The organism is Mesorhizobium sp. 128a (genome assembly GCF_053848025.1).
Genome location: NZ_JBSPKY010000001.1, coordinates 282,691 through 512,420 on the forward strand (window position 1 = coordinate 282,691; position 229,730 = coordinate 512,420).

Consider the following 229,730-nt stretch of genomic DNA (forward strand, 5'->3'; position numbering starts at 1 on the left):
CGGCCAGCGACGCCATGCGGGCCGCAAGGCTGGCCGAGGCACATGAATTCATCGAGCACCTGCCGCGCGGCTACGCGACACTTGTCGGATACCGGGGCATCAACCTGTCAGCCGGACAAAGGCAAAGGATCGCACTGGCGCGGGCGCTGGTGCGCGATCCCGATGTCCTCATCCTCGACGAAGCCACGAGTGCGGTGGATGGGCTGTCGGAAGCCGCTATTGTCGAGACGCTGAAGTCGCGGGCCGGCCGCCGCACCACCATTGTCATCAGCCATCACCACAGCACCATTTCGTTCTGCGACGACGTGGTGATCTTGAGCCGCGGCCGGGTGAAGAAACAGGCCCCCTTCGCAACGCTGGCAAAGCTCAGCATGGACGAGCTCTACCAGCACGGAGCGGGTGAGTGATGGGGCGCACCTGAATCTGCGACGCGGCTTGTGCCCGGCAGTTCCCGGATTGCGATCGATCCTGCCGGCAAAACACCGCCGCGACGCATTTCCGATTGTGCAAAAGCAATTGCCAGGGTGGTCAGGCGGCCTTCTTCTTCGCCAGCCTTGCCTTGATCGAGGCGACGTCGGCACGCGGCGTCGCGGCGAAAAGCGTCCTCGTATAGCTGTGCTTGGGGTCGGCAAAGACCTCTTCGCGCGAGCCGTATTCGACGGCTTCGCCGAAATACATCACCATCACATCGTCGGCGATGTAGCGGACGACGGACAGATCGTGGCTGATGAAGACATAGGTCAGCTGGAATTCGTCCTGCAGGTCGGCGAGCAGATTGAGCACCTGCGCCTGCACCGACAGATCGAGCGCGGAGACCGGCTCGTCGAGGACCAGCAGGCTCGGATTCAACATCAGCGCGCGGGCGATGGCGATGCGCTGGCGCTGGCCGCCGGAGAACATGTGCGGGTAGCGGTTGTAATGTTCAGTTCCGAGGCCGACCTTCTTCAGCATCTTCATGGCCAGGTCGCGCCGCTCTTCGGCCGGCTTATCGGTATTGATTAGCAGAGGTTCACCCAGCACATCGCCGATCTTCTGGCGCGGATTGAGCGAGCCGTAAGGGTTCTGGAAGACGATCTGCACCTTGCGGCGCATCTCCTTGGTCAGGCCGTTCCTGGCGATATCGACCTTGTTGCCGTCGATGAACAGCTCTCCGGAGGTCGCCGGGTCGATCAGCGTGATGATGCGCGCCAGCGTGGACTTGCCGCAGCCGCTTTCACCGACGATGGCCAGCGTCTTGCCCTTGTCGACACTGAACGAAACGCCCTTGACCGCGTGCACGGTGCGCGCGCCACGAAACAGTCCACCGCCGACGTGATAGTCGCGCTTGATGTTCTTGCCTTCGACGACCTTGATGCTCATCAGGCGACTCCGGCGGCCGGTTCGAACAGCATGTCGGAGACGGTCGGCAGGCGGTCGCCGACGGCGTTGTCCGGCAGCGCCGAAAGGAGAGCGCGCGTGTAGTTGCTCTTTGGCGATTCAAACAGCGACAGCACGTCGGCCTCTTCCATCTTGCGGCCCTTGTACTGGACGATGACGCGATCGGCGGTCTCGGCCACCACGCCCATATTGTGGGTGATCATGATCAGGCCCATGCCATATTTGACCTGCAGCGAGACCAGCAGATCGAGGATCTGCTTCTGGATGGTGACATCGAGCGCGGTCGTCGGCTCGTCGGCGATCAGAAGCTTTGGATTGCAGGCGATGGCGATGGCGATCATGACGCGCTGGCACTGGCCGCCCGACATCTGGTGCGGGAACGAGTTCAGCCGTTCGGCCGGCTCGGCAATGCCGACCTGCGTCAGCAGCTCGATTGCCCGCTCGCGGCGCTGGGCCTTGTCCATGCCCATATGGAAGCGCAGCACTTCCTCGATCTGGAAGCCAACCGTGAAGCAGGGATTGAGGCTGGCCATCGGCTCCTGGAAGATCATCGACATGTCCTTGCCGACGATCTTGCGCCGCTCGGCCGGACTGAGCTTCAGCAGGTCGCGGCCGTTGAAGCTCATCTCGTCGGCAGTGACCGTCGCGGTCCACGGCAACAGGCCCATCACCGCCAGCATCGACACCGATTTGCCGGAGCCGGATTCGCCGACGATGGCCAGCACTTCCCGTTCGTTGACATGCAGCGAGACGCCGTCGACCGCGCGGAACGGGCCGGATGCGGTCTGGAACTCGACGACGAGATTGCGGATGGTGAGCAGCGCCATCACGACCTCCTCAGCTTCGGATCGAGCGCATCGCGCAGGCCGTCGCCGACCAGGTTGATGGCCAGAACGGTGATCAGGATGGCGAGGCCAGGGAAGGTCACCACCCACCAGGCGCGCAGGATGAATTCACGCGCCGAGGCGAGCATGGTTCCCCATTCCGGCGTCGGCGGCTGGGCGCCGAGGCCGAGGAAGCCGAGAGCGGCCGCCTCGAGGATGGCGTTGGAGAAGGACAGCGTGCCCTGGACGATCAGCGGCGCAAGGCAGTTGGGCAGGATGGTGCGCAGCATCAGCCGGATATGTCCCGCGCCGGCAACCTTGGCGGCGACCACATATTCACGGCTCTTTTCGGCCATGACAGCGGCGCGCACCAGACGCGCGAAATGCGGCTGCAGGACAAGCGCAATGGCCAGCATGGCGTTGAACAGGCCGGGGCCGAGGATGGTGACCAGAACCAGCGCCAAAAGCAACGACGGGAAGGACAGGATCAAATCCATGACGCGCATGATCGCCACGTCGACCCAGCCGCGGAAATAGCCGGCCAGCAGGCCGAGCATGATGCCGCCGGTAAGTGCCAGCGTGACGACGACGGCGCCGATCAGCAGCGAGAAACGCGCGCCATAGAGCAGGCGCGAGAGCATGTCGCGGCCGACCGCGTCGGTGCCGAGCAGATATTCGGCGCTGCCGCCTGCCTGCCAGGAGGGCGGCCGCAGGAAAGCGGTCTTGTCCTGAATGTCGGGCGCATAGGGCGCCAGCAGCGGCGCAAAGAGCGCGGCCAGCACCAGCAGGATGAAGACGAACAGGCCGATGACGGCGCCGCGGTTCACCGAGAAATAGTGCCAGAAGGTCCTGAAGCCGGTCAGGCGATCAGGATTGCCGGCGGCCATCGGGGCGATTTCGGTCGACTGGCTCATCACGCTGCCCTGATGCGCGGGTTGATGACGGCATAAAGCACGTCGACGATCAGGTTCACGGCCATGACGATAAGGGCGATCAAGAGCAAGCCCGACTGCACGACGACATAGTCGCGCTTGGATATGGAATCGACCATCCACTTGCCGATGCCCGGCCAGGCGAAGATGGTTTCGGTGAGAATGGCGCCGGCGAGCAGCGTACTGACCTGCAGGCCGATGGTGGTGACCACCGGGATGAGCGCATTGCGCAGCGCGTGCACGCCGATGACGCGGGACGACGACAACCCCTTGGCGCGCGCGGTCCGCACATAGTCCTCGCCCAGCACTTCGAGCATGGCCGAGCGTGTCTGGCGGGCGATCACCGCCAGCGGGATGGTGCCGAGCACAATTGTCGGCAGCACCAGATGGCTCAATGCCGAACGGAAAGCATCCCATTTGCCGTAGAGCAGGCTGTCGAGGGTCAGGAAGCCGGTGATCGGCTTGATGAAGAACTGCAGGCCGATGCGGCCGGAAACCGGGGTCCAGCCGAGATAGCCGGAGAAAAAGATGATCAGCAGCAGGCCCCACCAGAAGATCGGCATGGAATAGCCGACAAGGGCCGTGCCCATCAGCCCCTGGTCGAACCAGGAGCCGCGCTTGACCGCGGCGAAGATGCCCGCGGGAATGCCCAGCAGCATGGCGAAGATCATGGCGAAGACAGAGAGCTCAATGGTTGCCGGGAAGAGCGTCATAAAATCTTCGATGACCGGGCGCTTGGACGAGATCGAGACGCCGAAATTACCGGTCGCGGCATCGCGGACATAATGCGCGTATTGCTGCCAGATCGGCAGATTGTAGCCGAACTGTTCCTTCAGTTCCGCGTAGCGCTCGGGCGACACGCCATGCTCGCCGGCCATGGCCAGGATGGGATCGCCGGGCAGCAGCCTGACGAAAGCGAAGGCACAGATGGTGATGCCGATCAGCGTCGGGAGCACCAAGACGATTTTGTTGAGGAGATATCGGAGCATCTTGAAAAGGGGGCGGCGCTTGATTGCGCGCCGCCCGCCTAACAGTTCTATTCGGCCTTGTCGACGCCGTCGAAGCGATGAATACCGAGCGGGTCCATCATGTAACCGCTGACATTCTTGCGCACGACTGCGTAAACCTGGCTGTGTGCCATGAGGAAGGCCGGAGCCTGCTTGGCAAAGACCACCTGCGCCTGCTCATAGAGCTTGGTGCGTTCGGCCTGGTCGCTGGTCTTCTTGGCCTTCTGGATCAGGTCCTCGAAGTCCTTGTCGCACCAGCTGGAGTAGTTCGACACGCCGATGGCCGAGCAGGCGAACAGCGTGGCGAAGAAGTTGTCCGGATCGCCATTGTCACCGGTCCAGCCGATCTGGAAGGCGCCGGGGCGTTCCTTCTTCTTGCCTTCCTCCCGGTACTTCGTCCACTCGTAGCTGACGATCTCCGCCTTGACGCCGACCTTGGCCCAGTCGGCCTGGATCAGTTCGGCGGCGCGCTGGAAGTTCGGGTTGTAGGGACGGACGCGATCGGAGGCCCAGAGCTGGATCTCCTTCAGCCCGGCATCGGCCAGCACCTTCTTGGCCGCTTCCGGATCATAGGCGTCGGACTTCACGTCCTTGTCCCACGACCACATGGTCGGCGGGATCAGGTTTTCGGCCGGCGTGGCGCCGGCGTCCTGGAACAGCGACTTGATGAGCGATGCCCGGTCGATCGCCTGGTTGAGTGCGTGGCGCACCTCAGGCTTGTCGAGTGGCGGGATGGTGGTGTTGTAGCTCATATAGCCGATGTTCAGGCCGGCCTGATCCATCAGGGTCACGTCGGCGTTGGCCTTGATCGTGCCGATGTCGGCAGGATTCGGATAGGGCGCGATGTCGCATTCGCCGGCAAGCACCTTCTGGATGCGGGCGGTGGCGTCCGGCGTGATGGCGAAGACGAGATCGTCGATCTTTTCCTTGCCCTTGAAGTAATCCGGGTTGGCCGCATAGCGGATGACCGAATCCAGCTGGTAGTCGACGAACTGGAACGGACCGGTGCCGATCGGCTTGGTCGAGAAGTCGGCCATCTTGCCGTCTTTTTCCAGCTGGTCGGCATATTCCTTCGACACGATCGAGGCGAAGTCCATGCCGAGATTGGCAAGCATCGGCGCATTCGGCTCGGTCAGCGTCAGCTTGACGGTCAGGTCATCGACCTTTTCCCACTTGGCGACGTATTTCGGCATGTCCATGCCGGTGTAGTAATCCCAGGTCAGGTTCGGCAGGTATTTTTCGCCGTTCCAGGGATTTTCCTTGTTGAACTGGCGATCGAAGGAAAAGACGACGTCGTCTGCATTGAAGTCACGCGTCGGCTTGAAGAAATCCGTGGTCTGGAACTTCACGCCCGGATGCAGGTGAAAAGTATAGACCAGGCCGTCGTCGGAGATTTCCCACTTGTCGGCAAGACCGGGCTCGATCTCGGTGCCGCCATGCTTGAATTCGACCAGGCGCGAATAGACGGTACGCGACGAGGCATCGAAGTCGTTGCCGCCCGTCGTGGTACCCGGGTCGAAGTTGGCCGGCGAGGCCTCCGAGCAGTAAACCAGCGTCTTGGCATTGGCCACGCCGCCGAGGACGCTTGCAGCCAGCAACGCGGCTGCAAAAGTCAGTTTCTTTTTCATTGAGCACTCCCTGATGTTCTTCCAAGCCCCTCTAGCAGGCTCGCGAAGCGCGCATATAAGCACCGTTTTTCGGGCTTTGGAACACCCTGTTTGCCTACCCCACCGTAAGCAGAAAATATTTCTCGGCTTTTGCTCGATTTCAGAAAGAAATAGCAAAATCTGCTAATCACGAGATTGTTAACGACCGCATTTTTTCATTGATTGCCGGTATCGTGAGCACAAATATCCACAGGCTCAGGTTTCGCAGCCGACATGACAGGATGCCGTTTCCGGAGCCGGCGTCGCGAGAAGGATTTCGGCCGTAAATCTTTGCCGTCCTGCCGTTGGGGCAAGACTTGCACGGCCGCCGATAGTCGCAATAGATAGATGATACGCCGGATTTCCCGGGAATCCGCGACATCGCTGCAGCGGAGGACGCCTCACTATATTAAGGCGATGCAGCATGGAGCAGGCAACAGAACGACTGAGGGAGGCTAGAGGTGGCAAAAGCAACAAAGACAACGGCCCCTGCGAAAGCAAAAGCAAGGACTGCTTCAAAGCCGACCGCTGCTGCCGCCAAGCCGAAAGCGCCTTCGGTCAAAGCCGCTCCCGCCGCCAAGCCAAAGGCAGCCAGCGCGCCAGCGAAGACTGCCGCGAAAGCCACGGCCAAGCCGGCTGGTAGAAAGACGGCAAAGCCCGCAGCCGCCAAGCCGGCGACAAAGACAGCGGCGACGAAGCCAGCGCCCAAGCCGGCAGCGGTAAAGCCGGCGCCGAGCCCGGCGAAAAAACTGCCGAAGACGCTGACGGCGCTTGCCGCTGGGCTACCGGAGAAGCCGTGGCTCAAAAGCTACTCGAAAGTCGTGCCGGCCGAGATCGGCACCCTGCCCTACGGTTCGATCGGCGACTTCCTGGTTGGCGCCTGCAAGCAGTTTTCCGGCCAGCCGGCTTTCGTTTGCATGGGCAAGTCGATCTCCTACGCCGAACTCGAGCGGCAATCGGCTGCCTTCGGCGCCTATCTGCAATCGAAGGGCCTGCAGAAGGGCGCCCGCGTGGCGATGATGATGCCAAACGTGCTGCAGTATCCGGTGGCGATGATGGCCGTGCTTCGCGCCGGCTATGTCGTGGTGAACGTCAATCCGCTCTACACGCCGCGCGAACTGGAGCACCAGCTCAAGGATTCCGGTGCACAGGCGATCGTCATTCTCGAGAACTTCGCCAGCACGCTGGACGCGGTAATTGCCAGGACGGATGTCAAGCATGTGGTGGTCGCGGCGATGGGCGACATGCTCGGGGGCCTCAAGGGCGCGATCGTCAACCTCGTCGTGCGCCGGGTGAAGAAGATGGTGCCGGCCTGGTCGCTGCCCGGCCATGTCAAGTTCAATGCGGCCGTGAAGGCCGGCGCTGGTATCGCCTTCAAGCCGGCCAAGATGGGAGCGAGCGACGTCGCCTTCCTGCAATATACCGGCGGCACCACCGGGATTTCCAAGGGCGCCGTGCTGCTGCACTCCAACGTGCTGTCCAATGTCGCGCAGAATACGCTGTGGCTGCAGGACGCCTACGCGATCAAGCCGAAACCGGCGCATCTCAACTTCATCTGCGCGCTGCCGCTCTACCATATATTCGCGCTGACGGTGAATGCGCTGATGGGGATGCAACAGGGCGCCCAGAACGTGCTCATTCCCAACCCGCGCGATATTCCCGGCTTCGTCAAGGAGCTGCAGAAATATCCGGCGCACATTTTCCCCGGCCTCAACACGCTGTTCAATGCGCTGCTCAACAATGAGGACTTCCGCAAGCTCGACTTCAAACCGCTGATCCTGACGCTGGGCGGCGGCATGGCGGTGCAGAAGGGCGTCGCCGAGCGCTGGAAGGCGCTGACCGGCAACTCGATCACCGAAGGTTACGGCCTTTCGGAGACGTCGCCGGTAGCCACCGCCAACAAGTTCAGCGACGGCAATTTCACCGGCACGATCGGCCTGCCTTTGCCGTCGACAGAGATCGCCATCCGCGACGATGACGGCAACAACCTGCCGCTTGGCGAGGTCGGCGAGATCTGCATCCGCGGGCCGCAGGTGATGGCCGGCTACTGGAACCGGCCGGACGAGACCGCCAAGGTGATGACCAAGGACGGTTACTTCAAATCCGGCGACATGGGCTTCATGGACGAGCGCGGCTACACCAAGATCGTCGACCGCAAGAAGGACATGATCCTGGTCTCCGGTTTCAACGTCTATCCGAACGAACTCGAGGAAGTCGTCGCCCAGCATCCGGGCGTGCTCGAAGTGGCGGCGATCGGCGTGCCGGACGAGCATTCCGGCGAAGTGCCAAAACTGTTCATCGTCAAGAAGGATCCGGCGCTGACCGTCGAGGCGATCACCGCCTATTGCCGCGAAAACCTGACCGGCTACAAGCGGCCGAAATACATCGAGTTCAGGACCGAACTGCCGAAGACGCCGGTGGGCAAGATCCTGCGCCGGGCGTTGCGGGAATAGTGGGGGATTTGCATGACGGCCGCGGCGAAGGCGGGATCGTGGACATTGGTCGACGTCTCGATCCGGAAGCGTTCATCAAGGCGAACCTGCGGCTAGCGCCCGTTCCCGCGCTTCCTGAAATCCAGCTCTATACGGCTCATCCGGGCAGTGGCTTGAGGCGGCTTGTCGAGCCGCACCAAAGCCGCGACGCGGATGGCGATGCGCTTGAGCCAGTCGACGACGCGCCCGAGCCACCGCCGCCTTACTGGGCCTATGCCTGGGCCGGCGGCACGGTGCTTGCGCGCCATATACTCGACCATCCGCAAAGTGTGGCCGGCCGCCGCGTGCTCGACCTAGGCGCCGGTTCGGGTCTTGTCGGCATCGCCGCCGCGAAAGCTGGCGCCAGCACGGTGATCGCCGCCGAGATCGATCGCAACGGCGTCGCCGCGATCGGTCTCAACGCCATGGCCAATGGCGTCGAGATTACCATTGTCGACCAGGATATCACCACGGGCTCGCCGCCGGCGGTCGACCTCGTGCTTGCGGGTGACGTGTTCTACGGCCCCGAGGTTGCTCTGCGGGTTATCCCGTTCCTCGACCGCTGCCTGGCAGCCGGCATCGAGGTGCTGGTCGGCGACCCCCGCCGCGCCGACCTGCCGCTTTCGCGCCTGCGGTTGCTCGCCGAATATCAGGTGCCGGATGTCGGCGACGCGAAGGATGCAGTGGCGAGGCCGAGCGGGGTATTTTCGTTCGAGGTCGAAGGCGCTGACTAGACAGGCAAAGCCTAGTCGCTTGGAATGTGGCCTGGGCCAACCCAAAGCTGACTTACGTCGATCCCAACATGAACGACTACCCACCGCCTCAATGCAGACACTAACATTAGGTGCCAGCATTCGCCGAAGTTCCTTTGAGCGGCTCAGATGCATTAGCCGGCCGAATTAGATCATATTCCCCCTTGAGGTTGTAGAACAGCCCAGCCTACATTTACCGGAGGGGGCCAAGAGTATGAGCTACAATGCTATCGAGTTAGAGAATCTTTGCATAAACCGATCCAATGACCGGCACGGTGAATTAGAGAACGAGACAGCCGCGATCGCGTGGTTATTTGCTCATCATCAATCTCAGATGAGGAAGCTAGCCCGAGACGTCGTGGAGTCGAATGGATTGTACGAACCTCCACTCGTTTACCTCGATGGAGCTAAGTACACCGTATTTGACGGTAACCGGCGGACAACCTGTTTGAAGCTGCTCGCTAACCCCAAGCGAGCGCCGAGCGTCGAACTTCAGCAATTCTTCGCAGACCTGAAAGGTAACTGGGTCGGAACATTCCCCAAGAAGCTCATGTGCAGGGTTGAGACCGATCGCGACGTGATCGACGATATCCTTTTCCGCAGACATACCGGAAGTCAGGGCGGCGTCGGGCAGGCCAACTGGGATGGCCGGATGAAGACGACATTCGTCAATCGAACCGGCAAAGGCGGCAAACTCAATGTCGCAGATGAAATTGAAGAGCAACTTCGGGAGGCAAAGCTTCTTCCCGAACGGAAGAAGCTGCCACGCAGCAACCTGAACAGGCTGCTCTCGGCAGAGGCATTTCGCAACCGTGTCGGAATTAGTACGGCAAAAGGCAAACTGGAGTTCACGCGCCGGAAGGAAGCGGTGATGCCTGCACTGGCGCGGATTGCCGATGATCTTGCGCATAAGCGGATTACGCTCGACGATGTATGGGACGTTGATCGCAAATCGGTCTATCTCGACCGCCTTGAAAACGAAGGTGTGTTGCCGACTGCCGCCGACGCAATTCGGGCTGACGACAAGTCCGCAAAAGACAAGAAGCAGACGACCAAGACCAAGAAGGTAACCCAGCCGGCAAAGCGGATGCGGCTTATACCCGACACCGACTATGGCGTGGCTTGGTCAGGGCGTCTCCAGCGCCATCATGCAATTTGGGACGAGCTCCAATTTAGCCTCGACCTGGAACATCATCCCAATGCCATCGCGGTTCTGTGCCGCGTCCTGCTGGAACTCTCGGTTGATAATTACATCAGCCAGTCAAAGATCACGACCATTTCGGAACCTGACCCTCTCGTCAAAAAGATAGTCGGCTGCGCCGAAGACTTGGATGCAAAGGGAAAGGTGGAAAAGCGCTATGTACAGGTGATTCGGAAGGCCCGCACGATGGACGAGATTGTGTCGATCGACACACTCAACAAGTACGTCCATTCGTCGGGCCTTGCACCCGCACCCAAGGATTTGGCGTCACTTTGGGATACGTTCGCGCCGCTGATCGTGCTTTTCCTCAATGAGTGAAGCGGTCAAGGAAAGCGCCGGTGTCAGGCGTCCCAGCACACGATTTCCCAAGCGGCACGTCCTTGAATCGGATCATCACGCCTTCATTGGACGTGTTTTTGATTTGAGCATCGTTGGTCTGAACTTCGATAGCTACGCAGAAGTCGAGAAGTATCCGGACTGCAAGTATGCGCTGGATACGAACTACTGGGTTTCCGGACTGGCGCAGAGGGTGGAGTCTCTCAACCTGGTGGGCGACATGCTGTGGCCCGACCCGCTTCCGGATTTCGGGTCGTTCCCGATCACGCAATATGACTGGCTAACCGTCACGACGGATGTATTCCTGACTCGATACATTTCGGTGATCGATTGTTCGCTGCTACTCGTGAACGGCATTTATCGGCACGGGGTAGATGCCAGGCAGTGCTCCTTCGACAGATTGAAAAAGCTGGGACTTCCCAAAGCCATTTGCAACCATCTGCAGAGCATGCTCAACGAGCAGGAGGCGCTTCGGCTTGAGAGAAACGCGCGCATACATCACGGAAGCGAGCGTGCGTTTACCGAGGACGACATGACATTTCGCATGGCCTCGCGATTTGCCTTGAGAGGCAAGAACCTTGTCGGGCGGCCTACAAATGCCGACCGCTCGTTTAAAGAAGGCCTCGTAGGTTTGCAAAAGGACTTCAATCGCTCGACCCGCGCGCTGCTGAAGCAGCTGGATAGGCTATATGATCTTCTGTGGGACGAGTTCGAGGATCACTTCGGACCTTTGATTGCCGCAGCGACGCACGGCCTTAATGCCGGTTCCAGAAAGACTGGTCAGGATTGATTGCGAACCATCGAGTTTCGGTTCGACATCGGTGTGCTGGCGGCAACGTTCCGTTTCGATCCCAGGCCTCTTCCCCGTCAGACCCCCTCCTTGACCCGTGCCGACAGAAAGTCGGGGAGGTCGGCAACCGAATCCAGAACGACATCGGCGATCGACGACAGCGATTCCCGCGTGCCGGTGCCGGAGAGCACACCGATCGCCAGGCCGCAGCCGCCGGCCCGCGCCATCTCCAGGTCGTGACGGTTGTCACCGACCATGGCGATCTCGGCCGGCCGCAGCCCGGTCAGGTCGCAGAAGGCGAGGATGGTGTCCGGCGCCGGTTTCGGATTGGCCACCGCATCATAACCATAGGCGGCGTCGAAGAGCTGGGCGACGCCGAGCGTGACCATGGTCTTCTCCGCGCCGGCGGTTGAATCGTTGGTGGCGACGCCGAGCCGGTAGGATCGTTTGTGCAGCGCCGTCAGCGCTTCGACGATGCCCGGCAGGCCCACCGCCAGAGATGAACCCTGCACCGAGGTGATCTCGTTGAAGCGGGCGACGGCCAGCATCTGATCCTCGTCGGACAGGCGCGGGAACCACAGTTCGACGACATCCATGTTGGTGCCGGAAGCGAAAATGGAATCCGGCTTGAAGCGCTTGGCGACAAAATCGAAGCCTGCCGCCGAAAGCAGCCTGTCGGCCTTCCAGCGATCGCCCTCGGCGGCATCCATGGCCATGAAATCGGCAATGCCGAGCCATGTCGCATTGAAATCGACGAGCGTGCCGTCCTTGTCGAACAATATGCCCTTGATATCCGCCGGGTTTTTCATGCCGCACCCCGCAATTGCTGGATGCGCGCCACCAGCCCGGCCGTCGAGGCGTCGCGCTTGGCGGCGCTCTCCTTGCCTTCCACAACCGGCAGCAGGCCGGTCGCCAGCTCCTTGCCGAGCTCGACGCCCCACTGGTCGAAGGAGTTGATGTTGAACAAAGTGCCCTCGACAAAAACGCGGTGCTCATAGAGCGCGATCAGTCGGCCGAAGGTGCGTGGGTCGAGCTTGCGATAAAGGATGGTCACCGACGGACGATTGCCGGAGAAGACGCGGTGCGGAGCGATCTTGTCGACATCGGCCGGCTTCATGCCCTTGGCCAACATCTGCGCGCGCGCCTCTTCCAGCGTGCGGCCCTTCATCAACGCTTCCGACTGCGCCAGACAATTGGCGAGGAGCAGATCGTGCTGGTGCTTCAGATCGGGCTCATGCCCGACGGCGGCGGCAAGGAACTCGACCGGGATGAAATCGGTTCCCTGGTGCAGCAGCTGGAAGAAGGCGTGCTGGCCATTGGTGCCGGGCTCGCCCCAGACCAGCGGTCCGGTTGGCGTCGTCACCGGCGTGCCGTCGAGGGTAACGCCCTTGCCGTTCGATTCCATGTCGAGCTGCTGCAGATAGGCGGGCAGCCTGGACAGACGCTGGTCATAAGGGATGACGGCACGCGCGGGATAACAGCAGACCACGCGATGCCACCAGCCGACCAGTCCCAGCAGCGCCGGCAGGTTCTTCTGCAGGGGCGCGGTGCGGAAGTGCTCGTCCATCTCATGCGCGCCGTCGAGGAAGGCGCGGAAATTGCGCGGGCCAATGGCGATCATCACCGGCAGGCCGATGGCACCCCACAGCGAATAGCGGCCGCCAACCCAGTCCCAGAAGCCGAACACGCGATCGGCATCGATGCCGAACTTCTTCACAAGGTCGAGTGCGGTCGAGACGGCGGCGAAATGCTTGCCGACGGCTTCCTTGCCGAGTGCCTTCTGCACCCATTTGCGTGCCGTCTCGGCATTGGTCATCGTCTCGACCGTGGTGAAGGTCTTCGAGGCGATGATGAACAGGGTGGTTTCGGCCGACAGGCCCTTCAGCGTGTCGTGGATATGGGCGCCGTCGATGTTGGAGACGTAGTGCGCCCGCGGGCCGTCATGATAGGGCGCCAGCGCCAGCGTCGCCATGGCCGGGCCGAGATCGGAGCCGCCAATGCCGATATTGACGATGTCGGTGATTTTCTTGCCGGTGGCGCCGGCGGCCTTGCCGGAGCGAATGGCATCGGCGAAAGCGCCCATGGCGTCGAGCACGGCAACCACATCCGCCTTGACGTCCTGACCGTCGACGGTGACGCCCTTGCCCGAGAGGTTGCGCAGCGCCGTGTGCAGCACGGCGCGGTCCTCGGTGATGTTGATCTTCTTGCCGGAAAACATCGCGGCGCGGCGTCCCTCGAGGTCGGCGGCGCCGGCGAGTTTTTCAAGCAGTTCCATCGTACGCTGGTCGACCGCGCATTTCGACCAGTCGAGCAAGAGGTCGCCGTCGCTGGCCGAGAATGTCTCGAAGCGCTTGGGGTCAGCGGCAAAAGCCTCGCGCATCGTGCCCGATGCGGCCGCTCGCTCAGCGCGCAAGGCGGCAAGCTGTTTGTCGAAGGACGAGTGATCCAATGCCGGGCTCCTGACGCTTTTTCACGACATCTTATCAGACCGGATGTTTCCGGCGCGTGTCGTCGCGCAAAGGTTATTGAGCCGAATTCCATTTGTTTCAATGCGTGGGGATGACGCAGTGCGGGATGGATGACGCAGCGCGGGATGAAGGGGCGACGACGCTGCGCGTCGCGCTGGGGATGTTGCTGCTTACAGCGCACGCGACGACGCTTCGCGTCGCGCCGGCGTCGCGCGATGGATCACTGGCATAAATCCCAGCGATCAGAAAAATTGATTGGCGCAACCCCTTGTGCCACGGTTACCTTCCGCTGGTCCAGCCAAGCAAAAAAGTTTGGCCATCGAGGAACATCTTCCATGCCACAGCGTAATGACACGGCCATATGGTCCGGCCTGTTCCGGATTTCTGCGGAATCGGGCCAGACACTGCAGGCGCAGATCCGCCAGGCGATCGTCGCCGCCATCCTCGACCGGCAGATCGCGGCTTCGATGCCGCTTCCGTCCTGCCGCATCCTGGCCGAGAAACTCGGCGTCGCGCGCGGCACAGTGGTGCTGGCATTCCAGCAACTGGTCGACCAGGGTTTCCTGGTGGCGCGAGAACGGCGCGGCCATTTTGTCAATCCGGACGTGCTGGCCACCCCCGCCAAGCCGCACCAGAAGGCGCCCGACCAGCAGAACGAGATCGACTGGAAGGCGCGCCGGCAGATCGCCGCCAGCGACATGCCGCCGCCGGCCAAGCACGACAACTGGATCAAGTCGTCCTACCCGTTCGTCTATGGCCAGTTCGACCCGGCGCTGTTCCCGACCGCCGAATGGCGCGAGTGCAACCGCATGGCGCTGGCCGTGCTCGAGATCCGCAACTGGGCCTCGGACATGGTCGACCGCGACGATCCGCTGTTGATCGAACAGATCCAGGCGCGGCTGTTGCCCCGGCGCGGCATCTTTGCCAATCCCGACGAGATCATCGTCACGCTGGGCGCCCAGAACGCGCTCTACATGCTGGCGACGCTGCTGATGACCAAGGGCTCGAAGGTGGCAATGGAGGATCCGGGTTATCCCGATGCGCGCTCGATCTTCAGGCTGGCGGGCGCCGACATCCAGCCGGTTCCGGTCGACCAGTCCGGCATCGTGACGTCGTCCATTCCGCAGGATTCGGGCTTTGTCTTCGTCACCCCCAGCCACCATTGCCCGACCATGGTGCCGCTGTCGGCGGAGCGCCGGCAGGACCTGTTGGCGCGCGCCAACCGCCACAACCAGATCATCATCGAGGACGGCTATGACAGCCAGCTTCTCGACGAGGCGCCGCAGCAGGCGCTGAAGAGCCTCGACCGCTCGGGCCGCGTCATCTATGTCGGCTCGATGTCGAAGACGCTGGCTCCGGGCCTGCGGCTTGGCTACATCGTGGCGTCCGCTGGACTAATCGCGGAGCTCAGGGCACTTCGCCGCTTCATGCTGCGGCATCCGCCGGCAAACAACCAGCGTGCCGTCGCCCTGTTCCTGTCGCTCGGCCATCACGAGGCACTGGTGCGGCGTCTATCGTCGGCCTTCGACGAACGCCGTAAGCGTCTGGTCCATGCGATTTCCGCATTCCTGCCGGAATGGCGTTCGACCGACTCCGCCGGTGGCACATCGCTCTGGCTCGAAGGGCCGCGCGGAACCGATTCCCGCGGACTAGCCGAAGCCGCCGCGTCGCGCAGCGTCATTATCGAGCCCGGCGACCGCTTCTTCGACCGCACCGAAAAGCCGTCGCGTTTCATGCGCTTGGGCATTTCCTCGATCGCGCTGCAGCACATCGAACCAGGCATTCGCGAGCTGGCCACCGCAGCCGGACGCAGGCCGGCAGCAGCCTGATACACGGCTTGACTTTGTGAAGGGAGCCGGCGCAAGCCGGCTCCCTTTTGCTTGGCACCATCGCCCCGCTTTAGCTCTCTGGCATATTCGACCATAGCAGCTGGCCCATAGGCTGGGCCAATACCGGCGGCATAGTCGGCTGACAGAGGGGACGAAGCAGGCGACGGTGGACCAATCACCGCATCCGGTTTCGCAAGATAAGGTGGAGTGCCTCCCATGTCAGTGGCTCTTGAGAAGCAGGATGCGCCCGAGAAGCAGGAGGCTGACCAGCGCTCGCGCCGATCCGGCGGGCGCGAAGCGCGCCGCGCGATGCGGGCCGCACCCTTGGCCGACGACATCAGGCCGGTGCGCGCCGGGCTTGAAGGCGGCAGCTACGGCCCACTCAGCCGGAACGATCAGGAGCGCATCCATGAAGCGGTGCTAACGCTGCTGGAGACCGTCGGCTTCGCCAATGCCATCCCCTCGTGCATCGAGGCGCTGACCGGGGTCGGCGCCATCTACGGCGATGATGGGCGTATTCGCTTCCCCCGCGCACTGGTGCTGGACACGATCAAAAAAGCGGCGCGGAATTTTACACTGCACGGCCAGGACCCGAAGCATGACATGCTGATCCAGGGCAAGCGGGTGCATTACGGCACCGCAGGTGCCGCGGTGCATCTGGTCGATGTCGAAAAGCGCGAATACCGCGAGTCGCTGGTGCAAGACATTTACGACGCCGCCCGCCTCGTCGAAGGCCTCGACAACATCCATTTCTTCCAGCGGCCGATGGTGCCGCGTGACATTCCCGATCCGCTCGAGATGGACTTCAACACGCTCTACGCCTGCGTGATGGGCACGTCCAAGCATGTCGGCACCTCGTTCACTGTGCGCGAGAACGTGCAGCCGGCATTGGAGATGCTCTATGCGATCGCCGGCGGCGAGGAGAATTTCCGCGCCCGGCCCTTCGTCTCCAACTCCAACTGCTTCGTCGTGCCGCCGATGAAATTTGCCGAGGACGCCTGCGGCGTGCTCGAAGCCTGCGTCGAAGGCGGCATTCCGATCCTGCTCTTGTCGGCCGGCCAGGCCGGCGCCACTGCCCCGGCGGCGATTGCAGGTGCTGTCGTGCAAGCGGTGGCGGAAGTGCTTGCCGGCCTCGTCTATGTCAACGCCATCAAGCCCGGACACCCCGCGATCTTCGGCACTTGGCCATTCGTCTCCGACCTCAGGACCGGCGCCATGTCGGGCGGCTCGGCCGAGCAGGCGGTGCTGACCTCGGCCTGCGCGCAGATGGCGCAATTCTATGACCTTCCGGGTGGTTCGGCCGCGGGCATGACGGATTCCAAACTGCCCGACATCCAGTCCGGCTATGAAAAGGGCATCACCGATGTGATGGCCGGCCTTGCCGGCCTCAACCTGGTCTATGAATCGGCCGGCATGCATGCCTCGCTGCTCGGCTTCTGCCTGGAAAGCCTGATCATCGACAACGACATGCTCGGCCATTGCCTGCGTTGCGTGCGCGGCATCGAGGTGACCGACGAAGCGCTGTCGATCGACACCATCGCTGAAGTCTGTATGAACGGCCCCGGCCACTATCTCGGCAATGAGCAGACGCTGCGCCTGATGCAGACCGAGTACTTTTATCCGGCTGTCGGCGACCGCTTTTCTCCCAAGGAATGGAACGAGAAGGGCAGGCCCGACATCCTGCAGCGGGCGATCATCGAGAAGAAGCGGGTGCTTGCCGAGCGCTTCCCTCGCCATGTGCCGAAGCTGCTCGACGACAAGTTGCGCGCCCGCTTCGGCGAGATGATCAAGTTGCCGCGCAGCGGCATGGGCGGGTAAGCCTTACCTTACGAAAATCAGTCCGCGCTTAGTCCAAAACGCTCGACGACCTCGCTGCTGATCAGCTTGCCGTGCAGCGCCATCAGCACGATCTGCGCGTCCAGGCTGTCGCCGGTCTCGAGCGCTGCTTCGATGCGGCGCTCGGCGTCCAGCCGTCGCTCCGGGCCGTTGGCCTGCTCGAATGTCTCCGGCCCGGCGACGCAATAACTGAACAGCTGCGCCACGGACCGGTAGGCGTCCGGCGGCGGCTCGTCTGGCCAATGATCCTTCATCAGGTTTACGATGGTGAGCTTTACGCCCTCGGGAACAAGGGCCGGATGAAGATCGGCGCCGCGCAGCGCGCTGTCTAGTTCCCGCAAGTCGCCCGAGCGGCCGAACATGCCGAGAAAACCGAGGGAAGAGCGCCGTTTCGTCATTGATGGCCTTGTCCGTTTCCCAGTCAATATGGGAACCGCGCGCCCGAAAGGAAACGGAATAGGACTCACCCCCGCTTGATTGTCTTGGCACATTCATCGAGCAGCCTCAGCGCTCCAGCAAGGCCCTCGGTGCGAAAGGTGAGCGGCTGTTCGACGCCGGTAACGCGCACCGTCATTGATCCGGCATCGGCGATCGCCTTTTGCTCTTCCGCCGTCAGAGCGTTGTCGATGTCGGCGATATAATCGACCGTGGTCATGGCCGTCATTTCCAGCGGGCTATCGACGCCCTTGAGCTGCAGCGTCAGGGTGACCGGCATGTCCTCTTCCTTGAAGGCGCCCGGCCAGAAGAAGACGCGCATGACGATGCGCTGCGAGTCGCGCGTGCGCGCGAAGACCAGGCCATTATAGGGCGTCGCCGCGAATTCGACCGGATCGCGGTTGGTCGCGTTGCACCAGCGTTCCGCAACGGCGACGGTCCAGCCGTTCGCCACTACGGGAAAGTCTGTTGCAGAGGCGTCCGACGGCAAGAGCGAGGCTGCCAGGGTAATTGCCGCCCATAACGGCCTTGCCGGTCGGCTTGTGCGGTGGAACCCGCCGTTCAGTGATTGTCCCTCGGCACGCCCCTGGTATGCGCCACATCCTGGTATTTCACCGCCGGCTTCAGCACCATTCCCTGGTCGAACTGGTCGACCATGCCGCGCTGGATTTCCTGCCATGGCGTCTGGTGCTGCGGATAGTGGAAACCGCCATTGCCCTGGAGTGCTGCGCGCCGCTTGGCGATTTCGTCGTCGCTGACAAGGATGTTGGCGGTGCCCTTGTTCAGGTCGATGCGCACGCGGTCGCCGGTCTTGAGCAGCGCCAGGCCGCCACCGATAGCCGCTTCCGGTGAGGCGTTGAGGATCGACGGCGAGCCCGACGTGCCAGACTGGCGGCCGTCGCCAATGCAGGCCAGCGCATGGATGCCCTTCTTGATGAGGTAGGCTGGCGGCTGCATGTTGACGACCTCGGCGCCGCCGGGATAGCCGATCGGGCCGGCGCCGCGCATGAACAGGATGGTGTGCTCGTCGATGCCTTGCGCCGGATCGTCGATGCGGGCGTGGTAATCCTCCGGCCCGTCGAAGACCATGGCGTTGCCTTCAAAGGCTTCCGGGTCTTTCGGGTTGGACAGATAGCGCTCGCGGAACTCCGGCGAAATGCCGCTGGTCTTCATGATCGCCGAATCGAAGAGATTGCCGCTGAGGTTGATGAAGCCGGCATTGGCCTTGAGCGGCTTGTCGGCGCTGCGGATGACATCCCGGTTCTCGTTGGCCACGCCGCGGCAATTGTCGCCGATCGACTTGCCGTTGACGGTCACAGCGTCGGGGTGCGGCAAAAGTCCGGCCTTCAAAAGCTCGGCCACCACGGCCGGCACGCCGCCGGCATGGTGGTAGTCCTCGCCGAGATACTCACCCGTCGGCTGCAGATTGACGAGCAGTGGCACGTTGAGGCCGACCTTCTGCCAGTCGTCATTGTCGAGCGGCACGCCGAGATGGCGGGCGATGGCATTGAGGTGGATCGGCGCGTTGGTCGAGCCGCCGATGGCCGAATTGACGACAATGGCGTTCTCGAACGCATGCCGTGTCATGATGTCGGACGGCTTCAGATCCTCATGCACCATGTCGACGATGCGCTTGCCCGTCTCATAGGCTATCTGGCCGCGCTCGCGATAGGGCGCTGGAATGGCGGCCGAGCCCGGCAACTGCATGCCGAGGGCCTCGGCCAGCGAATTCATCGTGGTGGCGGTGCCCATCGTGTTGCAATAGCCGGTGGACGGCGCCGAAGAGGCGACAATGTCCATGAACTCGTCATAGTCGATTTCGCCAGCCGATAGCCGCTGGCGCGATTCCCAGACGATGGTGCCGGAGCCCGTGCGCTTGCCCTTGTGCCAGCCATTGAGCATCGGGCCGACCGACAGCGCGATCGCCGGAATGTTGACGGTCGCCGCCGCCATCAGCAGCGCCGGCGTGGTCTTGTCGCAGCCGATAGTCAGCACGACGCCGTCGAGCGGATAGCCGTAAAGCACCTCGACGAGGCCGAGGTAGGCAAGGTTGCGGTCGAGCGCCGCGGTCGGGCGCTTGCCGGTTTCCTGGATCGGATGACAGGGGAATTCAAAGGGAATGCCGCCCATCGAGACGATGCCTTCGCGCACGCGCTTGGCCAGCTCGATATGGTGGCGGTTGCAAGGCGACAGATCCGAGCCTGTCTGGGCGATGCCGATCAGCGGTTTGCCCGACATCAGTTCGGCCCGCGTCAGCCCGTAGTTCAGGTAGCGTTCGAGATAGAGCGCGGTCATGCCCGGATTGTCGGGATTGTCGAACCACTCCTGCGAGCGAAATTTCTTCTTCCTGGTGGGGGCGCCTGCCATCGTGGTCTCCGTATTTGTAAGACAAATCGATATGGCAACGCGCGGAAGCAGGCAAGAGGGCGCACGGTCGCAACCGGACTTTGGTGCGATAGACATGCATCGAGCGCTGCGTTAGGCCTTTGAACAGTCTGGTGCGGGGAGGTTTGCATGGCTTTGGTGATCGAAGGCGAGGAACGCATTGTCGCACCTCTGCAGAAAGTGTGGGAGGCGCTGAACGATCCGAACGTGCTGCGGGAGAGCATTCCCGGCTGCCAGAGCCTGGAGATGAAATCGCCGACCGAAATGGCAGCGACCGTGGTGCTGAAGATCGGGCCTATCAAGGCGACGTTTAACGGCGAAGTGACGCTGAAAAACCTCAAGCCACCGCACGCCTACACCATACAGGGCGAAGGCAAGGGTGGCATTGCCGGCTTCGCCAAGGGCGGCGCCGATGTGACGCTGACAGCGGACGGGCCGGATGCGACGGTGCTCAAATACGCGGCCAAAGCCGATGTCGGCGGCAAGATCGCTCAGCTCGGCAGCCGGCTGATCGAATCGACGTCGAAGAAATTGGCGGGTCAGTTCTTTTCGACGTTCGGCGAGAAGGTGGGCGGTTAAGTCTCTCTCACTCGAACACGATGCTCGGCACCGCCGCTTCGGCCGCGCCGCGTTCTTCGTTGACTCGGTCCCAGATCTTCGAAGCAATATCGCGGTAAATCTTCGCCTCGGGGCTATCGGGCTTCGACGCCACCACGGGCGCACCTTCATCCGAGCTTTCGCGAATGCCCATTTCCAGCGGCACCTCGCCAAGGAAGGTCACGCCGAGGCGCTCGGCTTCGCGCCGCGCCCCGCCATGGCCAAAAATGTCGTAGCGCTTGCCAGTGTCGGGCGCGACGAAATAGCTCATGTTCTCGACGATGCCGAGCAGCGGTACGTCGACCTTCTTGAACATGTTCAGCCCCTTGCGCGCGTCGATCAGCGCCAGATCCTGCGGCGTCGAGACGATGACGGCGCCGGCCAGCGGCACCTGTTGGGCCATGGTCAGCTGGGCGTCGCCGGTGCCGGGCGGCATGTCGACGACGAGCACGTCGAGCCGGCCCCATTCGACCTCGCGCAGCATCTGCGTCAGCGCCGACATCACCATCGGGCCGCGCCAGATCATCGGGGTTTCCTCATCGACGAGGAAGCCCATCGACATTACCTTGAGACCGTAATTCTCCATCGGTTTCAGGATCTTGCCGTCGACGGTCTGCGGCCGGCCATGGATGTTGAGCAGCCTGGGCATTGACGGGCCATAGATGTCGGCATCGAGCACGCCGACGCGCAAACCGTTGGCGGCGAGCCCGAGCGCGATGTTGACGGCGGTGGTCGACTTGCCGACGCCACCCTTGCCTGACGCAACCGCAATGATCGCCTCGATGCCGGGCACGCCGCGCTTGCCCGAGCTGTGCGAGGCTGGGGCGTGCGGAGCCGCGCGTGGCGCAGTTGGCGGAGCCGGTCTGGGTGCGGGGCGCGCCGGCACCGGCGCCTCCATGCCGCCGCCCTTCTTTTCAGCCGTCAGCGCGACGACGGCGCCGGCGACACCGGGAATCGCCTTGACGACGCGCTCGGCGGCGGCGCGCAGCGGCTCCATCTCCTGCGCCCGGGCAGCCGGCACCGTGATTGAAAAGAACACTTTCGAATCGGCGATGAAAATCTCGGAGACCATGCCGAGGTCGACGATGTTGCCGGTGAAATCCGGTCCGTTGACCGTCTTCAGGCGCTCGATGACGGTTTCCTTGGTGACGGCCATGATCTTTTCCTCAGCGTTCGGCACCTCAGATAATGTAGTTTTCGGAGAGAACCAAGCAGCCGCCTCGACGCACCCTTGGGTTCTGCGAGCGAGAGCTCCAGCGGACGTCGCCAAACAGGGCGCGCGACCTATTTCAATGACCAGCATGGGGGAGACAATCAGGGAAGGATACGATTATGCTCGCAAACAGCAACGCAACGGCCAACATCGCAGTGAAGGACTTGGCGAGAGCAAAGGCCTTTTATGAAGGAACGCTTGGCCTCAAGCAGGTGGACAACATTGGCGATGAGTTGGTCGTCTACAAAAGCGGTGATACGGTCATCAATGTCTATCACTCACAATTCGCGGGAACCAACAAGGCGACGGTGGTGACCTGGACGGTCGACGACCAAATTGAAGCTACTGTCAAATCGCTAAGGTCGAAGGGCGTTACGTTCGAACATTACGAGATGCCTGGTCTTTCGCTCGAGGGCGATATCCATGTCGGGTCCGGCATGAAAGTCGCCTGGTTCAAGGACCCGGACGGCAACATCCTGAACGTCGTGGATAAATAGTCCCGGCCAACGATTTCCAGGCTGCGGGCAAGATTGTGTTGTTGTGGCGCCGGCACGATCTGGCGCAGCCGTCCCGCGGTGGCTAGCCTGCAGGCATGATCGACAAACTGGAATTCTTCATCGCGCTGGCCAGGGAAGAGCATTTCGGCCGGGCGGCGGAGGTGTGCGGCGTCACGCAGCCGACGCTTTCGGCGGGGATCAAGCAGCTGGAGGGCCAACTCGGCGTAATGCTGGTGCTTCGTGGCTCGCGCTTCCAGGGACTGACGCCGGAAGGCAAACAGGTGCTGGTGTGGGCGCGCCGCATCGTCGGCGACTCCAGGACCATGCGCGAAGAGATGCGGGCGGCGCGCTATGGCCTGTCGGGGCGGATCCGCATCGCCGCCATCCCGACTGCCCTGGCCATGGTGGCGCGCCTGACGACACCGTTCCGCGAAAAGCACCCTGGCGTCACCTTCTCGGTGCTATCGCGCACCTCGATCGAAGTGCTGTCGCTGCTCGGCAATTTCGACATCGACGCCGGCATCACCTATCTGGACAATGAGCCGCTGGGACGGGTGATCAGCGTGCCGCTCTATGACGAGCGCTACCAGCTGATAACGGCTGTCGGAAATCCCTATTCCGACCGCGACAAAGTGACTTGGGCCGAGATCAGCCAGTTGCCGCTCTGCCTGTTGACGCCGGACATGCAGAACCGCCGCATCATCGACCAGCATCTGGCCGAGGCCGGGGTGCAGGTGCGACCGACATTGGAATCCAATTCGATGATCGTGCTGTTTTCGCATATCAGGACCGGCAAATGGTCATCGATCATGCCGCTTAACCTTGCGGAAACATTCGGCTTTTCCGAGCCGATCCGGGCCATTCCGATCGTCGAGCCAGACGCCAGCCACACGGTCGGGCTGGTGGCGACACCGCGCGAACCGCACACGCCGCTGGTGCAGGCGCTGCTGGACGAGGCGATGGCGCTGGCAGACGATTTCCACGCCAATCGCTGAGCTAGTCATAGCTGGTGAAACGGCACGATAGAAGTTTTCTATCGTGCAACGAAACCGCTTTATTGATTTCAGAGGTTTTCTCTGAAATCTTAAGCACTTAGCGATAAAGCGGCGCAGGCATGTCGTTGTTCCAAAACCACTTCATGCTTTTGGACGATATGCATGGATCGCTACGATAGGGAGGGCGCTGCGTGCCAATGCAGCCTGCAAGTACCGAGATACAGTCGCGCACGGCGGCCATCATCCAGGAGTTGAAGGACCTCGAGGGTCCGCTGCTGCCGATCCTCCACGGCATCCAGGAAGAATTTGGCCACGTACCGCAGGACGCGGTGCCTGTCATCGCCGATGGCCTGAACCTGTCGAGGGCCGAGGTGCACGGCGTCGTGACCTTCTATCATGATTTCCGTGCCCGGCCGGCCGGCCGGCACGTGCTCAAGCTGTGCCAGGCGGAAGCTTGCCAGTCGATGGGTTCGGATGCGGTCGCCGCAAAGGTCAAGCAGTTGCTCGGCATCGATTTCCATGAGACGACCCGCGACGGATCAGTTACACTGGAGCCGGTCTATTGCCTCGGGCTTTGCGCCTGTTCGCCGTCGGCGATGCTGGACGGCGAAGTGATCGGCCGGCTCGATGACGAGAAGATCGAAGAGATCGTCGCGGAGGTACGCTCATGATCCCGCGCATCTACATTCCAGGTGACTCCGGCGCGCTGGCGCTCGGCGCCGAAAAGGTCGCCAAGGCGATTCGTGCGGAGCTGGCCGAACGGGGCATCGAGGCCAAGATCGTGCGCAACGGCTCGCGTGGCGCCTATTTCCTCGAACCCATGGTCGAGGTCGCGACCGCCGAGGGCCGCGTCGCATACGGGCCGGTAAAGCCTTCCGACGTGAAGAGCCTGTTCGACTCGGGCTTCCTCAAGGGTGGCCATCATAAGCGCTGGCTGGGCGCGCCAGACAAGATCCCGTTCCTGGCCAAGCAGACGCGCCTGACCTTCGCGCGTTGCGGCATCAACGACCCGCTGTCGCTCGACGCCTACAAGTCGCTCGGGGGGCTGAAGGGCCTGCAGAACGCGGTGGCCATGGCGCCGCTCGACATCGTCAAGCAGGTCACGGAATCGGGCTTGCGCGGTCGTGGCGGCGCTGGCTTCCCGACGGGCATCAAGTGGAAGACGGTGCTCGATACCGCCGGTGAGCGCAAGTACATCGTGTGCAACGCCGACGAAGGCGACAGCGCTACCTTCGCCGACCGCATGATCATGGAGGGCGACCCCTTCGTGCTCATCGAAGGCATGACGATTGCCGGCATCGCCACCGGCGCGACCAAGGGTTTCGTCTATATCCGCTCGGAATATCCGCATGCGGTGGCTGTCATGAACAAGGCTGTCGAGGTCGCCCGCAAAGCAGGCGTGCTCGGCGTCAACGTGCTGGGTTCGCCGAACGCCTTCGACATGGAAATCCGCGTCGGCGCCGGCGCCTATGTCTGCGGTGAGGAAACCTCGCTGTTGAACAGCCTTGAGGGCAAGCGCGGCGTGGTGCGGGCCAAGCCACCGCTGCCTGCGATCCAGGGATTGTTCGGCAAGCCGACGGTGATCAACAATGTCATCTCGCTGGCTTCCGTGCCGATCATCATGGACAAGGGCGCGGCCTTCTACAAGGATTTCGGCATGGGCCGCTCGCGCGGAACAATCCCGATCCAGATCGCCGGCAACGTCAAGCATGGCGGCCTGTTCGAGACGGCCTTCGGCCTGACGCTCGGCGAAATCGTCGACGACATCGGCGGCGGCACAGCGACTGGCCGGCCGGTGAAGGCAGTGCAGGTCGGCGGACCGCTCGGCGCCTATTTCCCGCGCGGCCTGTTCGACACACCGTTCGATTACGAAGAATTCGCCAAGCGTGACGGGCTGATCGGTCATGCCGGCATCACCGTGTTCGACGACACGGCCGACATGCTGAAGCAGGCGCGCTTTGCCATGGAGTTCTGCGCCATCGAAAGCTGCGGCAAGTGCACGCCCTGCCGCATCGGCTCTACGCGCGGTGTCGAGACCATCGACAGGCTTGCCGCCGGCATCGAGCCGGAAAAGAACCTGGCTCTGGTTACCGATCTCTGCAACACGATGAAGTTCGGATCGCTCTGCGCGCTGGGCGGCTTCACGCCCTATCCGGTGATGAGCTCGATCACTCATTTTCCCGAAGATTTCAAGCCCGCGCCGGCGCGCGTGGCTGCTGAATAGGAGCTGGCAGATGAACATCAAGGCCGACTTCCCGACACTCATCGAAGAACTCGACTACGGAACCCCGGAATCGAAGGCGCAAAAGCAGGTCACGCTGATCGTCGACGGCCGCTCGATCAGCGTGCCGGAGGGTACGTCGATCATGCGCGCGGCGATGGAAGGCGGGGTCGAGATCCCAAAACTCTGCGCCACGGACATGCTGGACTCGTTCGGCTCCTGCCGCGTCTGCCTCGTCGAGATCGAAGGGCGCGGCGGTACGCCGGCATCCTGCACGACGCCGGTCGGCGAAGGCATGGTGGTGCGCACGCAATCCGAGCGGCTCGATGCTATCCGCCGCGGTGTCATGGAGCTTTACGTTTCCGACCATCCGACCGGCTGGAACGAGAAGGCCGGTACCGGCGCCAGCGAGTTCGACGTTGTGGCGAAGTCGGTCGGCCTGACCGAGAACCGCTTCGGCATCGAGGGCCGCAACCACGTCAAGCAGGAAAACGGCGTCGCGCCGGGCCATGGCTCGCTGGCGGTCGACTACATCGCCCGCGATGAATCCAACCCCTATTTCACCTATGATCCGGCGCAATGTATCGTCTGCTCGCGCTGCGTGCGGGCCTGTGAGGAGGTGCAAGGCACCTTCGCGTTGACGATCGAGGGCCGCGGTTTCGAATCGCGCATGGTCGCCGGCATGCATGAGGATTTCATCGCCTCCGAATGCGTGTCCTGCGGCGCCTGCGTGCAGGCCTGTCCGACCGATGCGCTGCGTGAAAAGACCGTGCTTGAGAAAGGCATGCCCGAGCGCTCCGCCGTCACCACATGTGCCTATTGCGGCGTCGGCTGTTCTTTCAAGGCCGAAGTGAAGGGCGACGAGGTCATTCGCATGATGCCCTACAAGGACGGCAAGGCGAACCATGGCCACTCCTGCGTGAAAGGCCGCTTCGCCTATGGCTACGCGACCCACAAGGACCGCATCCTGTCGCCGATGATCCGGGAAAAAGTCAGCGATCCCTGGCGGGAGGTGAGCTGGGAAGAGGCGATCGCCCATACGGCCAAGGAATTCCGTCGTATCCAATATCAATACGGACGCACCTCGATCGGCGGTATCACGTCCTCGCGCTGCACGAATGAGGAGACCTATCTGGTCCAGAAGCTGGTGCGCCAAGGCTTCCGCAACAACAATGTCGACACTTGCGCCCGGGTCTGCCACTCGCCGACCGGCTACGGTCTCGGCCAGACCTATGGGACCTCGGCCGGCACTCAGGATTTCGATTCCGTCGACTTCACCGATGTCGCCGTCATCATCGGCGCCAATCCGGCTTCCGCCCACCCTGTGTTTGCTTCGCGGCTGAAGAAGCGGCTGCGCCAGGGCGCCAAGTTGATCGTGCTCGATCCGCGCCGTACCGAAATGGTCAAATCGGCGCATGTCGAGGCCGACTACCACCTGCCGCTGAAGCCCGGCACCAACGTGGCGGTGCTGACGTCGCTCGCGCATGTCATCGTCACCGAGGGGCTTTTCGACGAAGCCTTCATCCGCGAACGCTGCGACTGGACGGAGTTCCAGGACTGGGCTTCCTTCGTCGCATTGCCGGAGAACAGCCCCGAGACCGTCGGCAAGCTTTCCGGCGTCGACCCGGAGCTGATCCGGGGTGCTGCGCGGCTCTATGCCAAGGGCGGCAACGGCGCGATTTACTACGGCCTCGGCGTCACCGAACACAGCCAGGGCTCGACCACGGTTATGGCTATCGCCAACCTTGCCATGGCGACCGGCAATATCGGCCGCCCGGGCGTCGGCGTGAACCCGCTGCGCGGCCAAAACAATGTGCAGGGCTCATGCGACATGGGTTCGTTCCCGCATGAACTGCCGGGCTACCGCCACATCTCCGGCGAGGCGGTGCGCGACATCTATGAGAGCCTGTGGGGCGTGAAGCTCGACGACGAGCCGGGCCTGCGCATCCCCAACATGCTGGATGCCGCTGTCGACGGTTCGTTCAAGGGCATCTACATCCAGGGCGAGGACATTTTGCAGTCCGACCCTGACACCAAGCATGTCGCGGCCGGCCTGGCGGCGATGGAATGCGTGGTCGTGCACGACCTGTTCCTGAACGAGACAGCGAACTACGCGCATGTCTTCCTGCCGGGCTCGACCTTCCTGGAGAAGGACGGCACCTTCACCAATGCCGAGCGCCGCATCAACATGGTGCGCAAGGTGCTGGAGCCGAAAGCGCGCTACGCGGACTGGGAAGCGACGCAGGAGCTTGCCCGTGCGATCGGGCTTGACTGGAACTACCAGCATCCCTCCGAGATCATGGACGAGATCGCCAAGACGACGCCAAGCTTCGCCGGCGTCTCCTTCGATCTGCTCGACCGTGTCGGATCGGTGCAATGGCCCTGCAACGAGAAAGCCCCGCTCGGCACGCCGATCATGCATATAGACGGCTTCGTGCGCGGCAAGGGCAAGTTCATCCGCACAGAATATGTGGCGACCGACGAGCGGACCGGGCCGCGTTTCCCGTTGCTGTTGACCACCGGCCGCATCCTCAGCCAGTACAATGTCGGTGCACAGACAAGGCGCACCGAAAACGTCATGTGGCACTCGGAGGACCGGTTGGAAATCCATCCGCACGATGCCGAGAACCGCGGCCTGCGCGATGGCGACTGGGTGCGGCTGACAAGCCGTTCGGGCGAGACGACGCTGCGTGCGCAGATCACCGACCGGGTGTCGCCCGGCGTGGTCTACACGACGTTCCACCATCCCGACACCCAGGCCAATGTCATCACCACCGACTTCTCGGACTGGGCGACCAACTGTCCGGAGTACAAGGTGACGGCCGTGCAGGTAGGCGCCTCCAACGGGCCTTCGGACTGGCAGCGCGACTATGACGAGCAGGCGCGCAACAGCCGCCGCATCGCTCCGCTGCAGGCGGCGGAGTAAGCGCGGAAGGGTCCTATCTTGATGGCTGGTCGACCCCCACTCCGTCGAGCTTCGCTCGACACCTCTCCCCCGATCGACGGGGGAGAGGAAGGGCGTGAGCTTATAATGGCAGGCTCCCTTCCTCTCCCTCCGGAGGGGGGAGAGGTGGCGCTGCGAAGCAGCGACGGAGTGGGGGAAGACCTCCGAGAGCAAATGCCGTTTGAGGCTGGCGAGCAAATCTTGGCGACCTTGGAGGCAACAACGTGACCCAAAGAGAAGCCTATGAAAAGCTTCTCCGCTTGTGTGAGAAGCAAGGCGCAGACCTGAACCAGTTTTTACTCGACATTCAAGGACAGGCGACGGAGGACGACTTCGACAGACTTCGCCACATTGTCGCGCATGTAATGGCCGATGGGCACTACGAAGCCTTTAGATCGATTGCGCGAGATGTTCCGGAACTGACGCCGGATTGGTTGAAGCAAAGCTGATGCGTACCCGCAAGCCGATCAGTCAGATCTCCCGCCTCGCGCACCGCGCCAGCGGCACCGCCGCCGCGAACCGCATGGTGCCGGAGGAGACGCCGGTGGCGTTCTCCTTTGCCGGCACCACACATGCGGTGATGATGGCGAGCCCTGCCGACTTCGAGGATTTTGCACTCGGCTTCTCGCTGACCGAAGGCATCATCGCGCTGCCTGACGAGATCGAAGCCATCGAGGTCGAGGATCATGGCGCCGGCATCGATATCCAGATCCGGCTGAAGGACCAGGCCAATACGCGCTTCGAGGCGCGACGCAGGCGCCTGGCCGGGCCGGTTGGCTGCGGGCTGTGCGGCATCGAATCCATCGAGGAAGCGATGCGCTCGGTCGACAAGGTTGGTGCGTCGAAACTTACGCTTGAAGCCGACGACATCGTACGGTCAGTCAGGCTGCTGTCGAAGGTGCAGCCGCTGCATTCCGAAACCGGCGCCGTGCACGCTGCGGGCTTCTATGTGCCCGGCAAAGGCATCGTCATGGCGCGCGAGGATGTCGGCCGCCACAATGCGTTGGACAAGCTGGCCGGCGCGCTGGCGAAAGCCGGCATTGACGGCGCCACCGGTGCTGTCGTCGTGACCAGCCGCGTCTCGGTCGAGATGGTGCAAAAGACGGCGGCCATCGGCTCGGCTTTCATCATGGCCGTCTCGGCGCCGACAGCACTTGCCATCCGCACTGCCGAAGAAGCCGGTATGACACTGGTGGCGCTGGTGCGCGGCGACGATTTCGATGTTTTCACCCACCCGAAACGGGTGGTCTTGGGAGTTGCCCAGCATGTCGCATGACGAAGACCACATCACGAGCACCAGGGAAAAGCTGGTGCGCATGGCCAACCAGATTGCCGCCTTCTTCCATTCCAGGCCGCGCGAGGAAGGCGTGGCGGGTGTAGCCGAGCACATCAACAAGTTCTGGGAGCCCAGGATGCGCCGCCAGTTCTTCGAGATGCTGGACAGCGGCGGCGAAAATTTCGACGAGCTTGTCGTCGTGGCTTCGGCCAGGATCAAGCGGCCGAAGACCGAGGAGCAGGCCGATATCAGCATCGGCTACGTCCAACCCACGGGTGCAGAGAGCGCCGCTCCCCAGAAATAGCCGATCGCCGGAATAACCGGGCGAACGCAGTTCGGGTCGCCAGGCTATATTCCTGTCTTCTAAAGTTTGACTGCCGCATCCGGCAGGTGTCTGCTATGGTCGACGATCAGAAGTCGTCTGGCCGGGCGGGATGCAGTCGTGAGGCCGATCGAGACGCGATATGCCCTCAGCGGCGACGTGCGGATCGCCTATCAGGTGGTCGGCCAGGGATCGTTTGACCTGGTTTTCGTGCCCGGCTTCATTTCCAATCTCGACCTGCATTGGGAAGACGAAGGTTATACCAGGCTGTTGAAACGGCTCTCGGCGTTCTCGCGGCTGATCCTGTTCGACAAGCGCGGCACCGGCCTGTCCGACCGGGTCGACCCGCGCCATCTGCCCAACCTCGAAACCCGCATGGACGATGTGCGCGTGGTGATGGATGCCACCGGCAGTGGCCGTGCGGCCTTGCTCGGCGCCTCGGAAGGCGCGCCGCTGGCAATGTTGTTCGCCGCCACTTATCCGGAGCGAACACGGGCGTTGGCGCTTTATGGCGGCTATGCGCATTTCCACAAATGGGTGATGCCGCCCGAACGCCTCGAGGCCTTCATCGCGACCGCGGGCACAGCCTGGGGCACCGGCGCCACTCTGCCCAACTTTGCGCCGGGCCGCGTCGATGACGCGCATTTCACCCAGTGGTGGGCGCGCTTCGAACGGCTGTCGGCGAGCCCGACGGCAGCGGCCGCCCTAGCCCGGATGAATGCCGGGGTCGACGTGCGCGGCGTACTTTCGGCGATCGGCACACCGACGCTGCTCATCCATCGCCGCAACGATGTGCGGGTCGACCCCGACGCCAGCCGCTTCTTGGCCAAGAAGATCGCGAATGCGCGATTGATCGAAATCCCCGGCCGCGATCACCCGATCTGGACCGGCGATGTCGACCGGGTGGCAGACCTGATCGAGGAATTCCTGACCGGCGAGCGCGCCGTAATCGAAGCGGAGCGCGTGCTTGCCGCTCTTCTGGCGACACGCATCTATGACACGGCGCGGGTGGGCGACCGCATGTGGAGCGAACGCAGCGAGCGCTTCCAGGAGAGCTGGCGGCAGCTGGTCGGCCGTCATGGCGGACGCGCCGCCGGCATCCATGGCGAGCTGATGGTCGCGCGCTTCGACGGGCCGGCGCGGGCCATACGCTGCGCGGCGGCGCTGCGCGATACGGCGCAGCATATGGGCATTGCAAGCGCCCAGGGCACGCATGTCGGCGAGGTCGAAATGCGCGGACCGCCGATGGGGCTGATGGCACGGGTGACGATGCAGATCGCCGCCCACGCCGGGCGCGGCGAGATACTGGCGTCGCGGCTGGTCGCCGACCTCGCCGCCGGTTCCGGCCTGCATTTCGTCGATGCCGGCCGTGTCGCGCTGGATGAGCTGGACGAGCCGCTGGCGCTGGTCCAGGTGACGTCGGAACAGCATCTCGAGCCCGCTTGCCGTCCCAAGGCCAGGCCTGCCGAGCCTGCTCAACTGACGGCGCGCGAAAGCGAGGTGGTCAGCCTGATCGCCGACGGCAAGAGCAATGCCGCAATCGCTGCCGAGCTGAGGCTGAGCGAGCATACGGTCAAGCGTCATGTAGCCAACATATTGCTGAAGCTCGACCTGCCGTCGCGGGCAGCGGCGGCGGCATTTTCCGCCAGACACACTGGCCCGGACGGGCCATAGGAGCCATGGCGCTTTCGGGCGAAGCGGCCAACGGCGCGCAGGCGCTACGAATTCTCTCCATGCAGCCCAGGCGGATGTCGCCGGGAAGGCGCTGCGAACGGAGGATGCAATGCTGAAGTCAAACAGGTCGATCAAATCGCTGGTGATAGCGGCAGGCGTTGGCGCACTGTTCACGATCGCCCCTGCCAAGGCCGAGGACGCCACGGCGGCCGCCGCCTACAAGGACATCGAGGCGACACTCGGCTCGGTGCCGGACATGTTCAAGACGCTGCCCGATGTCGCGGTTGCCGGCGCCTGGGCCGAGATCAAGGGCGTGCAGCTCAACCCCAAGACCGCGCTCGACGGCAAGACCAAGGAGCTGATGGGGCTGGCCGTCGCCTCGCAGATCCCCTGCCAGTACTGCATCTATTTCCACACCGAGGCCGCCAAGCTCAATGGCGCGACCGATGAGGAGATCAAGGAAGCGATCGCGATGGCGGCCATCGTGCGCCACTGGTCGACGATGCTCAACGGCAGCCAGGTCGATTTAGCGACCTTCAAACAGCAGACCGACGGCGTGTTCGCGGCCGTCAAAGCCAAGTCGCAGTGAAAGACCCTGCCCGGCGATGGGCGCCGGGCAGCCCTTTTTGTCATCAACCGCCCATCGAGGGGCCATGGAGGAAAAGATGCTGACCAAGACGCAAAGCGTTGACGGCGCGGCGATCAAGAAAGCGATCGAAGGACGGGACGGCAGGACGTTGGCGAGCTTCTACGCCGACGATGCGCTGGTGCGGGTGATCGATCGCAACAACCCGCCGAGCAAGCCGCGCGAGATCCGTGGCCGGGCGGCGATCAGCACATTCTGGGACGACATCTGCAGCCGGGCAATGACCCACAAGGTCGACACCACCATCGCCGATGGCGACAACCTCGCCTTCACCCAGGCCTGCGCCTATCCGGACGGAACCAAGGTGTTCTGCGCGGCGATGCTGGAGTTGAAGAACGGACGCATTGCACGACAGACCGTCGTGCAGGCCTGGGACGAGTAGGCCACCTAACCGCGGCCTGGGCCGCAAAGCCGGAGGAGACAAAAATGTTCAGCGCCAGATGGCAGATCGACGCCAAATTCGGGCACAAGCAGACCGTGCTTGAACTGCTGAAGAAATGGGAGCGCGAGATCGGCTCTCAGGTTGGCATCGCCGACCTGGAGTTCCAGATCATGACCGGTTCGATCGGGGCGCGTGAGGCGACGGTGGAGTCTCATCACCAGGTCGAAAGCCTTGCCCAACTGGAGGCATTCTTCGCCAGGATCGCCAAGATCGACGCCCACGCCAAATGGGGCAAGGAGATGGAGCCCTACGTCGTGTCGGGCACCAGCCTTTGGAACATCTATCGCATCATCGAGTAGTGGCCTGCTTCTTCGCCCCGTTCACGGGGAGAAGATGCCGGCAGGCAGATGAGGGACAGTGCCAGCTTAGCAGAAGTTTGCGCCGCCCCTCATCCGGCCCTTCGGGCCACCTTCTCCCCGTAAACGGGGCGAAGGGATGCGGCCGCGCCCTACATCAGGCCAAGCTGCTTGTAGAACCCTAGCGCGTCGTAATAGTCGCTCTGGGTCGCGATCTTGCCGTCCTTGACCTGGAACATCGAGGCGCCGGTAAAGGAGAACTTCTTGCCGGTCGCGGCGGTGCCGTCTCCCCAGGCGCCGGTATTGGTGCCGGAGAACTCCCATTCGAACGAGACGCGGTCGCCGTCGATCAACGGCTTGCCTTTCATCGTCCATACGGCATCAGGAACGGCCTTCAGGAAATTGTCGATGACGCCGGTCTTGGCGGCCTCCCTGCCCGCCACCGGCTTGCCGACGGAAGCGTCGTAGTAGGTGACGTCGTCGGCGAAGTAGCCGGCGGCCTTGGCCGAGTCATGCGCGTTCCAGGCCGCGACATAGGCCTCGACCACCGACTGCGCGGAGTCTCCGGCGAAGGATGGCGTCACGGCGAGAAGCGTGGCGGCGATGGATGCGGATATCAGAAACTGGCGGCGTTGCATTGTTGTTTTCCTCCCTTGGTTTTGAACGCTTGCATGCGCACTCGTCTTCCCCTTGTCCCATCAAAAGAGAAGCGAAGCTTGGTCTGGCGGGGGTGTTCCAGCGTGGCGCCAGCTTACCCCTCCCCAAGATCGCCCAACGCTTGGCTGTGCCTCAGCGGGGCGATCTATCCTCTCCCACAACAAGGGGAGAGGTAAAAGGCCGCTAGCCATGCGCGACCATCACATGCCGGACGGCGGTATAGTCCTCCAGCGCGTAGAGTGACATGTCCTTGCCGTAGCCGGACTGTTTCAGGCCGCCATGCGGCATTTCGTTGGTCAGCATGAAATGGGTGTTGATCCAGGTGCAGCCATATTGCAGGCGGGCGGCCGTCGCCATGGCGCGCGAGACGTCCTTGGTCCACACCGAGGACGCCAGGCCATAGTCGCTGTCATTGGCCCAGTTCACGGCTTCGTCGACTTCCGAGAAGCGGGTGATCGAGACGACCGGGCCGAACACTTCGCGGCGGACGATTTCGTCTTCCTGCAGCGCACCGGCAACCACGGTCGGCTGGTAGTAGAAGCCGGAGCCCTCGCCCGGTTTGCCTCCGGTGGTGATCTCGATGTGCTTCAATTCCGAGGCGCGCTCGACGAAGCTCGAGACGCGGTCGCGCTGGCGACGGGAGATCAGCGGGCCGATCTCGTTCTCAGTGTCATCTGGCTGGTTGTATTTGATGGTCGAGACCGCAGAGGACAGATCGGCAACGAGCTTGTCGTAGATCTTCTTGCCGGCATAGATGCGGCAGGCGGCGGTGCAGTCCTGGCCGGCATTGTAATAGCCGAAGGCGCGCAGCCCGTTCACCACCGCGCCGAGATCGGCGTCGTCGAAGACAATGACGGGCGCCTTGCCGCCCAGTTCCAGATGCGTGCGCTTGACCGACTTGGCGGCCGCCTGCAGCACCTTCTTGCCGGTGGCGACGTCGCCGGTGATCGAGATCATGTTGACCTTGGGGTGGTTGATCAGCGTGTTGCCAACGCTGTCGCCGCGGCCGAGCACGACGTTGACGACGCCCTCGGGCAGCACCTCTGCCAGGATCCTGGCCAGCTTCAGCGCCGTCAGCGGCGTCTGTTCCGACGGCTTGAAGACGACGGTGTTGCCGCCCGCGATCGCCGGCGCCAGCTTCCACGCCATCATCATCAGCGGATAGTTCCAGGGCGCGATCGAGGCGACGATGCCGATCGGGTCGCGCCGCACCATTGAGGTGTGGCCGGGGAGATATTCGCCGGCGACCACGCCGGGCATCGAACGCACCGCGCCGGCAAAGAAGCGGTAGCAGTCGACGATCGCCGGGATTTCGTCATTGAGCACGGCATTGATCGGCTTGCCGCAGTTCAGCGCCTCGAGCGCGGCGAACTCCTTGGCCTCGGCCTCGATGCGGTCGGCGATCTTGAGAAGATGGCCCGAGCGTTGCGCCGGCGTGGTGCGCGACCACGTGACAAACGCCTTTTCCGCCGCCGCCACCGCCGCCTCGATCTGCGCCGGGCTTGCTTCCGGCAGGTTGAGAATGGCCGCCCCCGTCTTTGGATTGAGGATCGGCTCCTCGGTCTCGGTGCCCTTGTCGAAGATCGCGCCGATCAGCATCTGAGTGTCCATGGATTTCTCCCTTGTCAGGAGCGAGTAGCGAACAGGGGCGGTCGTGCATCTTCCCTACTCGCTACTCGCTATTCGCTGTTTTCATTTTCCACTGCCGGCGATCTGGTCGCCGTCGCGGGTCAGATAGTAGGCAAACAGGATGGGCAGCAGCGTCACCAGAACCACGACCATGGCGACGACATTGGTGACCGGGCGCTGGCGCGGGCGGATCAGCTCCTCCAGCATCCAGATCGGCACGGTCTGCTGTTGGCCGGCGGTGAAGGTGGTAACGATGACCTCGTCGAACGACAGCGCGAAGGCCAGCATGCCGCCGGCAAGCAGTGCGGTCGCAATGTTAGGCAGCACGACGTGCCGGAAGGTCTGGAAGCCGTCGGCGCCAAGATCCATCGAGGCCTCGATCATCGAGCCCGAGGAACGGCGGAAGCGGGCGACCGCATTGTTGTACACGACGACCACGCAGAAGGTGGCGTGGCCGAGCACGATCGTCCAGAACGAGAAGGGGATGTCGGCCAGCGAAAAGGCTGAGCGCAGCGCGATGCCGGTGATGATGCCGGGCAGCGCAATCGGCAGGATGACGAGCAGCGAGATGGTCTCGCGGCCGAAGAATTTCGTCCGCGACACGGCGGCGGCGCATAGCGTGCCGAGTATCAGGGCAATCGCCGTCGAGATGGCGGCGACGCGGACCGAGAGCGACAGCGCCTGCCAGACATCCGGACGGTTCCAGGTGACGGCGAACCATTGCGTGGTCAGCCCCGGCGGCGGCCAGACGAAGCTCTTTTCTTCCGTGGTGAAGGCGTAGACGAAGATCAGCAGGATCGGCAGATGCAGGAAGAGCAGGCCGCAAGCTGCTACGATCTTGAGGCCGAGCGGGGCGGATTGCGAGCCGTCAGAGCGCATCGAAGGCCCCCATGCGCTTGGCGCCCCAGAGGTAGAAACCCATGATGATGATGGGCACGACGGTGAAGGCTGCAGCGAGCGGGATGTTGCCGGCGGTGCCTTGCTGCGAATAGACGGCCTGGCCGATGAACAGGCGCGACGTGCCTATGATCTGCGGGATGATGTAGTCGCCCAGCGTCAGCGAGAAGGTGAAGATCGAGCCGGCGACGATGCCGGGCAGCGCCAGCGGGAACAGCACGTTGCGGAACGTCTGGCCCGGCGACGCGCCGAGATCGGACGAGGCCTCGACCAGATTGCCGGGCACGCGTTCCAATGCCGCTTGCACCGGCAGGATCATGAAGGGCAGCCAGACATAGACGAAGGCGATGAAGGTGCCGGTGGCGGAGACCGATAGCGAGTTTCCGCCGACGACCGGCAGCGACAGCCAGCCGTCGAGCACCCAGAGCAGATGCAATTTGGCGAGCAGCCAGGTCAAAATGCCTTCCTTGGCGAGGATCAGCTTCCAGGCATAGATCTTGACCAGGTAGCTCGACCACAGCGGCAGCATGACGCCGAGATAAAACAGCGCCTTCCAGCGGCCGCGGGCATAGCGCGCCGCGTAATAGGCGATGGGGAAGGCGATGATGGCCGAAGCCAGCGTGACCAGCACCGCCATCGTCACGGTGCGCAGGATGATGTCCAGATTGGCGGCCTGGAACAGGTCGCCATAGGTCTTCAGCGTGAACTCATGGTTGATGAGACCGGAGAATTCGTCGATCGAGAAAAAGCTCTGCGCCAGGAGGGCGAACAGCGATCCGATATAGACGACACCCAGCCATATCACCGGCGGCAGCAGCATGAGGAACAGCAGCAATTGCGGCCGGCGCCAGAACAGGTCGGACAACGCACCGCGCATGCCACCGCTGCCGGGCAGGATGGCGGGGGCCGTGGCGCGCGGCATGGCGGCGTCGAGGCTCATGCCGGCTCATCCATCAGATGCAGGTGCTCGCGGTTGAAGGTGAGCACCACCGCTTCGCCTTCCGCCGGTAGTTTCGTGCCGGCCGGCACGATGGCGTGCAGCCGCAACCCATCGGCTTCAAGCGCCAGCCTTGTCGTAGCGCCGAGATAGTTGGCTCCGACCAGGCGCGCGGCAACGCCATCGCCTTTCGCGGCGCGGCCGATGCGAATGGATTCAGGACGCAAGCTGCCCCAGCGATGCTGGCCGGAATAGCGCTGGACGAAATCCGGCGGCAACACGTTGGAGGAGCCGACGAAATCGGCCACGAAACGTGTCTTCGGCCGCTGGTAGATGTCTTCCGGTGTGCCGATCTGCATGATCTTGCCATCGTTGAAGACGGCGACGCGGTCGGCCATCGACAGCGCTTCGCCCTGGTCGTGGGTGACGAAGACGAAAGTGATGCCGAGCGCCTTTTGCAGCGACTTCAGCTCTTCCTGCATGTTCTCGCGCAGCTTGAGGTCGAGCGCGCCGAGCGGCTCGTCGAGCAACAGCACCTTGGGCTGATTGACCAGCGCACGGGCAAGCGCGACGCGCTGGCGCTGGCCGCCGGAGACCTGGCCGGGACGGCGGGCACCATAGCCGGGAAGCCGTACCAGCGACAGCGCCTCTTCCGCCGCCTTCTGGCGCTCGGCCTTGGCGATGCCCTTGACCATCAGCCCGTAGGCGACATTGTCGAGGACGTTGAGATGCGGGAACAGTGCGTAGTCCTGGAACACGGTGTTGACGTTACGGCGATAGGGCGGCACGCCTTCGGCGCGCTCGCCGAAGATCGAGATCGAGCCCGAGGTCGGCTGCTCGAAACCGGCAATAAGGCGCAGGCACGTCGTCTTGCCGGACCCCGACGGACCGAGCATGGCGAAGAATTCGCCCGGCACGATGTCGAGATCAACAGCGTCGACGGCGCGAACGCTGCCGAAATGGCGTGAGACTTTCTGGAAGGAAACGGCCGAGGTCATGGGCTGCCAGTCTGTTTTTGGATCGAGTTGTGGCGAGTTCGCGCGACGCCTCACCTACCCCTTGTGGGGAGGTCGCGGCGAAGCCGCGGGTGGGGGTGGCCTAGCACGAACCGCGCTGTCCCCCACCCCGACGCTGCGCGTCGACCCTCCCCACAAGGGAGGGTAAGGCGATCAACGTCCGCCGATGACGCCGATATAGTCCGACACCCAGCGGTAATAGGGCACGCACTGGTCGTTCTGGGTGGCGCATTTCGAGACCGGGGTCTTCCAGAACTTGATCTTGTCGAAATTTTCGTAGCCGTTGGTCTTGCAGCCTTCGTCGGTCAGAAGCTCGTTGCCCTTGCAGGCGGCGGGCACCACGGGAAGCGAGCCGAACCAGGCCGAGACGTCGCCCTGGACCTTGGGCGACAGGGAGTGTTCGAGCCACATATAGGCGCAGTTCGGATGCGCGGAGTCGGCCTCCATCATGGTGGTGTCGGCCCAGCCGGTGACGCCTTCTTCCGGCACCGTCGAGGCGACCGGTTTCTTGGCGGCGACCAGCGTGTTGACCTGGTAGGGCCACGAGCCGGAGGCGACGACGCCTTCATTCTGGAAGTCGTCGACCTGGATGGCGGCGTCATGCCAGTAGCGGCCGACCAGCGTGCGCTGGACGCGCAGCAATTCGAGCGCCGCCTTGTACTGGTCTTCGTTCAGCTCGTAGGGATCCTTGATGCCGAGTTCCGGCTTGTGGAACATTAGATAGTTGGCGGCATCGGCAATGTGGATCGGGCCGTCATAGGCCTGGACGCGGCCCTTGTTCGACTTGCCGTCGGGCAGGTTCATTTCCTCGAAGACGATGTTCCAGCTCTTGGGCGCTTCCTTGAAGACATCCGTGTTGTACATCAGGACGTTCGGGCCCCACTGATAGGGAACGCCATAATGCACCTTGTCGACGGTGAACCAGGGCGCGTCTTTCAGGCGGTCGTCGACGCTCTTCCAGCTCTGGATGAGATCGGTGTTGATCGGCTGCACGCGCTTGCCGGCGACGAGGCGCAGCGAGGCGTCACCCGAAGCGGTGACCAGATCGAAGCCGCCCTCATTCATCAGCGAGACCATCTCGTCGGAGGTGTTGGCGGTCTTGACGTTGACCTTGCAGCCGCTCTCCTTCTCGAAGGCGGTCACCCAGTCATAGCCCTTGTCGGTTTCGCCGCGCTCGATATAGCCCGGCCAGGCAACGATGCTGACCTCGCCTTCGCCCTTGCCAAGCTCCTTGACCTGGGCGACGGCCTGACCGGAAAAGGTGAGCGCGACCGTCAGAGCCGTGCACGTCTTCAGAAATGAATTCATCGTCAATCTCCCATTTTGGCGCCTGACTGCGAAGCCGGTCTTCGCTGCGGTCAGCCGCAGGCTGAAAAGCGTCAGTTCGTCCGATGGACATGTCGCCGCTCTGATGGCGGCTTTCGTCCCTGAGATGAAAAGTGCTTGGAAAATTCCGGTTTCGCAAATTCATTTGTCAGAAACACGATATCGGTTTTTCCGATAGATAGATGCCAAATGCATGTCACTCAAAAGTGGCCCCGGTTTTGAGAGAACGACATGCATCAAAACAAAGACTTTACCCGATCAGCGCTGCTGGCGCACCGTGCGCTGCGACTGGGCGAGGCCGATGAAGTCGCGCGCCGCCTGTGGCAGGCCGGAGCCGCGGCGCCAGACCATGCCGACCTGGACCACCGGCAGAGTGCCGGAAATATCGCGCGATTCGATGCGGTCGCCTTCCAGCGACCATGGCCGATAGACGAGGTCAGGCAGCAGCGCCACGCCGGCGCCGGTGGCGACGAGGCTGCGTACAGCCTCGACGGAGCGGGTGCGGAAGGCGACATACGGCTTGGCGCCGATCGCCGCCAGAAGCTTGCCGGTGCTTTCCTCGATCTCGTCGACAGTGAGCATAATCAGCGGTTCGCCAGCAATATCGCCAATGCCGATAATGTCGGCGCTGGCCAGCTTATGGCTGAGCGGCACCCACAGCCGGTACGCCGAGACTTCGAGGATTTCCGACTGCAGCGCAGTGCGGTCACGCAAATTGGATGTGACCATGACGGCAATATCGAGCTTGCCGCCGATCAGGAGGTGCTCGAGATAGTCGCCATTGTCTTCGATGGCCGAGACTTCGACGCCGGGATAGGCGCGGCGATAGCGGGAAAGCAGATCGGACAGCACATAGCCGGCGACCAGCGAGGTGACGCCGAGCTGCAGGCGCCCGCCGGCCACCACCTGGTCGTCGGAGAAAGCGCGGCGCGCGTCGGAGACATCGGCCAGGATCTTGGTCGCATGACGCAAGAACTGGTGGCCTTTGTGGGTGATGTTGAGGCCGCGTGGATGGCGCTCGAACAGTTCGACGCCGAGGTCGCTTTCCAGCTCCTTGATCGCCTCGGTGACCGAGGATTGCGAGATGGAGAGGTTTTGCGCGGCGCCCGACACCGTGCCTTGCTCGGCGACGGCAATGAAGAACTGGAGCTGGCGGATGGTGAAGGCCATGGCCGGACTAAACACGGCGAAGCCGGCGCTGGGAAGTGGCAACCCCAAATGCCCGATCCGGCGACAGGATTCAGAACCCGGCTTCGCCGCCTGCGATGCTGAGCCGCGCACCGGCTCCGGCAAGGGCAGCGGCGATGTCATGCGGCGGCGGCTGGTCTGTGGCAAGTTCGGAAAACCCGTCAAAGCCGCAGACCTGGACCAGACCCTGGCGACCGAATTTTGTGTGGTCGGTGATAACAAGGGAACGCTGGCCGCGCGACAGCACCATGCGGGCGAACTCCGCCTCTTCCAGATCATAGTCCGCCAGCCCTGCGGCGGCGTCCACCGCGCCGATCGAGATCACCGCGTGGCTGACCGAGAAACGGCTGACGAAGTCGATCGCCGAGGCACCGAAGGCCGCGCCGGAATCGCTGCGCAGCTCGCCGCCTGCCATATAGACCTTGTTGCCGTTGACGGTGGCCAGCGTGCGGGCGATGTCGGACGAGTTGGTGACCACCGTCAGCCGCCTGTGGCCGAGCAGCTCGCGGGCCAGGAACGAGGTCGTGGTGCCGGTGTCCAGCATAACCGACTCGCCGTCGCGGATGGTGGCGGCGACCATGCGGGCAATCAGCCGCTTGGCCTCGGCATTGTCGCGCATGCGCCGTTCGAACGGCGCCTCGCCGGTCATCGACGGCAGGCCAATGGCGCCATGCATCTTCAGCACCGAGCCGTTACCGGTGAGCGGCTTGACATCACGGCGCACGGTTTCAAGCGAGACCCCCAGCCGGTCCGCCAGGCTGGCAATGGTGACGGTGCCCTCTTCCTTCAGGAGGCGGAGGATTTCGCCATGCCGTTTCGAATGGATCATGTAGCCTCCCGAATTCTACGACCTGCCCGATTTTAGGGCAATACAGACGTTTTTAAAGGAATTGCAGGCGGTTTCGGGCAAAACACCCAAAAAAAGTCACAACATTTGATTGACAGTCGGGCGGCACTGGCATGACATTGACTGCGTGACAGGCTTCGGAACTGCCACGGGAGGGTGATGGCAGAGCCGCAATTTCACGGACCGGACCGTCTGGCCAGACCGTCTGGGATTGATTTGGCGCAAGGACTTTTCAAATCCGCGGGGGCGGAGACCGGGTATCGAAACCTGGCCAAAGGGGCTCGTCGGTGCGGCGTGGGATGGGAGAGTCCCGGCGTCCCGCACCGACGAGATTTTTTGCGTTCCCCCGCCCTCTTTGCGCGGCGCAGGGCGCCTTGTCGAAGCTCCGCCAAATCAGGGATGGCCTTGTGACTGCTGAAGACCGCATCCGGGCCTTGCCCTGCTGGAATGGCAGCGTCGACATTGCGCCGCTGCCTGGCGGCCTCAGCAACGCCAACTATTTGGTCAAGGACGCCGCCGGGCGGCACGTCGTACGCTTCGGCCAGGACTATCCGTTCCACCACGTCTTTCGCGATCGCGAGGTGATGACGTCGCGGGCTGCACATGAAGCGGGTTTCGCGCCAGCGGTCCGATATTCCGAGCCCGGCATCATGGTCACGGAATTCCTCGGCGCAAAAACCTACGTCGCTGCAGACGTGCGCGCCAATATCGGCCGCGTCGCTGCACTGATGCGCGGGTTCCATCGCGAGATGCCCAATCACATCTCCGGCGCCGGCTTCATGTTCTGGGTCTTCCATGTCATCCGCGACTACGCGCGCACACTGAACGAAGGCGGCAGCCGCAAGCGCGACGAACTGCCACGGCTTTTGGCGCTGGCCGACGAGTTGGAGCGGGCGCAGAAACTGCTGCCAATCGTCTTCGGCCACAATGATCTTTTGCCGGCAAATATTCTTGACGATGGCGACAGGCTATGGCTGATCGACTTCGAATATGCCGGCTTCAACACCGCGATGTTCGACCTTGCCGGCGTTGCCTCCAATGCCGAGATGAGCGACGCGGACTCCTTCGCTTTCCTCACCGCCTATTTCATGCGCGAGCCGGATGAGGCGATCCGCCGTTCGCACGCGGCCATGCAATGCGCGTCGCTGCTGCGCGAGGCGATGTGGAGCATGGTTTCCGAGCTTTATCTCGATGCGCCGGGCATCGACTACGTCGCTTATACCGCAGAGAACCTGACGCGGCTCGACGCGGCGCTGGACAATTACCGCACGAAGTATGGGACACAGCCATGACCTTGCCCACCCATGCCGGCATCGTCGTCATCGGCGGTGGCATTATCGGCTGTTCGACAGCCTATCATCTGGCGCGCGACCACAAGGCCGATGTCGTCCTGCTGGAGCAGGGCAAGCTGACCTCCGGCTCGACCTGGCATGCGGCCGGGCTGGTCGGCCAGCTGCGCTCCTCGGCGTCGATCACCCGGGTGCTCAAATATTCGGTCGAGCTCTACAAGGGGCTGGAGGCCGAGACCGGGCTCGCCACCGGGTGGAAGATGACCGGGTGCCTCAGGCTCGCCACCAATGCCGACCGCTGGACGGAGTATAAACGACTGGCGACGACCGCCAGGAGCTTCGGCATGGATATGCAGCTGGTGTCGCCGGACGAGGTGAAAAAGATGTGGCCGCTGCTGGAGACCAGCGATCTCGTCGGCGCCTCGTGGCTGCCGACCGACGGCCAGGCAAGCCCCTCCGACATCACGCAGTCGCTGGCCAAGGGCGCGCGGATGCATGGCGCCAAGCTGTTCGAGGATGTCCGCGTTATCGGCTTCGACATGAAGGACGGACGCATCACCGCGGTGAAGACCAACAAGGGCGACATCGCCTGCGACAAGGTGGTGAACTGCGCCGGGCAATGGGCGCGTCAGGTCGGCGCCATGGCCGGCATTTCCGTGCCGCTGCAACCGGTCAAGCACCAGTACATCGTCACCGAAAAGATCGAAGGGCTGGCGACCGACGCGCCGACCATCCGCGACCCCGACCGACGAACCTATTTCAAGGAAGAGGTCGGCGGGCTGGTGATGGGCGGCTATGAGCCGAACCCGCAGGCCTGGGCGACCGGCCTGCCTGGCGGCGATGTGCCTGACGAATGGGAATTCCGCCTGTTCGACGACGATTACGATCACTTCGAGCAGCATATGAGCCAGGCGATCGCGCGCGTGCCGGCGCTGGAGCGGGCCGGTGTCAAGCAGATGATCAACGGACCGGAGAGTTTCACGCCGGACGGCAATTTCATCCTCGGTGTCGCGCCCGAATGCGCCAACATGTTCGTCGGCGCCGGCTTCAACGCCTTCGGCATTGCGTCGGGTGGCGGCGCCGGCTGGGTGCTGGCGCAATGGGTGGTCGACGGCGAGGCGCCACTCGACCTCTGGGTGGTCGACATCAGGCGCTTTTCCGGCCTGCACCGCGACCGGCAATGGGTCAGCGACCGCACGCTGGAAGCCTATGGCAAGCACTACACGATCGGCTTTCCGCATGAGGAGTACGTCTCGGGACGGCCACGCATCGTCTCGCCGCTCTATGACCGGCTGAAGCTTCACCGCGCCGTCTTCGGCTCCAAGCTCGGCTGGGAACGGCCGAACTGGTTCGCGCCTGAGGGCACCAGGCCGGAAGACATCTATTCGATGGGCCGGCAGAACTGGTTTTCAGCCGTGGGCGACGAACACCGGCATGTGCGCGAAAAGGTCGGCCTCTTCGACCAGTCCTCCTTTGCCAAATACGAGATGACGGGTGCCGATGCAGCCAAGGCGCTCGACTGGATCTGCGCCAACGATGTCGCCAAGCCGGCTGGACGGCTGACCTACACGCAACTGCTCAACACGCGCGGGGGCATCGAGGCCGACCTGACGGTGGCAAGGCTCGCCGAAGACAAATTCTACATCGTCACCGGCACCGGCTTCCGCACGCACGATCTCTCCTGGATCGGCGACCATGTCGGCAAGGACCTCGACGTGACGCTGAAGGATGTCACCGAGGATTTCGGCACGCTGTCGCTGATGGGGCCGCAGGCCCGCGACGTGCTGGCTGCGGTGACCGATGCCGATGTCTCGAACGCCGGCTTCCCGTTCGGCCATATCAGCGAAATCGCGATTGCCGGCCACACGGTTCGGGCGCTGCGCGTCACCTATGTCGGCGAACTCGGCTGGGAACTGCATGTGCCGATCGCCGCCACCGGCGAGATCTTCGACGCGCTCATGGTCGCTGGTGGGAAGCACGATATCCGCCCGGTCGGCTACCGGGCGCTGGAATCGCTGCGGCTGGAGAAAGGCTATCGCGCCTGGGGTTCCGACATCACGCCCAACGACACGCCGCAGGAGGCTGGCCTCGGCTGGGCGGTGAAGCTTCGGAAGAACACCGATTTCGTCGGTCGTCGGGCACTCGAAAAGATCAGCGGCGCCGAACTGAGGAAACGCTTTGCCGGCTTTACCGTCGACGATCAGGATGTCGTGCTCGTCGGGCGCGAGACGATTCTGCGCAATGGCCAACCGGTCGGTTACCTCACCAGCGGCGGCTATGGCTACACGCTGGGCAAGAACATCGGCTATGGCTATGTCCGCAATGCCGACGGTGTCAGCGACGACTTTCTCAACTCGGGCGATTATGAGCTGGTGGTGGCGATGGAACGGACGCCGGCCAAGATCCATCTCGAGCCGATGTACGATCCGGCGATGAGCAGGATCAAGGTATAGATCCTGGATCAGCTAACGCTCAGCACGAGGCCGCGGCTGGGCACCGTATCGGCCTCACCGGGCATCGAAACATAGGGCGCAGTCTCCTCGGCGCGGACCACCCTGCCCTCCGCTTCCAGCGCAGCGATGCGGTCGGCAAAGCCGGCGTTCCATAACGTGTTCTTGACCGTCAGCACGATAATGCCGCCCGGCCGGCAGATGCGGATCAGTTCGTCCAGCCCTTCGGCGCCGACATGGCCGGAAGTGAAAACGCCGGCCGAGACGATGCCGGCATAGGCATTGTCGGCAAAGGGCAGCGGGCCGCCGAGCGCCAGGCAATGCAGCGCCGAATAGACGCCCTTTGCTGCCGCCTTGGCGAGCATGCCCTGCGAAATGTCGAGCGCCTCGACCTGGGGATAACCGGTAATGGCCAGCCATTCGCCGATCAGCCCGGTGCCGGCGCCGGCATCGAGAAGCGGGCCTGCACCGCGCGGCAGATGGCGGGCGAGCAAGGCCAGGCAGATCGTCGGATGGCGGTAGCCGGCGGCCGACATGTCGGCATCGTAGGTTTCCGACCAGTTGTCATAGATCGCGGCCACGTCCTCGGGCCGTTGCGCCGCATAGGCGGCGCCGAGCCCGCCATGATCCTTGTTTCCCGCCATGGCTGTTTCTCCGCCAGCTCGCTGCTTACCCTTTATCGGATGATAGCCAAACGGCGAAAACTGTGGAACCGTTGCCGCAAGAAATAACACGGCCAGGGGAACAGGCATGGGGACGGAAGAGGCACGCGCGACACTTGCGGCGATCCCGGCATTGGCCGGCTACGACGGACCGCTGGAGCGATTGGGCGGAATGACCAATCTGGTCTTCCGGGCCGGCGATATCTGCCTGCGTATCCCCGGCAAAGGCACCGACGAATACATCAACCGCGCCAATGAAGCGGTGGCGGCGCGTGAGGCGGCGCGGGCCGGCGTCAGTCCCGAGGTGCTGCATGTCGACGCCACTACAGGCGTGCTGGCGAGCCGCTTCATTGCCGGTGCCGAGACGATGTCGCCGGAGAAGTTCAAGACCCGGCCGGGAAGCCCGGCACGCGCGGGCGAGGCCTTCCGCAAGCTGCACGCGTCCGACGCGGTGTTTCCGTTCCGCTTCGAGCTGTTTACGATGATCGACGACTATCTCAAGGTTTTATCGACCAAGGACGTCACCTTGCCACCCGGCTATCACGACGTGGTGCGCGAATCCGAAACCGTGCGGGCTGCCCTTGCTGCCCACAAGCTCCCGCTCGCCGCCTGCCATTGCGACCCGCTGTGCGAGAATTTTCTCGATACGGGCGAGCGGATGTGGATCGTCGACTGGGAGTATTCGGGGATGAACGACCCGCTCTGGGATATCGGCGATCTCAGCGTCGAAGGCAAATTCGACACTGCGCAAGATGAAGAGCTTATGCGCGCCTATTTCGGCGGCGAGGCGACGTCAGCCGAGCGGGGCCGTATCGTCATCTACAAGGCAATGTGCGACCTGTTGTGGACGCTGTGGGGGCTGATCCAGCTTGCCAACAACAATCCGGTCGAGGATTTCCGCGCCTATGCCGACGGGCGGTTTGCCCGCTGCAAGGCGTTGATGGAGACGCCGGAGTTTTCACGGCATCTGGCGGCCGTGCGCCAAGGTTAGGTCAGTTCACGCCCCTCGGTACGTTTTCCGGCGGCACCACTGTTTCCACCACTTTCTGGCGATGGAAGATGAACAGGCCGGCGAGCACGACGATGGCCGAGCCGATCAGGATGCGCGGTCCCGGCACGTCGCCGAAGAAGGCGAGGCCGAAGATCACCGCCCATAGAAGCAGGCTGTAGTGCAGCGGCGCCAGTGTCGAGGCAGGCGCCAGCTTCAGCGCCCTTGTGATCATCAGATGGGCGCTGCAGGAGACGATACCGAGCAAAAGCATCGCGCCGAAATCGAGTGTCGAGGGGGTGCGCCAGGCGCCGATGGTCATCACGGCGCCGACCAGCAGTGTGCCGATGGTCTGCCAGGTGACCAGCGTGGTGTCGCTGGTGCCGCGCAGGCGGCGGCTGAGGATGATGGCAAAGGCAAACGCTATGCTGCCTACCAGCGCGAACAGCGAGGACTGCGAGAACGCGGCCGAAGACGGCTTCAGTATGATCAGCACGCCGCAGAAGCCGACCAGGATGGCTGCCCAGCGGCGCCAGCCGACCTTTTCGCCAAGCAGGAAATGCGACAGCGCCGCCACATAGATCGGCCCGGCCATGTAGAAGCTCATCACGTCGGCAAGCGGCAGATAGACGACAGCGGCATAGAACAGCGCCGTGTCCACCGTCGTCGCCAGCACGCGCAGAGACTGGAGGACTGGCCGCTCCATGCGGAACAGTCTCCCAGCGCCCTGGTTGGCGATCATCGGGCCAAGCACGATGAAGGCGCCGATCGAGCGGATAAAAACCACCTGGCCAACCGAGAAAGAGGCGACCAGCCATTTGCCCATCGCGTCGTTCAGCGCGAACATGAAGTCGCCGGCCAGCATCAAAAGTATGCCGGCCAGAAGCACGTTTCTCATCGTGAAGCTGCGAGCAAGCGTCTGGGCCATGCGGCTCCCTATCCGCAAGCAGCCGCTTTGACGAGGCAAATCGGTAAGACCAGCGGCGGAAATCGGCTGTATCTACGCAGTCTTGTGCCGCCGGCTCACCTGGCCTGGCCGCCCAGAGATCGACAGCTGCGTCTCCTGCTTCGTGCGCTCGGCCACCACCTTGCCCCTGGCGACGACGCAGAGCCGCTCGGCGCGCAGACGCAAGGCCTCAATCGGGTTGCCGGCATCGAGGATGACGAAGCTGGCACGCTTGCCCACGGCGAGGCCGAGATGGTCGAGGCCCATAATGGCGGCGTTGACGTTGGTGACCATGTCGAAGCAGCGCGCCATGTCGGCCGGGCTCGACATTTGCGCGACGTGAAGGCCCATGAAGGCGACGTCGAGCATGTCGGCGGTGCCCAGCGAATACCAAGGGTCGAGCACGCAGTCCTGGCCCCAGCCGACGCGGATGCCATGCGCCTGCATCTCCTTCACGCGGGTCAGGCCGCGGCGCTTCGGGAACGTATCGTGGCGGCCCTGCAGCATGATGTTGATCAGCGGATTGGGAATTGCAGAAACACCCGCCTCGGCGATCAGCGGCAGGAGTTTTGAGACGTAGTAATTGTCCATCGAGTGCATCGAGGTAAGGTGCGAGCCGGCCGCCCTGCCCTGAAGTCCGAGGCGCTGCGTCTCATAGGCAAGCTGCTCGATATGGCGCGACAGCGGATCGTCGGTCTCGTCGCAATGCAGGTCGACCATCAGCCCGCGTTTTGCCGCGATTTCGCAGAGTTCAGTGACCGAGCGCGTGCCGTCGGCCATCGTGCGCTCGAAATGCGGGATGCCGCCGACGATATCGACGCCCATGTCGAGCGCGCGCATGGTGTTCTGTCGTGCCGTCGGCGAGCGGTAGAACCCGTCCTGCGGGAAGGCGACCAGTTGCAAGTCGATATAGGGCGCGACCGTCTTCTTGACGTCGAGCAACGCTTCGACCGCCAGCAGCCTATCGTCGCAGACATCGACATGGGTGCGGATGGCAAGCAGACCCATCGAGACCGCCCAGTCGCAATAGGCGAGCGCCCGCTCGCGCACGGCTTCATGCGTCAACAGCGGCTTCAGCTCGCCCCACAGCGAGATGCCTTCGAGCAGCGTGCCGGAAGCGTTGATGCGCGGAATGCCGTAGGACAGCGTGGCGTCCATGTGGAAATGCGGATCGACGAAGGGTGGTGAGATCAAATTGCCATGGGCATCGATAGCCGTGCCGGCGCCGACGGCAATCTCGGGTTCGATGGCGACGATCGTCTCGCCGACGATGCCGAGATCGGCGACGGTGCCGTCCGGCAAGGTTCCGCCGCGCACAACAAGGTCGAAATCCATCTGTCGTCATCTCCCTGCTGATCACTCGTCACAATCGTGGCGCAAAAGACACCGTGCCGCAGCCGTTTGTCTCCGCGACAGCGAAAGGTTCCATCCGGTGGCAACTCGCTCTATAAGCCGCCTTTCGCCCCTGTGGCGAATCCGAAATTCGTCTCAGTCAGGCATGGGATCAACCATTGTTTCGCTTCTTCCGTTCGACGGAAAACCAGCGCCTCATCGCGAGGCTGGTCAGGGAATCCTTCCACGAGCATAAGTTTGGCTATGCCGCCGCGATCGCGTCGATGCTGGTGGTGGCCGCCATGACCGGCGCCAGCGCCTGGATTCTTCGCGAGATCACCAATGAGTTCGTGATCTACAAGAGGCTCGACCGGGTCAATCTGATTGCCGGAGGGGTCGCCGCGATCTTCGTCTTCAAGGGCGTCGCCAACTTCGTGCAGGCCTACTTTATGAGCCGCGTCGGCAACAGCATCATCGCCGACCGGCAACGCAAGATCTACGACCGCATCCTGGCGCAAGGCATCGAGTTCTACCATTCGACCTCGTCGTCGGAGCTGATCACCCGCATGACCAACAACGCGCAGGCAGCGCGCAACGTGCTCGACCTCGTCGTCACATCCTATGTGCGCGATCTGGTGACGATGATTGTGCTGGTGGGGGTGATGGTCTGGCAGCAGCCGGCGCTGTCCCTGATCTGTTTTGTCATCGGCCCCGTGGCCATTTACGGCGTCAACCACATCCTGAAGCGCGTGCGCAAGATTGCCGCGCAGGAGTTCCGTTCGCTCGGCCAGATCGTGCAGGTGATGCAGGAAACGGCGGTGGGCGTGCGTGTGGTGAAATCCTTCGGCCTCGAAGGCGCGATGCGCAAGCGCATGTACAAGGCCGTGTCGGACGTGGAGAACCGCGCCAACAATATCGCGACGCTGGAAGCCGCCACCAGTCCGGTTATGGAAACGCTTGCCGGGTTGGCAATCTCCGGCTCCGTCCTGGTCAGCGGCTTCCTGGTTCTGGGTGGCGGCCAGATGCCGGGCAACATCATGGCTTTCATCGCGGCCCTGCTGCTGGCCTACGAACCGGCAAAGCGCCTGGCGCGCGTGCGCATTTCGCTGGAAACCGGCATTGTCGGCGTGCGCATGATGTTCCAGCTCGCCGACCGGCCGCTGACGCTGGCCGAGAAACCCGATGCAAAGCCGCTGAAGGCCGGGCCAGGCGAAATCCATTTCGACCATGTCAGCTTCGCCTACCCGGAAAGCCCGCCGGTGTTCGAAGGGCTCGACCTGACGCTCGAGGCTGGCAAGATGACGGCGCTGGTCGGACCATCGGGCAGTGGCAAGTCGACCATCCTGAACCTGATCATGCGCATGTACGACCCGCAGGTCGGCAGGGTGCTGTTCGATGGCCAGGATATCTCCGACGCCACACTCGCGTCGGTGCGGGAAAAGATCGCCTATGTCAGCCAGGATACGTTCCTGTTTGCCGGCACGGTCATGCACAACATCCGGCTCGGGCGTCAGGACGCGACCGACGACGAGGTGATCGCTGCCGCCAAGGCCGCCAATGCGCATGACTTCATCAGCGCCATGGCCAAGGGCTATGATACGGATGTCGGCGAGAACGGCGCGCTGCTTTCCGGCGGCCAGCGCCAGCGCATCTCGATCGCGCGCGCCATGCTGCGCAATGCCGAGATCCTGCTGCTGGACGAGGCGACCAGCGCGCTCGACGCCGAATCCGAGGCCCTGTTCCGCGACGCGTTGCAACAGCTGACGGTCGGGCGCACCACCATCGTCATCGCCCACCGCCTGTCGACCGTGCACCAGGCCGACACGATCGTCGTGCTGGAAGCCGGCAAGGTGGTGGAAAGCGGCGCGCACCGCACGCTGCTCAATCAGGGCGGGCTGTACCAGAAGCTTTATGAATATCAGTTGATGCCGTGATGAGCGGCTTCTCCTTCTCCCCCTGTGGGAGAAGGTGGATCGGCGCGCAGCGCCGAGACGGATGAGGGGTGTTCCACCGGAGTGAGGCAGTGGCGTTCCCTGGAACACCCCTCATCCGTCGCCTTCGGCGACACCTTCTCCCACAAGGGGAGAAGGGGAAGTAGGCCCTACTCCGGAACGTGCCTCACAGCGCCCTTGTCGGCGCTGGTGGCGAAGGCGGCGTAGGCGCGCAGAGCGGTCGTCACTTTGCGCTTGCGCTTTTCCTCCGGCTTCCAGGCCAGGGCCCCCTTGGCCTCCATCGCCGCTCGCCGCGCATCGAGTTCAGCATCGCTGACCGCCAGGCGGATGGTGCGGTTGGGAATGTCGATCTCGATCGTGTCGCCTTCCTGCACCAGACCGATCGTGCCGCCTTCCGCCGCTTCCGGCGAGGCGTGGCCAATCGACAGGCCTGATGTGCCGCCGGAGAAGCGGCCGTCGGTGACCAGCGCGCAGGCTTTGCCGAGGCCTTTCGACTTCAGATAGCTCGTGGGGTAGAGCATTTCCTGCATGCCGGGGCCGCCGCGCGGTCCTTCATAGCGGATGACGACGACGTCGCCGGCCTTGATCTCGTTGGACAGGATCGCCTTCACCGAAGCGTCCTGGCTTTCGAACACACGGGCCGGGCCGGTGAATTTCAGGATCGATTCGTCGACGCCCGCCGTCTTCACGATGCAGCCGTCGAGCGCAAGATTGCCCTTCAGCACCGCAAGGCCGCCGTCCTTCGAGAACGGCGTCTCGGCGGAGCGGATGACGCCTTTCCCGCGGTCGAGATCGAGCTCGTCCCAGCGGCGATCCTGGCTGAAGGCGACCTGCGTCGGCACGCCGCCGGGAGCGGCAAGGAAGAAGTCGCGGACATTCTGGCTCGTCGTGCGGGAAATATCCCAATGGTCTAGCGCTTCGCCAAGGCTTGCCGTGTGCACCGTCGGCAGGTCGCGGTTGAGCAGCCCTGCATTGTCGAGCTGGCCAAGGATGGCCATGATGCCGCCGGCACGGTGGACATCTTCCATATGCACGTCGGACTTTGCCGGTGCAACCTTGCACAGCACAGGGACCCGCCGCGACAGCCGGTCGATGTCTTCCATGGTGAAGTCGACCTCGCCCTCATGCGCGGCGGCCAGTATGTGCAGCACGGTGTTGGTTGAGCCGCCCATGGCGATGTCGAGCGTCATGGCGTTCTCGAAGGCGCCCTTGGAGGCAATGCTGCGCGGCAGTGCCGTCTCGTCATCCTGCTCGTAGTAGCGCTGGGCGAGATCAACGATGAGATGGCCGGCCTCGACGAACAGCCGCTTGCGGTCGGCGTGGGTGGCCAGCGTCGAGCCATTGCCGGGCAGCGACAGGCCGAGCGCCTCGGTCAGGCAGTTCATCGAATTGGCCGTGAACATGCCCGAGCAGGAACCGCAGGTCGGGCAGGCCGAGCGTTCGATGACCTTGACGTCCTCGTCGGAGATCTTGTCGTCGGCGGCGGCAACCATGGCGTCGACCAGATCGAGCGCCTGCGTCTTGCCGGCCAGCACCACCTTGCCGGCTTCCATCGGCCCGCCGGACACAAAGACGGTCGGGATGTTGAGGCGCAGCGACGCCATCAGCATGCCGGGCGTGATCTTGTCGCAATTGGAGATGCAGACCATGGCGTCGGCGCAGTGCGCATTGACCATGTATTCGACGGAGTCGGCGATCAGCTCGCGCGACGGCAGCGAATAGAGCATGCCGTCATGGCCCATGGCGATGCCGTCGTCGACGGCGATGGTGTTGAATTCCTTGGCGACACCGCCGGCCTTCTCGATCTCGCGTGCCACCAGTTGGCCAAGGTCCTTGAGATGGACATGGCCGGGCACGAACTGGGTGAAAGAGTTGACCACCGCGATGATCGGTTTGCCGAAATCCGAATCCTTCATGCCTGTGGCGCGCCACAAGCCGCGGGCGCCGGCCATGTTGCGGCCATGGGTGGTGGTGCGGGAACGATAGGCGGGCATGAATATTCCTTAGCTGGCTGGCTGCGCCCGGTGCGGAGTGTGGCGGCGCTGAATTTGGATCGCAGGGTTTATAGACCGGCAAGTATGGTCTGGCCACATTTTTGCAATGCGCCAGATTCTCGTGAGAATCAAAGTTTGCGAAAAAGATTGCGGACCGGTGTCGGATCGCTCCGCGCACGCGCGTCCTTGGGGCAACGGCAAGGGACTGGCACCATTTCTGGAGTCAGCCGTTTCACTGTAACCGCAACCAAAGACACCCCGAGGAGCCCGACATGCAAAAGATCACCACCTGCCTGTGGTTCGACAGCCAGGCCGAAGAGGCGATGAATTTCTACATCTCCATCTTCAAGAATTCGAAGGTGCTGAGCGTTTTGCGTTGGCCCGACGGTCACGCCGATGCGGGCAAAGCGCTGGTGACCACGTTCGAACTCGACGGCGTGCAGTTTCAGGCGCTCAACGGCGGACCGCAATTCAAGTTCAACGAGGCGATGTCACAGTCGATCGATTGCAAGACGCAGGAAGAGGTCGATTATTTCTGGGAGAAGCTCATCGAAGGTGGCGGCGAACCGTCGCAATGCAGCTGGCTGAAGGACAAATTCGGTGTGTCGTGGCAGGTCGTGCCGGAGCAGCTGCCGCGCCTGCTTCTGGATCCGGACAGGGCCAAGGCTGGCCGGGTGATGTCGGCAATGATGCAGATGAGCAAGATCGATATTGCGAAGATCGAAGCGGCGGCGAAGGGGTGAGAAGCACCCTCTTCCTTCTCCCCCTGGTAGGAGAAGGTGGATCGGCGGGTTAGCGCCGAGACGGATGAGGGGTTCCAAGGAACGCCAACCCCTCACTCCGCTGGAACACCCCTCATCCGGCCGCTTCGCGGCCACCTTCTCCCACAGGGGAGAAGGGGAAGGATGCTCCTACGCCGCCTTGTCGCGGACCTGATAGTCCTTGATCGTGGCGAAGCGGATTGCCGTCCAGCGTTCGGCTTCGTAGTTCAGCGAGAAGGCGTGCTGGGCCAGGAACACCGGGTCATTGTCGAGGTCGCGGGCAATGTCGCCGCGATGCGCTTCGATGAAGCGTTGCACCTCGGCCTTGTCGTCGGCCGAGATCCAGCGGCAGACGGAAAAGCGCGACATTTCGAATTCGACCGGCAGCGTGTATTCGAAGTTCAGGCGTTCCTTCAAAACGTCGAGCTGCAGGGCGCCGACCACACCGACGATTGCCGGTGACCCATCTTCCGGCGAAAACAGCTGCACGACCCCTTCCTCGGCCATCTGGTGCAGCGCTTCCTTGAGTTTCTTGGCCTTCATCGCGTCGCCGAGGCGGACGCGGCGCAGGATCTCCGGGGCGAAATTCGGCACGCCGCGGAAGAGGATTTCCTCGCCCTCGGTCAGCGTGTCGCCGATGCGTAGCGTGCCGTGATTGGGGATGCCGACGACATCGCCGGCAAAGGCCTCGTCGGCGGTGACGCGGGTGCGGGCAAAGAAGAACTGCGGCGCCGACAGGCTCATCGGCTTGCCGGTGCGCACCAGCTTGGCCTTCATGCCGCGCTCGAGCTTGCCCGAACAGACGCGCACGAAAGCGATGCGGTCGCGATGGTTGGGGTCCATGTTGGCCTGGATCTTGAACACGAAGGAGGTCATCTTCTCCTCGGTCGCCTCGACCTTTCTGACATCGGCCTCCTGCGCGCGTGGCGGCGGTCCGAAGGCGCCGAGCGCCTCGATCAAGTCACGCACGCCAAAATTGCGCAGCGCCGAGCCGAAATAGACCGGCGTCAGATGGCCTTCGCGAAAGGAATCGATATCGAGCGGACGGCAGGCTTCGCGCGCGAGTTCCAGCTCTTCGATGAAGGCTTCGCGCTCGTTTTCCGGCAAAAGGCCGGCGACGCGGTTGGAATCGGGACCGTTGACCGGCGTACGGTCTTTCTCCGCGTCGCCCTTGCGCACGGCGTTCAGCGCCAAGTGATAGGTGCCGGAAAAGGTCTTGCCCCTGCCGATCGGCCAGGTGATGGGCGCGGTGTCCAGCGCCAGCTTCTGCTCGATCTCGTCCAGGATCTCGAAGGGATCCCGGCTTTCGCGGTCCATCTTGTTGACGAAGGTGATGATCGGGATGTCGCGCAGCCGGCAGACTTCGAACAGTTTCAGCGTGCGCGGCTCGATGCCCTTGGCGGCGTCGATGACCATGACGGCCGAATCCACCGCCGAGAGCGTGCGGTAGGTGTCGTCGGCGAAATCCTCGTGGCCGGGGGTGTCGAGCAGGTTGAAGACATTGTCCTCATACTCGAAGGTCATCACCGAGGTGACGACTGAAATGCCGCGCTCGCGTTCGATCTTCATCCAGTCGGACCGGGTCTGGATACGGTCCTTCTTGGCCTTGACCTCGCCGGCAAGCTGGATGGCGCCGCCGAACAGCAGCAGCTTTTCGGTGAGCGTCGTCTTGCCGGCGTCGGGGTGCGCGATGATCGCGAAGGTGCGGCGGCGCGATACCGCCTGTTCGATGTCTTCTGCCAATTTATGGAATCCTGTCTGTGGCGCGGGCTTCTAGCAGCGCATCGCCAGCCTGTCGACGGTTTTGGGCCAGCGGGCTGGACATGCTTGAGGTGGCGGACCTGCAGTGGCATCAGTGAACGGCATCAGCGAGGTCGTGGCATGAGCAGTGCGAAAGAAGTGATCGTCATCGGCGCGGGCATTATCGGCGCTTCTATCGCCTGGCATCTGACAAAGGCGGGCGCACGGGTCACCGTCGTTTCAGAAAGCGGCGCAGGTGGTGTCGCGACGCCGAATTCCTTTGCCTGGATCAACGCGAGCTGGGGCAACCCCGAAATCTATTTCCGGCTGCGCATCCGCGCCATGGCCGAGTGGAAAAGGCTGGCAAACGAGCTGTCCGGCCTGCCGCTCGCCTGGTGCGGCGGGCTGTGCTTTGATCTGCCGGCCGACCGGCTCGAAGCCTACGCGGCTGAACACTCGTCATGGGGCTACGGCATCGAACGCGTCGGCCGCGACCGGGCGGCGCAAATCGAGCCCAACCTCGTCGAGCCTCCTGAATTCGCCGTTTATGTCGCCGAAGAGGGCGTGGCCGAACCGGTTGCGGCGGCCAAGGCGCTGCTGGCCGATGCCGAACGGCACGGCGCGAAAATCACGACCGGAGCCGTTACCGCCCTGGTGCATTCCAACGGCAAGGTTTCCGGCGTGGAGATTTCCGGCCAACGGGTTGCCGCCGACGAGGTGGTGATCGCCGCCGGCACCGGCGCCCCGGCCATTGCCGCCACCGCCGGCATCAAACTGCCGATCGAGACGCCGCCCGGCCTGATCGTCCACACGCGACCACACAAAAAGCTGGTCAACGGGCTGGTGCATGCCGAGAAGCTGCATATGCGCCAGACGGCCGAGGGCCGCATTATTGCCGGCTCCGATTTCGCCGGCGGCGATCCCGGTGACAACCCCGACGCCACGGCGAGAGACTTGTTTGCAGCAGCGAAGGTAGCCTTGCGCGGTGGCGACGGGCTGGAGCTTGATTTCCACACGGTCGGCTACCGGCCGACGCCGATCGACGGCTTTCCAATCATCGGCCGCGCCGAAGGCATGGCGGGCCTCTACATCGCGGTCATGCATTCGGGCATCACGCTGGCGCCTGCGGTCGGTCTGTTCGCCACCCGCGAGATCCTCGATGGCGAACGCGACCCATTGCTGGCGCCGTACGGGCTGGAGCGCTTTGCTAGTAGCTCGGCGGACGCGTGAAGCCGCCAGCAAATGGTTCGATCGCCTTGGCGATACCAAGCAGCCGTGCCTCCGACCAGCGCTTGCCGACCAATTGCAGGCCGATGGGCAGGCCGTCGCGGTCCGGTCCACAGGGTATCGTCAGGGCCGGGTGTCCGGAATAGTTGAAGACCGCACCATAGGCAGGCAGCATCCAGTAGTTTTGCTCTTGGCCGTCGACGTCGATGGGGGTGCCGGGTTCGCAATGCAGGAATGCCGTGGTCATTGCGACCGGGCACAGCAAGGCATCGCAGGTTTCGAAGAAACTATCCCAGGCGAGGATGGAGCGGTCGCGGCGGGCGAGTGCCTCGAACCAGCGGGAGACTGGCGTCGGCTGCTCAGGCGGCTCTGGCTGCGCGGCCTCCAGCATCATGCCGATCAGCGCGCCGCCCTGCTCCAGATCGTCGTGCAGATCGAGCGTCGGCAGGTTTGCCTGCTCAACGGTCGCACCTGCCGCCTGAAGCTGCTTCGCCAGGGTGTCGACGGCGGCAGCGATCTCGCTGGCTACCGGAAAGCCGGTAAAGGACGGCGCAACCGCGATGCGTAGCGATTTGAGGTCGAGCTTCGGCATGGTCTCGACCGGCACCGGCGCAAGGTCCGTGTCGGCTCCATCCGGGCCGGCGATGATTTTGTAGATCAACGCCAGATCGTCCACGGACCGCGCCAGCGGCCCGATACAGGACATCAGCCGCACGCTTCGCGCCGCGCCGCCGGGATCGGGAAAGGCGCCAGCCAGCGACACACGGTGCTCGGTCGGCTTCAGCCCGTAGACGCCGCAGAAAGCGGCAGGCAGGCGGATCGACGATTGCATGTCGGTGCCGACATCGAACGGCGTCATCCCGGTCGCCACCGCCGCCGCGGCGCCACCGCTGGAGCCGCCCGATGTGCGCGAGAGATTCCACGGATTGCTGGTACGGCCGAACAGCGGATTGTCCGACTGCCAGTCGCCCAGCATGGTCGCGACATTGGTCTTGCCGATCAGAATGCCGCCGGCAGTTTTCAATCGGGCAACGACCGGGCTGTCCGCTTTTGCCACATGGTCGGCGAAAGGCGGAAAGCCGACGGTGGTCTTCATGCCTGCCGTTTCGTGCATGTCCTTCAAAGTGAAAGGTACGCCATGCAGCGGGCCGAGCGCGTCGCCGCGCGCCAACGCCGCGTCGGCCTTCTTTGCGTGCTCAAGGGCGCCTTCGCGGTCGAGATTGATGACTGCGTTGATGGCTTGGTTATTCCGATCGATCTGCGCCAGACGCGCGTCAAGCGCTTCGACAGCGGAGATTTTTCGCGCCGCGATTGCGGCGGCGAGGTCAGTGGTTGAGGAAAAGACGAGGTCCATGACGAATGCTCCGGCAGCGACGCCTTCGCCAATGGCAGGCGCGGCTTAAAGTGAGTTCAGCATTCTAGGACAGGGAGCGCTTGATCGGAATTGCGCTGACCGGTTCGGTTAAAAATTGGCGCGGCATGAACTATGACCTATCCAACCAGCGCCAGCTTCGCAGTTGCCGGCACGAACGGCCGAATGCTCATCCCGTCACCTGCAATGGTAACAAAACTCGCTGGAAGGATCGCTTGCCAGTCGCCGCCTTCGCGGTCGAAGGGTTCGGAAACGATGCAACGGCCGCCATTGCGAACCGAGGTGTAGAGCGTCGGTGCGTGGGCGTCGGTCGCATAGCGCACGGCATAAAGCGCCTGCCCATCCGAAAAGGCGGCGGTGAGCTTCAAGGCCGGCTCAAAACCGGCGCGGCGCGATGCCTCGATGACGCGGGCGGTGGCGCGCGACACGGCCCCTTGCGGGTCACTGGTGAGACCCTCATCGATCATCAGCAGGAAAAACAGTTCGGAATCGGTAGTGCCTTCGCGCTGGTCGAAGACGGCGTCGGAGAGCGAATTCTCCAGCGCACGGCGGATTTTTTCAAAGCTGCCGATCTGGCCATTGTGCATGAACGACCAGTTGCCGCAGATGAAGGGATGGCAGTTCATGCGGCTGGTGGCGCCGCCGGTCGATGCCCTGACATGGGCGAGGAACAGGCCGGATTTGATCTGCCGGCACAGGCTCTTCAGATTGGGGTCCGACCAGGCCGGCAAGATGTCGCGGTAGAGGCCGGGCTCGGGCCGGTCGCCATACCAGGCGAGGCCGAAGCCGTCGCCATTGGTCGGCGACTTGGCTTCCTGGGCGCAATGGCTCTGGGCGATCAGCGAGTGACAGGGCGCGGTGACGATGTCTTCGAGGAAGACCGCTTCACCCAGATAGGCCGCCCATCGGCACATCGCTTTTACCGTCTGTTATGCGCGATCCACGAGAGCCTGGGGCTGCTTGACCGCGTGTGAGCCTCTGTTGTGCGTCCGCTCATAGAGTTCGCGAACGATTCGGCTTGCCGTAGTTTCGAAGAGAAACGGCAAGAAAGCGTGAACAAGCGCTGCACCGGCAGCCATCAAGAGGCGCGAGCAGAACCAGGCGGCAAAAGCCATATGGCTGAAATAGGTCTCGCCCACCTTGGCCGGGTGAGAGGTGAAAAGCTTCGAAAACAGCGTCGTCATGGTGATCCCTCTGCCGGGATAAGCCCCGATATTGAGTATCGTGCCACAGGCAGAAGGTTCATCGGTCTCAATTTGTCCTTGCAAGAAGCATAAATTTGGGACATTCATCCCAACATGGCGGCAGAAATCGATGAGATTGACCGGAGACTGCTGGCAGAGCTGCAACGCGACGGCACGCTGTCGGTCGACCAACTCTCCGAAAGAGTCGCGCTGTCGCGCAACGCCTGCTGGCGCCGTGTCAAGCGGCTGGAGGAGGACGGCGTCATCACCGGACGGGTGGCGCTGGTCGATGCCGACAAGCTCGGGCTCGGGCTTTCGGTATTCATCCTGATCCGCACCTCCAACCACGATCCAGACTGGCTGCAGAAATTTCGAGCGGCGGTAACCGCCTTTCCCGAGATCACCGGGGTCTACCGCATGTCCGGCGATCTCGACTACGTCGTCAGGGCCCGCGTCGCCGATGTGAAAGCCTATGACCGGCTCTACCAGCGCCTGATAGCCAAGGTGGCGTTGTCGGATGTCTCGGCCTCCTTCGTCATGGAAGAGATCAAGGAGACGACGGTCGTTCCGGTCGAATTGCGTTAGTCATCGTGACGCCGCAAAGAAAGGCGTTGATAGCGTGGCGGGCGAGTTGACTGAATCGCGGTTCGCGCCGATAGGATCGATTTTATGCGCGCAGCCCTCCACACCTCCTCTGTCATTGGTCCCACTGTCGGCTTTGTCAGGTTGCCGCATGGTGAAGGACTTCCCCTCCCCGCCTATGAAAGCCCCGGCGCCGCCGGCATGGATTTACGCGCCGCGGTGCCGGATGACCGGCCGCTGCTGATCCTGCCGGGCAAGCGCGCCCTGGTACCGACCGGGCTGATCCTGGAAATTCCCGAAGGGATGGAAGGCCAGGTGCGGCCACGTTCCGGCCTTGCCTTCAAGCACGGGCTGACCGTCCTCAACTCGCCAGGCACGGTCGACAGCGACTATCGCGGCGAGGTCAAGGTGCTGCTGGTCAACCTCGGCGACGAGGACTTTGCGGTGACGCGCGGCATGCGCATTGCCCAGATCGTGTTTGCCACGGTGACGCAGGCGACGGTCGAGGAGCGCAGCCTGGCCGGCGCAACGACGCGCGGCTCGGGCGGGTTTGGGTCGACCGGCACCGCCTGAATGAGCATACCAAAACTGGTCATCTTCGACTGCGACGGGATCCTCGTCGACACCGAGAACCTCGCCAACCGGCGGCTGGCCGAGTGGTTGAGTGCAGCGGGCTTCGCCACCACCTTCGAATATTGCCGCAAGCATTTCTCCGGCCGCAGCATGGCTTCGGTGCAGAAAGAGATAGAAGCTTCGACCGACGTCCGGCTTGGCGCCGATTTCGTCGATCGCTGGAACGCAGGTCTGCCGGATCTGTTTTCGCACGGCGTCGAGGCGATCCCTTACGTCCGCGACTTCATCGAAATGGTGCGCGCGGCCGGCATCGCCTATTGCGTCGCCACGTCGGCGCGCATCTCGAAGATGCACATCACGCTCGGCCAGACCGGCCTGCTGCCGCTGTTCGAGCATGCAATGTTCTCGGCAACCATGGTCAGCCGCGGCAAGCCGTTTCCGGACCTGTTCCTGCATGCGGCAAAAACGATGGGCTTCGCGCCTGCCGACTGCATCGTCATCGAGGACAGCGTCGCTGGAACACAGGCAGGCATTGCCGCCGGCATGCGTGTCTACTCCTATCATGGCGATCCCTATTCCGACCGCGATGGCCTGGCCGACGCCGGTGGCGTCCTGTTCGACGACATGCGCGAACTGGCCGGCTTGGTGCCGATCCATTGATCTGATTTCAGCGCGGTGACCCGGCTGTGCGGTTCCGTTGCCCGTGCTAGCGTACCCGCTTCGAGGGGCGCTACTTCATGACTTCCAATTTGCTTCGACTGATCCTTGCTTGCCTGCTGCTGCCATGGTTTTGGGCGGCGGCAAGCGCGCAGGCTGTCAGCTTTCCCGAGCTGGACAGTGCCGTCTCCGGCCATAAGAACGTCACCTATCTCGACCTGGCAAAACTGGTCATTCCAGACCTGTTGTTGAACGCGGACGGCTTTTATCACGGCGGCTTGCCGATCGAGATGCGCCACATCGACGGGCCCGACAGCGGCGGCTCGCCGCCGGAAACATCGAGCCTGTCCAACGCTGCCGTGACTGAGATCAGGGCCGGCCACAAGGACCGGCTGGCGATGCTCTACGACCTCGGCGACTCTCCAGATAGCGCCGAAGGCTATGCGGTGCTGGCGCTCTACGACATTGCGGCCAAGCCGGCGCTGCTCGACGCGGTCAACGTCGCCGTCGACCGCAGCACTTATTTTCGCGACCCGGGCAAGCTTTCCGTTGGTGCAGACGATGACGTCCTCATCACCATGAGCACGCATTTCAACTCGAGCCAGGGCTATGTGATCACGCCGATGATCATGGTGCGGGACGACAAATTCGAACTGGTCGACATGATCTATACGTTCGACGAGAACCTCTGCGCCTACAAACGCACGCAGGATGTCGCGTTCCAAACCATCGCTGACGGCCAGCCTTATGCCGCGATCAAGGTGACGCTCACCGATGCCACCGTGCCGAACGGCGAAAGCTGCGACGAGGCAACGCCGCCCCCGGCGTCGCAGACCATTTCCGTCACCTACCACTGGGACGGGAAGACGTCGCGTTACGTCAAGGATTCCGACGCGCTGGACAAATTGGCAGCAGAGAACGCCAAACGCTTCTGAGCCAACCGCATTCGTTTGCCCGGCGCAAAGCGGCGCGGTAGAATCCGCCGCACAATTCCGCACATAAAGGGAAGCACCATGGACAAGGGCAAGATCTTTCGCGACCTGCACGCCTCGACCTTCGTCATGCCCAATCCATGGGATGTCGGCACGACCAAGCTTCTGGCATCCTTTGGCTTCAAGGCGCTGGCGACGACCAGCGCCGGCTTTGCCTTTTCGCGCGGCCTGCCCGACGGCGCGGTGACGTTCGAGGCGATGATCCACCATTGCCGCGATGTGACGGCGGCAACCAGCCTGCCGGTCTCGGCCGATCTCGAGAAAGGCAAGGGCGACAGCGCGACGAGTGCCGCCGAGACGGTTTTTGCGGCCGAGGCGGCGGGGCTCGCCGGCTGCTCGATCGAGGACCATACGGGCGACCCCGACAAGCCGATCTACGATTTTTCACATGCCGTCGAGCGTGTCGCCGCGGCAGCCGAAGCCGCACGGGCGCTCAAGCACGATTTCGTCTTCACCGCGCGGGCCGAGAATTTCCTGTGGGGCAAGAATGACCTCGACGACACGATCAAGCGGCTGCAGGCCTTCGAGAAGGCCGGCGCCGACGTGCTCTATGCGCCGGGCCTCAAAGATATCGAGACGATCCAGAAAGTCTGCTCGGCCGTGAACCGGCCGGTCAACATCATGGCAATGCCTGACTTCACCATCGCTGATCTCGCCATGGCCGGGGTCAAGCGCATTTCGCTGGGGCCGTGGCTGACCAATTTCGCCTTCGGAATGCTGGAAACAGCGGCGCGCGAGATCCAGCAGGACGGCACGTTCGGCTTTACCCGCGCCGCCATGCCGTTCGGCAAGCTGCAGGCGCTGTTCTCCAAGTCCCCAAACTGAACGGGTCCCGGCGCATGACGCTCACCGTCGTCGACATGCACACCGGCGGCGAGCCGCTGAGGATCGTCACCTCCGGTTATCCTGATATCCCCAAGGGCACGATCCTGGAGAAGCGCGCCTATGTGCGCGACCATCTCGACCATTTGCGCAAGCTGCTGATCTTCGAGCCGCGCGGCCACTACGACATGTATGGCGCGCTGCTGGTGGAACCCGACCTGCCCGGCGCAGAACTCGCCGTGCTGTTCATGCACAATGAGGGCTATTCGACGATGTGCGGCCACGCCATCGTCGCGCTCGGCCGCTATGCCATCGACGAAGGGCTGGTGGCGAAACAGGAGCCAATCACGACCGTCAACATCGAGGCGCCATGCGGCCTGGTCGTCGCTTCGGTGGAGGTCAGGGACGGCAAGGCCGGCGCCGTGTCGTTCGAGAGCGTGCCGGCATTCCTGTTTGCCCGTGACCAGCAGATCGAATTGGCGGGATATGGCAGGATTATCTTTGACGTTGCCTATGGCGGCGCCTTCTATGCACTGGCCGACTGCCATCAATTCGGCCTGGAGTTCGGCCGCAACCGCGTGCGCGATTTCGTCGACGCGGCAACCGCGCTGACCGAGCGGCTGAAGGCCGAGTTCCCGCTGTCGCATCCCGACCATGCCGATCTTGCTTTCCTTTACGGCACCATCCTGACCGACGGGCGCGATGCGTTTTCCGGCGAGACGACGAAAAATGTCTGCGTCTTTGCCGATGCCGAGGTCGACCGTTCGCCCACCGGCTCCGGCGTCACCGCGCGGCTGGCGGCGATGCGCGCCAAGGGCGAAATCGCTCTGGATCAGACGCGGACATTCGAAAGCATCGCCGGCTCGCGCTTCTCCGGCGCGGTGGCGCGCACGACCAAGGCCGGCCCGCATGATGCGATCATCGCTCGTGTCGGCGGCCGCGCCTATTATTCCGGTCGAGCCGAGTTCACTATCGAACCGGACGACGAATTGGGGCGCGGTTTTCTTCTGCGTTGAAAGGCCTATCGCCTGGCGCTCTCCCGCGCGCCGATCGCCTTGTGCAGGTGCACCATCATGGCGGCGGCAAAGAGCGGCGTCAGCAGGTTAAGCAGCGGCACGGCGAGGAAGGCGGCAATCAACAGTCCGCCGAGGAACACCGCGCCGGCATATTTGCGGCGCAGCGCCTTGGCCTCGGCCTCGGGCCGAAAGCGCATGGCGGCGAATTCGAAGAATTCGCGCCCTAGCAGGTAGCCGTTGACGATGAAGAAGGCGGCGATGTTGACGCCTGGCACCAGCAGAAGGAGCAAGGCGATGATGTTGCCCAGGACGACGACGCCGAAGAATTTTATCGCCAGCGCCAGCGACTGCAGCGCCGGCACAGGTCGGCCGGGTGGGTCGGCGGGATAATCGGTGCGCTCGACCACTTCGGCGATGTCGTCGAGAAACAGGCCGGCAACGATTGCCGTCACCGGCGCGATCAGCAGCGCCATGCCGAAGGCGAGCACGATGGCCGCGACGATGCCGCCCAGCCAACTGGCCCAGGACGGCAGGCTGGGCAACAGTGCCTGAAGCCACGGCAAGGCCAGCCAGTCGACAAGACTTGTCAGCGCAAGCCACAAAGCCACAAGCACCAGTACGGTCAATCCGAGCGTTTTGAGGAAAACCGCGCGGAATTCGGGAGAGAACAAACGGCTCAGGGCGGCGCGCGCAGCGTCGAAAATCACGGGCGCCTCCAGCCTCGGGTCGAAACGGACACCTCCGAGATAGGCTGAGACTGCACGGGCCGCAAGGCAGCTAGCGCGCCAGCACCCGCGAGCGGGCGGGGATGGTCATTGCCGCAACGCCGATGACGACGAAACCCATCCCCCAAAATACCGTCGGCCCCAGGCTTTCGCCGAGGAACAGGGCACCGATGCCGACGCCGATCGGCACGCGCAGATAGGCCTGTGACGTGGTGCCGACCGAACCCAGCGTGTGGATGAGGCGGAAAAAGATGCAGAAGGCCAGCGCCGTCGAAAACACAGACAGCGCCAGCAAGGCCAGGATCGAGGCCGTCGACGGCGCCAGCGTCCACGGCTGGTCGACCACCAGGCTCAAGGGGACAAGGATGACCGCGCCGCAGATCATCGAGCCGGCGGCCGGCAGCATCGGATCGAGACCTCTGAAGTTGCGCCCGAAAATGGCGGCCCCCGCATAGCTGACCGTAGCCGCGACGACGGCAAGCTGCGCCCACAATTGATCGCCGAGACCGCCAAGCGCCTGGGTGCCGACGATCAGGCAAATGCCGGCTATGCCTGCGCCGACACCGAACAGCTTGCGTGCGGTCACCTGCTCGTGGCGGGTGATGAGCGCGGTCAGCAGGAAGGTGAAGATCGGTGATGTCGCGTTAAGGATGGTGGCCAGGCCGGCATCGATGGAGCGCTCGGCGGCGGCGATCAGCGTGAACGGCACGACGCTGTTGAGGCAGGCCTGGACCATGAACCGCCACCAGGTCGCGCTGTCCTTCGGCATGGAGAGGCCGCGCCAGCGGATCAGCGCGAGCAGGATGCCGCCGGCGATAAGGGTCCGGGCGGCGATGAAGGTTATTGGCGGGATCGTCTCGACGCCGATCTTGATGAAGGTATAGGACGCGCCCCACAGTGCGGCCAGCAGGCCAAGCAGCGCCAGTTCGGTGGTCATGTCGATTTTCGTGGGCATGGCGGGTGCTTCCAGGACTTGATTTGAGGCCATGCTTGTAGGCGACGTGACGGTGAAATGCTTCGGCCACGGTCCAACTGTGATGGAGCCTCGCCCCGCGCACGCCCGCGCCGCGCCGCCTCCCGCCACACCGGCAAAAAGCGGAAATCGTTTGCCATTTTTCCGGGTGATGCTGTAGACCCGCCCGGGCGCGGCAGGAAGCCGGCTCGGTTCCCTAGAGCCGGATGGTTTCAGGTCTGGTCGACCTGAAATCTGAATCCGGCTCTAAATCTAAGAAATAAAGCATGATGTTCGCCCGAAAACCGCTTCACACTTTTCGGCATCATGCTTTGGGCGGAGATATTGATGCCGGATTATGACGTGCTTTGCATCGGCAATGCCATTGTCGACATCATCGCCCAGTGCGACGACGCTTTTCTCGAGACCAACGGCATCATCAAGGGCGCGATGAACCTCATCGACACCAGGCGCGCCGAGCTGCTCTACAGCCGCATGGGCCCGGCGATCGAGGCCTCGGGCGGCAGCGCCGGCAACACGGCGGCGGGCATAGCCAGCTTCGGCGGCCGCGCCGCCTTCTTCGGCAAGGTGTCGAACGATCCGCTTGGCGAAATCTATGCCCATGACATCCATGCCCAGGGCGTCGCTTTCGACACCAGGCCGCTCCAGGGACAGCCGCCGACGGCGCGCTCGATGATCTTCGTCACCCCCGACGGCGAGCGTTCGATGAACACCTATCTCGGCGCCTGCGTCGAGCTCGGCCCGGAGGACGTCGAGGCCGACAAGGCATCCGGCGCCAAGGTGACTTATTTCGAAGGCTATCTGTGGGACCCGCCGCGCGCCAAGGAGGCGATCCGACAGACCGCGAAGCTCGCACACGCGGCCGGACGCGAAGTGTCGATGACGTTGTCGGATTCGTTCTGCGTCGACCGCTACCGGGACGAGTTCCTCGAGCTGATGCGTTCGGGCACCGTCGACATCGTCTTTGCCAACAGCCACGAGATCAAGTCGCTCTACCAGACCAAATCCTTCGACGAGGCGCTGGAGGCGATCCGCAAGGATTGCAGAATAGCCGCGGTCACCCGCTCCGAAAAAGGTTCGGTCATCGTGCGCGGCGACGAGACCGTCACCATCCAGGCGACGAATATCCGCGAACTGGTCGACACGACCGGCGCCGGCGACCTCTATGCAGCCGGCTTCCTCTATGGCTATACGGCCGGCCGCAGCCTGAAGGATTGCGGCGACCTTGGCTCGCTCGCCGCCGGACTGGTGATCCAGCAGCTCGGGCCACGGCCGCGGCAGAACCTGCGCAGCGCGGCCCAACTGGCCGGGCTACTGTAGTCCCGCTGCGTCACCTCGAATGAGGCGCCAAACGACGTCTCTGTCGTGCGCTTGTCACAGAGCAGACCTACACGCACAGTGAGGCGTCTCGCGACTGACATTCGGGACGCCCCGCAGACAGTTGGGGTGTCAAAAAATGCAAGACAGCAACCGTTTCGGTCGCTGTGTCTGTCGTCATTGCGCTTTGGGCTCTCCGCTTTAGCCGTTCAACAATCGGCCGCAAGCTGGGAGGAGCGCGTGGCCAGCAAGACAGATGCATGACCCAATTTTACAATCCGACGGACGGGATCTCACAGGAAGCCTTGGCAGGGCTGGTCGCCGAGGCGGTCCAGCAGGCACTGGTCCAGCACGGCATAGTTCTGGACCCGCCGGCGCTGGCTTCAGCCGGCGCCATTGCCGGCAGCGCCGCGGCCGCGCTGACTTTCCTTTCGCAGACGCAGCGGCTGGCCATCGATACCGTCAGGGACGAATGGGGCTCGCTCGCCACCGAATTCGTCCAGTCGATGGCGGACAAGGCCGCGTGCCGGGGCACGGCGCCTAACAACGCGGCAACTGGCGCTGACAAAACGGCGTCGGCAACCGCTCCAGACAAGGCTACATCTTCCCTACCCGGAGAGCGGTCGCTGCAGTCGATGCTGATCGAAGACTGGGCCGGCGAGGTCGCCGGGTCGACCTATCTGGAAGAGAACTTCCGTATCCCACGCTCGACGCTGCATCGCTGGCAAAGGCGGGGCGAGGTGATTGCGCTACGCAAGGGCGGCCGCAAGCATGTCTTCCCGCTGGCCCAGTTCGTCGATGGCAGGCCGGCCGCAGGGATAAGCGAGGTGCTGTCGTCGATCGCCAATCCGAGGCTTGCCTGGTTCTGGCTGAACCGCGCCGCACCGGAACTTGGCGGCCGCGTGCCGATCGAAATGCTCAAGCAGGACATGGTGCAGGACGTCGTGTCGGCCGCGCGCGATTTTTCGCCGCCCTGATTTACCGCCTCGATCCGGAACGACTGGCTGATCACGCCTCGCGTTATTAGGCCAGTTAAATGCATTTCACAAAACAGTCATAATCGAATTTTAAGGGCATATCTCGCCATACATTCCCAAATACCTCCGTCTCTTATGTACCGAATGTGCCAGTTGTGCCACTTTATCAAATATATGACGTGATAATTGCGCAACAATACTTTTTGAAGAGTCAGAAAGCCGCTTTTGGGACACAATCTCTGTTGATCGCCGCCGCTGCATAGGCCATGTCGAAGGCGAGAGCACGGCGCGATGCGCGGCTCTCGGTATGGGGTGAAGCGGCAGGCCCAAGCGCCGTGTCCGACCTGAATTTGAACCTTTGACTGGAGATTCAAGAAAATGAACATAAAGAGCCTTCTTCTCGGCTCCGCCGCAGCGCTGATCGCGGTTTCGGGGGCACGCGCCGCCGACGCGGTCGTCGTCGCCGAGCCGGAACCGGCCGAATACGTCAAGATCTGCGACGTCTACGGCGCCGGCTACTTCTACATCCCCGGTACCGAAACCTGCCTGCGCATCGGCGGCTATGTCCGTTATGACATCGGCGGCGGCGACGTCGGCTCGTTCGACGGTGCGACCAGCGACGACGTTGAGGATGGCAACAGCAACGACACCTGGCGCAAGAACACTCGCTTCACGCTGAGGACCTGGACCGGCCAGGAAACCGAACTCGGCACCTTGAAGACCTTCACGGAGACCCGCTTCAACTTCGGCAACCGTCAGGCTGATGTTGGCGCGGATGGCGAACCTCAAGGCGACATCAATGCGGCTGGCAATGCCGCCACCGTCTCGCTGCGCTACGCCTATATCCAGCTCGGTGGCCTGCGCGTCGGTAAGGACGACACGGCCTTCGATACGTTCACCAACTACGCTGGCGCCGTCATCCAGGATACGCTGGTCCCCTACGGCGGGCAGGAAAGCAACGTCGTCCAGTATTACTTTGACGTGGGCAACGGGTTCTCCGGAGTGATTTCGCTCGAAGAAGGCGCGGGCGCCGGCTCGGCTGGTGTCAGCGGTGTAGGCACTATCGACAGCTACGTTCCGCATGTCGTCGGCGGCTTGAAGTACAAGGGCGACTGGGGTTCGGTGTCGGGCGTCGTCGCCTATGACAGCAACTACGAGGAAGTGGCCGGCAAGGTTCGTTTGGACGTCAATGTCAGCAAGGAGTTCACGCTCTTTGTCATGGGTGGCTACGGCACCGACGACAACCTGACTGACACGACCTACGCTTTCCCGGCCAGCGGTCGCGGCTTCTACAAGCAGTGGGGCGGCAATTGGGCAATCTGGGGCGGCGGCACCTACAAGTTCAACGAAAAGACCGCATTCAACGCCCAGGTGTCTTATGACGACTGGAAGAACCTCGGCATCGCTGCCAACGTTGCCTATACCGTTGTGCCCGGCTTTACGGTCACGGCTGAAGTCGATTACCTTAATGCCGGCAAGTTCGGCGACGCCGACTTCAACAACTGGACCAAGGCCACCAAGAAGAGCAACGTCGGCGGCATCCTCCGCTTCCAGCGCTCGTTCTGATCAAGCCTGATATCCTAAGCGAGGGGCCCGCGGCATTTGCCGCGGGCCTTTTTCATTTCAGCGCCACCTTCATGAATCCATGGCTCGCCGACCACTTGCCGCGGTTCCGCGCGAGGCATCAGCATTTTCCCTTGTTCGGGTGCTCTAAGCGGTCTTGCGAGCTCCCGCCCCCGACGGCGAGGACGCCATTTCTTCGGCCATTACCAGCCGGTTGCGCCCGCTCTTTTTGCCGACATACATCAGCCGGTCGGCTAACGCGACCAGGGCGTCGCAATCGCCGGCTTCCGCCGGATACATGGCGACGCCGACAGTGCAGCCGACCTGGATGTCGCCGTTCGGCGCCGGCACCTTGATGCGCAGCCTCTCCAGAATGCGCTCGGCGACGCGCTCGGCCTTTTGCCTGGCCTGGTCCGCCTGGCCCGAAAACAGGAAGGCGAATTCATCGCCACCGAGCCGTGCCACGAAATCATCGCTCCGCAGGATGGTGCGAAGGTGGTTCGAAACACGCTGCAGCAGCGCGTCGCCGGCCTCATGGCCGAGCGTGTCGTTGACTTCCTTGAAGCGGTCGAGGTCGATGAACAGAAGACCGGCCGCCTCGCCGTTGGCACCGCAGCGGGCCACCACCGACCTCAACTCATTGTGGAAGGCGCGCCGGTTGGGCAGGTCGGTCAGCGCGTCGTGGTTGGCCGAATGGTCGCTCTGCTGCTTGGCGAGCTCGATCTCGCGCTTTTGCACCGAGAGCTCCTCATTGGCAGCCTTGAGCTCCAGCAAAAGCTCAGCATTGAGGTCCTCGACCACCTTGCGGTCGCTGATGTCGACGACGAAACCTTCGAGGAATTCGAGTTCGCCGGCGTCGTCCCAGACACCGCCGCCGATCTCGCGCACCCAAAGGGGTTCGCCGGCCTCAGGCACGATGCGGTAGTCGACATTCCAGTTGCAACGAGCCTCCAGCGCAGCGTCGACGGCGGCGTAGACGCCGGCAAGATCATCCGGGTGGATGGCCGAGACATAATCGCGCACCGCATTGTGGATGAAATCGCTCGGCCGGTAGCCGCTGACGGTGAAGATGCCGTCGCTGATATAGAGCATGGTGTAGGACTGATCGTTGCGGCAGCGGTAGAGATAGCCGTCCATGCGGCCGGTGATGCTGAGCAGCGCGTCCAGGCGCTCGTCGTGGTAGACCCCCTGGCCGACCATGGATGCAGAAACCCCGTCATGCTTCATGGCCGCACCCCCGTTTGGCGGTCTGAACGCACCGAAGATGCCGTAACGGCAAGTCGGCAAGAGGTTCCCTATATCAGCTGAATCTTATCAATCTCTTATGCCAAGAGGCCGCGGCGCTCCTGAGCTTGCGCCCCCGCTGGCCATCACCGGCGTTTGCGTGTCTCTCAAGTCCCCGCCGTGTAGGCCGCGATCGCCGCCATGTTGACGATATCGCTGTCCTTGGCGTTCAGCGACACGATCTGCACCGGCTTGTTGAGGCCGACCAGCAGCGGGCCGATGACCGTCGAGCCGCCCAGTTCCTGCAGCATCTTGGTCGAGATCGAGGCCGAGTGGAACGCCGGCATGATCAGCACATTGGCCGGGCCTGTCAGCCTGATGAACGGATATTGCGCCATTGCGCGCGCGTTGAGCGCGACGTCGGCCGCCATCTCGCCATCGTACTCGAAATCAACACGCCGCTTGTCGAGGATGCGTACCGCTTCCTGCACCCGCTCGGAGCGCTCGCCCTGCGGATGGCCGAAGGTGGAGTAGGCGAGCATGGCGAGCCGCGGCTCGTAACCCATGCGGCGGGCAAAGCCTGCCGCTTCCTCGGCGATGTCGGCAATCTGCTCGGCATTCGGCATGTCGTGCACGGCGGTGTCGGCGACCAGCACGGTCCTGCCGCGCGCGAGCACGATCGACACGCCGATGACGCGGTGGCCGGGCTTGGCATCGATGATGCGCCTGATATCGTCGAGCGCGGTGGAATAGTTGCGGGTGACCCCGGTGACGATGCCGTCGGCGTCGCCCAGCGCCACCATGCAGGCGGCGAAATGATTGCGGTCGTTGTTGATCAGCCGCTGGCAGTCACGAAACAGGAAGCCTTTGCGCTGCAAGCGCTCATAGAGATAGTCGGTGTAGATGCCGTTGCGGCGCGACAGCCTGGCATTGATGATCTCGATGCCCTGCTTGTTCAAGTCGATACCGGCGTGCCTGGCGTTCTCCTTGATGATGTCGTCGCGGCCGAGCAGGATGGCCGTGCCGAGCTTCTGGTTCACATAGGAGACAGCGGCGCGCATCACCTGCTCCTCCTCGCCCTCGGCAAAGACGATGCGCTTGGGCTGACGGCGCACGCGATCGTAGATGCGCTGCAAGGTCGATGCGATCGGGTCGCGGCGGGCGGACAGCTCCTGCGCGTAGCGGTCGAGATCGAGGATCGGCTTGCGGGCGACGCCTGACTCCATCGCCGCCTTGGCCACGGCGAGCGGGATGGCCGAGATCAAGCGCGGATCGAACGGCACCGGGATGATGTAGTTGGGGCCGAATTTCGGCCGGTTGCCCTGATAGGCGGCGGCGACATCGTCGGGCACGTCCTTGCGCGCCAGTTCGGCCAGCGCACGCGCGGCAGCGATCTTCATATCATCATTGATGGTGGTGGCCCTGACATCCAGCGCACCGCGGAAGATGTAGGGGAAGCCGAGCACATTGTTGACCTGGTTCGGATAGTCGGAACGCCCGGTGGCCATGATGGCGTCGGTGCGGATCTCGGCCACTTCCTCTGGCGTGATCTCCGGGTCGGGATTGGCCATGGCGAAGATGATCGGGTTCTTGGCCATCGACTGCACCATCTTGGTGGTCAGCGCGCCCTTGGCCGACAGGCCGAGGAAGACATCGGCGCCGTCCAGCGCCTCGGCCAGACTGCGCGTATCGGTCTTGACCGCATGCGCCGACTTCCACTGGTTCATGCCCTCGGTGCGGCCCTGATAGACGACGCCCTTGGTGTCGCACAGGATGACGTTCTCCGGCGCAAAGCCCATCGCCTTCATCAGTTCGATGCAGGCGATGCCGGCGGCACCGGCACCGTTGCAGACCATCTTCGTGGTCTTCATGTCGCGGCCGGTGATCTCCAGCGCGTTGAGCAGCCCGGCGGCGGAGATGATGGCGGTGCCGTGCTGGTCGTCGTGGAAGACCGGGATATCCATCAATTCGCGCAGGCGCTGCTCGATGATGAAGCACTCCGGCGCCTTGATGTCTTCCAGATTGATGCCGCCGAAGGACGGCCCGAGGAAGCGCACGCAATTGACGAACTCGTCGGCATCCTCGGTGTCGACTTCGAGATCGATGGAATCGACATCGGCGAAGCGCTTGAACAGCACCGCCTTGCCTTCCATCACTGGCTTCGACGCGAGCGCACCGAGATTGCCGAGGCCGAGAATCGCGGTGCCGTTGGAAATGACGGCGACCATGTTGCCGCGCGTCGTATAGTCGAAGGCGCGGCTGGGGTCCTCGGCGATGGCCAGAACGGGAACCGCAACGCCCGGCGAATAGGCGAGGCTCAAATCGCGCTGCGTCGCCATCGGCTTGGTGGCGACGACCTCCAGCTTGCCGGGACGGCCCATGGCGTGGAATTCCAGCGCCTCCTGGGCGCTGACGGACGGGCCGCTATTTTCGGTTTTCTTGGCCATGATGCTCTTGATTTCCTCGCCGGTGCCGCACCCTTGAGACGGGCGCTCCTTATCTCAGCAAGGACTAAGGCCACAGGCCGCGGCTGTAAACCGCCAAGCGCGGCAAAGCTGGCGCAACGGGGACGAGGATGCTCAGGATGTCAGGTCGAGACGTGCTCTATGATCTCACGCGCATGCTGGCGCGCGCTTGCCCATCGGCGCAGCGTCCTGGTCCCGGGAAAGGGCCATTGCGAAAGCGGCGGCTCCTTGCTTCCCATCCGCTCCTGCAGCGCCGACAGGAACTCTATGAGTTCGCGCCTCTGCGGCCATACCTTGGCCATGGTGCGGCTGCGGATTTCCTCGCGAGGAATGGCCCGGTCGCGCAGCGTTTCGACCGCGCGGCGGATCGCTGCCGGCTCCGGCTCGGCGACGATGCAATAGTCCGGGTCGAAAAAGACATCGCGGCCGCCGAGGCTTGGCGTGCTCACCACAGGCAAACCGGCCATCATATATTCCATGCTTGAGCACATCGCGCCTTCGGCGGCTGACAGACACAGGCCGACAGCGGCCTGGTTGTAGGCACGATTGACCTCCTGCGGCGCCAGCCGGTCGGTCAGCCCGTTGACGATCGGATTGGCGATACGATGCAACGGCGATTGCGCCTGCAGCCGCCGGATGAAGGCACGGTCGCCCGCCGGCGGCAATTCGCCGATCGACACGGTGATGTGGAGCAGCCTTTCGATGTCGAAGGCAAGATAGTGCCGCTTGGTATGCGAGATGCGGCCATTGTAGACGGCGTCGAATGCGACCGGGACATCCGGCAATGGCCGAAAAATGTGCTCGGAGACCATCAGATTGTGGTTGGAGAAGATTGCGTCGCCGCCAACTTCGCTGACTAGGCGCCGCTCCTCCTCGGTGTTGCAAAGGAAGATCAGCTCGTGCAGCGGAAAGCGTTCGCGATACCAGGCCAGATCCCTGCCTAGTTTCGCCACGGTGTGTGGCCGCTCGAGCGTCCAGCTTGGCATCATGAGAAAGGCAGCACGCCGCGAAGCCAGGCGCCGGCCAATGGCCACGACGGAGGACAGCGGCCGCGAACCGCCGATCGGCGTGTAGATCACCAGCGGGTCATGGCTGAGCATGTGGACCGCAACCTGTCGGCCGCCATCGAGACCGGAGAGCGGGCCGTCGACCGGCAGCAGGAAGGGAAGCCGCTTGCGCGTCGCATCACGCAGCCTGCCCACGGTGCGATTGCCGAGCAATGCCGTCTTGATCCGCAGGCGCTCGTAGGGCGAAGCGGTCGAGGCTACCATCTCCTCGGGGGTCTCGTGCCCGTCCCTGTCCATAGGCCCTCCGTCACTGCGACCAGTATTGCGGATCGTGGCGTCAGGCAATCCGACGCCAGGTGGCACCATGAAAGCGCTTTCCCCTGCTTTTCGAGTGCCCGGCATTAAACCGCACCGCTACATCTGCTAGCGTCCCCGCATGAATATGCACATGCCAACCGACCCCGATGCCAACGAGGCGACCACACCGGCACCAGCCAGTGCCGGCGTGACGCCGATGATGGAGCAGTTCATCGAGATCAAGGCGGCGAACCCGGATTCGCTGCTGTTCTACCGCATGGGCGATTTCTACGAACTGTTTTTCGACGATGCGGAGAAGGCGAGCCGGGCTCTGGGCATCGTCTTGACCAAGCGCGGCAAGCATCAAGGCCACGACATTCCGATGTGCGGCGTGCCGGTGCACGCGGCCGACGATTATCTGCAGAAGCTGATTGGCCAGGGTTTTCGCGTTGCCGTCTGCGAACAGATCGAGGATCCGGCGGAAGCAAAGAAGCGCGGCGGCAAATCAGTGGTGCGCCGCGATGTTGTGCGGCTGGTGACGCCCGGCACCATCACCGAGGACAAATTGCTGGCGCCGTCGGAATCGAGCTTCCTGATGGCGCTGGGAAGGGTGAAGGGCGGCAGCAGCGATCACGCCTTTGCGTTGGCCTGGATCGAGATCTCGACCGGCGTCTTCCGCGTTGCCGAAACCACGGCCGACCGCCTGCTGGCGGACGTCTTCCGCGTCGATCCGCGCGAGCTGATCGTCGCCGAGCCGGTGTTTTATGATCCCGAGTTGAAGCCGGTGTTCGACGTCATCGGCCGCGTCGCCAGTCCGCAGCCGCCATCGCTGTTCGATTCGGCCTCGGCCGCCGGCCGCATCGCGCGCTTCTTCGAGGTGGCGACGCCGGACAGTTTCGGCGCCTTCTCACGCGCCGAACTGTCCGCGATCTCCGGGGTGATCGCATATGTCGAAAAGACGCAGAAGGCAGAGCGGCCGCCGCTGTCGCGCCCCGAACGCGAGGAGCAGGGATCGACGCTGTTCATCGATCCGGCGACACGCGGCAATCTGGAACTGTTGCGCACGTTGTCCGGCAGCCGCGACGGCTCGCTGTTCAAGGCGATCGACCGCACGGTGACCGGCGGTGGCGCAAGGCTGCTTGCCGACCGGCTGATGGCGCCGCTGACCGATCCGGCGGCGATCGGCGCCAGGCTCGATTCGGTGTCGTTTTTCCGTGCCGAGACTCAGGTTTGCCAGGCGGTGCGGTCAAGCCTGAAGAGCGTCGCGGATATGCCACGTGCGCTGTCGCGGCTGGCGCTCAACCGCGGCGGTCCGCGCGATCTCGGCGCGTTGCGCGCCGGTTTCGAGGCGGCCGGTGCGATCGTCGAAATCTTCGCAGCCACCATATTGCCGCACGAGTTGGCGGAAGCGCTTGCCGCCATTCAGGCGTTGCCTGGAGCACTCGCCCAACATCTCACGCAAGCACTCGGCGACGAGCTGCCGTTGCTCCGGCGCGACGGCGGCTTCGTGCGCGGCGGCTACCACCCCGAGCTCGACGAGATGCGGGCCTTGCGCGATGAGTCTCGCAAGGTCATAGCCGGGCTGGAGCGCTCGCTGATCGAGGAGACCGGCATTCGCTCGCTGAAAATCCGGCATAACAATGTGCTGGGTTATTACATCGAGGTGACCGCCAACCACCATTCGATCATGACCGGCAGCGACGGCGCCAAGGCGCGCTTCATCCATCGCCAGACCATGGCCAACGCCATGCGCTTCACCACGACCGAGCTTGCAGAACTCGAGACCAAGATCGCCAATGCCGCCGACCGCGCGCTCAGCATCGAGCTTGCCGCTTTCGACACGCTGACGACTGAGGCCGTCGGCGAGGCGCAGAAGATCCGCGCCGGCGCCGATGCGCTCGCCGTGCTCGACGTGTCGGCGGCCCTTGCGCTTTTGTCGGAGAGCGAAGCCTGGTGCCGGCCCCTGGTCGACTCCAGCCTTGCCTTCGACATTTCAGGCGGACGGCATCCGGTGGTGGAACAGGCGCTGCGGCGCTCGGGCGACGGTTCGTTCGTCGCCAATGATTGCGATCTGTCGCCGCAAGGCGGCGCCAAGGCCGGCGCCATCTGGCTGCTCACCGGCCCCAATATGGGCGGCAAGTCGACGTTCCTTCGGCAAAATGCGCTGATCGCTATCCTGGCCCAGACCGGCTCCTTCGTGCCGGCAACGTCGGCCCATATCGGCGTCGTCGACCGGCTTTTTTCGCGCGTCGGTGCCTCGGACGATCTGGCGCGCGGCCGCTCGACCTTCATGGTCGAGATGGTCGAGACGGCGGCGATCCTCAACCAGGCCGGCGAGCGGGCATTGGTGATCCTGGACGAGATCGGCCGCGGCACCGCAACGTTCGACGGCCTGTCGATTGCCTGGGCGGCCGTCGAGTACCTGCATGAGAAGAACCGCTGCCGCGCGATCTTCGCCACCCATTTCCATGAAATGACGGCGCTCTCCGGCAAGCTGCCGCGCCTCTCCAATGTCACCATGCGGGTCAAGGAATGGGAAGGCGACGTCGTCTTCCTGCACGAGGTCGGCAAGGGGGCCGCCGACCGTTCCTATGGCGTCCAGGTGGCCCGTCTTGCCGGCTTGCCGGAAGCGGTGGTCGGCCGTGCGAAAGAGGTGCTGCACCAACTCGAGGAGGGCGAAGTCTCAGGCAAGGCCAACCGGCTGGTCGACGATCTGCCGCTGTTTTCGGTGGCGGTGAAGCGAGAGGCGCCAAAGCCCGCGAAGAGCGACGCATTGGGCACCGCACTCGGTGAGATCAACCCGGATGAGATGACGCCGCGCGAAGCGCTGGAAGCGCTCTATCGGCTGAAGGGGCTGGCGGGCCGGTAATCAAAACAGTCGGAAGATCGGCGTCACCAGCCTTGCCGACTGGAGCCAGCCGAGCGATTCGACCGTCAGTATCGCCACCAAGAAGTAGGAGCTGTCGATGGCGGTCCGCCTCAGCGCCACTGAGTCGAACGTGACGGGTGACGGGCCCAAGACGTCGTCGTAATCGCGCCGCAGACGGGGAAAGAAGGCCGGTACGCTTCGACAATACCGCCAATAGGCCTCGCCAAAGATCACGTCCAGCGCGACCGCTTCGCGCGTCCCGACATAGGAAAAGACCATATAGGTGAAGGCAAAGAGAAGCGCCGAAAGGATCAGCGACCCGAATGTCAGCCCGACGCCAGCCAGTCCAAGGGCCGAGAAGAAATAGAGGGGGTTGCGCGTATAGGCATAGGGGCCGCTTGTGACGAGTTCACGGTTCTTGCGTCCGCCGACATAGAGCGATGCCCAGCAGCGGCCGCCGATACAGATGAGGATCAGCACGGTACCCGCAAATTCCAGCATTTCCCGAAAGGTGCTGCCTTGCGGCCACCCACTCTCCGCAAGCAGGGCCGGCGCCAGGACGACGGGAGCAACCAGCCAAAGGAAACGCATCCTTCTGCTCTGTTGAAAAACCGTCGCGGAAAGCGGCATCGGGGACTTTTTCTGCATTTGCGTCACCGCCTCAGTCATTGCGCACCGGGGCCCCCTTGTCGGTCCAGGCCGGCGGCAATCCCATCCGATCGCCGAGGAAGCCGGCCAGTCCGGGCGATTTGCCGAATGCCTTGCAGGCCGGGTATTTAGGCCCGCCGCCGAACATGACGCGCAGCTCCGCCCTGGTCGGGAGCGACGGCAGCTTGGCGAACGGCGTCTTGCCGGTGACCAGGAGCTTGCTGAAATCGTGGCCGAACTTCGCCGCCAGGTCGTAGGCGTCGCCCTCTCGGGCGACCCGGCCGGAATCCAGCAGGGCGTTCGCGCCACGGCCCCAGATCATGGCCGCCACCTGCTCGCCGTTGTCATCAATCGCTTCGGCTTCAAGCGACAGGCTGCCCAATCCGATCGGCAGGCGCGGAACCGGAATGTGCATCTCGGGCAGCGCGACGGAAACCGCCGTGGACGCCACTTTCGAAACGCCTACCGCCAGCGCATTCGTCGGCGTCACATGCGTTGCCATCGCGTGCGCTGTCAGGTCGGCCGGCTCGGTCAGGGCGACCACTTGAAAGCGCTGGCTCAGGCCGGAGCAAAGGGTCCTGTCGACGGCATTCGTGATCAGGCCGCGCTGCGCCGGTGTCAATGTCGATTTTCCGGCGGCGGGCTGCGAAAAGCCGGTCGGAATGATCCGAATGGTTTTTGCCGCAAGCACGTCGTCCTTGCTCACCCGCATTAGCGAGCGGGCCAACAAACCGTCCGACGGTTTCAACTCGTCATAGGATTGCAGCGAGCCTACCTGATCCAGGGGCGCGGACGCGCAACCGACTGCGAGCATGCTCAGGACCAGCACAAACGGCCATGTTAGGTGGTGGTCCGCGCGGCGCGCGCGTGGACCGAACCGACCACGACTGATGTGAGCCTCGCGACGGGAACGCAAGCAAGCTGCCATGGACGCCTCTGTCTGGATGGCCCGGCGGGCGTGTTGGGAATCGCTAATAATTGCACTCAGTGCAATAATTTGATGGCGTCATTATGGCAGGCATGATGACGGGACTTGAATCTGCACCAAATTTCATGTCGCATTTGAGAAATGGTCATGGCAGGAGCGCTCCATGAACGACGCGCCAAAACCAGAAGGCCTGCGCGAGCGGAAGCGGCGAGAAACATCCCGCCGCATCGCCGAAGCCGGCCTGAACGCCTTCCTGGCCAGTGGCTACGACGCGACCACGCTTGACGAGATAGCTGCAGCCGCCGGCATCTCGCGCCGGACGTTCTTCCACTATTTCAAGAGCAAGGACGAGGTTCTGTTCGCGTCTTTGAGCCACTACGCAAGCGTGGTCAAAGCGTCGGTCCTTGCCGAGCCACCAACCGGAACGGCAATCGACATCGCCCGCGACGCATTGCTCAATCTTGTCGGCAGCTTCCAGGGTGCAGAAATGATGGCGACGGCCAAGGTCATGCGGGAAAGCAAGACGCTGCGCTCGCGCAGGCACACGGGCTACCTGCAGTTCGAGCAAGCCATTTTCGATGGCTTATGCGAGTTGCGGCCGGACCAGGCACGCAACAGTCTGCGACTGGTCTCCCTGGTAGCAGTCGCCGCGTTTCGCCTGGCCGTCGAAACTTTTCAGCAGCAAAACGCCAAGCATCCGCTGGCCGGATACGTCCGGGATGCCTTTGAAAAGCTGAAAGCCGAGGTTCGATAAGTCCAGCCACCTGAGGCCGTCGCAACGGACAGCTGTATTGACTCATTGTACCAATCGGTACAATGTCGGTCATCGAAGATCGGAGCCGAGAGGAGATTTTCATGAGCCGTCCGCCCTTGCCGCCATTCACGGCCGAAACGGCAGCGCAAAAGGCACGCCTGGCCGAGGACGCCTGGAACAGCCGCGACCCCGAGCGTGTTTCGCTCGCCTATACCGAGGACAGCACCTGGCGGAACCGGGCTGAATTCGTCTCGGGCCGCGGCGAGATCGTCGGCTTCTTGAAGCGCAAATGGGCGCGCGAGCTGGACTATCGACTCATCAAGGAGGTGTGGACCTGGAACGACAACCGCATCGCGGTGCGCTTTGCCTATGAATGGCGCGACGACAGCGGCCACTGGTTCCGCTCCTACGGCAACGAGAATTGGGAGTTCGACGCTGCCGGGTTGATGCGCCGGCGTGTCGCCAGCATCAACGACCTGCCGATCACTGAGGCCGAGCGCAAGTATCATTGGCCGCTCGGCCGCCGGCCCGACGATCATCCCGGCCTGACCGAACTCGGACTCTAGAGCATGATCCCGAAAGGTGTGTCGCGGTTTTCGGCAAAGATCATGCTCGAGCGGAAAGACTAAGCGCATGCGCAGGATCGCGCCCGATCGCGCCGACCTGCTCTCCATTATCGGCGAGGTTTTCCGCGAGCACGGCTATGAAGGGGCGAGCCTGGCGCTGATCGGCGCGGCGACCGGGTTAGGCAAAGGCAGCCTCTATCACTTCTTTCCCGGCGGCAAGGAAGAGATGGCGGCGGCCGTCATCGCCCATATAGACGGCTGGTTCGAGGAAAATGTCTTCGTGCCGCTGCAGGACAAGGCCAACCCGCATGCCGGCATCGAGCGCATGCTTGAGGCAACCGACAGCTATTTCCGCTCGGGGCGTCGGGTGTGCCTGATCGGCGCCTTCGCGCTGGACGAATCCCGCGACCTTTTTGCCAAGGCGATCAGAAGCTATTTCGGCCGCTGGGTGGCGCATCTTGCCGAGGCGCTGACCCGAACCGGGCACAGCAAGGCCAAGGCGGACGAACTCGCCGAAGAGACGGTCGGCACCATCCAGGGCGCGCTGACGCTGGCGCGCGCCTTCGACGACCCAGCGGCGTTTTCGCGTGCGCTGAAGCGGGCTCGGGCGGCGCTGGCTGATCCAATTCTATAGAGGCTCGAAGCGGAAAGCCGTGTCGGTTCGAAAAACCCGGCCGACGCCAGGTGAATCGAGATGCGCGCCGGCGACGTAGCAGTCATTGTTAGCCGCAAGCGCCAGCAGCCGCAGCCGGCTTGCCCGCGCCTTCTCCTGGTCGGCGTCGAACTCCCAGGCAATCTCGGGATGGTCAAACTGAAGCGACGGCACATGCACGGTATCGCCCCAGATCAACAGCGTTTCGCCGCCGCTGACAAGACGAAAGCAGGTGTGGCCGACTTCATGGCCATGGGCGGCGAGCGTATCGATGTCGGCAGTGAGGCGCTGCCCGGCGTCGAAAGGCTCGGCGCGATCGTGGAAGCGTTCCAGCCTCGCCTTCTCGCGGAACATGTCGAGTTCAAGGCGCGGAACAAGCAAACGAGAAAGTTGCGGGAAGCCGTCGCCGCCATCGACAAGGACGAGGCCCTGTATATGGTCGAGATGGGTGTGGGTGAAGGCGACCGTACGTATCCGGTGGACGGCGATCTTCGCCTCGCGCAGCGCCTCGGGCAGGTGCCCCATCGTCGGGTGCCAGGCGTCGGAGGCACCGGTATCGACCAGTGTGATTTCGTTTCCGTCGTCGATCGCAAAAGCGTTGACCGATAGCCGGAGCGCACCGTCGATGAGCGGTACCTGCGATGGCAGGTCATCGCCGAACGCAATGTCTCCCGGCTTGCGCAGTCGCCTGACCGGCATGTCGACATGGCCATCGCGCAGCGATGTCACCGTCACCGTTCCGATTCTATAGCTGGTGTGATGATGTCCGGATGAAATTCGTTCCAATGCCTGCTCCCGGCTCACTAGCAAAATTCGGATCGAAGTCTCGGCTAGATCATCTCCAGCCCGCGCTTGCGCGTTGGCGGCGGGAAGGCGCGGTCGAGTTCGGCGAGGTCTTCGCCGGTAAGCTTGATGTCGAGCGCAGCGACATTCTGACGGACATGGTCCTGTTTGCTGGCCTTCGGGATGGCGATGACGCCGGGCTGCGCCATCACCCAGGCCAGCGCGATCTGCGCCGCCGTGGCGTTGTGGCGGGCGGCAACAGCATCAAGCCTGGAATTGCGCGCCAAGGCGCCCTGCTCCACCGGCGAATAGGCCATCAGCGGGATGCCGCGCTGGCGGCTCCATGGGGCAAGGTCGAATTGGGGGCCGCGCCGCGACAGATTGTAGAGGACCTGATTGGTCTGGACGTTGTCGCCCGAGCGCAGCCCGGTCAGCTCCCCCATCTCGTCGGTGTCGAAATTGCTGACACCCCAGTGGCGGATCTTGCCGGCCTTCTTCAACGCCTCGAAAGCGTCGACCGTCTCAGCCAAGGGAACGCTGCCCGGCCAGTGCAGGAGATAGAGATCGATGCGGTCGGTGCGCAGCCGCTTCAGGCTGTTTTCGCAGGCCCGCGCCACGCCGGCGCGCGAGGCATTGGACGGCAGCACCTTGGAGACGATGAAGAGCTCGTCGCGGCGGCCGGCAATGGCCTCGGCCACCACCTCCTCGGCGCCGCCGCTGGCGTACATTTCGGCGGTGTCGATCAGCGTCATGCCAAGATCGAACCCAAGCTTCAGGGCGTTGACCTCACCAGCACGGCGACGGGCATCCTCGCCCATCTTCCATGTACCCTGTCCCAGCACCTGGACGGCCTCGCCCGAAGGCAGCGTGGTGGTTCTTATCGTCGTGGGCATGCGGGCTCCCGGGCTGGCGCGGTCGACGCGCATGGCATCATAAACGCAAGGGGAAATCCAGAATTGATCCTGGATTCTCGCTCCGGCTCGCTGCTGCCCTACTTCGCCGGATGAGCGGCGAGCCAGGCTTGCATCTGCTTGATCTCGGCTTCCTGCGCGGCGATCACGCCTTCCGCCAGCTTGCGGATTTCAGGATCCTTGCCGTTGGCGAGTTCCACCTTGGCCATGTCGATCGCGCCCTGATGATGCGGGATCATGCCGCGCACGAAATCGACATCGGCGTTGCCGGTATACTCGGAGGCCATCATGTCGGCATGCATCTTGTCCATCGCCGCCTTGTAGCCTTCGGTCGACGGACCGGTCGCGTCTGTCGCCATCGCGCCCATATCGTGTTTCATCTCTTCGGATTGCGCCGGAACGCTTTCGAGGAAAACGGCGAGCAGCATTCCCGCCGCCATCAGCAAAAGCACGATCTTTCTAGCCAAGGTCATCCATGATCTCCTGTTGATTGGATTTCGTATTTGGGGGCATTGCTCAGAGTTTCAATGTCCTGAGCCGCAATGCGTTGGCGATGACCGAAACCGAAGACAGGCTCATCGCCGCCGCCGCCAGCATCGGCGACAAAAGCGTGCCGGTCAGCGGATACAGCACACCGGCGGCAACCGGCACGCCAAGCACATTGTAAAGGAAGGCGAAGACCAGGTTCTGGCGGATGTTGCGGATCGTCGCCTGGGCGAGCGTTCGCGCCCGAACGATGCCGTTGAGGTCGCCCTTGACCAGCGTGATCCCCGCGCTTTCGACGGCGACATCGGCGCCGGTGCCCATGGCGATGCCGACATCGGCGGCGGCCAAGGCCGGCGCATCGTTGACGCCATCGCCGGCCATGGCGACGCCGGCACCTTTGGCGCGCAGTTCCTCGGCAAGGGCAGCCTTTTGTTCCGGCAGCAGGCCGGCGCGCACTTCGTCGATGCCGAGGCTTTTGGCGATGGCGCGGGCCGTGCGCTCATTGTCGCCGGTCGCCATGATGATCCGCAGGCCCCTGTCATGAAGCGCCCTGATCGCCTCGGCAGTCGTTGCCTTGACCGGATCGGCGACGGCGACGATGCCGGCCAGCCTGTCGTCCACGGCAACGAACATCGCGGTCTTGCCTTCGGCCTGCAGAGCCTCGGCTTTGGCCGACAGCGCGGTATCTATGCCGAGATCGGCCATCATGGCGGCGTTGCCGAGCGCGACCCTCCTGCCCGAGACCATGCCGGACACGCCCTTGCCGGTGACGGCTTCGAAGCCACTGGTTTCACCGAGCGTCAGGCCACGCTCACCGGCGCCGCCGACGATGGCCTCGGCCAGCGGATGCTCCGAACCTTTTTCCAGACCGGCGGCGAGCGTCAGCAATTCATTCTCCGAGAGGCCTTCGGCAGCGACGACATCGGTCAAGCGAGGCTTGCCTTCGGTCAAGGTGCCTGTCTTGTCGACGATCAACGTGTCGACCGAGGCAAAACGTTCGAGCGCGGCGGCTTCCTTGATCAGCACGCCGGCGTGCGCCCCGCGTCCGGTCGCGGTCATGATCGACATCGGCGTCGCCAGTCCGAGCGCGCAGGGACAGGCGATGATCAGCACCGAGACCGCCGAGACGATGGCGAAGATCAGGCTGGGCTCGGGGCCGAAGACCGCCCAGGCGCCAAAGGCGGCAAGCGCGACCAGCACGACGGCGGGCACGAAGTAGAAGGAGACACGGTCGGCCAGGCCCTGAATTGGGGCGCGCGAGCGCTGCGCCTTGGCGACCAGCTCGACGATGCGGGCCAGCGTGGTCTCGGCGCCAACCTTTTCGGCACGCATGATCAGCGAACCGTTCTTATTGAGTGTGCCGCCGGTCAAGGCATCGCCTTGCGTCTTTTCGACCGGCAGCGGCTCGCCCGAGATCATCGATTCATCGATGGAAGAACGGCCTTCTGTTACGACGCCGTCGACCGGCACGGCATCGCCCGGACGGATGCGCAGCCGCTCGCCGGCCTTGACCGTATCGAGCGGCACGTCGGTCTCGGAGCCGTCGTCACCGATCAGCCGTGCCGTCTTCGGCGCCAGGTCGAGCAGGGCGCGGATGGCCGAGCCGGTCTTTTCGCGTGCCCGCAATTCGAGGACCTGGCCGAGGAACACCAGCGCGACGATGACCGCCGCTGCCTCGAAATAGACCGGCACGCTGCCGCCATGGCCGCGGAACTGATGCGGAAAGATATCCGGAAACAGGGTGGCGACGAGGCTGTAGAGATAGGCAGCGCCAACACCCAGCGAAATCAGGGTCCACATGTTGGGGCTGCGGTTGACGACCGAGTCCCAGCCGCGATGGAAGAATGGAAGCGCCGCCCACAGCACCACCGGGCTCGCCAACGCCAGTTCCAGCCAGACCATCGTGCGCTCGTCGACAAAGGCCTGGACGGTCAGGCCGAACATCGGCGCCATTGCGACGATCAGCAGCGGCACGGACAGCACCGCACTGACCCAGAAGCGCCTGGTGAAGTCGATCAGTTCGGGGTTCGGGCCCTCATCGCCGGTGGGAACACCCATCGGTTCCAGCGCCATGCCGCAGATCGGGCACGAGCCGGGCTTGTCGCGGATGATCTCGGGATGCATCGGGCAGGTGTATTGCGTGCCTTTCGGCATTGGCGACGGCGCCGGCCTGTCGCCGAGATATTTTTGCGGTTCGGCCTCGCACTTCGTCTGGCAGCCGGCCGAGCAGAAATAGAAACCCTGACCTTCGCGGCGGGAAAAATGCTTCGCAGTGGCGCAGTCGACGCTCATGCCGCAGACAGGGTCGGTGGCGGTCAGGTATTTTTCGGGCGCAGCGACGAATTTCGTACGGCACGCCTCGCTGCAGAAGTGAACGAGACGACCGCCATGCTCGGCCGTCGGTTTACCGGCGGCCGGATCGACGAGCATGCCGCAGACAGGATCGCGCACCACGGCCTCGGCGGCCGGCGCAGCCGACTTTGCCGCACAGCAGCCGCCATCGGCCGTGTGCGCGTGGTGGTGATGCTCGGAATGCGCCATCGAATATATGCCTTCATGTCTGTCTGGATGCGGAGGTAGTGCTTCCAGTAACTGGAAGGTCAAGGGGCGATTTCGACTTTCGATCATGGCCGCCATCGGGCGGCATGGAGGGAAAAATCGCTTACGCAATTTCTTTCCCATGTTATGGACGCGACCACCCGCGTCCCACTGCATCGATCCCACCCGAATGAAATGCCTGGTTATCAATCTCGATCGGTCCCGCGACCGCCTCGCCCATGTGACGGCCGAGTTCGCCCGCATTGGCGTCGCCTTTGAACGGGTCACCGCCATCGACGCGCGCGATCGGCCGGCCGAAATGCCGCAGGGCAAAAAGCATTTGCGTATGGCCGACGGCGAGATCGCTTGCCTGCTCAGCCATAAGCAATGCTGGTCGATCATCGCGGCAGGCGATGACGACTATGGCGCCATCTTCGAGGACGACATCGTCTTCGCCGACAAGGCTGGCCAATTGCTTGCCGGTGCCGCCTGGATCCCAGCCGATGCCGACATCGTCAAATTGGAAACGTTCTTCAATCGAACCGTGATTTCACGCAAGCAGCTTGCCTGTGGCCACGGTTTTTCTGCGAGCAGGCTACACGCCGTCCATATCGGCACGGCCGGGTACATCGTGTCGAGACAGGCTGCACGAGACCTCATAGAAGCGACGAATGAGATCACCATCCCCGTCGATCATCTCGTCTTCAATCCGCGTTTTGCGACCTCGCCCCGCGACGTCACTTATCAGCTTGTGCCGGCTTTGTGCCTGCAGGTTCAGTTCCTTGGCGGCGGACCGGTGCGATTGCCGAGCCTGCTCAAGCAGGAGCGCACAGAGGAATGGGCGGCAAGCGGGATGGGCAAGAAACGCCACAAGCCGATTGCGGCCAAGGTAGGGATCGAGATAAGGCGACTAGCGAGGCAGATCGCCGATCTCTTCCGGTTACGGCGGGAGAAAATCATCCCCTTCAGGTATCGGGGCCGACGCGTCCGTCCGCCCCATACCCAGCACCGTGAAAACGCGCTATAGACGCCGCGCAAAAGGCGAGACCAACCGGCATATATGGCAAAAATTTCCCTCAAGCTCGACGAGCTGATCGATAGCGAGGCGCTGCGCCGCGAGATGACGGCGCTGACCTCGGCCGGCAACGGCGCCGAGCCCGGCGCGCGCGTCGGCGCGCTGCGGTTGCTGAAGGGGCGGCTAACCGAGGGCCGCAAGGTCGCCGAACGCATGCTGATGGACGACGGCAGCGGCGCGGCCTGTGCTGCCCGGCTGTCGCATCTCATGGACGAGATCATCCGCGCCCTCTACGAGTTCGCCGCTACCCACGTCTACCGGGTGAAAAACCCGTCGACCGCCGAGCGCATGGCCGTCGTCGCCGTCGGCGGCTATGGCCGCGGCACGCTGGCGCCCGGGTCCGACATCGATTTGTTGTTCCTGTTGCCCTACAAGCAGACGCCGTGGGGCGAGCAGATCGTCGAATACATGCTCTACATGCTCTGGGACCTCGGACTGAAGGTCGGTCACGCCACCCGCAACATCGACGAGTGCCTCAGGCTGTCGCGCAGCGACATCACCATCCGAACCTCGATCCTGGAGGCGCGGTTCCTGTGGGGTGAGCAAAAACTCTTCGACGAATTGCTGACCCGCTTCGACCACGAAGTGGTGCGCACCACCGGACCTGAATATGTGCAGGCCAAGCTCGCCGAGCGCGACGAGCGCCATGCCAAGGCGGGCGAAAGTCGCTATCTGGTCGAGCCCAACGTCAAGGACGGCAAGGGCGGCCTGCGCGATTTGCAGACGCTGTTCTGGATCGCGAAGTACTTTTATCGCGTGCGCACCGGCGAGGAGTTGGTTGACAAGGCCGTTTTCACCGAGGCCGAATACAGGGAATTCCTGAAGGCCGAGGACTTTCTGTGGGCGGTGCGCTGCCACATGCATTTCCTCACCGGAAAGCCGGAGGAACGGCTGCATTTCGACATTCAGCGCGAAATCGCCGAGCGTCTCGGTTACACCACGCATCCCGGCCTGTCGGCGGTGGAGCGCTTCATGAAGCACTATTTTCTCGTCGCCAAGGATGTCGGCGACTTGACCCGCATCTTCTGCGCCGCGCTCGAGGAAGAGCAGGCCAAGCACGTGCCGGGCTTCAACCGCATTTTCCTCACCTTCCAGCGCCGCAAGCGCAAGCTGGCCGGCACGTCGGATTTCATCGTCGACAACCACCGCATCAACGTCGCCGACGACACAGTGTTCGAGCGCGACCCGGTCAACCTGCTCAGGCTGTTCTGGTTCGCCGACAAGCACGGGCTGGAATTCCACCCCGATGCGCTGAAGCTGCTCACCCGTTCGCTCGGTCTGGTCAACAAGTCGCTGCGGCGCGACGCGGAGGCCAACCGGCTGTTCCTCGACATCCTGACCTCGGACCGCAACGCCGAGCTCAATCTGCGGCGCATGAACGAGGCCGGCCTGCTCGGCAAGCTGATCCCCGACTTCGGCAAGATCGTCGCCATGATGCAGTTCTCGATGTACCACCACTATACGGTGGACGAGCACCTGATCCGCTGCATCGGCGTTCTGGCCGAGATCGAGCGCGGCGACGGCGAGAAGGTGCATCCGCTGTCGCACACGCTGATGCCGGGACTGAAGAAGAGCCGCGAGGCACTCTATGTCGCCGTGCTCTTGCATGACATCGCCAAGGGCAGGCCGGAGGATCACTCCGAGGTCGGCGCAAGGATAGCGCGGCGCATCTGCCCGCATATGGGTCTGTCGGCCGCCGACACAGAGACCGTCGCCTGGCTGGTCGAGAACCATCTCGTCATGTCGATGACGGCGCAGACCCGAGACCTCAACGACCGCAAGACGATCGAGGATTTCGCCTCGATCGTGCAGTCGGTCGAGCGGCTGAAGCTGCTTCTGATCCTCACCGTCTGCGACATCAGGGGCGTCGGGCCGGGCGTGTGGAACGGCTGGAAGGGCCAGCTTCTGCGCACGCTCTACTACGAGACCGAGCTCTTGTTGACCGGCGGCTTCTCGGAAGTGTCGCGCGCCAAGCGGACGGCCGCCGCGCGCGAACGGCTGGCCGAAGCACTGACCGCCTGGCCGGACAAGGCGCGCAAGCGCTATGTCGGCCTGCACTATGAGAATTACCTCCTGACCGTCGATCTCGCCGATCAACTGCGCCATGCGGAATTCATCCGCGAGGCCGACGCTGCCGGCAAAAAACTCGCCACCGTGGTAAGGACCCACCAGTTTGAAGCGGTGACCGAGATCACCGTTTTGGCGCAGGACCACCCCCGCCTGCTCTCTGTCATTGCCGGAGCCTGTGCGGGGGCCGGCGGCAACATCGTCGACGCGCAGATCTTCACCACATCCGACGGCCGCGCGCTGGACATCATCCTGATCTCGAGGGAGTTCGACCGCGACGAGGATGAGCGCCGCCGCGCCGAGCGCGTCGGTAGGCTGATCGAGGACGTGCTGTCGGGCAAGAGCTGGCTGCCGGAGATGATCGAGAAGCGCACCAGGCCAAAGCGCGGCGCCAAGGTGTTCAAGATTCCGCCGCGCGCCGAAATCCGCAACACGCTGTCGAACCGCTTCTCGGTGATCGAGGTCGAAGGGCTGGACCGGCCGGGCCTGTTGTCGGAGATCACCGGCGCGCTGTCGGATCTGTCGCTCGACATCGCCTCGGCCCACATCACCACCTTCGGCGAAAAGGTCATCGACACGTTCTATGTCACCGACCTGACCGGGCAGAAGATCGACAGCCCAGCGCGCACCGCCGCCATCCACACCAGGCTGATCGCCGCACTCGAGGGCATTGCCCCGGATCGCGGCGGCAAGGCCAAGGCGGCGGCCGAGTGACCATCACTTTGTCCCAATCACCTGTTTTTTCCCAGGCACCCAGGCAATCTCCGCGCGCATGAGCCTCGTCAAGAAATTCGCCACGGTTGCGTCCGGCACGCTGATGAGCCGCGCGCTTGGCTTTGGCCGTGAGATGCTGATGGCGGCCGCGCTCGGCACCGGGCCGGTGGCCGACGCCTTCAACGCCGCCTTCCAGTTTCCAAACACGTTCCGCCGGCTGTTTGCCGAAGGCGCGTTCAACGCCGCCTTCGTGCCGCTGTTCGCCAAGGAGATCGAGACGCACGGCACCGACGGCGCCAAGCGCTTTTCCGAGGAAGTATTCGGCGTCTTGTTTACCGCGTTGCTGGCGCTGACCATCGTCATGGAACTGGCGATGCCGCTGATCGTGCGCTATCTGGTGGCGCCGGGCTTTGCCGACACGCCGGGCAAGTTCGAGACGACCGTCCTGCTTGCGACGATCATGTTCCCGTATCTCATCTGCATGTCGCTAGCGGCCATGATGGCCGGCATGCTGAATTCGCTGCGCCGCTATTTCGCGGCTGCCGTCGCACCCGCCTTCCTCAACATCATCCTGATCGGCGTGCTTGGCTACGCCTGGTACCACGGCATGGATGCGCATGACGTCGGCTTCAGCCTGTCCTGGGGTGTGCTGGCGGCGGGTATCGTGCAACTCGCCATCGTCTGGGTCGCGGTCCGCAATGCCGGCATCGTGCTCGGTTTTCGCCGGCCCAAGCTGACGCCCAACGTCAAACGGCTGCTGATCCTGGCGCTGCCGGCGGCGATCACCGGCGGCATCACCCAGATCAACCAGCTGATCGGCACGGCGATCGCGTCGGCGCAGGACAGCGCCGTGTCCTCGCTGGCTTACGCCGACCGCATCTACCAATTGCCGCTCGGCGTGGTTGGCGTCGCTGTCGCGATCGTGCTGTTGCCGGAACTGTCGCGGGCACTGAAATCAGGCAATCTGGTCGAGGCGGCCAATCTGCAGAACCGCTCGGTCGAGTTTACGCTGTTCATGACCTTGCCGGCAGCGGCGGCACTGTGGGTGATGTCCGAGCCGATCGTGCGGCTGGTCTATGAGCGCGGCGCCTTCGCCGCCAACGGCTCGACACCGACGGTTGCCGCGATCCTGGCGATCTTCGGCCTCGGCCTGCCGGCCTTCGTATTGATCAAAGCCTTCACCCCCGGCTATTTCGCCCGCGAGGACACGCGCACGCCGATGATGTTCGCCGCCATTTCGGTCGGCGTGAATGTCGCGACCGCGTTGACGCTGTTTCCGAGGATGGGCGCGCCCGGCATTGCCGTGGCATCGGCCGTCGCCGGCTGGGTCAATGCGATGATGCTGCTCGCCGTGCTGATCCGGCGCGGCCATTGGGGCCGCGACGTGCCGCTGCTGAAGCGTATTCCCCGGCTGGTGCTGTCGGCGGTCGTGATGGGTGTCGCGCTCTATTTCGCCGAGCATTGGCTGGCCGTCAGGCTCGGCCCCGGCTCACCGCTGGTGATCAAGGCGACGACGCTTTTGGCGCTCGTCGCCGGTGGGGCGCTGCTCTACTTCGTCACCGCCTTTGCCACCGGCGGCGCCGATTTCGGCATGATCCGCCGCAATGTGAAGCGTGGCTCGGGGAAGGCAGCTCCGTCGGCGCCAAAGGTTGATCTGGACGAATAGGCAGGGCGATCTAACCGCAACACCGGTCTTGATCCCGCTCGCCCCTTCGTCCATAAGCCCGCCGTCGAAAGACTTTCGCCGCGTGCGAAACGGCCCTCCACAAGCCACAAGGGAAAACATGACCGCCTTCAAACAGCTCGTCTTTTCCGGCGTCCAGCCGACCGGCAACCTGCATCTCGGCAACTATCTCGGCGCCATCAAGAAATTCGTCGCCCTGCAGGACACGTCCGACTGCATCTATTGCGTCGTCGACCTGCACTCGCTGACGGCACAGCTCGTCCATGACGACCTTGCCGACCAGACCCGCTTGATCACCGCCGCCTTCCTCGCTTCCGGCATCGACCCGAAGAAGCACATCGTCTTCAACCAATCGCGGGTGATGCAGCATGCAGAGCTTGCCTGGATCTTCAACTGCGTGGCGCGCATCGGCTGGATGAACAAGATGACGCAGTTCAAGGACAAGGCCGGCAAGGACCGCGAGAACGCTTCGCTCGGCCTGCTCGCCTATCCCTCATTGATGGCGGCCGACATCCTGCTCTATCGCGCCACCCATGTGCCGGTAGGCGAGGACCAGAAGCAGCATCTGGAGCTGACCCGCGACATCGCGCAAAAATTCAACAACGACTTTTCGAGCCGCATCGCCGGCCTTGGCGTCGGCGTCGAGATGCAGGTCGGCGAAGAGACAGTGAACGGCTTCTTCCCGATCACCGAGCCGGTGATCGGCGGCCCCGCGGCGCGCATCATGAGCCTGCGCGACGGCTCCAAGAAGATGTCGAAGTCGGACCCGTCCGACCTGTCGCGCATCAACCTGACCGACGATGCCGACACCATCTCGAAGAAGATCCGCAAGGCCAAGACCGACCCGGAGGCCTTGCCGAGCGAGGTCGACGGATTGGAGAGCCGGCCGGAAGCGGAAAATCTGGTCGGCATCTATGCCGGGCTGGCCGAGATGTCGAAAGCCGACGTGCTGAAGGAGTTCGGTGGCCAGCAGTTTTCGGTGTTCAAGCCGGCGCTGGCCGACCTTGCCGTGGAAAAACTGGCGCCGATCGCCGGCGAGATGCGCCGCATCGAGGGCGACCGCGCCTATGTCGACGCGGTGCTGCGGGATGGCGGGGAGCGCGCCGGCGTGCTGGCCGAGACCACCATGAAAACCGTGCGCGACATTATCGGCCTGCTTCAGGGTTGAGCCCGGCCGTCACTGTGCACTGCACCACACTGGCATAAGGCCGGTGGCTTGCCGCCGGTCTGCCGCGGTGGCAGATTGCGGCCGAACCCATCGAGTAGATAGACATGGTCTCCAAACGCCTCAGTCGCGAAGCCGGCCATCGCAGGAAATTCCTGACGATCATCGACGACACGCCGGAGTGCGAACGCGCCGTCGCCTACGCCTCGAAGCGGGCTCAGAGCACCAGCGGCACGCTGGTGCTGCTCTACATCATCACACCGGACGATTTTCAGCATTGGCTGGGCGTCGAGAAGATCATGCGCGAGGAGGCCAACGCCACGGCGCGCGCGGCGCTCGACGGTTACGCCAACAAGGTGCGCCAGAAGCTCGGCATCGAGCCCGAAATGGTGGTGCGCGAAGGCAAGCCGACCGAGGAGATCCACAAGCTGATAGAGGAAGACCAGGACATCGCCATCCTTGTGCTAGCGGCAGGCGCCGGCAAGGAAGGTCCTGGACCGCTGGTCGGCGCCGTGGCCGGCAAGGGCGCCGCCTTCCCCATTCCGGTCACCGTGGTGCCGCAGAATTTGTCCGACGAGGAGATCGACAGCCTCGCCTGAAGCCCGCCCGGGATTCCTTTCTCCAGCCGGCAAAAACATTCCGCCAGCCAGCCGTTTGAGCGATGCGTTTCGCTTGAATGTCACGCCAATTGAGCCTATTTAGAACTATTCCAAACTAGCTGCCCGACTGGGGCACGGAGACGGCCATGTTCATCCAGACCGAATCGACGCCGAACCCGGCAACGCTGAAATTCCTGCCCGGCAAGGAAGTGCTTGTTGAAGGCACCGCCGATTTCCGCGATGCCGACAGTGCGGCTTCAGCCTCGCCGCTGGCCGGCCGGCTGTTCGAGATCCCCGGCGTTACCGGCGTATTCTTCGGCTATGACTTCATCACCGTGACCAAGGACGGCCCCGACTGGCAGCATCTGAAGCCGGCCATCCTCGGCGCCATCATGGAGCATTTCATGTCGGGTGCGCCCGTCATGGTCAACGCCGGCCCCGCCGCCGAGACCAGCCAGACCGGTGAATTCTACGACAAGGCCGACGAGGAACTGGTCATCACCATCAAGGAACTGCTCGACACCAGGGTGCGCCCGGCGGTTGCCCAGGATGGCGGCGACATCACCTTCCGCGGCTTCGAGAACGGCACGGTGTTCCTGCACATGAAGGGTGCCTGCGCCGGCTGCCCCTCTTCGACGGCGACGCTGAAGCACGGCATCCAGAACCTGCTCCGCCACTTTGTGCCGGAAGTGCAGCAGGTCGAGCAGGTCTCCTGAGAATTCTACTCCGCCGGCCGCCTTCCGGCCCCGGCCAAAAACGCAGACAACAAAAAACCGGGCCGAATTGCCCGGTTTTCTGTTTTTGGACGTCAGTTGTTGCCCAGACGGTCCGCGCACTAAAAGCACTTCAAGTCAGTCCATGATCTCGTTCGAAAAGCGGTTCCTGCCTTTCGGGATCTGGTCCTTACATCACGATGACCTTGGCGCCGACCGATGTGCGGTCGTAGAGGTCGATGATGTCCTGGTTCATCAGCCGGATGCAGCCCGACGACATCGCCTTGCCGATCGAATTCCATTCCGGGCTGCCATGCAGGCGGTAGCCCATGTCGCCGCCCTTGTTGAACAGGTACATGGCGCGCGCGCCGAGCGGGTTCTTCAGGCCCGGCTCCATGCCACCGGCAAACTTGGCCAGTTCCGGCTGGCGCTGGATCATCTGCCGCGGCGGGGTCCAGGTCGGCCATTCGCGCTTCAGCGCGATGTGGGCGGTGCCATGCCATTCGAAACCTTCGCGGCCGACGCCGATGCCGTAGCGGATCGCCCGGCCGTCGCCTTCGACGAAGTAGAGAAACTTGTTCTGCGTATCGACGACGATGGTGCCCGGCTTTTCCGAGGTGTCGTAGTTCACCTCCTGCCGATGATACTTCAGCGGCACCTTCTCGATCGGAATGCGCGGCAGCTGATAGCCTGCATCGTTCACCGCGCCGTAGTTGTTGGAGAAGAGCCGTGAGCCGATCGTGCTGCAACCCGAGATCGCGGTCGACAATGCAAGTGCAGCGACGATTGCAAATGACTTCATGCGCATGAAATGGTCCGCTGCCCCGCCAGAATCGAGCGGCACGTTGCGGCCGCTTTTCCTGAAATCATTCTTGCTGGCATTTGCTTTGCTTGCCAAGGGCGCGATGCCTATATGCAAGAGCTTACCTGCCGGTAAGCCGTCAACTATGGCATTTCGGCAACAGGAGTCACGGGATTGTGAAGGAAAAACAATGGGCGGTCCTGTCGGATGGCCTAGATTCAGGGAACCACATCGAGGAACCGCTATGAATGTTGGCGATGCCGCGGCGCGGTCCGGCCTGCCGGCCAAAACCATCCGCTACTATGAAGAGATCGGCCTGATCGCGCCGGCGCGCGCCGGCAATGGCTATCGTGATTATTCCGGCGACGACATCCACCGGCTGGCCTTCCTACGCCGCGCCCGCAACCTGGGCTTTTCAATCGAAGATTGCCGCCAGTTGATGGCGCTCTACCGAGACCGCAGCCGCGCCAGCCACGACGTGCGCGAGATCGCCGCCGCCCATGTCAGCGCCATCGAGGAGAAGGTGCGCGAGCTGCAGTCGATGCGCACGACCTTGCAGAAGCTGATCCACGCCTGCCATGGTGATGACCGGCCGGACTGCCCGATCCTTGACGATATTGCGGGATCGGCGCCGGCCGGGGACAGGCCGACGTCGGCTTGAAAGGCCGGGCCGGAATAGACTGGGCGTTGGACGCGGACGAAAACTTCGAGGTCTAATATCTCGTTTGGCTAAAATGCGGAACGTCCAATGGACAAGAACGGAACCAAAGCGGTTCCATCAGACCTTTGCGCTCACGGCGCAAGACTTTAGTCCTTCCGTCCTATAACCAAGAACGCAAGTTGACTGGCACGACATAGGGCCGCTGCGGATCAGTACCAGACTGCACCCAGACCAGATATGGTGCGATCGCGGAAGGCGCTCGGATCAAGACGTCACCCTAGGTTTGCGAACCGGACAATCGCCTGGTGAGGCGCTGATGCCGGGATCAAAATCCGAAAGCGACTGCCACCTTCATTTCCAGCAAAATTGCCCCGATCATGATCAGGAAAAACAGGCGGATAAGAAGTGACTGCTTGACCTTGTACCTTTGGGTTAAGAGCACGCATACGACAGTAGCGACGCCCGCTGCAGCGGTGAAAATTAGATCAACCGTGACACCTCGCGAAAACATAGTTCCCCTTCCCCAAGCAGGAACTGCAATCCTAACGCCAACGGCCCGCCTTGTGGAAGGCACGCCGGCTCAGAGGAGCAGGTGAATTGCCAGAAGCTCGATGATCAGCAAAACGGCGCACACCGCGCCCCCAAGGGCATGACCTCGCCAACACTGCGGACATCCTCATCGGTTCGGAATGCTTCCCCCAAAGCCCTTCAGGGGAGGCGCCGAAGCTCACCAACGAACAGATAAAAGAACTATCCCGACGCCAGCGCTCCCAAAAGCCGTAGCCATTCCCTACGGCTGGGTAGTTCCAAAATGCTTAGTTGCGCAATTGCTAATATGTAAATACTTTGGGCAGTGCGGGAGGGACGATCCAATCATAACCCGCAGTGGCCGGTGCGGCCTGCACCCCAACGATAGCCCCAGGCCGCACCGGCTATTCCCCCACGGCGTGCCTTGCACCTTTGTGCCCATCGACCTTGGGCACTCAGTCTTGCTTGAGAGATTGCTAATGTGCGGTAAGATAAATTCAGAGCGGCGTTTCTTGGCTCGCTTGGCCGGTGCAGTTTGGCGTTGGGGAACTGCGCCGGCTATTGCCCTACGGCTTGGTAGCCCTCGCGAGCAATGGCGGCTGTCGCAACGATCAAAGCGAAACTAGGCACTGCATAAAAGAATGCCCGGGCGGCATCCCGGGCTAGCTGGAGGTCTTGGGAGTTGCGCCGATACACTATACCCCATCGGCACCGGCTAACTTGCATCACCATCGTGACGAGCGGATGAAGGCAACACTTGGCGGTTGTCGAGCGTCAGCCTGTAACCGTTCGGCAGGTTCTGTAGCACCGTCAGGGCCTCCGCAGCCGAGTAGAAGGTGACAATGGTCATCACATGGTCGCCGTCGATCCGCTGTAAGCGATAGATCGGTCTGTGCGGCCTGGCTTCCTCCACCAAACGTTCCCTCCAAATTGGGAACATTAGTAACCGTTCATGAAGCTTTGATGAGGCGTCAGCGATGAAAAACCTGACCTCCCTCAAATGGGTTTGTCAACCATACAATCGCCTTCCAAAAACAGGTTCAAACCGTGAACAAAATCTGGCATGGTGGCTGCCATGCCGATCATTTCGCCGATTCCCCTCAATCCCCTCATCGACGGCCGCCAGTCGGAACGCGCCATGCTGGTGCGGCGTGGCGTGCAGCGGCTGTTGATGCAGATGGGGATGCATGTACTGCCCGAACTGTCGCTGGCCACCGGGCGCCGCGCCGATCTCGTCGCGCTGACCCGGCAGGGCGACATCTGGATCATCGAGATCAAATCCTCGATCGAGGATTTTCGCGTCGACCGCAAATGGCCCGACTACCGGCTGCATTCCGACCGCTTCTTCTTCGCCACCCATCCCGGCGTGCCGGCGGAGATCTTCCCCGAGGAATGCGGCTTCATCCTTTCGGATGGCTACGGCGCCGAGATCCTGCGCGATGCGCCGGAGCACCGCATGGTGGCGGCGACGCGCAAGGCGCTGATGTTGCGGATCGCGCGGGCCGGGGCCGCTCGGTTGCTGGCGGCGGAACTGGCCGGTGTTTCGGTGCCGGCGATGGACGGCGAAAGTGAATAGCAGTGCGCCGGACAGGCGACCGCGTCGCCGCTGACGCCGGCGCCCGACCATGGCTCCGCGCGGGTTCGCCGATCCCTTGAGACAATTTTTGACCTGCACCGATGATTTCCGCTCACCTCGGCTGTCCTCATCAACAGGTACGTCTGGATGGTCCGGCGACCGGAAGAGAGGTGATCCATGAGATCGTTGCAAGGTCAGAATGTTGTCGTCATCGGAGGCAGCCGGGGTGTCGGCCGCTCGATCGTGGAGGCTGCGCTTGGCGAGGGAGCGACGGTCCTGGCCGTTGCTCGCGGTGCAGCCGCCCTGAAGGAACTCTCCTGGGAGACATCAGGCGTGAAGACGATTGCGGTCGACGCCACCGACGAGACCGCACCCGATAAGGTCTTCGCCGCGCTCGAGCCGGACGTGCTGGTTGTCTGCGCCGGCGCACTTGCTCCGTCCGCGCCTATCCAGGATCAGAGCTGGGAGGACTTCTCGGTGAACTGGGAAATGGACGTCAGGGCATCGTTCCTGTTCTGCAAGGCCGCGCTCAACAATCCGCTCAAGCCGGGGAGCCGGGTTGTGCTGATCTCCAGTGGCGCAGCCTTGAGCGGCGGACCGCCGTTCGCTGGCGGGTATGCAGGCGCAAAACGCATGCAGATGTTCCTGGCCGGTCATTGCCAAAAGGAATCGGATCGGCTTGGACTGGACCTGCGCTTTATGGCGCTCGCACCGGCTCGCATCATGCCAGGGACCGGCATAGGCGATGCCGGGCTGGACGGCTTTGCAGCCTATTTGGGCATCCAGCCTGCAGACGTCCTCGCGAGCATGACCGACTTGCAGACGCCGGCCGATGTCGGCCGCGCGGTGGTCGCGCTCGCCACCGGAAAATCGGAAGGCTGCTCCTTCACCGTCAGCGGAAGCGGACTTGCGGCAGCGGCCTGAGGCGCTCAGGATGCACGGCGATTTCAGCACCACAGGCTGCCCATGACGGATGCTCCTGGCCCTGTTGAGCCACTGGGCCGACCGATCCTCGATCGGCCGGCCTTCGAGCGTCTGACCGCAGCCCACCGCCGCGAACTCAAGCTGCATTGCTACCGGATGATGGGTTCGCTGCACGAGGCGGACGACCTGGTCCAGGACACGTTCCTGCGGGCATGGCGCGGGCGGTCGCAATTCGATGGGCGAGGCTCGCTGCGCGGCTGGCTCTATACGATTGCCACCAACAGCTGCCTCAACGCCATCAAGGCGAGGTCGACGGCGCATCGCATTCTCCAGCAACCCGAGCGATCGCCCTCCAGCGGGCGCGCCACAGGCGGGCCAGCCGCCGAGCTCACCTGGCTGGAGCCTTATCCGGACGCGGAGCTGCCTGATCTCGTTGACGGCGAGCCCGGTCCGGAAACGCGCTATGAAACGCGCGAGGCCGTGCAACTGGCGTTCGTCGCCGCGATCCAGCTTTTGCCGCCCAGGCAGCGGGCCGCGCTTTTGTTGTGCGACGTGCTGGGGTGGTCGGCACTCGAGACGGCACAATTGCTGGGCGGGTCGACCGCTTCGATCAACAGCGCCCTGCAGCGGGCCCGCGCAACGCTTGGCGCGCGATATCCGCAGGGACGTCCGCTGCAGCGATCGCAGCCCAACCGGCAAGAGGCCCAGTTGCTGGAGCGTTACATGCGGGCCTGGCAGGCCGCCAACCTCGACGGCCTGATCGAGCTGTTGAGAGAGGACGCCACCTATCATATGCCGCCATGGCTGGAATGGTATCGGGGACGTGAGGCGATCCGCACTTTCCTCGATACCGTCTGGGGCAATTTTGCCGGCTATCGCACGGTGGCCACCCGGGCCAATGGCCAGCCGGCTGTCGGGGTCTACGCGAGCAGCCATCAGGACCTTGTATGGCGAGCCCACTCGCTGCATGTCATCGAGCCCGCCGACGACAAAATCGCCTCGCTGACAATCTACGTGCCGCCGCTCGGCCCCGAACTGCTTGCGGCCTTCGGCCTGTCGTCTGTCTGGCCTTAATCCTGGTCCGTAGCGTCACCCGCCGCCGGCGCCATCAGCAGCACGGCGGCACCCAGCAATGCGGCGATCAGCGAGCCGGCGAGGATGCCGACCTTGACCGCGTCCTGCAGCGCCGCGTCGCTGGCGAAGGCGAGCAGGCCGATGAACAGGCTCATGGTGAAGCCAATGCCGCAGAGCAGCGAGATGCCTATCATGTGCAGCCAGCCGGCGTTGACCGGCAGGTTGGCAAAGCCGAGCCGGATCGCCAGCGCCGAGGAGCCGAAGACGCCGACCAGCTTGCCCAGCACGAGGCCGGCGGCGACGCCGAGCGTCAGTGGTTCGACCAAAGCGGCAGCGCTGAGGCCGGCCAACGATACGCCGGCGTTGGCAAAGCCGAAGATCGGGATGACGAAGAACGGCACAATTTTGTGCAGACCGTGTTCGAGCCGGTGCAGCGGCGAATGGTCGAGATCGTGGCCGCTGCCGGGAGACACTTTGAGCGGGATGGTCAGCGCCAGCGCGACGCCGGCCAGCGTCGCATGCACACCCGATTTCAGCACCAGCACCCACAGGATGGCGCCGAGCACGAGATAGGGCGTCAGCGTCGTCACACGCATGCGGTTGAGCACGATGAGCACCGCGATGACGGCGAAAGCGGCGGCGAGATAGGCCAGCGACAGCCCGCTTGTGTAGAAGATGGCGATGATGATGACGGCGCCGAGATCGTCGATGATGGCGAGCGCGGTGAGGAAGATTTTCAGCGACGCCGGCACGCGATTGCCGAGCAGCGACAGCACGCCGAGGGCAAAGGCGATGTCGGTGGCTGTCGGGATCGCCCAGCCGGAGAGCGCGGCGGCGTTGTTTCGGTTTATGGCGATATAGACCAGCGCCGGAGCCAGCATGCCGCCGGCCGCGGCGATGCCGGGCAGCACGCGGCGCGGCCAGGTCGAGAGCTGGCCGTCCAGCATCTCGCGCTTGATCTCGAGCCCAACCAGCAGAAAGAACACCGCCATCAGCCCGTCATTAATCCAGTGCGACAGACTGAGCGGGCCGATATAGGCGTGGAGTGCGGCGAAATACGTTTCGGCCAGCGGCGAGTTGGCAACGATCAGCGCAAGCGCCGCCGCCACCATCAGGATGATGCCGCCCGCCGCCTCGCCGTCGAGGAATTCGCGAAGGATGGATTTCGGCCGCTCGTCTCGCATGTTTCCTCCGCCCTCTCAGAGACTGTTTCGAAATTCGCTCTGGCGAGTCATATGGTGGTGGTTTCGAGAACCAGAGCGCAGCGGACATTGGGTCCGTGAGCACCGGAAGCGCAGAAAGCGCCATCAGATGGCCGCCGGAGTAGAATTACCAAACAGTCTCTAACGCGGCGCGCGCTTGGCCAGTATGCGCTGCAGCGTGCGGCGGTGCATGTTCAGCCGGCGCGCTGTCTCGGAGACGTTGCGGTCGCACATTTCGTAGACGCGCTGGATATGTTCCCAGCGCACGCGATCGGCCGACATCGGGTTTTCAGGCGGGGCGGCGCGCTCGCCGGCGGTGCGGGTCAACGCCGCAAAGACATCGTCGGCGTCGGCGGGCTTCGACAGATAGTCGATGGCGCCGAGCTTCACCGCCGTCACCGCGGTGGCGATGTTGCCATAGCCGGTGAGTATGACCGTGCGGGCATCATCGCGCTTCTCGCGAATGGCGGCGACGACGTCGAGGCCGTTGCCGTCTCCGAGCCGCATGTCGACCACGGCATAGGCCGGCGGATGGGCGCGCGCCTTGGCCACTGCCTCCTCGACGCTCTCGGCCGTCTCGACCACGAAACCCCTGGTTTCCATGGCGCGGGCCAGCCGCGTCAGGAACGGCTTGTCGTCATCGACGATCAGCAGCGAGGTGTCGTCGCCTTCAACCATTGCACCAATTGCTTCTTCGCCGGTCATCGTCTCAAAAAATCCTGCTGCCTTAATTTTACGCAGATATAGTTCCTGAACGCCATTGTCCAATTTTGCCGGTCTCAGCCAATGCATGACCCCGAAAATCGCAGTCGATTTTCGGAAAGGATCATGCACCAAATCAAAATGTTTCAGGCGGTGTCGAACATCGACGTCCCCACCGATTGCGGGTTGAGGAAGACGGTGCGCGGCCACGATATCTGCACGATAGCGCCCTCACCCAGCCCGCTCGAATTGCGGAAATCGAGCGTGGCGCCGGAGCGTTCGAGCAAGGTCTTGGCGATGAACAGCCCGAGACCCAGGCCGCCGCCGGATTCGTTGCCCTGGCGCGTCGACATATAGGGCTCGCCGATGCGGTCGATGATTTCCGGCGGAAAGCCCGGGCCGTCATCGATGATCGAGAAGGTGACGTCGAGCTCGTCCCAGCTCCAGCTTATAGTGACGGTCTTGCGGGCGAAGTCGACGGCGTTCTCGACCAGATTGCCGAGACCGTAGATGACGCCGGGGTTGCGCCGCCCGACCGGCTCGGGGCCGATGCGTTCGCCTGGCCGCAGCTTGATCGAGATGCCGAAATCGCGGTGCGGCGCCGTCACCTCCTCGACCAGCGAGGTCAGCGGCAGCCGCGACAGATGCGCCTCGCCCTCGGAGGACAGGCTGGTCAGCCGTTTCAGGATCTCGCGGCAGCGCTCGCTCTGCGACCGCAGCAGTTTGACGTCCTCGCCATATTTCGGGTCGTCGCCCAGCGCCTTTTCCATCTCCTTGGAGACAAGGGCGATGGTGGCGAGCGGCGTGCCGAGCTCGTGTGCTGCGGCGGCAGCCAGACCATCCAGCGCCGAGAGGTGCTGCTCGCGTTGCAGCACCAGTTCGGTGGCGGCAAGCGCATTGGCGAGCAGGCGGGCTTCCTCGGCGACGCGGAAGGCATAGATGGCGGTGAAGGCGATCGAGGAGAACACCGCCATCCAGATGCCGGCGACATAGATGAACGGCATGGCCAGCGGCGCGCCCTCGTACCAGGGCAGCGGCTGGTGGAAGAACACCAGCAAGCTTGCCCCCACCGTCACCAGCCCGCCGAGTATGGCTGTGAGACGAAGCGGCAACGATGTCGCCGAGACGACCACAGGCACGGTCATCAGCAGCGAGAACGGATTGGTGAGGCCGCCGGTCATGTAGAGCAGGCCGGCAAGCTGCAGGCTGTCGAAGGTCAGGATGAAGAAAGCTGGGAACGGGGTCAGCCGGTGCGCTGCCGGATAGCGGAAGGTCAGCACCAAGTTCAGCCAGGCCGAACAGGCGATCAGCGCGAAGCAGAGGCTGACCGGCAGCGGGAATTTCAACCCATAGGCGACGAACAGCACGGTCAGGCTCTGGCCGACAATGGCCAGCCAGCGCAGCCGGATCAGCGTGTTGAGGCGCAGCCGCTGGCTTTGCTGGAAGTCGGGCGCGTGCAGGATGTTGATCATGGCCAAGGATTATAGCCGGGAAAGGACGAGCGCTAGGTCCCGCGCGGTTTTGCCCGCGCCGTAGCGGCTGCGAGCAGAGGATTTTCCGGCCAGACATGGCGGGGATAGCGGCCGCGCATGTCGGTGCGCACATCGACCCAGGATCCGCGCCAGAAGCCGGGCAGGTCGCGCGTCGTCTGGATCGGCCGGTGCGCCGGCGACAGCAGTTCGAGCGTCAGCGGCACGGTGCCGTCGGCGATGGCGGGATGGCGGTCGAGACCGAACAGCTCCTGCACGCGGATAGCCAGCACCGGCCATTCGCCGTCATAGCGGATCGGCACATGGCTGCCGGACGGCGCGTCGAAATGCGTCGGCGCCAGCGTGCCGATCTTGCGCTGCAGATCGTGCGGCACCAGCGCCATCAGGCCTGAAGACAGCGTGCCCGGGTCGATCGCGGCGAATGATGCCTTGCCGGACAGGAACGGCAGCAGCCAGTCGTCGAGGCGTTCGATGAGGGCGGCGTCCGAAACATCGGGCCAGGGCGTGCCGAGGCCGCGATGCAACCAGCCAAGGCGCAGCCGAAGCGTCTCCCCCTCCTTGCCCCACTCCAGCAGCGACAGCCCGTATTCCCGCAAGGCATCGAGGATCGCCCGATCCGCATCGGCGCCGGAGGGTGCCGGCAGCATGCGCTCGGACAGAGTGATGGCGCCGAGCCGGGCTGTCTCGCGCACGCGCACCGCGCGCCGCTCGCGGTCGAAGCTCGCCTCGCGGCGGGTCTCTATCCTGTCGGACAATGCAGCGCGGATGTCGGCTTCGTCGACGGCCGCCGCCGCGGTGATGCGGGCGTTCTGCGCCTTGCCCTGCAGGTCGGCGACGACCAGCCAGGGCTCGCCGGCCAGCGGATCGGCGGCGTCAAGCATGGCGCCGGAACCGTTGGCGAGCACAAAGCGGCCGCGCTCGCCGCGCGCCCTGGCGACACGGTCCGGCCATGCGTGGATGAGCAAAAGACCGGCAGAAGCGGCTTCGCTGCTCTTGGCGCCGCCCGCCTGCTTCGCCAGCCGCTCGGCCAGCTGCCTCGCCCCAACGGCGCGCGGCGATTTCTCGGTGCGAAAGCGCATGAGCCGGCGTTCGAGGTCGGCGCCGTCACCGCCGAGGCCACGCTCGGTGAGCAGCACGGCCAGCATCGCCGCCTCCAGCGCATTGCCGCTGCCGGCGGCTTCGGCGACCATGTGCGCAAGCCGCACCGGCAGCGCCAATTTCCGCATCGCATCGCCTTGCTCCGTCAGCCGCCCGGCCGCGTCGATGGCGTGCAGCGCGCCGAGCAGTGCCCTCGCCTCGTTGAGCGCCGGGGGCGGTGGCGGATCGAGGAAGGACAGGCTCGCCGGATCGGCGACTCCGAAAGCGGCGCAATCGAGCAGCAGCCCCGAGAGGTCGGCTGCGAGTATTTCGGGCGGGGTGAAAGCGGGAAGCGCTGCTGTCTGCTCGGCCCGCCACAGCCGGATGGCGACGCCTGGCTGCGTGCGCCCGGCGCGGCCGGCGCGCTGGTCGGCCGATGCCTTGGAAACACGCACCGTCTCCAGCCGCGTCAGTCCGCTCGCCGGCTCGTAGCGCGGGAGCCGCGACAGGCCTGAATCAATGATGACGCGCACGCCGTCAATGGTGATCGAGGTCTCGGCGATCGACGTCGCCAGCACCACCTTGCGGCGGCCGGGTGGCGCCGGCTTGATCGCTGCATCCTGCGCCCTGTTGTCGAGCTGGCCATAGAGCGGCACGATGTCGGTGTCGGCGCCGAGGCGACCCTGCAGCCGTTCGGCGGTGCGCTCGATCTCGCGCTGGCCGGGCAGGAAGGCGAGGACGCTGCCGCTCTCCTCGGCAAGGGCGGAGCGGATCGCCTTGGCCATGGCGTCTTCGACGGGAACGCCGGCCGGCCGTTCGTCGTAACGGACGTCGACGGGATAGGCGCGGCCTTCGCTTTCGATCACCGGGGCGCCAGACAGGAGTTTGGCTACGCGCGCGCCGTCGAGTGTTGCCGACATCACCAGCAAGCGCAGATCCGGCCTGAGCGCGCCTTGCACGTCGAGCGCCAGCGCCAGACCGAAATCGCCGTCGAGCGAGCGCTCGTGGAACTCGTCGAAAATCACCGCTGAGACGCCGGGCAGTTCCGGATTGTCGAGGATCATGCGCGCCAGTACGCCTTCGGTGACGACCAATATCCTGGTCTTTGCCGAGGTGCGGTTCTCCATGCGCATGGCATAGCCGACGGTGGCGCCGGGCTCTTCGCCGAGCAATTCGGCCATGCGGCGGGCAGCGGCGCGGGCGGCGAGCCGGCGCGGTTCGAGCAGGACGATCTTGCCGGCGCCCAGCCACGGCGCATCGAGCAGCGCCAGCGGCACCAGCGTCGTCTTGCCGGCGCCGGGTGGCGCTACCAGAACGGTGCTGTTCTGCCTTGCCAGCGCTTCGCCGAGCGCCGGCAGCACGGCGGACACCGGAAGCTCCGGCAATGATCTAGTATTCATGGCGTCCGCATATCAGCGGCCACTATGGCCGTGCAACCGGCGACAGATCAAAGCCTGGTCCGCGCAAACGGATTCCAGCGCACGTGCCCAGCCGCACCTCCTCCCGCACCATGGTCAGCAGGCCGGAGCCGCCGACGACCGCAAGGCCGGTCAAGGACAGGAAGTCAGGATATTCCCTAAAAAACAGCGCCGAGGATAACCGCCCAGACGATCTGCGAACAATGCGTCGGCGCGATGCGGTTGGCGGGCGCCAGAAACCACGCCAGCGCTCATCGGCCGGCCGGCTGAAAAACAGGAAGCCGCCGGCAAACAGCGTCACGAAGAAGGCGATCTCGAAGACGGTGAACTCTGCGCCAAGGCTCTTGATAACGGCATCGCTGCACGAATAGCTTGCATAGGCGATTAGGGCGAGCAGGATTCCGTTCGTCACGTTTTTCCATTTCCGGGAGATTGCAGTGAAGGTATTGGCGCTCGGGGCGCATCCGGACGACATCGAGATATTCATGTTCGGTACGATGGCCGCCTATGCCACGCAAGGCGCAGACCTCACTTTTGCCGTGGCCACGGATGGTGCCAAGGGCGGCACGGGCGACCCGCGCATTTTGGCGCGTGTCCGCCGCGAGGAAGCCGCGACCGCTGCGGCGTTGCTCGGCGCGAACCTTCACTTTCTCGACTTTCCCGATGGCGAGCTGGTGGCCGATGCAGCGCTGATCGGTACGCTGAAAGCGCTGATACGGGAGACCGGAGCAAATCTGGTGATCACGCATGCGCCCAACGACTATCACGCCGACCACCGTGCGCTGTCGGACGGCGTGCGCATCGCTGCATCCTTCGCCGTGCCGGTGCTGCATGCCGACACGATGGGCGGCACCGGCTTTGCGCCGACGCATTATGTCGACATTTCCGCCCACCGCGATGTCAAAACGCAGGCGATCCGCGCGCACCGGTCGCAAAGACCGCAGCAATATGTCGACAAAGCGCGCGTCCAGAATGAGTTTCGCGCCGGCCAATGCAACGGCGTTGCCGGTTCACTTGCCGAGGCCTTCCGCTTCGAGCCGACATTTCCCTTCGCCGATATACGCGCATTGCTGCCGCCCGCGCCGCCTGTCCGACCAGTGACGCCACAGACGAAGATTGCAAGCAACGCCGACTAAACAACTTCCGGGCGAACCCTCCGGCAATCATTTCCCAACGATTTCAATCGTCTTTTCGTGATGGTGCAACGCAGCAACGAATTCACTTGCGTTGTTTAGTAAAAAGAGCATCACTAAACAAATTACTAAACATCTGCGACGCACCGCGCCGCCATGTTTGGGCCCTCGGAGGAGCGAGGGTTGAGGGGCTCTTGAAACCGCCATCCGGGCGCGTTTCGCAAATGGGAGGAAGGCATGAAATCGAGCTTGAAACTGGCGTTGGGACTGACTTCGGCTATTGCCGCGTCGACAGCCGTCTCGAACGTTGCGCACGCTGAAGACCTGACGCTGTGCTGGGCCGCCTGGGACCCGGCCAACGCACTTGTCGAACTGTCCAAGGACTTCACCAAGGAAACCGGCATCGGCATGAAGTTTGAGTTCGTGCCGTGGACTGAATACGCCGCTCGCTTCCTCAACGAGCTGAACTCGCACGGCAAGCTCTGCGACCTGATCATCGGCGACAGCCAGTGGATCGGCGGCTCGGCCGAGAACGGCCACTACATCAAGCTGAACGACTTCTTCGACAAGGAGAAGATCAGCATGGACGACTTCGTGCCGGCAACCGTCGTCGGCTATTCCGAATGGCCGAAGAACACGCCCAACTACTGGGCGCTGCCGGCCATGGGCGACGTCGTCGGCTGGACCTACCGCAAGGACTGGTTCTCCAAGCCGGAACTGCAGAAGGAATTCAAGGAAAAGTATGGCTGGGATCTCGGCCCGCCGACCACCTTCGACCAGTTGAAGCAGGTCGCCGAGTTCTTCCAGAAGCGCGAGATCGACGGCAAGACTGTCTATGGCGCCTCGATCTACACCGAGCGCGGTTCCGAAGGCATCACCATGGGCGCCATGGACGTGCTCTACAGCTTCGGCTTCCAGTATGAAAACCCGAAGAAGCCCTACGAAATGGAAGGCTTCGTCAATTCCGAGAAATCGGTGAAGGGGTTGGAGTTCTACAAGGCGCTCTATGATTGCTGCACCCCGCCCGGCGCGTCGAACAGCTACATGGGCGAAGGCGTCGACGCCTTCAAATCCGGCCAGGTGGCCATGCATATGAACTTCGCCTTCACCTGGCCCGGCCTGCAGAAGGACGAGAATGTCGGCGGCGACAAGATCGGCTACTTCGTCAACCCGAAGGGTCCGGACGGCGAGCAGTTCGCCCAGCTCGGTGGCCAGGGCATTTCGGTCGTGTCCTATTCCGACAAGCAGGAATCGGCGCTGAAATACATCAAGTGGTTCGCCAACAAGGACGTCCAGGCCAAATGGTGGTCGCTCGGCGGCTATTCCTGCCTGAACGCCGTGGTCAAGGATCCGAAGTTCCCGTCGAGCCAGCCCTATGCGCAGACCTTCCTCGACTCGATGGCGATCGTGAAGGACTTCTGGGCCGAGCCGAGCTACGCACCGCTGCTGCAGGCCTCGCAGAAGCGCTTCCACGACTATGTCGTCGCCGGCCAGGGTTCGGCCAAGGATGCGCTTGACGGGCTCGTCAAGGACTGGACCCAGGTCTTCCAGGACGACGGCAAGATGTAAGGCTCCTCCCGAGCCCAGACCGACGCGTCCCGTGCCGCCCTTGGCGCGGGACGCAGTTCAGATAAATTCCAGTGTCGAGACTTGACGTGACCGAAGCAGGACTCACCATGCTCAATCGGACTGCGGAGAACGTTGCCCGGGCGACCCCGGAGCCGTTGGCGCGCAAGGTCCGGGGCATTAGCGACAAGGGTCTCGCCTGGCTGTTCATCTCGCCGACGATCCTGTTGCTGTTGGCCATCAACATCTTCCCGCTGTTCTGGGCGATCTATCTGTCCTTCACCAACTTCCGCGCCAACCGGCCGAACGAGGTGGTGAAAAATCTCGGCTTTGCCAATTACCAGCGCATCCTCGGTGACCAGGACATCTGGATCGCCATGCAGACGACAGCGCATTTCGTGTTCTGGACGATCCTGCTGCAGACCCTTATCGGCTTCACGCTGGCCTGGCTGATCGACCGCAAGTTCCGCGGCCACGCCTTCTGGACGACCATCATCCTGGTGCCGATGATGCTGTCGCCGGCAGTGGTTGGCAATTTCTGGCGCTTCCTCTACGAGCCGCAGATCGGCCTGTTCGCCTACGCCATCTCGTTTGTGTCAGGCATCCCGCCGACAAACATCCAGATGCTCTCCAACGTCTCGCTGGCACCGTGGTCGATCATCATCGTCGACACCTGGATGTGGACGCCTTACGTGATGCTGATCTGCCTCGCCGGACTGCGCTCCATACCTGAATACATCTATGAGGCGGCCGAGGTCGACCGCGCCTCCAACTGGCGGCAGTTCTGGTCGATCACGCTGCCGATGGCGCTGCCCTTCATCATGCTGGCGGTGCTCTTCCGCGGCATCGAGAACTTCAAGATGTTCGACATGGTCAATCTGTTGACCGGCGGCGGACCTGGCTCGACCACCGAGGTCGCCTCGATCACGCTGAAACGGCAGGCTTTCGAGAGCTGGCGCACCGGCTATTCCTCGGCCTTCGCCATCATCCTGTTCGTGGCGGTGTTTGGCCTCGCCAACATCTACGTCAAGGCGCTCAACAAGGTGAAGCAGAGATGAGCCTGACCACCGCCCATTCCGTCGTCGCTCCGTCGGGAACAGCAAAAGGCATCGCCGGAACGATCATCGTCGCCTACGCGCTGATCTCCATCGTGCCGCTGTTGTGGATTTTTGCCACCAGCTTCAAGACGCCGCCGGATTCGATCGCCTATCCGCCGAAGATCGTCTTCCAGCCGAGCGTCGAAGGCTATTGCAACCTGTTCACCACGCGCACACGGCAGACGCCGGAATACATCAACTCGCTGGGGCCGGCGACCGGCTTCTGCGACGAGACGGTGCGCAAGCGCAACATGGTGATTGCCGGCCCGTCCAACTTCCTGCCGCGCTTCGTCAATTCGCTGATCATCGCCTTCGGCTCGACCTTCTGCGCGGTGTTCCTCGGCACGCTGTCGGCCTATGGCTTTTCACGCTTCAAGGTGCCTCTGGCTGACGACCTCCTGTTCTTCATCCTGTCGACGCGCATGATGCCGCCGATCGCGGTCGCCATTCCCATCTACCTGATGTACCGCGAGCTTGGCCTCTCCGACACCGCGCTCGGCATGATCCTGCTCTACACGGCGGTCAACGTCTCGTTGGCGGTATGGCTCTTGAAAGGCTTCATCGACGAAATCCCGCGCGAGTATGAAGAAGCGGCGATGATTGACGGCTACACCAGGCTGCAGGCCTTCTGGCGGACCGTGCTGCCGCAGGCCACCACCGGCATCGCAGCGACCGCCATCTTCTGCCTGATCTTTGCCTGGAACGAATATGCGTTCGCAGCGCTGCTGACCTCGGGCACGGCGCAGACCGCGCCGCCCTTCATCCCGACCATCATCGGCGAGGGCGGCCAGGACTGGCCGGCTGTGGCTGCCGGCACGACGATCTTCCTGGTGCCGATCCTCGTCTTCACCATCCTGCTTCGCAAGCAGTTGCTTCGCGGCATCACCTTCGGCGCGGTGCGCAAATGAGCCTGACACAACCCACCAAACGCAAATCGCGCTGGCCGCGCTGGGCCAGGCGTGGCCTGTTGGAAAACATCGCGACCGCGATCATCGCCATCGGCTTCCTGATGCTGTTCCAGCCCTTCGCGCTGGCGCTCTACACCTACTCCTTCATCACCATGCTCGCCGGCACGGTGATGTTCATCATCGTCTCGAAATTCCCGGAATAGCCATGGCCGAAATCCGCGTCCAACACCTGAGAAAGGCCTTCGGCGATTTCGTCGCTGTGCAGGACTCCAGCTTCGTCGTCGAGGATGGCGAGTTCTTCGTCATGCTCGGGCCGTCGGGCTGCGGCAAAACGACGACATTGCGCATGATCGCCGGGCTGGAACTGCCGACCGGTGGCCAGATCCTGCTCGGCGGCGAGGACGTGACCATGCGCCGGGCGCGGGAGCGCGATATCGCCTTCGTCTTCCAGCTGTTTGCGCTCTATCCGCACATGAATGTGCGCAAGAACATCGGCTTCCCGCTCCTGGCGCAAGGCATGCCTGCGGCCGAAATCCGCCAACGCGTCGAGGAGACAGCCAAGCTCCTGCGCATCGACCATCTGCTCAACAAATCGGTCTCCGGCCTTGCCGGCGGCGACCGCCAGCGCGTCGCGCTCGGCCGCGCCATCGTGCGGCGGCCAAAGTGTTTTCTGATGGACGAGCCGCTCGGCACGCTCGACACCGAGTTCCGCGATCTGATGGTCCACGAGCTTCGCGAACTGCACAACCGCATCCACGCCACCACGGTCTATGTCACCCACGACCAGATGGAAGCGATGTCGATGGCCGACAAGATCGCTGTCATGAACCATGGCGTGATCGAGCAGTTCGGCAGCCCGCGCGAAATCTATGACCGCCCGGCAACGATGTTCGTCGCCGATTTCATCGGCTCGCCGCCGATGAATTTTCTGGGCTTTGGCGGCGGACTGGCGAAAGGCGCCAAGGAGATCGTCGTGCAAGGCGCCAAGGTGGCGGTGCCGGAGGTGCGCGAAGACATCGCGCCGGCCGACATGGCGCTCGGCATCCGTCCCGAGCACATCCGCTTCGACGATGCGTCCAAGCTGCGTGGCGCGATCTATGGCACGGAGTATCTCGGTACGACGCAGATCGTGGCCGTGGAGACGGCGGACGGCATCATCAAGGCGCGGGTGCCGGCCGAAATCCGGCTCGCCGCCGGCGATCATGTCGGCCTGACGCTGAACAGCGCGCGACTGTCGCTGTTCGACAAGGGATCGGGCCGAGCCGTGCGCACCGCGATCCACGACACCGCCTCTCAAGGGAGAGCGCAGCATGGCTGACGTACACATCAAAGGCGTGACGAAGAGTTTCGGCGAGCACGCCGCCGTCAGCAATCTCGACCTCCAGATCAAGGATGGCGAGTTCGTCGTGCTGCTCGGGCCGACCGGCGCCGGCAAGACCACCACGCTGCGGCTGATCGCCGGGCTGGAGCGGCCCGACAGCGGCACGATCCATATTGGCGGCCACAATGCGACGATGCTGTCGCCGGCCGAGCGCGACACCGCTTTCGTGTTCCAGCAATATTCGCTCTATCCGCATCTGTCGGTCTACGACAACCTCGCCTTCCCCCTGCGCTCGCCGGCGCGGAAAATACCGGAGGACCAAATCCGCCGCCGCGTCGAGGAGGTGGCCAGGATGGTGCGCATCCATCACAAGCTCGCCAACCGGTCGACCAAACTGTCAGGCGGCGAAATGCAGCGCGTCGCCATCGGCCGCGCGCTGGTGCGCAAGCCGTCGATCTACCTGATGGACGAGCCATTGTCGTCGCTGGATGCCAAACTGCGCGCCGATCTTCGCCTCGAGCTGAAGCGCATCCAGTCCGAACTTGGCGCCACCATGCTCTATGTCACGCACGACCAGATCGAGGCGATGACCATGGCCGACCGCATCGGCATCCTTGCGGACGGCGTCCTGGTGCAGATCGGCACGCCAAGGACGATCTATTCGGAACCGGCAAACCTGCATGTCGCGGCCAGGCTTGGCCAGCCGGCGATCAATCTTCTGCCGGCGGGGCTGCTGCCCGATGGCGGCGCGCCGGCGGGAACGAAGACGATCGGCGCGCGGACCGAGCATCTGGCCATCGAGAAGGCCGCAAACGGCCATGCCGATGGCGTCGTCGACTGGGTCGAGCATCTCGGCGACCAAAACCATCTGCATGTCACGGTCGGAGCCAAGAAGCTGGTGACGCTGACCGACCCCGACACGGATCTGGCGCAAGGCGACAAAGTGGTGATCCGCTACCGTTCGCCGCTCTATTTCGGCGCCGATGGGCAAAGACTGATGTGAATGGGGCCGATGTGAGGTTTTCGGTGTCTCGCCAAGGGCACGGCACCGGCTTCTGATTGACGAATACAGGACGAATTCGATGAAGCACTTTTTCAACCGCAGGGAAACGATCGTCACCGAGGCGCTAGACGGGCTGCTGCGGACCATCGGTTCGGGCGATCTGGCGCGCCTCGATGGTTATCCCGAGATCAAGGTCGTGCTGCGCGCCGACTGGGACAAGACAAAAGTTGCCGTCGTCTCCGGCGGCGGCGCCGGGCACGAGCCGTCGCATGCCGGCTTCGTCGGCAAGGGCATGCTGACGGCGGCGGTCTCGGGCGAGATCTTTGCCTCGCCAAGCGTCGAAGCCGTGCTGGCGGCGATCCGCGCGGTGACCGGCCCGGCAGGCTGCCTGCTGATCGTCAAGAACTATACCGGCGACCGGCTCAATTTCGGCCTGGCGGCCGAGAAGGCGCGCGCCGAAGGGTTTCGCGTCGAGATGGCGATCGTCGCCGACGACATCGCCTTGCCGGATATCAACCAACCACGCGGCGTCGCCGGCACCTTGTTCGTACACAAGATCGCGGGCTACCTCTCGGAAGCTGGCGACGACTTGGCCTATATCGCGACAGCCGCTCGCGCGGCGGCGAAGGATATCGTTTCGCTTGGCATGTCGCTGTCGTCCTGCTCGATCCCCGGCCAGCCGCATGAAGAGCGGTTCGGCGAAAATCATGGCGAACTTGGCCTCGGCATCCATGGCGAACCAGGCGTCGAGCGTATCGCAGTGCAAAGCGCCGACAGACTGGTGGCGATCATGGCGGAGCGGCTTGCCGCGAAGCTCGATCCGAAGGCCAGCCACGCGCTACTGATCAACAATCTCGGTTCGGTGCCGCCGCTCGAAATGTCGCTGGTCGTCAACGCGGTGCTGGCATCGCCGCTGGCCAAAACCGTGAAGCTGGCGATCGGCCCCGGACCGCTGATGACGGCGCTCAACATGAACGGTTTCTCGCTGTCGCTGATCAAGCTCGATGCCGCGCGCGAGACGGCCTTGCTGGCGCCCGTCGGCCCGCATGCCTGGATGCCGGCAAAGGCCGTTGCCGCGCCGGCTGTCGTTGCCATGGCGAAGGCATCCGGACAAAGCGCGGCGCGCAGGCCCAGTGAGGATGCGCGCGCCAGGAGGCTCGTCGTCACGGTCTGCGAAAGGCTGATTGCACTCGAAGAGGCCTTGAACGGGCTGGACGCCAAGGCGGGTGATGGCGATACCGGCTCGACGGTAGCCACCGGCGCGCGCAGCGTGCTGGAAAAACTCGACACGTTGCCGCTTGCCGATCCCGCCGCCACGCTTGCGGCGGTGGGCGATGGGCTGGGCGTCGCCATGGGCGGATCCTCAGGTGTGCTGCTGTCGATCTTCTTCACCGCGGCGGCGCAGGCTTCGAATTCCGGTTTGTCCCTGTCCAGGGCGCTGCTTTCCGGCCTGGACCGCATGACCTTCTACGGCGGCGCAAGGATCGGCGACCGCACCATGGTCGATGCACTGGAGCCGGCGCTGAAAGCGCTCGACGCCAAGGGGCTGGAAGCGGCGGCGACGGCAGCCCGGCACGGCGCCGAAGCGACTGCTGCTATGGAGAAGGCGAAGGCTGGACGCTCCGCCTATGTCGGTACCAAATTGCAAGGCGTGGTCGACCCCGGCGCGCATGCAGTGGCCGAAGTGTTCGCGGCCGCCGCCGCGCTGCATGCAGCGGCCTGATGGCATGCTTCAGTTGTCGAATGAAAATTCTTTCGATACTGCCGGCAGGACCGAAACCGGGAATTTGGATATGGCGGCACAGGACCTTGCCAGGCTGATCACAGCGGCAGCGGACACGATTGCCGCGCACGCCGACGAGTTGACGGCGCTCGACCAGGCGATCGGCGACGGCGACCATGGGCTGAACATGAGACGCGGGTTTGAGGCCGTGCGAGCCGAGGCAGAGGCGTTTTCGACCAAACCGCTGCCCGAAGCCCTGAAGGCGATCGGCACCAAGCTGGTGATGACGGTGGGCGGCGCCTCCGGACCGCTGTTCGGCACGCTGTTCACTGCGATCGGCAAGGAGATCTCGGCTGCGCCCGATCGTGCCAATCTGACAGCTGCCTTCGGCAAGGCGATCGAAGCCGTCGCGGCGCGTGGCAAGTCGCAGGTCGGCCAGAAGACGATGCTCGACGTGCTGCAGCCTGTGCATGACGCATTGGCTGGAGGCAAGGCGATAGGGGAAATCGTCGATATCGCCGACCGTGCGGCCGAAGCGACCGTGCCAATGAAGGCGCTGCGCGGTCGCGCCTCATTCCTCGGCGACCGCTCCATCGGCCACATGGACGCCGGCGCGCGTTCGGCTGCGCTGCTCGTGCGGACCGTCGCCGAAAGCATCGAGGGCCAAGCATGAGCAATGTCGGCATCGTCATCGTCTCGCATTCGCCGCTGGTCGCCGAAGGCACGGCCGACATGGTGCGGCAGATGGTGGGCGACGAAGTGCCGCTTGCATGGTGCGGCGGAAACGGCCATGGCGGGCTCGGCACCAGCGTCGAGGCGATCATGGGCGCCATCGACAAGGCGTGGTCGGAAGCCGGTGTCGCCATCCTCGTCGATCTCGGCGGCGCGGAGACCAACTCGGAGATGGCGGTGGAAATGATCGGCGAGCCGCGGGCGCAGAAGATCATCGTCTGCAACGCACCGATCGTCGAAGGCGCGGTGATGGCCGCGACGGAGGCGTCCGGCGGCGCCTCGCTGAAGGAAGTGGTGGCGACGGCGCATGAATTGTCGCCGTCGTGAATGAACGGGAATTTTGAGCGCATGTCCGCATTTGCCGAGGCCACCGTCCTGATCACCCACGAAGTGGGCCTGCACGCGCGCCCTTCGGTGAAGTTCACCAAGCTCGCCAAGAGCTTTGCCGCCGAAGTGGAAATCGCGCTTGCCGCCAATGGCCCGTGGTTCGACGCCAAGAGCATCGTCAAGGTGATGGCGACCAGGGCGCCGAAAGGCACCATGCTGCATATCAGGGCCCGCGGCGAAGCCGCCACTGAGGCGGTCGGCGCGCTGGCCGAACTGGTGCGGCGCGATTTCGACGAGGGTGCGGGCCATGCCCGAACCGCTTAGGCTGCAAGGCATTTCGGCTTCGGCCGGCTATGCCGAAGGGCCGCTGTTCAATCTCGACCGCGGCCTTGCGCGCTACACGGGCAAGGCGACAGCCGGAGAGGAGAAGGCTGCACTGAAAGCAGCACTCGCCAGCGCGACGGACCGGCTCACCACCCTGATCGAAACCGCCGACGATGAGGCGGCCGGCATTCTCGAATTCCAGCTTGCCATGTTGGAGGACGAGGCGCTGACCGGACCGGCCTTCGCCGCGATCCCGTCCGGCATGCCGGCCGACACGGCTTGGCGGCAGGCGTTGGACGCCGAGATTGCCGGCTATGAAACGTCAGACCAGGACTATTTCCGGGCGCGCGCCGCCGACATGCGCGATATCCGCGACCGCGTGCTGCGCGCCCTGACCGAGGAGCAGGAGAGCACCGCACCAGCGGGCGCCATTCTCTATGGCGAAGACATCGCGCCGACGCGCTTTCTCGAGACCGACTGGAGTGCCGGCGGCGGCATCGCGCTGAGGGCCGGCAGCACCGCCAGCCATGTCGCCATGTTGGCGCGCTCGCGCGGCGTGCCTATGGTGGTGGGGCTTGGCTCTTCGCCGGCAAATCCCGATGGCTTGGCCCTGCTCGATGCCGAGCATGGCGGCATCGTATTGGCGCCGTCCAAGGCCGAGATCGAAGCTTTCCGTCGGTCCTCATCCTCTTTTTTGGCGCGACGCGACAAGGCCGAAGCCTATCTGGCAAAACCGGCGGTAACCCGGGCCGGCACGACGGTGCGTGTGCAGGTCAACATTGCCGATCCGTCCGAGGTCGATGGCATCGACATTTCGACCTGCGACGGCATCGGGCTGATGCGGACCGAATTCCTGTTCGGCAAGGCGCCGCCGGACGAGGAGACGCAATACCGCTGTTATCGCAAGGTGCTGGAATGGGCCGGCGACAAGCCGGTGACCATCCGCACCGTCGATGCCGGCGGCGACAAGCCGGTGCCGGGCTTCACGGTCGAGGAGAGCAACCCGTTCCTCGGCCTGCGCGGCATCAGGCTGTCGCTGGCAAGGCCGGATGTGTTTCGCGTGCAGATCCGGGCGTTGCTGCGCGCCGCTGTCCACGGCAATCTGAAGGTGATGTTTCCAATGATCGCCGTCACGGAGGAGTACCAACGTGCCGCCACTTTGTTCGCGGAGGAGCAGGGTGGGCTCATCGCGCGTGGCGTCGCGCACAAAATGCCACCGCTCGGCATCATGGTCGAGGTGCCGTCCGTGGCGATCGCGCCGGAGGCGTTTGCCGATGTCGCGTTCTTCTCAATCGGCTCCAACGATCTGACCCAGTATGTGATGGCCGCCGCCCGCGACAACGCTGCGGTGGCGCATCTCAATTCGGTGCGGCATCCAGCTGTGCTGCGGCTGATCGCTGCGGTGACCTCGTTCGGCTTGCGCGCCAAAATCCCGGTCAGCCTGTGCGGCGATGCCGGCGGCGATCCGGCCTCAATACCGGCGCTGCTCGAAGCCGGCCTGCGCGATCTCTCGGTGGCCCCTGCTCAACTCGCCATGGCCAAGGCGGCCATCTCAGATGTTTCGGTCTAGGCGTGGCTGAGATGGTCGACAAGACACCAGAACCCGGCTCCGAAGAGGCGATCCGCGCCTACAAGACGATCCTGTCGCAGGTCATCGACCAGCGCCCGTCGGGCATGCGCCAGCGCCTCGCCGATGCGCTGGGCAAGCACCGCAGCTTCGTGACGCAAATCTCCAGCCCGGCCTATTCGACGCCGATCCCGTCAAAACATTTGCCGGCTATTTTTTCGGTTTGCCATTTCAGCCCGGCCGAGCGCGATCATTTTCTGGCTGCCTACCATCTGGCGCATCCGGGAAAGCTGTCGGTGGCCTCAGGCATGCGCAAGACCCGGCATGTGTCGCTGATCGTACCGGATTTCGGCGACGACAAGCAGAACGCGGCGCTCGACAGGGCGGTCAATGATTTCATCCAGAAGATTACCAGCATCACCGGCAAAAGCGGGGGCTGAGCGTTTCCTGCGTTCGGGAGGACACATGAAGAAATTTCTGAATTCCGTCGACACGGTGCTGACCGAAAGCCTCGATGGCTTCGTTGCAGCCCATGCCGACATCCTGATGCTGGGTGACGAGCACAAATTCATCCGCCGCAAGGTGCTGAAGCCGGGGAAGGTAGCGCTGATCTCGGGCGGCGGCTCGGGCCATGAGCCGCTGCACGCGGGCTTTGTCGGCCACGGCATGCTGGACGCCGCCTGCCCCGGCCAGGTGTTCACCTCGCCGACGCCGGACCAGATGCTGGCGGCGGCCGCAGCCGTCGATGCCGGCGCCGGCTGCCTGTTCATAGTCAAGAACTATGAGGGCGATGTGATGAATTTCGACATGGCGGCCGAGATGGCCGACGGCATCCTGCAACTGGTGACCAATGACGACGTCGCGGTCGAGAACTCGGCCTACACGACCGGCCGGCGCGGCGTCGCCGGCACGCTGGTGGTTGAGAAGATCGTCGGCGCCGCCGCCGAGCAAGGCATGGCGCTGGCGGATCTCAAGGCGCTCGGCGATCGCGTCAACGCTGCGACGCGTTCAATGGGAGTGGCGCTGACCAGTTGCACCGTTCCTGCGGCCGGCAGGCCGACTTTCGACATTGGCGATGGCGAGATGGAATTCGGCGTCGGCATCCATGGCGAGCCCGGCCGGCGTCGCGACACGTTGAAAAGCGCCGATGCCATTGCCGGGGAAATCTGCGCCGCGATCCTGGGCGATCTCGGCGACAAGGCAAAGGGCACCGCCCTGCTGTTCATCAACGGCTTTGGCGGCACACCGCTGATGGAGCTCTATCTGATGTACAACAGCGCCCGCAACATCTTCGAAAAACAGGGCGTGACGGTGACCCGCTCGTTGGTTGGGTCTTATGTGACGTCGCTCGACATGGCCGGCTGCTCGATCACGCTGACCATGCTGGATGATGAGGCAACGTCGTTGTGGGACGCGCCCGTACATACAGCGGCGCTGCGTTGGGGATTATAGGCGAAGGCCTGTCAGCCGGTGGGACCTGTCGGGCCGGGGGCACCGGGGGCGCTGGACAGGCTACCCGCTGCGACGCTCGATTGCTTGCTCGCCTTGCGCAACACCGGCTTCTCGTATTGTTTCCTGTTCATCGCAATTACCCTTTGGCAAGTCTCGGAAGAACAAGAGTGGGACAAAGTCCCTGGCGAGACCTGTCACCCCGGATTATCTGCAACCTTCGTCCGGCTTCAGAAGCCTTTTACGCCTTAAACAGCCGCCCTTGACGGTCCACCGGCCACCAGGCTGGACAATTTCCCCGCCTTGCGCAGGACGGGCGCCTGATATTTTTTCTTGGTCATTCCAAACCCTCCAAATTCAACGCAAAAAAGAATGGGCGGAAGCCGCTGGGAAAGTCAATTCACCAGCCGGTTTCAACACCCTACGCTGGCTTCCTGTATGCATTTCTGCAACATACGCTCTTCCCGGGGGCGAACGTCTGAATTGATGCTGCCATCTCTTGCGCCTGCCGATGAAAAACTGCTGCTGAGCTTCGCCGACCCGGAGGCGCCGGCTGCCATTGGCATTGATGTTGCTGCCGAAAGCTTACTGGCGCTGCTCGCCAACGCCGAGTTCCACGGCGTGCTGCCGATCATGCTGCGCAAACTCGGGGAAATCAGTGCCCAACTGTCGGCGGAAGCCGCCTTGCAGCAGAAATTGTCAGAACTGCGCGACCAGTCGACCTTGGCGACCGGCCAGTCGATGCTGCTGCAGTATCATGGCGATCGCATCATGAAGGCACTGGCGGCGAAAGGCGTTCCGGCCCGGATCGTCAAGGGGCCGGTCTTCGCACGCAAACTTTACCGCCACGCAGCTGACCGGCCCTACACCGACATCGACATCCTGGTCGACCCGGCCAACATCGCCGAGGCCAACACGGCGATTGCCGGGTGCGGCTTCGATCTTTGGAGCGGCGAGGCGCAGTCGCAGGATCTGCAGGAGTTCAAATGGCTGGAGAAAAAGAATACCAGCCTGCTGATCGAACTGCACGGCAATTTGGTGCATGATTCCGGTATGCGGCGGCGGCTGTCGCTGGGCTTTCGCGAATTGCAGACCATCGACGGCGGCGAGGCCGACACGCCGGCCGCGCTGCTGACCATCGCCATCGTGCATGCCGCGGGCGGTCATAAATTCCACCGGCTGCAGCTTTGCGTCGACGTGTTGCAAGGTGTACGCGCGCTGCGGTCATCCGTTGACGAGGACCAGCTGTTCGAGGCGGCGCGCATGAGCGGCATCGAGCTCGAACTGGCGACGGTCCTCAATGTGACGGGGCGGCTGTTTAATGCACCGCGCGCGATCGAACTGGCTGGCCGGATCAAGCCCGACCTCTCGATACGTTTGGCCAAGTGGCTCATCAACGGCGATACGTTGCTCGGGGTCAATTCCAGGGACAAGATGCATTCGCGTCTGCGCCGCGACGCTTTTCGTTGGATTCAGCGGCTTGCCAGGCCAAAGTCGCATTTTGCCTGAATAATGCTTTAGTCCACCGCCGAGCGGATCAGCGGGGCCGCCTCGGCCGGGCTCGCGCCGACTTCCAGCGTAAAGGTCGGAACGGCTTTGACCAGCGTCGCGATCGTTGCCATGCGGCGCTTCTGCGCCGGCAAAAGGCCAGTCATGCCCGTCCTGACATTGTCGGTGGCAAGCGCCACCATGGCGTCTGCCCTGGTCATGGGGACGAGCCGGGTCTGCGCATCCGCCGAGCGGGCGAGATGAAGCAATGCCGCAACCGGCCTGTCGCCTGTCTCCTCGATGCGGATAATCTCGGCGAGGCGTTCCAGCGAGACCGCCTGCTCGCCATTGGCGTCCCATTTGTCGCCAAGGCAGGGAACCACGAAAGGCAGCATTGCCGCGGTGTTGCGATGGACCTTCACCTTGCGCGGCAAGCCCCAGGCCGTGATGCCGCCGTCGACCAAAACCTTGAGGATCATGGCGTCGTCAGAGCAAAGGCCGAAGCCCTGCGAGGCCAGCGCCAGCGAAGTCGTCGACTTGCCGGTGCCGCTCGGCGCATGGATCAGCACGAGCGCCTTGCGGCCGGGCAAAGTCAGGCCGGCGGTGTGGAGCATGTGCTGGCCGCCCGCATCGAGCGCGGCATCCAGCACCATCATCAGCAACGTCCATTTGACCTTGGCGTCAGGATGAACGCGGATTTCGGCCCAGCCCTCATCGGCATTGATCGAGGCGGTCTGCAGACCGGGAAAGATCAGGTGAACGATGTCGCCGCCGTCGATCAGCCGGCAATGGCCGTCCTCCGGCACATCGCCGTCGAAAGCAAGTTTGCCGGCAGGCGATTCCTGCAACTGCGACGTCTCGACAATGTCGATGTGAAAACCTGTTACAACGGGTTCGCTCACACGCAACGTGCCCAGCATGAGGTCGAAGCTCGGCCACAGATCGGCCCGTGAGGCCGATATGCTGATGACCTGGCCCTTGAGGTCATAGCAGAAAGTGGCCACCGAACCGGTCAAGCAGCGCGCGCCTTTCCGGCATCGGCGTGATGGCGGTAGATCTGCACCATGCCGGGCAGGCTGTCGCTGACCACTGGCCGGCCGTCGAGGCAGACCCAGCAATGGGCCGACATGCGCGGCGCCTGCATCGACTTCGGATCGACACCGAAGCGCAGATCCGGATCGAAGCCGGCAAAGCGCAGGAAGCGGTGAGCCAGCAGGCCTTCCCTGAGGCATCTGCGATCGCGCATCAGCCACGGGTGCCGGACGGTGCGGTTGACGGCAGCCACGATGTAGGCGGACGACAGTCCGCGATAGGGGGCAGGCGCGCTGAGCGGCGCCCATTTCAACACCGATTCGAAGTTGCGGCGGCCGATCAGAACCGGCATCAGCCGCGCGCTCGTCCACAAGTGGACACGAAACAGGGTGCGCAGGAGAACGCCGTCCGCCATCAGAGAGCCGGGTCGGCGAGAATGCCTTCGCTCACCAGTTCGGCGGCCAGCGCCGCCATGTCCTGGTCGAGCGTATCCTTGTCGACCTCGAACTCGTCGGAAAGCAGGACGACGATCTGGTCGAGGCTGCGGGCGCCGTCGACCTTGTCGAGAAAGGCTTCTGTCGTTCCGTTGCAGGTGTAGAGCTGGCCGCTGCGCGCCAAAAGCACGACAGCGCCGTCGCCGACATGCTGGACCGAGGCGTCATCCGCCAGCCGCAGAACCATTTCAGACGCGATTTGGGCCATGGAGCCCTCCAGACCATTTTGCTGGAGAGCAGATAGCGCGGCAATGCGGCGCTGTCTATTGCGCGGATGAGAGGCCGAACAGGCCGGTCCAAACGATCTGTGGCAATCCGGCAACGCCACCATCCCGATGACAAGTGCGACCACCCATGGTGGAGACGTCCATTCCTGAATTGTGGTAATTTCCACATCATTCGAGGTCTGAGAGAAGGTTACCCGCCCCCAGAAATAGTCGGTGATCGCGCCTGAAAATCACTGCCGCAAACCGTCAAGCCGGCTATCGGACAGGGTCAAGGTCTTGCTTTTCTTACCTTAAGTAAGCTATGGAGTCGCCGGGATTTGGGAGAGCATTGAGTATGCGTTACAATTGGGAGCGGGCGCCGACGGCGTTCGAACGCCATCGAAAGGCGTTGGCAGCGGCCATATTGATTGCAGGTGGCGTCGGCCTGATGCTGGCGGCCTTGCCGCTTTAAGCTGACATCTGGCACGAACGCGCTGTTTCAGGGCGCATGACCGTTTGCTGGCTGCCGCAAGGCAGACTGTGGCTCAGAGCGTTTTACCGAAACGTTTGACCCGCTCTATCTCTGTTTTGACGCAATTCCCAACAGAAAGCGCTACGCGCTTTCCCTGGAAAACCGTTTCACACCTTTCCTGGAATTGCTCAGCGTGCCTGCCCGGTCACGGCGATGAAACGGCGATCGCGTCCCTCAAAACCCTGGCTGAAACGCTGCACCAGCACAGCCAATATGGCCGGTTTGCCGGGTGGGGTGTATTTGTAGGATTCCGACAGGCTGTAGGCGGTCGGGCAGTTGCGCGAACCGGGCACAGCCTTCTCCTCGTGCACATGGCATTTGGGGGAAGACATGGCCGGGAAAACCCGCATAGGCTATGCAAGGTAGGAGTTTCCCCGAGGAGGAATGAATGGCGTCACGCTACCACGAGGTCTATGCCGGCTGGAAACGCGACCCGGAACAGTTCTGGGCCGATGCCGCCGAGGCGATCGACTGGTATTCGCCGTGGACCAGCGTGTTCGATGCCAAGGCAGGCGTTTACGGGCGCTGGTTCAACGGCGCAACCTGCAACACCTGCTTCAACGCTCTCGACCGGCATGTCGCCGGCGGCCGCGCCGACCAGATCGCGCTGATCCATGACAGCGCCATCACCGGCACGGTCAAGAAATTCACCTATGCCGAACTGAAGCGCGAGGTGGTGGCGCTGACGTCGGTGCTGAAGAACCGCGGCATCGTCAAAGGCGATCGCGTGATCATCTACATGCCGATGGTGGCCGAAGCGGCCATCGCCATGCTGGCCTGCGCCCGCATCGGGGCGGTGCATTCGGTGGTGTTCGGCGGCTTTGCCTCGCACGAGCTTGCCACACGCATCGATGACGCCAAGCCCAAGCTGATTATTTCGGCGTCCTGCGGCCTGGAGCCGGGACGCGTGGTTGCCTACAAGCCGTTGCTCGACAAGGCGATCGAGATGTCCCGCCACAAGCCGGATGCGTGCCTGATCCTGCAGCGTGACCAGCTGCGCTGCGAACTCAAGGACCATTACGACATCGACTTTGCCGATGCGGTTGCGCGCGAGCGCGCGGCGGGAGCCAATGTCGACTGTGTGCAGGTGCTCGCCACCGATCCGCTCTACATCATCTACACCTCCGGCACGACCGGCCAGCCGAAGGGCATCGTGCGGGACAATGGCGGCCACATGGTCGCGCTCAAATGGACGATGGAAAACGAGTTCGGCGTCAAGCCGGGTGAGGTGTTCTGGGCGGCATCCGATGTCGGCTGGGTGGTCGGCCATTCCTACATCGTCTACGGGCCGTTGCTGCATGGCGCGACCAGCGTGCTGTTCGAGGGCAAGCCGATCGGCACGCCCGACGCCGGCACATATTGGCGAGTAATTGCCGAGCATGGGGTCGTCGCGCTGTTCACCGCGCCGACCGCCTTCCGCGCCATCAAGGGGCAGGACCCGAAGGGCGAATTCGTGCCGAAATACGATTTGTCCAAATTCCGAACCTTGTTTCTCGCTGGCGAACGCGCCGACCCCGAAACCATCAAATGGGCGGAGCAGAAACTCAACGTGCCGGTGGTCGACCATTGGTGGCAGACCGAGACCGGCTCACCGATGACCATCAACCCGGCGGGCCTTGGCCTGCTGCCGGTGAAATACGGCTCGCCCGGCGTGCCGATGCCGGGCTACGACATCCGCGTGCTCGACGATGCCGGCCATGAAGTGCCGCGCGGCACACTCGGCAATGTGGTGGTGAAACTGCCGCTACCGGCCGGCTGCCTGCCGACACTGTGGAACGCCGACGCCCGCTTCCGGCAGGCTTATCTCGAGGAGTTCCCCGGCTTCTACAAGACGGCCGACGCCGGCATGATCGACGAGGACGGCTATCTCTATGTCATGGCCCGCACCGACGACATCATCAATGTCGCCGGCCACCGGCTGTCGACCGGCGCCATGGAAGAGGTGCTTTCAGCGCATCCCGATGTCGCCGAATGCGCCGTCATCGGCATCGCCGACGCCATGAAGGGCCAGATACCGGTCGGCTTCGTCGTGCTCAATGCCGGCGTCGCCCGCGATGCCGGCACTATCGAAAGCGAGGTGGTGGGGCTGGTGCGCGAACGGATTGGCCCGGTCGCCGCCTTCAAGACCGTGGTGACGATCAAGCGCCTGCCCAAGACTCGCTCCGGCAAGATCCTGCGCGGCACCATGCAGAAGATCGCCGACAAGGAAGAGTGGACGATGCCGGCGACCATCGACGATCCCGTCATCCTCGACGAGATCACCGCGGCGCTCAAAGGACGTGGCATCGGGGTCTGACCGCCTGGCGTTGCCGGAGGCCGAGCCGGCACAGAGGCGTGGCGGCTGGGGCTGTTGAGGCCGAGCCGCGCATCCGGCTGCTGCTCGACCACGCCGTATTCCCCTACCGTCTCAGGCTGCTTGACGATCAGGTCCTGAGGCCGGCGGCGAAAGCAGTTGGTCGCCGTTATGGAATTTCCAACGCCTGCCATGTATCCACGGTTCTGCGGCGCGCCACGAGGGTGCGCCCTTGGAAACGAAACCCGATTTTCGGCAGGCATCGAGCCCAAGTGGCCTTGTTTCAGCGATCCAGACCCCCTCGGCCGGCGCCACGCGAGCGCCTGGAAATGGATATGGACGACACCGTCGTCTACGCGATCGGCGACGTGCATGGCTGCTACAAGGAATTGCTGTCGCTGGAAGCGAAGATCGCGCTCGACGGGCTGCAATTTCGCGGGCGCAAGATCATCGTCATGCTTGGCGACTATATCGATCGCGGGCCGCAATCGGCACGCGTGCTCGATCATCTGCTGGCACCGCCGCCGAAAGGGTTTTTGCGCGTCTGCCTGGCGGGAAACCACGAAGTCGCGATGCTGAACTATCTCGACGGCTATCTGTCGCGGGAGCGCTGGCTGGCGGTCGGCGGCCGCGAGACGCTGTTTTCCTACGGCGTCGATCCGGCCCGGCTTGCCAGCCTCTATGCGTCAAGCGACGAGGTCGACCAGCGTGTGAGAGAGGTCATCCCGACCGATCATATCGACTTCCTGCGCAGCCTGCCGGTGTTGCTCTGTTCGGACAAATTCGTCTTCGTCCATGCCGGCATCAGGCCGGGCATCGACCTCGTGGCGCAGGACGAGCGGGATCTGCTCAACATTCGCGACGAGTTCTTCGACGCCGCCCATCTGCTCGACCGCTTTGTGGTGCACGGGCACACGCCGGTCGACCCCCCCAGGCTCGATGGGCGAAGGCTCGGGATCGACACCGGCGCCTTTCAGAGCGGCCGGCTGACAGCCGTCAGGATTGCCGACAAATTCGGCAAGCTGATCTTTTCCTGAGGGCAGAGCCTGTCCAGAAAAAGGCAGGGCGGGGAAAACCGTTTCACACTTTTCCTGGATTGCTCTTGCTTCAGGCGGCCGTCTTGGCGCGCAGATCCGACTTTTCGAGATAATAGGTCGAATAGCGGTCGAAGAATTTCTCCGAGCCGCCGAGCGAACCGTATTTCGCCAGCTTCTTCAGGTCGACCTTGTTGAGCACGGCGCCGACGACCTTGCTGGCGATGTAAGGCTCCTGCTCCAGCAGCGAGCGCACCATGGCACGCGGCGTGCGGCCCCATTCGGTCACCAGCACGAAGCCGTCGGCCAGCGGCGCGAAGGCCTTGGCGTCGACCACGGGGCCGAGCGGCGGCAGGTCGACGACGATGTACTCGAACGTCTCCTTGGCGTTGTCGATGAAGCGCCGCATGCCGACCGACGAAAGCAGTTCGCTGGTGTGCGAGAATTGGCCGCGCAGTACGGCCGGGATGATCGCCAGCTTGGTCTGGCGGTCCACCTTGCCGACCGACTGCCACGTCTGGCCGTTGACCACGGCCTCCATCAGCCCTTGCTCGGCCTCCATGCCGAGGTTGCGGCTGAGGCCCGGATTGCGCAAATCGGCGTCGATCAAAAGGGTCTTCGAACCGTTGGCGGCAAGCAATCCGGCCAGATTGGCGGCAACCGTCGACTTGCCCTCGCCGGGCAGGACCGAGATCACGCCGATGACCCGGCTGCCTTGCCCTTCCATGACGACGTCGAAGGCTATCTTGGCGTTGCGCAGTGTTTCGGAGAACATCGATGCCGGCGCGTCGACGCTGACCCGCATGCGCGCCCGCTTTTCGGCCGCCGACAAGGTGTTGGTGCTCTTAGCATCCGCGGGCCCGTCGTCAGCATCCTTGCTCAGCCTGCCGCCGATCGTCGGCAGATAGCCGAGGAATTTGAGGCCGACGCGATCGCGAACGTCCTCACCGGTCCTGAAGAACCGCTCGTTGAACTCGTTCAGGCCGCCAAAGCCGGCGCCGAGCAGCACGCCAAGCACCAGCGCAAGTGCCAGCACCCTGGAGCTGCGCGGGCTCGAGGCCGAAAGCGGTGCTGATGCATCCGAAATGATGCGGACCTTGCCGACCGGGAAGGACTGCTGCTGCGAGGCTTCCTCATAGCGTCCGAGGAAAGTCTGGTAGAGCGTGGTCAGCGCCTGCGCCTGCTGCTCGAGCTCGCGCAGCTTGACCTGCGACTGGTTGTCGACGGAGCTCTTGCCGGCCGCGTCGGCGATCTTCTGCCTCAGCGATGTCTCGCGCGACAAAGCGACTTCATATTCGTTGCGGTAGCTTTCGGTCAGCTGCTTCAACTCGCCGAAAATCTGGGTCGACAGATCGGCCTTCTCCTTGGCCAGCGCCACCGCTTGCGGATGCTCGGCGCCGAAATTGGCCGTCACATCCTGCAGCCGCTTGGTAACTGTGAGATAGCGGGTCTTGAGGGTTGCGATGACGGAACTCGCCGGCTGGTCGCTCGATATTGCGGAATCATTGAAGGCGTTGTCGGAACCGCTTTCGACGATGGTCTTGTACTGCTGATAGCGGGCGCTGGCGCGCGCCGTATCGGCCTGTGCGACGATCAGCTGGGCGGTAAGGTCGGCGATCTGCTTGTCGCTGATCAGCTGGCCGTCGCTGTTGGCGGCCAGTCCATGTTCAGAGCGGAATTTTTCGGCCGCCAGAGCGGCCGCCTGCGAGTTCTGGCGAAGCTCGGTCAGCCGGCCTTGCAGCCAGACCGCCGCGCGTTCGGTGGCGTCGAAGCTGGCGTTGAGCTGGTCGGCGAGATAGGCGTCCGCATAGGCCTTGGTGATGGCGGTGGCGAGCGCCGGATTCGACGACTGGTAACCGATGGCTATCACATAGCTGCGGCCGGTGCGCTGTGCCAGCACCTCGCTCTGCAGCTTCAGCACCGCATAGTCATGGCGCGCCGTCAGCATCATCGCCTGGCGTGTCGCTTCATCGACATTTTCCATGCCGGGAATCTGGTCGGCGGAACTCGAGCGGAAATAGCCGACCACGCCGCGCACGAAGCCGATGCCCTTGGCAAGGGCCGATTGCGGCGGGTTCATGAACTCTGCGTTCTGGTCAAGCTTCAGCTTGTCGACCACCACTGAGGCCAGACGCGCCGAGTTGATGATTTCGATCTGGCTGAGAAGGGCGGCGTCAGTCTGCATGGTGACGGATGCAGCCGAGATATCGTCGACGACCTTGTTGAGGCCTTCGTCGATCAGCACGCTGGCAACCGACGTATATTGCTTGGGCGTGGTCTGCAGATAGAGCACGCCCATGAACAGGCCGATGATGGCGCAGACCGCCACCACCTTGACCTGGCGCGCCGCCATGCCAAGCAGGCGCTCGACGTCGATGAAGTCTTCACCCTTTTCCTGATCGGTGTTGGGCAACGGCATCCTCTTGTCGAGAGGAAAGCTGGCATAATTCATCTTCGGTCCAATTCTAGGTTACAGGCTCCGGAGCGAGACGGGGTCAGGGCCCATCTCTTCCGAAGCTGCGGAGATCGGGGGCAAAGCGGGCAACGCAAACTTCATGCCATCTGGCGTGAAGCCTGAGCGGCCAAGCGCGCAGGCATGGGCTGCGCCATCGTCCAAACGCATATGCCCTCGAAAGATGGGCATTATGCGGCCACTTCCTGACGCTCGTGCGACCGCACGAACGCCTGCAGCATTTCCAGCACAGGCCCCTTCATGTCGTCGCGCGCCAGCGCGAAGGCGATGGTGGCCTCGATGAAGCCTTCCTTGGAGCCGCAGTCGAACATGCGGCCGTTGAAAGGCTGGGCATAGAACGACTGGCTTTTCGCCAGGCGGACCATGGCGTCGGTAAGCTGGATTTCGTTGCCTGCGCCGCGCTGCTGGTTGCCGAGCAGCGAGAAGATTTCGGGCTGCAGGATGTAGCGGCCGTTGATGTAATAGTTCGACGGCGCGTTGGCCGGCGCCGGCTTTTCCACCATCGCCGTCACCTCGAAGCCGTTGCCGACCTCAGCACCCCGGCCGACGATACCGTATTTACTGGTCTCAGACGGCTCGCAGCGCTCGACGGCGATGACGTTGCCGCCGGTCTGCCGGTAGAGATCCATGGTTTCGGCGAGGCAGCCGCGGCCGCCGAACGACACCATGTCGGGCAGCAGCAGGGCAAACGGCTCGTCGCCGATGACTTCGCGCGCGCACCACACGGCATGGCCGAGGCCGTGCGGTGACTGCTGGCGGATGAAGCTGGTGGCGCCGGCCACAGGCAGCATGCTTTCGAGCGCCTCGAGCTGGGTCTTCTTGCCGGTCTGCTCAAGCGTTCCGATCAGTTCAGGATGCAGGTCGAAATAGTCCTCGATGACAGCCTTGTTGCGGCCGGTGACGAACACGATGTGCTCGATGCCGGCTTCGAAGGCCTCGTCCACCGCATATTGGACGACAGGCCGGTCGACCACGGGCAGCATTTCCTTGGGCATCGATTTGGTCGCCGGCAGGAACCGTGTTCCAAGCCCCGCCACCGGGATGACTGCCTTCCTAACTTTCTGCATCTGGTATTCCTTCTGAGAGAAAAGATTTCTATCTATCGCCGGCTATAAAAACGCCCTGGCATGCTTCATCTCCCCGTCCCCACGGCAAACTGTGCCGCAACCCTTCTGAGCCGGACGGCAATCGGCATCGACATATGCCCGACAGCCGCCGGGTCACTTAGCGCGGTGCGTATCGCCTTCAACGGCGAACGCGCCTTTATGTGCTGGACCAGCGACAGGAACGATGCCGCCTTGCGCAGGCTGCGAGCGCGCCTGGCGAAGGCGGCCGCGGCAGCCGCGTCCATCGAATTCGTCTCGGCGAAGACCGCATCGGCCTTGCGCATCGCCTCGACATGGCGAAGCTCGAGCACACGCGAGATCGAGCCTGTACGGATGTGATAGATATAGCCGGTCGTCGGCTCGACCACGCATTTGCCGCCCTTGGCCAGCGCGTTGGCGAGCAGAATGTAATCCTCGCCGATGCTCAGATTTTCATCATAGCGGAGCCCGTTTTCGGTCAGGAAGCGGCGCTGGAAGATCGGCTTGAGATAGCCAAGATTGAACGTGGATTCGAAGATGATGTTGCCGGCGATGTAGTCGGCGAGCGTGATTTCACGCAGGCCTTCCAGATATTCGGCAGGGAACATCGTCGCTTCCGCAACGCCGTCCTCGCGCACCACCTGGAGGTTGTCGACGGCGATCACTGCACCTGCTTTCTCGGCACGCGCAATCATCGCGGCGAGCCGGCCGGGAAGGACCGCATCGTCGGAATCGAGCACAGCGACCCAGCGGCCGGAAGCCAGATCGAGCCCGGCATTCCTGGCGCCGCCCGGTCCGCGGTTTGTGGGCAGTGCGACGACGCGGACGAGGTCCTGCGGGTAGGCTCGTGCGACGTCGAGCGTGTTGTCGCGCGACTGGTCGTCGACGACGATGATCTCGACGCTCACATCGCGCTGGGCGATGGCGCTTGCGATGGCCCGGTCGAGCGTGGCCGCCGCATTGTAGGCGGCGATGACAAAGGAGACGTCAGGCAGCACGCTTGCCTCCTTGCTGTGGTGAAGGCAGGCCGTACTGGCGGATCTCGCTGATGCCGACCAGGCCGCTGACGACACCAACATGCATGATGCCGCGCAGCACGCTGCGGTTGCGGCGGACCGGGCTGATCGCCGTCAGTGCCGCCATGCCGAAGCAGTAGGCAGCCTTGGCCGAGGCAAGGCCGACATCCTTCGCACGCCCGACAACACCGACATTTTGGCCGATGAGGTGGCCATGCGTCTGGCCGAACCGGAAGCGGCGACGGCGCAGCCAGTCGAACGCGGCTCGCGAACGCGGGACCACTTCCTCGACCCAGGCATCCGGTGCGAAAGCGATGCGGCCGCCGGCTTTGACCATCGACGCGAAGAACTCGGTGTCCTCGCCGCCGCTTTGGCCGCGCGCAAGGCTGAAACGCCGGTCACGCAGGCTGTCGGCGCTCATCCTCAAAAGGACGTTGCAAGTGTAGCCGGTGCGGATTTCGCCCCGCACCCAAACCGGCAAGGTCGAATGGAAATCGCCCTTGCGCATCCAGTCCGGCGCATCCGGCTGGTAGAGCGCCCGCACCGGACCGAGCACGGCCTCGGCGCCGCTTGTCTCCGCTGCAGCAATCAGTTCGGCCAGCCATTGCGGGGAGGCTGTCTCATCGTCGTCGATGAAGGCGGCAAAATCCGCCGTGCTGGCGTCAAGGCAGGCATTGCGGGCCACCGAGATGTTGCGCGCCGGTGCGTGCCGATAGCGAACCAGCAGCTTCAATTCCCGCGCCAGTTCGGTCACCAGCGCCTCGGCGGTCGGCTCGTCGTCATTGTCGGCGACGATGACGCCGATGCCGAAGCCGGCGGGCATGGCAAGAGCCGCGAGCGAGCGCAGCGTGTCGGCCAGTTCCGGCCGTCGGAATGTGCAGACGCAAATGTCGATGCGGCGATCCCTGGAGGCCATGCTCATCAGGCCACCTTGCGCTGCGATCGCGCGCCCAGCAGTTGCAGCCAGAAGCCGACTGACCAGGCGAAATGCATGACCATCGCCGAAATGCCGGCCAGCACATTGTTTGGATTGCGCTGGGCAATCGCGGTCCACACGCCATAACCCAGACAGACCGAGGCCCAGACCAGCAGTGGCACCGCCGCCAGCCAGTGGATGAAGGAAAAGGCCGAGAGAAGAACGACCGGCGCCACCAGCAGCGGGATCATCTGCCGGACTTTCGGGATCATGCGGTGCTTGAGCACATTTTTGGCGCGGCCGCGGCCATAGCCGAGATACTGGAAATAGAGGCCTTTCAGCGAGGAGCGCGGATAGTACACCATCTGCGTCTTGCCGCTCATCCAGATGCGGTAACCCGCCTGGCGCAGCCGGTAGTCGAGTTCGGCATCTTCATTGTGACTGAAGGTCTCGTCATAGCCGCCGACAGCGGTGAAGGCCGAAATCCGGATCAGCGCGTGATGACCATGGTCGACCCATTCGCCGGCGGACAGGTGCCTGTGCTTGGAGCCACCGGTGCCAAGCTTGGAATTCTGCGCCGCCGCCACCGCTTTCTGCACCGCGCCGCTGCCGCTGGTCAGCATCGAGACGACGACCGAATCGGCTGATGTGGCCAGCGCCTCCTCGACCAGCCGGTCGCAATAATCGGCGGGATAGCCGCCATGGGCGTCGATGCGGATGAGATATTCGGCGCCGGCGCCGAAGCTGGCGACGGCGAGGTTAATCGCCGCGCTCTGGATGCGCTTGGGGTTGTGCAGAAGAACGACCTGAGAATCCTTGGCCGCAAACGCCTCGACGATGGCCAAAGTGCCGTCCGTGCTGCCGCCATCGGCAACGACGATGCGGGCGCCGAGCCTTGCAGCGGCTGGCTCCAACTGCTCAAGCAATGCACCGATATGCGCCGCCTCGTTGAGGCACGGGATAATGATCAGGCCTGGCGGCAGCGCTCCGGTTTGCGTCATCGGCGCCTTTCCATGCTCTGCATTTTTGTCATTGCCAGCCATCTCTAGGCCAGCGCCTCGGTGACGAAGGAGCCGGGTGAAACCGCCAGACCGCGCAGCCGGTCGACAAAGGCGCAGCAGTCGCTGCGGTCGTAGCTCCAGGTTCGTGGATTGCGGGCCAGCACGCGCGCCTTGGCTTTGCCGAAACGCTCCTGGTCCATGCGGCCAAGCGCGGTTTCCAGCGTCTCGGGCGTGGCGTCGGAGAGCAGGACGCCGATGTCCTGCTGGTAGAGGAAGCGCCCGGTCTCGGTATTGCCCATCGAGATCGGCACGGCACCGAAGCGGCAACCCTCATAAAGACGGTTGGGCAGCAGCCATTCCGAATTCTGCCCTTCCTCGAAGAAGTCGATGGCCCAGGAGAAATGCACTTCGCCGTAGATCGCCGGCATGTCCTCCGGGTTGCGGTAGGGGCCACGGAAGGAAAGATAGGGCTCGGCTTCGACAAAAGCGTGGAAATCGGGGAATTCAGAGAGTGCCGGACGGCCCCGCAGGACGACCTCGAAGCGCCCGCTCTGACGGCGCGTGAAATCGGCCAGCAGCTCGAGCGAGCGGCGGCAGCGCAGCGCGCCGAACCAGCCGATGCGCCATGGGGGTGCGACGGGGTTTTCGGCTTTCAAGCCATGGTCCGTGGAGACCGGCGCGGTTTCGAAGTATTTGTTTTCGACCAATTCCACCGGGGCCGCGACTTGCCCGAACGGCTTGAAATAATTGGCGATGAAGGCCGGCGACGAGGTCACCAGAAGCTTCACGTCGCGGGCGAGATAGCGTTCGGCGGTGCGCAGCGCCTTGCCCAGCATGTCGTCGCGTAGCACCAGGCGGTGGATGTCGAGGCATTCGTAGACAATCGGCACGCCGCCGCGAAAGGCAGCCTTTGCACGCCTGGCCAGCGCCAGCATTTCCAGATTACGCGCGATGATGAGATCGGGCTTCGGCATGCCTGAAAGCTTCGCGCCGATCGACAGCGCCGCCTTGGCGACCGCCGCCAGGCGCTGGCCGAATCGGCCGTCACGCGTCGCACCGAGGTCGATCGGCTGTAGCCCTTCGACGTCGGGAACAGCATTTGTGGTCCGACGGAAGCCGGCCAATGTGACCCGCGCGCCGCCTGCCCTGAGCATTATGATCCGCCGGCGCACGGCCGGGTCGGAAACGTCGTGCACAAGGTACAAGACATGCAGCATGAAAACTCGACCGCTGTTGGCCCACCCACGAGAATGCTAGCCCAGCTTTTGCTGCATCGCAACATTTTTGGTGCGGCGTAGCAAAGATTGGCCACCTCTACCGCGCCGCACAAATATATCGACGGAAGTCGGTAGCGCGCAAAAAGTGGCTGCATAGGTGAGCCGCATAAATGGTACGGCATGCGGAGCCGGCAGTTTCGGGCAATTTTGCTCCGTGCGCGGCAAATTCGCGATCCCGATCACGCCGACCATCAAAACCCGATGCCTGTGATCGTGGTTAACCAACTGCTAATATTGTGTTGCACCGCAACAAAAAATGATGTTGAATTCACCCTAGGGAAGTTGGGCTTTGAATTGGCTAGGGGATCCGCGCTGCATTCTGGTGCAGTGCGGGATGATGAGTGCATGGCAGCTCAGCTGCACTTTTAGAATAGCTTGCGAAGACCCCTGATGCCAACTGTTTGAAGACGGGTGGGTGCTGTATGGGCAAGTCTCTTCGTATTGCCGTCTATGACGACAAGTATCCGACCAGTTTCGCTACGCCGCGAGCGTCCCGACATACGATCCTGCGACAGCGATTTCTGCCGTTCAACCTGGTCTCGTCGAAGCTGGAAGGTGTGACGCTGATCGAACCTGCTCTGTCCGTTGACTTGGTGCATGCGTTCAACCGGATACCTGTCAATTCCTCGAAGTACATCATGTCATTCGAATCCCATTTGCCGCGGCAGTTCGCGCTTCGCAAACGCGGGCTTATGGCGCGTTACCTGGTCTCGCGGATCACGAACCCCGGCTGCCGCCGCATTATCGCCTTATCGCATTTCGCCCGCAGATGTTTTCTGGCCCAGCATGCCGGAAATCCGCAGCTAGACCTCCTGACGGCAAAGCTGATGGTTCGTCACCCGAACATCGTCGTGCCCGCGGTTGAGGATGCGATGTCCCAAGACACTGCAGCGGAGCTGGTACTGACATTCGTCGGTGCCCATTTCGGCCGGAAGGGCGGATGTGTTGCGGTCAAAATCGCGGAAAAGGCGTTGGAGCAGAATTTGCCAATCCGGGTGAACATCGTTTCCAGTCTCCAGGTTGGCGGCCCCATATGGACAGACCCGACAGTTCCAGGGTTCTTCGACCCCTATCTCAAGCTGCTCGGACTGAAGAATGTGCAACATCACGGGGTGCTGCCAAACCAGGCAGTGCGAAAATTGCTGCGCAATTCGCATTTCGGCATCCTCGCCACGTTCGGCGATACGTTTGGGTACTCGGCACTGGAATCGATGTCCGAGCACACTCCGGTTCTTGGGACGGGGGTCTGCGCTCTGCCGGAATTCCTCGAGGACGGCGTCAACGGGATTTCATTGCCAGTGAAGCTGAACAAGGTCGGTGATTGGTGGAACCCGGGATACGACTTCCGCGGCGACGCGAATTTTGCCCAATACTTCCGCGATGAAGTCGAGCGCCTTGCCTGCCTGGCCATTGACCGGTTGAAGACCTATATCGGCCACCCCGAACTGATGGCCCCGCTGCGGCGCCAAGCCCGCAGGACGGCGGAAGCCATGTTTGCGGCCGAACTCGCAGGCGCATTTCTCGATGCGCTTTACGATCGTGTTGCGCTGGAGCGCGCGACGGATCCGGCGCAACTCGATCCGGCTCTTGACGTTTCCTCTCCCCAATCCTTGCCGGCTGAATCCTTGCTATCCGTATCATCGCCGTTTGTGCCGAATCAAAATACACCGGAGCAATCCCACCGCATCCCGAACGCCTCCGCGGCTTGAGCACCCGGGCACCGCTCCGAAAGCAGCGACCGCGGTTCCTTTGCTGTTGCGCATTGGCCCGCCGATCGGAAGGGCGCGGTTTATTCCCGGACGGTGCGCAAAGGAGAGCGCATTTGCTGCTTCGCAACATTTTTGGTGCAGTGCGGCGAAAAATTGCCATATCCTTGGTGCACGGCTCAACCATCAAAGGTGGCGCGTAAGCTGCTAAACGTCGAAGGAGCCGCATCAAACGGCCCGCTTGAAGTCATCGCCGAAAGGTAAAAGGCGCCAACGGAGGCCATGCATGAATTGCACGCGCAGAAAACTTCTGGTGCTTCTGGCTGCCTCCACGGCAGTGCAATCGGTTGCTGGACTGGCGCTGGCGGAAAGCGTCGTGGCAGGAGCCGGGGACGCTGCCCTCGACAAGCTTCCCGACTGGTCGGCGGTCAAGCTCCAGCTCTGGAAATACACCAATCCCTTCGTGCCGTCGCAATGGAGCGAGCCCAAGCTCGGAGGCTATGACTGGAAGGCCGCGAACGTCAAAATCGTCGATGGCGCACTCCAGCTTAGTGTCAGCGAGAAAGCGTCGGCGCAGCTGATATCCGGCGGCAAATCCGATTTTTCATCGGCAAAGTGGGAAGTGGACGTCACGCTCCCAACGATGAAGCCTGGGTTGATCGCAGCGCCGCTTTGGACATTCAACGACAAAGCCCACGAGGAAATCGACTTTGAGATCGTCGGCACGAAAGGGTTGCAGCTCACCGTCTGGGCGGACGTCGACAACCAGCACAAGAGCGTTTGGGTAAAATGGATCCTGCTTGGGGATTTGTCGGGCAAGCGATACCGCCTTGGCATAGAGTATGAGGCCGGAAAACGCGTTACTTTCTTCATCGACGGGAAGGAAGCTGCTGTGGTTACGCCGGCTGATACCACTGGCGGCGCCTTTCCGAACCAGCCCATGAAGCCATATTTCGACCTTTGGGTTGCGGCAGGCGCTGTCATGGACACTCGCTGGGCCGGCAAATGGGAGCCAATGGCTGCTTCGGACAGATTGGTCATGACACTGCACGGTTACAGGCGAAGCGATATCGGCCCGTGAAGGCAAAAAAAACGGCAGCGAAAGCTGCTGATGTCCCGTGTCGAGCAGATGGTTGGGTCGTGCTAGTGCGACTTGATGCTGCATCGCAACATTTTTGGTGCGGCGTAGCAGTAAGTGCACGTTTTTTGTTGCAGTGCAAAATTGATGCGCTAATCTCCGCCTTGCTTGAGTGCCGCTCGGGCCGTGCGTTGGCCACCAGCCCGGTGCAACGCCCTAAATCGTGACGCGGACCGCATCGGGATTGTCCTGGCGTGCAGCATTTTCGGTCACTACGCCCGTCTTGAGCACCGCTGGCCTGGCCGCGGATCTGCTGACGAAATGAGGTAAATCCATGAAGATCGTCGTCGAAAACACAGTCTGCCTGAACACCGGGGATGCGGCGATTCTGCTGGCGATCCGCCACATTCTCAAGACGATCGTGCCGGGAAACGTGCGGTTCGCCGTGTTCGACAGCCAGCCCGAGGTGGCGGAAAGACTCTATCCGAAGAAGGATTATCCGGACCTCGAATTTCACAAGCTGCTGTCGGAATCGCTGTTCCGATACAAGAACGGCAGCGGGCTGAAGGACCGGTTCAAGCCGATCTACAATCGGCTCGTTCTCCAGGCCCTGCGCTGGTTTGGCAGCAGCGCGCTTGGCACCTTTTTCAGCCAGGGTGACCGGCGGGGTCTCGATATCTACGCCGACGCGGACATGGTGGTCACCACGGGGGGAACCTATCTCGTCGAGAACTACAATCTCGAGCGACGCCTCAATCAGTTCCGGCTCGACGCCATATTTGGCAAGGATCCGGTCTTCTTCACGCAATCCCTCGGCCCGTTCAACAAAAGTTACAACCGCCAGGAGCTTGGCCCGATCTTTGACCGCAGCCCGCTCATCCTGTTGCGCGATGAACGGTCGCGGACCCATATCCAGGATCTGGTGAAGGATCTCGGCAAGTGCCACGTGGTGGCCGATGCCGTGTTCGCCCTGGCCGATACCGACAGGATCGGCAAGTCACTCGCTTCCAGCCAGCCGCCGGCGCCGACGGGCCGCGTTGCCATTTCGGTGCGCCACTGGAACTACGTCAGCGATGGTGAGGGCGGCATGCGCCGCTATCTCGATTCGATCCGCGAGATCGCCACAATTCTTGTCAGGGACCTTGGCAAGGAGGTGACCTTCGTCTCCACGTGTCAGGGCGTGCCGGAATATGCCCATAACGATTCCAAGACCGCGCGGGCGATCGTCGCCGAGCTCGATCCGGAGATCGCCAAGCGTGTGACCGTAGACGCTTCGTTCCACACGCCGGATCAGTTGATGGCGCTGGTGAAGGGCTTCGACTTCGTCGTCGCGACGCGCATGCACATGATGATCATGTCGCTTTGCGTCGGCACGCCTGTGCTGCCAATCGCCTATGAGTTCAAGACCAAGGAAGTTGCCAAGCGAATCGGTGTCGACGATGTGCTGCTCGACATCGACACCGTGACGCCCGAAGAGGCGCGCGAAAAGCTCGGCCGGTTTGCGGGAAATCTCGACCGCTATCGCAAGACAAGCCTTCAGGCCGTGCTTGAAGAACACGCTTCGGCAATGTCGGCCACAAACTTGCTGGCGCCGCTGATCGGCGGCCGCTCAGCGGATGTTGCGAGCGGCGTTGGACAGGGTGGTGAACAAAGCGCGTCGCGACTGCGGGACGGCAAGCATGAAAACAAGGCCGATGCCGTAGTTGAGGGCAAGCGCCAAAAAGACCGCGAGCAGGTCTGACTGGCCCGTTAAGGACGCCGGCAACCACAGGTACAAGAACCAGGCAAGCAGGGACGAGGCGATGAAAAGCCCCTGCATAAGCAGGAAGTCGGCGGCGGTGACCGGACCGACGCGATGGACCAGTACCGCGAGCACGGGAACGCGCAGCACGTAACCGCTGATGGCATAGGCCGCGGCAACGCCGACGGCGCCCCAGTGCAGGCCGACGATGAAGGCGGCGACGGTCGTCAGCGACGAATAGATGCCCCAGTGGAACATGGTCTTCGTCTTGCCCTGACAGATGAATATCCATCCCGTCGTGCTTGAAACGGACTGGACCAGGCTGGCGATGCCCAGCCAGGCAAAGATCGGTGCGACCGGCGCCCAGCCCGGGCCGAAGAGAAGTCCGACGATCTGATTGGAGGTCAGCGTCAGCGCCGCGATGCCCGGCATGGTAACGGCCGCCAGCATCCAGTTGGTGCGCACATAGATATCGCGAAAGCGGGCCTTGTCATCGTGGATGCGGCTGAGCAGCGGCACCATCACTCGCGTTAGCGGCTGGTTGATGTTCTGCAGCGGGAACAGCAGGAGCTTGTAGGCACGGTCGTAATAGCCGAGCTCGATCGCACCGGAATATTTTCCGATGAGAATGTTGTCGAGATTGCGCGAGAAGAAGTTGGCGAGGTTGAAGCCGGTCAGGTTGGCGCCGAACGACAATATGTCGGCGTCGACTTTCAGGTCCGGACGCAACGGCGTCCATCGCGCTACCCGCCAGGCGGCGGCCAGGGCGACAATCGCCGAAACCGCCGGGCCGATGACCAGCGACCAGTAGCCCAGCCCCGCATAGGCCGCCATTGCGGCGGCCAGAAGTCCGGCGGCGGCGCTTATCACGTCGTTCAGTGCGAGCTGGCCGAACTGCAGGTGGCGATTCATCAACGCCAGCGGCACCGCGGCCAGACTGCCGAGAAGGAGCGGAAGGGCGGAGCCAAGGGTGATGCCGGACATGCGTTGATCGCCGTAGAACGCGGCGATGGCAGGCGCCAGGCCGGCCACCACCACGGCACTGCCCAGCCCGACGAGCGCGCTGATCCAGAACACCTGGTTGAGCTGCTGGTTGCTGATGTCCTTGCGCTGAACCACAGCCTGCTGCAGGCCCAGATTCTGAAGCAGTCCGACAAAGGCCACGACCGGCCCGACGGAAGCCACCAGACCGAAATCCTCGGGAACGAGCAGACGGGCGAGCACGATGACGGAGAGAAACTGGATCGCCATCTTGAAGCCCTGGGCGCCGATGGTAACCAGCCCGCCGCGCAGGGCGACACGACCGAACTGGGGGGGCGGATTGGCGTTCATGCAAGCGACCTCGTTTCGCCAAGCTGCTTGGCGATCTGTGCGAAACGTTCGTTCAGCACATCTGCGTTGAACTCCGCCTCGATCTTCCTGCGCGCAGCGAGAGCGATCTCTTCACATGGCTTCGGATTCTCTGCGATCCAGGCAAGTTTGCCGGTCAGCGCCGCAACGTCCCGCTCAGGCACGAGAAAACCCGTCTTGTGATCATCGATCAGTTCGGGAATCCCGGAATGATATGTGCTGACCACTGTCAGGCCGGCGGCCATCGCTTCCATCAGCGAAACCGGAATGCCTTCCAAATCGCCATCGCGCGCGCCGACGCTGGGCAGCAGGAACACATGCGCGTCGCGCAGGCGCTGCTTGACTTCGCTGTGCGGCCGAGACCCAAGAAAACGCACCCTGTCGGCGATGCCGAGATTTGCGGCGATCGCCTTCAGCTCCTCAAGAAGTTCTCCGCCGCCGATCACCGAATAGACCCAGTCGCGCCGCGGCAGGCCGGCAAGCGCGCGAAGCGCATATTCGATGCCCTTCTTTTCGGTCAGGCGGCAGACCGAGATGAAAGAGAGCGTGGCCTGCTCCCACGAGCGCCACTGGTAGTCGATCTCATTTGGCCGCACCCCCATATGGTGGACCACAACCTGCTCCGGCAATGCGCCGACCTCGATCAAGGCATTGCGGAAAAAGCCGTTTACCGGCAGTTGAAGAGCGCCCTTTTCGAACACGATTTTGTAGCGCGCCAGTGTTTTGTCATGCAGCGGCTCGCCGACATCGCGACCGTGAAATATCGTCACCAGGGGAGCGGAAATCCTGCCACGCTTGATGGCGCGCGCCACGCGCATGCCGTTGTTGCCGAAATGGGCGACGATGACGTCGGCGCCCTGCAATTTTCGCGCATGAGCAATGTCGATGGCCGTCGAGAGCTTGTCCCAGAACCTGCCGGTCCACTTCCTGAGCAACGGGCGATAGCGACCCAGACCGCCCCACCAGCATACGACCTTTCCAGGCAACGCCTGCCAGCGCGAATCATCGATATTGTTGTCCCTGCCGAAGGACGTCTCGTTGCAGACGACGCCGACTTCCATGCCGCGCTCAAGGCATCCGGCTATCTGGTCGAGAACAAAGGTTTCGGACAATGAGGGAAACTTGTCGACTACGAAGCAAATCTTCATCGGCGGGATGCGCTCGTGCGGGGAGCCGGTGTGCCCTTGACAAAAGCGGGGCCGAAAACAGGGTGCCGGAGGCACAAGACATGCAGCATAGAACTCTACCGCTGTTGGCCCACCCGCAGGGACGTTAGTACAGGTCTTGCTGCACTGCAACATTTTTGGTGCAGCGTAGCAAGATTTCCCTCGACTTGGCGTGTCTGCCGATCGAACGCAGAGGAGCAGTGTCAGCCGGCAGATGAAGGATCCGCCAAGCCCTCGGAAACCCCGACATGCCTGGCAGTTTCACGCGCAGGGCTCGATGTGGCCAGTTGGGTAACGATCTGCGCAAAACGTTCGTTCAGAACATCTGCGTTGAAGTCCTCCTCGACCTTGCGGCGTGCGGCAAGCGCGATACGCTCGCATTCGGCCGGGTGCTCAGCGGCCCAGGCAAGCTTGCCGGCAAGCGCTGAAATGTCTCGCTCGGGCGCAAGCAACCCTGTCTCAAGATTCTCGATCAGCTCGGGGATGCCCGAATGATACGTGCTCACCGCAATCAACCCGGCGGCCATGGCTTCCATGAGCGCGACCGGGATGCCTTCCATGTCGCCGTCGCTGGCGGTGATACTTGGCAGCAGGAAGAGATGCGCCTTGCGAAGCCGCTGTTTCACTTCCGCGTGAGGGAGACTGCCGAGGAATGTTACGCGCCCGCTCAAGCCCAGTTCCAGCGCCAGCTTCTCCAGATCCATCCGCAGCGGGCCATCCCCGATAATGTCGTAGCGCCAGTCTATCTGCGGATGTGAGTCCTTCAGGGAGGCCAGGGCGCGCAAGGCGAACTCGACGCCTTTCTTTTCCACCAGCCGGCAAACCGTCGTCACGACCAGTTGGGTGCCTTCCCACGATTCCCAGCGATAACCGATTTCGCGGGTGTCAATTCCCATATGGTGGACCGTCGTGCTCGCCTGGGACAGGCCGGCTTCCAGCAGCATCGTGCGGAAGTAATCGTTGACCGTCAGGTTCAAGGTCCCGTGCTTGATCAGCCCGGCATATTGTCTCGCAAGCACAGCCTGGCGCGCCGGGATCGCAACATCAGCGCCGTGAAAGATGGTTATCACCGGTGGCTTGAGAACCTTCCATTTCTTCAGCGCGGCTGCTCTCTCGCCGTTCTGTCCAAAGTGAGCGACAATCACGTCACAGCGGTTCAGGCGCCGGGCAAAGACGGTGTCGAGAACGGTTGAGGCCTTGTATCGCAGGCGCGGCGACAGCCGCCGTACAAGTTCGCTGAGTCCACCCGCCCATCGCCACCAATGTCGGGTTCTGGCGAGCAGCGTCGCCATTGGCTCCGTTTGCCGGTCGATTCGGTGGTCACCTTTGGTCCGGTCGCATACGACCTCCACGTCGAAGCCCCGCGCCAGCAGCCCGGCCATCTGGTCCACGACGAAAGTTTCCGAAAGGAGGGGGAATTCGCCGACGACAAAGCCCACGCGCATGAACCGCCCATAAGGTTGGGGCTTGCCCGGACCCCCAAGCGGCCCACCTTGCACAAGCCCTAATGTAGACAGGCAGAATACACGATGATTGCTGCAGTGCCACAAAATATTGCACTGCAGCAATAAAAATTGATCCGGATGGGCAGCCGGCTCACGGGAACTTTGCGCAACTGCCGTCGCCCGGCGCCGCAGCGTGTCAGCTGAATTCCAACGCGACGCGGTTAGGCTGCGCGCTCCAGGCCGATACGCCTTGCGCTGTCGAGAACGCCCATGAACGTCGCGAACTGGCTGTCGGGGTTCATTTGCGGGCGCTCCGAAAACTGGCGTGCTGCTGCGGACAGCCGCTTGTACTCGGCCTCGTCGTTCCACAGCCGTCTGACCGCTGCAACCCAGTCGGCGAGCGGCGCGTCGTAGTCCAGCACCACGCCGCCGGAGCCGATCGCTTCCGGCAGGCCGCCACGCCGCGAGCCGACAACCGGAATGCCGCTGCAATGCGCTTCCGAGGCCACCCTGCCCCAGGCCTCTTCCCATTTGCTGGGCGCAAGCAGGATTTTCGTGCGGCCGTAGACCGTCTTCATGTCGCTGGTGCGGCCTTCCAGCTTGACGTTTTGGAGGGGAGAGATTGTTGCTTCAATCCGGGCCCGATGATCGTCGTCGAGCTTCCAGCTTTCGACGAACAGGAACGGGATCTCGGGACAGGCCGCGGCAATGCGCACCGCAAGATCGAACCCTTTTTCCTCGTAGGGATTGATGAGGGTGATAAATTCACCCGTCGTCGGTGTGCTGTAGAACGCGGGATTGATGGTCGGCGGGATAACCGTCGAATCGATATCGAATTTTGCCTTGTAGGCGCGCGCGGTGAACTCGGAATTGGCGATATACACCGCCGAATGGAGTTCACGCAGATCGCCGGCCAATTCGTCGAATTCGACATTCCTCAGATAGACGGCCAGCGGCACACCAAGCGTCTGCAGTTCTCTGCCGATCGGCACCGAATTGTGGCACTGCACGACCGCGACGTCCGGCCTCAACTTTTCGACGGCGAAGCCGGCCGCTTCCCAGGGAAACCACGCCCGCACCACTGGATAGCCCGGGAAATTGTCGATGACCGCGCGCTGACGAAGGAGCTTCATCTTGGCGCGCGCCATGAAGCCGAACATGCCGTCGCCGAACAGCGCTGCCAGAACGGATGCCTCGTGACCGTTCTCGCGCAATTGCTCGACCAGGTGGTGAGTGCTCGACTGGACGCCACCGCTGAATTGCGGCGTGTAGCCGGTGCCGCCTGCAAACAGAACTTTCATGAACCTGGCTCCTCGTTGTGGCCCTGCCCTATGCCGCCATCCTGCCGATCGAGAAATACTCAATGCCGTGGCGGGCAATGACCTTGGGATCGTAGAGGTTGCGGCCGTCGAAGATGACCGGCGTGGTCAGCGCATCCTTCACCGCGTCGAAGGACGGGGCGCGGAAACTCTTCCACTCGGTGGCGATCAGCAACGCGTCGGCGCCGCGCAGTGCTGCCTCCTTGGTGCCGCACAGAAGCAGATCGTCGCGCAGGCCGTAGATGGCCTGGCATTCCTGCATCGCTTCGGGGTCATAAGCCTGCACATTGGCGCCGGCCTTCCACAGCGCTTCCATCAGGACACGCGCCGGCGCCTCGCGCATGTCGTCAGTGTTGGGCTTGAAGGCAAGGCCCCAGAGCGCGAAGGTCTTGCCCTTGAGATTGCCCTTGAAATAGCGGTGCACCTTGTCGAACAGCACCGACTTCTGCTCGTTGTTGCGCTCCTCGACGGCGCGCAGCAGCTTGGCGTCGAACTTGACGCCTTCGGCGGTCTTGATCAAAGCGCGCACGTCCTTGGGGAAGCACGAGCCGCCATAGCCGAGGCCGGGATAGATGAAGTGGTAGCCGATGCGCGGATCCGAGCCGATGCCCTTGCGCACCTCCTCGATGTCGGCGCCGAGCTGCTCGGCCAGATTGGCCATCTCGTTCATGAAGGAGATCTTGGTCGCCAGCATGCAATTGGCGGCGTACTTCGTGAATTCGGCGCTGCGCACGTCCATCACGATCATCTTCTCGTGGTTGCGGTTGAACGGCGCGTAGAGCTCGCGCATCACCGCCTCGGTGCCCTCGCTGTTGGTGCCGACAATGATGCGGTCGGGCTTCATGCAGTCGGCAACGGCGGAGCCTTCCTTGAGGAATTCCGGATTGGAGGCGACGTCGAAAGCCAGATCCTGGCGGCCGCGCGCCTTCAGCGTCTCTGCGATCTTGGCCTTGACCTTTTCGCAGGTGCCGACCGGCACGGTCGACTTGCCGACGACGATCTTGGGCCTGTCCATCTCGCGGCCGATGGTCTCGGCTACCGCCAGTACATATTTGAGGTCGGCCGAGCCGTCCTCTCCGGGCGGCGTGCCGACCGCGATCATCTGGATCTCGCCATGCTTGACGGCCGCGGCGGCATCGGTGGTGAACTTGATGCGGCCGGCCGCATGGTTCTCCTTGACCAGGGCCTCCAGTCCCGGCTCGAAAATCGGCACGAAGCCCTGGTTGAGCCGTTCGACTTTCTTTTCGTCGACATCAACGCACACCACCTGGTGCCCGACTTCCGCCAGCACCGCGGCCTGCACGAGACCGACATAGCCAATTCCAAAGACCGTCAAATTCATTCGGGTTAATTCCTGTTCATGCCCTTTGGCCTGATATTGTCGGGCCGGTTCAGATCTACTTTATGCTGCTTACACTACATGCCAGCGATTCCGGAAACTGGCACGGCTGGCCGAGCGCGGTGAAGGCGACGCGTTGCACCTGCATCGACACCTGACGGCCGGGATCCGAAAACGCGCCCATCCAGTTCGTCAGTGTGTCGCTGCCCCAGAGGCTGAAGAATATCTTCTGCGAATGGGTCGGCAATTGCTCGGGATTGGTCACTTCCTGGACCAGCTTGCCGTTGACGTACCAGCGCAGCCGGTCCTTTTCCCAGATGAAGGCATAGTCGTTGAAGCCCTTGTCGGTACCGCCTTCGACTTCGGCCAGCTTCTCGTTCTTGGGCTTGCCGGCGATGTAGCTGTTGACCTGCACCTTGGAGGTGTCCTTGGTCAGGACCTCGAAGTCGATCTCATACCAGGGTTGTTTGTCGGCGGGGCCGATATAGGTGAAGAAAGCGGCGTTGAGGCCGGAACCGGTGTCGGTCTTCATCCGCGCCTCATAGGTTCCGTAGCCAAAGCGCTGCTTGGTCTGGATCTCGGCGCAGGCGAACTCGCGATCCTTCAATTTGCGCTTTTCGAAGCCGAGCGTCAGCATGTTGTCGGAAAGTTTGACCAGGCTTTTCGACCAGGTGCAGTTCTGATGCTTGCCGTTCGACCAGCCGTCGGAGACATACCAGCGCGAGCGATCGAAACTCTTGAAATCGTCGACGAAGGACGGTGCGCTTTGTATCTCCGGGGAGGCATCCTGGGCGCGGGAGGGCTGCGCAGCGCCGAAGAGCGCTGCGGCTGCCGCCAGCAGAAGCGCACCGACGGATAGAAGACGCACTTGCCGATTTGGCTGCGCCGAAATCATGGCACCGACCGCCACGATGGGGGTCGTCTTCGGATCTGCGTTCATATCAATTCACCTTTGTGCTGTTCCGCCCCAACCCAAAGTCACCGATTGGCCCGCATCATTAACGGGCTGGTCTCGATCCTCCGTCCCCTCGAACTTTCTCGTTTGTGCCTCGTATGACCGGCCCGTGCCGAAGCCGTCAGGCCCGGCTTGCGGATTTGATGAATTCGCCCTGCGAATCGGGACCCTGGCCATTTTCGTCGACGATCGCGTCGAGTGAATGACGCAGGTCCTTCATCCGGCTGGTCTGGCGCGCCAATTCGGCTATGCGCTGTTCGCAGTTCAGAATCGATTTCGTCAATTCGCCGACCTCAGACCGCTTGCTTGCCGACGTTGAACCGTTCTCCATCGACTCGACTAGGAAGGCCGCGTTGGTGGACTCCGACCGATAGCGATTCTCCAGCCCGGTTTTCTCGGCCGAGATCTCGGCCGTGATCTGATCCAGCAGCTTTGCCAGACGGTCGAAACGCGCCATATCGGTCTGCTTGTCCCGGGCCGGTTCCCTGGACCTGAAGCCGAAAATTGAAGCCATCCGGTTGGCCTTCCAAAATTGCTGCACCGCAACATACAGTGCCATCGTCGGGGCGCGTAGGCAACCTCCGAGTTTCAGAAAGGCAATTTTTCCACCTTCCGTGCCCGTTGCCGCCGACTGAACAGGCCTACTTGTCCAGGGACGTGCTGGTTCCCGCCATCAAATACCGCAAGGGCGGCACTGGCTGCTGTCTCGGTGATAAACCGACGTGACGAAACAACGCATCGAGCTTGTCCGCGGCAACGCCGCGAACGATGGGAATGAGGTTTGACTGGCTGGCCAGCGCATAGGCGGCGGCCGACGCCATGCCGCGCTCGGCCTTCACGTCGAGGAAATTGCGCAGCCGGTATTTGTCGCGCACATGCTGCTCGTGCTTGCGCAGCACGGCCTTCGAGCCTTCAGGCAGGCTGTCGATCTTGAGAAGCGCCAGGTCGGCATCGGCCAAGCGCTTCAGATCCTGCGTCTTGTGACGGCCGCTCAGCGAATCGGCGCGCACGATGGCGCCATAGCCGCACGACCGGATGACCTTGAATCGCGCGCCAAGCGCAAAGGCGCGGGCGTAGAGCTCATAGTCTTCGCCGAGCCGCAGGTTTTCGTCGTAACGCAGCCCATGCCTGTCGAGGAAAGCCCTTGATATGACCGGCTTGAGAAAGCCGAGTTCGCCGCGCTGCACGCGCCGCCTGGAGATATTGCCTTCGATGAACCGCTCGAAGTCGAGGAACTCCGGCTCGGCCGAAAAGGACGGGGCGACTATCTTCGAGACATCGGTCGCCGTATCGTCGCGGATCAGCATGATGTTGTCGGCGGCGAAATCCCAGTCGGTGCTGGCAAACAGCTGGCGAAACCGGCCCTCGAGGAAGAAATCATCGGCGTCGAGAATACTGATGAACGGCGATTTCGAGCCGGCAATGGCGGCATTGCGCGCACAGGACGGTCCGCGATTGACGTCGAGGCGGATGACCGACAGCCGGCCGGTGCCATCGTCGGCAGCAGTGGCGACTTTTGCGGTTTCGTCGGTGGAGGCATCGTCGACGACGACGACTTCCGCCACCTCCGGCTCGCGCAGCGCCGAGGCGATGGCTGCGGGAATGGTCCGGGCCGCGTTGCGGGCCGCAATGATCACGCAGACCCGGGATTCTGATACGGACATCGGGACGCCTTTCAATTCCATGGATGGTTGCCGACTTTGCCCTGCCCCTTGTCCCCCGCAGGGAACCCCAACCCATCCTCCCATGATCCGTCGCCACCCAACCGGGACAGAATCGTCGCTGCCTGCTGCCGTCCTGCGATAGCCATCATCACCGGCCTTCCGGCCGTTCGAAAATCCGCCGGCTGAGGTCGGCGGATGCGGCCCAGCCGGCCTCGCTCAGGTACCGGACCGGTTCGCGTCCGCACAGCTCCCATAAAACGGTGCGTCGCTGTGGCCATCTGAGCGACGACAGCCACGGCGCGATGACCATGTGGAACAGGTCTTCATTGCCGATGCGTGACAGGATCCGCGTCGCCCGATCCGACAGCAGCGTGCCGGAGCCGCCAAGCAGCACGTCGGCGGCGCGCAGGCCCAGGAGCAACGTGTCGGCCAGCCCCTGGTCGGCCGCGTGGTCGAGTACAGTCTGCTGCTCGGCCTCGCTCAAGCGGCTGGCGGCGGCTCTGATGTCGCAGACATAGCCCGCGCAGGGCTCGCGGTTGAACAGCGCCTTAGCGACGCTGATGCAGGACAACAGCAAGGTGTCGGAAGCCGAGATGAAAGGCACGCTGGAGCCGGCGATCGCAAGCGCGCGCTTGCGGCGCAGGAAGCCGTCCGTGTCGCGTGGGCTCGGCGACCCCGGCTGCTGCAGCCGGTAATGGAGATCGACGGTGGACGGTTTCTGGCCCTGACTGCGAACCATGTGCTGTTCGCCCAAAAACCGCACCCACCAGACGGAGCGGGACTTGCCGGCGACCTCGTAGCCGATCGAGCGCAGCGCATCGCGGGCTTTGAAGAAGCCGGCCGGCGATACCAATATGTCGACATCGCCGGACGGCTTCATGAAGTGGTCGCCGTAGAGCAGTTGCTGCTGGAACGGTCCCTTCAGAAAGACGAAATCGATCCTGCTGTCGCGCAGCGCCTTGTCGATGGCCATCGAATCCATGATGCCGGACGAGTTCATCGCAATCGTGCGCCGGCGATAGGTGTCGAGCCACTCGAGCAGCCCAGGCGGGGTCTCGCCCACGGGTGGGCGAGACAAGGCTTTCAAGACAAAGGTCGCGACTTTGTTCAGCCTGGCGATATCGCAAACATCGGCAACGGAGATGGCCGGTGCAGGCGCAGTGCTGGCGCTCGCTTCCGCGTTGAAGAACAGCCGCAGGCACGCCTGCACATAGGCCACTTCGTCGGCACAGCCGGCGGCGCGCAACCTTTCGAAGGTCCCTTCCTGCAAGGCCATATGCTGCAGCATCTCCGCAAAAAATTTTGTGAGGCGAGTTATATTGCAAGTGCGAAGCAAAGCATCGCCAAAATCATCTGCCGCGTCCAGTTTTTCCTTCAGTGCCAATTTCCCTGCAACCTGAGCGTTTGGCGACACAACTGCGCAAGCGGACGTGATCGTCGGCCGTATCCGGCCATGCTGCGGCACACCCCGCAACAATTTTGTCCGAATTCGGCCGAGCCCAAAAGACAGGCATCTTGGGCGAAAATTTTAATGCAATTAAATCAGATGCTTAATTAAGCGTCACGGATAGGTTGTTGAATCTACCCGGGATGCGCGGCTAGAATGCGGATGCAAGCGTTTTGATCACCCTTGGCGGCAGCCGCAACCGAGAATTGATTAACGGCGGGTAAATCAGGCTTGACTCATAAATGCTGCCATGCAGCTATTGCGGTGCAGCAATAGATCGCTGCCGGCAATCGACAGGCCGCTTCCAGTCCATAAGTGGAGAGTAAAATGGAACAGAATGTTGAAAAGCATGAGTACGAAACCCCAAGCCTGACGGTCCACGGCTCGATCGAGACCATCACGCAAGGCGGTAGCGGCACCACGGCACTCGACGCCTCGTTTCCGGCACATACGCCGATCGGCGAACTCACCTTCTCCTGAGACTCTTCTCGTTGGGGTGACAAAGTCCGGACTCTGAAACAGAGCGCATTAAGGGGAGTCGGGGCTCAGGTCCCGGCTCTCGCGTCTTGTCCGGAATTGCCGAAGCGTTGTTGTTGTAAGCATTGTGTCGTGTGAGCGAGGTTTAGGATGGACTGGAACCCCTCGGATCATGATCTGGTGAGCGCCAGCAAGGATGCCGTGGCCTGCGAATTCGGCAACGGCCTGGCGCTGCTCGATATGCGATCCAACATCTATTACAGCCTGAACAGCGTCGGGGCCTTTATCTGGGAGCTGATCCAGGAGCCGAAGCCGATAGCGGAAATCCGCAGCGCCGTGCTCGAGCGCTACAATGTCGAGCCCGAACGCTGCAAAGCCGATGTCGACGGATTGTTGAAAGGTCTGGCGGATGCCGGGCTTGCGAGGCTCCATAATGAGGAACTTGTCTAGGGTTCTCTCGCTGAGCGGGCCGGAGATGTCCTTTCTCGCCCACTGCCTCGCGGTGGTCATCGCGGTGCGGTTGGGGCTGACGCTGTTTTCCTACAACCGGGTGCGTCGCGTGGTGACGCGGCTCGACGCGAGCGAGCCGGCCGGCCTCGGCGATCTCAGGCGCGTCGCCTGGGGCGTTGCCGCCGCGGCGCGGCTGGTGCCGGGCGCAAGCTGCCTCACCCAGGCGCTTTCCGGCCAGTACCTGCTTGCCCGCCAGGGCAACGCTTCGAAGATCCGTATCGGCATCGAGCGCGATACCGGAGCTGAATTGAAGGCGCATGCCTGGCTGGTCAGCGGCGATCACATCGTGCTTGGCGGCTCGCTTGGCAGGTTTACCCATCTCGTCGACCACGGCCAATGACCGATGAGCGGCGTCGCCGGAATTCTGCTCAGGCAGGAAGGCAAGCCGGCGGCCGCGGCCGATATCCAGCGCATGCTTGCCCGCATGCAGCATCGCGCGCCTGACGGCAGTTCGTGGTGGATGGATCAGGGCGTCGTTCTTGGCCACGCCTGGCTCAACACCACCGATGAAGCCGGCCCCGGCCCGCTGACGATGGCCGGCGGCAAGCTCGCGATCACCGCGGACTGCCGACTGGACAATCGCGACGAATTGCTGGCCAGGCTCGGCATCAGGGACAGCTCGGTTGCCGACGCCGTGCTGCTGATGCGCGCCTATCTGCGCTGGGGCGAAGCCTGCCCCGACCATCTGCAGGGCGATTTTGCCTTTGCCATCTGGGATGGCGAGCGTCAGCAGCTGTTTTGTGTGCGCGACCATTTCGGCGTCAAACCCTTCTACTACCATTCGAGCGACCGGCGTTTTGTCTTTGCCTCGGAGATCGGGCCGATCCTCGATGTCGGCGGCGTCGACATGCGCATCAGCGAACGCCAGATTTCCGGATTTCTCGCTGGGCTGCCGGACGATCCGCAATCAACCGCCTACGCCGATATCTTCCGCCTGCCGGCGCGCCACAGCCTGACGGTGACCGGCAACCAGGTGGTGTTGCGCCGCTACTGGCAGATCGAGCCTTCGCCCAGGCCGATGCGGTCGGACGCGGCCGAGGAATTCCGCCATCTGTTTTCGCAATCGGTCCGCAACCGCATGCGCGGCACGCCGGCGGTCGGTGCGATGCTGAGCGGAGGGCTCGATTCCTCCTCGATCGCCTGCGTTGCAGGCCTGCAGAATGCGGCGCAGCGGAAGCCGAGGCTGCCGACCTTCTCATTGGTGTTCGAAAAGGGTTCGCCGATGGACGAGCGGCCTTTCATCGAGGCGGTGCTTGGGCAGCAGAAGGTCGACGGCACCCTGATTTCCGTCGGCAATTATGCGCCCTTCGCCGAATTCGAGCGCATCCTGGAAGAGCAGGAAGAAACGTTCCTGGCGCCTGGCCTATCGCTGACCCGCGATATCTACAGAACCGCGGGCGCCAACGGCATGAAAGTGCTGTTGGACGGCCATGGCGGCGACGAGGTGGTTTCGCAGGGCCACGGCCATCTGCACGAACTCGCCGATGCGGGCAAATGGATGGAGCTGTGGCGCGAGCTGCGCAGCGCCTCCAATACCTATGGCGACGGCATGCTCGGCCTCTACTACCAGTTCCTCACCCTTTACGGGCCGGCCTGGCGCATTGCCAAAATCAGACGGCTCGCAAACCGCGCGCTGAGCAAATTGCGGCGCCATCCCACCGGACGGCCGGCGACGAGCTGGCGCCGCCTGATCAATCCGGATCTGGCGAAGCGAACGGACCTTGTCGAGCGGTTCCGCAGAGCCGGCTATATGCCGCCCGCGGTCAGCGCCAGCGAGACCCTGACCCATCGCTGGCTGCTGTCGAACGGGATGGTGCCGCACGCTTTCGAGGTTCTCGACAAGGCGGCGGCGAATTTCGGCGTCGAGCCGCGCTATCCCTTCTGGGACAAGCCACTGGTCGAGTTCTGCCTGGCGCTGCCCGGTGCGGAAAAGCTGAACCAGGGCTTCGGCCGTTCGGTTCTGCGCCGGGCCATGGAAGGAATTTTGCCGCCGGCGGTGCAGTGGCGGCGCGACAAGATCGATTTCACCTCCAACCTGGTCAAAGGCATGCTCGGCAATCACCGCGATCTCCTCGACAAGGTGCTGGTTTCGGATGCGGCGCTGATTGGCCCTTACGTCAACCTGCCCGAAGTGACCGCCGCCTATGGCCGCATCTCGCGGCAACCGGAGGCGGCCACCTTGCCCGATGTCCAGTATGTCTGGCGTTCGATCGCGCTGTCGTTGTGGCTGCGGCAGGTGCAACTGCGCGGGAGCCACGTGTGATGCCGGCCAACATGCCACTCGCCGCCGATGACCGGCATCCAGGTGCTGCCCGCGTGCGGCACTTCTACAAAGCCTATGGCCTGACGATTGCTTCGCAGATCGAGCTGCCCGAGTTGGAGCCGAGCGCGCCGGCTCCTGTCGACGTGCTGATCACGGTCGGCCCAATCGACCTGCGAAAGCCCTCGCCCGAGACCGGAACCGCTTTCCGCTTCGAGCCGCGGCAGCAATATCTGGCATGGCAGACGGTCGGCGCCTTCCTGATCACCGACGCCTGCCGCATCGAGGTGGAGCCGGCGCCGGGCGTGGACGATGCACTGCTGGCGTTTCCGCTGCTCGGTCCGGTCATGGCGCTGCTCCTGCATCAGCGCGGCCTGCTCATCCTGCACGCCAGCGCCATCGCCGTCGGCGGCAAGAGCGCTGTTTTCATGGGCGACAAGGGCGCCGGCAAATCGACGACGGCAAGCGCGATGATCCGCGCCGGCCATCGGTTGCTGACCGATGATGTCGTGGCGCTCGATCTCACGGACCGGCCGATGATCGTTCCGGGTTTCCCGCAGCTGAAGCTCGCCGCCGATGCCGCCGCCGCCATCCCGATCCAGGCGGAGATCCGCCCGCAAGTGCATGCGGCCATCGACAAGATGCAGCATCGCCTGCACGGCGGGTTCTCAGGCGATGCGGTGCCGGTGACCAGGATCTATATCCTCGAGCGCAGCGACAAGGCAGCGATTTCGCCGCTGCCAAGCGTCGGCGCACTGCCGGCAATCATTAAATTCTCCTATGTGACCCGGTTCGGCCGCCCGGCCCTGGTCGGCGATTTTGCCACGACGCATCTTGGCCAATGCGCCGCCTTGGCCAGCCAGGTTGGCGTCTGCCGCCTTGAAGTGCCGAGCGGGCTCGACCGGATCGGTGAAGCCGTCGCCCTGATCGAAAACGATCTGGCCGCCGGCAACCCGGCCGCGGTGAGCTGACATGTCCGCATCGCAGATCCTTCGCCTTTCGTTTTACCGAGACGTCGCCGGTTTCGGCGCCGCCATGGCCCGGATCGGCGGGCGCAGGACGCTGACCGCGCTGCTGTTCCTGATCCTGGGGAGCCTGACCGAAGGCATCTCGATCCTGCTTCTGGTGCCGCTGCTGCATCTGGTCGGGCGGCCCGAACAGAACTTCGCCGTCAGGCTGCCTGACAATGACTTCGTGCGCTGGCTGGCGCCGGACGGCACGTTGCAACTGACGACGGTGCTTTGCCTGCTGGTCGGGCTTGTCGCGCTGCAGGCGGCGTTCAACCGCTACAAATCCGTCTACATGGCGCGGCTGCTGCTCGACTTCATCAACCGACTGCGCATGAACCTGTTCGAAAGCATCGGCAAAGCGCGGTGGGGGATTTTTGCGCGCATGCGCAGCTCCGACCTCGACCACGCGCTGACCGGTGACATCGACCGCGTGCAGTCGGCCGCCTTCTCGCTGCTGATGCTGGTGCAGATCGCCGTCCTTTTGGCGGGCTATCTGGTGGTGTCGCTGTTCATTTCGCCCGTCATGACCGCGTTCGCCATCGTTGTCGGCATCGTCACCTTCCTGGCGCTGCAACCGTTTCGCGCGCGGGCCAGCGCCTTCGGCAGGGTTTTGACCACCAATCGTCAGGAACAGTACCGAACGGTCTCGGAGTTCCTCGGCGGCATAAAGGTGGCCAAGAGCCTGAATGTCGAGGCGACCTATTACGCGCAGCTTCGCGCGACGCTGGAGAAGATGAAGGCCGACAACATCAACTATGTGCGCAACAGCACCATCGGCACCGCTCTGTTCCAGGTCGCCAGCGTCATCGGCCTCAGCCTGTTCATCTATGTCGCTTTGGTCCGCTTCAACCTCTCGCTGGCCGAGATCGTCGTGCTGCTTCTGGTGTTCATGCGCATTGCGCCGCGCTTCATGGATTTGCAGATGCAGGCGCAGCAGGTGCTGATCAACCTGCCTGCCTATGCCTCGATGCGCGACATGCAGGCGCGTTTCGACGCCGAGCGCGAACCGGCGAATGCCGAATCCGATGTTAGACTGTCGCTCGATATGGGGCTCAACATCCGCAACGTCTCCTTTGCCTATGAGGCTGGCGGCAAGCCGGTGGTGAGCGATGTCACCTTCGGCCTGCCCGCCGGCAAGGTGACGGCGCTGATCGGTCCTTCCGGATCGGGCAAGAGCACGCTTGCCGACATGCTGCTCGGCCTGCTGGAACCCAGCGAAGGCAAGATCCTCGCCGACGGCGTCGAGATCAATGCTGCCAACCGCCGGCGCTGGCGCGACCAGGTAGCTTATGTGCCGCAGGATGTGTTCCTGCTGCACGACACGATCGCTGCCAATCTGCGCCTTGCCGCACCGCAGGCCAGCGACGCAGAGCTGTGGACTGCACTTCGCGCCGCGCATGGCGCCGACTTTGTCGAGCGGCTGGAGTTGCGGCTCGACACGGTGGTCGGCGATCGCGGCGTGCGGCTCTCAGGCGGCGAACGCCAGCGCATTGCACTGGCACGCGCGCTGCTGCGCAAGCCCTTGCTGCTCATTCTCGACGAGGCGACCAGCGCGCTCGACTGGCAGAACCAATCCCTGATCGCCAAATCGATCGACGGCTTGCGCGGATCGATGACCATCCTGACCATTGCGCACAGGCCGTCGATGATCGCCTTCGCCGACTGGGTGGTTGCGATCGAAACCGGCCGCATCGTCGAAGTCGGACAATATCAGAGGTTGAAAGCAAAGGCCGGCAGCCGCCTGTCCAAAATGCTTTCAGGCGAGCAATCGGAACCGGAGCCGGCCGAGGCCGGCTAGATCGGCGATGATCCGAGGCCGACGTCGCGGCCTCAGACTGTTCAGTGCACGCTGCGCCTGGCCGAGAGCTTCTCGCCTTCAGCCGCCTTTTCAGCGCCGAGGCTTCTTCCGGCGTCGCGAGCCCTGTCTGCCGATGTCGGAGCGCTCCTGGCGATCATCACATAGACCAGCAGGAAATAGCCGATCTGGATGAGGACAGCGCAGCCGATGACGCGGAGCACCGTTGTGGTGATCGTCGCGCCGTCGACATAGGACCACGCAACCACGATCGCGAGGGCGAAGACCATTCCAATGACGAATTTTGGTAACGACATGATCGGCGGCCCGTCAACCGGCCCGAGCATGCAAAAGCGATGACTTACCCACCCGAGTATCTCCCCATTCGCCATGCGAGCTTATTTAGCTGCTCTTTTTCGGCCGGTTGCTTCCGGCCTTCCCAACCCATCCAGACTCTAACAGGAATAATTTGCGACTCTATTAAGGCGCGAAACTGACGGCAAGGGCAACCGGCGATAATTTTCAGTCGGCCAACGCGTTAGACTCTGCCATGCTGCGATGCACACGTAGGGGTGGTGGCCTACTCGCCAAACGATTTCTACTTGAGTAGAATCTACAATGTTGATTAGTATTTTATTTGATTAATTTGGCAAAACGAGTGATTCGAAAATCAGTTAAAGCCATTCCCTTTGCAGGGAAGGACGATTCGGCCAATTTTGGCCGGAAAAAGGCATTACATTTCCTGTCGTTGCTAATTATTCGTCACAAACTCGCCATAAAGGGCAAAATTTGGGCAGGGCGCGTTTATTATTTAGTCAATTCATGACGTGACTATTTCATTCGTATAGGAAATTGTGTGTTGCGCTGCAGCATTTTTTTGATATCGTGACATAAACCATCCGTTCAACGTATGGAGCTTTTGCATGAGGGATGTTGCCAAGTCGGCCAATGCGGCATTTTCGCAGGTCGGCATAGATTTTCCGCCACCGATCGGCGGGCTGCTAAAACGCAGTTTCGATATTTTCGGTTCACTTGTCGGCTTGGTGGCGCTCAGCCCGCTGTTCCTGATGGTGGCCCTTCTGGTCAAGCTTTCCGACGGTGGCTCGATCTTCTACGGCCACAAGCGAATTGGACGCGGCGGGCGGATTTTCCCCTGCCTCAAGTTCCGCACCATGGTCGAAGACGGCGAACGCGTGCTGACCGCTTATCTGGCGGCCAACCCGGAAGCCAATGCCGAATGGATCGCGACCCGCAAGCTTAAGAACGATCCGCGCGTCACCCGCGTCGGCGCCGTTCTGCGCAAGCTTAGCCTCGACGAATTGCCGCAGATCATCAATATCCTGCAGGGCGACATGAGCCTTGTCGGGCCTCGTCCCGTGGTGCGCGACGAGCTTGAGATCTATGGCAGCGCCGCGGTCTACTATTTGAAGTCGCGGCCTGGCTTGACCGGCCTCTGGCAGGTCAGCGGGCGCAACGATGTCTCCTATGACAGCCGCGTCGCGTTCGACCGTCACTATGTCGAGAACTGGTCGTTGTTCGAAGACGTTCGCATCATCCTCAAGACCGTGCCTGCGGTGTGGATGTCGCGCGGTTCCTACTGACCGACCGCAACTGGTCAGCAATCGGGCAGGTACCGGCCCGAAGCCAATCCGGTCCAAAGCCATTCGGCGATGGGCCGGCCTTGCATTGCAGCCGCGGTGCTCAACCAGCACCCGGCAGCAGGCCTATCGGGCGGATGGGGCCAAAACGGATCGGAAACGCTCAGTTGAAAACAGACATATCAGCGTATTTTCGCCTTGCCGGCCCGATGCGGCCGGCACGGCTCGTCGCCACGTGCCTCGCACTGTCGCTCACGGTTCCGGCGCTTTCCAGTCCAGCGATGGCCGACGAGTACCGGCTCGGCTCGCAGGACAAGCTCAACATCCGCGTCGCCGAATGGCAGACCGTCGAAGGCACGTTCCGTGACTGGACGGCGGTAAACGGCGAATATTCGGTCGGTCCTGCTGGAACCCTGTCGGTGCCGTTCGTGGGTGAGTTGCCTGCGGCCGGCAAGACCACTTCGGAGGTCGCGGCCGCGATCAGCGTCGCCCTGCAGCGCAAGCTTGCCTTGTCGGACAAGCCGGAAGCCTCGGTGGAGATGGTGCAGTTCCGACCGTTCTACATCTCGGGCGAGATTCAGACGCCCGGCCAGTTTCCCTATGTGCCCGATCTGACCGTGCTGAAGGCGGTCAGCATCGCCGGCGGCAACAGGCGCAACGCCGACTATGGCCCGCAACTGGGCAAGGACCTGGTGACCGCCAAAGGCAATTTCGACATTTATGACGACCAGCGCGTGCGGCTGATCGTCAAGCGTGCCCGTATCGACGCGGACCTCGCCGGCAAGGCGAATTTCGAGGTGCCGAAGGAGGTCGAGGGTGATCCGCGACTTCAGGCCATCGTCGCCGACGAAATGCAGATTCTGACCGCCGACCAGAAGGCGCTGAAGCTGAAGCTGCAGGCGCTCGACGAATTGAAAGGGGTCCTGCAGGGCGAAATCGAAGCGCTGCAGAAGAAGATCGTCAACCAGCAGCGGCAGGTCGACCTCGCCAAACAACAGCTCGAAAGCATCAGCCCGCTGGTGCAGAAGGGCCTGGTCGTCAACACTCGCGTACTGAGTTCGGAGCAGTCCGTCGCCAATCTGCAAGGCCAGATTCTCGACTATGAGACGGCCATCCTCACCGCCAGGCAGTCGATCAGCAAGGCATCGCAGGACGCCATCGATGTTCAGAACACCTTGAATTCGAACCTTGCCGCCAGCCGGCAGCAGGTCGAAGCCGACCTGAACGAGGCCGCGCTCAGGGTGGGCATGCAGAAGGGCCTGATAGCCCAGGCATCGGATCCCGCCACGACGGCCGCCATCACAAGCAGTCAGGAACCGACCTTTCTCTATTCGCTGGTGCGCGTTTCCGACGGCAAGACAAGCGAGATCGAGGCCAAGGAAGACACACCGGTGCTGCCGGGCGACGTCATCAAGGTGAAGCTGGCGCCGACGGCCAGCCAATAGTCGGCCACCCCGGGGCTCGCTCGACGAGACTCGCGCGAGGAAGACGGGAAGAACAATTTCGGCTCGTTCGCGCCAGGTGCGGGCGGGCTGGATCGGCGAACCGATCCCGCTCTTTGTCTGTAGGCAATTCCGGACGGAAAACCGTCGCACTTTTCCTGGAATTGCTTTGACCGTTTCGACCGCTTGAAGGCATACAATGCAGCGCGCCGCCCCACGCCATGTCTACATCAATCTCGATGCCATCCGCGGCGTGGCGGCGATCAGCGTGATGCTCTACCACTTCTCGCCATTCCTGGCCGACGGCAAGGTGCTGCCGTCGAGCTATCTCGCGGTCGACCTGTTCTTCCTGCTCAGCGGCTTCGTCATCGCGCATGCCTATGACCGCAAGATCGAAAACGGCATGGGCTTCGGAACGTTCCTGGCCATCCGACTGATCCGCCTCTACCCGCTCTACCTTGCCGGCACGCTGCTCGGCTTCTTCTATCTGCTGGTCAAGAACAGGCTGATCCCTGCGGAGTACATGCCGATCTCCGAGATCGGTACCATGCTGACGACAGGCATGTTGTTCATTCCGCTGGTCAGCGATGCCTATCACACGATCTTTCCGCTCAATCCCGCCTCGTGGTCGCTGTTCTTCGAGCTGATCGTCAACATCGCCTATGTCGCTGTCTTTTTCCTGCTGTCGAGACGCGTGCTGAGCGTGCTCATCGCCGTCAGCCTGGCGCTGCTGGTGGTCGCCTCGATCGTGGCCGGCACGCTCGACTTCGGCATGACTGGCAAGACCATCATCAGCGGCCTGCCGCGCGTCTTTTTCTCGTTCTTCCTGGGCGTGCTGCTTTGCCGATCCATAGCGCGCTATCAAGGCAGCCTCGGCTTCGTGCGGGGTGGGTGGTGGGTCGAGGCCGCCATCGCGCTGACGCTTATGGTCTTTGCCATTGCGCCGGCCGGCGGCGCGCGCGTTGCCTACGATCTCGCCTGCATCGTCTTCGTCTTCCCGGCCCTGGTGGTGATCGGCGCCGTGGCGCCTACCGCTGCCCGCCTGTCAGGCCTCTATGGCTGGCTGGGGCGGATTTCCTACCCGATCTACATCATCCACACGCCGATGCTGATGATCATCGCCGGCGCAGGCAAGGCCGCCTCGATCGACCCGTTCGCGCACCATCCCTGGTTCGGCATCGTCATGGCGGTTTCGGTCATCGCCATCGCCGATATTGCAACGCGCATTTACGACGAACCGTTGCGCCGCTTCCTGCAACGGCTGACGCAGCGCAAGCGGGCCGTCGCCTGATCTGTCCGAGCGGCTCACCGTTTCACGGAAACGGCGATCCGCTCCAACGTCTTGTTTTGAAGCAATCTTCCGGGGCGTACGCGCTTTTCCCGGGAACTCTGCTTCACACTTTCCTGGAATTGCTCTAGACGCGTGCCGGCATGCGGCCGCTGGCGGCCTTCTCATCCTGCACGGGGGCATAGACCCGCCTTGCCCTGGCAACCGGCACCGGGCGCAGCTTGAACAGACCGTAATAGACGATGAACGAGGCCATGAAATAGGGGCCGAGTATCTCGACCTCGAAGAAGGAGCGGACCAGCATCAAGCCGACCGCGCCGGCAAGCACCACCGAATCGGCACTCCATTCGCCGAACACCACTTTCGAGACATGGCCCCAGAAGGAGCGCAGGATGGTCAGCGCCAGTATGGTCATGCCGATAAAGCCAAGCTCGACCAGGGTCTCGATATAGGTGTTATGGAAATGGAAGCCGGTGCGGGTCGAAATGTAGAACTCCGCCCAGAGCCGTTCCGGATCGGCAAAGCCTTGTATCCAGTAGGCGGCATAGCCATAGCCGAGTACTGGATGCTGCTGCGCCGCCAGCCAGCCCTGTTCCCAGAGATAGGTGCGGCCGGTCAGCGTCGAATCCTTGCCGAAGATGCCGAGCACGAAGTCGAGCAGGCCGAGGTTGAGGGCGGCCACCACACCCACGACCAGCGCGACGGCGCCGACGACAAACATGACGCGCCGATAGGCTCGCGACAGGATCTTGCTCACGGTGAGCAAGGCAACGATGCCGATCACCGCCGGCAGCGAGGCGACCGAGGTCGCCGACTGGGCGATCGCCAGCATGTAGACCGACAACAGCATGATCGGCGCGGTCCAGACGAAACTCATCCAGTTGCGCCGGTAAAAGACGAGAAAGGCAAGGCAGAAGAAGATGCCCAGCGAGGCGAAGAAGCCGACCTGGTTCTTGGAGCCGAAGGCGCCGACGAAATTGGTGGTGCCGTCGATCGTGTCGAGCGCATAGCCGGCGACCTTCAGCGAATAAAGCAGCACGATGAAGATGCCGATCAGCGAGCCCAGCACCAGCGTGCGCACGCTTATGGTGCGCGCGGCGATGTAGGCGCACAGGATGTGCGAGAAATATTGCAGCCCCGCCCGCGCGCTGGTGCCGGCCGCCTGCGACCAGAAGACCGAAAGACAGATATAGGTGACAAAGAGCAGCGGCAGCCAGGTGCTGGAAAGATCGCGCGTGAAGCGCCGGTAGTCGACGAACAGCAGCGGCAGCCACACCAGATAATAGGCAAGGATCAGGATCTTGCCGAAATTGGTGGAATAGGCGAAGGCAAAGACCGATACGGCAACGGCGAAGGCGGCATAGGCCTTGTTGTTGTCCGGATCGATCAGAATGGATTTCGGGATCTTCATATACGTACCGGATTTCTCATCCATGCCGCCTTTCAACTGGGCACGCCGCCTTTCAGCCGCGCATAAGCGCCCATGAACCGGCTTTTCCGCGTCAGGCCTCGGGCGTGACACCCGCCGGTGGCCGCACGCGACCGCCAGAACCCGCCTTTGCCGGAGCCCGATCTGCGGGCATCCATTGTGCAGTGCAATATAACCTGTATCGCCTGTCACTCAATGGAAAAGTTGTCACGGGCAATCCCGCCAGCCAGAACCATCATGCAACAGCCAGATGGCACGAATGCGGCTTCAAGCAAAATCAGGCCTGGCCGCTACCACAGCGCTCCGCCGGTGATCTGGATGTTTTCCATGGTGATGCCCTTGGCCAGATCCGAGCACAGGAACACGGCCAGGGCCGCAATCTCCTGCGGCTGGAGCATACGCTGCTGCGGATTGCCCTTGGCGATCTCGGCCATCGCTTCCTCGGCCGTGCGCCCCTTGCCCTCGCGCTCGACGACCTGCGCCACATTGCGGCGCATCAGTTCGGTCTCGACCCAGGTCGGGCTGATCATGACGCAGGTGACGCCGTGCGCGGCGCCCTCCAGCGCCACGCAGCGCGTGAGACCCAGCAGCCCGGCCTTGGAGGCGCAGTAGGCCGGATTGTCCTTCCAGCCGACGGTGGCGGCCGTCGAGCCGATGTTGACGATACGGCCCCAGCCACGCTCGATCATGCCGGGCAACACGGCGCGGGTGGCGCGGAAGGCGCCGGTCAGGTTGGTGTCGACGATCTTGTCCCACAGGGCGTCGGAATGGCCGCAGACTGGCTGCTCGGCGGTGGTGCCGGCGGCGTTGACCAGGATGTCGGCTGGGCCGATGGCGGATTCGGCGTCAGCCGCAAATTGGTTGGTCACCTCGCTGTCGCGGACATCGAGATGAGCAGCGTGAACCTTGGCGCCATGCGCCGACAGGGTCGAACGCACGCGCTCGATTTCATCGGCGTCGGGATAATAGGCGGCGTCGGATCTGTCGGCGCCGGCAGGCGCGATGTAGGAGCCGACGGCGACATTGGCGCCGGCTTCAGCCAGTGCCGTGGCAATGGCCAAGCCCATGCCGGAAAACCCGCCGGTGACGATGGCGCTGCGGCCGGAAAGGTCTGTCATAGGCAATGGAACTCCGATGCCGAAATCTGATGCGATAGTCTTAGACCCAGCCCGGCAACGAGCGCTACCTTGCCTGCGGCGCTGGCCACGACATCACGAGAGTGGTTTGCCCAGCCATTCGCGGTAGAACCCTTCGAGATCCGGTTCGAAATCATGCACGATCGGATAGCCGGGTGCCGCCGCTTCCACCTCGTGCATGGTGCCGCATTGTGGGCAGATGAATTCGCGGATTTCCATCCATTGCGGATCGGGAATGTCGCTGTTCGGGTAGATTTCGCGCAGCGCTTCTTCGGTGTTGCGCACGATGATCGCGGCCTTCAGCTTCCAGTTCTTGCGATAGTCACCGAAGGAATGACCGCATTCGCAGCGGGTGATCCGCTCACCGCCGCTCTGGCAGATGAAGAGATGATCCGAGACCGGCAGCAGGATCGGGTCCTTCCAGGCAACACGATCCTGATAGACGGCGACCATCTTGAAGAAGCGGTCATCATCCTTGTAGGCGCTCATGACGCGCCTGGTCTGCGGCCAGGGCAGCTTGCCGGCGGCCAGATCGCCGAGGACTTCCTTGCTGTATGAGGTCATGGCTTTGCTCCCGGCATGAAAATCGATCTGGCGTCGACGGTCCAGAAATCACTGAATTCCTTGGTGAAGCGCGACGACAGCTTGATCGCGCTGGCATACATTTTCTTCACTTCCGGCGCGAAGTCGGCTTTCTCGATGCGGCTTCGCTCGGCGTCGATCCAGTCCGAAACCGGTATTGCCTTGACCAAACGCTGCTTGCGCATGGCGGCGCGGCGTTCGACCGTGGCGTCGATATCGGCAACTGGATAGCCGTCGGCGTCGTCCTTCAGCACGATACCGAAAATCTGGATCGCCGCTTCGCGGGTGAGGTAGCCGTTCTCGACATCCCAGGCCGTCTTGATCGGATCGCGCTCCAGCACGTCGCCGTAACCGCCGCCGCCATTGTAGGAATGGCTGAAGATGTCGCCGGACTTGTGCGGCGAGGTGATGTAGGGACCCTCGACCAGGACATGGTCGCCGCCGATGGTCTTCTCGTAGTCCGAGACATGCGGGTCGATGCCCGGCGCATGCGCCAGCGGTTCGCCTTTTGCCGCCAGCTCATGGATGTTGGAGTTGCGCACCGCGCGATGCTTCTGGCAGGTCGGCGCCGGATAGCCGCCGCACATGCCGCCATTGTCGAAAACGCGCGAGGAGTGCTCCGAGGTGTGGAGCCGCAGATGCGGGGTCTTGTTGATCAGCCAGGTCGAGACGAAGGAACAGCCGCCGCGATATTTGCCGGCGCCGCCCGAATTGGGGACGATCGAACGGCCGATATAGATCATCGGCATGGACTGTTCCCAGACCTCGATGTTGCCCATGTCGGATTCCGGATTCCAGCCGACATAGGCGGTGTCGAGGCCGTCGGCGATGGCCAGCGCGCCGGAGCCGGCGGCGGCGCATTCGAAATGCGCCATGCCGAACGGCGTGCCGTATTGGCTTTCGCCGCCCATCTCGATCATCGGGCTGTTGACCTGGCCGACGAAGGCTTCCTCGACGAAACCACGCGCAACGAAACTGCGCGACAAAAGCCGCTGGAAGACGCCATAGGCGGGCAGCAGCAGCGCCCATGAGGTGGCGGTCGCCACCATCTCGTTGTCGGGGTTGGTCCAGGTGCCATGCGGCAATTTCAGCTCGGTCGCCATCCAGGCGCCGTCATTGACCAGGCCTTCGAAATTCATGTGCTGGGTCAAGGTGACGAACATGCCGCCATCCATGCCGGCCGGCGTGCAGTTCATCGAATGGTAGCCCCAGGGCTGCGTGCCCTCGAAATCCATGGTGATCTTGCCGTCGGTGGTGATCTCCATCTCGATCGGGATGTTGTACAGCCAGTCCGGATCGCCGAGCAGCTGGAAGCCTGGTTTACCCGCAGTGACGTGACCGTAGAAAGTATGACCGCGGTAGATGCCGGGCACGGTGAGCTGGCGGGTGCGGGCGAGCTGGGCGCGGCGGCCTTCTTCGATGAACTCCTTCGACACCTTCATCCAGTAGTCCAAACCGATCTCGGAGATCAGCTGCTTGACGCTTTCACGCATGTCGATGCAGGAGGCGACCTTGGCCTTCTCGTCGAGCACCCAGTAGATCGGCATGCGCAGATTGCGCTCACAGCGGATGACGTAGTCGCGGCGGATCTCGTCATTCTCGCCGATCTTCTCGGCGCAGACGAAAAGGCCTTCGGTGAAGCGTTCCTGCGCCAGGCAAACGTCGCCGCCAGGCGTGATGCCGCCGGCTTCCAGCTCGTGGCAGACCGCACCCGCCCAGCCGACCAGCGTGCCTTCATGGAAGATCGGCACCACGTCCATGACGTCGGGCACCTGCACCGTGCCGATGAAGGCATCGTTGTTGGCGAAGATATCGCCTTCGCGGATCTTCGGGTTTTCCTCGTAATTGTTCTTGATCATCCATTTGATGAAGCGGCTCATCGTATGGACATGGACCATGATGCCGTTGGAGAGCGCGATGGCGTCACCTTCGGGGGTGTAGATGGCCACCACCATTTCGCCGACCTCGCGCACGCCGGGCGAAGCCGAGATGCGGCGGGCCATTTCGCGGGCCGAGACGCAATAGGCGCGCAGCTTGGTGTGCAGCGTCTCGAATTTCAGCGGATCCTGGTTGCGCAGGGTGAGCTCGGTGATGCCGTCATAGCAGCCGGTCTCTTCCATCAGCCGCTCGGAATCGAGCAGTCTTTCGCGAAGGCGCAGCACCGAGGCAGGTTTGTCCAACATGGCGATGCCCTCTCAAGCGTGGGTGTAGTGCAGCAGCGTCCATTCATCGACATGAACACGGTCCTGCGGATGAACGACGAGCGTGGTGGCGGGATGTTCGATGATGGCCGGGCCGATCACCTCATGGCCGGGCTGCAGAAGGTCCATTTCGTAGAGATTGGCCTTGTGCCAGCGGCCGCCGATATAGGCCTCGCGCACACCCTTGTGGGCGGCTGCCGGATCCGATTGGCCGAGCGGGCGCTTCAGCAGCACCGGCTTGACCTTGTCGGCGGTAGCGATGAGGCCCAGCTCGGTGATGGTGAAGCCGGCCTCGCCGTAGCGCGACACCCGATGGTTGACCTTGGCATAGACCGCCTCGAACTCGTCAATGACCTTGCGCATGTCGTCGGTCGAGTTGACCTCGGCAAGCGGCGCCATCACTTCGACATCCTCGAGCTGGCCGGTGTAGCGCATCATCAGGAACGGCACGGTCTTGATTTTGTCGCGGCCGTGGCCGTCCGTGATCATCTCGTCGACTGCTGCCTTGGTCAGGTCGTTCCAGACATTGGTGACCTTCTTGCCGAAGGCGAGCAGTTCGTCATCGCTTGCCCGTGCGCCGATGTCGTGCTGCGTCGACACCGAATGGCGGCGCATGAAATCGGCGGTGGTGCAGCCGAAGGCGGAGAAGGCGGCGGCGAACTGGAAGGTGATGATGTCCTTGAAGCCGATGCCCCGGGAACAGCCGGCCAGATGCAGCGGACCCGAGCCGCCGTAAGAGAGCAGGGTGAACTCCGAGGGGTGGATGCCCTGGCCGGAGATGACGCGGCGCAGCGCGTTGTTGGCGTCAGCTTCCAGCATGTCGATCATGCCCTCCGCGGCCTCCTCGACGCCGACGCCAAGGATGCTGGAGCATTTTTCCTCGAAGGCCTTGCGCGCCTTCTCGACCTGCAAGACAACCTTGCCGCCGAGGAAATAATAAGGGTTGAGGCGGCCGAGGATGGCGTCGCAATCGGCGATGGTGGGTTCGGCGCCACCCTTGGCAAAGCAGATCGGGCCGGGATCGGAGCCGGCGCTTTCCGGCCCGAGCGAGACCTTCTTGGTCAGCGGATCGACCTTGAGGATCATGCCGGCGCCGGCGCCGATCGTGTCGAGATGCAGTGTCGGCACGTTGAGTTTGAACCGGTCCATCAGCGGCTCGTTCTCGATCCGCGTCTGGCCGCGCGAGATGACGCCCATGTCGAAGGAGGTGCCTCCCATGTCCGAGCAGATAAGCGAGTCATTGCCGATGAGCTTGCCGACATAGGCCGCACCGAGAATGCCGCCGATCGGGCCGGAGATCATGGTTTCGTGCAGGCGCGGATGGTTGATGGAGGTCAGGCCGCCGAAGGACAGCAGCGTCTGCACACCGTATTTGAAGCCGTATTTCTTCGAGACGTCCTCGATGCCGTTGAGCTGCTTGCGGCCGCGCGACGTCGCATAGGCCTCGATCAGCACCGAGTTCAGCCGCGACTGCTCGCGGATGACGGGGCGTACTTCGTGGCTGGTGTAGACGAGAATGTCGGCGCCGGCCTTCTGCACTTCCTCGCGGCAGATCTCGGCGATGCGCTTCTCGTGCACCGGATTGACGTGCGAGAAGATGGTCATGATGCAGATCGCTTCGACCTTGTCGGCGATCAGCTTTTTGGCGGCGGCATGCACCTCATGCTCGTAGAGCGGCAGGATGACGTCGCCGAACTGATCGATGCGCTCGGTGACGCCATGGGTGCGGCGGCGGGGCACCAGCGGATCGGGATGGTGATGGGTGACCGCATGCAGCCGGTCGGCATAGGAATAGTCGGCCCAGGCCTGCAGGCCGCGGCCCATCAGGATCATGTCCTCCAGACCCTTGGTGGTGATCAGGCCAAGGCAGCGGCCGGTGCGCGACAGCAGCGTGTTGAGCATGCCGGTGCCGGAATAGAGCACGACGTTGACGCCGGAAAAGAGCGTTTCCAGCGAGATGCCCCAGGCATCGGCCGCGTCTTCGGCGGAGGCAAGGAAGCCTTCGGCTTCGTTCTTCGGCGTGGTTGCCGATTTGCCGATCTTGAAGTGACCGTCCTGATCGACAAGGATCGTGTCGGTCATGGTGCCGCCGGCGTCAATGCCGATGACGATGGGATTGCCGACGATGGGGCTGGTGAGGTTGGGTTGGGTCACGGTCGCCTCAGGATGCTCTAGGATGGAGCCAGGCTAGAGTCATTGGGCGGCCTTGCGCCATATGCCTAAAGACACAATGACGCTTTGACCGTTATCGCCGAGAAAAGGGCATGCGCATGGGCAGCAACATCTGGGCGCCGCTGGCCAGGGCGATCGCCGCCACCGGTACGGACAGGCATGTCGATTGCCTGATCGACCTGATCGGTGCCGATATCGAGCACGACCTCGTCACCGTGACTCGTTATTCGGCGACGCAAACGCCGGAGTTCATCAAGCACAGGCGCTTCTCGGACGAAATGGTCCGGCGCTATCTCGACAATTACTATGTCTTCGACCCGTTCTATGCCTCATGGCGGCGCGAGCGACGGCTGGGTATCCTGCCGCTGAAGCGGCTGGCCGACGACGAGGCCAAACGCGGCCAGTACATAGCCGGTTTCCTGGCGCAGTCGGAAATCTGCGACGAGGTCGGCATCATGCTGGCCGACGGCGGCGACTGGTGCCTGGGCATCTTCCTCGACCGTTCGACCGCTTCGTTCAGGGATAGCGAAATCGCGCTGCTGGACGAGCGGCTACCGGTGTTCGAGGCGCTGCATGCGCTGGACACCAAGGCGCGTGGAGCCGAATTCTCCCGCACATCGGCGCCGACCGGGCCGGGCGCCTCGCCCCGACAGGAGCCGACCATCCCGACGAGCCTGTGGCCGGAGCTGTCACTGCGCGAGCGTGAACTGGTGCAACTGATACTCGCGGGACATCCTACCGCCAACATCGCCGAGCGGCTAGGCATCACCGTCGGCACGGTGAAGAACCACCGCCGCCGCATCTACGAAAAGCTCGACATCACCACCGAGCGGGAACTGTTTTTGCAGTTCTTCCAGCACCGCGCCGACAGTTAGGAGCTGGTCGCCTCTGACTGACCCCGCGTCCCCCGACGAATGCTATCGATGAGGGCACGGAGCGCCGGCGCCATTTGCCGCTGTGCCGGATAGCACAAATAGTAGCCTGGAAAGGGCGCCGACCAGGCCTCTAGCAGCGGGACGAGGCGCCCTTCGGCGACATGCGCGTCGGTCAGCTGGTCGCTGGCGAAGGCGATGCCGATCCCGTCGACCGCTGCCTGCACGCCAAAGTCCTTCTGGCTCGAGATGACGGGCCCTTCCACGGCGACCTCGAACCACTTGCCGTCCGCCATGAACTCCCACTTGTACGGCGTCGCCTGGCCAGGCCACCGCCAGCCGATGCAGCTGTGGGCGAAGAGGTCGCGTGGGTGAGCGGGTGTTCCGCGTCGCGCGAGATAATCGGGTGAGGCGACCGCGGTCTGGCGCAGGTCGGGACCGAGTTTCACCGCGATCAGATCCTTGTCGATGACCTCTCCGAGCCGGATGGCAACGTCATAGCCCTCGGCGACGATGTTCACCACGGTGTCGTCAAGCGTGATGTCGAGGACCACCTGCGGATAGGCATCGCTGAACGCCCGCAATATGGGTGTCAAATAAAGGCTGGCGGCATTGTGAAAGCAGTGCATCCGCACTGTCCCGGCGGGGTGGGCTCGGCTTTCGCTTGTTTCGCCCAACGCCTCGCCGAGCTGATCGACGGCGGGCTTCACGCGCGCGAAAAGTTTGGCGCCGGCCTCAGTCAGGGAGACGCTTCGAGTGGTGCGATTGAACAGGCTGACGCCCACGCGCTCTTCGAGCCCACGGACCATCTGGCTCAGGGCCGAACCCGACACACCTAGCTTTTCCGCAGCGCGACTGAAATTGAGCGAGCCCGCCACCGCCACAAACGCGCGGAGCTGGTTGAAATCGCCAGCAGACGGAAGGAGAGGGTCCATGATTGCCCGTGCCATGTTTACCTGTGATTGAGTAGTTCAGCTAACAAGGCTGGTAAGGGCGCGCCGGTTAAACGCGGCCTGGGAAACCCTTATAGCAAGCGCATTGCCAGACCTGAAGGGAACCATCATGACCACATCAGACATCCAATTGCCGGGGAAAGACGGGTTGGCCGCTCTGGCTCAAACCTACTTCGACGCGGCCCATGACATGGACGCCGACAAGTTCGCTTCCATCTTCCACGAGGCGGCCTTTGTTACGCGGAGAGGCGAAAACGACACGGTCGTCGTTACCCCTGTCGCCGCCTGGCTGGACACCGTCCGGACGCTGAAGTCGCCGCGAGAGACCGGGGCCGAGCGCAAGGACCAGATTCTCTCGATCAACCTGGTGCGCGACATGGCACTGCTCAAGATCAGCCTTCGAATCCCTCCGCGTGAGGTGACTGACCTTTTGTCGTGCCTCTTCCTCAATGGTCAGTGGCTGATCGTCCAGAAGGTGTTCAACGCCGAACCGCTTCGCTGATCTAACCCATTATCGGAGCATGATCTTTTCCAAAAACCGACACCCGCTTTTTGGGATCATGCTCCAGCGCGATCGAAATCGCCGTCAATCGTGCAATTGCCGCGAAATCGGCGGGCCGACCGTAAAGCCGGAAAAGGTGACCTCAAACCCTTCGCGCTGCGGCGAACAGCACATCATGCCGACATCGACAGACCTGGAGACCGGGAAATAAGCCAGCCGCACCGGTTTCCAGTGGCCATCGGTCACATCCAGATACTGGATGCGGATCGCCTCGGCGTGGCGGGTCAGGCGTATGCGGACGCCGTCGGGATCGTTGGGAATGCTGAGCAGCGACCAGTCGGATGTGTCATTGGTGACGACCACCGAAAAATACGCCAGCCCGTCCGTGTATTCGATGCCGGCCTTGATCCAGTGCGTCTCGCTCAGCCGCAGCATCAGCCCGGCCTGGTCGTAGAGCACACGATAGTCGCCCTGGACGGTGACCTCGGCGCTGAAATCGCCTTCGACTGGCCGGTAGAGGAAATGGCCATTGTCCCGCCAGAAACCGTAGAAGGTCTCGCGCCAGAAATCGGTTTCCTTGCCGGTGCGCACACGCACCGTGTCGTCACCGAAGGCATGATACGGCGGCGGATTGAGCCAGGTCAGTTCCTCTTTCGCCGCCGTCATCGGTTCACCACCGATTAGCCGGCAAATGTGTAGGCTGTCTTCACCGTTGTGTAGAACTCCGCGGCATAGCGGCCCTGTTCGCGCGGGCCGTAGGTCGAGCCCTTGCGGCCGCCGAACGGGACATGGAAATCGACACCGGCGGTCGGCAGGTTGACCATCACCATGCCGGCTTCCGAATTGCGCCGGAAATGCGTGGCATGCTTGAGGCTGGAGGTGCAGATTCCGGACGTCAGGCCGAAGGGCGTATCATTGGCCACGGCAAGCGCCTCGTCATAATCCTTGACGCGGATGACGTTGGCGACCGGCCCGAAGATTTCCTCGCGCGAAATGCGCATGGCATTGGTGCTCTCGGTGAAAAGCGCCGGCCTGAGATAAAAGCCGGGCGTTTCACGGTCGAGCCGCTCGCCACCGAAAGCAAGGTTGGCGCCTTCCTGGCTGCCGATGGCGATATAGTCTTCGTCCTGCTTCAGCTGGCTCGCATCGACGACGGGGCCGATCTGGGTCTTTGCATCGAGCGCATCGCCGATGACGAGTTTGTCCAGGCGCTCCTTGAGCGCCGCCACGAAGCGGTCGTGAATGCCTTCGGTCACCACCAGGCGCGACGAGGCCGTGCAGCGCTGGCCCGTCGAGAAATAGGCGCCGTTGATCGCGCAATCGACAGCGATGGCGAGATCGGCGTCATCGAGCACGACGAGCGGGTTCTTGCCGCCCATTTCGAGCTGGAATTTGCGCATATGTTCGACACTGGCTGCGGCGACGCGTTTGCCGGTGCCGACCGAGCCGGTGAAGGTGATGGCGTTGAGGTCGGGGCTGTCGAGCATGGCCTGGCCGACCCCAGAACCCTTGCCCATCACCAGGTTGAGCACGCCTTTCGGCAGGCCGGCGCGGTGCAGGATGTCGACAATGGTCCAGGCGCTTTCGGGGACGAGTTCGGCCGGCTTGAAGACGATGGTGTTGCCGTGGGCGAGTGCCGGCGCGATCTTCCAGGCGGGAATGGCGATCGGGAAATTCCACGGCGTGATGATGCCGACGACGCCGACGGCTTCGCGGGTGATCTCGACGCCGACGCCGGGCCGCACGCTGGGCACCAGTTCGCCGGACAGGCGCAGCGTCTCGCCGGCGAAGAAATCGAAGATCTGGGCGGCGCGGATGGTTTCGCCAATGCCCTCGGCCAACGTCTTGCCTTCTTCGCGTGATAGCGCGCGGCCGATCTCGTCCTTGCGCGCCATAATCTCGTCCGAGGCCTTTTTCAGCACGCTGTGACGGGCGAGCGGCGCCGAGCGTGACCAGGCCGGGAAAGCGGCCTTGGCCGCTGCAATCGCCTGCTTTGCCTCTTCGGCGCCGGCCGAGGCATATTCGCCAACGAGATCGCCGGTATCGGACGGGTTGATGTTGCGCGAGCCGGCTTCGCCGACCCACTCGCCATCGATCAGATTCTTGCGGAACAGGGTCATGTCGCGGTTTCCTTGTAATTGTTCACTGCCGGTGCGGTATGCCGGAATCATTTATCAGACAAATGACGACACTGTGAGACCAAAGGTTAGCTGCAGACTGGATAGCCGATGGGGCGCGCCTGCGAAAGCTGCGGCCTCAATATGGACGATATGAAGCAGTCCTTGGTCAGGTCGGAAACGTCCAGAACAGGCAGGCCAGTGTCGCCGCGGCGAAGATGACGAAGAACAGGCTTCTCAGCAGGATGTTGCGCCGCAGCTCGTTCATGGTGAAATGGCAGCCGACGATTGCCGCGGCGAACAGAAAGCGCCAGTTCAGGAGCGCCCACAGCACGCTGCTCTGGCCAAAGGCCCAGCGGGCGACGAGACAGCCGACAATGGTGGCGAACAAGGCTATCACCGCCCAGAACAGCGCATCCGCCGCATGGGTCAAGACGATGCCGGCGGCTCGAATGGGCAGGATCATCATCAGCATGGCGGCAAAGAAATAGACGGCGGCGAGCGGCAGGAACGAGCCGGCATCGGCAATGCCGTCCAGCCGCCGCACCCCGATCGCGCCATAGGGATAGCCGTGCCTGGCGACCGCCAGGCAGAGCGCCATGAGCAATGCGGTGAACACTGCGACCAATGCGAATGTGGAGAGAGCCTTGCTCATGCCATTCCTTGCGTTGAGGCCCGATCGGGGCCGAATCACGAGGAACGATTTTAGCGCACGGACCTGGATTGCGCGTCAGCTTTGCTGAGCGGTCCGCTCTTCACCGATCGCTGTTTTCGAAGGCGCCCATGCCTTGCGCGATCAGATTGGTTGCCATGACCAGCGAAACGATAGCCCCGGAGTTGAAGATCACCACCCACCATTTGCCGCCGGTCAGGAAGCCGTAGCCGTCGGCGACGGCCAGCCCCCAATCGGCGGAAGGCGGCTGGATGCCTAGGCCAAGAAAGCTCAACGTCGCGATCGAAAAGAAGGCGTAGCCGAGCCTTGTGACCAGTTCGATGAGGATGGTTTCCCGGACATTGGGCAGAATCTCCAGGAACATGATGGCAAGGGAACTCTCGCCGCCGAGCCGAGCGGCGCTGACATAGTCGCGTTCGCGCTGTTCGCGCACGGCGGCGCGAACCGTCCTTGCCACTAGCGGCGCATAGGCGATGCCGACCACCAGGATGACGGTCAGGTTGGACGGTCCGAGCGCGACCAGCGTCATGGTGACGAGAACGATGAAGGGAAAGGCCATCAGCGTGTCGAGCAGCCTTGCGCCGATGGCATCGACCAGCCCGTCGAAATAGCCGAGCACGAGGCCAAGCACGCTGCCGGCGGCAACGCCGAGCAGGGTTGCTGCCGGCGCGACCAGCAGGATGTCGCGCGAACCGACGACGATACGCGACAGCACGTCACGGCCGAGCTGGTCGGTGCCGAGCCAGTGCGCGGCGTCGGGCGGCGCCAACATGACGAGGAAATCTTCGGCATAGGGGTCGTAGGGCACGAACAGGTGGCCGAACACCGCGCAGCCGACCCAGAACAGCAGGATCAGCGACCCGACGATGACCGAGGGCGGCAGTTGCAAAGCAGCCTCGCGGATCCGGCTCGCTGCCCGCCAGCCCAGCGCGCCGCGGCGCGGCAATTCCATCGGTTCCATCACGACGACACACGGCGGCGCTGCCGCGGATCGAGCAAGGCGTTGACGAGATCGCCCGCAGCGGCCGACAGCACGAAGATCGTCGCCATGACCAGGACGCCGGCTTCGAGCATCGGGAAGTCGCGCGACTTGGCGGCGTTAAGCACAAGATTGCCGAGGCCCTGTATGCCGAACAGCGCTTCGATGACCACCAGTCCGCCAAGCATGTAACCGGTCTGGGTCGCCAGCACGGCAATGGTCGGCGTCAGTGCATTGCGCAGCACATGCCGGAGGAGGATTTCGCGCCGCTCAAGCCCCTTCAGGACGGCGGTGCGCGTGTAGTCGGCGGCCAGCGCCTCGATCACGCCGGCCCGGGTCATCCGGGCGATATAGCCGGCGAGATTCAGCACCAGCGGCAGCGCCGGCAGGATCAGATAGTAGAAGCTGACCCACAGCCCGGCGCCGTCGGGTGCGGCTCCGGTGATCGGGAACCAGTTCAGCCACAGGCCGAACACGATGAGCAGCAGCAGGCCGGAGACGAAGTCCGGGACGATGCCGAAGGACACGCCGGCGAGCACGATCAGCCGGTCGATGAAGCGACCCTGGTTGAGCCCGGCAATGATGCCGGCGCCAATGCCGAGCGGCAGCAGAAAGACGAGGATAACGCCGGCCAGGGCTGCCGAGCGCTTGAGGCTTTCCAGCACGAACGGCGCCACCGGCAGGCGCAGCGACAACGAGGTGCCGAAATCGCCAGACAGCGCATTGCTGAACCAATGCCAATACTGGACGAGAACCGGCTGGTCGGCGCCCAGTTGCTTGTTGAGTGCCGCCACAGCCTCGGCGTCGGCGAACGGCCCGAGCATGAGGCGGCCGACATCGCCGGGCAGAACTTGCCCGGCGAAGAACACCAGCATGCTGACGAGCCACAGCGTGAGCAGAAGCGTGGCCGCCCGCACCGACAAAGTGCGGCCGGTCAGCATCGGGTTACGGCTCCCGGCCTGGCTGGACGGCTGGCGATCATGCCTGAGCGAAGGTGACGCGATCGAGCAGCAGATGCGAGATCGCCGTGAAGCGGACACCCTCCACCTTCGACGAGACGATACGGCTGTATTGCGAGAAGTAGCTGATGATCAGCGGCGTCTCGTCGAGCAGCAAGGTCTGGATCTTGCCGGCGGCCAGGCGTTGCGCCTGAAGGTCGCGGGCCTTGCCGTATTCGAGCAGCAACCCATCATAGGCCGGGTTGTTGAAATGCGCCGCGTTCCAGGCGCCCGAGCTCTTCAGCGTCGCGTTGAGGAAGATGTCGGGCGTGCCGCGATGACCGAAATCGGTGATGCCGAGATTGGAATCGAGCCATGGCGAGCTGCCGAACTTCGCCGAGCCGTAATAGGCGTCCTGCGGCAGGACGTTCAGCTTGATGTCGATGCCGGCCTTCTTAGCGAAGTTCTGGATCAGCACCGCATAGTCGGGAATGTCATAGGCGCGTTCGGTGGTCAGCGTCACCGGGAAGCCGTTCGGCGCGCCGGCCTCGCCGAGCAGGCGCTTGGCCTCGGCGATGTCCTGCTTGCGTTGCGGCACAGACGGATCGGCCGAGGGGAAGATCGGCGCAAACGGGGTGTCGTTGCCGACAATGGCGCGGCCCTTCAGCAGGCCCTTGACCACCGCCTCGCGGTCGATGGTGAGCGCCAGCGCGCGGCGAATGCGCTTGTCGGTGAACGGCGCCTGATCGGTCCGCAGGTGCACCTCGTCATGCGAGCTCGCCTGCACGCTCAAGAGCTTGAAGTTGGGATTGCCCTCGATCGCCAGTTCCAGGCGCGTCGTGCTCGGGATGACGTCGAGCTGACCGGCCTGCAGCGCCAGCACCTGCGCCTGCTCGTCGTCGAAGAACTTGATCTCGACGCGGTCGGGCAGCGCCTTGTCGCCCCAATAATCGGGATTGCGCACGAAGCTAGCGCCCTGCTTCGGGCGGAAGGATTCGAGCTTGAACGGGCCGGTGCCGTTGAAGGTCTTCTCGAAGTCGCCGGCATAGTCGGCCGGCAGGATGACGGCATTATAGACGTCGGACGAGACGTAGAAGGGGAAGTTGCTGTTCGGACCGTCGAGATCGAAGGCGATGGTTTCATCGTCGACGACCTTGGCGCCGCCCTTGGACAGGATGCCCTTGTAGGCCGACAAAGCGGATGAACCGCTGGCCGGATCGACCAGGCGCTCGAAGCTCGCCACCACGTCCTTGGCGGTGACCGTGCGGCCATCGTGGAATTTCACGCCCGGCCGCAATTTGAAGGTCCAGCGGCTGGCGGTCTCGTCGGCCTCCCAGGACAAAGCGAGCTTGGGCTGCAGCCCGTCCTTGGGATCGTCGAGGATGAGATATTCGCCGACCTGGCTGATGACGCCGATGCTGGCCGGATCGGTTATCGAGACGGGATCGATGGCCTTGGTCGGCTGACCCAGGCCGACGCGGACCGTGCCGCCAGCGCCGGCGGCGCGCGCCGAGCCAAAACCAACCAGACCCTGCGAAGCGGCAAAGCCGGTGAGGCCGATCAGGGCGGCGTATTTCAGAAGGTCGCGGCGCTTGAGGAAGCCGGCCTGGTGCTCGTCGACGGCGACATTCCAGATGTCTCCGGACAGATTGCGAAGCGTATCGATATCGTTGCGTTTGGTCATTTTGAAACCCCTGTCTGAATGACTGTTGAAAGGATCTTGTTTCACGCAATTCCGGACGGAAAACCGCTCACACTTTTCCTGGAATTGCTTAAGCGACGGGTTCGCCGTCGAGATGGATGCGGTCGACGGCTTGCGGGTAGAAGGCGATGAGGCCCTTGATCTTGGCGACTTCATCGATGGGATCGCGGTAGCTCCAGGCGATATCGGGGCTCACCGAGCCGTCGGCGCGCCGGCCGGACCAGTAGGAGGCGATTCCCTTGTAGGGACAGCGCGTCGTGCTGTCCGAGGCGACCAGCCGGTCCAGCCTGACATCGTCGGGATGAAGGTAGAAACGCGTCGGCAGATGGGTCTCGAACAGAAGCACGGGGCGATGGCTGTCGGCGATCAGTTCGCCGTCGAACCAGATCTGGACATGACTTGAACTCTGCAGAACATCGATGCGCGCATAGGGGTCCCGCGCGTGGACGAAGACCTCTTCCTCCTCTTCGAACCATTGGTCGACCGCCTTCCAGGTGAAGGCGATGCGGCCGGCCAGCGGGGACAGGTTTTCATCCGGCGGGGAGACAAACGACCATGCGGCGTTGGGCGAGGCATTTTCTCCCGTCTCCAGGCCCCAATAGGTGGTCTCGCCACCGACCGGATGCGGCTCACGATACTCGGACGGTTTCAGCAGTGAGCGGTCCACCGACGAGGCCGGGAAGAAATAGATCGGCAGGAAATGGTTGGAGCGCAGCACCAGCACATTGCGGCTGTCGGCGATGGTGCGGCCGGCGAATTTCGCCCGGATGCGCTTGGGGCTGTGCAGGACATTGATAAGCTGCGGAGCCGTGGCTTCGCGGGGCTGCAGTTTGGGCGCTGCTGTCATGTCGGTTGCTCCTGGTCAGGATACGGCGCGCGCATTGTCGCGCTGTTCGGCAAAGCGGTTGGCCGGCCGTGCCAGGCCAAAGCGGTCGCGCAACGTTCCCGGCGCATATTCGGTGGGGAACACGCCGCGGCGCTGCAGCTCGGGCACGACCTGTTCGGCAAAATTCACCCAGTCCTCCGGCAGCAGCGGGAACATCAGGTTGAACCCGTCGGCAGCACCTGCCTCGAACCAGTCCTGCAACTGGTCGGCGATCTGGTTAGGCGTGCCGACGACGGTCGGCACCGAACCGCTGTTGGCGAGCTTGCGGGCGATCTCGCGCAGAGTGAGGTTCTGCTTCGACCATTCCCTGACGCGGTTCAGCGAAGTGCGGCCGCCATTGAAGGTGCTCTCGTCCGGCAGCGGCGGCAGCGGGCCGTCCGGCGGGAAGACCGAGAGATCGACGCCGCTCCAGCTGGACAGGAGATCGATGCCGACTCGGTCGGGCAGCAGGCTCTGCAGATACTCCTGCCGCTCGCGTCCTTCCGCTTCGGAGGTGGCGACGATCGGCAGGATTCCCGGCAGGATCTTGAAGCTCTCGGGCTTGCGGCCATAGCGGGCGAGGCGTTCGTTGATGTCCTGCCGATATTTGATGCCGTCTTCCTTGCTGCTGTAGATGGCGAAATGCGCGTCGGCGTGAGCAGTCGCGAAATTCTTGCCGTCCTCGGACGAGCCGGCTTGGACGATCAGCGGGTGACCTTGCGGCGGACGTGAGACGTTGAGCGGCCCCCGAACCTTGAAATGCTTGCCCTTGTGGTCGATCGGATGGACCTTGTCTGGGTCGGCGAAATAGCCCGTTGCCTTGTCGATGAGCAGCGCCTCATCTTCCCAGCTGTCCCAAAGCGCCTTGACGATATCGAGGAATTCGGTGGCGCGTTCATAGCGGAAGGCATGCTCGATGTTGCCGTCGCGGCCGAAATTGCGGGCCTCCTCGTCCATGGCCGACGTCACGACGTTCCATGACGCCCTGCCCTTGCTGATATGGTCGAGCGAGGCGAACATGCGCGCGACATTATAGGGCTCGCTGTAGGAGCTCGATGCCGTGGTGATCAGGCCGATATGTTTGGTCACGCCGGCGAGCGCCGATAGCAGCGTCAGCGGCTCGAGACGGGCATTGGCATAGTGCGCGACGCCGCTTTGCACTGAATCCCAGATCGCGACATGGTCGGCGACGAAGATGGTATCGATCCGGGCGCGCTCGGCCGCCTGCACGAGATCGCGGTAGAATTCGAAGTCCAGCACCTCTCGGCCTGGCGCGCGCGGATGGCGCCATGACATGCGGTGATCGCCCTGCGGATTGAAGAAAAATGCGCTGAGGATCATGTGGTCCAGTGCCATGCCGGTCTCCTTCCAGAATTGCTCCAGCGGACCGTCGGGATGCCTCGAGCGGCTGCGACAATCTCTCCAGAGCGATGAAAGGTAGATTGCGCTCAAACGTTATTCGAGTAATTTTATAGAGATTATATGTTGCGTAAGCGAAAGCGATTGCCCCCGAAGGCCGCGCCGGAAGAAAGTGGTTTCAAAAGTCATGTCGTCATCGGTTCTGAAGGTCGAGCAGCTCACCGTCGCCTATGACGGGCGCCGGGGATCGCATCCGGCCGTCAATGGCGTCTCGCTTACGATTGGCGAAGGCGAAGCACTCGGCCTTGTCGGCGAGTCCGGATCGGGAAAGAGCTCGGTGGCACTCGCTATTCTGCGCTATCTGCCGCGCAATGCCCGCATCGCTGCGTCCGCGCTCGAATTCCAGGGCCGCGAGATCCGTGATCTCTCCGGCGAACAGCTGCGTCGGCTGCGAGGCGATCGCATCGCGGCCGTCTACCAGCATCCGGGCGCGGCGCTCAACCCGGCCATGACCATCGGCCGGCAGATCACCGAGACGATCATGCGGCACCGCCCGGTTCGTCAGGACGAGGCCCGGGCGCGCGCCACCGAACTGCTCGGCCGCGTCAGGGTGAGCAATCCGGAACGGGTGCTCGATCTCTACCCGCATGAACTCTCTGGCGGCATGCAGCAGCGCGCCAACATCGCCATTGCGATTGCGCTCGACCCGTCGCTGCTGGTGCTCGACGAACCGACGACGGCGCTCGACGCCAGCGTCCAGTCCGAGGTCATCGCCATCCTGCAGGATTTGCGGCGCGACCACAAAACCAGCGTTCTCCTGATCGGCCACGACATCAACATGGTGCGCCGCGCCTGCGACCGGGTGGCCGTCATGCAGTCGGGAACGGTGGTTGAAAGCGGCATCGCGAACGATGTCTTCGAGAACCCTGTTCACGCCTACACCAAGGCGCTGATCGCCTCGATCCCGGCGCTCAACTTCACCAAGCACGACGGCAGGCTGGCCGAGACGCACACAGCCGGCCCGTCGGCTCGTCTGCCTGTCCACAGTGATCAGCCGGAAGCCGCGCGTCCGGTCGCCGTCGCCTGCAAAGGCATCAGCCATGCTTTCGGCGCCCAGGCCGTGCTGCACGATATCGACCTAGACATAGGCCAGGGCGAGACGTTCGGGCTGATCGGCGAATCCGGCTCAGGCAAGTCGACACTGGCAAGGATCGTCACCGGCCTGCAGGTGCCGGACGCCGGATCGGTCGAGCTGTTTGGCCGCCCTGTCGCGCCGCGCGTCGAGAAAAGAAGCCTGAGTCAACGGCGCGACGTGCAGATGGTCTTCCAGTCGCCCGACCGCACGCTCAATCCGCGCCAGCGGATCGGCAGGATTCTGGGCCGTCCGCTGCGGCGATTGGCTGGCCTCGGTCGCGGTGACGTGAAGCAGCGTGTCGGCGACCTTCTGGCCTCGGTTCGCCTTGCCGCCGCCACGGTCGATCAGAAGCCGCGATCCCTGTCCGGCGGCCAGCGGCAACGGGCAGCCATTGCGCGTGCCTTCGCTGGCGTGCCGAAGCTCGTCGTGCTGGACGAGCCGACCTCGGCGCTCGACGTTTCCGTGCAGGCGACCGTGCTCAATCTGCTCAACGACCTGCAGCGCGACAAGGACACGACCTATCTGTTCATCAGCCATGACCTCAGGGTGGTGCGCTACATGGCCGACAGGATCGGCGTGTTGTATCGCGGCCGCTTGGTTGAGATTGGCTCATCCGAGCAGATTTTCCGCGGCTCCAACCATCCCTATACGAAACTGCTTTTGGCAGCCTCCTCGGACGAGACGGCGCCGAAAGCTCCGGCTCAGCTTGATCTCGCGGCGCAGGACACCGAGACCTCAGGATGCTCCTTCGCCAGCCGCTGTCCTGTGGCCCTGCCCGACTGCCGAAAGGCGCAACCACCCGTCAGGCAGGCCGGCGACGGTCATCTGATCGCCTGCTGGAGAGACACCAGCAATCGCTGATTGCGAAGCGGGCCAGGTCAACTGACAAACCTGCCTTCGAAGTGAAGTCCCCCAGCCGATGCGGCCGGAGGACAGGCGGGGGAGGCCTGATCCGTTGGCGACCTTGCCGCAGGTCGTCAACGCGTCTTCCGGCGTGCAGACTTCAGTGCCGGTCTTGATGAGCGGTTCGCTCGTGCCGTCCTTGCTCAGCTTGTCCAGCGCCATGATGGTCTCGAAGCCCATGTCACAGGGCGCTGGCCGATATTGTTGTGGCTGAGGCCGTCGACGATCAGCGGCAAATTTGTAAGTTTTTAGTGCAAATCGTCCTTTGAAACGTGGGTCCATTCGGCTCGGAGTGATAAAAATTTAGTTGCATCGGCCCCACTTTGGTTCTTTCAAACCGGCATGAAAGTCAATTAGTATGCCTATCAAACAAATCGTGGATGGAGAACGTGCTGGTGTCGACCGATATTCGGCCGAATGAAACGCGGGCCCTTGCGGCGCTGTTTCGTGCCGGCGCGTTGAGCCGGGCAGCGCTCGCACGCGACCTCGGCCTGACCCGCTCGACCACCGGCGCCCTGGTGCTTAGCCTGACCGAAGCCGGTCTGGCGCGTGAGCGGTCGGACGGAACGGATGATGAGCAGGACGGCGAGGGCCGGGTCGGCCGCCCCGGTATCCTGGTCGAGATCGAAGGCGATGGCGGCTTCTTCCTCGGCGCCTATATCGGCGTGAACTGGATCGCCACTGTCGCTGTCGATCTTGCCGGCAGACTGCGTGCCAGCGCCTCTAAGGCATTTGCCGGACCGGGCAGCATGCCTGAAGCTGCGGTCGCCATCATCGGGGAGCTCGTCGCCGAGATCCGGTCGCAATTGCCTAAGGGCACGCGTCATTACGGGCTCAATGTCGCTGTGCCCGGCTTCCCCGCCGCCGACGGCGTTTCGTATCATGCCACCATCCTTGGCTGGCACGGGGTCAATCTCGCCGAGCTTTTGGGCAATGCCTTTGGCGACGAGTTTCCGATTCTCCTGGAAAACGATGCCAATGCCGTCGCGGTGGCTGAGACATACGGCACGCAGCCGGGAAGGGACGGCGAGGATGCTCTGGTCATCCTGATCGAGAACGGCGTTGGGGGTGGCATCATCAATACCGGCAGGCTGCATCGCGGCCGGCTCGGCGGCGCGGGCGAAATCGGACATCTGCGCATCGGCGACGAGGGTTTTGTCTATGACGCGAAGCGCCCGGGCCGGCTGGAATCCTATGTCGGCAAGGATGCTTTGCTGGCTCGCTACTTCCACATAAGCGGACGGCGCGCGGGTGTGGACGAGTTTGTCGCGGCACTCGCCGGCGGCGATACGGCAGCCGTCGCCACCGCGCGCGACTGGGCGATCTGGTTCGGCCGTGGGCTGGCGATGCTGACCTGCACCTTGCAGCCGGAGCGCATCATCCTCTCCGGCTCGGTCAATGCCGTCTATCCCTTTGTCGCCGAACAGGTGGAAGCGTTCCTGTCGGACTTCCTGGCCGAAGGTTATCCCGCTCCCACGGTGGAACTGTCGCGCGTCGGCGCCGACGGCCCGGCCCTGGGCGCTGCCTGCCTGCTGCACCAGGCAGCCTTGTCGGGCGATCCGCAATTTCAACTTCGCGGCCTTGCCGCGCGCTAATCAGGAGAGATTCCATGCCCCGCAAAGACGAAAAGCGGCTGCGTGTCGGCGTGCTCGGCTGCGGCCCGATTGCGCAGGCGGCGCATTTCGAATCCTGCGCCAAGGCGCGCAACGCCGACCTCTATGCCATCTGCGATGTCGCCGACGATCTGCGCGACAGGATGGCCGCGACTTACGCGCCTGAAAAATCCTATGCCGACTATGGCCAGATGCTTGCCGATCCCGACCTCGATGCCGTCATCATCGCGACATCGGACACGTTTCACGTGAAGGCTGCGGAACTGGCGCTCGATGCCGGCAAGCACGTGCTGTGCGAAAAGCCGCTGGGTATTTCGGTCGAGGAGGTTGAAGGGCTGAGAGCCGCGATCGACAAGAGCGGCAAGGTGCTGCAGGTCGGCCATATGAAGCGCTTCGATCCCGGCATCCAGGCGGCAAAGGCCTTCGTCGACGACGAGATGGGCGAGCGGCTGGCGTTCAAGGGCTGGTATTGCGACAGCACCCACCGCTACCCCATGACCGATGCGGTGCAGCCGCTCATCATCACCAGCGCCAAGGCGCGCAAGCCTTCCGTCAATCCCAAGGCGGATTTGCGCCAGTACTATATGCTGGCGCATGGCAGCCACCTCCTCGACACAGCGCGCCATCTGCACGGGCCGATCGAGGCGGTCGAAGCCCGGCTCACCGAGCGCTACGGCGCCTATTGCTGGTTCGTCACCACCATCTTCGCCGACGGTTCGATCGGTCATCTCGACCTGACTGTCGCCGTGCGCATGGACTGGCATGAAGGGTTCCAGATCTACGGCCAGAACGGCAGCGTTCTCGCGAAGACCTATAACCCCTGGTACTACAAGAGCAGCGAGGTCGACATCTTTCGCGAGGCCGATGGCAGCTGGCATCGTACACTTGGCGCCGACGGTCACTTCTATCGCCGCCAGCTCGAAGGCTTTGCCGATGTGGTGCTGAACGGCGCGCCCATGGTCGGCGCCGGCATAGACGACGGCATCGCATCCGTCAGGGGCATGGCGGCCATCGCGCGCTCCGCCGCTGCCGGCGGCCGCGCCGTCAGCCTCGCCGATGTCGACGGGGTCGTCTGATGCAGCTTGGTATCTTCGCAAAGACCTTCGCTGCCAGCGGCGCCTTGCCGGTGCTGCGCGCGGTCGCGGATGCCGGCTACGCCGCGGCGCAGTTCAACATGGCGTGCCTTGGCCTGCCGTCCATGCCGGACAGCATCGAGCCCGATGCGGCCCGATCCATTACGGTGGCAAGCGAGCAAACAGGGGTTTCTATCGCGGCGGTGTCCGGAACCTACAACATGATCCATCCCGATCGCTCGGTTCGCGTCCAGGGGCTTGCCCGGCTCGAAGTGCTGGCCGCGTCATGCGCCGATATGGGCACGCGTCTGATCACACTCTGCACCGGCACCAGGGATGCGCAGGATCAATGGCGCTGGCATCCCGACAATGCCAGCGAGGCCGCCTGGAGCGATCTTCGCACGGAGATGGAAGCGGCGGTCGCAATCGCCGAACGCTTCGACATCGAGCTTGGCATCGAGCCGGAACTGGCCAATGTCGTTTCCAGCGCACAAGCCGCGCGCCGCCTGCTCGACGAAATGAACAGCAAGCGCCTGCGCATCGTTCTTGATCCGGCAAATCTGTTCGAAGTGGCCGATGCAGCAGAGCGTCGTCGCCTGATCGACGAGGCTGTCGATCTGCTGGCCGCCGAGATCGGCATGGCTCATGCCAAGGACCGCCATGCCGATGGCAGTTTTGCCGCCGCAGGGATGGGCGTCGTCGACTTCCCGCATTTCATCGGCCGCCTGAAAGCCGCCGGCTTTGGGGGCTCCCTGATCACGCATGGACTGACCGAGGCCGAGGCGCCTGACGTCCGCGCCTTTTTGCGCAGCGTGCTGGAAGCGAGCGACAGAGCGTGAAGACCTTTAGCCGCGACGGCGCCGATCTTGCCTACCGGGACGTCGGCACCGGCCTTCCCGTCATCTTCCAGCATGGGCTGGGCGGCGACGACGCGCAGGTCGCCGACGTGTTTCCCGATCTGCCGCAGACACGGCGCGTGACGCTCGAATGCCGGGGCCAGGGCGGATCCGGCTACGGGCCGGCCGAGCAGCTTTCGATCGCGACGTTTGCCAAGGACGTTGAAGCGCTGGCCGACGATCTCGGCATAGGCCCGGCCGTCGTCGGCGGCATCTCGATGGGAGCTGCGCTGGCGTTGCGTCTGGCAGTGCACCGGCCGGCCCGGGTGCGTGCGCTGGTGCTGGCCCGACCTGCCTGGGTGGCGCAGGCTGCGCCGCCCAATATGAAGCCCTATGCGGTGGTTGGCGATCTCCTCATGCGCCATTCGCCCGAAGACGCTAGGCGCCTGTTCGATGAAAGCCCTGTATCGGCTGAATTGGCTAGGCTGGCGCCGGACAATCTCAACAGCCTGCAAGGCTTCTTCAATCGCCCGGACCCGGTTCTGTTCGGCAGACTGCTGGTGGCGATCGCGGGCGATGGCCCCGGTGTGAGCGAGGGCGATATTCGCGCTATCGCTGTGCCGACCCTGGTCATCGGCCATGACCATGACCTCGTCCATCGACTGGCCGACGCGCGGGCGCTGGCAGGGCTCATTCCGTCGGCCCGGCTTTGCACCATCACCGCAAAGTCGCAGGATCGCGCCGCATACCGACGCGAATTCCGCGCCTGTCTTTCGGAATTTCTGGAAACGCTCGCATGACCGATCAAACGACGGATGACGCAATCGCCGTGGTCGAGATCGGCGGAACGTCGGTCAAAGTTGGCTTCGCCGACCATGGCATCCCGGTGGATTTTGCCCGCACCTACCCCACCGCGCAACTGCGCCAGGGCGCGCCGGTTGCGGGATTGGCCGATGCCGTCGCCGCTGCCTGCCGCGATGCCGGACTCACACCCCGGCGCGTCGTCGCGACCGTGCCTGGATTCATCGACCGGGATTTCGACACGGTGCTGCACACGGCCAACATTCCCGAGCTTAACGGCATCCGGCTAGGCACGGAACTGGCCTCTAAGCTAGGCATCCCGGTCCGCCTCGAGCGCGATGTCGTGCTGCAATTGCTGGGCGAAAGCGTCGCCGGTGCGGTGAAGCGGCAAAGGGAGGTGCTGGCGGTCTATCTCGGCACCGGCATCGGTGCGGCCTATCTTGGCAAGGAAGGCATCTTCAGGGGTGGCGGCTGGGCGCTTGAAATCGGCCATATGCCGATCTACCGGCCCGACGAGAGCGGGCTGCCAAACCGGGTCGAGACCTATGCCTCGGGGGCAACGCTCGTCGACCTCGCGACGGACTACGATATCCCGGTGGCCGAGCTGTTTTCGGCGACCGGGCAGCCGCCGTCGCTGCGCGAATGGCTCGACGAGATCGTCTGGCAGCAGGCGGTGACCATCGCAACAGCGGCCGCCTTGTTTTCCCCGCAGACGATCCTGATCGGCGGCGGCATTGTCGATATGAAGGCCTACCCCCGCCATACGCTCAAGCAGCACATCGCCGACAGCCTGCCGCATTCGCTTGTTGTCCAGCCCCTGGACATACGCTGGGCGGCCCTGGGCTGGCAGGCGGCTATTCACGGGGCGGTGCTGCTCGGCGCGGTGTGATCGCCGAGTGCCTAGAGCGGTTCAGCGTTTCACGGAATCGCTGACCCGCTCTAACTTTTTGTTTTTGCGCAATCCCGGACGGAAAATCGCTACACACTTTTCCTGGAATTGCTCTAGCAGTGGATTACTTGATTGTCTTCCCGTCCGCCGCAAACCGGTAGGTCTTGCCCGGCTCGGGCGTTGCATAAAGCGTCGCGCCCGGCTCCGCGTCATAGACGCCGAAGATGCGCACGGTGATCAGCCCGGCCTTCTCGCAGTCGAGATAGAGATTGGTGTCGGCGCCGAGATGCTCGGCGTGCACCACCGTTCCCTTCCAGGCGCCGGACTTGGCATCGACCTTCAGATGCTCTGGCCGCACACCGATTGTCTTGGCCGTTTCGCCAAGACGCGCGCCATCGATGAAGTTCATCTTCGGCGAGCCGATGAAGCCGGCGACAAACTCGTTTGCCGGCGAATTGTAGAGTTCCATCGGTCCGCCGATCTGCTCGATCTTACCCGCATTGAGCACGACGATCTTGTCGGCCAGCGTCATCGCCTCGACCTGGTCGTGGGTGACGTAGATCATCGTCGCCTTCAGCCGGCGATGCAATTGCGCGATCTCCAGCCGCGTGTTGACACGCAGCGCGGCATCGAGGTTCGACAAGGGCTCGTCGAAGAGGAACAGTTTCGGTTCGCGCACCACGGCGCGACCGATGGCGACGCGCTGGCGCTGGCCGCCCGAAAGTTCCGCCGGCCGCCTTTCGAGATAGGGTTCCAGCGACAGCATCGAGGAAGCGATGCCGATGCGGCGGTCGATCTCGGCGGCCGGCGTGCCGGCCTGCTTGAGGCCGAGGCCCATATTGTTCTTCACCGTCAGATGCGGGTAGAGCGCATAGGTCTGGAACACCATGGCGATGCCGCGTTTCGCGGGTGGCGTGGCCGAAACATCGGCGCCGTCGATCACCACGCGACCCGAAGTCGAATCCTCGAGCCCGGCAATGACCCGGAGCAAGGTCGACTTGCCGCAGCCCGACGGGCCGACGAAGACGACGAATTCGCCGTCATTCACTTCGAGGTTGATGCCCTTCAGCACCTCGACCGGCCCGAAGGCCTTCTTCACATTCTCGATTACCAGCGAGCCCACGGCTTCGTCCTTGTTCTAGAGTTTGACGGCGGCGCCGCTGCGCACGCTCTCATCGGCGGCAAGGCAGACGGCGAGCGATTTCACCGCATCGTCCATATGCCTGGTGAGGTCGATGTCTTCCCGGATCGCCTTCAGCACAAAGGCCTGTTCGAGGTCGCATAGATCCTGGTGGCCAGGTTCGCCCTCCATCGACAGCATCTCGTCCGGCCTGGCGAACCTGCCGTCGGCGCCAGTCGCCGCACTGTGCAGGCGGATGGTCGAAGTCTTGGTGTGGGTGTCGATGTCGTCGGACTTGACGCCCTCCTTCATGACGATCGACACGCAGCCATTGGGCGAGATCACGTCCTTCACGAAGAAGGCGGTTTCGGAAATCATCGGTCCCCAGGCGGCCTCGTACCAGCCGACCGAACCGTCATCGAACAGCACCTGCAAATGGCCGTAATTGTACATGGTCGGCGCGATCTCTTCGGTCAGCCGCAGTCCCATGCCGCGCACCTCGACCGGCCTCGCATCTGTGATCTGCAGCATCACGTCGAGATAGTGCACGCCGCAATCGACGATCGGCGACGTCGTCTGCATCAACTGCTTGTGCGTCTGCCAGGTCGGGCCTGAGGACTGCTGGTTGAGGTTCATGCGGAACACGTAAGGGCCGCCCAGCTTGCGTGCCTCGGCGATCAGCCGGACCCAGGACGGGTGATGGCGCAGGATGTAGCCGATCACCAGCTTCTTGCCGTTGGCCTTGGCTGCTGCAACGACGCGCCTGGCGTCGGCAACCGTCGTTGCCAGCGGCTTTTCGACAAAGACATGGCAGCCGGCCTCGAACGCCTTCACCGCATAGTCGGCATGGCTGTCGGAATAGGTGGCTATGCAGGCGACATCGGGCTTTTCGTCACGCAATGCGTCGTCGAAGGAGCGTCGAATTTCGTGGCCGGCAAGGCCGCCCGGCAGCACCACGTCGGAGCGGTTGATGAGTGCCGCGATCTCGAAGCCCGGATTGGTGTGATAGGCCAGCGCATGGCTGCGGCCCATATTGCCGAGCCCGGCGACAACAACGCGAAGGGGTTTTTCTAAACTCACTTGACGGCTCCGGAAGTAATGCCGCGGATCAGCTGCCGCGAGAAGATGACGTAGAGGATCAGTACCGGCATGATCGCCAGCGAGAGTGCTGCCAGGATGGCGTTCCAGTTGGTGACGAACTGGCCGAGGAAGAGCTGCGCGCCGAGCGTCACCGTCTTGGTCTCTTCCGACGGCGCCAGGATCAGCGGGAACCATAGATCGTTCCAGATCGGGATCATGGTGAAGACGGCGACCGTCGCCATCGATGGCCGCACCAGCGGCAGCACCAGCCGGAAGAAGATGGTGTATTCCGACAGGCCGTCGATGCGGCCGGCATTCTTCAGATCGTCGGACACCTGCTTCATGAATTCCGACAGGATGAAGACGGCCAGCGGCAGGCCTTGTGCGGTGTAGACTAGGATCAGCGCGGTCAGCGTGTTGACCAGTCCGCTTGCCACCATCAATTGCAGGATGGCGACGGTGCCGAGCCGGATCGGGATCATGATGCCGAGCGCGAGATAAAGCCCCATCAGCGTGTTGCCGCGAAAGCGATATTCCGACAGCGCGAACGCCGCCATGGCGCCGAACAGAAGCACGAAGAACAGCGAGGCGACGGTGACGACAAGACTGTTCTGGAAATAGTGGATGAAGTCGCCCTGGCCGATCACGGTGTTGTAGCCGATCAGGTCGAACGTTTTTGGCGTCGGCGGCGTCAGCGGCTCGCTGAAGATGCCGGCGCGGGATTTGAACGAATTCATGATGACCAGGATCACCGGGAACAGCGCGATCACTGTGTAGGTCAGCAAGATCGCGTGGGCGCCGATGGTGCGGGGCAGCGAACGGGTTGCGGTGCTCATCTCTCGCTCCTCAGAATTGGTAGCGACGCAGGCGCGTCTGGACGAGGAACAGGTAGACGCAGACGCCGCCGAGGATGATCAGGAACATCATCGTGGCGATCGCAGCACCCATGTTGGGATCGCCGACCTGCAGCTGGAAGCCGAAGAAGGCGCGGTAGAGGAAGGTTCCGAGAATGTCGGTCGAATAGTTCGGCCCGGCGAGCGCGCCTTGCGCGGTGTAGATCAGGTCGAAGGCATTGAAATTTCCGACGAAGGTGAGGATCGAGATGATGCCGATCGACGGCAGGATCAGCGGCAGCTTGATCTTCCAGAACTGCGACATGCCGGTGATGCCGTCGCACTCCGCTGCCTCGATCACCTCTTCGGGGATCGACAAAAGGGCCGCATAGATCAGCATCATCGGAATGCCGACGAACTGCCACACCGAAATCAGGCTGAGCGCGGTCAGGGCATATTGTTCCTTGCCGAGCCATGGCGTGAAGAAGCTTTTCAGGCCGACCAGGTCCATCAGATGCGGAGCCACGCCCCACAACGGCGAAAGGATCAGCTTCCAGGCGAAGCCGACGATGACAAAGGACAGGATGGTCGGCACGAAGATCGCCGTGCGGTAGAAGGCGGCGAACCTCAGCCTGGGGCTGGACAGCAAGGCCGCCAGCATGACGCCGATCGGGTTCTGCACCAGCATGTGGATGATGAAGAACCAGACATTGTTCCTCAGCGCATTCCAGAAATTCACCGACCAGTTGGAATCGCCGAACAAGGTGCGGAAATTATCGAAGCCGACGAAGACCTGGTGCTGCTCGATGTTGCGGAACAGCGACAGCTGCAGCGTGCCGGCCAGCGGCAGGATCATGATCGCCGTATAGACCAGCAGCGCCGGCGCCAGGAAGATGCCGATATGCCAGCGGAATGGTCGTTTCGGTCGTGTTTCTGCGGCCATGAGTGCGGTCCCCGCGGTCTCTCGGTTCCAAAGGGTGTCGATGCCAGATGTTGCCTCGATGCACGGCCCCGGTGTCCTTGCCCGGCATGGGCAGGACGAAGGCCTGCGACTGGTCAGCCAGCCTTTCCCCACAAGACAAAAGGGTAAGGCCGAGAGGCAGCGCCGACAATCGCAATCTGTAATGTAAAGGCCGGCCGGGCACGCGCCCGGCCGGTCTGTCTGTGAGCTCTTATTTGCCCGGCTTGTACCAGCTGTCGAGGCCGTCCTGCAGCTTCTTGGCGGCAGCTTCCGGCGTATCGGTGCCGTTGATGACGTTGGCCGATTCAACCCAGGTCTCGTTTTCGAGGTTCGGCGTGCCGCGCGACAGGATCTGGTAGGTCGAGCGGATCGTCGACTTGCACTTGTCGCGCCAGGAGACGAATTCCTGCGCCAGCGGGTCTTCCATCTTCACCGGGCTGGAATTCAGGCTGAAGAAGCCCGGCAGTGCGTTGGCGTAGATGGTGGCGAAGTCCGGCGAGGCGACCCAGGACAGGAAGGTCTTGGCTGCATCGGCGTTCTTCGAGGCTGCATTCAGGCCCATGCCGATATCGGTATGGTCCGAGATGTAGCAGGTGTCGCCGGCCTTCTCGACCGGCGGCGGGAAGGCGCCCATCTTGAACTGCGCCTGGGTGTTGAACAGGCCGATTTCCCACGAGCCGGCCGGGTAGATGGCGGCGCGGCCGAGGGTGAACAGGTTCTGGCTGTCCGGATAGGTCTGGGCTTCGAAGCCGTCGCCGAGGTATGGCTTCCACTTGGCCAGTTCGGCATAGGGCGCGACCCAGTCGGCGTCGGTCAGCTTCTGCTCGCCCTTGATGAGCGCTGCGCGGCCTTCCTCGCCCTTCCAGTAGTTCGGGCCGATGTTCTGATAGCCCATGGTCGCGGCTTCCCACAGATCCTTGGTGCCCATCGCCATCGGAATGTAGGTGCCGTCGGCCTTGATCTTGTCGAGCGCGGCGAAGAACTCGTCACGCGTCGTCGGCACCTTGATGCCGAGCTTGTCGAAGGCATCCTTGTTGTAGATGAAGCCGTGGATGACCGAGGCCATCGGCACGCAGAAGCTCGACTTGCCGTCGTCGGTCTGCCAGGCCGCCTTGGCGACAGGCGAGAAGTTTTCCATGCCGGGCAGTGCCGAGAGGTCGGCCAGGTTGCCCTTCTTGAACAGTTCGAGCGACTTGTCGAATGGGCGGCAGGTGATCAGGTCGCCAGCCGAGCCGGCGGCGAGCTTGGCGCCGAGAGCGGCGTCATACTCGGTCGGAGCCGACGGTGCGAACACCACCTTGATGCCGGGGTTCTTGGCCTCGAAGGCCGGGATCAGCTTGTCCTTCCAGATGGTGAGGTCGTCGCCGCGCCAGCTTTCGATGTTGAGCGTTACGTCGGCGGCGTGAGCCAGCCCGGCGGTGCCGAGAATGCTGGTGCCGAGAAGCAGTGCCGTCAGTAGTTTCGTTGTCATGCTAGTCTCCCTGTTGACCTTTTTCAGGTTCGGTTTTGAGAACAGGGGCCTTCGCGCCCTTGTTCCCCTCGATCGCGGAAAGGGCTGGCCTGAGCTTCTGGCCGGTCCTTTCCAGTATCTTCTCGGCCACATCGGCGTTGGCGGCGCCGGCGGCGAGCAGAATGGCTGTCTTGACAACGCCGCCGCTCGCTTCGAGCAGGCGCGCGGCATCTTGCCTGTCGTGACCGCTGATGGCGGCGACGATGCGTGCCGCGCGGTCGCGCAGCTTGATGTTGTCGGCGGTGAGATTGACCATGTAGCCGTCATGGACGTGGCCGAGATGGATGGCGGTCAGCGTCGACAGCATGTTGAGCGCGATCTTCTGCGCTGTGCCAGCGCCCATGCGCGTCGAGCCGGCAATCACCTCCGGCGGCGTTTCCAGCAGGATGGCGACGTCGGCCAGCTTGAACAGCGGCGTGTTCTTGTTGTTGGCGATGGCGATGGTCGCCGCTCCTCGGCTCCGCGCATCCTTCAGCGCCTGGACCGCATACGGCGTCGAGCCGCTGGCCGAAATCGCGATCAGGCAGTCGCCCTTGCCGATGCCGGCGCCGGCGATTGCCGCCGAGGCTTCGTCGGTGTCGTCTTCCGGCCCACCGGCCAATGTCTTGAAAGCTTCGTCGCCGCCGGCGATCAGAATGACGATGCGCTCGCGCTTGATGCCAAAAGTGCCGGGCAATTCCAGGGCGTCGGCCAGTGCCATCAGGCCGGAGCTGCCGGCGGCCGCATAAGCGAGCTTGCCGCCGCCGTTCAGCCGGCCGGCAATGAGCTCGGCTGCGGCAGCGATGGCGGGAATGGCGTCGCGGACGGCCTTGGCGGCCTCGATCTGTGCATTGACCAAGGAAGAAAGGATGGTGTCCGGGGCCTGGATGTCCAGTCCCTCGGCATTCCTGTGAAGCGCTTCGGTGCGCGGTTCGGCCATCCCTGTACCTCCGATGAGGGAACAATACCAAAAAAATACCACTTGTCCACACGCATTAACGGATTTGGGTGTCAGAAATCGCCGAGTCGACAAAATGCCTAGGATTTTCAATAAAATACGCCTTAATCTTTTTGAAACGGAAATTAATCCTTGGCTATTGGTATTTTATTGGTATTATCCGCCCCGAGGAGAAATCGCGTGAATTTCGTGCTCGGTATCGATGGCGGCGGCACCAGCTGCAGGGCAGCCCTTGCGACAGGCAATGGCGCTGTCATTGGCCGCGCCAAAAGTGGCGCGGCCAACATCCGCACCGATCTGACTGGGGCTCGCACCCATATTGTCGAGGCGGCACGGCAGGCGTTCATCGCTGCCGGGCAGGACCCGGACCAGATCCCGCAGACACCAGCCATTCTTGGCCTTGCCGGCGCCAATGTCGGGACTTACCGGCAGCAGCTCGAAGCGATCCTGCCGTTCAGCATCAGCCGCGTCGAGACCGATGCCGAGATCGCGCTCGAAGGCGCGGTCGGCTCGGGTGACGGCGCCATGGCCATTCTCGGCACCGGCACTGCCTATATGGCGCGCAAGGGTGGCACGTCGCGCGCCATTGGCGGCTGGGGGTTCCAGGTCGGCGACCAGGGAAGCGGCGCCCGCATCGGCCGCGACCTGCTTGAACAGACGCTGCTTGCCCATGACGGTGTCCGCCCGGGCTCGCCCTTGACCGACAGCATGATGGCGACCTTCCGCAACAATCCCGAAGACGTGGTCGAATTCACCACCAACGCCAAACCCGGCGATTTCGGCGGCTTCGCGCCCAAAGTGTTCGAGCACGCCGAGAAGGGAGACGCCGTCGCCAACTGGATCGTCGACAAGGCGGTTGCCGATGTCGAGGCCTCGCTCGGCGCACTCGATCTTTCGCACGATGCCCCGCTCTGCCTCCTCGGCGGGCTGGCGCCGCTTTATGCGTCGCGCCTTTCCCAGCGCTACCAGGCGCTGCTGAAACCGCCACTCGACGATGCGCTGGGCGGCGCCGTGCAGATGGCGGCGCGCATCTTCGCCAAAGCGGAGGCGGCGCGATGAGCGAGGCCGCCGACCAGATCTTCGCCACGCTGAAGCAGTCGTCACAGAGCGGTGCGCCGCTCTATCTGCAACTGAGGAAGAGCATCGAGGACGCCGTCAATCGCGGCCTGATCGGGCCGGGCGATGCGCTTCCCTCCGAGCGCGACATCGCGACCAAGGCCGACATTTCGCGCGTCACCGTGCGCAAGGCGGTGCAGGATCTGGTCAAGGGCGGCATCCTCGTCCAACGCCATGGTTCCGGCACCTTTGTCGCGCCGCGCATGGAGCGCGTCGAGCAGTCGCTGTCCAGGCTCACCTCCTTCACCGAGGACATGGCCCGGCGCGGCATGGCCGTGCGTTCGGCCTGGCTCGACCGCGGCCTCTACGCGCCCTCGCCCGACGAGATGATGGTGCTCGGCCTGTCGTCGAACGAACTGGTGGCGCGGGTGGCGCGCCTGCGCATCGCCAACGACACGCCGCTGGCTATAGAGCGTGCCTCGCTGTCGGCCAGCGTGCTGCCGGATCCGGCCGGGATCGGTTCCTCGCTCTATGCGGCGCTGGAACTGACCGGCAACCGCCCGGTGCGGGCGGTGCAGCGCATTTCGGCCGCCAATCTCGGCGACACAGACGCGCGCCTGCTCGAAGTGCCGGCGGGCATTGCCGGCCTGCATATTGAACGCATTTCCTATCTCGCGAGCGGCAAGGTGATCGAATTCACCCGCTCCATCTACCGGGGCGACGCCTATGATTTCGTCGCCGAACTGCGCCTGACAGGGCCGAGCGAAGAGGGCCGACCATGATCCCCAAAACAACTCACATGCGGCGCGAGATCGACGAAATCCCCGAAGCCGTCGCGCGCCTGCTCGACGGCTCGGCAGCAGTGCTGACCGAGGCCGGGCGCGGTATTCGCGAGCGCGATCCGAGCTTTGTCGTCACCGTCGCGCGCGGCTCGTCCGACCATGCCGCCACCTTCATGAAATATGCCGTCGAACTGACCGCCGGTCTTGCCGTTGCTTCGGTCGGCCCGTCGATCGCGTCGATCTACGGCGCCAAGCTCAAGCTCGCCGGCTCGGCTTGCCTGGCCATCTCGCAATCGGGCAAGAGCCCCGACATTGTCGCCATGGCCGAAACGGCGCGGGCGGGCGGATCGCTCACCGTTGCCATCACCAACACCGCCGATTCGCCGCTGGCGCGTGCATCGGATTTTGCCATCGACATCCTGGCCGGGCCCGAACGCAGTGTCGCGGCGACAAAAACCTTCGTCAATTCGGCGGTCGCCGGCCTGGCGCTGATGGCGCATTGCACCGGCGACGACAAGCTGCTGGCCGCCCTTGCCCGCTTGCCCGAGCATTTCAGCGAGGCGATCGCCTGCGACTGGATGGCGTTGGCCGGCGCGCTGGAAACGCCGCAATCGCTGTTCATCCTCGGCCGCGGCCCGTCAGCGGCGATGGCCAACGAGGCGGCGCTGAAGTTCAAGGAGACCTGCGGCATGCATGCTGAGGCCTATAGTGCCGCCGAAGTCATGCACGGCCCGCTGGCGCTGGTCGGTCCGGGTTTTCCGGTGCTGGCGCTGGCCGCCCGCGATGCCTCCGAGCCGTCCGTGGCCGAAGCCGCCGACAACCTTGCCGGCAAGGGCGCCGCCGTTTTTGTCACCTCGGACAAGTCGAGGAGTGCACGGCCGCTGCCGCACGTCGCCACCGGCCATCCCTTGACCGACCCGCTGACGCTGATCGTGTCCTTCTACGGCTTCGTCGAGGCCTTCGCACGCCATCGCGGCCTCGATCCGGATGTGCCGCGCAATCTGCGCAAGGTGACGGAAACCGTATGAGCGACCGTTTTGCCCTGACTGGCGCCCGCATCTTCGACGGCGATGACTGGCACGACAATGCAGCCCTTGTCGTGCAGGGCGATGTGGTCGAAGGCATTCATGCCGTCGGCGCCATTCCGTCCGGGGTTGCCCGCATCGACACTGGAGGCGGCATGCTTGCGCCGGGCTTCGTCGACCTGCAGGTCAATGGCGGCGGTGGCGTCATGCTCAACGACCATCCCGATGTCGCCTCGCTCGCAACCATCTGCCGGGCGCATGCGCCATTCGGCACCACGGCGCTGCTGGCGACGCTGATTACCGACACGCCCGCAATCACCGCCGCGTCCATTGCCGCCGGCGCCGAGGCGGCGCGGCAGAAGCTGCCCGGATTTCTGGGCCTGCATCTCGAAGGACCGCATCTCTCCATCGCGCGAAAGGGTGCGCATGACCCGGCGCTGATCCGGCCGATGACGGATGCCGACGAGGCGGCACTGATCGCCGCGCGCAAAAATTTGCCGGTGTTGCTGACGACGGTCGCGCCCGAATCCGTCGAGCCTGCCCGCGTCGCCGCACTCATCAAGGCCGGCATCGTCGTCAGCCTCGGCCACTCCGACACCGGCTATGCCACGGCCAGAGCCTTTGCCGACGCCGGCGCCAGCGTGGTCACCCATCTGTTCAACGCCATGAGCCAGATCGGCAACCGCGAGCCGGGGCTGGCCGGTGCGGCCATCGACATAGGCGGTCTGTCAGCCGGCATCATCGCCGACGGCATCCATGTCGATCCCGCCACCATGGCAATCGCGCTGCGCGCCAAACAGGGACCGGGCAGGGTCGTGCTGGTCACCGACGCCATGGCGACGATCGGAACCGACATGACCTCGTTCACCCTCAACGGCCGCATCATCTACCGCAAGGACGGCAGCCTCCGGCTGGCCGACGGCACACTGGCCGGCGCCGATCTCGATATGATCTCGGCGGTTCGGTATGTGCACAGGATCGTCGGGCTGGACCTGTCGGAGGCATTGCGCATGGCCTCGCTCTATCCGGCGCAGGCGCTCGGCCAGGCGCACCGGCTCGGCCGCTTCGCCAACGGCACGGCGGCCGATATCGTCGCCCTGTCGGACAACCTCGACGTCAAGGGCGTGTGGATCGGCGGCGAAAGGGTTTTTGCAGGCAGCAGCGGTTCACGCTAAAGTCTGCCCATGCATGATGTCGATTGCATTGTCGCGGGCGCCGGTGTTGTCGGCCTCGCCATTGCCCGTGCGCTGGCGCTGGCCGGCCGCGAGGTGCTGGTGGTCGAAAAGGCCAACGCCATCGGCACGGGAACCAGTTCGCGCAACTCGGAAGTCATCCATGCCGGGCTCCACTATGCGCCGGGCAGCTTGAAGGCCCGGCTCTGCGTCGAGGGCCGCGAGCGTTGCCGCGAGCATGGCGTCGCCCACCGGCGCACCGGCAAGCTGATCGTTGCCGTCGAACCTGACCAGTTGGACAGGCTGCGGGCGATCCAGATCAACGCAACGCAAAGCGGGGTCGCTGACCTCACGCTTCTGACGCGCGCAGAGGCCGAAAGCCTCGAACCCGCGCTGACCTGCGCCGGCGCGCTGCTGTCGCCGTCGACCGGCGTCGTCGACAGCCAGGCACTGATGCTGTCTCTGCGCGGTGATGCGGAAGCGGCCGGCGCCTCCGTCGCCTTGCTCACTGCCGTCGCCGGCGCGGCCATCGAAGCCGACGGGATTCGGATCGACACGCGTGACGCCAATGGCGAGGGGTTCCGGGCAAGGCCGGTGCCCTTATCAACGCAGCCGGCCTCGATGCCCAGGCATTGGGCAGACGCATGGAAGGCTTCCCGCAAGACCTCGTTCCGCCGCTATGGCTGGCGCGCGGCAATTACTTCTCGTTGTCCGGCCGCTCGCCCTTCTCGCGGCTGATCTATCCGGTGCCCGTCCATGGCGGCCTTGGTGTGCACCTGACCCTCGACCTTGGTGGCAGCGCCCGCTTCGGCCCGGATGTCGAATGGATCGATCGCGTCGACTATACCGTCGATCCCAACCGAAGTGCTGCCTTCTATGACGAGATCCGGCGCTACTGGCCCAGCCTTGCGGACGACGCCCTGCAACCGGCCTATGCCGGCGTCAGGCCAAAACTGTCCGGTCCGGGACAGCCGGCTGCCGACTTCGTGATCCAGGGGCCGTCCGACCATGGCTCTGGGCCGATCGTCAATCTGTTCGGCATTGAAAGCCCCGGTCTGACGGCAAGCCTGGCGATCGCTGACCATGTCGTGGACCTGCTCAGCCTGGAATGACGAGATGGTGCCATCTCACGCCATGAAACCTTTTGATTTTGAGGCCGTTGTCGGTGCGTATGTCCGAGGCGAAACCCAAATCGAAACCGACCGACGGCATCAGACCGAGCGATGCCCCGAAGTCGCGCCGGGAAAAGCCGTCACGACAAAAGCCGCACGCCCGACGAACGGGCGAGGAGGAGCCGCGCGAAAAGAAACCAACGCCCGCCGACCCGGCGCCGGAGGTCGACGGCCAGGCGGGGCCGCCGCCGGAAGCTATCGAACCCGATCCGCAGCTGACGCCCGAAGAGGCTGAGCAGGCGCGCAAGAAATACCTGCTGCGGCGTTTCTGGATCAGCGCGCGCGGCTACTGGAGCCGGCGCGGCGACCGGCTCGCCTGGCCATTCACGATCGGAGTGCTGCTGCTGATCTGCATCAACATCGGTTTCCAGTATGGCATCAATGTCTGGAACCGCTCGATGTTCGATGCCCTCGAGCAGCGCAGCGCCCGCACAGTCTATTTCCTCAGCGCCGTATTCGTGCCGCTGGTGATCTGCAGCGGCAGCCTTGTCGTCGCGCAGGTCTACCTGCGCATGACGATCCAGCGCCGCTGGCGTTCCTGGCTGACTACCGGGGTCGTCGCGCGCTGGCTGGCAAACGGCCGCTACTACCAGCTGAACCTCGTGGGCGGCGACCACCAGAACCCCGAGGCCCGCATGACCGAGGATCTGCGCATCGCCACCGAGTCGCCGGTCGATTTCATCGCCGGCGTCCTCAACGCGTTCCTGTCGGCCTCGACCTTCATCGTCGTGCTGTGGACCATCGGCGGCGCGCTCACCCTGCCGATCGGCGGCGAGAGCATCACCATTCCCGGCTTCCTGGTCATCACCGCGATCATCTATGCCGCCATCACCTCGACCTCGATGGTGGTCATCGGCCGCAATTTCGTCCAACTCTCCGAGCGGAAGAACCAGGCGGAGGCCGAACTGCGCTACACGCTGACGCGCGTGCGCGAAAACGGCGAGAGCATCGCCTTGCTGGGCGGCGAGGAGGAGGAGCGCGGCGGCATCGACAGGAATTTCGGCCATGTGCTGAGGCAATGGGCGCTGCTGACCGGACAGCACATGCGCACGGCGGCGGTGTCGCAGGGATCGAGCCTGTTTGCGCCGGTCGTGCCGATCCTGCTGTGCGCGCCAAAATTCCTCGAAGGCTCGATGACGCTTGGCGAGGTGATGCAGGCGGCGTCTGCCTTTGGCATCGTGCAAGGCGCGTTCGGCTGGCTGGTCGACAACTATCCGCGTCTCGCCGACTGGAACGCCTCCGCGCGGCGCATTGCCTCGCTGATGATGTCGCTCGACGGGCTCGAGCGCGCCGAGCAGAGCGATGCGCTCGGACGCATCAACCGGGGCGAAACCGAAGACGGCGCCATCCTCAGCCTCGACAATCTTTCCGTGACACTCGACGATGGCACCTCCGTGGTCAAGGAAACCGAGGTCGTGATCGAGCCGGGCGAGCGGGTGCTGGTTGCCGGCGAATCTGGTTCAGGCAAGTCGACACTGGTGCGGGCCGTCGCGGGCCTGTGGCCATGGGGCGGCGGAAGCGTCAATTTCCACGCCGACAGGCGCCTGTTCATGCTGCCGCAACGCCCCTACATCCCCACCGGCACGCTTCGCCGCGCGGTCGCCTATCCCGCGGCGGCGGACAAGTGGACGATCAAGCAGATCAAGGCTGCCCTCGACAAGGTGGGGCTTGGCTATCTCACCGACAGGATCAGGGAAGACGCGCCATGGGACCAGACGCTGTCGGGTGGCGAAAAGCAACGCCTCGCCTTCGCGCGCCTGCTGCTGCATCGCCCCGATATCGTGGTGCTGGATGAAGCGACTTCGGCGCTCGACGAGAAGAGCCAGGACACGATGATGGTGACGGTGATCCGCGAACTGCCTGATGTCACCATCATCAGCGTGGCGCACCGCGCGGAGCTCGAAGCCTTCCACAGCCGCAAGATCACCCTGGAAAGGCGTGAGGGCGGCGCCAAGCTCGTCAGCGATGTCGACCTCATTCCGCGCAACCGCAAACGCAGCTTGCTTAATCGCGCTCTGTGGGGATCTGGCACGCGGAGCGTGAGGCCTCGCAAGTAAGGCGACACTGCCGAACCGCGAACAGCCGATCTATTTAGCCGGCTTCCGATCAGCCGTAGAGGCCTTTGTAGGTGTCGCGCAACAGGCTCTTCTGCACCTTGCCCATCGTGTTGCGCGGCAGCTCGTCGACGAAGATGACCTGCTTGGGATGCTTATATCTCGCCAGCCGGCCGGCGATGGCGTCAACGATCTCGGGGCCAGTGATTTGCGAGGCCGGCGCCCGCACCACGACAGCGGTGACGCCTTCGCCGAAATCGGGATGGGCAACGCCGATGACCGCACTTTCCGAGACGCCGTCAAGCGCGTCGATCTCGCTCTCGACCTCCTTCGGGTAGATGTTGTAGCCGCCGGAAATGATCAGGTCCTTGCCACGGCCGACAATATGGACATAGCCGTCAATGTCGATGATGCCGAGATCGCCGGTAATGAAGAAGCCGTCGTCGCGGAATTCCGCTTTGGTTTTCTCCGGCATACGCCAGTAGCCGGAAAAGACATTCGGCCCTTTCACCTCGATCATGCCGACTTCACCCTGGCCAAGGGCAGCGCCGCTGTCGGGATCGGCTATGCGCAGCGAAACGCCGGGCAACGGGAAACCGACCGTGCCGGCGCGGCGCTCGCCCTCATAGGGGTTGGACGTGTTCATGTTGGTCTCGGTCATGCCGTAGCGCTCGAGGATCGCGTGGCCGGTCAGTTCGCGCCAGGCCTTGTGCGTTTCGGCAAGCAGCGGCGCCGAGCCGGAAACGAACAGGCGGATGTTTTTCGCAGCGTGGGAGTCCAGTCCCTCCTGCTGCAACAGCCTGGTATAGAAGGTCGGCACGCCCATCAGCACCGTGGCGCGCGGCAGAAGCGAGACGATGCGGCTCGCGTCGAATTTCTGCTCGAACAGCATGGAAGCGCCGGCCATCAGGGTGACGTTGGTGGCGACGAACAGGCCATGCGTGTGGAAGATCGGCAGCGCATGGATCAGCACGTCATCCCCGGTGAAGCGCCATTGCTCGACCAGCACGCGCGCATTGGAGGCCAGGTTTTCGTGGCTGAGCATGGCGCCCTTAGAGCGGCCGGTGGTGCCGGACGTGTAGAGGATTGCGGCCAGATCGTCCGGCCCGCGCGCCACATCGTCGAAATCCGTGGCCTGTTGCGCAGCCAGTTCGGTCAGCGAGCCTTCACCGTTGCTGCCTAGCGTGACGGTGACGGCGCCCGACGCCTGCGCCAACGGCGCGATATCGCCTGCCCGCGCCGGGTCGCAAACGACCAGGCGCGGTTCGGCATCACCGAAGAAATAGCCGAGCTCCGTCAGTGTGTAGGCCGTGTTGAGCGGCAGGAAGACCGCGCCGGCGCGCAGGCAGGCGAGGTAAAGGAAAATGCATTCGGGACTTTTCTCGACCTGTACCGCGACGCGGTCGCCCGGCCTGACGCCGAAATGCTTTAGCGCCTGCGCCAATTGTGCCGACCGCACCAGCATGTCGCCATAACGGATCGAACGCCCGTCATCGGTCTCCATCAGGGTGGGCTCGGGCGCCGGCATGCGGTCGCGAAAGGCGTCGAACAGGTGATTGCTCATGCGTCTTCCCTAGCGCATGGCCCCGAAAAAACACAACCGCTTTTGGGAAAACCGCAGCAAGCGGGTTTCGGATCGAAGCAAGAAGGTGGTGCTATCTGCGGCCGCGCAGCGCCTTGCCGACCCGGAGATCGCCGCTCTCGTTGAACCGCTCCATGCACATGGCCGCCGTCAGGCGATAGTGGCTGAGCAGCGCTTCGACGGCGCCGTCGGCATCGCCTTCCACGGTACGCTCGGCGATCAGGCGATGCTCGCCGATATCGTCGCGCTCGCTGCCTTCCTGGGAGATCAGCCGATAGCGGGAGGCCTGGTCGGAAAGCTGGTCGCAAAAACCGATCAGCCAATGCGACCGGCAGCCGGCGATCAGCGCCCGATGGAACGCGCGATGCAGCTTTTCCCATTCCGGATTGTTCGAGGACGGATCCTCCGGCAAACGGCGCTGCGCGCGTGCCAGCCGATGCAAGGCCAGGACCAGCTGCTCTTCCCATTCGCCGGTGCGGTTGGCAATGGATTCACGCAGTGCCCGCTCTTCCAGCCAGCAGCGGGTGCGCGTCAATTCCTCGAGTTCCGGGGCACTGACCGGCATGATGAAGAAACCGCGCTGGTCATGGCGGCCGAGCAGGCCTTCCGAAGCAAGCCGGTTCAGAGCCTCGCGAACCGGTGAGGCACCGGCGCCGTAACGGGAAACCACCCATTCGACACGAAGCTTGCTTTCACTTTCAAAAACGCCGCGCAGGAGATCGTCGCGAAGCTGTTGGTAGACCGTGCTGGCGAGTGTACTCTTGGCCCCCACGCCTTCGCTCGTATCGGCAGATCCGTAGGTCAATATGACTCCTATCGCTCTCCCATGCTCCGCCAGCCCGTTCGCGAAGCAAACGATTCCCCTACGAATCTATTGTACCTCGTAAGGCATCCATGCCTCAAGGGAAAGATCCCGATATTCGACTTAAAGAGGAAGGTTGTACGCATCTTGCTTTCGGGTAGTAACGAATATCGTGAAAAACTTGTTCTTGTGAAGAAACTTTGTTCTACGGAGCGACTCGCGTCTTCGCGACATGGTTTTGAGATCACGAGTACGGGTAATTTTTTCTTAACGCACGTCAGATTGCCAACTGGCCCCCTCCCGCAATGAAGACGCCTTCGGGACTCATCCACTAGATTTGGCTGCAACATGTAGTGCCGCATGCTGCGATCGCTTCGCTTGCAGCGACGTCCCGGCGACTGCCGCCAGTTGACCGCCTTCCGGAACATCTCGCCGGCTGGAAAGATCAAGCCAACAGGTCAGAGCTGTCGGGATTTTTGCTGACTGATGTCAGCCGGCAGCCCGGTCGGCCGCGGTTCGAATGGCTTCTATATTGGCCCGGTAGGCTTCGACGCTGCCGCCCTTGAAGACGGCGGCGCCGGCCACCAACACATCGGCGCCGGCTGATGTCACCAAGGGCGCTGTCTCCGGCGAGACGCCGCCGTCAATCTCGATGCGGATCGGCCGGTTGCCAATCAGCGCCTTGACCCGCTTGACCTTGTCGACCATGGCCGGGATGAAGGCCTGGCCGCCAAAGCCCGGATTGACGGTCATGATCAGGATCAGGTCGAGCCGGTCGAGCACATATTCGATCGAACTTTCCGGGGTCGCCGGATTGAGCGACACGCCAGCCTTCTTGCCGAGACCCTTGATGGTCTGCAACGAACGGTCTAGATGCGGTCCGGCCTCGGCGTGCACGGTCATACCGTCGCAGCCGGCATCGGCAAAGGCGGCCAGATAGGGATCGGCCGGCGCAATCATCAGATGGCAGTCGAAGAAAGCCTTGGTGCGGTTGCGGATGGCCTTGATCACCGGCGGGCCGAAGGTGATGTTCGGCACGAAATGCCCGTCCATGACATCGAGATGGATCCAGTCGGCGCCGGCTGCGGCCACGGCTTCGACCTCGTCGCCGAGCTTCGAGAAATCCGACGCCAGCACCGATGGCGCGATCAGGGTTTTTCCAGCCATGTCCGCTTCCCGTTCTTGAGCTTGCTTCCGCCCTAATCGCCTCGGCGCTGCTTGTCGACAGGAATCCGGTGTGAATGGCTGATCCAACACAATGCAGAGAGGCGGCAGTGGGCCGCCTCTCCAAGGTCTGTAGCATCAAATTTCAGTTCACGTGACGCCGCGGTTTGGCCAATCCCGGCGCAAACAGCTTGCCGTTGCCTTGCTTCAATGTCTGCAAATTGAACGTCTTGACGGGCGGCTTCGGCACGCAATGTCCACGCACCAGCTTTTCGGTTGTCCGGCAGCCAGTGGTGATGATGGCGTCCTTCACGCATGCCTTGCCAACCAGATGGTAACCGCGCTTGCAGTCGATGATGACTGGAGGCTTGCCGACGCACACACCGTCGATCCGCCGCTCGTTGGGCTTGCACCGCTCGGCGATTATCTGGTTGCGAACGCATTTCAGGCCGACCTGATGGTATCCCGGCAGGCAGTGGATGCTGACACCAATGCATCTCCCGTTGACCAGCTTTTCGGTGCTTCGGCACGCCGCGACAAGCGGCTTGTCCACGCACTTGCCACGGATCAGACTCTGACTGGGAAAGCAATGGCGGCCAGGATCGACGACGACCGGGGGGCGTTCCGGTGCCTTGCCGGGATCAGGGCGCGTGTCGACGGTGAGGTCGTCGGCATCGGTATCGACATTGCGTTTGATGCAAGTGAAATCCTCGCTGTCCTTGTCGACAGTCGCGATCGCACCGCCCTGCTTGATCTCTTGCAGCGTGCACTGAATGGAGCGCGTCCTCGTGATGTTGAGGTCATGGGCGGCGCTCGCCTTGAAGGCCCCGCCCTGATTGAAGGCGACCGCCGTGCCGGTGAAGAAGGCGCCGTTCGAGCAACCGATGCGATAGTGGAATGCGCCCGGTGCGTCGCGTTCGACCTCGAACGCCACCTGGCCTTTGCGCGGGCAGAGCTTCCTGGAGCCGGCGCTGTCGGAAACGGTGACCTCGCCATGCCAGTCCGAGTGCGCCGGCGGGTTGTCGGGATCGGCCTGCGGTGCGTCGGTGAAACCACCGCCGCCGGCGCCAGTGCAGTGAACAGTGATGTCCTTCCAGCCGTCGAAAGGTTCGAACGGTCCGTTGCCGACAATCTCGGTCTTGTACTGGAAATAGGCGGTAGCGCCGACGTTCTCCCATTTCTCATAGCTGGCGAAATAGCCATTCTTGCTCGCGTCGTACGATGCCCACGCTTGCTTGAACTCGGAGGTGATCGGCCCACCGTCCTTCTGTCGCCAGATGCGCATCGAGACCGGTCCGGCCTGGTTGGCCTGCGCCCGGCTGGTAACCTTCAGCGAGGGACAGACCGTGCCAGGAGTCGAACCCGGTTCGTTCGACTGGTAGGTGGTCAAGAACAGCTTGACGTTCTCGACCTCGAACTTGCCGAAATCGGCGGTGATGTCCTGGACATTGGGCTTGATCACCGGGTCGCAAACCACCTGCACCTGGAATGTGCCGTGTGCGGCGTAGTTCGAGTCGAAAAGCGGATAGGGCCAGCTGCCCTGCTGGGTTTCGGCGACGGCATTGCCCATGTCGAGTGCCTTGTCGGTGAGCGCCGTGAAGCTGGCGTGGAACGTGTGGCTGAACGAATAGGATTTCGTCGGACCGTCAGCCTGCAGGTGCTGGTTGCACGTGGCGATGATCTGGTCGCCATAGGGCACGACGGCAATGCCGGTGTCCGATGACAGGGGTATATTGGACGGATCAAAGGCGAAATTTTCCTGATGGTCGTAGTCACGGCTGACCGGCGCTGCGCTCCAGATCGGCGGAAACGGGCCGCATTGGCTGGGTCCGCAGATGCCTAGTGCGACACCGACATCCTGAACGTAGCCTGGCCAGCGCGTGTCGATCTTCATATGGCCCCAGAACTGGACATTGCCGCTTTTCAGCGTGTCCCATTTCTGCTTGTCGCTTGAGCCGACATGGATTGTCGTATTGGCGCTCTCCGTGTCGAACGACATCGACTTGATGTTCGCTTGATCGGCAAGGGCCGGCGCGGTGGCGAGTGCGGTTGCAATCAGGGCAACGGTGGTTGCCGTGTTACGGAAAACATATCTTGCTGAAGACATTGTCTCTCTCCTGAAAGTGTTCCCTCAGGAGTTGGTCATCGCGGGCGGCATCAAGGTTCACCAGCAAGCGGAATATATTGTGACACCGGTCATGGGATCGCTTCGGCAGTGGCCTGCCCGTGACTATGCTCGTCTATGGACAACCGATTGCCGTTTGCAATCAGTTGTGTTTCACTCGGTGGAGACAGAACGGAGCGAAGCGATGGCCAGGATCGTCTATTCCATGCTGAATTCGCTGGACGGCTACATCGAAGGACCGTCCGGCGACATCGGCTTGCCGGTGCCCGAGGAAGAATTGCACCGGCATTTCAACGAAGAGATGCGGCGGACCGCGATCGCGCTCTGCGGGCGCCGGATGTACGAGGCGATGCGCTTTTGGGACAGTCCGGAGCGCGAGACCGGGGAAGAGGTCGAGCGGGATTTTGCCCGCGCCTGGCGAGAGACCCCGAAGGTCGTGTTTTCGACGACGCTTCGCGACGTCGGACCCAATGCCCGGTTGGCGGGCAGCGATGTCGAAGCCGTCGCAAGTGAGCTCAAATCCCAGACGGAGGGCGAAATCTCCGTCAGCGCCGCCGATCTTGCCGCGCAATTCGCGCAAGCGGGCCTGATCGACGAATACCGGCTCTACATGCAGCCGGTCGTTCTCGGCGGCGGCAAGCCGTACTTCCAGTCCGGCCTGTCGCTGGCCTTGCAGCCGCTCGGCACGCAAAGCCTTGCCCAGGGCGTGACGTTGCTGCGCTACGCGCCCGACAGCTGAGATTCGGCCTGGAACAGTGTGAGGGTCGACAACACTGCCGCCTGAAAGAAAAACCCGCCGGATCGTTCCGGCGGGTTCCGATTTTGGCTCGTATCCAGATCCTACGGCTTGAAGTTGGACGCCGGATCTCTTTGCGGCTGTACCTGCGTCTGCGGCGTGCGCTGCGGTATGAACTGCTGAAGCACACCCGGATTGAGCAACAAGCTCGGATCCAGCCCCGGCTGTTGCCGGATGGCCCGGCAGTTCGGATACCGTCCAATCGTGCCTACCGGGCAGCGCCGCCTGATCGGTTGGCACTGGCCGTTGATCATCACCGAGCCCGGCGCGCATTCCGCTTGCGGCTTGCGGCATGCGCCGTCGATCACCTGAGTGCCGCGCGGGCAGACGCAGTCGCCGCGCTTGTTGTGCACCTGGCCGCGTATGGTGCACTGCTCGACGTCCGGCTTCTTCTGCCGGCAGGCACCGTCCCGCACCTCGGTACCCCGCGGGCAGACGCAATTGCCATTGGCATCATGAACCTGGCCGCGGATGGTGCACTGCTCGGGCTTCGGCCGGACCGGCCGGCAGGCTCCATTGCGCACCTCGGTGCCACGCGGGCAGACACAATCGCCGGCGGCGTCATGAACCTGACCACGGATCGAGCACTGTTCAGGCTTCGGACGGATCGGCCGGCAGGCTCCATTGCGCACCTCGGTGCCACGCGGGCAGACGCAGTCGCCGTCAGCATCGTGGACCTGGCCGCGTATGGTGCACTGCTCGGGCTTCTGCTTGTCGCGCACGCAGGCATTTGCCTGTCGGTCGAGATGCGTGCCGTCCGGGCAGTAGCAGCCATTGCCGTCCGACGTCGGGACCGAGCCGGGGATGGTGCAGCCAGGCTTGTCGATCCTGACGCAAGCGCCATTCTCAAGCTCGGTGCCACGCGGGCAGACACAGCGTCCATCCTCGGTGCGAATCTGACCCTTGAGCAGCACACAAGGCTTTGGCTTCGGCTCGATGATGACGCCGCCATCAGGCGAGCACTGGCCGTTGCGGAACGTCGTGCCTTCCGGACACACGCACCGGCCGGCGTCGTTCATGACGAAGCCCGGCGAGCACTCTTTCCTCACCTCGCGTTTGATGGTGAAGGGATGGCACGCATAGGCCTTGCCGCGATCGCCCTGGATGTTGGTCAGATCGCCGGGCAGCACATCACCGCCGCCCTGCACCCGGGTGTCGGGAGACAAGACACCGACGCAGTTCTGGCCATTGACGTCGCCCTGCAGATTGGCCAGGCGGCCGTCGTCGGGAAGGACCACGGTGACAGTGTGCACGTGGCTTTCCCCAGCGCCGAGCGTCAGGTTGGCGATGCAGGACAGAGGCAGCGTCGTCGGCTCCGGCGAGCAGCCGAAGGGCGGTTCGATCGAGGTGATCTCGACACCTTCCAGCCGGCCGAGCCCGTCCACGCCGATCGCATCGCCGATGCGGACCGGACCTGAGAATGGGGTCTGGCCGTCATTGGTGATGGTGATCTCGAACGAGCAGGGCTGTCCCGGCTGGCACTCGGCATCTCCGGTCTTCTTGACGCTGATCGTGGACGTGCCGCCGCCCTTGGCGCAGGCCTGGCCGATCGGGTAGACGACGTCGTCTCCCGGAGCCGGGCCGTACGAGCCGCGTGCGCAGTTCTCGAATGCGCCATTGGCCGAGACCGTCACGTCGAAGTGCCTAGAGGTTCCGGGCGTCATCACGGCGCCGGGAATCTGGCACGACAGCGCATTGGCCGGAACCGCGCCACAAGCCCATTCCGCGCCGTCGGGGGTGACGGTCTGGATCTGCACCGGCGCGCCGCCCGAGATCAGCGTGGCGGCATCGTTGACCCGCACCGGACCGGTGGGGGCGGAGGTGCCAAGGCTTATGACGGTAATGCGGCAGGAAACCACCGCTGCACCGGCGAGCGAGCCGTTGCACACCTTGGTTATGCGCAGGGTCGGCTTGCCGCCATTGGGATGCCGGAAGCGTTCCTTGGCGCAGGCCTTGTTGTTGGTGAGGTCGACCTCACCGGGGACGGGCTTCAGCGCCGCGCAGTTCTCCACCGAGTCCGACTGATAGCCGGCCGGCATCACCGCCTTGACGACGATCGGCGTCGAGGCGCCCGGCATCAGCACGATGCCGGCATTGTCGCAGCGGAACTGGCCGGGGCCGTTCGGTCCGCATGTCCAGGGCGGAGACGGGCCGAAGGTCGAGGAGGCCGGCGCTCCGCCCGGGTAATTGTCGATGACCGTCAGCGGCCCATTATAGGGGACGCTGCCATTGTTGATGATGTCGATCACGAAGTAGCAGATGCCGTCGGGCGTGCAGACCGGAATGCGGGCACGCTTCTTCAGGATCAGATCGACTTTCTTGTCGACCGGCGGCCGGCAATCGCGGTCGCGGTCGCCACGCCGGCAGATCGGGATCGAGGCGCAGCCCCGGTCGTTCTGCTGGCTGCCGAACAGCGGCTTGCCGCTGGCGCCGTAATTGTAGGTGGCGCAGTTGCGCAGCGCGCTGCCTTGCCAGCCTCCCGCCGGCTTGAAGCCGAGCTTGAGGTTGACGGAGGCACCCGGATTGAGCGTGGTCACCGGATAGGTGCACGTCATCGGGGTCACGCCGGGCACGCAGACCCAGGGCGGATTGGGCCCTGAATCCAGCGTCGAGCCGGCCGGCAGCGTCACCTCGTCGAGCACGATCTTGCCGTGATACGGCCCGTCGCCGACATTGGTGACCTTGATGGTGAAGTCGCAGCCGCCGCCCATCGTGCACCGCGTTACATCGGCGCGTTTCTCGACCTTGAGGTCCGGTTCCTTGTCCTTGGGCGGACATCTCAGGTCACGCGGGATGACGATGTCGATGATCTGCGTGCAGCACAGCCCCCAGCCCTCCTTCGGGCCGGCATAGGTCTCGATGCCGGTGACGATGAGGTGGATGACGTCGCCGGGCGATGCGCCGATGATCTTCCAGTTGAGCACACCGCCGCCCGCCGGCACCAGCTGGGTGTCGGGGATGATGGTGATACCGGGGGTGGTCGTCGACACCTGCACCCACTTGCCACCCATCTCCGGGCCGACAGGCATGTGGTAGATGAAGGCGCCGCCGCCTGGCACGCAATCGACCGTGCCGCGCTCCACCTTGAAGCATTCCCGGTCTGGAGGCGGAGGCCGCTTGTCACAGTTGGTGAGGTCGATCTTGATCGAGGTCTTGGCGCCGGTCTTGTAGTCGCCATCGTCGGGTTTGCCCGGATCCTGCGACGGGATGATGGTTCCGGTGCCGACGCCATTGGTCACCTTGATCAGGCCCTGATTGTCGATGACTGTCGGCGAGGGAAACGCCGCATGGTCGATCTTGGCGGTGATCTGGAAGTTGATGACGCGTTCGTTGGCAGCGCCCGCACCGTCGAGATCGGCGGCAGAGAGCCGGAAATCGGACACGGTTGCCGTATCGTTCGGATCGGCCGAAGTGCTGATCGAAACGCCGGGCAGCGGGCCGCCCGCAGCGTCCGTGCCGTCGCCCGACACATGCGCGCTGACGATCGACAGACCGTGCGGAAGCTGGTCCTTGAACTCGATCTTTAGCGTTTTCAGCAGGGCCGTCAGGTCGGCAAAACCTTGCGGGTCACCGCGCAGGCCGAAGGTCAGGGAGTAGACGACGTAGTCGCAACTCCGCTGGGTGCCTTTCTTGGTGAAGAACGGGACGACCCGTTCCGGCCTCGGGGTGACGATTTTCGAGTTGTCGAGGTCGAGCCGCAGTTCCGGGGTGATCGGGACGGCGTCTTCCGCGTGGCTTGCCACAGGGGTGTACATGGCGACCGCGATACCGGCCGCCATCAGCCAGCGCGCGCCGCGCCTGGCGTATGACAGGGGTCTCATGATGGTCTCCATGACGGTTTTCTGGTTTCGTGTTGCGGTTGGGGAAAGTGCTGAAGTGTTCATCTTCCCCTCCTCAACGTTCGCAACTGACGGCTGGGGTTCTGAGCGGCAAGGTCATCTTGCAGCAAGGGTAGTAGCCACCCTTGTCCTTGTCGGACTGCCTGTAGAAGCAAAGTCCAACATCGACTCTGTCGCCCGGAGAATGGCCAGTGATGTCGACCGTGTAAGGCTTGCCGGGGGCATGCGACTGAGGTGATGTCACCCCGACGCCTGGCGTCCTGGACTGGGCCTTGATCGAATCGCCGCCGAAGCCGGCATGGTCATGGAGATAGAGGTCGGCCTGGAGGCCGCGAGGCGTGCAGTAGAACTGCACATCCTCGACATCGATGCACGGAGGCAGGTCGCCGGGCGGTGGGAAGTCCGGCGGATAGAAGGGCGGCAGATAACCGCCGGGGATCTCTTCATAATAGCCGGCACGGCCTTCGCAGGGGTGCCAGACCTCGACGTCGCCGACATGGCCTTCCACTTCGGGGTCTTCGAAATAGCCGTCGAAGTCGACGAACCACGAGCCGAATGGCGGTACGTTTGCCGGCTTGACCAGCGGCGTCGGCGTGATCTGAACGCCATGGACGGCAAGCGGCCCGCCGGCGGCGAGCTGATCCGCAAGCGTGGGGTTGTCGCGCAGCTTGTCGCCGGTGTTGACCAGCGTGTCGGTGCACACGCCGGTGTCGAGATTGCCGTCGGCGTCATAGCCATATTGCAGGTCGAGCCCGCCGGCTGACTCCCGGTTGCCTTGCGGGAAGCCGACCGCATATTCCTGCGGCTCTTCCACCCACTCTGATTCCGTCGCCGGATCGTCCGGGTTCTCGCGCCAGTAACGGATGACCTCGCCCTTGCCGGAATCGGCGAACTGGCTGTAATCGTAGCGGTTTTCCACCGGGCCGCGCTGCGCCAGGTACATGAAGCCCTTGACGTCGAAGGCGATGTCGGTGACGGCGTAATCCTTGTCGGTCTTGACCGTCAGTTCCCAGCGCGGATCACCGGCGAAGCTGCCGTCGCGGGCAATGCCCACCGACCAGATCTCGGATTTTTCGCCGACCGAGTAGTAGACCCGGCCGCCGTGATAGGCGACGGACCAGACGCGGCGCTCGTCCTGCGTATAACCCCATGTGTCGGGGTCTTCCGAGTCGAATGCGGCACCCTGTATGTCCATTACCGCGCCGTCGTCGGCGACGGGCGCAAGCCCATGCGCCGGTCGCCCGGCAACGCCGTGGTCGAACGTGTCGATCAGCGTGCCGTTGGCGTCGATGCGGTGGATGAGGCCGGTGTCGAGGTCGCTGGCGAAGAACTCGCGGTGATTGCCGTCGAAGCTGACGTCGCCGATGCCGGGGCCGCTGTTGGTGTCGATGTCGGCAAATTTGGAGACTGCACCGGTGATGCCGTCGATTTTCCAGATCGTGCCGGGACCGCCACCGTTTTCGGTGCCGAACTGGCCGTCCATGAAGACGGCGCCCGCCGTGCCGCGGCGCTGCCGCTCAGGCCGGCCGTCGGAATCTTCGTCAGGGGTGACGATGCGGATGCCGTGCAGCGAGGTGGCGCCGGCATAGAGGTTGGGGATGGCGGACGGGACGCCGTCGCGCACGCCGTCATCATAGGTTACGGCGAACACCTGGCCAATCTGCTCCGCCGTCACCTCGAAAGGCGGCGGCGTGTAGACGAGTTGGCCCGAGGCGGGTCCGCCGAGCGCCGAAACATCGAAAACGCGCAGGGTGGCGCGCGTCGTGTCGATGAAGGTTTCGTCGACCGGATCGACCCCGGGCGGCAATCCTTCGTCGAAATTGGGAATGACGGTGCCGGAAAATCCGGTCACGGCCATCGAGCCGGGATAGATGATCTGGCTTTCCTGTGCCCGGGCAGCTGTGCCCAGCCAGAGCGTGGCGCTCAACGCCAGGGCAAGCAGACCGCCGGCCAGATGGAGCGAACGGCGCAAACCGCCGCTTCGCAAACCGCCACTTGGAGATGACTTGGACGTGCCGCGATTGCAGGACATAAAACTCCCCCCGAAGTTTTCGGGAGGAACATCCGGTTCGGCCGCGCGAATCAGGGCAAGGCGCGGCGTTCCAGCACGTTCGTCCCTGATCGAATTGTCTGCTTTCCTCGTCCGCACGATACGCCTGCTCCTGCGCAGGGTCAACGGAATCAGCCGAAAGCCCAGCGCATCAACCCCGTCCCGAAGGCGGTGGTCGCGCTGGGCTTGCGTTGGTCCCGGAGACCGTGGAGCCTCTAGGGTCCTGGTCATTGGGGGCATCCTTTCCGGCCCCGCACCATGCGGCGCCTGGTCGTCAGTCGCAGGCTGGAGCGGAAAGGTTCATGCAAAACGGCGGCTGAGTCTGTTCACCATTTCACAGAAGCGGCAAACAGTTCCAATTTGCTCGAAGCCGACCAGAAAACAGCGTCCCGGGAAGGATTGTTTCGGGCGGCTTGCCGGCGAAGGTTCACCAGATCCAGTCGCCTTTGCCCAACACCGACACCGCCTCGACGATGCGGTTGAAGGAGGCGCGTGCCCGAGCGACCGTGTGTCTGGCCCTGAGATAGCCATGCACCAGCCCCGGCTCCTCGAACCAGGCGGCGTGGCCGCCCGCAGCAAGAATGCGATCACGGTAGGTTTCGCCGTCGGACGACAGCGGATCGCATTGTGCGGTGATCAGCACGGTTGGCGGCAGTTTTGTGAAATCGGTATCGGCGAGCGGGGATAAGGTGATGTCGCCTGTGCCGTCGACGCCGCCGGTGCGGATGCTTTTGTAGAACGCCAGGTCGCGCATGGTCAGCATTGGCGCTTCGGCATGTTCGACATAGGAGCCTTTCGACCAGTCGCCGCCGAGGCTGGGATAGATCAGCACCTGGCCGATCGGCTTTTTGGCATGGCTGCGCGTTGCGTGGGCGACAGCAGCGCAGAGATTGCCGCCGGCGCTGTCACCGCACAGCAGGACGGGACGGTCGTAGCTTCCGTCCGCCCATTCGAAGGCATGCAGCGCATCGTCAAAGGCGGCCGGGTGCAGATGCTCCGGCGCCAGGCGGTAGTCGACCGAGACCACCTCGTAGCCAGTGCGGGCGCAGAGCTCGGCGCAGACATCGTCGTGGCTGTCGAGCCCGCCGAGGATGAAGCCGCCGCCATGGATGTAGAGCACCATCGCCGCCTTGTTGGGCGAGGCGGAGCGATAGATGCGGATCGGGATATCGTGAGCGGCAATGATGGTCGTTTCCGCCGTCACGCCACCGGGATAGCCGGCAAAGAACTCGCGGCACATCCGGTCATAGATCGCGCGTTGCTGGGCGACGGTGTAGTCGATCGTATCAGGCGGGTAATAGGAATTGGTGCGTTCGACGAAGGCCCAGGTCTCGGCGTCGATGAGGGTTTTGTAGTCGATCATGCTGGCTGCGTGGCTATCTGCCCTTCCACACCGGCTCACGCTTTTCCGCAAACGCGCGAAAACCTTCCATACCATCCTCGGACCCGTAAAGCGCATCGACAGTCGCCAATTGCCGCCTTGTCACCTTGTTCATCGCATCCTGGAAGGTCAGCGCCTCGGCCACGCGGGCTGTCTCCTTGATCGCCGCGAACACCAGCGGAGGACCGCTGGCGAGCAGGCGGGCGATCTCCCAGACGCGGTCCTCGAGCTTTTCCTTCGGCAGCACTTCGTTGACCAGCCCCCAGCGATGCGCCTCCGCCACATCCATCCAGCGGCCGGTGAGCAAAAGGTCCATGGCGACGTGATAAGGAATGCGCTTCGGCAATTTGATCGTCGCGGCGTCGGCCAGCGTGCCGGCGCGGATTTCGGGCAGCGCGAAAGAGGAATGGTCGGAGGCGTAGATGAGGTCGCAGGACAGCGCCAGTTCGAAGCCGCCGCCCACCGCCATGCCGTTGACGCAGGCGATGACCGGCTTGTTGAGGTCGCGCAGTTCCTGCAGGCCGGCAAACCCGCCGACGCCATAGTCGCCGTCGACCGCGTCGCCGCCGGCCGCGGCCTTCAAATCCCAGCCGGCGCAGAAAAACTTGTCGCCGGCCGTCTTGACGATGGCGACGCGAAGCTCCGGATCGTCGCGGAATGCCTTGAAGGTCTCGCCCATCCGCCGCGACGTCTTCAGGTCGATGGCGTTAGCCTTGGGCCGGTCGAGCGTGACCTCGAGGATGGTGCCCTCGCGGCGGGTGGAAATGACGTCAGACATTCTTCTTTTCCCCCAGCACCAGCAGCGCGTCGGCGATCCAGGCGCCCTTGCCTTCGGCGCAGACGATCAGCGGGTTGACGTCGAGTTCCTCGATCTCGCCGGCATTCTGCTGCACGAAGGCGGCAATGCCGGCGATGGCGTCGATGGCCGCCGCGACATCGGCCTTTGGCCGGCCGCGATAGCCGTCGAGCAGCGGGAACAGTTTCAGGCGGCGCAAGGCCGCCTCGATGTCGTCGCGGGTTGCCGGCAGCATCAGGGTCACGCTGTCGCGCAACAGCTCGACCAGCACGCCGCCGGTGCCGAGCGTCATGACAGCGCCGAACATCGGATCGCGGGTGAAGCCGACGAGCAGTTCGGCGACGCCGTCACGCACCATGCGCTCGACATAGAGGCCTGTGCCGAGCGGGAGGAGGTCGTGTGCCGCTGTGCTGACCGATTCGGCGTCCTTGAGGTTCAGCCTGACAGCGCCGACTTCCGACTTGTGCGTCACGCCCAGCGCCTTCAGCGCCACCGGGAAACCGAGCGCCATCGACGAGATCACCGCCTCGACCGCATTGGCGGCGCGTTCGGCCTTCGGCACGGGCAGGCCGGCCTTGATCAGCCGCGCCTTGGCTTCCGCCTCGTCAGGGGTCACATGGTCGCCTCCGGCCGCACCTGCAGCCGTCGTGTCGATCGGCTGCGCCTGCGGCTCAGCCCAGGCCCAGCCGATGAAGGCTGCCGCGCCTGCGGCGTCCATGGCCTCGGAAATGCCGAACAACGGCACCATGCCGCGCGCCATCAGTTCGGCGGTGTATTCCTCCGGCAGGTTCTCCGGCAGCGACGAGACGATCGCGCCGTGCGCCTTGTTGGTCTTCAGCGCCGATTCGAAGGCGCGCAGCGTCGCCCACCAGTCGGTCACCGAGCAGCGGTCGGGGCGCGGGAAGTCGAGCACCAGCATGTTGAGGTCGAAGCCACCGGAGACCATGGCGGTGAAGGTGGCGGTCATCGCCGGTTCGTTGTTCCAGATGAAAGTGTGATAGTCCAACGGGTTGGCGACCGCTACCAGCGGCCCGAGTGTCGATTTGACATGGGCACGGTGCTTGCTGGTGAGCTCCGGAAAATTGACCCAGCGCCCCTCGGCGCTGTCGGCCATGACGGAGGCCTCGCCACCCGAACAACTCATCGACGACAGGCGATAGCCGGGCAGCGGCCCGGTGACATGCAGCAGCTTCAGCGCCTCGATGAAGGCAGGGATGGAATCGACGCGCGCAATGCCCAGTCGCCGCAGGAAGGCGCCCGAGGCAGCGTCCGAGCCGGCGAGCGAGGCGGTATGCGAGACGGTCGCCTGTCTGGCCTGTTCCGAACGCCCGACCTTCATGGCGATGATCGGCTTCTTCAGCTCGCGCGCCCGCGCCGCCAGCCGCTCGAAGCCGGCTACCGAATCGAAGGCTTCGATATGCAGGCCGAGCGAGGTGACGCGCTCGTCCTCGATCAGGCCAAGCGCCATTTCGGACAGGCCGGTCTGCGCCTGGTTGCCTGCGGTCATCAGAAAGGCAATCGGCAGGCCGCGCTTCTGCATCGTCATGTTGATGGCGATGTTGGAGGACTGGGTGATGATGCCGACGCCCTTGGCGCCTTCGGGCAGCCTGATGCCGCCATGCTGGTCAGGCCACAAAAGGGCGCCGTCGGCATAATTGATCAGACCATAGCAATTCGGCCCTATGATCGGCATTTGGCCTGCGGCGGCGACCAGTTCGGCTTGCAGCCGCTCGCCATCGTCGTCATAGGCCTCGGTCTCGAGGAACCCGGCGGCAAAGCACACGGCGCCGCCGGCGCCACGCTCGGCCAGCGCCGTGACCACCTCGATAGTCAAATGTCGGTTGACGCCGACAAAGGCGGCGTCCGGCGCGCCGGGCAAATCGGCGACGGAGCGATAGGCCTTGCGGCCCGCAACCTCGTCCTTGGTCGGGTGCACCGGCCAGATCTCGCCGGCAAAGCCCATCTTGATCGACTGCGCGACGACGGCGGCGGCCTGCGCCCCGCCGAACACGGCGATGGATTTTGGGCGCAGGAGACGTTCGAGTTTATGCATGGTCATCTTTTCGTTTTGAGCGCGATATCTTCCAAAACCGAAATGCCGGTTCTGGCCATCATGCTCTAAGCGCCGAACGGACGCAGCAGCGCCCGCGAAATAATATGTCGCTGAATCTCCGACGTGCCTTCCCAGATGCGCTCGACGCGGGCGTCGCGCCAGATGCGCTCCAGCGGCAGGTCGTCCATCAGCCCCATGCCGCCATGAATCTGGATGGCTTCGTCGGCGACATAAGCCAGCATTTCGGTCGCCTTCAGCTTGGCCATCGCCATGTCCTGATCGGTCACGGTGCCCTGATCGTACTTCCAGCCGGCTTCGAACACCATCAGGTCGGCGGCCTTCAATTCGGTGGCCATGTCGGCCAGCTTGAACGACACACCCTGGAACTTGCCGATCTGCTGGCCGAACTGCTGGCGCTGCGCGGAATATTCGACGGCGTGGCCGAGCGCCCGCTCGGCGCGGCCGAGACAGGTGGCCCCGACCTGCAGGCGGGTGGCGCCGAGCCAGGAATTGGCGACGTCGAAACCCTTGTGCACTTCGCCGAGCACCTGGCTCGCCGGCAACCGGCAATCGTCGAATTCCAGGATGGCGTTGGTGTAGCCGCGATGCGAGACGTTGCGGTAGCCGTCACGCACGGTGAAACCCTTGGTGCCCTTGTCGACGAAGAAGGCGGTGATCTTCTTGCGCTTGCCGCGCGGCGTTTCTTCCTCGCCCGAAGCCATGAAGCAGATCGCGAAATCGGCGAGATCGGCATGGCTGATAAAATGCTTGGTGCCGTTCAGCACCCAGTCGTCGCCGTCCTGCACGGCGGTCGCCTTCATGCCGCGCAGGTCGGAGCCGGCGCCTGGCTCGGTCATCGCCAGGCAGTCCCACTTTTCGCCGCGAATACAGGGGAACAGGTATTTTTCGCGCTGCTCCGGCGTGCCGGCGAGCAGAATGTTGGAGGGGCGCGCCACGCAGGTCCAGTGCAGCGCGTAGTTGGCGCGGCCGAGCTCTTTTTCGTAGAGCAGCCAGGTCACCGTATCCAGCCCCGCGCCGCCTATATCGGCCGGCATGTTGGCGGCGTAGAGCCCGGCTTCGATCGCCTTGACCTTGATCTCTTCGATCAGCTCGCGGCGCAGCACGCCGGTGCGCTCGACCTCGCGTTCATGCGGGTAAAGCTCATTCTCGACGAAGGCACGCGTCGTCTCGACGATAAGCCTCTGTTCCTCCGACAGACCGAAATCCATCGCCTCAGCCCTTCTTCTTTTTCTTCGGCTTTTCGGCTTTCTTCACCGGCTTGCTCGCCTTGGCCTTCTCGGCCGCCTTGGAAGCGGTCGGCTTCTTCGCCGCCAGCTTGGCCAGCTGCCTGGTATAGTCCTTGTGCAAGGCGCCGGCACCCCAGCCCTTGCCCTTGTTCTGCTTCGACAGCGCATCCATGATGGCGACCAGATTGTCGTCGCGGATCTTTTCCAGCTCTCGGATCGACAGGCCGTGGGCCTGGTCGTCCGACTGGGTGGCGATCAGATCGACCAGCTCGTCGTTGAACTCCGGAACGTCCATCAGCTTGGTCCACGGCCATTTCAGGCACGGCCCGAACTGCGCCATGAAGTGGCGCATGCCGGCCTCGCCGCCGGCGACGCGGTAGACCTGGAACATACCCATCTGCGCCCAGCGCAGGCCGAAGCCATAGCGCATGATGTCGTCGAGTTCCTCGACGGTGCAGATGCCATCCTTGATCAGCCACAGCGCCTCGCGCCAGGCGGCTTCCAGCAGGCGGTCGCCGACAAAGGCCTCGATCTCCTTGCGGATGACGACAGGCTTCATGCCGATCGAGGCGTAGATCTCCTTGGCTACTTCGATGGCCTCCGGAAAAGTCTGGTCTCCGCCGACGATCTCGACCAACGGCAGGAGATAGACCGGGTTGAAGGGATGTCCGACAACCAGCCGCTCCGGATGCTTCTTCATCGCCACCTGCATTTCGGTCGGCTTGATGCCGGAGGTCGACGAACCGACAATGGCGTTGGCCGGCGCATAAAGGTCGATTTCGGCCAGCACGCGGTGTTTCAGGTCGAGCCGTTCCGGCACGCTCTCCTGGATGAAGTCGGCATCAGCCACCGCCTCGGCGATGGTCTTGGCAAAGGTCAGCTTGCCCTCCTTGGGCAGGCCGCCGGGAACCATCTGCTTGTAGGCGCGGCGGGCGCCCTTCATCACTTCGGAGACCTTGCGCGATGCTTCCGGGTCCGGATCGAAGATCGACACGTCGATGCCGTTCAAGAGCAGCCGCGCCACCCAGCCGGCGCCGATGACACCGCCGCCGATGGCGGCCGCCTTATTGATGATGCTCATGGTCAGGCTCCGGTTCTTGTCTTGGCGGTTTCGGGATCGATGAGAGGCACGCGCTCGCCGGCGCGGATCACGGCGGGGTCGTAAGCCTTGCGGGCAAAGACTTCGAGCACGAAGGGCCGGAAGAATTCGATCGGCAGCGTGTCGTAGTCGGGATCGAAGCTCGACTGATCCCAGCGTTCGCAAAACTGGTCGCAATCGTCGAAATACATATGCCCGGCGAAGCGGTCGCGCGCATGGCGGTTGCCGCCGAGATGGTGGGCGTAATAGAGGCGCTGAAAATCGCCGTGCTTCTCCACCACCCAGGTGCATTGCTCGCGCACGAAGGGCTTCAGGATCGAAGCGGCGTATTCGTCGTGATTGTAGGGCGCGTAGATGTCGCCGATGTCATGCAGCAGCGCGCAGGCGATCCAGTCGGTGTCGGCACCGTCGCGCCAGGCGCGCGTCGCCGCCTGCAGCGAATGGCCGAGCCTTGTGATCTTGTAGCCGGACAGGCCTTCGTCGAGCTGGACCAGCGCGTCGAGCAGCCGCTCGCCGGTTTTGGCGGCATAGTCGATCTCATGGGCGGTCAGGAATTCGTAGTCGTCCCTGTCGCCATCCTTCATCGCGGTGAATTTGACGGTTGTCATATCGACGCCCTCCAAACTATGCCGCGATCGGCGCCCGCTTGGTCAGGTTGAGCTTCTTGCGCACTTCCTCCGGCCCGAGGATACGAGCGCCGAGATTGGTGACGATGCTGGCGGCGCGCTCGACCAGTTGTGCATTGGTCGCCAGCACGCCCTTGTCGAGCCAGAGATTGTCTTCCAGCCCGACGCGGACATTGCCGCCGGCCAGCACGGCCGCCGCAGCGTACGCCATCTGGTTGCGGCCGATGGCGAAGGCCGACCAGTTCCAGCTCGACGGCACATTGTTGACCATCGCCATGAAGGTGTTGAGGTCGTCCGGCGCACCCCACGGCACGCCCATGCAGAGTTGCACCAGCGCATCGGGATTCAGCACTTTTTCCTCAACCAGTTGCTTGGCGAACCAGAGGTGGCCGGTGTCGAATGCCTCGATCTCCGGCTTGACGCCCAGCGCCGTCATCATGCCGCCCATGGCGCGCAGCATGCCGGGTGTGTTGGTCATGACATAGTCGGCTTCGGCGAAGTTCATGGTGCCGCAATCGAGCGTGCAGATCTCCGGCAGGCACTGGCGCACATGTTCCATGCGGTTGGTGGCGCCGCCCATGTCGGTGCCCTTCTCCTTGAGCGGCAGCGGCGCTTCGGGCGAGCCGAACACCATGTCGCCGCCCATGCCGGCGGTGAGGTTGAGGATGACGTCGACTTCTGCCGCGCGAATGCGCTCCGTCACCTCGCGGTAGAGATGGACATCGCGCCTGGGCTTGCCGGTCTCGGGGTCGCGGACATGGCAGTGGACGATCGCCGCACCGGCCTTGGCCGCGTCGATGGCCGAATCGGCGATCTGCTTGGGCGAACGCGGCACATGTGGAGAGCGATCCTGCGAACCGCCGGAGCCGGTGACGGCACAGGTAATGAAGACCTCACGGTTCATCGCGAGCGGCATGGAATTTTCCTCCCAATCGAAACAGACCCCAGCATTGCGCGACTTGCGGCAAACTGTTTTGCGTTTTACGAAGGCTGCATGATCAAAAGCGAAAAGCCGATCATCTTTCGCTCGGAACGCTCGCCGCTGAAGGTGACGTTCCTGGTATTTTCCGGCTCGTCCATCATGTGCGTCGCCTCGGCCGTCGACCCGCTGCGCGCCGCCAACCGCATTTCCGGCGAGACGCTGTTCGATTTCAAACTGGTCTCGGTCACCGGCGAGGCGCCGGTCACCACCTGCGGCCTGCCCGTGGCGGTCAGCGGCCGTTTCGATGCGGCCGAGCCGACCGACGTGCTTGTCGTCGTCGCCGGCTTCGGAACGCAGAACTATGCCACGTCGGCGCTGCTGTCGGGTCTGCGCCGCGCAGCACGAGCCGCCCGCGCCTGTGGCGGCGTCGAGGCCGGCACCTGGCTGGTGGCACGGGCAGGGCTGTTGGAAGGGCGTAGCGCCACCACCCATTGGGAGGACATGGAGGATTTTTCCTCGGCCTTTCCCGGCGTCGACGTACGCCCCGACCGCTATGTTATCGACGGCCCCGTCTTCACCTCGGGCGGAGCGTCGCCGACCTTCGACCTGATGCTGCATCTGATCCGCACGCGCCTCGGCATGGCCGTGGCGCTCGATGTCGCCAGCGTCTTCATCTACGACCAGGCGCGCGCCGCGACCGACGCACAGCCGCTGGTCTCGCTCGGCCGGCTCGATGGCTACGACCCGCGGCTGGCGCAGGCCATCAGGCTGATGGAATCGCATGTCGACCAGCCGCTGACCATCGACGCGGTGGCAAAACGTGCCGGGGTGACGGCACGGACGCTGGAGAGCATTTTTCGCAAGTCGATCGGCGAGACGCCGGGCGCCTATTACCTCAGGCTGCGGCTGGGCGCGGCGCGGCGGCTGGTGGTCGATACGCGGATCGCCATGGCGGATATTGCCGGGCGGACGGGGTTCTCGTCCGCCGCGGCATTTTCCAGAGCGTTTTCAAGAGCGTTCGGCGAAGCACCGGTGCGGCTCCGCCGAGGTTGATGCATGTCGCCCAAAAGTGTGTCGCGGTTTTGGGATAACGACATGCAGACAAAGAGAGATCAGGCGGCGTTCTGGCGATCGCCGCCGGCGTCCATCTGCGAGCGCATCTGCCTCGCCAGCCGGACTTCAAATCGGCTGCTGACAGCGCGATCCCATTCGTTTTTCACATTGTCGGTCGGCCGCGGCAGCGCCATCAGCCGGTCGATGATCGATCCGGTCTCGCCGGATGAGAGTAGGGCGTCGATTTCGCGTTCGTGTTGCATTATCGGTTCGCCTCCTTCCTTTTCACCCGCCACAACGGACCTCTTATACGAAATACGTGACGGCAGTTTGAAGGCAAGAGCGAGGTCATTGATGGGCGACAAGGGGCAAAACCTTGTCGCCAAATGAGCCCTTTGGCGCAAGGCCGTTACAGGGCGGCGGGAGTATTTTCCAGCCGCCCTCAAGCAATACGAATCGGCTTTCCGATCTCAGACGTAGCGGTTGACGATGTTTTCGAGCAGTTCCTGGCGGCCGGAGCGTGGCTGCGGCTCGATCTTCTTCTTGACCACGCGCTCCGCAATGTCTTCCAGCGTACGCTTGCCCGACAGCATCGCCTTGGCCTCGGCTGTGTTCCAGCCGGCATAGCGCTCGGCCAGCGGACCCGACAGCGCCTTGTCCTCGACCATCTTCGCGGCTGCCTTGAGGCCGCGCGCGCAAGAATCCATGCCGCCAATATGGCCGATCAGCAGATCCTGCGGATCGAGCGACTGGCGGCGCAGCTTGGCGTCGAAATTGGTGCCGCCGGTCTTGAAGCCGCCGGCCTGGAGGACCTGATAATAGGCCAGCGCCATCTCCGGCACATTGTTGGGGAACTGGTCGGTGTCCCAGCCCGACTGGTAGTCGTTGCGGTTCATGTCGATCGACCCGAAGACGCCGAGCGCATTGGCCAGCGCCAGCTCATGCTCGAAGGAATGCCCGGCCAGGATGGCGTGGCCCTGCTCGATGTTGAGCTTCACTTCCTTTTCCAGACCGAAGCGCTTGAGGAACCCGTAGACCGTGGCAACGTCGTAGTCGTACTGGTGCTTGGTCGGCTCCTGCGGCTTCGGCTCGATCAGGATCGTGCCTTCGAAGCCGATCTTGTGCTTGTAGTCGACGACGAGGCTGAGGAAGCGCCCGGCCTGTTCCTGCTCGCGGGCAAGGTCGGTGTTGAGCAGCGTTTCATAGCCTTCGCGCCCGCCCCACAGCACGTAGTTCTCGCCTTTCAGCCGCTTGGTTACGTCGATGCAGCTTTTCACTGTCGCCGCCGCATAGGCAAAGACATCCGGATCGGGATTGGTGGCGGCGCCCGACATGAAGCGGCGGTTGGAGAAAAGGTTCGCCGTGCCCCAGAGCAGCTTGACGCCGGTCTTCTTCATCTTGCCGGCAAAATAGTCGGCGATCTCGTCGAGCCGCGCCGCACTTTCGGAGAAATCCTTGCCCTCGGGGCGCACATCGGCGTCGTGGAAACAGAAATAAGGGGCGCCGAGCAGCGAGAACATCTCGAAGGCGACGTCGGCTTTCAGCTTCGCCAGTTCCATCGTGTCAACGCCGCCGGCCTTGGGAAACCAGGGACGGTCGAAGGTCTGGCCACCGAACGGATCGCCGCCCGGCCAGGCGAAGGAATGCCAATAGGCGACGGCGAAGCGCAGATGATCCTCCAGCCGCTTGCCGGCCACCACCTCGTCGGGATTGTAGAACCGGTACGCCAGCGGATTGGTCGAATCCGGCCCTTCATACTTGATTGCTTTGATGTCGCCGAAAAATCCGCTGCTCATGATTTCTGTCCTCTCTCGAATAGTTCGCCCTGATTACCTCAGGCGTAATTGGTTTCGTTCTTCCAAGGGGTGAAAAGGCTGGTGTCAAAGCCGCTCAACGAAGGAGACAGACCATGACCGACGTCAACACGATCGCTCAAAACTACATTACCGCCTGGAACGAGTCCGATGCGGATCGCCGCGCCGAACTGCTCAAGGCAACCTTCACCGAAGACGTCAGTTACCGCGATCCGCTGATGCAGGGCGACGGCCATGCCGGTGTGGCCGCACTTATCGACGGCGTGCAGCAGCGCTTCGCCGGCTTCCGGTTCTCGCTGAAGGGCACACCGGATGGATTTGCCGACACGATCCGCTTCTCGTGGAATCTCGGGCCGGAAGGCATTCCATCGGTCACCGAAGGCACCGATATCGGCGTCATTGAGAACGGCCGCCTGAAGAGCGTCACCGGGTTTCTGGATAAGGTCCCGGCGCAGTAAGTTGCCAAGCTGCGGCGTGGGCGAGAAGCCGCTCACGCCGTGGCGCCTTTGATTGCCGGATACAGCGCCCGATAGCGCTGATAAGCATCCGCATAGGCATCGCTCAAGCTGGCATCCGGCTCTACCGTCGCATCCGTCCGTGGCGCGGTGCAGACACTGAGCGGATCCGCCCCTGTCGCCGCGATCAGCCCGAGCCGGGCCGCCCCAAACGCGGCGCCAAAATCGCCGTCGGCCGGAATGTCGACCGGCAGCTGCAGTGCGGTGGCGATCGCCTTCAGCCAGTAGCGCGAGCGCGAGCCGCCGCCGATTGCCGTCACCCGGGTCAAATTCGTGCCCGCCGTCTTCAGCGCTTCGAGACTGTCGCGGAAGGCGAAGGCGACACCTTCAAGCACCGCCTGCGTCAGCACCGCACGGCTGGACTCATGCGCCAGCCCGGTGAAGGCGCCGCGAATGGCGGAATCATTGTAGGGCGTGCGCTCGCCAGAGAGATAGGGCAAGAACGACACGCCCGACGGAGCCTTCAAAGCGTCGCCAAGTTCGGCGGTCAATTCGCCGGCCTTCTTCCCTGAAATCTCCGATAGCCAGTTCAACGAATCGGTGGCCGACAGGATGACGCCCATCTGGTGCCAGGTGTTGGGCAGCGCGTGGCAGAATGTGTGCACGGCACTTGCCGGATTGGGCAGATAGGACGCGTTGGCGGCAAACAGCACGCCGGATGTGCCGAGTGAGCCGAATGCATGGCCGGCGCCGACCGTGCCCATGCCGCAGGCCGATGCCGCATTGTCACCGGCGCCGCCGGCAACGGGAATGCCCGCCGCAATGCCCCATTTCGAGGCGAGTTCGGCGCGCAAGGCGCCGGCCTTTTCCGTGCCTTCTACCAGCGACGGCATCTGCTTCTCATCGAGCGATGTCGCTGCGAGCAGTTCGGAAGACCAGCGCCGCTTGCCGACATCGAGCCAGGACGTGCCGGCCGAGTCGGACATTTCGGAGATATGCTCGCCGGTCAGCCACAGCCGCAGGAAATCCTTGGGCAAAAGCACCTTCGCCACCTTGGCGAAGACAGCGGGTTCGTTGTTCTTCACCCAGGCGAGCTTCGGCGCCGTGAAGCCGGGGAAAACGATGTTGCCGGTCAGTTGGCGGAAGCGCGGATCGGCGTCGAGCGCAGCCGCTTCGGCGTGGCTGCGCGTGTCGTTCCACAAGATGCAGGGGCGCAGCACCTGATCGCCGGCATCAAGCAAGGTGGCGCCATGCATATGGCCGGAAAGGCCGATGCCTTTGACGGCGGAAAGCTCTTTCGGGTGCGCGGATTTCAGCTCGGCAATCGCCGTCTCGCAACCACGGATCCAGTCGGCAGGGTTTTGCTCGGACCAGCCGGGGTGCGGCCGCGACACATCTAGCGAAGCATGGCCGGAGCCGATGATCTTCTGCCCGGCATCAAGCAACAGCGCCTTGACGCCCGACGTGCCCAGATCGAGGCCGAGATACATGCATTCCTCCCATTGCCATTAATTTTTTCGGGTCTCGAAAAAATCTGGCTCGACCAGTTCTTAAAACAAGATGCGTTTCGGGTCAATTCTCTGACAAATCGGCGGCGCGTCGCGAAAACAGCGCCGACAGCGGGCTGTCCGGCCGGGCCAGTTGGCGCTCGGCCGCCAAGGCCCTTGCAAGTGCCGCGCCGCCGGTGCGCAGCGCCGCCTCGATCAGCGTCAGGTCGATGACATCGCGCTGCGCGTGGCTGCCGCCGAAGCGATAAGCGATCGAGCGAATCGGCCGGATCAGGCGCACCGTCTCGGCGTAATTGCCCTCGCCAAAGGCCTTGATCGCCAGCGTCAACGGATGGCCGACATCCCTGGTGAAGGCAGCGTTGTCGTCGCTGCCGCGCATCGCCTCGCGTTGCGCATCGAGCAAGGTCTTGGCTGGCGATTCGAGCCCTGCCCCGACGAAGGCCATCATCGCATGGGCGTCGTTAAAGGCGTAATTGCCGGCACCGACCTTGGGCCAGTTGGCGGCAAGCGCAATCCAGCGGTCCCCAACATTGACGCCGCCGAGATGAAGCCGCCACAGGATTGCCGAGGCGTCCACCATGTTGAGCGCCATCGTCGACGGCGTGCCGTAGATCGGCCCGTCATAGAGATCGAGCACCTCGCCGGTCTCGCCGAGATCGTAGTGGAACAGCGCCAAATGCCACCAATTGTGCACCTGCAGGAAGCTCTCTTTTGTCCATGCCTCAGGATTGGCGCGCATCCAGGCGATGCCATCCCTTTGCCGGCTTTGCATTTCCATGACGTGAGCGACAGCATGTTGGCCCCAGCCGTCGCGCGGTTCGATGGCGACCGCAGTGCGGCCAAACTTCTCGGCCTGTGCATAGTCGCCCATCTCTTCCAGCCCGAACGCCTGCATGCCGAGGATGGCGTGGTATCCAGGCATGTCCTTTTGCCAGGACGGCAGCGCGCGGCCGATGCGGTCGCGCAGCATGCGGGCATTGCCGGTGAAGAAGTCGACCTGGTGCCCGGTCTGCAGCGCCACCGCGTCAAGCGGGCAGTCGATGGCGATATCTTCGAGCAAACGCGAGGCCTCGTGCCAGCGGCCGGCGGCGAGATGGCCAAGCGCCGCGACATGCGCCTGTTCGCGCGCTGTCGCGGCGAGCGGCAGCGCCGCTTCGTGGCATGCCTTGGCCACCACCGTTGCCTCGCGCTCGGTGGCGAGGCCGAAGAGATAGCCTTTGAAGATATGTGCCATGACGAAGCCGGGATCCTCGGCGATGGCACGGTCGACGGAGCCGACCGGGTCGCCGACGAAACACTGCAATTCACGGACGGCTTTGGCGTAGGACGAAAACCCGGATTGTGTGGCGCCCGAAAGCGTCAGGCCGAACTCGTCCTTGATTGTCATGCCACTAATTCCCCGAACGCATCGCCACCGTGGCGATGCCGGCGCCGACCAGCAGCGTGCCGCCGGTGCGGTTGAAGATGCGGATTGCCTTGGGGTTGCGCACGACGTTGCGGGCGCGCGCCGCGATCAGCGCGTAGCCGAAGGCATTGGCGAAGGCCAGCGCCAGGAAGGTCGTCTCGAAGATCAGCATCTGCGGCCAGAATTCGGCCTCCCGGTTGAGGAACTGCGGCAGGAAAGCGACGAAGAAGGTGATGCTTTTCGGGTTGAGCGCGGTGACCAGCCAGGCATGCGCCATCATCCTGGCGGCCGACACGGCGTCGGTGCGCGGTTCGGCTTTCAGCGCGCCGCCGGCACGAAACAGCTTAATGCCGAGATAGATCAGATAACAGGCGCCGATCAGCTTCAGGATGGTGAACACGGTAGCCGACGCCGCCAACAGCGCGCCGATGCCCAGCATCGACAGGGTCATTGCGGTGAAGTCGCCTAGCGCCACGCCGACGGCCATCGGCAAGGCTGTGCGCCAGCCTTGGCCCAGCGCATAGGACACCACCAGGAGAATGGTCGGGCCGGGAATGATCAGCAGGATGGTGGAGGCGGCGGCGAAGGCAGCCCAATTTTCGAACGACATCTTTGTCTCCTTGAGCGCAAAGAAAAGGATAAATCCTTGCGTACGCCGGAATGTAAAGAGCCACCCTAAAAAATTCGCGGCGAACCGCTTCGTCCCGCCGGCGCATTCAAATAGGGCACAGGGTTAAGGCGCACAGGCATCCCTTCATCTTTTTTCAACCATGTTTGGCGAAACTGCCCGCTATCCGGCCGGACCGTGTTTCCCGCCGACAGCGTAGGGTTTGGTGCATGCGTGAGTTGCCGCAGAATGTGACGCCGCCTATGGGCGACGCAATCGAAGCCGAACATCTCTATTCCCGCCGCTCGATGCTGACAGGGGCCGGCGCCATGGCGCTGCTTGGCATGGCCGGTTGCAGCACCGCGACGCTCGAACTGCCGCAGTTGCAGCTGGACGACACGGTCACCGGCTCGGTGCGGCCGATCCGCCCGGCGATCAGCGTCGACAAGAACGTCACCGGCCCCGACGTCATGTACGCCGCGCTCACCGATGGCGGTTTCGAAGTGCCGGCCGTGCCCTATCAGAAGGTCAAGCCGGAGTTCCGCCGGCAGATTGTCGTCAACGAGACCGGCGAGGCGCCCGGCACCATTGTCGTTCATCTCCAGGAGCGAAAGCTCTATCTCGTGCAAGAGGGCGGCGACGCTATTCGTTACGGCGTCGGCATCGGCAAGGACGGCTTCCGCTGGTCCGGCCGCGCCAACATCCAGTACGGCAAGGAGTGGCCCACCTGGACGCCGCCGCCGGAAATGATCCAGCGCAAGCCGGAGCTGGTGAAGTGGCAGAATGGACAACCCGGCGGCCTCACCAATCCGCTCGGCGCGCGCGCGCTTTACATCTACCAGGACGGCAAGGACACCGGCTATCGCATCCACGGTTCGCCGGAATGGGCGAGCATCGGCCAGGCGATGTCGTCGGGCTGCGTGCGCCTGATCAACCAGGACATCATCGACCTCTACAGCCGCGTTTCCAAGAAGAACCCGGTCGTCGTGGTCTGATCCCTCTGCGGCGGTTTGGCGCCGCTCGAAACTCCCGTTGCGCGAGGCGGCAAGACAGGCCAAGGTGCCTTGAAAACCATCACGCCGGGAGACATCAAGCATGGCTGGAACGTTTGTCATCGCGCAGGGCGGCGGCCCGACCGCCGTCATCAACCAGACGGTCGTCGGCGCCACGCTGGAAATCCGCAAGCGCCATCCCGGCGCCAAGGTGCTGGGCTCGATCCACGGCGTGCGCGGCATTCGTGACGGTAATTACGTCGACCTCTCCGCCATCCCCGAAGACCGGCTGCGGCTCATCGCCGGAACGCCGAGTGCGGCCCTTGGCTCGACCCGCGACAAGCCGGATGCGGCCTATTGCGAAGTCATCCTCAACGGCCTGAAAAAGGCCGGCGCCGATGCCTTCATCTATATCGGCGGCAACGACACATCGGGCACCCAGCAGATCCTGACAGATGCCGCCGGCGGCAGCATTGCTTTCGTGCATGCGCCCAAGACCATCGACAACGATCTCGAGGAAAACGACCACACGCCGGGCTTCATCTCGGCGGCCGAGTTCGTTGCCGGCGCCTTTCTGTCCGTCGATCTCGATTTTCGCGCGCTGCCCGGCATCTATGTCGGCATCGTCATGGGCCGCCACGCCGGCTTCCTCACCGCCGCCGCCGCCGCCTGGCAGCTCGATCCCGACAGCGGCCCGCATCTGGTCTACGTGCCGGAACGGCCGTTTTCGGCCGCCGGCTTTATCGACGACGTGCGCGCCTCGCTCGACCGCCACAAGCGCTGCATCGTCGCCGTTTCCGAAGGCGTCAGCACCGCCGACGGCAAGGCCCTGGTCGAAAGCCTCGTGCCGCCGGACAAGCTGGAACGCGACGCCCATGGCAACGTCAAACTGTCGGGCTCAGACCTGCCGGCCGCCCTGGAGCGGGCGCTCGCCGAAGGCCTGCCGGGCAAGCGCGCGCGGGTCGACGCATTGGGCTACATGCCGCGCGGCTATATCGGCGCGATCAGCGCTGTCGACGCGCAGGAGGCTTTCGATGCCGGCGCCTTCGCGGTTGCCGTTGCCGGCGAAGGCGGCGGCTCGGTGGCGCTGCAATATGACGGCTCGAAAACCGTGCTGAAGAAGGTGCCGCTGAAGAATGTCGCCGGCAAGACGCGTCATATGCCAGACGATTTCATGAAGCCCGACGTCAACCAACTGTCGGAAGCCGGCATGGAATATCTGAAGCGGCTGGTGCCGGAAAAATACAAGGTCGGGAAGCCCTTCGTCTGATGGGCGACCGATTGGGCGGCGCCCGTTTTGGTGGCGCCCGTTTTGGTGGTGAACGTGTTGTCGGCGACTGGTTTGGCAAGACCGTCATCGATGCCAGCACAACGATGCTGACCGAGCCGTTCGTCCATGATTTCGTGCGCGCCAACATCTGGCACCTCAAAGGCCGCGACGCCGACCTGCTGGTCGATACAGGCATGGGCATCTGCCCGCTGGCGCCTCAGATCGACACGCCCGAGGGCAAGCCGCTCATCGTTGTGGCCACCCACATCCATCTCGACCATGTCGGCTCGCTGCATGAGTTCCCGGTAAGGTTGGGGCCGACGATGAGCGCGGCCAGCTTCGAGACGATGGATGAAGCGGTTACTTACGCCTACATGTTCACCAATCTCGACGGCGCGGTCTCGAAATTGCCGGCGCCGGGCTGGACGGCGGCCGATTACAAGATCCCGCCGGCGCCGCTGACGCGCACGCTGGACGAGGGCGACATCGTCGATCTCGGCGACAGGCAGCTCCGCGTGCTGCATCTGCCCGGACATTCTCCCGATTCGATCGCGTTGTTCGACGAGGCCGACGGCCTGTTCTTTGCCGGCGACGCCATCTACGATTCCATGCTGATCGACGACCTGCCGGACTCGTCGCGGCCCGACTATGTCAGAACCATGCAGCGGCTGCTCGACCTGCCCGTCCGCCTCGGCCATGGCGGCCATGGGCCAAGCTTCGACGGCAATCGGATGCGCGAGATCGCCACCGCCTATCTCAGGCGCGCCGAGGGCCGTTGAAGGTTGGCCCCGCCACCGTCTAACGAAAATGTGATCGGACATTAAATCTTCGTAAGATGGCGCAAGAACCCCAAATCGGGCCGATCGACGCCCTAGATGCAGGGCTGTCGATCCGGCCGGCTGCCATGCCAGGCGAGACGGGCAACCGCGACCGTCGACACGCCGATGGCCGATTCCGTCCCGGGAGTTCGCCACGGCGCCGGATCATCTCTCGCCCGGACAAACGACCATGTCAGACATAATTCGCAGACATCGCGTCGCGGCCTTGCTGGGCGCTGCGCTGATCGCCAGCCCCTTCATTGCGTCTTTCGCGCAAAGCGCAGACACCGCCGTCGCGACAACCCAGGCCCCTGTCGCCGGAATAACCGCGCCCAACGGCTCCTTCGCGCCGATCGTGGCCGTCGACAAGCCGGCGGTGGTGACAGTCACCACCGTCATGAAGGGGCAGCCGCAAGATATGGGCGAGGAGCAATCCTTCGGCGGCAATTCGCCCTTCGACGACTATTTCCGCCAGTTCTTCGGCGACCAGGGCATTCCGATGCCGAGGACGCCGCCACAGCAGGCGCAGCGCGCCGAAGCGCTGGGCTCCGGCTTCATTGTCGACGCAGACGGCACCATCGTTACCAACAACCACGTCGTCGACGGCGCCACATCGATCAAGGTGACGCTGGACGACGGCACCGAGCTTCCCGCGAAGCTGGTCGGCCACGACGCCAAGAACGACCTCGCCGTGCTCAAGATCAA

General features: G+C 63.3%; 200 protein-coding genes and 2 pseudogenes (2 of these 202 only partly in view). 99 read left to right on the forward strand and 103 right to left on the reverse strand.

All coding sequences use genetic code 11. The features are described 5' to 3' along the window. Positions 1-407, forward strand: the end of a protein-coding gene (locus ACWTU9_RS01310; RefSeq protein WP_455856746.1) for an ABC transporter ATP-binding protein. Its footprint begins 1,390 nt before the window's first position; the window shows 407 of its 1,797 coding nt (coding positions 1,391-1,797); its start codon lies beyond the left edge, outside the window; it ends in the stop codon at positions 405-407. A 121-nt stretch (positions 408-528) separates the two neighbouring features. Here ACWTU9_RS01310 and ACWTU9_RS01315 read toward each other — a convergent pair whose 3' ends face one another. From ACWTU9_RS01315 to ACWTU9_RS01335, 5 genes are read right to left on the reverse strand one after another with little or no spacing between them, the layout of a single operon-like run. After that, on the reverse strand, positions 529-1,359 hold the full coding sequence (locus ACWTU9_RS01315; protein ID WP_454576648.1) for a dipeptide ABC transporter ATP-binding protein: 831 nt from the start codon (positions 1,357-1,359) through the stop codon (positions 529-531). Continuing rightward, positions 1,359-2,204: an ABC transporter ATP-binding protein gene (locus ACWTU9_RS01320; RefSeq protein ID WP_455856747.1), complete on the reverse strand. Its 846-nt coding sequence runs from the start codon at positions 2,202-2,204 to the stop codon at positions 1,359-1,361. The genes ACWTU9_RS01315 and ACWTU9_RS01320 overlap by 1 nt, the downstream gene beginning before the upstream one ends. Further along, a complete protein-coding gene (locus ACWTU9_RS01325) occupies positions 2,204-3,088 on the reverse strand; it encodes an ABC transporter permease subunit (RefSeq protein WP_455857119.1) in 885 nt (294 codons plus the stop codon). Before ACWTU9_RS01325 ends, ACWTU9_RS01320 begins: the two co-directional genes overlap by 1 nt. Positions 3,089-3,114: 26 nt before the next feature. Beyond that, a complete protein-coding gene (locus ACWTU9_RS01330) occupies positions 3,115-4,122 on the reverse strand; it encodes an ABC transporter permease subunit (protein ID WP_025583791.1) in 1,008 nt (335 codons plus the stop codon). Positions 4,123-4,169: 47 nt separating this feature from the next. Next, positions 4,170-5,768, reverse strand: a complete 1,599-nt coding sequence (locus ACWTU9_RS01335; RefSeq protein WP_454588139.1) for an ABC transporter substrate-binding protein — start codon at positions 5,766-5,768, stop codon at positions 4,170-4,172. A 479-nt stretch (positions 5,769-6,247) separates the two neighbouring features. Here ACWTU9_RS01335 and ACWTU9_RS01340 point away from each other — a divergent pair, with 479 nt between their 5' ends. From ACWTU9_RS01340 to ACWTU9_RS01355, 4 genes are all read left to right on the forward strand, one after another. After that, positions 6,248-8,239 carry a long-chain-fatty-acid--CoA ligase gene (locus tag ACWTU9_RS01340; RefSeq protein ID WP_455856748.1) on the forward strand — a complete coding sequence of 664 codons (1,992 nt, stop codon included), beginning with the start codon at positions 6,248-6,250 and terminating at the stop codon, positions 8,237-8,239. Positions 8,240-8,277: 38 nt separating this feature from the next. Further along, positions 8,278-8,991, forward strand: coding sequence for a class I SAM-dependent methyltransferase (locus tag ACWTU9_RS01345; protein ID WP_455856749.1), 714 nt, complete (start codon positions 8,278-8,280; stop codon positions 8,989-8,991). A 466-nt stretch (positions 8,992-9,457) separates the two neighbouring features. Then, positions 9,458-10,528, forward strand: a complete 1,071-nt coding sequence (locus ACWTU9_RS01350; protein WP_455856750.1) for a hypothetical protein — start codon at positions 9,458-9,460, stop codon at positions 10,526-10,528. Then, the gene (locus tag ACWTU9_RS01355) at positions 10,521-11,336 is read left to right on the forward strand and encodes a hypothetical protein (protein ID WP_455856751.1); all 816 of its coding nucleotides are present in this window, start codon (positions 10,521-10,523) and stop codon (positions 11,334-11,336) included. The genes ACWTU9_RS01350 and ACWTU9_RS01355 overlap by 8 nt, the downstream gene beginning before the upstream one ends. A 77-nt stretch (positions 11,337-11,413) precedes the next feature. Here the strand turns inward: ACWTU9_RS01355 and ACWTU9_RS01360 are convergent, their stop codons facing one another. Both ACWTU9_RS01360 and pgi read right to left on the reverse strand, forming a co-directional pair. Next, positions 11,414-12,145: an HAD family hydrolase gene (locus ACWTU9_RS01360; protein WP_455856752.1), complete on the reverse strand. Its 732-nt coding sequence runs from the start codon at positions 12,143-12,145 to the stop codon at positions 11,414-11,416. After that, positions 12,142-13,785, reverse strand: a complete 1,644-nt coding sequence (pgi, locus tag ACWTU9_RS01365) for a glucose-6-phosphate isomerase (protein WP_455856753.1) — start codon at positions 13,783-13,785, stop codon at positions 12,142-12,144. Before pgi ends, ACWTU9_RS01360 begins: the two co-directional genes overlap by 4 nt. A 354-nt stretch (positions 13,786-14,139) precedes the next feature. Between pgi and pdxR the strand changes: the two genes are divergently transcribed. Next, on the forward strand, positions 14,140-15,633 hold the full coding sequence (gene pdxR, locus ACWTU9_RS01370; protein ID WP_455856754.1) for a MocR-like pyridoxine biosynthesis transcription factor PdxR: 1,494 nt from the start codon (positions 14,140-14,142) through the stop codon (positions 15,631-15,633). Between the two features lie 216 nt (positions 15,634-15,849). Next, the gene (locus tag ACWTU9_RS01375) at positions 15,850-17,451 is read left to right on the forward strand and encodes a trimethylamine methyltransferase family protein (protein ID WP_455856755.1); all 1,602 of its coding nucleotides are present in this window, start codon (positions 15,850-15,852) and stop codon (positions 17,449-17,451) included. Between the two features lie 17 nt (positions 17,452-17,468). On the opposite strand, the gene ACWTU9_RS01380 is transcribed toward ACWTU9_RS01375, so the two are convergent. The 3 genes from ACWTU9_RS01380 to ACWTU9_RS01390 all read right to left on the reverse strand — a co-directional run bounded on the left by ACWTU9_RS01380 (position 17,469) and on the right by ACWTU9_RS01390 (position 20,271). After that, a complete protein-coding gene (locus ACWTU9_RS01380; RefSeq protein ID WP_455856756.1) occupies positions 17,469-17,867 on the reverse strand; it encodes a hypothetical protein in 399 nt (132 codons plus the stop codon). Between the two features lie 65 nt (positions 17,868-17,932). After that, the gene (locus ACWTU9_RS01385) at positions 17,933-18,358 is read right to left on the reverse strand and encodes a hypothetical protein (RefSeq protein WP_455856757.1); all 426 of its coding nucleotides are present in this window, start codon (positions 18,356-18,358) and stop codon (positions 17,933-17,935) included. A gap of 107 nt (positions 18,359-18,465) precedes the next feature. Then, the gene (locus ACWTU9_RS01390) at positions 18,466-20,271 is read right to left on the reverse strand and encodes an IlvD/Edd family dehydratase (RefSeq protein WP_455856758.1); all 1,806 of its coding nucleotides are present in this window, start codon (positions 20,269-20,271) and stop codon (positions 18,466-18,468) included. Positions 20,272-20,418: 147 nt separating this feature from the next. Between ACWTU9_RS01390 and ACWTU9_RS01395 the strand changes: the two genes are divergently transcribed. Then, complete coding sequence (locus tag ACWTU9_RS01395) at positions 20,419-20,868, forward strand: SRPBCC family protein (RefSeq protein WP_454576661.1); 450 nt, start codon at positions 20,419-20,421, stop codon at positions 20,866-20,868. Between the two features lie 7 nt (positions 20,869-20,875). On the opposite strand, the gene ACWTU9_RS01400 is transcribed toward ACWTU9_RS01395, so the two are convergent. Continuing rightward, positions 20,876-22,045 (reverse strand): Mrp/NBP35 family ATP-binding protein, encoded by a 1,170-nt coding sequence (locus ACWTU9_RS01400; RefSeq protein ID WP_454588179.1) that lies wholly within the window; start codon positions 22,043-22,045, stop codon positions 20,876-20,878. Positions 22,046-22,218: 173 nt separating this feature from the next. Here ACWTU9_RS01400 and ACWTU9_RS01405 point away from each other — a divergent pair, with 173 nt between their 5' ends. The 12 genes from ACWTU9_RS01405 (at position 22,219) to ACWTU9_RS01460 (ending at position 33,415) form a co-directional block, all read left to right on the forward strand. Next, complete coding sequence (locus ACWTU9_RS01405) at positions 22,219-22,596, forward strand: VOC family protein (protein WP_455856759.1); 378 nt, start codon at positions 22,219-22,221, stop codon at positions 22,594-22,596. 95 nt (positions 22,597-22,691) lie between these two features. Further along, positions 22,692-23,591, forward strand: coding sequence for a LysR family transcriptional regulator (locus ACWTU9_RS01410; RefSeq protein ID WP_455856760.1), 900 nt, complete (start codon positions 22,692-22,694; stop codon positions 23,589-23,591). 191 nt (positions 23,592-23,782) lie between these two features. Further along, positions 23,783-24,262 (forward strand): formate dehydrogenase subunit gamma, encoded by a 480-nt coding sequence (locus ACWTU9_RS01415; RefSeq protein WP_455856761.1) that lies wholly within the window; start codon positions 23,783-23,785, stop codon positions 24,260-24,262. After that, positions 24,259-25,815, forward strand: a complete 1,557-nt coding sequence (locus ACWTU9_RS01420; RefSeq protein WP_455856762.1) for a formate dehydrogenase beta subunit — start codon at positions 24,259-24,261, stop codon at positions 25,813-25,815. Before ACWTU9_RS01415 ends, ACWTU9_RS01420 begins: the two co-directional genes overlap by 4 nt. Positions 25,816-25,825: 10 nt before the next feature. Continuing rightward, positions 25,826-28,738: a formate dehydrogenase subunit alpha gene (fdhF, locus tag ACWTU9_RS01425; RefSeq protein ID WP_455856763.1), complete on the forward strand. Its 2,913-nt coding sequence runs from the start codon at positions 25,826-25,828 to the stop codon at positions 28,736-28,738. 242 nt (positions 28,739-28,980) lie between these two features. Then, positions 28,981-29,205: a hypothetical protein gene (locus ACWTU9_RS01430; RefSeq protein ID WP_455856764.1), complete on the forward strand. Its 225-nt coding sequence runs from the start codon at positions 28,981-28,983 to the stop codon at positions 29,203-29,205. Next, positions 29,205-30,032, forward strand: a complete 828-nt coding sequence (fdhD, locus tag ACWTU9_RS01435) for a formate dehydrogenase accessory sulfurtransferase FdhD (protein ID WP_455856765.1) — start codon at positions 29,205-29,207, stop codon at positions 30,030-30,032. Before ACWTU9_RS01430 ends, fdhD begins: the two co-directional genes overlap by 1 nt. After that, positions 30,022-30,336, forward strand: coding sequence for a formate dehydrogenase subunit delta (locus ACWTU9_RS01440; RefSeq protein ID WP_454576668.1), 315 nt, complete (start codon positions 30,022-30,024; stop codon positions 30,334-30,336). Before fdhD ends, ACWTU9_RS01440 begins: the two co-directional genes overlap by 11 nt. A gap of 138 nt (positions 30,337-30,474) precedes the next feature. Then, positions 30,475-32,028: an alpha/beta fold hydrolase gene (locus ACWTU9_RS01445; RefSeq protein WP_455856766.1), complete on the forward strand. Its 1,554-nt coding sequence runs from the start codon at positions 30,475-30,477 to the stop codon at positions 32,026-32,028. Positions 32,029-32,137: 109 nt separating this feature from the next. Next, a complete protein-coding gene (locus ACWTU9_RS01450; protein WP_454588159.1) occupies positions 32,138-32,617 on the forward strand; it encodes a carboxymuconolactone decarboxylase family protein in 480 nt (159 codons plus the stop codon). Positions 32,618-32,693: 76 nt separating this feature from the next. Continuing rightward, positions 32,694-33,056 (forward strand): nuclear transport factor 2 family protein, encoded by a 363-nt coding sequence (locus tag ACWTU9_RS01455; protein WP_454576671.1) that lies wholly within the window; start codon positions 32,694-32,696, stop codon positions 33,054-33,056. Positions 33,057-33,100: 44 nt separating this feature from the next. Continuing rightward, positions 33,101-33,415: a hypothetical protein gene (locus ACWTU9_RS01460; protein ID WP_455856767.1), complete on the forward strand. Its 315-nt coding sequence runs from the start codon at positions 33,101-33,103 to the stop codon at positions 33,413-33,415. A 149-nt stretch (positions 33,416-33,564) separates the two neighbouring features. Here ACWTU9_RS01460 and ACWTU9_RS01465 read toward each other — a convergent pair whose 3' ends face one another. The 8 genes from ACWTU9_RS01465 to ACWTU9_RS01500 form a co-directional block, all read right to left on the reverse strand. Continuing rightward, positions 33,565-34,050 carry an ester cyclase gene (locus tag ACWTU9_RS01465; protein WP_455856768.1) on the reverse strand — a complete coding sequence of 162 codons (486 nt, stop codon included), beginning with the start codon at positions 34,048-34,050 and terminating at the stop codon, positions 33,565-33,567. Between the two features lie 202 nt (positions 34,051-34,252). Continuing rightward, the gene (locus ACWTU9_RS01470) at positions 34,253-35,680 is read right to left on the reverse strand and encodes a gamma-aminobutyraldehyde dehydrogenase (RefSeq protein ID WP_455856769.1); all 1,428 of its coding nucleotides are present in this window, start codon (positions 35,678-35,680) and stop codon (positions 34,253-34,255) included. An 81-nt stretch (positions 35,681-35,761) separates the two neighbouring features. Then, positions 35,762-36,577: an ABC transporter permease gene (locus tag ACWTU9_RS01475; RefSeq protein WP_455856770.1), complete on the reverse strand. Its 816-nt coding sequence runs from the start codon at positions 36,575-36,577 to the stop codon at positions 35,762-35,764. Then, positions 36,567-37,535, reverse strand: a complete 969-nt coding sequence (locus ACWTU9_RS01480) for an ABC transporter permease (protein ID WP_455856771.1) — start codon at positions 37,533-37,535, stop codon at positions 36,567-36,569. The genes ACWTU9_RS01475 and ACWTU9_RS01480 overlap by 11 nt, the downstream gene beginning before the upstream one ends. After that, positions 37,532-38,530 carry an ABC transporter ATP-binding protein gene (locus ACWTU9_RS01485; protein WP_455856772.1) on the reverse strand — a complete coding sequence of 333 codons (999 nt, stop codon included), beginning with the start codon at positions 38,528-38,530 and terminating at the stop codon, positions 37,532-37,534. The genes ACWTU9_RS01480 and ACWTU9_RS01485 overlap by 4 nt, the downstream gene beginning before the upstream one ends. Before the next feature lie 171 nt (positions 38,531-38,701). Continuing rightward, the gene (locus tag ACWTU9_RS01490) at positions 38,702-39,856 is read right to left on the reverse strand and encodes an ABC transporter substrate-binding protein (RefSeq protein WP_455856773.1); all 1,155 of its coding nucleotides are present in this window, start codon (positions 39,854-39,856) and stop codon (positions 38,702-38,704) included. A 276-nt stretch (positions 39,857-40,132) separates the two neighbouring features. Next, positions 40,133-41,044 (reverse strand): LysR family transcriptional regulator, encoded by a 912-nt coding sequence (locus ACWTU9_RS01495; RefSeq protein ID WP_454576699.1) that lies wholly within the window; start codon positions 41,042-41,044, stop codon positions 40,133-40,135. Between the two features lie 70 nt (positions 41,045-41,114). Continuing rightward, on the reverse strand, positions 41,115-41,891 hold the full coding sequence (locus ACWTU9_RS01500; RefSeq protein WP_455856774.1) for a DeoR/GlpR family DNA-binding transcription regulator: 777 nt from the start codon (positions 41,889-41,891) through the stop codon (positions 41,115-41,117). A 425-nt stretch (positions 41,892-42,316) separates the two neighbouring features. Here ACWTU9_RS01500 and ACWTU9_RS01505 point away from each other — a divergent pair, with 425 nt between their 5' ends. Then, positions 42,317-43,201, forward strand: coding sequence for a phosphotransferase (locus ACWTU9_RS01505; RefSeq protein ID WP_454588165.1), 885 nt, complete (start codon positions 42,317-42,319; stop codon positions 43,199-43,201). Then, the gene (locus ACWTU9_RS01510) at positions 43,198-45,651 is read left to right on the forward strand and encodes a GcvT family protein (protein WP_455856775.1); all 2,454 of its coding nucleotides are present in this window, start codon (positions 43,198-43,200) and stop codon (positions 45,649-45,651) included. The genes ACWTU9_RS01505 and ACWTU9_RS01510 overlap by 4 nt, the downstream gene beginning before the upstream one ends. Before the next feature lie 8 nt (positions 45,652-45,659). On the opposite strand, the gene ACWTU9_RS01515 is transcribed toward ACWTU9_RS01510, so the two are convergent. Then, positions 45,660-46,292, reverse strand: coding sequence for a class I SAM-dependent DNA methyltransferase (locus tag ACWTU9_RS01515; protein ID WP_455856776.1), 633 nt, complete (start codon positions 46,290-46,292; stop codon positions 45,660-45,662). Between the two features lie 106 nt (positions 46,293-46,398). Between ACWTU9_RS01515 and ACWTU9_RS01520 the strand changes: the two genes are divergently transcribed. Further along, positions 46,399-47,301, forward strand: a complete 903-nt coding sequence (locus ACWTU9_RS01520; RefSeq protein WP_455856777.1) for a phosphotransferase — start codon at positions 46,399-46,401, stop codon at positions 47,299-47,301. A gap of 1 nt (position 47,302) precedes the next feature. Here ACWTU9_RS01520 and ACWTU9_RS01525 read toward each other — a convergent pair whose 3' ends face one another. Together ACWTU9_RS01525 and ACWTU9_RS01530 are read right to left on the reverse strand one after the other, a co-directional pair. Beyond that, on the reverse strand, positions 47,303-48,226 hold the full coding sequence (locus tag ACWTU9_RS01525; protein ID WP_455856778.1) for a DMT family transporter: 924 nt from the start codon (positions 48,224-48,226) through the stop codon (positions 47,303-47,305). Between the two features lie 72 nt (positions 48,227-48,298). After that, positions 48,299-49,579, reverse strand: coding sequence for an amidohydrolase family protein (locus tag ACWTU9_RS01530; protein ID WP_455856779.1), 1,281 nt, complete (start codon positions 49,577-49,579; stop codon positions 48,299-48,301). A 176-nt stretch (positions 49,580-49,755) separates the two neighbouring features. Here ACWTU9_RS01530 and ACWTU9_RS01535 point away from each other — a divergent pair, with 176 nt between their 5' ends. After that, the gene (locus tag ACWTU9_RS01535; RefSeq protein ID WP_455856780.1) at positions 49,756-51,510 is read left to right on the forward strand and encodes an ABC transporter ATP-binding protein; all 1,755 of its coding nucleotides are present in this window, start codon (positions 49,756-49,758) and stop codon (positions 51,508-51,510) included. Positions 51,511-51,677: 167 nt separating this feature from the next. Here the strand turns inward: ACWTU9_RS01535 and ilvD are convergent, their stop codons facing one another. Continuing rightward, on the reverse strand, positions 51,678-53,522 hold the full coding sequence (gene ilvD, locus ACWTU9_RS01540) for a dihydroxy-acid dehydratase (RefSeq protein WP_455856781.1): 1,845 nt from the start codon (positions 53,520-53,522) through the stop codon (positions 51,678-51,680). 272 nt (positions 53,523-53,794) lie between these two features. Here ilvD and ACWTU9_RS01545 point away from each other — a divergent pair, with 272 nt between their 5' ends. Continuing rightward, positions 53,795-54,265 (forward strand): VOC family protein, encoded by a 471-nt coding sequence (locus ACWTU9_RS01545; protein WP_455856782.1) that lies wholly within the window; start codon positions 53,795-53,797, stop codon positions 54,263-54,265. A 168-nt stretch (positions 54,266-54,433) separates the two neighbouring features. Here the strand turns inward: ACWTU9_RS01545 and ACWTU9_RS01550 are convergent, their stop codons facing one another. After that, positions 54,434-56,026, reverse strand: a complete 1,593-nt coding sequence (locus ACWTU9_RS01550) for a peptide chain release factor 3 (RefSeq protein ID WP_455856783.1) — start codon at positions 56,024-56,026, stop codon at positions 54,434-54,436. Positions 56,027-56,164: 138 nt separating this feature from the next. On the opposite strand from ACWTU9_RS01550, the gene ACWTU9_RS01555 reads away from it, so the two are divergent. Next, positions 56,165-57,253, forward strand: coding sequence for an NAD(P)/FAD-dependent oxidoreductase (locus tag ACWTU9_RS01555; protein WP_455856784.1), 1,089 nt, complete (start codon positions 56,165-56,167; stop codon positions 57,251-57,253). Here ACWTU9_RS01555 and ACWTU9_RS01560 read toward each other — a convergent pair. From ACWTU9_RS01560 to ACWTU9_RS01570, 3 genes are all read right to left on the reverse strand, one after another. Beyond that, positions 57,231-58,604: an amidase gene (locus ACWTU9_RS01560; protein ID WP_455856785.1), complete on the reverse strand. Its 1,374-nt coding sequence runs from the start codon at positions 58,602-58,604 to the stop codon at positions 57,231-57,233. The two genes, ACWTU9_RS01555 and ACWTU9_RS01560, sit on opposite strands and share 23 nt — an antisense overlap. A gap of 137 nt (positions 58,605-58,741) precedes the next feature. After that, entirely contained in the window at positions 58,742-59,536 is a 795-nt protein-coding gene (locus ACWTU9_RS01565; protein WP_455856786.1) for a class II glutamine amidotransferase, read from the reverse strand. Between the two features lie 15 nt (positions 59,537-59,551). Then, positions 59,552-59,806: a DUF6356 family protein gene (locus ACWTU9_RS01570; RefSeq protein WP_455856787.1), complete on the reverse strand. Its 255-nt coding sequence runs from the start codon at positions 59,804-59,806 to the stop codon at positions 59,552-59,554. Positions 59,807-59,920: 114 nt separating this feature from the next. Between ACWTU9_RS01570 and ACWTU9_RS01575 the strand changes: the two genes are divergently transcribed. From ACWTU9_RS01575 to ACWTU9_RS01600, 6 genes are all read left to right on the forward strand, one after another. Further along, positions 59,921-60,391: an Lrp/AsnC family transcriptional regulator gene (locus ACWTU9_RS01575; protein ID WP_455856788.1), complete on the forward strand. Its 471-nt coding sequence runs from the start codon at positions 59,921-59,923 to the stop codon at positions 60,389-60,391. Between the two features lie 84 nt (positions 60,392-60,475). After that, positions 60,476-60,961, forward strand: a complete 486-nt coding sequence (dut, locus tag ACWTU9_RS01580) for a dUTP diphosphatase (protein ID WP_454587681.1) — start codon at positions 60,476-60,478, stop codon at positions 60,959-60,961. Beyond that, positions 60,962-61,621, forward strand: coding sequence for an HAD family hydrolase (locus ACWTU9_RS01585; protein ID WP_455856789.1), 660 nt, complete (start codon positions 60,962-60,964; stop codon positions 61,619-61,621). 77 nt (positions 61,622-61,698) lie between these two features. Next, positions 61,699-62,553 (forward strand): hypothetical protein, encoded by an 855-nt coding sequence (locus ACWTU9_RS01590; RefSeq protein ID WP_455856790.1) that lies wholly within the window; start codon positions 61,699-61,701, stop codon positions 62,551-62,553. Positions 62,554-62,631: 78 nt separating this feature from the next. Beyond that, positions 62,632-63,435 (forward strand): isocitrate lyase/PEP mutase family protein, encoded by an 804-nt coding sequence (locus tag ACWTU9_RS01595; protein WP_455856791.1) that lies wholly within the window; start codon positions 62,632-62,634, stop codon positions 63,433-63,435. Between the two features lie 14 nt (positions 63,436-63,449). After that, positions 63,450-64,448, forward strand: coding sequence for a proline racemase family protein (locus ACWTU9_RS01600; RefSeq protein ID WP_455856792.1), 999 nt, complete (start codon positions 63,450-63,452; stop codon positions 64,446-64,448). Positions 64,449-64,453: 5 nt separating this feature from the next. Here the strand turns inward: ACWTU9_RS01600 and ACWTU9_RS01605 are convergent, their stop codons facing one another. Next, a complete protein-coding gene (locus ACWTU9_RS01605) occupies positions 64,454-65,155 on the reverse strand; it encodes a sulfate transporter family protein (protein ID WP_455856793.1) in 702 nt (233 codons plus the stop codon). Positions 65,156-65,225: 70 nt separating this feature from the next. After that, positions 65,226-66,128 carry a DMT family transporter gene (locus tag ACWTU9_RS01610; protein WP_455856794.1) on the reverse strand — a complete coding sequence of 301 codons (903 nt, stop codon included), beginning with the start codon at positions 66,126-66,128 and terminating at the stop codon, positions 65,226-65,228. A 345-nt stretch (positions 66,129-66,473) separates the two neighbouring features. Between ACWTU9_RS01610 and ACWTU9_RS01615 the strand changes: the two genes are divergently transcribed. From ACWTU9_RS01615 to ACWTU9_RS01625, 3 genes are all read left to right on the forward strand, one after another. Further along, the gene (locus ACWTU9_RS01615) at positions 66,474-67,466 is read left to right on the forward strand and encodes an adenosine kinase (protein WP_455856795.1); all 993 of its coding nucleotides are present in this window, start codon (positions 66,474-66,476) and stop codon (positions 67,464-67,466) included. Positions 67,467-67,723: 257 nt separating this feature from the next. Then, a complete protein-coding gene (locus tag ACWTU9_RS01620) occupies positions 67,724-68,440 on the forward strand; it encodes an antitoxin Xre/MbcA/ParS-like domain-containing protein (protein ID WP_455856796.1) in 717 nt (238 codons plus the stop codon). Between the two features lie 378 nt (positions 68,441-68,818). Next, positions 68,819-70,006 carry a porin gene (locus ACWTU9_RS01625; protein ID WP_454575803.1) on the forward strand — a complete coding sequence of 396 codons (1,188 nt, stop codon included), beginning with the start codon at positions 68,819-68,821 and terminating at the stop codon, positions 70,004-70,006. 144 nt (positions 70,007-70,150) lie between these two features. Here ACWTU9_RS01625 and ACWTU9_RS01630 read toward each other — a convergent pair whose 3' ends face one another. From ACWTU9_RS01630 to ACWTU9_RS01640, 3 genes are all read right to left on the reverse strand, one after another. Then, on the reverse strand, positions 70,151-71,230 hold the full coding sequence (locus ACWTU9_RS01630; protein ID WP_455856797.1) for a diguanylate cyclase domain-containing protein: 1,080 nt from the start codon (positions 71,228-71,230) through the stop codon (positions 70,151-70,153). Between the two features lie 164 nt (positions 71,231-71,394). Continuing rightward, positions 71,395-73,674, reverse strand: coding sequence for an NADP-dependent malic enzyme (locus tag ACWTU9_RS01635; RefSeq protein WP_455856798.1), 2,280 nt, complete (start codon positions 73,672-73,674; stop codon positions 71,395-71,397). A 140-nt stretch (positions 73,675-73,814) separates the two neighbouring features. After that, complete coding sequence (locus ACWTU9_RS01640; RefSeq protein ID WP_455856799.1) at positions 73,815-74,996, reverse strand: glycosyltransferase; 1,182 nt, start codon at positions 74,994-74,996, stop codon at positions 73,815-73,817. A gap of 139 nt (positions 74,997-75,135) precedes the next feature. On the opposite strand from ACWTU9_RS01640, the gene mutS reads away from it, so the two are divergent. Beyond that, positions 75,136-77,865: a DNA mismatch repair protein MutS gene (gene mutS / locus ACWTU9_RS01645; RefSeq protein ID WP_455856800.1), complete on the forward strand. Its 2,730-nt coding sequence runs from the start codon at positions 75,136-75,138 to the stop codon at positions 77,863-77,865. Here mutS and ACWTU9_RS01650 read toward each other — a convergent pair whose 3' ends face one another. Together ACWTU9_RS01650 and ACWTU9_RS01655 are read right to left on the reverse strand one after the other, a co-directional pair. Further along, the gene (locus tag ACWTU9_RS01650) at positions 77,866-78,456 is read right to left on the reverse strand and encodes a methyltransferase family protein (protein ID WP_455856801.1); all 591 of its coding nucleotides are present in this window, start codon (positions 78,454-78,456) and stop codon (positions 77,866-77,868) included. Positions 78,457-78,526: 70 nt separating this feature from the next. Beyond that, positions 78,527-79,327, reverse strand: coding sequence for a DUF3313 domain-containing protein (locus tag ACWTU9_RS01655; RefSeq protein WP_455856802.1), 801 nt, complete (start codon positions 79,325-79,327; stop codon positions 78,527-78,529). Positions 79,328-79,604: 277 nt separating this feature from the next. Here ACWTU9_RS01655 and ACWTU9_RS01660 point away from each other — a divergent pair, with 277 nt between their 5' ends. From ACWTU9_RS01660 to ACWTU9_RS01670, 3 genes are all read left to right on the forward strand, one after another. Further along, on the forward strand, positions 79,605-80,195 hold the full coding sequence (locus ACWTU9_RS01660) for a TetR/AcrR family transcriptional regulator (RefSeq protein WP_455856803.1): 591 nt from the start codon (positions 79,605-79,607) through the stop codon (positions 80,193-80,195). A gap of 101 nt (positions 80,196-80,296) precedes the next feature. Next, positions 80,297-80,761: a nuclear transport factor 2 family protein gene (locus ACWTU9_RS01665; protein ID WP_454587664.1), complete on the forward strand. Its 465-nt coding sequence runs from the start codon at positions 80,297-80,299 to the stop codon at positions 80,759-80,761. A gap of 67 nt (positions 80,762-80,828) precedes the next feature. Then, positions 80,829-81,395 carry a TetR/AcrR family transcriptional regulator gene (locus ACWTU9_RS01670; protein WP_455856804.1) on the forward strand — a complete coding sequence of 189 codons (567 nt, stop codon included), beginning with the start codon at positions 80,829-80,831 and terminating at the stop codon, positions 81,393-81,395. On the opposite strand, the gene ACWTU9_RS01675 is transcribed toward ACWTU9_RS01670, so the two are convergent. From ACWTU9_RS01675 to ACWTU9_RS01690, 4 genes are all read right to left on the reverse strand, one after another. Next, the gene (locus ACWTU9_RS01675) at positions 81,390-82,142 is read right to left on the reverse strand and encodes an MBL fold metallo-hydrolase (RefSeq protein ID WP_455856805.1); all 753 of its coding nucleotides are present in this window, start codon (positions 82,140-82,142) and stop codon (positions 81,390-81,392) included. The two genes, ACWTU9_RS01670 and ACWTU9_RS01675, sit on opposite strands and share 6 nt — an antisense overlap. Before the next feature lie 101 nt (positions 82,143-82,243). Continuing rightward, on the reverse strand, positions 82,244-83,089 hold the full coding sequence (locus tag ACWTU9_RS01680) for an aldo/keto reductase (RefSeq protein WP_455856806.1): 846 nt from the start codon (positions 83,087-83,089) through the stop codon (positions 82,244-82,246). Between the two features lie 98 nt (positions 83,090-83,187). Next, positions 83,188-83,580, reverse strand: a complete 393-nt coding sequence (gene copM / locus ACWTU9_RS01685; RefSeq protein ID WP_455856807.1) for a CopM family metallochaperone — start codon at positions 83,578-83,580, stop codon at positions 83,188-83,190. A 43-nt stretch (positions 83,581-83,623) separates the two neighbouring features. Then, a complete protein-coding gene (locus ACWTU9_RS01690; RefSeq protein ID WP_455856808.1) occupies positions 83,624-86,134 on the reverse strand; it encodes a heavy metal translocating P-type ATPase in 2,511 nt (836 codons plus the stop codon). 85 nt (positions 86,135-86,219) lie between these two features. On the opposite strand from ACWTU9_RS01690, the gene ACWTU9_RS01695 reads away from it, so the two are divergent. The 6 genes from ACWTU9_RS01695 to ACWTU9_RS01720 all read left to right on the forward strand — a co-directional run bounded on the left by ACWTU9_RS01695 (position 86,220) and on the right by ACWTU9_RS01720 (position 94,151). Beyond that, positions 86,220-87,158: a glycosyltransferase family 25 protein gene (locus ACWTU9_RS01695; RefSeq protein ID WP_455856809.1), complete on the forward strand. Its 939-nt coding sequence runs from the start codon at positions 86,220-86,222 to the stop codon at positions 87,156-87,158. A 33-nt stretch (positions 87,159-87,191) separates the two neighbouring features. Further along, positions 87,192-89,987, forward strand: coding sequence for a [protein-PII] uridylyltransferase (locus tag ACWTU9_RS01700; protein WP_455856810.1), 2,796 nt, complete (start codon positions 87,192-87,194; stop codon positions 89,985-89,987). A 58-nt stretch (positions 89,988-90,045) separates the two neighbouring features. Continuing rightward, a complete protein-coding gene (gene murJ, locus ACWTU9_RS01705) occupies positions 90,046-91,653 on the forward strand; it encodes a murein biosynthesis integral membrane protein MurJ (protein WP_455856811.1) in 1,608 nt (535 codons plus the stop codon). A gap of 118 nt (positions 91,654-91,771) precedes the next feature. Beyond that, complete coding sequence (gene trpS / locus ACWTU9_RS01710) at positions 91,772-92,839, forward strand: tryptophan--tRNA ligase (protein WP_455856812.1); 1,068 nt, start codon at positions 91,772-91,774, stop codon at positions 92,837-92,839. A gap of 104 nt (positions 92,840-92,943) precedes the next feature. Continuing rightward, positions 92,944-93,435, forward strand: coding sequence for a universal stress protein (locus ACWTU9_RS01715; RefSeq protein ID WP_023672856.1), 492 nt, complete (start codon positions 92,944-92,946; stop codon positions 93,433-93,435). Between the two features lie 146 nt (positions 93,436-93,581). Further along, positions 93,582-94,151, forward strand: coding sequence for a NifU family protein (locus ACWTU9_RS01720; protein ID WP_112560600.1), 570 nt, complete (start codon positions 93,582-93,584; stop codon positions 94,149-94,151). Between the two features lie 187 nt (positions 94,152-94,338). Here ACWTU9_RS01720 and ACWTU9_RS01725 read toward each other — a convergent pair whose 3' ends face one another. Further along, entirely contained in the window at positions 94,339-94,956 is a 618-nt protein-coding gene (locus ACWTU9_RS01725) for a L,D-transpeptidase (RefSeq protein WP_112560709.1), read from the reverse strand. A 238-nt stretch (positions 94,957-95,194) separates the two neighbouring features. On the opposite strand from ACWTU9_RS01725, the gene cueR reads away from it, so the two are divergent. Beyond that, the gene (gene cueR, locus ACWTU9_RS01730) at positions 95,195-95,611 is read left to right on the forward strand and encodes a Cu(I)-responsive transcriptional regulator (protein ID WP_455856813.1); all 417 of its coding nucleotides are present in this window, start codon (positions 95,195-95,197) and stop codon (positions 95,609-95,611) included. A 1,243-nt stretch (positions 95,612-96,854) separates the two neighbouring features. Here the strand turns inward: cueR and ACWTU9_RS01735 are convergent. Further along, positions 96,855-97,055: a hypothetical protein gene (locus ACWTU9_RS01735; RefSeq protein ID WP_454575820.1), complete on the reverse strand. Its 201-nt coding sequence runs from the start codon at positions 97,053-97,055 to the stop codon at positions 96,855-96,857. Between the two features lie 159 nt (positions 97,056-97,214). Here ACWTU9_RS01735 and ACWTU9_RS01740 point away from each other — a divergent pair, with 159 nt between their 5' ends. From ACWTU9_RS01740 to ACWTU9_RS01750, 3 genes are all read left to right on the forward strand, one after another. Next, positions 97,215-97,715, forward strand: coding sequence for an MmcB family DNA repair protein (locus ACWTU9_RS01740; RefSeq protein WP_454575821.1), 501 nt, complete (start codon positions 97,215-97,217; stop codon positions 97,713-97,715). A gap of 177 nt (positions 97,716-97,892) precedes the next feature. Next, on the forward strand, positions 97,893-98,639 hold the full coding sequence (locus tag ACWTU9_RS01745; protein WP_455856814.1) for an SDR family NAD(P)-dependent oxidoreductase: 747 nt from the start codon (positions 97,893-97,895) through the stop codon (positions 98,637-98,639). A gap of 42 nt (positions 98,640-98,681) precedes the next feature. Beyond that, complete coding sequence (locus tag ACWTU9_RS01750) at positions 98,682-99,713, forward strand: RNA polymerase subunit sigma-70 (RefSeq protein WP_455856815.1); 1,032 nt, start codon at positions 98,682-98,684, stop codon at positions 99,711-99,713. On the opposite strand, the gene nhaA is transcribed toward ACWTU9_RS01750, so the two are convergent. The 5 genes from nhaA to ACWTU9_RS01775 form a co-directional block, all read right to left on the reverse strand. After that, the gene (gene nhaA, locus ACWTU9_RS01755; protein WP_455856816.1) at positions 99,710-100,897 is read right to left on the reverse strand and encodes a Na+/H+ antiporter NhaA; all 1,188 of its coding nucleotides are present in this window, start codon (positions 100,895-100,897) and stop codon (positions 99,710-99,712) included. The two genes, ACWTU9_RS01750 and nhaA, sit on opposite strands and share 4 nt — an antisense overlap. Positions 100,898-101,056: 159 nt before the next feature. Then, on the reverse strand, positions 101,057-101,620 hold the full coding sequence (locus tag ACWTU9_RS01760) for an ActR/PrrA/RegA family redox response regulator transcription factor (protein ID WP_455856817.1): 564 nt from the start codon (positions 101,618-101,620) through the stop codon (positions 101,057-101,059). 143 nt (positions 101,621-101,763) lie between these two features. Further along, positions 101,764-103,089, reverse strand: coding sequence for an ActS/PrrB/RegB family redox-sensitive histidine kinase (locus ACWTU9_RS01765; protein ID WP_455857120.1), 1,326 nt, complete (start codon positions 103,087-103,089; stop codon positions 101,764-101,766). A 32-nt stretch (positions 103,090-103,121) separates the two neighbouring features. Continuing rightward, positions 103,122-105,584 carry an ATP-dependent helicase HrpB gene (gene hrpB, locus ACWTU9_RS01770; protein WP_455856818.1) on the reverse strand — a complete coding sequence of 821 codons (2,463 nt, stop codon included), beginning with the start codon at positions 105,582-105,584 and terminating at the stop codon, positions 103,122-103,124. Between the two features lie 22 nt (positions 105,585-105,606). Further along, positions 105,607-106,014, reverse strand: a complete 408-nt coding sequence (locus ACWTU9_RS01775; RefSeq protein WP_455856819.1) for a hypothetical protein — start codon at positions 106,012-106,014, stop codon at positions 105,607-105,609. A gap of 25 nt (positions 106,015-106,039) precedes the next feature. On the opposite strand from ACWTU9_RS01775, the gene ACWTU9_RS01780 reads away from it, so the two are divergent. From ACWTU9_RS01780 to ACWTU9_RS01850, 15 genes are all read left to right on the forward strand, one after another. Beyond that, entirely contained in the window at positions 106,040-106,738 is a 699-nt protein-coding gene (locus ACWTU9_RS01780; RefSeq protein ID WP_455856820.1) for a PIG-L deacetylase family protein, read from the forward strand. A gap of 234 nt (positions 106,739-106,972) precedes the next feature. After that, the gene (locus tag ACWTU9_RS01785; RefSeq protein ID WP_455856821.1) at positions 106,973-108,304 is read left to right on the forward strand and encodes an ABC transporter substrate-binding protein; all 1,332 of its coding nucleotides are present in this window, start codon (positions 106,973-106,975) and stop codon (positions 108,302-108,304) included. 107 nt (positions 108,305-108,411) lie between these two features. Beyond that, positions 108,412-109,359, forward strand: a complete 948-nt coding sequence (locus tag ACWTU9_RS01790; RefSeq protein WP_455857121.1) for a carbohydrate ABC transporter permease — start codon at positions 108,412-108,414, stop codon at positions 109,357-109,359. Continuing rightward, positions 109,356-110,306, forward strand: coding sequence for a carbohydrate ABC transporter permease (locus ACWTU9_RS01795; protein ID WP_455856822.1), 951 nt, complete (start codon positions 109,356-109,358; stop codon positions 110,304-110,306). Before ACWTU9_RS01790 ends, ACWTU9_RS01795 begins: the two co-directional genes overlap by 4 nt. Next, positions 110,303-110,509 (forward strand): hypothetical protein, encoded by a 207-nt coding sequence (locus tag ACWTU9_RS01800; RefSeq protein ID WP_112560587.1) that lies wholly within the window; start codon positions 110,303-110,305, stop codon positions 110,507-110,509. The genes ACWTU9_RS01795 and ACWTU9_RS01800 overlap by 4 nt, the downstream gene beginning before the upstream one ends. Positions 110,510-110,511: 2 nt before the next feature. Continuing rightward, on the forward strand, positions 110,512-111,624 hold the full coding sequence (locus ACWTU9_RS01805) for an ABC transporter ATP-binding protein (protein ID WP_455856823.1): 1,113 nt from the start codon (positions 110,512-110,514) through the stop codon (positions 111,622-111,624). Beyond that, a complete protein-coding gene (locus ACWTU9_RS01810) occupies positions 111,617-112,630 on the forward strand; it encodes an ABC transporter ATP-binding protein (protein WP_455856824.1) in 1,014 nt (337 codons plus the stop codon). Before ACWTU9_RS01805 ends, ACWTU9_RS01810 begins: the two co-directional genes overlap by 8 nt. Positions 112,631-112,709: 79 nt before the next feature. After that, positions 112,710-114,353 carry a dihydroxyacetone kinase subunit DhaK gene (locus ACWTU9_RS01815; protein ID WP_455856825.1) on the forward strand — a complete coding sequence of 548 codons (1,644 nt, stop codon included), beginning with the start codon at positions 112,710-112,712 and terminating at the stop codon, positions 114,351-114,353. Positions 114,354-114,423: 70 nt separating this feature from the next. Then, positions 114,424-115,026, forward strand: a complete 603-nt coding sequence (gene dhaL / locus ACWTU9_RS01820; RefSeq protein WP_455856826.1) for a dihydroxyacetone kinase subunit DhaL — start codon at positions 114,424-114,426, stop codon at positions 115,024-115,026. Further along, positions 115,023-115,412, forward strand: a complete 390-nt coding sequence (dhaM, locus tag ACWTU9_RS01825; protein WP_023738108.1) for a dihydroxyacetone kinase phosphoryl donor subunit DhaM — start codon at positions 115,023-115,025, stop codon at positions 115,410-115,412. Before dhaL ends, dhaM begins: the two co-directional genes overlap by 4 nt. 21 nt (positions 115,413-115,433) lie before the next feature. After that, positions 115,434-115,736, forward strand: coding sequence for an HPr family phosphocarrier protein (locus tag ACWTU9_RS01830; protein ID WP_454575834.1), 303 nt, complete (start codon positions 115,434-115,436; stop codon positions 115,734-115,736). After that, the gene (gene ptsP / locus ACWTU9_RS01835) at positions 115,720-117,306 is read left to right on the forward strand and encodes a phosphoenolpyruvate--protein phosphotransferase (protein WP_455856827.1); all 1,587 of its coding nucleotides are present in this window, start codon (positions 115,720-115,722) and stop codon (positions 117,304-117,306) included. The genes ACWTU9_RS01830 and ptsP overlap by 17 nt, the downstream gene beginning before the upstream one ends. Positions 117,307-117,317: 11 nt before the next feature. Then, complete coding sequence (locus ACWTU9_RS01840) at positions 117,318-117,743, forward strand: hypothetical protein (protein WP_454587638.1); 426 nt, start codon at positions 117,318-117,320, stop codon at positions 117,741-117,743. Positions 117,744-117,768: 25 nt separating this feature from the next. Then, a complete protein-coding gene (gene dhaK / locus ACWTU9_RS01845) occupies positions 117,769-118,755 on the forward strand; it encodes a dihydroxyacetone kinase subunit DhaK (protein WP_455856828.1) in 987 nt (328 codons plus the stop codon). 483 nt (positions 118,756-119,238) lie between these two features. Then, positions 119,239-120,261 carry a nucleotidyltransferase family protein gene (locus tag ACWTU9_RS01850; protein ID WP_455856829.1) on the forward strand — a complete coding sequence of 341 codons (1,023 nt, stop codon included), beginning with the start codon at positions 119,239-119,241 and terminating at the stop codon, positions 120,259-120,261. An 8-nt stretch (positions 120,262-120,269) separates the two neighbouring features. On the opposite strand, the gene ACWTU9_RS01855 is transcribed toward ACWTU9_RS01850, so the two are convergent. The 4 genes from ACWTU9_RS01855 to ACWTU9_RS01870 all read right to left on the reverse strand — a co-directional run bounded on the left by ACWTU9_RS01855 (position 120,270) and on the right by ACWTU9_RS01870 (position 122,854). After that, positions 120,270-121,256, reverse strand: coding sequence for a serine kinase (locus ACWTU9_RS01855; RefSeq protein WP_455856830.1), 987 nt, complete (start codon positions 121,254-121,256; stop codon positions 120,270-120,272). Next, complete coding sequence (locus ACWTU9_RS01860) at positions 121,253-121,687, reverse strand: lasso peptide biosynthesis B2 protein (protein WP_455856831.1); 435 nt, start codon at positions 121,685-121,687, stop codon at positions 121,253-121,255. The genes ACWTU9_RS01855 and ACWTU9_RS01860 overlap by 4 nt, the downstream gene beginning before the upstream one ends. Further along, a complete protein-coding gene (locus ACWTU9_RS01865) occupies positions 121,687-121,974 on the reverse strand; it encodes a PqqD family protein (protein ID WP_454575842.1) in 288 nt (95 codons plus the stop codon). The genes ACWTU9_RS01860 and ACWTU9_RS01865 overlap by 1 nt, the downstream gene beginning before the upstream one ends. A gap of 658 nt (positions 121,975-122,632) precedes the next feature. Then, on the reverse strand, positions 122,633-122,854 hold the full coding sequence (locus ACWTU9_RS01870) for a DUF2259 domain-containing protein (protein WP_455856832.1): 222 nt from the start codon (positions 122,852-122,854) through the stop codon (positions 122,633-122,635). Between the two features lie 38 nt (positions 122,855-122,892). On the opposite strand from ACWTU9_RS01870, the gene ACWTU9_RS01875 reads away from it, so the two are divergent. Further along, positions 122,893-124,800 (forward strand): propionyl-CoA synthetase, encoded by a 1,908-nt coding sequence (locus ACWTU9_RS01875; protein WP_455856833.1) that lies wholly within the window; start codon positions 122,893-122,895, stop codon positions 124,798-124,800. A gap of 326 nt (positions 124,801-125,126) precedes the next feature. Then, entirely contained in the window at positions 125,127-125,834 is a 708-nt protein-coding gene (locus ACWTU9_RS01880) for a metallophosphoesterase family protein (RefSeq protein ID WP_455856834.1), read from the forward strand. Positions 125,835-125,904: 70 nt separating this feature from the next. Here ACWTU9_RS01880 and ACWTU9_RS01885 read toward each other — a convergent pair whose 3' ends face one another. From ACWTU9_RS01885 to ACWTU9_RS01910, 6 genes are all read right to left on the reverse strand, one after another. After that, positions 125,905-128,283, reverse strand: a complete 2,379-nt coding sequence (locus tag ACWTU9_RS01885) for a polysaccharide biosynthesis tyrosine autokinase (protein WP_455856835.1) — start codon at positions 128,281-128,283, stop codon at positions 125,905-125,907. A 191-nt stretch (positions 128,284-128,474) separates the two neighbouring features. Then, complete coding sequence (gene galU / locus ACWTU9_RS01890; protein WP_454575847.1) at positions 128,475-129,371, reverse strand: UTP--glucose-1-phosphate uridylyltransferase GalU; 897 nt, start codon at positions 129,369-129,371, stop codon at positions 128,475-128,477. A 65-nt stretch (positions 129,372-129,436) separates the two neighbouring features. After that, on the reverse strand, positions 129,437-130,387 hold the full coding sequence (locus ACWTU9_RS01895) for a glycosyltransferase family 2 protein (protein ID WP_455856836.1): 951 nt from the start codon (positions 130,385-130,387) through the stop codon (positions 129,437-129,439). Next, a complete protein-coding gene (locus ACWTU9_RS01900; protein ID WP_455856837.1) occupies positions 130,377-131,327 on the reverse strand; it encodes a glycosyltransferase in 951 nt (316 codons plus the stop codon). The genes ACWTU9_RS01895 and ACWTU9_RS01900 overlap by 11 nt, the downstream gene beginning before the upstream one ends. Then, positions 131,327-132,322 (reverse strand): glycosyltransferase family 2 protein, encoded by a 996-nt coding sequence (locus ACWTU9_RS01905; RefSeq protein ID WP_455856838.1) that lies wholly within the window; start codon positions 132,320-132,322, stop codon positions 131,327-131,329. Before ACWTU9_RS01905 ends, ACWTU9_RS01900 begins: the two co-directional genes overlap by 1 nt. A 44-nt stretch (positions 132,323-132,366) precedes the next feature. After that, positions 132,367-133,539 (reverse strand): glycosyltransferase, encoded by a 1,173-nt coding sequence (locus tag ACWTU9_RS01910; protein ID WP_455856839.1) that lies wholly within the window; start codon positions 133,537-133,539, stop codon positions 132,367-132,369. Between the two features lie 482 nt (positions 133,540-134,021). Between ACWTU9_RS01910 and ACWTU9_RS01915 the strand changes: the two genes are divergently transcribed. The 3 genes and pseudogenes from ACWTU9_RS01915 to ACWTU9_RS01925 form a co-directional block, all read left to right on the forward strand. After that, complete coding sequence (locus ACWTU9_RS01915) at positions 134,022-135,308, forward strand: glycosyltransferase family 4 protein (protein ID WP_455856840.1); 1,287 nt, start codon at positions 134,022-134,024, stop codon at positions 135,306-135,308. 310 nt (positions 135,309-135,618) lie between these two features. Continuing rightward, complete coding sequence (locus tag ACWTU9_RS01920) at positions 135,619-136,386, forward strand: family 16 glycosylhydrolase (protein WP_455856841.1); 768 nt, start codon at positions 135,619-135,621, stop codon at positions 136,384-136,386. A 331-nt stretch (positions 136,387-136,717) separates the two neighbouring features. Continuing rightward, positions 136,718-137,767, forward strand: a pseudogene (locus tag ACWTU9_RS01925) (polysaccharide pyruvyl transferase family protein); the annotation flags it as partial. Between the two features lie 225 nt (positions 137,768-137,992). Here the strand turns inward: ACWTU9_RS01925 and ACWTU9_RS01930 are convergent. The 9 genes from ACWTU9_RS01930 to ACWTU9_RS01970 form a co-directional block, all read right to left on the reverse strand. Next, on the reverse strand, positions 137,993-139,456 hold the full coding sequence (locus ACWTU9_RS01930; protein WP_455856842.1) for a lipopolysaccharide biosynthesis protein: 1,464 nt from the start codon (positions 139,454-139,456) through the stop codon (positions 137,993-137,995). Next, positions 139,453-140,622, reverse strand: coding sequence for a glycosyltransferase (locus ACWTU9_RS01935; protein WP_455856843.1), 1,170 nt, complete (start codon positions 140,620-140,622; stop codon positions 139,453-139,455). The genes ACWTU9_RS01930 and ACWTU9_RS01935 overlap by 4 nt, the downstream gene beginning before the upstream one ends. A gap of 221 nt (positions 140,623-140,843) precedes the next feature. Continuing rightward, positions 140,844-142,085 (reverse strand): glycosyltransferase, encoded by a 1,242-nt coding sequence (locus tag ACWTU9_RS01940; RefSeq protein ID WP_455856844.1) that lies wholly within the window; start codon positions 142,083-142,085, stop codon positions 140,844-140,846. 221 nt (positions 142,086-142,306) lie between these two features. Continuing rightward, positions 142,307-143,386, reverse strand: coding sequence for a glycosyltransferase (locus ACWTU9_RS01945; RefSeq protein ID WP_455856845.1), 1,080 nt, complete (start codon positions 143,384-143,386; stop codon positions 142,307-142,309). 28 nt (positions 143,387-143,414) lie between these two features. Then, positions 143,415-144,746, reverse strand: a complete 1,332-nt coding sequence (locus ACWTU9_RS01950; RefSeq protein WP_455856846.1) for a UDP-glucose dehydrogenase family protein — start codon at positions 144,744-144,746, stop codon at positions 143,415-143,417. A 55-nt stretch (positions 144,747-144,801) separates the two neighbouring features. Continuing rightward, a complete protein-coding gene (exoK, locus tag ACWTU9_RS01955) occupies positions 144,802-145,683 on the reverse strand; it encodes an endo-1,3-1,4-beta-glycanase ExoK (protein WP_455856847.1) in 882 nt (293 codons plus the stop codon). 136 nt (positions 145,684-145,819) lie between these two features. Then, positions 145,820-146,212 carry a hypothetical protein gene (locus tag ACWTU9_RS01960; RefSeq protein WP_455856848.1) on the reverse strand — a complete coding sequence of 131 codons (393 nt, stop codon included), beginning with the start codon at positions 146,210-146,212 and terminating at the stop codon, positions 145,820-145,822. A 127-nt stretch (positions 146,213-146,339) separates the two neighbouring features. Further along, the gene (locus tag ACWTU9_RS01965) at positions 146,340-147,362 is read right to left on the reverse strand and encodes a glycosyltransferase family 2 protein (RefSeq protein ID WP_455856849.1); all 1,023 of its coding nucleotides are present in this window, start codon (positions 147,360-147,362) and stop codon (positions 146,340-146,342) included. A 148-nt stretch (positions 147,363-147,510) separates the two neighbouring features. Then, complete coding sequence (locus ACWTU9_RS01970; protein WP_455856850.1) at positions 147,511-148,638, reverse strand: nucleotidyltransferase family protein; 1,128 nt, start codon at positions 148,636-148,638, stop codon at positions 147,511-147,513. Between the two features lie 498 nt (positions 148,639-149,136). Between ACWTU9_RS01970 and ACWTU9_RS01975 the strand changes: the two genes are divergently transcribed. The 6 genes from ACWTU9_RS01975 (at position 149,137) to ACWTU9_RS02000 (ending at position 154,864) form a co-directional block, all read left to right on the forward strand. Beyond that, positions 149,137-149,289 carry a lasso RiPP family leader peptide-containing protein gene (locus ACWTU9_RS01975; protein ID WP_454587615.1) on the forward strand — a complete coding sequence of 51 codons (153 nt, stop codon included), beginning with the start codon at positions 149,137-149,139 and terminating at the stop codon, positions 149,287-149,289. Positions 149,290-149,466: 177 nt separating this feature from the next. Further along, complete coding sequence (locus ACWTU9_RS01980; protein ID WP_455856851.1) at positions 149,467-149,736, forward strand: PqqD family protein; 270 nt, start codon at positions 149,467-149,469, stop codon at positions 149,734-149,736. 25 nt (positions 149,737-149,761) lie between these two features. Further along, the gene (locus tag ACWTU9_RS01985; RefSeq protein ID WP_455856852.1) at positions 149,762-150,136 is read left to right on the forward strand and encodes a lasso peptide biosynthesis B2 protein; all 375 of its coding nucleotides are present in this window, start codon (positions 149,762-149,764) and stop codon (positions 150,134-150,136) included. A gap of 3 nt (positions 150,137-150,139) precedes the next feature. Beyond that, positions 150,140-152,059: a lasso peptide isopeptide bond-forming cyclase gene (locus tag ACWTU9_RS01990; RefSeq protein ID WP_455856853.1), complete on the forward strand. Its 1,920-nt coding sequence runs from the start codon at positions 150,140-150,142 to the stop codon at positions 152,057-152,059. After that, on the forward strand, positions 152,056-153,027 hold the full coding sequence (locus ACWTU9_RS01995; protein ID WP_455856854.1) for a serine kinase: 972 nt from the start codon (positions 152,056-152,058) through the stop codon (positions 153,025-153,027). Before ACWTU9_RS01990 ends, ACWTU9_RS01995 begins: the two co-directional genes overlap by 4 nt. Position 153,028: 1 nt before the next feature. Beyond that, complete coding sequence (locus ACWTU9_RS02000) at positions 153,029-154,864, forward strand: ABC transporter ATP-binding protein (RefSeq protein WP_455856855.1); 1,836 nt, start codon at positions 153,029-153,031, stop codon at positions 154,862-154,864. Between the two features lie 41 nt (positions 154,865-154,905). On the opposite strand, the gene ACWTU9_RS02005 is transcribed toward ACWTU9_RS02000, so the two are convergent. Beyond that, positions 154,906-155,178 (reverse strand): exopolysaccharide production repressor exox, encoded by a 273-nt coding sequence (locus ACWTU9_RS02005; protein ID WP_455856856.1) that lies wholly within the window; start codon positions 155,176-155,178, stop codon positions 154,906-154,908. A gap of 606 nt (positions 155,179-155,784) precedes the next feature. Here ACWTU9_RS02005 and ACWTU9_RS02010 point away from each other — a divergent pair. From ACWTU9_RS02010 to ACWTU9_RS02020, 3 genes are all read left to right on the forward strand, one after another. After that, the gene (locus tag ACWTU9_RS02010; RefSeq protein WP_455856857.1) at positions 155,785-156,462 is read left to right on the forward strand and encodes a sugar transferase; all 678 of its coding nucleotides are present in this window, start codon (positions 155,785-155,787) and stop codon (positions 156,460-156,462) included. 164 nt (positions 156,463-156,626) lie between these two features. After that, positions 156,627-157,904 (forward strand): polysaccharide biosynthesis/export family protein, encoded by a 1,278-nt coding sequence (locus tag ACWTU9_RS02015; protein WP_454587607.1) that lies wholly within the window; start codon positions 156,627-156,629, stop codon positions 157,902-157,904. A 196-nt stretch (positions 157,905-158,100) separates the two neighbouring features. Further along, on the forward strand, positions 158,101-159,192 hold the full coding sequence (locus tag ACWTU9_RS02020) for an acyltransferase family protein (protein ID WP_455856858.1): 1,092 nt from the start codon (positions 158,101-158,103) through the stop codon (positions 159,190-159,192). Between the two features lie 124 nt (positions 159,193-159,316). Here the strand turns inward: ACWTU9_RS02020 and ACWTU9_RS02025 are convergent, their stop codons facing one another. The 5 genes from ACWTU9_RS02025 to ACWTU9_RS02045 form a co-directional block, all read right to left on the reverse strand. Beyond that, positions 159,317-160,600, reverse strand: a complete 1,284-nt coding sequence (locus ACWTU9_RS02025; protein ID WP_455857122.1) for an O-antigen ligase family protein — start codon at positions 160,598-160,600, stop codon at positions 159,317-159,319. Positions 160,601-160,908: 308 nt separating this feature from the next. Beyond that, complete coding sequence (locus ACWTU9_RS02030) at positions 160,909-161,736, reverse strand: SDR family NAD(P)-dependent oxidoreductase (protein ID WP_455856859.1); 828 nt, start codon at positions 161,734-161,736, stop codon at positions 160,909-160,911. Between the two features lie 93 nt (positions 161,737-161,829). Then, complete coding sequence (locus tag ACWTU9_RS02035) at positions 161,830-162,318, reverse strand: acetone carboxylase subunit gamma (protein WP_455856860.1); 489 nt, start codon at positions 162,316-162,318, stop codon at positions 161,830-161,832. Continuing rightward, positions 162,315-164,519 (reverse strand): hydantoinase B/oxoprolinase family protein, encoded by a 2,205-nt coding sequence (locus ACWTU9_RS02040; RefSeq protein ID WP_455856861.1) that lies wholly within the window; start codon positions 164,517-164,519, stop codon positions 162,315-162,317. The genes ACWTU9_RS02035 and ACWTU9_RS02040 overlap by 4 nt, the downstream gene beginning before the upstream one ends. Before the next feature lie 12 nt (positions 164,520-164,531). Beyond that, the gene (locus ACWTU9_RS02045; protein ID WP_455856862.1) at positions 164,532-166,691 is read right to left on the reverse strand and encodes a hydantoinase/oxoprolinase family protein; all 2,160 of its coding nucleotides are present in this window, start codon (positions 166,689-166,691) and stop codon (positions 164,532-164,534) included. 110 nt (positions 166,692-166,801) lie between these two features. Here ACWTU9_RS02045 and ACWTU9_RS02050 point away from each other — a divergent pair, with 110 nt between their 5' ends. Further along, positions 166,802-167,584, forward strand: coding sequence for a helix-turn-helix transcriptional regulator (locus tag ACWTU9_RS02050; RefSeq protein ID WP_455856863.1), 783 nt, complete (start codon positions 166,802-166,804; stop codon positions 167,582-167,584). Here the strand turns inward: ACWTU9_RS02050 and ACWTU9_RS02055 are convergent. Continuing rightward, a complete protein-coding gene (locus tag ACWTU9_RS02055; RefSeq protein ID WP_455856864.1) occupies positions 167,581-168,531 on the reverse strand; it encodes a LysR family transcriptional regulator in 951 nt (316 codons plus the stop codon). The genes ACWTU9_RS02050 and ACWTU9_RS02055 overlap by 4 nt on opposite strands. Before the next feature lie 112 nt (positions 168,532-168,643). Here ACWTU9_RS02055 and ACWTU9_RS02060 point away from each other — a divergent pair, with 112 nt between their 5' ends. Continuing rightward, positions 168,644-169,036 (forward strand): nuclear transport factor 2 family protein, encoded by a 393-nt coding sequence (locus ACWTU9_RS02060; protein WP_455856865.1) that lies wholly within the window; start codon positions 168,644-168,646, stop codon positions 169,034-169,036. Positions 169,037-169,120: 84 nt separating this feature from the next. On the opposite strand, the gene ACWTU9_RS02065 is transcribed toward ACWTU9_RS02060, so the two are convergent. From ACWTU9_RS02065 to ACWTU9_RS02100, 8 genes are all read right to left on the reverse strand, one after another. Beyond that, positions 169,121-169,702, reverse strand: coding sequence for a DUF1349 domain-containing protein (locus ACWTU9_RS02065; RefSeq protein ID WP_455856866.1), 582 nt, complete (start codon positions 169,700-169,702; stop codon positions 169,121-169,123). Between the two features lie 14 nt (positions 169,703-169,716). Beyond that, on the reverse strand, positions 169,717-171,156 hold the full coding sequence (locus ACWTU9_RS02070) for an aldehyde dehydrogenase family protein (RefSeq protein WP_455856867.1): 1,440 nt from the start codon (positions 171,154-171,156) through the stop codon (positions 169,717-169,719). Between the two features lie 166 nt (positions 171,157-171,322). Continuing rightward, entirely contained in the window at positions 171,323-171,808 is a 486-nt protein-coding gene (locus ACWTU9_RS02075) for a hypothetical protein (protein ID WP_454575877.1), read from the reverse strand. A gap of 100 nt (positions 171,809-171,908) precedes the next feature. Then, positions 171,909-172,778, reverse strand: coding sequence for an ABC transporter permease (locus ACWTU9_RS02080; protein WP_455856868.1), 870 nt, complete (start codon positions 172,776-172,778; stop codon positions 171,909-171,911). 8 nt (positions 172,779-172,786) lie between these two features. Next, positions 172,787-173,746, reverse strand: coding sequence for an ABC transporter permease (locus tag ACWTU9_RS02085; RefSeq protein WP_455856869.1), 960 nt, complete (start codon positions 173,744-173,746; stop codon positions 172,787-172,789). Between the two features lie 37 nt (positions 173,747-173,783). Beyond that, on the reverse strand, positions 173,784-175,427 hold the full coding sequence (locus tag ACWTU9_RS02090; RefSeq protein WP_455856870.1) for an ABC transporter substrate-binding protein: 1,644 nt from the start codon (positions 175,425-175,427) through the stop codon (positions 173,784-173,786). A gap of 88 nt (positions 175,428-175,515) precedes the next feature. Then, positions 175,516-176,292: a DUF427 domain-containing protein gene (locus tag ACWTU9_RS02095; protein ID WP_455856871.1), complete on the reverse strand. Its 777-nt coding sequence runs from the start codon at positions 176,290-176,292 to the stop codon at positions 175,516-175,518. A gap of 15 nt (positions 176,293-176,307) precedes the next feature. Continuing rightward, positions 176,308-177,666, reverse strand: coding sequence for an LLM class flavin-dependent oxidoreductase (locus ACWTU9_RS02100; RefSeq protein ID WP_455856872.1), 1,359 nt, complete (start codon positions 177,664-177,666; stop codon positions 176,308-176,310). 190 nt (positions 177,667-177,856) lie between these two features. On the opposite strand from ACWTU9_RS02100, the gene ACWTU9_RS02105 reads away from it, so the two are divergent. The 6 genes from ACWTU9_RS02105 (at position 177,857) to ACWTU9_RS02130 (ending at position 184,919) form a co-directional block, all read left to right on the forward strand. Further along, on the forward strand, positions 177,857-179,665 hold the full coding sequence (locus ACWTU9_RS02105; RefSeq protein ID WP_455856873.1) for a dipeptide ABC transporter ATP-binding protein: 1,809 nt from the start codon (positions 177,857-177,859) through the stop codon (positions 179,663-179,665). A gap of 437 nt (positions 179,666-180,102) precedes the next feature. After that, positions 180,103-181,302, forward strand: a complete 1,200-nt coding sequence (locus tag ACWTU9_RS02110) for an ROK family transcriptional regulator (protein ID WP_455856874.1) — start codon at positions 180,103-180,105, stop codon at positions 181,300-181,302. A 14-nt stretch (positions 181,303-181,316) separates the two neighbouring features. Further along, positions 181,317-182,396, forward strand: coding sequence for a Gfo/Idh/MocA family protein (locus ACWTU9_RS02115; RefSeq protein ID WP_455856875.1), 1,080 nt, complete (start codon positions 181,317-181,319; stop codon positions 182,394-182,396). Then, entirely contained in the window at positions 182,396-183,232 is an 837-nt protein-coding gene (locus tag ACWTU9_RS02120) for a sugar phosphate isomerase/epimerase family protein (protein WP_455856876.1), read from the forward strand. Before ACWTU9_RS02115 ends, ACWTU9_RS02120 begins: the two co-directional genes overlap by 1 nt. Continuing rightward, positions 183,229-184,029, forward strand: a complete 801-nt coding sequence (locus tag ACWTU9_RS02125; protein WP_455856877.1) for an alpha/beta fold hydrolase — start codon at positions 183,229-183,231, stop codon at positions 184,027-184,029. Before ACWTU9_RS02120 ends, ACWTU9_RS02125 begins: the two co-directional genes overlap by 4 nt. Continuing rightward, positions 184,026-184,919 (forward strand): ROK family protein, encoded by an 894-nt coding sequence (locus ACWTU9_RS02130; RefSeq protein ID WP_455856878.1) that lies wholly within the window; start codon positions 184,026-184,028, stop codon positions 184,917-184,919. The genes ACWTU9_RS02125 and ACWTU9_RS02130 overlap by 4 nt, the downstream gene beginning before the upstream one ends. 124 nt (positions 184,920-185,043) lie before the next feature. Here ACWTU9_RS02130 and ACWTU9_RS02135 read toward each other — a convergent pair whose 3' ends face one another. The 6 genes from ACWTU9_RS02135 to ACWTU9_RS02160 form a co-directional block, all read right to left on the reverse strand. After that, the gene (locus ACWTU9_RS02135; RefSeq protein ID WP_455856879.1) at positions 185,044-186,042 is read right to left on the reverse strand and encodes an ABC transporter ATP-binding protein; all 999 of its coding nucleotides are present in this window, start codon (positions 186,040-186,042) and stop codon (positions 185,044-185,046) included. 15 nt (positions 186,043-186,057) lie between these two features. After that, positions 186,058-187,119 carry a Gfo/Idh/MocA family protein gene (locus ACWTU9_RS02140; protein WP_455856880.1) on the reverse strand — a complete coding sequence of 354 codons (1,062 nt, stop codon included), beginning with the start codon at positions 187,117-187,119 and terminating at the stop codon, positions 186,058-186,060. Next, a complete protein-coding gene (locus tag ACWTU9_RS02145) occupies positions 187,116-187,955 on the reverse strand; it encodes a carbohydrate ABC transporter permease (protein WP_454575885.1) in 840 nt (279 codons plus the stop codon). The genes ACWTU9_RS02140 and ACWTU9_RS02145 overlap by 4 nt, the downstream gene beginning before the upstream one ends. 10 nt (positions 187,956-187,965) lie before the next feature. Further along, the gene (locus tag ACWTU9_RS02150) at positions 187,966-188,895 is read right to left on the reverse strand and encodes a carbohydrate ABC transporter permease (protein ID WP_455856881.1); all 930 of its coding nucleotides are present in this window, start codon (positions 188,893-188,895) and stop codon (positions 187,966-187,968) included. 229 nt (positions 188,896-189,124) lie between these two features. Continuing rightward, positions 189,125-190,384, reverse strand: a complete 1,260-nt coding sequence (locus ACWTU9_RS02155) for an extracellular solute-binding protein (RefSeq protein ID WP_436257783.1) — start codon at positions 190,382-190,384, stop codon at positions 189,125-189,127. A gap of 1 nt (position 190,385) precedes the next feature. Next, the gene (locus ACWTU9_RS02160; RefSeq protein ID WP_454587583.1) at positions 190,386-191,342 is read right to left on the reverse strand and encodes an N-acetylmuramic acid 6-phosphate etherase; all 957 of its coding nucleotides are present in this window, start codon (positions 191,340-191,342) and stop codon (positions 190,386-190,388) included. Positions 191,343-191,540: 198 nt separating this feature from the next. On the opposite strand from ACWTU9_RS02160, the gene ACWTU9_RS02165 reads away from it, so the two are divergent. The 6 genes and pseudogenes from ACWTU9_RS02165 to ACWTU9_RS02190 all read left to right on the forward strand — a co-directional run bounded on the left by ACWTU9_RS02165 (position 191,541) and on the right by ACWTU9_RS02190 (position 198,624). Then, entirely contained in the window at positions 191,541-192,419 is an 879-nt protein-coding gene (locus ACWTU9_RS02165) for a BadF/BadG/BcrA/BcrD ATPase family protein (RefSeq protein WP_455856882.1), read from the forward strand. Then, complete coding sequence (locus ACWTU9_RS02170) at positions 192,416-193,198, forward strand: GntR family transcriptional regulator (protein ID WP_455856883.1); 783 nt, start codon at positions 192,416-192,418, stop codon at positions 193,196-193,198. Before ACWTU9_RS02165 ends, ACWTU9_RS02170 begins: the two co-directional genes overlap by 4 nt. Continuing rightward, entirely contained in the window at positions 193,195-194,226 is a 1,032-nt protein-coding gene (locus tag ACWTU9_RS02175) for an SIS domain-containing protein (RefSeq protein ID WP_454587580.1), read from the forward strand. The genes ACWTU9_RS02170 and ACWTU9_RS02175 overlap by 4 nt, the downstream gene beginning before the upstream one ends. Next, the gene (nagA, locus tag ACWTU9_RS02180) at positions 194,223-195,398 is read left to right on the forward strand and encodes an N-acetylglucosamine-6-phosphate deacetylase (protein ID WP_455856884.1); all 1,176 of its coding nucleotides are present in this window, start codon (positions 194,223-194,225) and stop codon (positions 195,396-195,398) included. Before ACWTU9_RS02175 ends, nagA begins: the two co-directional genes overlap by 4 nt. A 9-nt stretch (positions 195,399-195,407) precedes the next feature. Further along, positions 195,408-196,507 (forward strand): annotated as a pseudogene (locus ACWTU9_RS02185) (NAD(P)/FAD-dependent oxidoreductase). A 59-nt stretch (positions 196,508-196,566) separates the two neighbouring features. After that, complete coding sequence (locus ACWTU9_RS02190) at positions 196,567-198,624, forward strand: ATP-binding cassette domain-containing protein (RefSeq protein ID WP_455856885.1); 2,058 nt, start codon at positions 196,567-196,569, stop codon at positions 198,622-198,624. A 49-nt stretch (positions 198,625-198,673) separates the two neighbouring features. Here the strand turns inward: ACWTU9_RS02190 and ACWTU9_RS02195 are convergent, their stop codons facing one another. The 4 genes from ACWTU9_RS02195 to ACWTU9_RS02210 form a co-directional block, all read right to left on the reverse strand. Further along, positions 198,674-200,185, reverse strand: coding sequence for a malonate--CoA ligase (locus tag ACWTU9_RS02195; protein WP_455856886.1), 1,512 nt, complete (start codon positions 200,183-200,185; stop codon positions 198,674-198,676). 91 nt (positions 200,186-200,276) lie between these two features. After that, positions 200,277-201,008: a GntR family transcriptional regulator gene (locus ACWTU9_RS02200; protein WP_455856887.1), complete on the reverse strand. Its 732-nt coding sequence runs from the start codon at positions 201,006-201,008 to the stop codon at positions 200,277-200,279. Positions 201,009-201,494: 486 nt separating this feature from the next. Next, positions 201,495-202,172, reverse strand: coding sequence for a ribulose-phosphate 3-epimerase (gene rpe / locus ACWTU9_RS02205; RefSeq protein ID WP_454575897.1), 678 nt, complete (start codon positions 202,170-202,172; stop codon positions 201,495-201,497). Between the two features lie 142 nt (positions 202,173-202,314). Continuing rightward, on the reverse strand, positions 202,315-204,276 hold the full coding sequence (locus ACWTU9_RS02210) for a hypothetical protein (protein ID WP_455856888.1): 1,962 nt from the start codon (positions 204,274-204,276) through the stop codon (positions 202,315-202,317). 202 nt (positions 204,277-204,478) lie between these two features. On the opposite strand from ACWTU9_RS02210, the gene ACWTU9_RS02215 reads away from it, so the two are divergent. After that, complete coding sequence (locus ACWTU9_RS02215; protein ID WP_455856889.1) at positions 204,479-205,033, forward strand: dihydrofolate reductase family protein; 555 nt, start codon at positions 204,479-204,481, stop codon at positions 205,031-205,033. A 101-nt stretch (positions 205,034-205,134) separates the two neighbouring features. Here the strand turns inward: ACWTU9_RS02215 and ACWTU9_RS02220 are convergent, their stop codons facing one another. From ACWTU9_RS02220 to ACWTU9_RS02260, 9 genes are all read right to left on the reverse strand, one after another. Further along, positions 205,135-208,974, reverse strand: coding sequence for a DUF7929 domain-containing protein (locus ACWTU9_RS02220; protein WP_455856890.1), 3,840 nt, complete (start codon positions 208,972-208,974; stop codon positions 205,135-205,137). Positions 208,975-208,984: 10 nt separating this feature from the next. Then, positions 208,985-211,219: a hypothetical protein gene (locus ACWTU9_RS02225; protein ID WP_455856891.1), complete on the reverse strand. Its 2,235-nt coding sequence runs from the start codon at positions 211,217-211,219 to the stop codon at positions 208,985-208,987. Between the two features lie 187 nt (positions 211,220-211,406). Beyond that, on the reverse strand, positions 211,407-212,342 hold the full coding sequence (locus ACWTU9_RS02230) for an alpha/beta hydrolase (protein ID WP_455856892.1): 936 nt from the start codon (positions 212,340-212,342) through the stop codon (positions 211,407-211,409). A 13-nt stretch (positions 212,343-212,355) separates the two neighbouring features. Continuing rightward, positions 212,356-213,138 carry a carnitinyl-CoA dehydratase gene (locus ACWTU9_RS02235; RefSeq protein ID WP_455856893.1) on the reverse strand — a complete coding sequence of 261 codons (783 nt, stop codon included), beginning with the start codon at positions 213,136-213,138 and terminating at the stop codon, positions 212,356-212,358. Beyond that, positions 213,131-215,209 carry an acetate--CoA ligase family protein gene (locus ACWTU9_RS02240; protein WP_455856894.1) on the reverse strand — a complete coding sequence of 693 codons (2,079 nt, stop codon included), beginning with the start codon at positions 215,207-215,209 and terminating at the stop codon, positions 213,131-213,133. Before ACWTU9_RS02240 ends, ACWTU9_RS02235 begins: the two co-directional genes overlap by 8 nt. Positions 215,210-215,274: 65 nt before the next feature. Continuing rightward, positions 215,275-216,438 (reverse strand): acyl-CoA dehydrogenase family protein, encoded by a 1,164-nt coding sequence (locus tag ACWTU9_RS02245; protein ID WP_455856895.1) that lies wholly within the window; start codon positions 216,436-216,438, stop codon positions 215,275-215,277. A gap of 4 nt (positions 216,439-216,442) precedes the next feature. After that, positions 216,443-217,537, reverse strand: coding sequence for a carnitine 3-dehydrogenase (locus ACWTU9_RS02250; RefSeq protein WP_455856896.1), 1,095 nt, complete (start codon positions 217,535-217,537; stop codon positions 216,443-216,445). Positions 217,538-217,539: 2 nt separating this feature from the next. Then, positions 217,540-218,163 (reverse strand): HD domain-containing protein, encoded by a 624-nt coding sequence (locus ACWTU9_RS02255; RefSeq protein ID WP_455856897.1) that lies wholly within the window; start codon positions 218,161-218,163, stop codon positions 217,540-217,542. A 16-nt stretch (positions 218,164-218,179) separates the two neighbouring features. Further along, positions 218,180-219,097 (reverse strand): 3-keto-5-aminohexanoate cleavage protein, encoded by a 918-nt coding sequence (locus ACWTU9_RS02260; RefSeq protein WP_454587561.1) that lies wholly within the window; start codon positions 219,095-219,097, stop codon positions 218,180-218,182. A gap of 78 nt (positions 219,098-219,175) precedes the next feature. Between ACWTU9_RS02260 and ACWTU9_RS02265 the strand changes: the two genes are divergently transcribed. Continuing rightward, positions 219,176-220,156 carry a GlxA family transcriptional regulator gene (locus ACWTU9_RS02265; RefSeq protein WP_455856898.1) on the forward strand — a complete coding sequence of 327 codons (981 nt, stop codon included), beginning with the start codon at positions 219,176-219,178 and terminating at the stop codon, positions 220,154-220,156. A 59-nt stretch (positions 220,157-220,215) separates the two neighbouring features. Here the strand turns inward: ACWTU9_RS02265 and ACWTU9_RS02270 are convergent, their stop codons facing one another. Both ACWTU9_RS02270 and xylA read right to left on the reverse strand, forming a co-directional pair. After that, positions 220,216-220,419, reverse strand: coding sequence for a hypothetical protein (locus ACWTU9_RS02270; protein WP_454587559.1), 204 nt, complete (start codon positions 220,417-220,419; stop codon positions 220,216-220,218). Between the two features lie 207 nt (positions 220,420-220,626). Further along, complete coding sequence (xylA, locus tag ACWTU9_RS02275; protein ID WP_455856899.1) at positions 220,627-221,952, reverse strand: xylose isomerase; 1,326 nt, start codon at positions 221,950-221,952, stop codon at positions 220,627-220,629. A 113-nt stretch (positions 221,953-222,065) separates the two neighbouring features. Between xylA and ACWTU9_RS02280 the strand changes: the two genes are divergently transcribed. Then, positions 222,066-222,428: a nuclear transport factor 2 family protein gene (locus tag ACWTU9_RS02280; RefSeq protein ID WP_455856900.1), complete on the forward strand. Its 363-nt coding sequence runs from the start codon at positions 222,066-222,068 to the stop codon at positions 222,426-222,428. A 32-nt stretch (positions 222,429-222,460) separates the two neighbouring features. On the opposite strand, the gene xylB is transcribed toward ACWTU9_RS02280, so the two are convergent. From xylB to ACWTU9_RS02295, 3 genes are all read right to left on the reverse strand, one after another. Then, entirely contained in the window at positions 222,461-223,915 is a 1,455-nt protein-coding gene (gene xylB / locus ACWTU9_RS02285) for a xylulokinase (protein ID WP_455856901.1), read from the reverse strand. Between the two features lie 82 nt (positions 223,916-223,997). Then, positions 223,998-225,320, reverse strand: coding sequence for a tetratricopeptide repeat protein (locus ACWTU9_RS02290; RefSeq protein ID WP_455856902.1), 1,323 nt, complete (start codon positions 225,318-225,320; stop codon positions 223,998-224,000). Positions 225,321-225,324: 4 nt separating this feature from the next. After that, positions 225,325-225,948: a LysE family translocator gene (locus ACWTU9_RS02295; protein WP_455856903.1), complete on the reverse strand. Its 624-nt coding sequence runs from the start codon at positions 225,946-225,948 to the stop codon at positions 225,325-225,327. A gap of 227 nt (positions 225,949-226,175) precedes the next feature. On the opposite strand from ACWTU9_RS02295, the gene ACWTU9_RS02300 reads away from it, so the two are divergent. From ACWTU9_RS02300 to ACWTU9_RS02315, 4 genes are all read left to right on the forward strand, one after another. Continuing rightward, the gene (locus ACWTU9_RS02300; protein ID WP_455856904.1) at positions 226,176-226,940 is read left to right on the forward strand and encodes a L,D-transpeptidase; all 765 of its coding nucleotides are present in this window, start codon (positions 226,176-226,178) and stop codon (positions 226,938-226,940) included. A 100-nt stretch (positions 226,941-227,040) separates the two neighbouring features. After that, the gene (locus tag ACWTU9_RS02305; RefSeq protein ID WP_455856905.1) at positions 227,041-228,207 is read left to right on the forward strand and encodes a diphosphate--fructose-6-phosphate 1-phosphotransferase; all 1,167 of its coding nucleotides are present in this window, start codon (positions 227,041-227,043) and stop codon (positions 228,205-228,207) included. A 104-nt stretch (positions 228,208-228,311) separates the two neighbouring features. Further along, positions 228,312-228,986 carry an MBL fold metallo-hydrolase gene (locus ACWTU9_RS02310; protein ID WP_455857123.1) on the forward strand — a complete coding sequence of 225 codons (675 nt, stop codon included), beginning with the start codon at positions 228,312-228,314 and terminating at the stop codon, positions 228,984-228,986. A gap of 229 nt (positions 228,987-229,215) precedes the next feature. Continuing rightward, on the forward strand, positions 229,216-229,730 hold the start of the coding sequence (locus tag ACWTU9_RS02315) for a DegQ family serine endoprotease (RefSeq protein ID WP_455856906.1). 1,012 nt of this gene lie beyond the right edge of the window; the window shows 515 of its 1,527 coding nt (coding positions 1-515); its start codon is at positions 229,216-229,218; the stop codon falls past the right edge of the window.

Excerpts from the sequence above, each read along its gene's own strand:
- ACWTU9_RS01315 (WP_454576648.1), bottom strand. The coding sequence starts at position 1,359 with ATGAGCATCAAGGTCGTCGAAGGCAAGAACATCAAGCGCGACTATCAC.
- ACWTU9_RS01320 (WP_455856747.1), bottom strand. The coding sequence starts at position 2,204 with ATGGCGCTGCTCACCATCCGCAATCTCGTCGTCGAGTTCCAGACCGCA.
- ACWTU9_RS01325 (WP_455857119.1), bottom strand. The coding sequence starts at position 3,088 with ATGGCCGCCGGCAATCCTGATCGCCTGACCGGCTTCAGGACCTTCTGG.
- ACWTU9_RS01330 (WP_025583791.1), bottom strand. The coding sequence starts at position 4,122 with ATGCTCCGATATCTCCTCAACAAAATCGTCTTGGTGCTCCCGACGCTG.
- ACWTU9_RS01335 (WP_454588139.1), bottom strand. The coding sequence starts at position 5,768 with ATGAAAAAGAAACTGACTTTTGCAGCCGCGTTGCTGGCTGCAAGCGTC.
- ACWTU9_RS01355 (WP_455856751.1), top strand. The coding sequence starts at position 10,521 with ATGAGTGAAGCGGTCAAGGAAAGCGCCGGTGTCAGGCGTCCCAGCACA.
- ACWTU9_RS01360 (WP_455856752.1), bottom strand. The coding sequence starts at position 12,145 with ATGAAAAACCCGGCGGATATCAAGGGCATATTGTTCGACAAGGACGGC.
- pdxR (WP_455856754.1), top strand. The coding sequence starts at position 14,140 with ATGCCACAGCGTAATGACACGGCCATATGGTCCGGCCTGTTCCGGATT.
- ACWTU9_RS01375 (WP_455856755.1), top strand. The coding sequence starts at position 15,850 with ATGTCAGTGGCTCTTGAGAAGCAGGATGCGCCCGAGAAGCAGGAGGCT.
- ACWTU9_RS01380 (WP_455856756.1), bottom strand. The coding sequence starts at position 17,867 with ATGACGAAACGGCGCTCTTCCCTCGGTTTTCTCGGCATGTTCGGCCGC.
- ACWTU9_RS01390 (WP_455856758.1), bottom strand. The coding sequence starts at position 20,271 with ATGGCAGGCGCCCCCACCAGGAAGAAGAAATTTCGCTCGCAGGAGTGG.
- ACWTU9_RS01395 (WP_454576661.1), top strand. The coding sequence starts at position 20,419 with ATGGCTTTGGTGATCGAAGGCGAGGAACGCATTGTCGCACCTCTGCAG.
- ACWTU9_RS01405 (WP_455856759.1), top strand. The coding sequence starts at position 22,219 with ATGCTCGCAAACAGCAACGCAACGGCCAACATCGCAGTGAAGGACTTG.
- ACWTU9_RS01410 (WP_455856760.1), top strand. The coding sequence starts at position 22,692 with ATGATCGACAAACTGGAATTCTTCATCGCGCTGGCCAGGGAAGAGCAT.
- ACWTU9_RS01420 (WP_455856762.1), top strand. The coding sequence starts at position 24,259 with ATGATCCCGCGCATCTACATTCCAGGTGACTCCGGCGCGCTGGCGCTC.
- fdhF (WP_455856763.1), top strand. The coding sequence starts at position 25,826 with ATGAACATCAAGGCCGACTTCCCGACACTCATCGAAGAACTCGACTAC.
- fdhD (WP_455856765.1), top strand. The coding sequence starts at position 29,205 with ATGCGTACCCGCAAGCCGATCAGTCAGATCTCCCGCCTCGCGCACCGC.
- ACWTU9_RS01440 (WP_454576668.1), top strand. The coding sequence starts at position 30,022 with ATGTCGCATGACGAAGACCACATCACGAGCACCAGGGAAAAGCTGGTG.
- ACWTU9_RS01450 (WP_454588159.1), top strand. The coding sequence starts at position 32,138 with ATGCTGAAGTCAAACAGGTCGATCAAATCGCTGGTGATAGCGGCAGGC.
- ACWTU9_RS01455 (WP_454576671.1), top strand. The coding sequence starts at position 32,694 with ATGCTGACCAAGACGCAAAGCGTTGACGGCGCGGCGATCAAGAAAGCG.
- ACWTU9_RS01460 (WP_455856767.1), top strand. The coding sequence starts at position 33,101 with ATGTTCAGCGCCAGATGGCAGATCGACGCCAAATTCGGGCACAAGCAG.
- ACWTU9_RS01465 (WP_455856768.1), bottom strand. The coding sequence starts at position 34,050 with ATGCAACGCCGCCAGTTTCTGATATCCGCATCCATCGCCGCCACGCTT.
- ACWTU9_RS01470 (WP_455856769.1), bottom strand. The coding sequence starts at position 35,680 with ATGGACACTCAGATGCTGATCGGCGCGATCTTCGACAAGGGCACCGAG.
- ACWTU9_RS01475 (WP_455856770.1), bottom strand. The coding sequence starts at position 36,577 with ATGCGCTCTGACGGCTCGCAATCCGCCCCGCTCGGCCTCAAGATCGTA.
- ACWTU9_RS01480 (WP_455856771.1), bottom strand. The coding sequence starts at position 37,535 with ATGAGCCTCGACGCCGCCATGCCGCGCGCCACGGCCCCCGCCATCCTG.
- ACWTU9_RS01485 (WP_455856772.1), bottom strand. The coding sequence starts at position 38,530 with ATGACCTCGGCCGTTTCCTTCCAGAAAGTCTCACGCCATTTCGGCAGC.
- ACWTU9_RS01490 (WP_455856773.1), bottom strand. The coding sequence starts at position 39,856 with ATGAATTCATTTCTGAAGACGTGCACGGCTCTGACGGTCGCGCTCACC.
- ACWTU9_RS01495 (WP_454576699.1), bottom strand. The coding sequence starts at position 41,044 with ATGGCCTTCACCATCCGCCAGCTCCAGTTCTTCATTGCCGTCGCCGAG.
- ACWTU9_RS01500 (WP_455856774.1), bottom strand. The coding sequence starts at position 41,891 with ATGATCCATTCGAAACGGCATGGCGAAATCCTCCGCCTCCTGAAGGAA.
- ACWTU9_RS01510 (WP_455856775.1), top strand. The coding sequence starts at position 43,198 with ATGACCTTGCCCACCCATGCCGGCATCGTCGTCATCGGCGGTGGCATT.
- ACWTU9_RS01515 (WP_455856776.1), bottom strand. The coding sequence starts at position 46,292 with ATGGCGGGAAACAAGGATCATGGCGGGCTCGGCGCCGCCTATGCGGCG.
- ACWTU9_RS01520 (WP_455856777.1), top strand. The coding sequence starts at position 46,399 with ATGGGGACGGAAGAGGCACGCGCGACACTTGCGGCGATCCCGGCATTG.
- ACWTU9_RS01525 (WP_455856778.1), bottom strand. The coding sequence starts at position 48,226 with ATGGCCCAGACGCTTGCTCGCAGCTTCACGATGAGAAACGTGCTTCTG.
- ACWTU9_RS01530 (WP_455856779.1), bottom strand. The coding sequence starts at position 49,579 with ATGGATTTCGACCTTGTTGTGCGCGGCGGAACCTTGCCGGACGGCACC.
- ilvD (WP_455856781.1), bottom strand. The coding sequence starts at position 53,522 with ATGCCCGCCTATCGTTCCCGCACCACCACCCATGGCCGCAACATGGCC.
- ACWTU9_RS01545 (WP_455856782.1), top strand. The coding sequence starts at position 53,795 with ATGCAAAAGATCACCACCTGCCTGTGGTTCGACAGCCAGGCCGAAGAG.
- ACWTU9_RS01555 (WP_455856784.1), top strand. The coding sequence starts at position 56,165 with ATGAGCAGTGCGAAAGAAGTGATCGTCATCGGCGCGGGCATTATCGGC.
- ACWTU9_RS01560 (WP_455856785.1), bottom strand. The coding sequence starts at position 58,604 with ATGGACCTCGTCTTTTCCTCAACCACTGACCTCGCCGCCGCAATCGCG.
- ACWTU9_RS01565 (WP_455856786.1), bottom strand. The coding sequence starts at position 59,536 with ATGTGCCGATGGGCGGCCTATCTGGGTGAAGCGGTCTTCCTCGAAGAC.
- ACWTU9_RS01570 (WP_455856787.1), bottom strand. The coding sequence starts at position 59,806 with ATGACGACGCTGTTTTCGAAGCTTTTCACCTCTCACCCGGCCAAGGTG.
- ACWTU9_RS01575 (WP_455856788.1), top strand. The coding sequence starts at position 59,921 with ATGGCGGCAGAAATCGATGAGATTGACCGGAGACTGCTGGCAGAGCTG.
- dut (WP_454587681.1), top strand. The coding sequence starts at position 60,476 with ATGCGCGCAGCCCTCCACACCTCCTCTGTCATTGGTCCCACTGTCGGC.
- ACWTU9_RS01585 (WP_455856789.1), top strand. The coding sequence starts at position 60,962 with ATGAGCATACCAAAACTGGTCATCTTCGACTGCGACGGGATCCTCGTC.
- ACWTU9_RS01590 (WP_455856790.1), top strand. The coding sequence starts at position 61,699 with ATGACTTCCAATTTGCTTCGACTGATCCTTGCTTGCCTGCTGCTGCCA.
- ACWTU9_RS01595 (WP_455856791.1), top strand. The coding sequence starts at position 62,632 with ATGGACAAGGGCAAGATCTTTCGCGACCTGCACGCCTCGACCTTCGTC.
- ACWTU9_RS01600 (WP_455856792.1), top strand. The coding sequence starts at position 63,450 with ATGACGCTCACCGTCGTCGACATGCACACCGGCGGCGAGCCGCTGAGG.
- ACWTU9_RS01610 (WP_455856794.1), bottom strand. The coding sequence starts at position 66,128 with ATGCCCACGAAAATCGACATGACCACCGAACTGGCGCTGCTTGGCCTG.
- ACWTU9_RS01615 (WP_455856795.1), top strand. The coding sequence starts at position 66,474 with ATGCCGGATTATGACGTGCTTTGCATCGGCAATGCCATTGTCGACATC.
- ACWTU9_RS01620 (WP_455856796.1), top strand. The coding sequence starts at position 67,724 with ATGACCCAATTTTACAATCCGACGGACGGGATCTCACAGGAAGCCTTG.
- ACWTU9_RS01625 (WP_454575803.1), top strand. The coding sequence starts at position 68,819 with ATGAACATAAAGAGCCTTCTTCTCGGCTCCGCCGCAGCGCTGATCGCG.
- ACWTU9_RS01630 (WP_455856797.1), bottom strand. The coding sequence starts at position 71,230 with ATGAAGCATGACGGGGTTTCTGCATCCATGGTCGGCCAGGGGGTCTAC.
- ACWTU9_RS01635 (WP_455856798.1), bottom strand. The coding sequence starts at position 73,674 with ATGGCCAAGAAAACCGAAAATAGCGGCCCGTCCGTCAGCGCCCAGGAG.
- ACWTU9_RS01640 (WP_455856799.1), bottom strand. The coding sequence starts at position 74,996 with ATGGACAGGGACGGGCACGAGACCCCCGAGGAGATGGTAGCCTCGACC.
- mutS (WP_455856800.1), top strand. The coding sequence starts at position 75,136 with ATGAATATGCACATGCCAACCGACCCCGATGCCAACGAGGCGACCACA.
- ACWTU9_RS01650 (WP_455856801.1), bottom strand. The coding sequence starts at position 78,456 with ATGCGTTTCCTTTGGCTGGTTGCTCCCGTCGTCCTGGCGCCGGCCCTG.
- ACWTU9_RS01655 (WP_455856802.1), bottom strand. The coding sequence starts at position 79,327 with ATGCTCGCAGTCGGTTGCGCGTCCGCGCCCCTGGATCAGGTAGGCTCG.
- ACWTU9_RS01660 (WP_455856803.1), top strand. The coding sequence starts at position 79,605 with ATGAACGACGCGCCAAAACCAGAAGGCCTGCGCGAGCGGAAGCGGCGA.
- ACWTU9_RS01665 (WP_454587664.1), top strand. The coding sequence starts at position 80,297 with ATGAGCCGTCCGCCCTTGCCGCCATTCACGGCCGAAACGGCAGCGCAA.
- ACWTU9_RS01670 (WP_455856804.1), top strand. The coding sequence starts at position 80,829 with ATGCGCAGGATCGCGCCCGATCGCGCCGACCTGCTCTCCATTATCGGC.
- ACWTU9_RS01680 (WP_455856806.1), bottom strand. The coding sequence starts at position 83,089 with ATGCCCACGACGATAAGAACCACCACGCTGCCTTCGGGCGAGGCCGTC.
- copM (WP_455856807.1), bottom strand. The coding sequence starts at position 83,580 with ATGACCTTGGCTAGAAAGATCGTGCTTTTGCTGATGGCGGCGGGAATG.
- ACWTU9_RS01690 (WP_455856808.1), bottom strand. The coding sequence starts at position 86,134 with ATGGCGCATTCCGAGCATCACCACCACGCGCACACGGCCGATGGCGGC.
- ACWTU9_RS01695 (WP_455856809.1), top strand. The coding sequence starts at position 86,220 with ATGGCCGCCATCGGGCGGCATGGAGGGAAAAATCGCTTACGCAATTTC.
- ACWTU9_RS01700 (WP_455856810.1), top strand. The coding sequence starts at position 87,192 with ATGGCAAAAATTTCCCTCAAGCTCGACGAGCTGATCGATAGCGAGGCG.
- murJ (WP_455856811.1), top strand. The coding sequence starts at position 90,046 with ATGAGCCTCGTCAAGAAATTCGCCACGGTTGCGTCCGGCACGCTGATG.
- trpS (WP_455856812.1), top strand. The coding sequence starts at position 91,772 with ATGACCGCCTTCAAACAGCTCGTCTTTTCCGGCGTCCAGCCGACCGGC.
- ACWTU9_RS01715 (WP_023672856.1), top strand. The coding sequence starts at position 92,944 with ATGGTCTCCAAACGCCTCAGTCGCGAAGCCGGCCATCGCAGGAAATTC.
- ACWTU9_RS01720 (WP_112560600.1), top strand. The coding sequence starts at position 93,582 with ATGTTCATCCAGACCGAATCGACGCCGAACCCGGCAACGCTGAAATTC.
- ACWTU9_RS01725 (WP_112560709.1), bottom strand. The coding sequence starts at position 94,956 with ATGCGCATGAAGTCATTTGCAATCGTCGCTGCACTTGCATTGTCGACC.
- cueR (WP_455856813.1), top strand. The coding sequence starts at position 95,195 with ATGAATGTTGGCGATGCCGCGGCGCGGTCCGGCCTGCCGGCCAAAACC.
- ACWTU9_RS01740 (WP_454575821.1), top strand. The coding sequence starts at position 97,215 with ATGCCGATCATTTCGCCGATTCCCCTCAATCCCCTCATCGACGGCCGC.
- ACWTU9_RS01745 (WP_455856814.1), top strand. The coding sequence starts at position 97,893 with ATGAGATCGTTGCAAGGTCAGAATGTTGTCGTCATCGGAGGCAGCCGG.
- ACWTU9_RS01750 (WP_455856815.1), top strand. The coding sequence starts at position 98,682 with ATGACGGATGCTCCTGGCCCTGTTGAGCCACTGGGCCGACCGATCCTC.
- nhaA (WP_455856816.1), bottom strand. The coding sequence starts at position 100,897 with ATGCGAGACGAGCGGCCGAAATCCATCCTTCGCGAATTCCTCGACGGC.
- ACWTU9_RS01760 (WP_455856817.1), bottom strand. The coding sequence starts at position 101,620 with ATGACCGGCGAAGAAGCAATTGGTGCAATGGTTGAAGGCGACGACACC.
- ACWTU9_RS01765 (WP_455857120.1), bottom strand. The coding sequence starts at position 103,089 with ATGATCAACATCCTGCACGCGCCCGACTTCCAGCAAAGCCAGCGGCTG.
- hrpB (WP_455856818.1), bottom strand. The coding sequence starts at position 105,584 with ATGAATACTAGATCATTGCCGGAGCTTCCGGTGTCCGCCGTGCTGCCG.
- ACWTU9_RS01785 (WP_455856821.1), top strand. The coding sequence starts at position 106,973 with ATGAAATCGAGCTTGAAACTGGCGTTGGGACTGACTTCGGCTATTGCC.
- ACWTU9_RS01790 (WP_455857121.1), top strand. The coding sequence starts at position 108,412 with ATGCTCAATCGGACTGCGGAGAACGTTGCCCGGGCGACCCCGGAGCCG.
- ACWTU9_RS01795 (WP_455856822.1), top strand. The coding sequence starts at position 109,356 with ATGAGCCTGACCACCGCCCATTCCGTCGTCGCTCCGTCGGGAACAGCA.
- ACWTU9_RS01800 (WP_112560587.1), top strand. The coding sequence starts at position 110,303 with ATGAGCCTGACACAACCCACCAAACGCAAATCGCGCTGGCCGCGCTGG.
- ACWTU9_RS01805 (WP_455856823.1), top strand. The coding sequence starts at position 110,512 with ATGGCCGAAATCCGCGTCCAACACCTGAGAAAGGCCTTCGGCGATTTC.
- ACWTU9_RS01810 (WP_455856824.1), top strand. The coding sequence starts at position 111,617 with ATGGCTGACGTACACATCAAAGGCGTGACGAAGAGTTTCGGCGAGCAC.
- ACWTU9_RS01815 (WP_455856825.1), top strand. The coding sequence starts at position 112,710 with ATGAAGCACTTTTTCAACCGCAGGGAAACGATCGTCACCGAGGCGCTA.
- dhaL (WP_455856826.1), top strand. The coding sequence starts at position 114,424 with ATGGCGGCACAGGACCTTGCCAGGCTGATCACAGCGGCAGCGGACACG.
- dhaM (WP_023738108.1), top strand. The coding sequence starts at position 115,023 with ATGAGCAATGTCGGCATCGTCATCGTCTCGCATTCGCCGCTGGTCGCC.
- ACWTU9_RS01830 (WP_454575834.1), top strand. The coding sequence starts at position 115,434 with ATGTCCGCATTTGCCGAGGCCACCGTCCTGATCACCCACGAAGTGGGC.
- ptsP (WP_455856827.1), top strand. The coding sequence starts at position 115,720 with ATGCCCGAACCGCTTAGGCTGCAAGGCATTTCGGCTTCGGCCGGCTAT.
- ACWTU9_RS01840 (WP_454587638.1), top strand. The coding sequence starts at position 117,318 with ATGGTCGACAAGACACCAGAACCCGGCTCCGAAGAGGCGATCCGCGCC.
- dhaK (WP_455856828.1), top strand. The coding sequence starts at position 117,769 with ATGAAGAAATTTCTGAATTCCGTCGACACGGTGCTGACCGAAAGCCTC.
- ACWTU9_RS01850 (WP_455856829.1), top strand. The coding sequence starts at position 119,239 with ATGCTGCCATCTCTTGCGCCTGCCGATGAAAAACTGCTGCTGAGCTTC.
- ACWTU9_RS01860 (WP_455856831.1), bottom strand. The coding sequence starts at position 121,687 with ATGGCGGACGGCGTTCTCCTGCGCACCCTGTTTCGTGTCCACTTGTGG.
- ACWTU9_RS01865 (WP_454575842.1), bottom strand. The coding sequence starts at position 121,974 with ATGGCCCAAATCGCGTCTGAAATGGTTCTGCGGCTGGCGGATGACGCC.
- ACWTU9_RS01870 (WP_455856832.1), bottom strand. The coding sequence starts at position 122,854 with ATGCGGGTTTTCCCGGCCATGTCTTCCCCCAAATGCCATGTGCACGAG.
- ACWTU9_RS01875 (WP_455856833.1), top strand. The coding sequence starts at position 122,893 with ATGGCGTCACGCTACCACGAGGTCTATGCCGGCTGGAAACGCGACCCG.
- ACWTU9_RS01880 (WP_455856834.1), top strand. The coding sequence starts at position 125,127 with ATGGATATGGACGACACCGTCGTCTACGCGATCGGCGACGTGCATGGC.
- ACWTU9_RS01885 (WP_455856835.1), bottom strand. The coding sequence starts at position 128,283 with ATGAATTATGCCAGCTTTCCTCTCGACAAGAGGATGCCGTTGCCCAAC.
- galU (WP_454575847.1), bottom strand. The coding sequence starts at position 129,371 with ATGCAGAAAGTTAGGAAGGCAGTCATCCCGGTGGCGGGGCTTGGAACA.
- ACWTU9_RS01900 (WP_455856837.1), bottom strand. The coding sequence starts at position 131,327 with ATGAGCATGGCCTCCAGGGATCGCCGCATCGACATTTGCGTCTGCACA.
- ACWTU9_RS01905 (WP_455856838.1), bottom strand. The coding sequence starts at position 132,322 with ATGACGCAAACCGGAGCGCTGCCGCCAGGCCTGATCATTATCCCGTGC.
- ACWTU9_RS01910 (WP_455856839.1), bottom strand. The coding sequence starts at position 133,539 with ATGCTGCATGTCTTGTACCTTGTGCACGACGTTTCCGACCCGGCCGTG.
- ACWTU9_RS01915 (WP_455856840.1), top strand. The coding sequence starts at position 134,022 with ATGGGCAAGTCTCTTCGTATTGCCGTCTATGACGACAAGTATCCGACC.
- ACWTU9_RS01930 (WP_455856842.1), bottom strand. The coding sequence starts at position 139,456 with ATGAACGCCAATCCGCCCCCCCAGTTCGGTCGTGTCGCCCTGCGCGGC.
- ACWTU9_RS01935 (WP_455856843.1), bottom strand. The coding sequence starts at position 140,622 with ATGAAGATTTGCTTCGTAGTCGACAAGTTTCCCTCATTGTCCGAAACC.
- ACWTU9_RS01940 (WP_455856844.1), bottom strand. The coding sequence starts at position 142,085 with ATGCGCGTGGGCTTTGTCGTCGGCGAATTCCCCCTCCTTTCGGAAACT.
- ACWTU9_RS01945 (WP_455856845.1), bottom strand. The coding sequence starts at position 143,386 with ATGAAAGTTCTGTTTGCAGGCGGCACCGGCTACACGCCGCAATTCAGC.
- ACWTU9_RS01950 (WP_455856846.1), bottom strand. The coding sequence starts at position 144,746 with ATGAATTTGACGGTCTTTGGAATTGGCTATGTCGGTCTCGTGCAGGCC.
- exoK (WP_455856847.1), bottom strand. The coding sequence starts at position 145,683 with ATGAACGCAGATCCGAAGACGACCCCCATCGTGGCGGTCGGTGCCATG.
- ACWTU9_RS01960 (WP_455856848.1), bottom strand. The coding sequence starts at position 146,212 with ATGGCTTCAATTTTCGGCTTCAGGTCCAGGGAACCGGCCCGGGACAAG.
- ACWTU9_RS01965 (WP_455856849.1), bottom strand. The coding sequence starts at position 147,362 with ATGTCCGTATCAGAATCCCGGGTCTGCGTGATCATTGCGGCCCGCAAC.
- ACWTU9_RS01970 (WP_455856850.1), bottom strand. The coding sequence starts at position 148,638 with ATGGCCTTGCAGGAAGGGACCTTCGAAAGGTTGCGCGCCGCCGGCTGT.
- ACWTU9_RS01975 (WP_454587615.1), top strand. The coding sequence starts at position 149,137 with ATGGAACAGAATGTTGAAAAGCATGAGTACGAAACCCCAAGCCTGACG.
- ACWTU9_RS01985 (WP_455856852.1), top strand. The coding sequence starts at position 149,762 with ATGTCCTTTCTCGCCCACTGCCTCGCGGTGGTCATCGCGGTGCGGTTG.
- ACWTU9_RS01990 (WP_455856853.1), top strand. The coding sequence starts at position 150,140 with ATGAGCGGCGTCGCCGGAATTCTGCTCAGGCAGGAAGGCAAGCCGGCG.
- ACWTU9_RS02000 (WP_455856855.1), top strand. The coding sequence starts at position 153,029 with ATGTCCGCATCGCAGATCCTTCGCCTTTCGTTTTACCGAGACGTCGCC.
- ACWTU9_RS02005 (WP_455856856.1), bottom strand. The coding sequence starts at position 155,178 with ATGTCGTTACCAAAATTCGTCATTGGAATGGTCTTCGCCCTCGCGATC.
- ACWTU9_RS02010 (WP_455856857.1), top strand. The coding sequence starts at position 155,785 with ATGAGGGATGTTGCCAAGTCGGCCAATGCGGCATTTTCGCAGGTCGGC.
- ACWTU9_RS02020 (WP_455856858.1), top strand. The coding sequence starts at position 158,101 with ATGCAGCGCGCCGCCCCACGCCATGTCTACATCAATCTCGATGCCATC.
- ACWTU9_RS02025 (WP_455857122.1), bottom strand. The coding sequence starts at position 160,600 with ATGAAGATCCCGAAATCCATTCTGATCGATCCGGACAACAACAAGGCC.
- ACWTU9_RS02030 (WP_455856859.1), bottom strand. The coding sequence starts at position 161,736 with ATGACAGACCTTTCCGGCCGCAGCGCCATCGTCACCGGCGGGTTTTCC.
- ACWTU9_RS02035 (WP_455856860.1), bottom strand. The coding sequence starts at position 162,318 with ATGACCTCATACAGCAAGGAAGTCCTCGGCGATCTGGCCGCCGGCAAG.
- ACWTU9_RS02040 (WP_455856861.1), bottom strand. The coding sequence starts at position 164,519 with ATGTTGGACAAACCTGCCTCGGTGCTGCGCCTTCGCGAAAGACTGCTC.
- ACWTU9_RS02050 (WP_455856863.1), top strand. The coding sequence starts at position 166,802 with ATGCGCATGGGCAGCAACATCTGGGCGCCGCTGGCCAGGGCGATCGCC.
- ACWTU9_RS02055 (WP_455856864.1), bottom strand. The coding sequence starts at position 168,531 with ATGGCACGGGCAATCATGGACCCTCTCCTTCCGTCTGCTGGCGATTTC.
- ACWTU9_RS02060 (WP_455856865.1), top strand. The coding sequence starts at position 168,644 with ATGACCACATCAGACATCCAATTGCCGGGGAAAGACGGGTTGGCCGCT.
- ACWTU9_RS02065 (WP_455856866.1), bottom strand. The coding sequence starts at position 169,702 with ATGACGGCGGCGAAAGAGGAACTGACCTGGCTCAATCCGCCGCCGTAT.
- ACWTU9_RS02070 (WP_455856867.1), bottom strand. The coding sequence starts at position 171,156 with ATGACCCTGTTCCGCAAGAATCTGATCGATGGCGAGTGGGTCGGCGAA.
- ACWTU9_RS02075 (WP_454575877.1), bottom strand. The coding sequence starts at position 171,808 with ATGAGCAAGGCTCTCTCCACATTCGCATTGGTCGCAGTGTTCACCGCA.
- ACWTU9_RS02080 (WP_455856868.1), bottom strand. The coding sequence starts at position 172,778 with ATGGAATTGCCGCGCCGCGGCGCGCTGGGCTGGCGGGCAGCGAGCCGG.
- ACWTU9_RS02085 (WP_455856869.1), bottom strand. The coding sequence starts at position 173,746 with ATGCTGACCGGCCGCACTTTGTCGGTGCGGGCGGCCACGCTTCTGCTC.
- ACWTU9_RS02090 (WP_455856870.1), bottom strand. The coding sequence starts at position 175,427 with ATGACCAAACGCAACGATATCGATACGCTTCGCAATCTGTCCGGAGAC.
- ACWTU9_RS02095 (WP_455856871.1), bottom strand. The coding sequence starts at position 176,292 with ATGACAGCAGCGCCCAAACTGCAGCCCCGCGAAGCCACGGCTCCGCAG.
- ACWTU9_RS02100 (WP_455856872.1), bottom strand. The coding sequence starts at position 177,666 with ATGGCACTGGACCACATGATCCTCAGCGCATTTTTCTTCAATCCGCAG.
- ACWTU9_RS02105 (WP_455856873.1), top strand. The coding sequence starts at position 177,857 with ATGTCGTCATCGGTTCTGAAGGTCGAGCAGCTCACCGTCGCCTATGAC.
- ACWTU9_RS02115 (WP_455856875.1), top strand. The coding sequence starts at position 181,317 with ATGCCCCGCAAAGACGAAAAGCGGCTGCGTGTCGGCGTGCTCGGCTGC.
- ACWTU9_RS02120 (WP_455856876.1), top strand. The coding sequence starts at position 182,396 with ATGCAGCTTGGTATCTTCGCAAAGACCTTCGCTGCCAGCGGCGCCTTG.
- ACWTU9_RS02130 (WP_455856878.1), top strand. The coding sequence starts at position 184,026 with ATGACCGATCAAACGACGGATGACGCAATCGCCGTGGTCGAGATCGGC.
- ACWTU9_RS02145 (WP_454575885.1), bottom strand. The coding sequence starts at position 187,955 with ATGAGCACCGCAACCCGTTCGCTGCCCCGCACCATCGGCGCCCACGCG.
- ACWTU9_RS02150 (WP_455856881.1), bottom strand. The coding sequence starts at position 188,895 with ATGGCCGCAGAAACACGACCGAAACGACCATTCCGCTGGCATATCGGC.
- ACWTU9_RS02155 (WP_436257783.1), bottom strand. The coding sequence starts at position 190,384 with ATGACAACGAAACTACTGACGGCACTGCTTCTCGGCACCAGCATTCTC.
- ACWTU9_RS02160 (WP_454587583.1), bottom strand. The coding sequence starts at position 191,342 with ATGGCCGAACCGCGCACCGAAGCGCTTCACAGGAATGCCGAGGGACTG.
- ACWTU9_RS02170 (WP_455856883.1), top strand. The coding sequence starts at position 192,416 with ATGAGCGAGGCCGCCGACCAGATCTTCGCCACGCTGAAGCAGTCGTCA.
- ACWTU9_RS02175 (WP_454587580.1), top strand. The coding sequence starts at position 193,195 with ATGATCCCCAAAACAACTCACATGCGGCGCGAGATCGACGAAATCCCC.
- nagA (WP_455856884.1), top strand. The coding sequence starts at position 194,223 with ATGAGCGACCGTTTTGCCCTGACTGGCGCCCGCATCTTCGACGGCGAT.
- ACWTU9_RS02190 (WP_455856885.1), top strand. The coding sequence starts at position 196,567 with ATGTCCGAGGCGAAACCCAAATCGAAACCGACCGACGGCATCAGACCG.
- ACWTU9_RS02195 (WP_455856886.1), bottom strand. The coding sequence starts at position 200,185 with ATGAGCAATCACCTGTTCGACGCCTTTCGCGACCGCATGCCGGCGCCC.
- rpe (WP_454575897.1), bottom strand. The coding sequence starts at position 202,172 with ATGGCTGGAAAAACCCTGATCGCGCCATCGGTGCTGGCGTCGGATTTC.
- ACWTU9_RS02210 (WP_455856888.1), bottom strand. The coding sequence starts at position 204,276 with ATGTCTTCAGCAAGATATGTTTTCCGTAACACGGCAACCACCGTTGCC.
- ACWTU9_RS02215 (WP_455856889.1), top strand. The coding sequence starts at position 204,479 with ATGGCCAGGATCGTCTATTCCATGCTGAATTCGCTGGACGGCTACATC.
- ACWTU9_RS02220 (WP_455856890.1), bottom strand. The coding sequence starts at position 208,974 with ATGAACACTTCAGCACTTTCCCCAACCGCAACACGAAACCAGAAAACC.
- ACWTU9_RS02225 (WP_455856891.1), bottom strand. The coding sequence starts at position 211,219 with ATGCCCCCAATGACCAGGACCCTAGAGGCTCCACGGTCTCCGGGACCA.
- ACWTU9_RS02230 (WP_455856892.1), bottom strand. The coding sequence starts at position 212,342 with ATGATCGACTACAAAACCCTCATCGACGCCGAGACCTGGGCCTTCGTC.
- ACWTU9_RS02235 (WP_455856893.1), bottom strand. The coding sequence starts at position 213,138 with ATGTCTGACGTCATTTCCACCCGCCGCGAGGGCACCATCCTCGAGGTC.
- ACWTU9_RS02240 (WP_455856894.1), bottom strand. The coding sequence starts at position 215,209 with ATGCATAAACTCGAACGTCTCCTGCGCCCAAAATCCATCGCCGTGTTC.
- ACWTU9_RS02245 (WP_455856895.1), bottom strand. The coding sequence starts at position 216,438 with ATGGATTTCGGTCTGTCGGAGGAACAGAGGCTTATCGTCGAGACGACG.
- ACWTU9_RS02250 (WP_455856896.1), bottom strand. The coding sequence starts at position 217,537 with ATGAGCATCATCAATAAGGCGGCCGCCATCGGCGGCGGTGTCATCGGC.
- ACWTU9_RS02255 (WP_455856897.1), bottom strand. The coding sequence starts at position 218,163 with ATGACAACCGTCAAATTCACCGCGATGAAGGATGGCGACAGGGACGAC.
- ACWTU9_RS02260 (WP_454587561.1), bottom strand. The coding sequence starts at position 219,097 with ATGCCGCTCGCGATGAACCGTGAGGTCTTCATTACCTGTGCCGTCACC.
- ACWTU9_RS02265 (WP_455856898.1), top strand. The coding sequence starts at position 219,176 with ATGATCAAAAGCGAAAAGCCGATCATCTTTCGCTCGGAACGCTCGCCG.
- ACWTU9_RS02270 (WP_454587559.1), bottom strand. The coding sequence starts at position 220,419 with ATGCAACACGAACGCGAAATCGACGCCCTACTCTCATCCGGCGAGACC.
- xylA (WP_455856899.1), bottom strand. The coding sequence starts at position 221,952 with ATGAGCAGCGGATTTTTCGGCGACATCAAAGCAATCAAGTATGAAGGG.
- ACWTU9_RS02280 (WP_455856900.1), top strand. The coding sequence starts at position 222,066 with ATGACCGACGTCAACACGATCGCTCAAAACTACATTACCGCCTGGAAC.
- xylB (WP_455856901.1), bottom strand. The coding sequence starts at position 223,915 with ATGTATCTCGGCCTCGATCTGGGCACGTCGGGCGTCAAGGCGCTGTTG.
- ACWTU9_RS02290 (WP_455856902.1), bottom strand. The coding sequence starts at position 225,320 with ATGACAATCAAGGACGAGTTCGGCCTGACGCTTTCGGGCGCCACACAA.
- ACWTU9_RS02295 (WP_455856903.1), bottom strand. The coding sequence starts at position 225,948 with ATGTCGTTCGAAAATTGGGCTGCCTTCGCCGCCGCCTCCACCATCCTG.
- ACWTU9_RS02300 (WP_455856904.1), top strand. The coding sequence starts at position 226,176 with ATGCGTGAGTTGCCGCAGAATGTGACGCCGCCTATGGGCGACGCAATC.
- ACWTU9_RS02305 (WP_455856905.1), top strand. The coding sequence starts at position 227,041 with ATGGCTGGAACGTTTGTCATCGCGCAGGGCGGCGGCCCGACCGCCGTC.
- ACWTU9_RS02310 (WP_455857123.1), top strand. The coding sequence starts at position 228,312 with ATGCTGACCGAGCCGTTCGTCCATGATTTCGTGCGCGCCAACATCTGG.